This window comes from Pantoea sp. JK (assembly GCF_026130245.1).
In the GTDB taxonomy this organism is placed as follows: Bacteria; Pseudomonadota; Gammaproteobacteria; order Enterobacterales; family Enterobacteriaceae; genus Pantoea; species Pantoea trifolii.
The window spans coordinates 285,126-515,811 of record NZ_JAINFN010000002.1 but is presented as its reverse complement, the minus strand read 5'-3'; the positions used below and the strand labels follow the sequence as shown (position 1 = coordinate 515,811).

At 54.2% G+C, this 230,686-nt stretch carries 210 protein-coding genes, 2 tRNA genes, 2 pseudogenes and 1 other annotated feature (2 of these 215 only partly in view); of the genes and pseudogenes, 107 read left to right on the top strand and 107 right to left on the bottom strand.

Annotated features, from left to right (window positions below; genetic code table 11):
* The 3 genes in view from PanJK_RS06880 to PanJK_RS06870 are tightly spaced (each overlapping or abutting the next) and all read left to right on the top strand, a layout consistent with a single transcriptional unit that may run on beyond the window.
* On the top strand, positions 1-827 hold the 3' portion of the coding sequence (locus PanJK_RS06880; protein ID WP_265298319.1) for a c-type cytochrome. 583 nt of this gene lie to the left of the window's left edge; only the last 827 of its 1,410 coding nucleotides appear in the window; the start codon falls outside the window, past its left edge; the stop codon is at positions 825-827.
* The gene (locus PanJK_RS06875; protein ID WP_265298317.1) at positions 817-1,335 is read left to right on the top strand and encodes a sorbitol dehydrogenase family protein; all 519 of its coding nucleotides are present in this window, start codon (positions 817-819) and stop codon (positions 1,333-1,335) included. Before PanJK_RS06880 ends, PanJK_RS06875 begins: the two co-directional genes overlap by 11 nt.
* Positions 1,332-2,984 (top strand): GMC family oxidoreductase, encoded by a 1,653-nt coding sequence (locus tag PanJK_RS06870; RefSeq protein ID WP_265298315.1) that lies wholly within the window; start codon positions 1,332-1,334, stop codon positions 2,982-2,984. Before PanJK_RS06875 ends, PanJK_RS06870 begins: the two co-directional genes overlap by 4 nt.
* A 73-nt stretch (positions 2,985-3,057) precedes the next feature.
* Here the strand turns inward: PanJK_RS06870 and PanJK_RS06865 are convergent, their stop codons facing one another.
* Together PanJK_RS06865 and PanJK_RS06860 are read right to left on the bottom strand one after the other, a co-directional pair.
* Positions 3,058-4,161, bottom strand: coding sequence for an NADH:flavin oxidoreductase/NADH oxidase (locus PanJK_RS06865; RefSeq protein WP_265298312.1), 1,104 nt, complete (start codon positions 4,159-4,161; stop codon positions 3,058-3,060).
* A 140-nt stretch (positions 4,162-4,301) separates the two neighbouring features.
* Positions 4,302-5,141, bottom strand: coding sequence for a benzoate transporter (locus PanJK_RS06860; protein ID WP_256698720.1), 840 nt, complete (start codon positions 5,139-5,141; stop codon positions 4,302-4,304).
* 359 nt (positions 5,142-5,500) lie between these two features.
* Here PanJK_RS06860 and PanJK_RS23985 point away from each other — a divergent pair, with 359 nt between their 5' ends.
* Positions 5,501-5,710: a hypothetical protein gene (locus tag PanJK_RS23985; protein WP_372340044.1), complete on the top strand. Its 210-nt coding sequence runs from the start codon at positions 5,501-5,503 to the stop codon at positions 5,708-5,710.
* Here the strand turns inward: PanJK_RS23985 and PanJK_RS06850 are convergent.
* Positions 5,688-6,611 carry a substrate-binding domain-containing protein gene (locus PanJK_RS06850; RefSeq protein ID WP_256698719.1) on the bottom strand — a complete coding sequence of 308 codons (924 nt, stop codon included), beginning with the start codon at positions 6,609-6,611 and terminating at the stop codon, positions 5,688-5,690. The genes PanJK_RS23985 and PanJK_RS06850 overlap by 23 nt on opposite strands.
* Positions 6,612-6,921: 310 nt before the next feature.
* On the opposite strand from PanJK_RS06850, the gene PanJK_RS06845 reads away from it, so the two are divergent.
* Positions 6,922-7,926: a LacI family DNA-binding transcriptional regulator gene (locus PanJK_RS06845; protein WP_265298309.1), complete on the top strand. Its 1,005-nt coding sequence runs from the start codon at positions 6,922-6,924 to the stop codon at positions 7,924-7,926.
* A 22-nt stretch (positions 7,927-7,948) separates the two neighbouring features.
* Here PanJK_RS06845 and PanJK_RS06840 read toward each other — a convergent pair whose 3' ends face one another.
* On the bottom strand, positions 7,949-8,941 hold the full coding sequence (locus PanJK_RS06840; RefSeq protein WP_179452610.1) for a sugar phosphate isomerase/epimerase family protein: 993 nt from the start codon (positions 8,939-8,941) through the stop codon (positions 7,949-7,951).
* Between the two features lie 229 nt (positions 8,942-9,170).
* Positions 9,171-9,359: pseudogene (locus tag PanJK_RS23980) on the bottom strand (LuxR C-terminal-related transcriptional regulator); the annotation flags it as partial.
* 218 nt (positions 9,360-9,577) lie between these two features.
* On the opposite strand from PanJK_RS23980, the gene PanJK_RS06835 reads away from it, so the two are divergent.
* The 5 genes from PanJK_RS06835 to PanJK_RS06815 all read left to right on the top strand — a co-directional run bounded on the left by PanJK_RS06835 (position 9,578) and on the right by PanJK_RS06815 (position 12,921).
* The gene (locus PanJK_RS06835) at positions 9,578-10,036 is read left to right on the top strand and encodes a hypothetical protein (RefSeq protein WP_265298304.1); all 459 of its coding nucleotides are present in this window, start codon (positions 9,578-9,580) and stop codon (positions 10,034-10,036) included.
* A 10-nt stretch (positions 10,037-10,046) separates the two neighbouring features.
* Positions 10,047-11,237, top strand: coding sequence for an amidohydrolase family protein (locus PanJK_RS06830; RefSeq protein WP_265298302.1), 1,191 nt, complete (start codon positions 10,047-10,049; stop codon positions 11,235-11,237).
* A gap of 136 nt (positions 11,238-11,373) precedes the next feature.
* A complete protein-coding gene (locus PanJK_RS06825) occupies positions 11,374-11,904 on the top strand; it encodes a GntR family transcriptional regulator (RefSeq protein ID WP_414858939.1) in 531 nt (176 codons plus the stop codon).
* Entirely contained in the window at positions 11,904-12,407 is a 504-nt protein-coding gene (locus PanJK_RS06820; RefSeq protein ID WP_256698712.1) for a GNAT family N-acetyltransferase, read from the top strand. The genes PanJK_RS06825 and PanJK_RS06820 overlap by 1 nt, the downstream gene beginning before the upstream one ends.
* A gap of 70 nt (positions 12,408-12,477) precedes the next feature.
* Positions 12,478-12,921 carry a VOC family protein gene (locus tag PanJK_RS06815; RefSeq protein WP_265298298.1) on the top strand — a complete coding sequence of 148 codons (444 nt, stop codon included), beginning with the start codon at positions 12,478-12,480 and terminating at the stop codon, positions 12,919-12,921.
* A 276-nt stretch (positions 12,922-13,197) separates the two neighbouring features.
* On the opposite strand, the gene PanJK_RS06810 is transcribed toward PanJK_RS06815, so the two are convergent.
* The 8 genes from PanJK_RS06810 to PanJK_RS06775 all read right to left on the bottom strand — a co-directional run bounded on the left by PanJK_RS06810 (position 13,198) and on the right by PanJK_RS06775 (position 20,350).
* Positions 13,198-13,629, bottom strand: a complete 432-nt coding sequence (locus PanJK_RS06810) for a hypothetical protein (RefSeq protein WP_256696459.1) — start codon at positions 13,627-13,629, stop codon at positions 13,198-13,200.
* Between the two features lie 95 nt (positions 13,630-13,724).
* A complete protein-coding gene (locus PanJK_RS06805) occupies positions 13,725-13,934 on the bottom strand; it encodes a glycine zipper 2TM domain-containing protein (protein ID WP_061718879.1) in 210 nt (69 codons plus the stop codon).
* 192 nt (positions 13,935-14,126) lie between these two features.
* Positions 14,127-14,858: a YoaK family protein gene (locus tag PanJK_RS06800; protein WP_256696460.1), complete on the bottom strand. Its 732-nt coding sequence runs from the start codon at positions 14,856-14,858 to the stop codon at positions 14,127-14,129.
* Between the two features lie 199 nt (positions 14,859-15,057).
* Entirely contained in the window at positions 15,058-15,918 is an 861-nt protein-coding gene (locus PanJK_RS06795) for a DeoR/GlpR family DNA-binding transcription regulator (protein WP_256696461.1), read from the bottom strand.
* Between the two features lie 144 nt (positions 15,919-16,062).
* Positions 16,063-17,010 (bottom strand): D-ribose ABC transporter substrate-binding protein, encoded by a 948-nt coding sequence (locus PanJK_RS06790; protein WP_007888383.1) that lies wholly within the window; start codon positions 17,008-17,010, stop codon positions 16,063-16,065.
* A 73-nt stretch (positions 17,011-17,083) separates the two neighbouring features.
* Complete coding sequence (locus PanJK_RS06785; protein WP_265298291.1) at positions 17,084-18,139, bottom strand: ABC transporter permease; 1,056 nt, start codon at positions 18,137-18,139, stop codon at positions 17,084-17,086.
* 22 nt (positions 18,140-18,161) lie between these two features.
* Positions 18,162-19,700, bottom strand: a complete 1,539-nt coding sequence (locus PanJK_RS06780) for a sugar ABC transporter ATP-binding protein (RefSeq protein ID WP_265298289.1) — start codon at positions 19,698-19,700, stop codon at positions 18,162-18,164.
* A complete protein-coding gene (locus PanJK_RS06775; RefSeq protein WP_265298287.1) occupies positions 19,697-20,350 on the bottom strand; it encodes a DUF2291 domain-containing protein in 654 nt (217 codons plus the stop codon). The genes PanJK_RS06780 and PanJK_RS06775 overlap by 4 nt, the downstream gene beginning before the upstream one ends.
* 391 nt (positions 20,351-20,741) lie before the next feature.
* Between PanJK_RS06775 and PanJK_RS06770 the strand changes: the two genes are divergently transcribed.
* The 6 genes from PanJK_RS06770 to PanJK_RS06745 all read left to right on the top strand — a co-directional run bounded on the left by PanJK_RS06770 (position 20,742) and on the right by PanJK_RS06745 (position 27,659).
* Complete coding sequence (locus PanJK_RS06770; RefSeq protein WP_265298285.1) at positions 20,742-22,322, top strand: FGGY-family carbohydrate kinase; 1,581 nt, start codon at positions 20,742-20,744, stop codon at positions 22,320-22,322.
* A gap of 10 nt (positions 22,323-22,332) precedes the next feature.
* The gene (locus tag PanJK_RS06765; RefSeq protein ID WP_265298283.1) at positions 22,333-23,859 is read left to right on the top strand and encodes a glycerol-3-phosphate dehydrogenase; all 1,527 of its coding nucleotides are present in this window, start codon (positions 22,333-22,335) and stop codon (positions 23,857-23,859) included.
* Positions 23,860-23,869: 10 nt separating this feature from the next.
* A complete protein-coding gene (locus tag PanJK_RS06760) occupies positions 23,870-24,808 on the top strand; it encodes a sugar phosphate isomerase/epimerase family protein (RefSeq protein WP_265298281.1) in 939 nt (312 codons plus the stop codon).
* A gap of 146 nt (positions 24,809-24,954) precedes the next feature.
* On the top strand, positions 24,955-25,908 hold the full coding sequence (locus tag PanJK_RS06755) for a sugar-binding transcriptional regulator (RefSeq protein WP_265298253.1): 954 nt from the start codon (positions 24,955-24,957) through the stop codon (positions 25,906-25,908).
* Between the two features lie 154 nt (positions 25,909-26,062).
* On the top strand, positions 26,063-26,422 hold the full coding sequence (locus tag PanJK_RS06750) for a helix-turn-helix domain-containing protein (protein ID WP_265298251.1): 360 nt from the start codon (positions 26,063-26,065) through the stop codon (positions 26,420-26,422).
* Positions 26,412-27,659: a type II toxin-antitoxin system HipA family toxin gene (locus PanJK_RS06745; RefSeq protein WP_256696470.1), complete on the top strand. Its 1,248-nt coding sequence runs from the start codon at positions 26,412-26,414 to the stop codon at positions 27,657-27,659. The genes PanJK_RS06750 and PanJK_RS06745 overlap by 11 nt, the downstream gene beginning before the upstream one ends.
* Before the next feature lie 13 nt (positions 27,660-27,672).
* Here the strand turns inward: PanJK_RS06745 and PanJK_RS06740 are convergent, their stop codons facing one another.
* Positions 27,673-28,413 carry a DNA-binding transcriptional regulator YciT gene (locus PanJK_RS06740; protein WP_265298248.1) on the bottom strand — a complete coding sequence of 247 codons (741 nt, stop codon included), beginning with the start codon at positions 28,411-28,413 and terminating at the stop codon, positions 27,673-27,675.
* A gap of 42 nt (positions 28,414-28,455) precedes the next feature.
* Positions 28,456-29,718, bottom strand: a complete 1,263-nt coding sequence (locus PanJK_RS06735; protein WP_265298246.1) for a DUF1479 domain-containing protein — start codon at positions 29,716-29,718, stop codon at positions 28,456-28,458.
* 467 nt (positions 29,719-30,185) lie between these two features.
* Here PanJK_RS06735 and PanJK_RS06730 point away from each other — a divergent pair, with 467 nt between their 5' ends.
* The 5 genes from PanJK_RS06730 to PanJK_RS06710 all read left to right on the top strand — a co-directional run bounded on the left by PanJK_RS06730 (position 30,186) and on the right by PanJK_RS06710 (position 35,389).
* Positions 30,186-31,940, top strand: coding sequence for a glycerol-3-phosphate dehydrogenase/oxidase (locus PanJK_RS06730; protein ID WP_265298244.1), 1,755 nt, complete (start codon positions 30,186-30,188; stop codon positions 31,938-31,940).
* Entirely contained in the window at positions 31,924-32,763 is an 840-nt protein-coding gene (locus tag PanJK_RS06725; RefSeq protein ID WP_265298242.1) for a class I fructose-bisphosphate aldolase, read from the top strand. The genes PanJK_RS06730 and PanJK_RS06725 overlap by 17 nt, the downstream gene beginning before the upstream one ends.
* A gap of 60 nt (positions 32,764-32,823) precedes the next feature.
* Positions 32,824-34,308, top strand: a complete 1,485-nt coding sequence (locus PanJK_RS06720) for an FGGY-family carbohydrate kinase (RefSeq protein ID WP_265298240.1) — start codon at positions 32,824-32,826, stop codon at positions 34,306-34,308.
* 98 nt (positions 34,309-34,406) lie between these two features.
* Positions 34,407-34,889 (top strand): antitoxin Xre/MbcA/ParS toxin-binding domain-containing protein, encoded by a 483-nt coding sequence (locus PanJK_RS06715; protein ID WP_265298238.1) that lies wholly within the window; start codon positions 34,407-34,409, stop codon positions 34,887-34,889.
* Positions 34,889-35,389 carry an RES family NAD+ phosphorylase gene (locus PanJK_RS06710; RefSeq protein ID WP_256696477.1) on the top strand — a complete coding sequence of 167 codons (501 nt, stop codon included), beginning with the start codon at positions 34,889-34,891 and terminating at the stop codon, positions 35,387-35,389. Before PanJK_RS06715 ends, PanJK_RS06710 begins: the two co-directional genes overlap by 1 nt.
* A 64-nt stretch (positions 35,390-35,453) precedes the next feature.
* On the opposite strand, the gene PanJK_RS06705 is transcribed toward PanJK_RS06710, so the two are convergent.
* Positions 35,454-36,716: an acid phosphatase gene (locus tag PanJK_RS06705; RefSeq protein WP_265298235.1), complete on the bottom strand. Its 1,263-nt coding sequence runs from the start codon at positions 36,714-36,716 to the stop codon at positions 35,454-35,456.
* Between the two features lie 75 nt (positions 36,717-36,791).
* Positions 36,792-37,031: a hypothetical protein gene (locus PanJK_RS06700; RefSeq protein WP_265298233.1), complete on the bottom strand. Its 240-nt coding sequence runs from the start codon at positions 37,029-37,031 to the stop codon at positions 36,792-36,794.
* A gap of 250 nt (positions 37,032-37,281) precedes the next feature.
* Here PanJK_RS06700 and hpxO point away from each other — a divergent pair, with 250 nt between their 5' ends.
* The gene (gene hpxO / locus PanJK_RS06695; protein WP_265298229.1) at positions 37,282-38,439 is read left to right on the top strand and encodes an FAD-dependent urate hydroxylase HpxO; all 1,158 of its coding nucleotides are present in this window, start codon (positions 37,282-37,284) and stop codon (positions 38,437-38,439) included.
* A 24-nt stretch (positions 38,440-38,463) separates the two neighbouring features.
* On the opposite strand, the gene dcp is transcribed toward hpxO, so the two are convergent.
* The 5 genes from dcp to guaD form a co-directional block, all read right to left on the bottom strand.
* Complete coding sequence (dcp, locus tag PanJK_RS06690; RefSeq protein ID WP_265298227.1) at positions 38,464-40,512, bottom strand: peptidyl-dipeptidase Dcp; 2,049 nt, start codon at positions 40,510-40,512, stop codon at positions 38,464-38,466.
* Positions 40,513-40,584: 72 nt separating this feature from the next.
* On the bottom strand, positions 40,585-41,367 hold the full coding sequence (gene xdhC, locus PanJK_RS06685; RefSeq protein ID WP_265298225.1) for a xanthine dehydrogenase accessory protein XdhC: 783 nt from the start codon (positions 41,365-41,367) through the stop codon (positions 40,585-40,587).
* Positions 41,354-43,720 (bottom strand): xanthine dehydrogenase molybdopterin binding subunit, encoded by a 2,367-nt coding sequence (xdhB, locus tag PanJK_RS06680; protein WP_265298223.1) that lies wholly within the window; start codon positions 43,718-43,720, stop codon positions 41,354-41,356. The genes xdhC and xdhB overlap by 14 nt, the downstream gene beginning before the upstream one ends.
* Positions 43,710-45,152 (bottom strand): xanthine dehydrogenase small subunit, encoded by a 1,443-nt coding sequence (xdhA, locus tag PanJK_RS06675; protein WP_265298221.1) that lies wholly within the window; start codon positions 45,150-45,152, stop codon positions 43,710-43,712. The genes xdhB and xdhA overlap by 11 nt, the downstream gene beginning before the upstream one ends.
* Complete coding sequence (gene guaD, locus PanJK_RS06670) at positions 45,149-46,477, bottom strand: guanine deaminase (protein ID WP_265298219.1); 1,329 nt, start codon at positions 46,475-46,477, stop codon at positions 45,149-45,151. Before guaD ends, xdhA begins: the two co-directional genes overlap by 4 nt.
* A 384-nt stretch (positions 46,478-46,861) precedes the next feature.
* Here guaD and ydfG point away from each other — a divergent pair, with 384 nt between their 5' ends.
* The gene (gene ydfG / locus PanJK_RS06665) at positions 46,862-47,608 is read left to right on the top strand and encodes a bifunctional NADP-dependent 3-hydroxy acid dehydrogenase/3-hydroxypropionate dehydrogenase YdfG (protein WP_265298217.1); all 747 of its coding nucleotides are present in this window, start codon (positions 46,862-46,864) and stop codon (positions 47,606-47,608) included.
* Positions 47,609-47,734: 126 nt separating this feature from the next.
* On the opposite strand, the gene PanJK_RS06660 is transcribed toward ydfG, so the two are convergent.
* On the bottom strand, positions 47,735-48,061 hold the full coding sequence (locus PanJK_RS06660; RefSeq protein WP_256698409.1) for a YnfA family protein: 327 nt from the start codon (positions 48,059-48,061) through the stop codon (positions 47,735-47,737).
* A gap of 133 nt (positions 48,062-48,194) precedes the next feature.
* Here PanJK_RS06660 and PanJK_RS06655 point away from each other — a divergent pair, with 133 nt between their 5' ends.
* Together PanJK_RS06655 and PanJK_RS06650 are read left to right on the top strand one after the other, a co-directional pair.
* Entirely contained in the window at positions 48,195-48,530 is a 336-nt protein-coding gene (locus PanJK_RS06655) for a DUF1283 family protein (protein ID WP_265298215.1), read from the top strand.
* Between the two features lie 52 nt (positions 48,531-48,582).
* Positions 48,583-48,879 (top strand): DUF1161 domain-containing protein, encoded by a 297-nt coding sequence (locus tag PanJK_RS06650; RefSeq protein WP_110866185.1) that lies wholly within the window; start codon positions 48,583-48,585, stop codon positions 48,877-48,879.
* A 31-nt stretch (positions 48,880-48,910) separates the two neighbouring features.
* Here PanJK_RS06650 and PanJK_RS06645 read toward each other — a convergent pair whose 3' ends face one another.
* Positions 48,911-50,371 carry an MDR family MFS transporter gene (locus PanJK_RS06645; RefSeq protein WP_265298208.1) on the bottom strand — a complete coding sequence of 487 codons (1,461 nt, stop codon included), beginning with the start codon at positions 50,369-50,371 and terminating at the stop codon, positions 48,911-48,913.
* Positions 50,372-50,758: 387 nt separating this feature from the next.
* Here PanJK_RS06645 and PanJK_RS06640 point away from each other — a divergent pair, with 387 nt between their 5' ends.
* The 4 genes from PanJK_RS06640 to osmV are packed head-to-tail and all read left to right on the top strand — an operon-like array spanning position 50,759 to position 54,211.
* Positions 50,759-51,475 carry an ABC transporter permease gene (locus PanJK_RS06640; RefSeq protein WP_265298206.1) on the top strand — a complete coding sequence of 239 codons (717 nt, stop codon included), beginning with the start codon at positions 50,759-50,761 and terminating at the stop codon, positions 51,473-51,475.
* 16 nt (positions 51,476-51,491) lie between these two features.
* Complete coding sequence (locus PanJK_RS06635) at positions 51,492-52,418, top strand: glycine betaine ABC transporter substrate-binding protein (protein WP_265298204.1); 927 nt, start codon at positions 51,492-51,494, stop codon at positions 52,416-52,418.
* Positions 52,419-52,427: 9 nt separating this feature from the next.
* Positions 52,428-53,075, top strand: a complete 648-nt coding sequence (gene osmW, locus PanJK_RS06630; RefSeq protein ID WP_008108902.1) for an osmoprotectant ABC transporter permease OsmW — start codon at positions 52,428-52,430, stop codon at positions 53,073-53,075.
* Positions 53,075-54,211, top strand: a complete 1,137-nt coding sequence (gene osmV / locus PanJK_RS06625) for an osmoprotectant ABC transporter ATP-binding protein OsmV (RefSeq protein ID WP_265298199.1) — start codon at positions 53,075-53,077, stop codon at positions 54,209-54,211. The genes osmW and osmV overlap by 1 nt, the downstream gene beginning before the upstream one ends.
* 144 nt (positions 54,212-54,355) lie before the next feature.
* Here the strand turns inward: osmV and PanJK_RS06620 are convergent, their stop codons facing one another.
* From PanJK_RS06620 to PanJK_RS06605, 4 genes are all read right to left on the bottom strand, one after another.
* The gene (locus tag PanJK_RS06620) at positions 54,356-55,729 is read right to left on the bottom strand and encodes a nucleobase:cation symporter-2 family protein (protein ID WP_265298198.1); all 1,374 of its coding nucleotides are present in this window, start codon (positions 55,727-55,729) and stop codon (positions 54,356-54,358) included.
* Between the two features lie 179 nt (positions 55,730-55,908).
* Entirely contained in the window at positions 55,909-56,610 is a 702-nt protein-coding gene (bioD, locus tag PanJK_RS06615; protein WP_265298563.1) for a dethiobiotin synthase, read from the bottom strand.
* Positions 56,611-56,715: 105 nt separating this feature from the next.
* Positions 56,716-57,933, bottom strand: a complete 1,218-nt coding sequence (locus PanJK_RS06610; protein WP_265298197.1) for an ROK family protein — start codon at positions 57,931-57,933, stop codon at positions 56,716-56,718.
* Positions 57,934-58,067: 134 nt separating this feature from the next.
* Positions 58,068-58,964, bottom strand: coding sequence for a LysR family transcriptional regulator (locus PanJK_RS06605; protein WP_265298195.1), 897 nt, complete (start codon positions 58,962-58,964; stop codon positions 58,068-58,070).
* A gap of 94 nt (positions 58,965-59,058) precedes the next feature.
* On the opposite strand from PanJK_RS06605, the gene PanJK_RS06600 reads away from it, so the two are divergent.
* The 3 genes from PanJK_RS06600 to PanJK_RS06590 all read left to right on the top strand — a co-directional run bounded on the left by PanJK_RS06600 (position 59,059) and on the right by PanJK_RS06590 (position 62,291).
* On the top strand, positions 59,059-60,315 hold the full coding sequence (locus PanJK_RS06600; protein ID WP_256696493.1) for an MFS transporter: 1,257 nt from the start codon (positions 59,059-59,061) through the stop codon (positions 60,313-60,315).
* A gap of 168 nt (positions 60,316-60,483) precedes the next feature.
* Complete coding sequence (locus PanJK_RS06595; RefSeq protein WP_154156201.1) at positions 60,484-60,741, top strand: hypothetical protein; 258 nt, start codon at positions 60,484-60,486, stop codon at positions 60,739-60,741.
* A 365-nt stretch (positions 60,742-61,106) separates the two neighbouring features.
* The gene (locus PanJK_RS06590) at positions 61,107-62,291 is read left to right on the top strand and encodes a sugar transporter (RefSeq protein ID WP_265298192.1); all 1,185 of its coding nucleotides are present in this window, start codon (positions 61,107-61,109) and stop codon (positions 62,289-62,291) included.
* Between the two features lie 83 nt (positions 62,292-62,374).
* Here the strand turns inward: PanJK_RS06590 and bhsA are convergent, their stop codons facing one another.
* Complete coding sequence (gene bhsA / locus PanJK_RS06585; RefSeq protein ID WP_256696495.1) at positions 62,375-62,632, bottom strand: multiple stress resistance protein BhsA; 258 nt, start codon at positions 62,630-62,632, stop codon at positions 62,375-62,377.
* Between the two features lie 295 nt (positions 62,633-62,927).
* Here bhsA and PanJK_RS06580 point away from each other — a divergent pair, with 295 nt between their 5' ends.
* Positions 62,928-63,581: a TetR/AcrR family transcriptional regulator gene (locus PanJK_RS06580; protein ID WP_265298189.1), complete on the top strand. Its 654-nt coding sequence runs from the start codon at positions 62,928-62,930 to the stop codon at positions 63,579-63,581.
* A 67-nt stretch (positions 63,582-63,648) separates the two neighbouring features.
* Here the strand turns inward: PanJK_RS06580 and rhaM are convergent, their stop codons facing one another.
* The 4 genes from rhaM to rhaB are packed head-to-tail and all read right to left on the bottom strand — an operon-like array spanning position 63,649 to position 67,527.
* Complete coding sequence (gene rhaM, locus PanJK_RS06575) at positions 63,649-63,963, bottom strand: L-rhamnose mutarotase (RefSeq protein ID WP_008108878.1); 315 nt, start codon at positions 63,961-63,963, stop codon at positions 63,649-63,651.
* The gene (gene rhaD / locus PanJK_RS06570) at positions 63,953-64,795 is read right to left on the bottom strand and encodes a rhamnulose-1-phosphate aldolase (RefSeq protein WP_154193504.1); all 843 of its coding nucleotides are present in this window, start codon (positions 64,793-64,795) and stop codon (positions 63,953-63,955) included. The genes rhaM and rhaD overlap by 11 nt, the downstream gene beginning before the upstream one ends.
* 10 nt (positions 64,796-64,805) lie before the next feature.
* Positions 64,806-66,062 carry an L-rhamnose isomerase gene (locus tag PanJK_RS06565; RefSeq protein ID WP_265298186.1) on the bottom strand — a complete coding sequence of 419 codons (1,257 nt, stop codon included), beginning with the start codon at positions 66,060-66,062 and terminating at the stop codon, positions 64,806-64,808.
* Positions 66,055-67,527: a rhamnulokinase gene (gene rhaB, locus PanJK_RS06560; protein ID WP_265298184.1), complete on the bottom strand. Its 1,473-nt coding sequence runs from the start codon at positions 67,525-67,527 to the stop codon at positions 66,055-66,057. The genes PanJK_RS06565 and rhaB overlap by 8 nt, the downstream gene beginning before the upstream one ends.
* A 290-nt stretch (positions 67,528-67,817) precedes the next feature.
* Between rhaB and rhaS the strand changes: the two genes are divergently transcribed.
* Together rhaS and rhaR are read left to right on the top strand one after the other, a co-directional pair.
* Positions 67,818-68,639, top strand: coding sequence for an HTH-type transcriptional activator RhaS (rhaS, locus tag PanJK_RS06555; RefSeq protein WP_265298182.1), 822 nt, complete (start codon positions 67,818-67,820; stop codon positions 68,637-68,639).
* Between the two features lie 15 nt (positions 68,640-68,654).
* Positions 68,655-69,521 (top strand): HTH-type transcriptional activator RhaR, encoded by an 867-nt coding sequence (gene rhaR, locus PanJK_RS06550; protein ID WP_256696500.1) that lies wholly within the window; start codon positions 68,655-68,657, stop codon positions 69,519-69,521.
* Between the two features lie 25 nt (positions 69,522-69,546).
* Here the strand turns inward: rhaR and rhaT are convergent, their stop codons facing one another.
* Entirely contained in the window at positions 69,547-70,581 is a 1,035-nt protein-coding gene (rhaT, locus tag PanJK_RS06545; protein WP_008108866.1) for an L-rhamnose/proton symporter RhaT, read from the bottom strand.
* Between the two features lie 366 nt (positions 70,582-70,947).
* Here rhaT and PanJK_RS06540 point away from each other — a divergent pair, with 366 nt between their 5' ends.
* The 3 genes from PanJK_RS06540 (at position 70,948) to aldA (ending at position 73,023) form a co-directional block, all read left to right on the top strand.
* Positions 70,948-71,271: a hypothetical protein gene (locus PanJK_RS06540; protein ID WP_008108864.1), complete on the top strand. Its 324-nt coding sequence runs from the start codon at positions 70,948-70,950 to the stop codon at positions 71,269-71,271.
* 14 nt (positions 71,272-71,285) lie between these two features.
* Positions 71,286-71,384: a YoaK family small membrane protein gene (locus tag PanJK_RS06535; protein ID WP_008108862.1), complete on the top strand. Its 99-nt coding sequence runs from the start codon at positions 71,286-71,288 to the stop codon at positions 71,382-71,384.
* A gap of 202 nt (positions 71,385-71,586) precedes the next feature.
* Positions 71,587-73,023: an aldehyde dehydrogenase gene (aldA, locus tag PanJK_RS06530; RefSeq protein ID WP_265298178.1), complete on the top strand. Its 1,437-nt coding sequence runs from the start codon at positions 71,587-71,589 to the stop codon at positions 73,021-73,023.
* A 375-nt stretch (positions 73,024-73,398) separates the two neighbouring features.
* On the opposite strand, the gene PanJK_RS06525 is transcribed toward aldA, so the two are convergent.
* Together PanJK_RS06525 and PanJK_RS06520 are read right to left on the bottom strand one after the other, a co-directional pair.
* Positions 73,399-74,673, bottom strand: coding sequence for an MFS transporter (locus tag PanJK_RS06525; RefSeq protein WP_265298176.1), 1,275 nt, complete (start codon positions 74,671-74,673; stop codon positions 73,399-73,401).
* On the bottom strand, positions 74,670-76,091 hold the full coding sequence (locus tag PanJK_RS06520) for a M20 family metallopeptidase (protein WP_265298174.1): 1,422 nt from the start codon (positions 76,089-76,091) through the stop codon (positions 74,670-74,672). Before PanJK_RS06520 ends, PanJK_RS06525 begins: the two co-directional genes overlap by 4 nt.
* Before the next feature lie 148 nt (positions 76,092-76,239).
* On the opposite strand from PanJK_RS06520, the gene PanJK_RS06515 reads away from it, so the two are divergent.
* Complete coding sequence (locus PanJK_RS06515; protein ID WP_008108854.1) at positions 76,240-77,166, top strand: LysR family transcriptional regulator; 927 nt, start codon at positions 76,240-76,242, stop codon at positions 77,164-77,166.
* A gap of 1 nt (position 77,167) precedes the next feature.
* Here the strand turns inward: PanJK_RS06515 and PanJK_RS06510 are convergent, their stop codons facing one another.
* Positions 77,168-78,763, bottom strand: coding sequence for an ABC transporter substrate-binding protein (locus PanJK_RS06510; RefSeq protein ID WP_265298561.1), 1,596 nt, complete (start codon positions 78,761-78,763; stop codon positions 77,168-77,170).
* 126 nt (positions 78,764-78,889) lie between these two features.
* On the opposite strand from PanJK_RS06510, the gene pepT reads away from it, so the two are divergent.
* Positions 78,890-80,116 carry a peptidase T gene (gene pepT, locus PanJK_RS06505; protein ID WP_154156221.1) on the top strand — a complete coding sequence of 409 codons (1,227 nt, stop codon included), beginning with the start codon at positions 78,890-78,892 and terminating at the stop codon, positions 80,114-80,116.
* 72 nt (positions 80,117-80,188) lie between these two features.
* On the opposite strand, the gene PanJK_RS06500 is transcribed toward pepT, so the two are convergent.
* Both PanJK_RS06500 and PanJK_RS06495 read right to left on the bottom strand, forming a co-directional pair.
* The gene (locus PanJK_RS06500; protein WP_008106371.1) at positions 80,189-80,968 is read right to left on the bottom strand and encodes a transporter substrate-binding domain-containing protein; all 780 of its coding nucleotides are present in this window, start codon (positions 80,966-80,968) and stop codon (positions 80,189-80,191) included.
* A 16-nt stretch (positions 80,969-80,984) separates the two neighbouring features.
* The gene (locus PanJK_RS06495) at positions 80,985-82,151 is read right to left on the bottom strand and encodes a methionine aminotransferase (protein ID WP_265298168.1); all 1,167 of its coding nucleotides are present in this window, start codon (positions 82,149-82,151) and stop codon (positions 80,985-80,987) included.
* A 126-nt stretch (positions 82,152-82,277) separates the two neighbouring features.
* Between PanJK_RS06495 and PanJK_RS06490 the strand changes: the two genes are divergently transcribed.
* Positions 82,278-83,120: a LysR family transcriptional regulator gene (locus PanJK_RS06490; protein ID WP_265298166.1), complete on the top strand. Its 843-nt coding sequence runs from the start codon at positions 82,278-82,280 to the stop codon at positions 83,118-83,120.
* On the opposite strand, the gene PanJK_RS06485 is transcribed toward PanJK_RS06490, so the two are convergent.
* Together PanJK_RS06485 and PanJK_RS06480 are read right to left on the bottom strand one after the other, a co-directional pair.
* Positions 83,117-84,784, bottom strand: a complete 1,668-nt coding sequence (locus PanJK_RS06485; RefSeq protein WP_265298164.1) for a methyl-accepting chemotaxis protein — start codon at positions 84,782-84,784, stop codon at positions 83,117-83,119. The genes PanJK_RS06490 and PanJK_RS06485 overlap by 4 nt on opposite strands.
* A 213-nt stretch (positions 84,785-84,997) precedes the next feature.
* Positions 84,998-86,515, bottom strand: a complete 1,518-nt coding sequence (locus tag PanJK_RS06480) for a carboxylesterase/lipase family protein (RefSeq protein WP_265298162.1) — start codon at positions 86,513-86,515, stop codon at positions 84,998-85,000.
* A gap of 192 nt (positions 86,516-86,707) precedes the next feature.
* Here PanJK_RS06480 and PanJK_RS06475 point away from each other — a divergent pair, with 192 nt between their 5' ends.
* Positions 86,708-87,142 carry a DoxX family protein gene (locus PanJK_RS06475; RefSeq protein WP_265298160.1) on the top strand — a complete coding sequence of 145 codons (435 nt, stop codon included), beginning with the start codon at positions 86,708-86,710 and terminating at the stop codon, positions 87,140-87,142.
* A gap of 51 nt (positions 87,143-87,193) precedes the next feature.
* On the opposite strand, the gene PanJK_RS06470 is transcribed toward PanJK_RS06475, so the two are convergent.
* Both PanJK_RS06470 and PanJK_RS06465 read right to left on the bottom strand, forming a co-directional pair.
* Positions 87,194-88,531 (bottom strand): VOC family protein, encoded by a 1,338-nt coding sequence (locus PanJK_RS06470; protein ID WP_256696510.1) that lies wholly within the window; start codon positions 88,529-88,531, stop codon positions 87,194-87,196.
* A gap of 88 nt (positions 88,532-88,619) precedes the next feature.
* Complete coding sequence (locus PanJK_RS06465; protein WP_265298157.1) at positions 88,620-89,954, bottom strand: MFS transporter; 1,335 nt, start codon at positions 89,952-89,954, stop codon at positions 88,620-88,622.
* Positions 89,955-90,276: 322 nt separating this feature from the next.
* On the opposite strand from PanJK_RS06465, the gene PanJK_RS06460 reads away from it, so the two are divergent.
* Entirely contained in the window at positions 90,277-91,197 is a 921-nt protein-coding gene (locus PanJK_RS06460) for a LysR substrate-binding domain-containing protein (protein ID WP_008106387.1), read from the top strand.
* Here PanJK_RS06460 and smrA read toward each other — a convergent pair.
* On the bottom strand, positions 91,194-91,760 hold the full coding sequence (gene smrA / locus PanJK_RS06455; RefSeq protein WP_154156237.1) for a DNA endonuclease SmrA: 567 nt from the start codon (positions 91,758-91,760) through the stop codon (positions 91,194-91,196). The two genes, PanJK_RS06460 and smrA, sit on opposite strands and share 4 nt — an antisense overlap.
* A 297-nt stretch (positions 91,761-92,057) precedes the next feature.
* On the opposite strand from smrA, the gene PanJK_RS06450 reads away from it, so the two are divergent.
* Positions 92,058-92,810, top strand: a complete 753-nt coding sequence (locus PanJK_RS06450) for an FNR family transcription factor (RefSeq protein WP_008106391.1) — start codon at positions 92,058-92,060, stop codon at positions 92,808-92,810.
* 118 nt (positions 92,811-92,928) lie between these two features.
* The gene (gene uspE, locus PanJK_RS06445; RefSeq protein ID WP_265298155.1) at positions 92,929-93,885 is read left to right on the top strand and encodes a universal stress protein UspE; all 957 of its coding nucleotides are present in this window, start codon (positions 92,929-92,931) and stop codon (positions 93,883-93,885) included.
* A 77-nt stretch (positions 93,886-93,962) separates the two neighbouring features.
* On the opposite strand, the gene pntB is transcribed toward uspE, so the two are convergent.
* Both pntB and pntA read right to left on the bottom strand, forming a co-directional pair.
* Positions 93,963-95,351, bottom strand: coding sequence for a Re/Si-specific NAD(P)(+) transhydrogenase subunit beta (gene pntB, locus PanJK_RS06440; RefSeq protein WP_008106395.1), 1,389 nt, complete (start codon positions 95,349-95,351; stop codon positions 93,963-93,965).
* A gap of 11 nt (positions 95,352-95,362) precedes the next feature.
* Positions 95,363-96,892 (bottom strand): Re/Si-specific NAD(P)(+) transhydrogenase subunit alpha, encoded by a 1,530-nt coding sequence (gene pntA / locus PanJK_RS06435; RefSeq protein ID WP_265298152.1) that lies wholly within the window; start codon positions 96,890-96,892, stop codon positions 95,363-95,365.
* 539 nt (positions 96,893-97,431) lie between these two features.
* Between pntA and ydgH the strand changes: the two genes are divergently transcribed.
* Positions 97,432-98,388: a DUF1471 family protein YdgH gene (gene ydgH, locus PanJK_RS06430; protein ID WP_256696514.1), complete on the top strand. Its 957-nt coding sequence runs from the start codon at positions 97,432-97,434 to the stop codon at positions 98,386-98,388.
* Between the two features lie 224 nt (positions 98,389-98,612).
* Positions 98,613-100,004, top strand: coding sequence for an amino acid permease (locus PanJK_RS06425; protein ID WP_265298149.1), 1,392 nt, complete (start codon positions 98,613-98,615; stop codon positions 100,002-100,004).
* On the opposite strand, the gene PanJK_RS06420 is transcribed toward PanJK_RS06425, so the two are convergent.
* Positions 100,001-100,414, bottom strand: coding sequence for a hypothetical protein (locus PanJK_RS06420; RefSeq protein WP_008106403.1), 414 nt, complete (start codon positions 100,412-100,414; stop codon positions 100,001-100,003). The two genes, PanJK_RS06425 and PanJK_RS06420, sit on opposite strands and share 4 nt — an antisense overlap.
* A 176-nt stretch (positions 100,415-100,590) precedes the next feature.
* Between PanJK_RS06420 and rstA the strand changes: the two genes are divergently transcribed.
* From rstA to PanJK_RS06395, 5 genes are all read left to right on the top strand, one after another.
* A complete protein-coding gene (rstA, locus tag PanJK_RS06415; protein WP_008106404.1) occupies positions 100,591-101,316 on the top strand; it encodes a two-component system response regulator RstA in 726 nt (241 codons plus the stop codon).
* Entirely contained in the window at positions 101,313-102,623 is a 1,311-nt protein-coding gene (gene rstB / locus PanJK_RS06410; protein WP_008106406.1) for a two-component system sensor histidine kinase RstB, read from the top strand. Before rstA ends, rstB begins: the two co-directional genes overlap by 4 nt.
* A gap of 12 nt (positions 102,624-102,635) precedes the next feature.
* On the top strand, positions 102,636-104,123 hold the full coding sequence (locus PanJK_RS06405) for a carboxypeptidase M32 (RefSeq protein WP_265298145.1): 1,488 nt from the start codon (positions 102,636-102,638) through the stop codon (positions 104,121-104,123).
* 170 nt (positions 104,124-104,293) lie between these two features.
* Positions 104,294-104,767 (top strand): acid resistance repetitive basic protein Asr, encoded by a 474-nt coding sequence (gene asr, locus PanJK_RS06400; protein ID WP_265298142.1) that lies wholly within the window; start codon positions 104,294-104,296, stop codon positions 104,765-104,767.
* Positions 104,768-105,044: 277 nt separating this feature from the next.
* Positions 105,045-105,851: a trypsin-like serine peptidase gene (locus PanJK_RS06395; RefSeq protein WP_154193524.1), complete on the top strand. Its 807-nt coding sequence runs from the start codon at positions 105,045-105,047 to the stop codon at positions 105,849-105,851.
* Positions 105,852-105,900: 49 nt separating this feature from the next.
* Here PanJK_RS06395 and hrpA read toward each other — a convergent pair whose 3' ends face one another.
* The gene (gene hrpA, locus PanJK_RS06390; protein ID WP_265298140.1) at positions 105,901-109,797 is read right to left on the bottom strand and encodes an ATP-dependent RNA helicase HrpA; all 3,897 of its coding nucleotides are present in this window, start codon (positions 109,795-109,797) and stop codon (positions 105,901-105,903) included.
* A gap of 230 nt (positions 109,798-110,027) precedes the next feature.
* Between hrpA and PanJK_RS06385 the strand changes: the two genes are divergently transcribed.
* From PanJK_RS06385 to PanJK_RS06375, 3 genes are all read left to right on the top strand, one after another.
* A complete protein-coding gene (locus PanJK_RS06385) occupies positions 110,028-110,627 on the top strand; it encodes an FMN-dependent NADH-azoreductase (protein ID WP_222182197.1) in 600 nt (199 codons plus the stop codon).
* Between the two features lie 145 nt (positions 110,628-110,772).
* Complete coding sequence (locus PanJK_RS06380) at positions 110,773-111,474, top strand: GNAT family N-acetyltransferase (protein WP_414858938.1); 702 nt, start codon at positions 110,773-110,775, stop codon at positions 111,472-111,474.
* A gap of 47 nt (positions 111,475-111,521) precedes the next feature.
* Positions 111,522-112,181: an NAD(P)-binding oxidoreductase gene (locus PanJK_RS06375; protein WP_265298131.1), complete on the top strand. Its 660-nt coding sequence runs from the start codon at positions 111,522-111,524 to the stop codon at positions 112,179-112,181.
* A 5-nt stretch (positions 112,182-112,186) separates the two neighbouring features.
* Here the strand turns inward: PanJK_RS06375 and PanJK_RS06370 are convergent, their stop codons facing one another.
* The 4 genes from PanJK_RS06370 to PanJK_RS06355 are packed head-to-tail and all read right to left on the bottom strand — an operon-like array spanning position 112,187 to position 116,672.
* A complete protein-coding gene (locus PanJK_RS06370; RefSeq protein WP_265298130.1) occupies positions 112,187-113,500 on the bottom strand; it encodes an MFS transporter in 1,314 nt (437 codons plus the stop codon).
* A 36-nt stretch (positions 113,501-113,536) separates the two neighbouring features.
* Complete coding sequence (locus PanJK_RS06365) at positions 113,537-113,857, bottom strand: YdbL family protein (RefSeq protein WP_008106428.1); 321 nt, start codon at positions 113,855-113,857, stop codon at positions 113,537-113,539.
* An 11-nt stretch (positions 113,858-113,868) separates the two neighbouring features.
* On the bottom strand, positions 113,869-114,057 hold the full coding sequence (locus PanJK_RS06360; protein WP_008106429.1) for a YnbE family lipoprotein: 189 nt from the start codon (positions 114,055-114,057) through the stop codon (positions 113,869-113,871).
* Positions 114,054-116,672, bottom strand: coding sequence for a YdbH family protein (locus PanJK_RS06355; RefSeq protein WP_265298128.1), 2,619 nt, complete (start codon positions 116,670-116,672; stop codon positions 114,054-114,056). Before PanJK_RS06355 ends, PanJK_RS06360 begins: the two co-directional genes overlap by 4 nt.
* A gap of 171 nt (positions 116,673-116,843) precedes the next feature.
* Between PanJK_RS06355 and PanJK_RS06350 the strand changes: the two genes are divergently transcribed.
* A complete protein-coding gene (locus PanJK_RS06350) occupies positions 116,844-117,836 on the top strand; it encodes a 2-hydroxyacid dehydrogenase (RefSeq protein WP_256696522.1) in 993 nt (330 codons plus the stop codon).
* Positions 117,837-117,852: 16 nt separating this feature from the next.
* Here PanJK_RS06350 and PanJK_RS06345 read toward each other — a convergent pair whose 3' ends face one another.
* Complete coding sequence (locus PanJK_RS06345) at positions 117,853-118,125, bottom strand: DUF333 domain-containing protein (RefSeq protein ID WP_061718809.1); 273 nt, start codon at positions 118,123-118,125, stop codon at positions 117,853-117,855.
* A 189-nt stretch (positions 118,126-118,314) separates the two neighbouring features.
* Between PanJK_RS06345 and PanJK_RS06340 the strand changes: the two genes are divergently transcribed.
* The 3 genes from PanJK_RS06340 (at position 118,315) to ttcA (ending at position 123,768) form a co-directional block, all read left to right on the top strand.
* A complete protein-coding gene (locus tag PanJK_RS06340; protein ID WP_008106437.1) occupies positions 118,315-118,971 on the top strand; it encodes an MgtC/SapB family protein in 657 nt (218 codons plus the stop codon).
* 138 nt (positions 118,972-119,109) lie between these two features.
* Positions 119,110-122,637 carry a pyruvate:ferredoxin (flavodoxin) oxidoreductase gene (gene nifJ / locus PanJK_RS06335; protein ID WP_265298125.1) on the top strand — a complete coding sequence of 1,176 codons (3,528 nt, stop codon included), beginning with the start codon at positions 119,110-119,112 and terminating at the stop codon, positions 122,635-122,637.
* Between the two features lie 195 nt (positions 122,638-122,832).
* Entirely contained in the window at positions 122,833-123,768 is a 936-nt protein-coding gene (gene ttcA, locus PanJK_RS06330) for a tRNA 2-thiocytidine(32) synthetase TtcA (protein ID WP_008106443.1), read from the top strand.
* Positions 123,769-123,819: 51 nt separating this feature from the next.
* On the opposite strand, the gene PanJK_RS06325 is transcribed toward ttcA, so the two are convergent.
* The 3 genes from PanJK_RS06325 to PanJK_RS06315 all read right to left on the bottom strand — a co-directional run bounded on the left by PanJK_RS06325 (position 123,820) and on the right by PanJK_RS06315 (position 126,946).
* Positions 123,820-123,966, bottom strand: a complete 147-nt coding sequence (locus PanJK_RS06325) for a hypothetical protein (RefSeq protein ID WP_008106445.1) — start codon at positions 123,964-123,966, stop codon at positions 123,820-123,822.
* A 255-nt stretch (positions 123,967-124,221) separates the two neighbouring features.
* Complete coding sequence (gene zntB / locus PanJK_RS06320; protein ID WP_256696524.1) at positions 124,222-125,205, bottom strand: zinc transporter ZntB; 984 nt, start codon at positions 125,203-125,205, stop codon at positions 124,222-124,224.
* A 121-nt stretch (positions 125,206-125,326) separates the two neighbouring features.
* Positions 125,327-126,946 carry a peptide ABC transporter substrate-binding protein gene (locus PanJK_RS06315; protein ID WP_265298120.1) on the bottom strand — a complete coding sequence of 540 codons (1,620 nt, stop codon included), beginning with the start codon at positions 126,944-126,946 and terminating at the stop codon, positions 125,327-125,329.
* 210 nt (positions 126,947-127,156) lie between these two features.
* On the opposite strand from PanJK_RS06315, the gene mpaA reads away from it, so the two are divergent.
* A complete protein-coding gene (gene mpaA, locus PanJK_RS06310) occupies positions 127,157-127,870 on the top strand; it encodes a murein tripeptide amidase MpaA (protein WP_265298118.1) in 714 nt (237 codons plus the stop codon).
* Here mpaA and ycjG read toward each other — a convergent pair.
* Entirely contained in the window at positions 127,839-128,825 is a 987-nt protein-coding gene (ycjG, locus tag PanJK_RS06305; protein WP_265298116.1) for an L-Ala-D/L-Glu epimerase, read from the bottom strand. The genes mpaA and ycjG overlap by 32 nt on opposite strands.
* Before the next feature lie 154 nt (positions 128,826-128,979).
* Between ycjG and tpx the strand changes: the two genes are divergently transcribed.
* From tpx to PanJK_RS06290, 3 genes are all read left to right on the top strand, one after another.
* On the top strand, positions 128,980-129,483 hold the full coding sequence (gene tpx, locus PanJK_RS06300; RefSeq protein WP_265298114.1) for a thiol peroxidase: 504 nt from the start codon (positions 128,980-128,982) through the stop codon (positions 129,481-129,483).
* Between the two features lie 285 nt (positions 129,484-129,768).
* Positions 129,769-131,148, top strand: a complete 1,380-nt coding sequence (locus PanJK_RS06295) for a glycoside-pentoside-hexuronide (GPH):cation symporter (protein WP_265298112.1) — start codon at positions 129,769-129,771, stop codon at positions 131,146-131,148.
* Positions 131,145-133,181 carry a glycoside hydrolase family 31 protein gene (locus PanJK_RS06290; RefSeq protein WP_265298110.1) on the top strand — a complete coding sequence of 679 codons (2,037 nt, stop codon included), beginning with the start codon at positions 131,145-131,147 and terminating at the stop codon, positions 133,179-133,181. The genes PanJK_RS06295 and PanJK_RS06290 overlap by 4 nt, the downstream gene beginning before the upstream one ends.
* Before the next feature lie 126 nt (positions 133,182-133,307).
* On the opposite strand, the gene tyrR is transcribed toward PanJK_RS06290, so the two are convergent.
* The 7 genes from tyrR to pspA all read right to left on the bottom strand — a co-directional run bounded on the left by tyrR (position 133,308) and on the right by pspA (position 139,128).
* Entirely contained in the window at positions 133,308-134,873 is a 1,566-nt protein-coding gene (gene tyrR, locus PanJK_RS06285; RefSeq protein ID WP_265298108.1) for a transcriptional regulator TyrR, read from the bottom strand.
* A 213-nt stretch (positions 134,874-135,086) separates the two neighbouring features.
* Positions 135,087-136,160 carry a YcjF family protein gene (locus PanJK_RS06280; protein WP_265298106.1) on the bottom strand — a complete coding sequence of 358 codons (1,074 nt, stop codon included), beginning with the start codon at positions 136,158-136,160 and terminating at the stop codon, positions 135,087-135,089.
* Positions 136,157-137,554 carry a YcjX family protein gene (locus tag PanJK_RS06275; RefSeq protein WP_265298104.1) on the bottom strand — a complete coding sequence of 466 codons (1,398 nt, stop codon included), beginning with the start codon at positions 137,552-137,554 and terminating at the stop codon, positions 136,157-136,159. The genes PanJK_RS06280 and PanJK_RS06275 overlap by 4 nt, the downstream gene beginning before the upstream one ends.
* Positions 137,535-137,783: a phage shock protein PspD gene (gene pspD / locus PanJK_RS06270; RefSeq protein WP_007888070.1), complete on the bottom strand. Its 249-nt coding sequence runs from the start codon at positions 137,781-137,783 to the stop codon at positions 137,535-137,537. Before pspD ends, PanJK_RS06275 begins: the two co-directional genes overlap by 20 nt.
* Before the next feature lie 47 nt (positions 137,784-137,830).
* A complete protein-coding gene (gene pspC, locus PanJK_RS06265) occupies positions 137,831-138,178 on the bottom strand; it encodes an envelope stress response membrane protein PspC (RefSeq protein WP_265298102.1) in 348 nt (115 codons plus the stop codon).
* Positions 138,175-138,402 (bottom strand): envelope stress response membrane protein PspB, encoded by a 228-nt coding sequence (gene pspB / locus PanJK_RS06260; RefSeq protein WP_007888081.1) that lies wholly within the window; start codon positions 138,400-138,402, stop codon positions 138,175-138,177. The genes pspC and pspB overlap by 4 nt, the downstream gene beginning before the upstream one ends.
* A 60-nt stretch (positions 138,403-138,462) precedes the next feature.
* On the bottom strand, positions 138,463-139,128 hold the full coding sequence (pspA, locus tag PanJK_RS06255) for a phage shock protein PspA (RefSeq protein WP_256696536.1): 666 nt from the start codon (positions 139,126-139,128) through the stop codon (positions 138,463-138,465).
* A gap of 164 nt (positions 139,129-139,292) precedes the next feature.
* Here pspA and pspF point away from each other — a divergent pair, with 164 nt between their 5' ends.
* Positions 139,293-140,291 carry a phage shock protein operon transcriptional activator gene (gene pspF / locus PanJK_RS06250; RefSeq protein ID WP_265298095.1) on the top strand — a complete coding sequence of 333 codons (999 nt, stop codon included), beginning with the start codon at positions 139,293-139,295 and terminating at the stop codon, positions 140,289-140,291.
* A gap of 114 nt (positions 140,292-140,405) precedes the next feature.
* Here the strand turns inward: pspF and PanJK_RS06245 are convergent, their stop codons facing one another.
* Positions 140,406-140,585, bottom strand: coding sequence for a hypothetical protein (locus tag PanJK_RS06245; protein WP_265298093.1), 180 nt, complete (start codon positions 140,583-140,585; stop codon positions 140,406-140,408).
* A gap of 170 nt (positions 140,586-140,755) precedes the next feature.
* Between PanJK_RS06245 and sapA the strand changes: the two genes are divergently transcribed.
* The 7 genes from sapA (at position 140,756) to PanJK_RS06210 (ending at position 148,261) form a co-directional block, all read left to right on the top strand.
* Entirely contained in the window at positions 140,756-142,378 is a 1,623-nt protein-coding gene (sapA, locus tag PanJK_RS06240) for an ABC transporter substrate-binding protein SapA (protein WP_265298091.1), read from the top strand.
* Positions 142,379-142,380: 2 nt separating this feature from the next.
* Positions 142,381-143,346 carry a putrescine export ABC transporter permease SapB gene (gene sapB / locus PanJK_RS06235; protein ID WP_256696539.1) on the top strand — a complete coding sequence of 322 codons (966 nt, stop codon included), beginning with the start codon at positions 142,381-142,383 and terminating at the stop codon, positions 143,344-143,346.
* Positions 143,333-144,223, top strand: a complete 891-nt coding sequence (sapC, locus tag PanJK_RS06230; RefSeq protein ID WP_265298089.1) for a putrescine export ABC transporter permease SapC — start codon at positions 143,333-143,335, stop codon at positions 144,221-144,223. The genes sapB and sapC overlap by 14 nt, the downstream gene beginning before the upstream one ends.
* Complete coding sequence (gene sapD / locus PanJK_RS06225; RefSeq protein ID WP_258143398.1) at positions 144,223-145,218, top strand: putrescine export ABC transporter ATP-binding protein SapD; 996 nt, start codon at positions 144,223-144,225, stop codon at positions 145,216-145,218. Before sapC ends, sapD begins: the two co-directional genes overlap by 1 nt.
* 2 nt (positions 145,219-145,220) lie before the next feature.
* Positions 145,221-146,024 carry a putrescine export ABC transporter ATP-binding protein SapF gene (gene sapF / locus PanJK_RS06220; protein ID WP_008106485.1) on the top strand — a complete coding sequence of 268 codons (804 nt, stop codon included), beginning with the start codon at positions 145,221-145,223 and terminating at the stop codon, positions 146,022-146,024.
* 128 nt (positions 146,025-146,152) lie between these two features.
* On the top strand, positions 146,153-146,941 hold the full coding sequence (gene fabI, locus PanJK_RS06215) for an enoyl-ACP reductase FabI (RefSeq protein ID WP_007892455.1): 789 nt from the start codon (positions 146,153-146,155) through the stop codon (positions 146,939-146,941).
* Positions 146,942-147,139: 198 nt separating this feature from the next.
* Entirely contained in the window at positions 147,140-148,261 is a 1,122-nt protein-coding gene (locus PanJK_RS06210) for a CMD domain-containing protein (RefSeq protein WP_265298077.1), read from the top strand.
* On the opposite strand, the gene PanJK_RS06205 is transcribed toward PanJK_RS06210, so the two are convergent.
* Both PanJK_RS06205 and PanJK_RS06200 read right to left on the bottom strand, forming a co-directional pair.
* A complete protein-coding gene (locus PanJK_RS06205; protein ID WP_256696543.1) occupies positions 148,258-149,154 on the bottom strand; it encodes a LysR family transcriptional regulator in 897 nt (298 codons plus the stop codon). The two genes, PanJK_RS06210 and PanJK_RS06205, sit on opposite strands and share 4 nt — an antisense overlap.
* A gap of 80 nt (positions 149,155-149,234) precedes the next feature.
* Positions 149,235-150,824, bottom strand: a complete 1,590-nt coding sequence (locus PanJK_RS06200) for a PTS transporter subunit EIIC (protein ID WP_265298075.1) — start codon at positions 150,822-150,824, stop codon at positions 149,235-149,237.
* Positions 150,825-151,067: 243 nt separating this feature from the next.
* On the opposite strand from PanJK_RS06200, the gene PanJK_RS06195 reads away from it, so the two are divergent.
* From PanJK_RS06195 to pdeR, 5 genes are all read left to right on the top strand, one after another.
* On the top strand, positions 151,068-153,374 hold the full coding sequence (locus PanJK_RS06195) for an FdhF/YdeP family oxidoreductase (protein WP_265298073.1): 2,307 nt from the start codon (positions 151,068-151,070) through the stop codon (positions 153,372-153,374).
* A 124-nt stretch (positions 153,375-153,498) separates the two neighbouring features.
* Positions 153,499-155,433 carry an exoribonuclease II gene (locus tag PanJK_RS06190; RefSeq protein ID WP_256696546.1) on the top strand — a complete coding sequence of 645 codons (1,935 nt, stop codon included), beginning with the start codon at positions 153,499-153,501 and terminating at the stop codon, positions 155,431-155,433.
* Positions 155,434-155,617: 184 nt separating this feature from the next.
* Complete coding sequence (locus PanJK_RS06185) at positions 155,618-157,684, top strand: carbon starvation CstA family protein (RefSeq protein ID WP_256696547.1); 2,067 nt, start codon at positions 155,618-155,620, stop codon at positions 157,682-157,684.
* A complete protein-coding gene (locus PanJK_RS06180) occupies positions 157,677-157,973 on the top strand; it encodes a YbdD/YjiX family protein (protein WP_265298071.1) in 297 nt (98 codons plus the stop codon). The genes PanJK_RS06185 and PanJK_RS06180 overlap by 8 nt, the downstream gene beginning before the upstream one ends.
* Positions 157,974-158,129: 156 nt before the next feature.
* Positions 158,130-160,115 carry a cyclic di-GMP phosphodiesterase gene (gene pdeR / locus PanJK_RS06175; protein WP_256696549.1) on the top strand — a complete coding sequence of 662 codons (1,986 nt, stop codon included), beginning with the start codon at positions 158,130-158,132 and terminating at the stop codon, positions 160,113-160,115.
* 15 nt (positions 160,116-160,130) lie between these two features.
* Here the strand turns inward: pdeR and PanJK_RS06170 are convergent, their stop codons facing one another.
* The 3 genes from PanJK_RS06170 to araD form a co-directional block, all read right to left on the bottom strand.
* Complete coding sequence (locus PanJK_RS06170) at positions 160,131-160,997, bottom strand: crotonase/enoyl-CoA hydratase family protein (protein WP_007892438.1); 867 nt, start codon at positions 160,995-160,997, stop codon at positions 160,131-160,133.
* Between the two features lie 145 nt (positions 160,998-161,142).
* On the bottom strand, positions 161,143-162,126 hold the full coding sequence (gene kdgT, locus PanJK_RS06165) for a 2-keto-3-deoxygluconate transporter (protein WP_256696550.1): 984 nt from the start codon (positions 162,124-162,126) through the stop codon (positions 161,143-161,145).
* Positions 162,127-162,357: 231 nt separating this feature from the next.
* The gene (gene araD / locus PanJK_RS06160) at positions 162,358-163,056 is read right to left on the bottom strand and encodes an L-ribulose-5-phosphate 4-epimerase (protein ID WP_265298066.1); all 699 of its coding nucleotides are present in this window, start codon (positions 163,054-163,056) and stop codon (positions 162,358-162,360) included.
* 237 nt (positions 163,057-163,293) lie between these two features.
* Here araD and osmB point away from each other — a divergent pair, with 237 nt between their 5' ends.
* Complete coding sequence (gene osmB, locus PanJK_RS06155) at positions 163,294-163,512, top strand: osmotically-inducible lipoprotein OsmB (RefSeq protein ID WP_008106509.1); 219 nt, start codon at positions 163,294-163,296, stop codon at positions 163,510-163,512.
* Positions 163,513-163,581: 69 nt separating this feature from the next.
* Here the strand turns inward: osmB and yciH are convergent, their stop codons facing one another.
* From yciH to pgpB, 5 genes are all read right to left on the bottom strand, one after another.
* Positions 163,582-163,905 carry a stress response translation initiation inhibitor YciH gene (gene yciH, locus PanJK_RS06150; RefSeq protein WP_265298064.1) on the bottom strand — a complete coding sequence of 108 codons (324 nt, stop codon included), beginning with the start codon at positions 163,903-163,905 and terminating at the stop codon, positions 163,582-163,584.
* Positions 163,905-164,612 carry an orotidine-5'-phosphate decarboxylase gene (gene pyrF, locus PanJK_RS06145; protein ID WP_265298062.1) on the bottom strand — a complete coding sequence of 236 codons (708 nt, stop codon included), beginning with the start codon at positions 164,610-164,612 and terminating at the stop codon, positions 163,905-163,907. Before pyrF ends, yciH begins: the two co-directional genes overlap by 1 nt.
* 202 nt (positions 164,613-164,814) lie before the next feature.
* Positions 164,815-165,984 carry a lipopolysaccharide assembly protein LapB gene (gene lapB, locus PanJK_RS06140; RefSeq protein WP_265298060.1) on the bottom strand — a complete coding sequence of 390 codons (1,170 nt, stop codon included), beginning with the start codon at positions 165,982-165,984 and terminating at the stop codon, positions 164,815-164,817.
* A gap of 6 nt (positions 165,985-165,990) precedes the next feature.
* A complete protein-coding gene (locus PanJK_RS06135) occupies positions 165,991-166,296 on the bottom strand; it encodes a LapA family protein (protein ID WP_256696555.1) in 306 nt (101 codons plus the stop codon).
* Positions 166,297-166,423: 127 nt separating this feature from the next.
* Positions 166,424-167,188: a phosphatidylglycerophosphatase B gene (gene pgpB, locus PanJK_RS06130; protein ID WP_256696556.1), complete on the bottom strand. Its 765-nt coding sequence runs from the start codon at positions 167,186-167,188 to the stop codon at positions 166,424-166,426.
* 228 nt (positions 167,189-167,416) lie between these two features.
* Between pgpB and ribA the strand changes: the two genes are divergently transcribed.
* Positions 167,417-168,010 (top strand): GTP cyclohydrolase II, encoded by a 594-nt coding sequence (gene ribA, locus PanJK_RS06125; RefSeq protein WP_008106521.1) that lies wholly within the window; start codon positions 167,417-167,419, stop codon positions 168,008-168,010.
* Between the two features lie 48 nt (positions 168,011-168,058).
* Here ribA and acnA read toward each other — a convergent pair whose 3' ends face one another.
* From acnA to topA, 4 genes are all read right to left on the bottom strand, one after another.
* On the bottom strand, positions 168,059-170,740 hold the full coding sequence (gene acnA, locus PanJK_RS06120; protein WP_265298055.1) for an aconitate hydratase AcnA: 2,682 nt from the start codon (positions 170,738-170,740) through the stop codon (positions 168,059-168,061).
* Positions 170,741-171,367: 627 nt separating this feature from the next.
* Positions 171,368-171,526: a YmiA family putative membrane protein gene (locus tag PanJK_RS06115; RefSeq protein WP_071531660.1), complete on the bottom strand. Its 159-nt coding sequence runs from the start codon at positions 171,524-171,526 to the stop codon at positions 171,368-171,370.
* Positions 171,527-172,019: 493 nt separating this feature from the next.
* Positions 172,020-172,994, bottom strand: a complete 975-nt coding sequence (cysB, locus tag PanJK_RS06110) for an HTH-type transcriptional regulator CysB (protein WP_007892425.1) — start codon at positions 172,992-172,994, stop codon at positions 172,020-172,022.
* A gap of 193 nt (positions 172,995-173,187) precedes the next feature.
* Positions 173,188-175,785, bottom strand: a complete 2,598-nt coding sequence (gene topA, locus PanJK_RS06105; protein WP_265298052.1) for a type I DNA topoisomerase — start codon at positions 175,783-175,785, stop codon at positions 173,188-173,190.
* 370 nt (positions 175,786-176,155) lie between these two features.
* Here topA and PanJK_RS06100 point away from each other — a divergent pair, with 370 nt between their 5' ends.
* The gene (locus tag PanJK_RS06100) at positions 176,156-176,404 is read left to right on the top strand and encodes a DUF2498 family protein (protein WP_265298051.1); all 249 of its coding nucleotides are present in this window, start codon (positions 176,156-176,158) and stop codon (positions 176,402-176,404) included.
* Positions 176,405-176,430: 26 nt separating this feature from the next.
* Here PanJK_RS06100 and sohB read toward each other — a convergent pair whose 3' ends face one another.
* Positions 176,431-177,477 (bottom strand): protease SohB, encoded by a 1,047-nt coding sequence (sohB, locus tag PanJK_RS06095; protein ID WP_154193577.1) that lies wholly within the window; start codon positions 177,475-177,477, stop codon positions 176,431-176,433.
* 173 nt (positions 177,478-177,650) lie between these two features.
* Between sohB and PanJK_RS06090 the strand changes: the two genes are divergently transcribed.
* Both PanJK_RS06090 and cobO read left to right on the top strand, forming a co-directional pair.
* Positions 177,651-178,415 carry a YciK family oxidoreductase gene (locus tag PanJK_RS06090; RefSeq protein WP_256696559.1) on the top strand — a complete coding sequence of 255 codons (765 nt, stop codon included), beginning with the start codon at positions 177,651-177,653 and terminating at the stop codon, positions 178,413-178,415.
* Positions 178,412-178,999 (top strand): cob(I)yrinic acid a,c-diamide adenosyltransferase, encoded by a 588-nt coding sequence (gene cobO / locus PanJK_RS06085; protein ID WP_265298047.1) that lies wholly within the window; start codon positions 178,412-178,414, stop codon positions 178,997-178,999. Before PanJK_RS06090 ends, cobO begins: the two co-directional genes overlap by 4 nt.
* Positions 179,000-179,036: 37 nt before the next feature.
* Here cobO and rluB read toward each other — a convergent pair whose 3' ends face one another.
* Complete coding sequence (gene rluB, locus PanJK_RS06080) at positions 179,037-179,912, bottom strand: 23S rRNA pseudouridine(2605) synthase RluB (RefSeq protein ID WP_265298045.1); 876 nt, start codon at positions 179,910-179,912, stop codon at positions 179,037-179,039.
* A gap of 817 nt (positions 179,913-180,729) precedes the next feature.
* On the opposite strand from rluB, the gene PanJK_RS06075 reads away from it, so the two are divergent.
* Positions 180,730-181,386 (top strand): serine protease, encoded by a 657-nt coding sequence (locus PanJK_RS06075; protein WP_265298043.1) that lies wholly within the window; start codon positions 180,730-180,732, stop codon positions 181,384-181,386.
* Here the strand turns inward: PanJK_RS06075 and PanJK_RS06070 are convergent, their stop codons facing one another.
* Both PanJK_RS06070 and rnm read right to left on the bottom strand, forming a co-directional pair.
* A complete protein-coding gene (locus PanJK_RS06070) occupies positions 181,387-182,007 on the bottom strand; it encodes an L-threonylcarbamoyladenylate synthase (RefSeq protein ID WP_008106539.1) in 621 nt (206 codons plus the stop codon).
* Positions 182,008-182,019: 12 nt separating this feature from the next.
* Positions 182,020-182,904: an RNase RNM gene (rnm, locus tag PanJK_RS06065; protein ID WP_265298039.1), complete on the bottom strand. Its 885-nt coding sequence runs from the start codon at positions 182,902-182,904 to the stop codon at positions 182,020-182,022.
* Positions 182,905-183,058: 154 nt separating this feature from the next.
* Positions 183,059-183,167: a sequence feature (Trp leader region), on the top strand.
* 23 nt (positions 183,168-183,190) lie between these two features.
* Between rnm and PanJK_RS06060 the strand changes: the two genes are divergently transcribed.
* The 6 genes and pseudogenes from PanJK_RS06060 to PanJK_RS06035 all read left to right on the top strand — a co-directional run bounded on the left by PanJK_RS06060 (position 183,191) and on the right by PanJK_RS06035 (position 190,322).
* Positions 183,191-184,753 (top strand): anthranilate synthase component 1, encoded by a 1,563-nt coding sequence (locus tag PanJK_RS06060; RefSeq protein ID WP_265298036.1) that lies wholly within the window; start codon positions 183,191-183,193, stop codon positions 184,751-184,753.
* Positions 184,753-186,346 (top strand): annotated as a pseudogene (gene trpD / locus PanJK_RS06055) (bifunctional anthranilate synthase glutamate amidotransferase component TrpG/anthranilate phosphoribosyltransferase TrpD). Before PanJK_RS06060 ends, trpD begins: the two are co-directional and overlap by 1 nt.
* Before the next feature lies 1 nt (position 186,347).
* Positions 186,348-187,715 carry a bifunctional indole-3-glycerol-phosphate synthase TrpC/phosphoribosylanthranilate isomerase TrpF gene (gene trpCF / locus PanJK_RS06050; protein ID WP_265298033.1) on the top strand — a complete coding sequence of 456 codons (1,368 nt, stop codon included), beginning with the start codon at positions 186,348-186,350 and terminating at the stop codon, positions 187,713-187,715.
* A 46-nt stretch (positions 187,716-187,761) separates the two neighbouring features.
* On the top strand, positions 187,762-188,955 hold the full coding sequence (gene trpB / locus PanJK_RS06045; RefSeq protein ID WP_007892408.1) for a tryptophan synthase subunit beta: 1,194 nt from the start codon (positions 187,762-187,764) through the stop codon (positions 188,953-188,955).
* Positions 188,955-189,758, top strand: coding sequence for a tryptophan synthase subunit alpha (gene trpA / locus PanJK_RS06040; protein WP_265298030.1), 804 nt, complete (start codon positions 188,955-188,957; stop codon positions 189,756-189,758). Before trpB ends, trpA begins: the two co-directional genes overlap by 1 nt.
* Positions 189,759-190,007: 249 nt before the next feature.
* Complete coding sequence (locus tag PanJK_RS06035) at positions 190,008-190,322, top strand: BON domain-containing protein (protein ID WP_008106555.1); 315 nt, start codon at positions 190,008-190,010, stop codon at positions 190,320-190,322.
* Between the two features lie 46 nt (positions 190,323-190,368).
* Here the strand turns inward: PanJK_RS06035 and ompW are convergent, their stop codons facing one another.
* Positions 190,369-191,001 carry an outer membrane protein OmpW gene (gene ompW, locus PanJK_RS06030; RefSeq protein ID WP_008106557.1) on the bottom strand — a complete coding sequence of 211 codons (633 nt, stop codon included), beginning with the start codon at positions 190,999-191,001 and terminating at the stop codon, positions 190,369-190,371.
* A gap of 245 nt (positions 191,002-191,246) precedes the next feature.
* On the opposite strand from ompW, the gene PanJK_RS06025 reads away from it, so the two are divergent.
* Genes PanJK_RS06025 through yciA form a run of 4 tightly spaced genes read left to right on the top strand, consistent with a single transcriptional unit; the run spans position 191,247 to position 193,498 of the window.
* Positions 191,247-191,663: a YkgJ family cysteine cluster protein gene (locus PanJK_RS06025; protein ID WP_265298024.1), complete on the top strand. Its 417-nt coding sequence runs from the start codon at positions 191,247-191,249 to the stop codon at positions 191,661-191,663.
* A 27-nt stretch (positions 191,664-191,690) separates the two neighbouring features.
* A complete protein-coding gene (locus tag PanJK_RS06020; protein WP_265298021.1) occupies positions 191,691-192,425 on the top strand; it encodes a YciC family protein in 735 nt (244 codons plus the stop codon).
* 59 nt (positions 192,426-192,484) lie between these two features.
* The gene (locus PanJK_RS06015; RefSeq protein ID WP_008106564.1) at positions 192,485-193,024 is read left to right on the top strand and encodes a septation protein A; all 540 of its coding nucleotides are present in this window, start codon (positions 192,485-192,487) and stop codon (positions 193,022-193,024) included.
* A 54-nt stretch (positions 193,025-193,078) separates the two neighbouring features.
* Entirely contained in the window at positions 193,079-193,498 is a 420-nt protein-coding gene (gene yciA / locus PanJK_RS06010; protein WP_007892397.1) for an acyl-CoA thioester hydrolase YciA, read from the top strand.
* 54 nt (positions 193,499-193,552) lie between these two features.
* Here the strand turns inward: yciA and tonB are convergent, their stop codons facing one another.
* Positions 193,553-194,281, bottom strand: a complete 729-nt coding sequence (tonB, locus tag PanJK_RS06005) for a TonB system transport protein TonB (protein WP_265298019.1) — start codon at positions 194,279-194,281, stop codon at positions 193,553-193,555.
* A 204-nt stretch (positions 194,282-194,485) separates the two neighbouring features.
* On the opposite strand from tonB, the gene PanJK_RS06000 reads away from it, so the two are divergent.
* Positions 194,486-194,782 (top strand): YciI family protein, encoded by a 297-nt coding sequence (locus tag PanJK_RS06000; RefSeq protein WP_008106569.1) that lies wholly within the window; start codon positions 194,486-194,488, stop codon positions 194,780-194,782.
* 190 nt (positions 194,783-194,972) lie between these two features.
* Here PanJK_RS06000 and PanJK_RS05995 read toward each other — a convergent pair whose 3' ends face one another.
* Positions 194,973-195,146, bottom strand: a complete 174-nt coding sequence (locus PanJK_RS05995; RefSeq protein ID WP_007892390.1) for a YciY family protein — start codon at positions 195,144-195,146, stop codon at positions 194,973-194,975.
* Between the two features lie 162 nt (positions 195,147-195,308).
* Between PanJK_RS05995 and cls the strand changes: the two genes are divergently transcribed.
* A complete protein-coding gene (gene cls / locus PanJK_RS05990; protein ID WP_265298015.1) occupies positions 195,309-196,769 on the top strand; it encodes a cardiolipin synthase in 1,461 nt (486 codons plus the stop codon).
* Positions 196,770-196,806: 37 nt separating this feature from the next.
* Positions 196,807-197,136 carry an HI1450 family dsDNA-mimic protein gene (locus tag PanJK_RS05985; RefSeq protein ID WP_196761379.1) on the top strand — a complete coding sequence of 110 codons (330 nt, stop codon included), beginning with the start codon at positions 196,807-196,809 and terminating at the stop codon, positions 197,134-197,136.
* 43 nt (positions 197,137-197,179) lie between these two features.
* Here the strand turns inward: PanJK_RS05985 and oppF are convergent, their stop codons facing one another.
* From oppF to PanJK_RS05950, 7 genes are all read right to left on the bottom strand, one after another.
* Complete coding sequence (gene oppF / locus PanJK_RS05980; protein WP_265298012.1) at positions 197,180-198,184, bottom strand: murein tripeptide/oligopeptide ABC transporter ATP binding protein OppF; 1,005 nt, start codon at positions 198,182-198,184, stop codon at positions 197,180-197,182.
* Positions 198,181-199,200 carry an ABC transporter ATP-binding protein gene (locus PanJK_RS05975; RefSeq protein WP_061718771.1) on the bottom strand — a complete coding sequence of 340 codons (1,020 nt, stop codon included), beginning with the start codon at positions 199,198-199,200 and terminating at the stop codon, positions 198,181-198,183. The genes oppF and PanJK_RS05975 overlap by 4 nt, the downstream gene beginning before the upstream one ends.
* Positions 199,201-199,211: 11 nt before the next feature.
* Positions 199,212-200,120, bottom strand: coding sequence for an oligopeptide ABC transporter permease OppC (gene oppC / locus PanJK_RS05970; RefSeq protein ID WP_008106577.1), 909 nt, complete (start codon positions 200,118-200,120; stop codon positions 199,212-199,214).
* Between the two features lie 15 nt (positions 200,121-200,135).
* The gene (gene oppB / locus PanJK_RS05965) at positions 200,136-201,056 is read right to left on the bottom strand and encodes an oligopeptide ABC transporter permease OppB (RefSeq protein WP_007892378.1); all 921 of its coding nucleotides are present in this window, start codon (positions 201,054-201,056) and stop codon (positions 200,136-200,138) included.
* A gap of 80 nt (positions 201,057-201,136) precedes the next feature.
* Positions 201,137-202,777 (bottom strand): oligopeptide ABC transporter substrate-binding protein OppA, encoded by a 1,641-nt coding sequence (gene oppA, locus PanJK_RS05960; protein WP_008106580.1) that lies wholly within the window; start codon positions 202,775-202,777, stop codon positions 201,137-201,139.
* A gap of 159 nt (positions 202,778-202,936) precedes the next feature.
* Positions 202,937-204,571, bottom strand: coding sequence for an ABC transporter substrate-binding protein (locus PanJK_RS05955; protein WP_265298004.1), 1,635 nt, complete (start codon positions 204,569-204,571; stop codon positions 202,937-202,939).
* A 573-nt stretch (positions 204,572-205,144) separates the two neighbouring features.
* On the bottom strand, positions 205,145-205,792 hold the full coding sequence (locus PanJK_RS05950) for a YchE family NAAT transporter (RefSeq protein WP_256696574.1): 648 nt from the start codon (positions 205,790-205,792) through the stop codon (positions 205,145-205,147).
* A gap of 446 nt (positions 205,793-206,238) precedes the next feature.
* On the opposite strand from PanJK_RS05950, the gene adhE reads away from it, so the two are divergent.
* Positions 206,239-208,914, top strand: coding sequence for a bifunctional acetaldehyde-CoA/alcohol dehydrogenase (adhE, locus tag PanJK_RS05945; RefSeq protein WP_179450679.1), 2,676 nt, complete (start codon positions 206,239-206,241; stop codon positions 208,912-208,914).
* 55 nt (positions 208,915-208,969) lie between these two features.
* Here adhE and tdk read toward each other — a convergent pair whose 3' ends face one another.
* Positions 208,970-209,590 carry a thymidine kinase gene (gene tdk / locus PanJK_RS05940; protein WP_154156329.1) on the bottom strand — a complete coding sequence of 207 codons (621 nt, stop codon included), beginning with the start codon at positions 209,588-209,590 and terminating at the stop codon, positions 208,970-208,972.
* A 413-nt stretch (positions 209,591-210,003) separates the two neighbouring features.
* On the opposite strand from tdk, the gene hns reads away from it, so the two are divergent.
* Positions 210,004-210,411, top strand: a complete 408-nt coding sequence (gene hns / locus PanJK_RS05935; RefSeq protein WP_256696576.1) for a histone-like nucleoid-structuring protein H-NS — start codon at positions 210,004-210,006, stop codon at positions 210,409-210,411.
* A gap of 95 nt (positions 210,412-210,506) precedes the next feature.
* Here the strand turns inward: hns and PanJK_RS05930 are convergent, their stop codons facing one another.
* From PanJK_RS05930 to rssA, 5 genes are all read right to left on the bottom strand, one after another.
* Entirely contained in the window at positions 210,507-211,514 is a 1,008-nt protein-coding gene (locus tag PanJK_RS05930; RefSeq protein ID WP_256696577.1) for an NAD-dependent epimerase, read from the bottom strand.
* Between the two features lie 10 nt (positions 211,515-211,524).
* The gene (locus PanJK_RS05925; RefSeq protein WP_256696578.1) at positions 211,525-212,868 is read right to left on the bottom strand and encodes a UDP-glucose dehydrogenase family protein; all 1,344 of its coding nucleotides are present in this window, start codon (positions 212,866-212,868) and stop codon (positions 211,525-211,527) included.
* Between the two features lie 23 nt (positions 212,869-212,891).
* Positions 212,892-213,800 (bottom strand): UTP--glucose-1-phosphate uridylyltransferase GalU, encoded by a 909-nt coding sequence (galU, locus tag PanJK_RS05920; RefSeq protein ID WP_008106595.1) that lies wholly within the window; start codon positions 213,798-213,800, stop codon positions 212,892-212,894.
* Positions 213,801-213,994: 194 nt separating this feature from the next.
* Positions 213,995-215,011 carry a two-component system response regulator RssB gene (rssB, locus tag PanJK_RS05915; RefSeq protein WP_256696579.1) on the bottom strand — a complete coding sequence of 339 codons (1,017 nt, stop codon included), beginning with the start codon at positions 215,009-215,011 and terminating at the stop codon, positions 213,995-213,997.
* A gap of 102 nt (positions 215,012-215,113) precedes the next feature.
* Positions 215,114-216,019, bottom strand: coding sequence for a patatin-like phospholipase RssA (rssA, locus tag PanJK_RS05910; protein ID WP_256696580.1), 906 nt, complete (start codon positions 216,017-216,019; stop codon positions 215,114-215,116).
* A gap of 96 nt (positions 216,020-216,115) precedes the next feature.
* Between rssA and PanJK_RS05905 the strand changes: the two genes are divergently transcribed.
* The 5 genes from PanJK_RS05905 to xthA all read left to right on the top strand — a co-directional run bounded on the left by PanJK_RS05905 (position 216,116) and on the right by xthA (position 218,765).
* Positions 216,116-216,571, top strand: coding sequence for a YchJ family metal-binding protein (locus PanJK_RS05905; protein ID WP_265297994.1), 456 nt, complete (start codon positions 216,116-216,118; stop codon positions 216,569-216,571).
* A 57-nt stretch (positions 216,572-216,628) separates the two neighbouring features.
* The gene (purU, locus tag PanJK_RS05900; RefSeq protein WP_036648946.1) at positions 216,629-217,477 is read left to right on the top strand and encodes a formyltetrahydrofolate deformylase; all 849 of its coding nucleotides are present in this window, start codon (positions 216,629-216,631) and stop codon (positions 217,475-217,477) included.
* Between the two features lie 144 nt (positions 217,478-217,621).
* Positions 217,622-217,706 (top strand) — tRNA-Tyr (locus PanJK_RS05895).
* 42 nt (positions 217,707-217,748) lie between these two features.
* A tRNA-Tyr gene (locus PanJK_RS05890) sits at positions 217,749-217,833 on the top strand.
* Between the two features lie 125 nt (positions 217,834-217,958).
* The gene (gene xthA / locus PanJK_RS05885; protein ID WP_256696582.1) at positions 217,959-218,765 is read left to right on the top strand and encodes an exodeoxyribonuclease III; all 807 of its coding nucleotides are present in this window, start codon (positions 217,959-217,961) and stop codon (positions 218,763-218,765) included.
* A 32-nt stretch (positions 218,766-218,797) separates the two neighbouring features.
* Here the strand turns inward: xthA and PanJK_RS05880 are convergent, their stop codons facing one another.
* The 4 genes from PanJK_RS05880 to PanJK_RS05865 form a co-directional block, all read right to left on the bottom strand.
* Positions 218,798-219,094 carry a YnjH family protein gene (locus PanJK_RS05880; protein WP_008110345.1) on the bottom strand — a complete coding sequence of 99 codons (297 nt, stop codon included), beginning with the start codon at positions 219,092-219,094 and terminating at the stop codon, positions 218,798-218,800.
* The gene (locus tag PanJK_RS05875; protein ID WP_265297988.1) at positions 219,094-221,016 is read right to left on the bottom strand and encodes a DNA topoisomerase III; all 1,923 of its coding nucleotides are present in this window, start codon (positions 221,014-221,016) and stop codon (positions 219,094-219,096) included. Before PanJK_RS05875 ends, PanJK_RS05880 begins: the two co-directional genes overlap by 1 nt.
* 21 nt (positions 221,017-221,037) lie before the next feature.
* Positions 221,038-222,081, bottom strand: coding sequence for a selenide, water dikinase SelD (gene selD, locus PanJK_RS05870; protein WP_265297986.1), 1,044 nt, complete (start codon positions 222,079-222,081; stop codon positions 221,038-221,040).
* A gap of 153 nt (positions 222,082-222,234) precedes the next feature.
* Positions 222,235-222,786, bottom strand: a complete 552-nt coding sequence (locus PanJK_RS05865) for an NAD(P)H nitroreductase (protein ID WP_265297984.1) — start codon at positions 222,784-222,786, stop codon at positions 222,235-222,237.
* Positions 222,787-222,955: 169 nt separating this feature from the next.
* Between PanJK_RS05865 and sppA the strand changes: the two genes are divergently transcribed.
* The 3 genes from sppA to pncA all read left to right on the top strand — a co-directional run bounded on the left by sppA (position 222,956) and on the right by pncA (position 226,537).
* Complete coding sequence (gene sppA / locus PanJK_RS05860) at positions 222,956-224,815, top strand: signal peptide peptidase SppA (protein WP_061718756.1); 1,860 nt, start codon at positions 222,956-222,958, stop codon at positions 224,813-224,815.
* Positions 224,816-224,900: 85 nt separating this feature from the next.
* Complete coding sequence (gene ansA / locus PanJK_RS05855) at positions 224,901-225,914, top strand: asparaginase (protein WP_265297982.1); 1,014 nt, start codon at positions 224,901-224,903, stop codon at positions 225,912-225,914.
* A 14-nt stretch (positions 225,915-225,928) separates the two neighbouring features.
* A complete protein-coding gene (gene pncA / locus PanJK_RS05850; RefSeq protein WP_154156339.1) occupies positions 225,929-226,537 on the top strand; it encodes a bifunctional nicotinamidase/pyrazinamidase in 609 nt (202 codons plus the stop codon).
* A 36-nt stretch (positions 226,538-226,573) separates the two neighbouring features.
* On the opposite strand, the gene PanJK_RS05845 is transcribed toward pncA, so the two are convergent.
* Entirely contained in the window at positions 226,574-226,855 is a 282-nt protein-coding gene (locus PanJK_RS05845) for a YeaC family protein (RefSeq protein ID WP_101764217.1), read from the bottom strand.
* Between the two features lie 2 nt (positions 226,856-226,857).
* Positions 226,858-227,268: a peptide-methionine (R)-S-oxide reductase MsrB gene (gene msrB, locus PanJK_RS05840; protein ID WP_008110360.1), complete on the bottom strand. Its 411-nt coding sequence runs from the start codon at positions 227,266-227,268 to the stop codon at positions 226,858-226,860.
* 338 nt (positions 227,269-227,606) lie between these two features.
* On the opposite strand from msrB, the gene gapA reads away from it, so the two are divergent.
* Positions 227,607-228,605 carry a glyceraldehyde-3-phosphate dehydrogenase gene (gapA, locus tag PanJK_RS05835; protein ID WP_007889697.1) on the top strand — a complete coding sequence of 333 codons (999 nt, stop codon included), beginning with the start codon at positions 227,607-227,609 and terminating at the stop codon, positions 228,603-228,605.
* A 74-nt stretch (positions 228,606-228,679) separates the two neighbouring features.
* Positions 228,680-229,552, top strand: coding sequence for a D-hexose-6-phosphate mutarotase (locus PanJK_RS05830; protein WP_265297975.1), 873 nt, complete (start codon positions 228,680-228,682; stop codon positions 229,550-229,552).
* Between the two features lie 23 nt (positions 229,553-229,575).
* Here the strand turns inward: PanJK_RS05830 and PanJK_RS05825 are convergent, their stop codons facing one another.
* Positions 229,576-230,424 carry an aldo/keto reductase gene (locus tag PanJK_RS05825; RefSeq protein ID WP_265297973.1) on the bottom strand — a complete coding sequence of 283 codons (849 nt, stop codon included), beginning with the start codon at positions 230,422-230,424 and terminating at the stop codon, positions 229,576-229,578.
* Between the two features lie 83 nt (positions 230,425-230,507).
* Positions 230,508-230,686 carry the 3' end of a MipA/OmpV family protein gene (locus PanJK_RS05820; protein ID WP_008110363.1) on the bottom strand. It continues 571 nt past the right edge of the window, so only the last 179 of its 750 coding nucleotides appear in the window; the start codon falls outside the window, past its right edge — the gene reads right to left on this strand; it ends in the stop codon at positions 230,508-230,510.

Sequence of the window (230,686 nt, the reverse complement as noted above, 5' to 3'; positions counted from 1 at the left end):
CGCACTGCGATACCTGCCATACGCCACGTAACGCGCTGATGGGGCAAAATAATGATCAGGCACTAAGCGGCGGCAGCCTGGGCAGTTGGTACGCGCCGAATATCACGCCCGATCAACAAGCCGGCATTGGCAACTGGAGCGATGCGCAAATCGCGCAATATCTCAAAACGGGCCATGTTGCAGGCAAAGCGCAGGCAGCAGGCCCGATGGCGGAAGCTGTCGAGCACAGCTTACAGCATCTGTCTGATGACGATATCAATGCGATAGTGGCTTATCTGCGGCAGATCCCCGCAGTGACTCAGGCCACCCATTCGCCACGTGACGTGCTTGGCAAACCCGCCACAGATGAAGCGGCGCTGCGCGCGGTTAAAAATCCCGATGCGGGCTGGCAGGTTTACGCCAGTTCTTGCGCTAACTGCCATCAGGCGGATGGTGCGGGCAATCACTTCTATCCTTCGCTGTTCCACAACACCGCCACCGGCGCACCACAGGCCGATAACCTGATTGCCACCATTGTCTACGGCGTACATCGCCAGGTTGATGGCAAAGATGTCGTCATGCCAGCTTTTGGCCCGGACGGATTATTTACCGATCGATTAAGCGACCAGCAAATTTCCGACGTCAGCAACTACGTGCTGAAAAACTTTGGTAATGCTCAGCTGAACGTAACGCCTGAACAGGTTAAAACCCTGCGTGAAGGTGGCGAGCGCCCACTGATTGCACGCCTGGCGCAACCTGCAGTGTGGGGTGGTGGCGCGGTAGTTGTCATTATTTTACTGGTGCTGCTGATTTCTATTTCGCGTAAGGGGAAAAAACATGGCGCATAACCTTTCCCGACGTCGTTTGCTGCAAGGTATGGGCATTTTGTCACTCGGCGCGATGTGTAATTCCCTGTTCCCGGCGCGCGCGCTGGCTGCAGAGCAGATGGCTGAAAATGGTTTTCTGACCGTTTCGCAGTTCCTGGTCAGTCGCCCGGTCGGCCCGATTTTGGGGCAGCGCTATTTCGATGCCTTAAATCGCCATAATGCCGACTTCACACACCAGCTCAGCAGCCTGCAGGCAGTGTTGCAGCAGCATAATTTTGCCCATGTCGACGATTTCCTTGCCGCATTTGGTGCAGATAATCCTGAATGGAAAACGGCAAAACGCATCATTTCAGCGTGGTACACCGGCGTTGTCGGCGACGGCAGCGATCTGGAGTTGATCGCTTATGCCGATGCGATGATGTACCTGCCCACCAAAGATATTCTGGTGGTCCCAACCTATGGCGGCGGGCCGTTCTACTGGGCAGTGACGCATGATGGCAAAGTGGCAACTACAGGAGAAGGCGCATGAGTGCACAAAAAGTCGATGCCGATGTGATCATCATTGGCTCGGGCGTGATGGGCGGGTTGATCGCCTGCCAGATGGCAAAAGCCGGTAAATCAGTCATCATCCTTGAGGCAGGCCCGCGTGTGTCTCGCCAGGAAATCGTCGAACGTTTCCGTAATTCCCCGTTCAAGATGTCGTTAACCAATGTCAAATTACAGGGCGTGGGTTCGCCTTATCCCAATCCGCCACATATTCCGTCCACCTACGGTGACTATTTGCAGCAGGTTGGGCCGGTTAAATATCCCACCAAATACCTGCGCGTTGTCGGTGGTACGACCTGGCACTTTGGCTCCGCACTGTGGCGTATGATCCCCAACGATTTCAAACTTAACACACTTTATGGTCGGGGCCGCGACTGGCCCTTTGGCTACGAAGAGCTGGAAGCGTGGTATGGCAAAGCCGAGCATGAGCTGGGCGTTTCAGGCGTCGATGGACAAGACGAAAGTGGGCAGGGTGGCAAAGCCTGGCCACCGCGATCTACACCATTCCCGATGCCGGGTTTGCCAACCAGTTATCTGTTTGATCGCCTAACTGAGATGCTGGGTAAAGGCGGTTATAATCCGGTGCTGGAACCGAACGGTCGCGCGACTAAGCCGTGGGGCAAGCGCCCAATGTGTGGCGGCAATAATAACTGCAATCCGGTTTGCCCGATCGCCGCCAAATATGATGGCTCGATGCATATCGATGAAGCGGAGCGTTTGGGAGCAAAACTGCTGGATAACGCGGTGGTGTACCGTATAGAGGCAGCGGATGATGGCAAAATTACCGGCATTTGGTATAAAAAGCCGGATGGTTCCGAGCACCATTTAACCGCCGACTACTTTGTACTGGCGGCCTACGGCATTGAATCGCCCAAGCTACTGTTGATGTCGACGTCGGAGAAATATCCCAACGGCATTGCAAACTCTTCCGATCAGGTTGGCCGCAATTTGATGGGCCACACCGGCATCAGTATGAACGTGATGATGTCGGAAGATGTGTGGCCAGGTCAGGGGCCGACCGAATTGCTGGTGTATCTGAACAACCGCGATGGCGTATTCCGCAAGGATTTCCCCAGCTACAAGATCAAAGTGCGTAACACGGTGCCAACCGCCGATTATGCTGCATCGCTGATTGAGAAAGGTGTGCTGGGCTCCAAACTGGATGCTGAAATCCGGCGCCAGTCGGCACGCTCGCTGAACTTTGCTATCGATTTTGAAACCTTGCCGCTGGCGGAAAACCGCGTTACGCCAAGCAAGACGAAAAAAGATGCGATTGGTATTCCGTTGCCGGAGATTTACTACAGCGTGACGGATTACTGGCATGCCGGAAAAGAAGCGGGGCTCAAAGATTTTCACAAGTTTGCAGAACTACTGAATGCGGAAATATTGTCGATCGATACTAAGTTCCAGGATCGCCAGCACATCATGGGCACCACCATTATGGGCGATGATCCGCATAATTCGGTAGTAAATCGTGATTGCCGCACGCATGATCATCCCAATATGTGGATTGCCGGAACCAGCGTGATGCCGTCAGCATCTTGTATGAACCCGACCTTGACCGGCGCTGCGTTGAGCTTGCGCCTGGCTGAACATATGTTGCAGACCATGAAGACGGAAGTAGCAGGTTAAGAGTGAATCGGTCGCCATAGATGGCGACCCTACATTCAACCGGTGCGCATTGATGCGCACCGGGTCAAAACCATTACTCTTTATTGGAAATCAGCGTGCCTTTCAGGCCGTGCGGCTCGGAACGCAGATACTGCGGTGGTGCTTTGGCCTGCGCACCCAATTCAGCGGCGGCATGCCACGGCCAGCGTGGGTCGTAAAGCACCGCGCGCGCCAGCGCGATCAAATCAGCATCACCTTCCTGCAAGGCTTGTTCTGCCTGCTTCGGTTCCGTAATCAAGCCAACGCCAATCACCGGAATCTTCACTTGTTTGCGGATGTCGCGGGCAAAAGGCAATTGATAGCCGGGGCCAACCGTAATTTTCTGCTGCGGTGACAGGCCGCCGCTGGAAACGTGCACGTAATCGCTGCCCGCCGCTTCAAGCTGCTGGCTAAATACAATCGACTGCTCAACATCCCAGCCACCTTCAACCCAATCCGTTGCCGAAAGGCGCACGCCAACCGCCACCGAGTCCGGCAGGGCGCTGCGCACCGCATGGAACACTTCCAGCGGGAAGCGCAGACGATTCTCCAGCGAACCGCCGTATTCATCCTCACGCTGGTTACTCAGCGGTGACAGGAACTGATGTAGCAAATAGCCGTGTGCGGCGTGTAGTTCAATTAACTGGATACCGAGTTTGGCGGCACGCTGCGCGCTATCAACGAAGGCTTGTTTCAGGCGCTCAAGATCCTTTTTCGTCAGCGCCACCGGCGCGCGATCTTCAGGATTAAAGGCTTGCGCGGAAGGCGCGACGGTTTGCCAGCCGCCTTGTTCCAGTGATAGCTGATTGCCACCGAGCCACGGCGCGGCGCAGGACGCTTTACGTCCGGCGTGACCGAGTTGAATACCAAATGGAATGTCAGAATATTGACGGATATCCTGCAGAACGCTGGCCAGCGCCGCTTCCGTTGCATCGTCCCACAAGCCTAAATCACCGGGAGAAATACGTCCGGCCGCTTCGACAGCCGTCGCCTCAATGATCAGCAAACCGGCGCCGGAAAGCGCCAGTTGCCCGAGATGAATGCGGTGCCAGGCGCTGGCTTTGCCATTCTCAGCGGAGTATTGGCACATCGGCGCGATCACGATGCGATTATCGAGCATTAACTTACCCAGTTGCGTCGCACTAAACAGTAAACTCATTGAAACCTCATCATCAGTGGCTGAATGGCTTTAAGCTTAGGGCCAAAAGCGCATTTTGCAGAGGGCTATGAGTTTGAATGTTGTAGCAAAAAGTAAGTTAAGCGGAATGTGCCCCACAGGTGAAAACCTCAGGGCAATGACTACAGAATAAATTCGCTAAATCTTGTCTGATTCTTAACCAAATAATCGGGGAAATGTTCGGCAGTAAGTTCTTGTTTGCACATTTTTCTGTCACGGCCCCAAATATCTTTGCCATTTTTCAGTGCATCAATAATATGATCGCTATTGTTGAATTGTGGTAAGTCATATTCCGTGTGCGAAATAGAAGACATTTTTTCCGATATCCGCTCTGGCCGCATAATCCATGAAAAGTGCCAGCCTGCAGATGTAATATTTTTATTACGTAGCTTGAAGAGCGTCCATTTCATAAAGCTGGATTTAATTGGGCTTTTTTTTATATTTCGGAAATCTTCTGGTTTACCGGCAAAGAAACCTTTAAGATTTTTAAGTGATGCCGCCCGGGGCAATGAACACACGCGCGGAACGCCATTAGTATTGAAAACCTGCAGATTGAACTGATAATTGTAGAAATTCATGTGCAGCGAGGTGCAAAGTCTGCGTTTATTAATTTTTACTATAACCTTGGGATTGGGTATTTCATCAACGTCGGAAACGATAATAATATCGTCGTCATTGGCGGATTCTAAACCTCTCATGATGGCATTTCGTGTATGGGCTTCGTTCTTCCATGCATTGACGACATTATTTGTGAAAAAGGGCGGCTCGTCATAAACGACATAAATAATCTTATGCTTAAATTTAGCGAATTTATTCACATTGAAATGCAAATTTCGCGGCTTACCGGTGAAAGTATGTGTGGATTCAACAATCACGAAGTAGTCGACGACGTCATTCAAAGTATGTAACCGAATGTCGAGTAACATATCTTCGTCATAGTATAAAAAACAATCATAAATCATAGCGATTCCGCTTAAGCTATTCTGGGTTCATTTGCCCACCTCTGATTGTAAGTATTCTGTCATATATTTATCAATTAATGCTAATAACTGATAAAAAAAACAACTCCCTGTTTTCATTTATGTCGATAAAAACGTCACCGGTCGCCATCCGCAGGCTGTGTCACTACCGGTGCGCACAGCCAACGCATGCGCTGCACGTTGCCAGCGTGCCATCACCTTTTCAACGAAGGAAATTACTTTATGCCCACTATTTTGGGCTTAACCGATCGGCATTACCCATGAATGGCGACCCTTATATCTCGATCATTCTCCTCCGGGTGCTATGATCCCCGACTGATCATCGGGAAGTTGCGGGTGAGATGGCTGGAGCCGTTCGGCGACTGCCATATCTGCATGGCGCGTACAGCGAGCCGCTGGCCACCTTCCTGCACGATGAAGGCTATGACGTCAGCGTTGAAAACCCTGCCCGCATTAAGCGCTTCGGCCAGGCCGAACTGAACAATATGTCTTGCCAGGTACTGGCAAGACGGTATCTACAAAGCGGTGTTACTTCTGATTCTTACTGGTGAATTCCTGATAATTTTCTTTAGTCACCGTTTGATAAGGCACCCAGTTGTAGGCTTCGGTCTTTTTACCGCTCAGCATGTCGTAAGCAACATCGACTGCGCCGGTTGCCTGACCTTTAGCATCCTGGAAAATCGTTACCGCCATTTTGCCGTTCTTAATAAACTGCAAACCATCTGGCGTGCCATCGATACCGGCGACTAACACATTGCTTTTCTTAAGCTGATCGAGCGCCATAATTGCCCCGATCGCCATTTCATCGTTGTTGGCGATGATGGCATTGATATCGTTACCATCCTGCAACCATGACAAAGTTTTATCGACCGCTTCGTTGCGCTGCCAGTTGGCGCTCTGTTTCTGGATCACTTTCAGACCAGGATGATCCTTAACATAATCTTCAACCGCTTTGGTACGCTGACGCGCTTCCTCAGTGGAAAGGGCACCCATCAGAATGGCGATATTGCCTTTGTTATCCAGACGCTTGGCTAACGCTTCGATCTCCATCTTGCCGCTTAACGCAGAATCAGAACCGACATAGGCCATTTTGCCGGTCAATTTCACTTCGGGTTTACGGTTGACGAAGATCAGCGGGATATTGGCTTTCTGCGCGGCGGCGATTACTGGCATCACGCCTTGCGTATCCACCGGGTTGATGATGATCGCGTCCGCACCCTGATTGATGAAATCATCCACCTGCTGAATTTGCAGGGACACATCACCTTTGGCATCGGCAAACTGGCTGTTGAGCCCTTTGTCTTTGAGCTGCTTCTCCATCTGACTACGCAGGATGGAAACGAAATTGAGATCGAGGTTAGCCAAAGCGACGCCAACCATGTAGGTTTTCGCCTGGGCAGTGAACACACTGAGCAAACAGCAGATAAGCATTACTACCTTGAATAATTTCATTTTTTTATCTCTGTAGGGGAGGTTTGTTTTATTTTGCATCCGGGTGCAAAGTTGGCCAGATTGCTGCCGCTGATTGACATCATGTTCATAAGGGCAACGTGATGTTCTGTCTTCACTCTCAAGTACGGTTGAAAAATAGTCAACGCAGCAAAAATTGATTTCATCACCACGATCACAAAATCATCACGATTTGCACCCGAGTGCATAATAGAAATGCAACCGGGTGCAAAGTTTGCGAAAGTCGCCTCTTGCTAACGTGAGGAATCGCTCTATGCTCACTTTTTGCCAGGCAATTAGCGGAAGGGAGCCGATGACGAGAACAGTGAAAAAGGCCACGGCCAGCGATGTGGCCATTCTTGCGGGCGTGTCGAAATGGACGGTATCGCGTGCTTTTATGCCCGGCGCTTCGATTTCCGAGAAGGCACGCGAGAAGGTGATGCGCATCGCTAAAGAGCTGGGATATCGCCCCAATTTGCTGGCGCGCAGCCTGGTGAAGAAGAGGACGCATATCATTGGCGTGGTGATCGACGAGCTAAAGAATCCGCATACGCTGATGATCCTCAATGAAGCCACGCAGCAGCTGCAACGCCGTGGTTACATGGCGCTGATCCTCAACATCACCGATGGCGAACCGTATCGATCGGTGATGACGCAGGCGGATCAATTGCAGATCGACGGCGTTCTGTTTCTCGGCACGGTGTTATCGGCGCAGCTGATTACGCTAGTGGAGGACATGTATAACATTCCGCTGGTGCAGCTGTGTCGCAATACGCATGCGCAGGGCATTGATGTGGTGGCGATTGATGGTTATGCCGCAGGGAAACAAATCGCCGAACTTTTGCTGGCGCAGGGCGCGCAGCGTTTTGGCTTTATGCAAGGTCCGGATACACCGACGTCTCATCTGCTGCGCAAAGAGGGATTTGAAGCTACGCTGCAACAAGCGGGATGCCAGATTAATGTACTGCTAAAAGCGGGCTGTTACGATCGCGCGCGTAGCTGGCAGGCGATGAGTGATTACCTGCAACAGCCGGACGCGCCTGTGATTGATGCGCTGTTCTGTGAAAACGATGTGCTGGCGCTCGGTGCGATGGAAGCAATGCGCGTCGCGCCAAATATGCCCAAGATTGCGGTGGTGGGATTTGATGATATCGAAGAAGCCAGCGCGCCAGGCTGCCAGCTCACCACCTTTAGTCAGCGGATAGATCTGCTGATCGCCGAAGCGTTGAACCGCTTGATTGATGGTCGCGAGGGTGCTGATGAGCGTTGGCGCCACGGTGAAATGCGTGTGCGCCGTTCGCATTTGCGGTCGCCATGAATGGCGACCCTACGGCGTAAAATTACTGCTCGATGCTGGTCAGCAGCGCATTCTGAATAATTCTTTGCGCTTTTAGTGGGTTTTGCTCGCGCTGTGCTTCCTGCAAGGCGGCGATATCCAGCTTATCCAGCGCGCGATAAATATGTTTGAGGAAGCGGATCGACAGATTTGCAGCTTCGACATGATCTTCGCGGAACGGGAATTGATCGAGCTGCCATACGCCGTCCCAGTTGTTGATCTTCAGTACATAGAAGAACTCAAAAATCTCGGTCATGTGCACGGTGCCGACGACCAGATCGTCATCCCAACCGCGCAGGTTGTCGTTGACGTCCATACCAAACAGGCGGCCGCGATCGATAATCAGCTGGGCGGAATCCGCCGGCGACTCCCCAGCAAACAGCGCATGACCGAAATCGAGCAATACGCCGACATTATCGAGGCCAATGTCCTCGATGCCAAGCAGCGTACGCGCCGCCGAATCCCAAGTCATTTTCACACGCGGTTCACGCGGTTTGTACTCAATCGCAAATTTAACGTCAGGATTGGCGCTCGCCAGTTCGCGCATGCCATCCACCGCCATCTTCCACAAGTTTTTATGATCGACCTGGAACGGATAATCCCAACCGTCCTGACCTGGCCAGACTTTCACGTAGTTAGCGCCCAACTCACGCACCACGGTGGCGGCTTCATGCATCAAATCAAACGCCTGTTTGCGAATGGCAGCATCCGGATTGGTAAAGGCACCGCGTGAGAAGCGACGCAGGTAAATTTCTGGCGTGACGCCGATGGCTTTCAATCCGGCATCGGCCAGCGCTTGTTTCACCTGCGCGACCGTGACGCCTTCAGTGAAGGGATAGGGCACATCAACGTAGGAAAGATCCTCGACGCTGCCAGCGAGTTTAATCTGATCAAGCGTACTGAGCGCCGGTCCGTAACCATCTACGGCGTAGCGATCGATATAGTTGGCAAAGTGCCACAAGCCGGCACCGAATTTCGGATACGTGTAGGAACTCATTCGACCTTCTCCTCAGATGATTGCATTTGTGAATATATATTCACATTGGATTATATATTCCATTCTGCACCTCGATGTGCGCACTTAACCAGCAATCAGTGGAGAAAATGCAACCACAATCACACAAAATCACTTAAACCGTAGGGTCGCCATTCATGGCGACCAGGTTTGTACAAGGTTGGTGGCGTAATGCTTGTGAATCGGTCGCCATGAATGGCGACCCTACGTTTTACATCTTTGCCTGATAACCCATTCGGCTTAACCGGCTGAATAACTCTTTATTATTGGCGCAGTTAAGTTTGCGAATAATACTTTGCCGGTGATGGCTAATGGTTTTACAACTGAGATGTAGCTTGTGCCCAATGTCGGTGAGATTGCTGGTTTGCCCCAACATGCGCAATAAACCAAATTCACGCGGTGAAAGGGATTGTTTGGTGCGACGAACACCAACAGCTCACCTTTTACTCTTTTTGCTACGTACTTGATCCCGCAAGTCTCAACCCAAAGAAAGAAATTTTCGATGAAAAACCCACCAATCCCTTGCGTTAAGAAATATTGCTAGCAATAAAGTTAGAGTGGCATATCCCTTGCTTTACTCCTGACATCGCAAGATGTGTGTTCAATCAGGAGGCCGTTATGTCATCGCCGCAGGTTATGTGGGATATCGCCAGCCATCAGCGTTACGCCTACAGCTCAATCGAACATCAGGTATTGCCCGTGTGGCCAAAAGGTAAAGGTCTGGCGCTGTATATCGCCATGAATCTGGAGCATTTCGCGTTTGGCTTGCCGGAAGGCGCGAAGCTGTCGCAAGGGGCGAATCGTCTCGACGTGCTGAACTATGCGTGGCGCGACTACGGCAATCGGGTCGGCGGCTGGTATCTGGCCGATCTGTTTGCCGAACTGGGTATTCCGCCAGCGGTTATTGCCAACACCGCCATCATCGATTATTGCCCGCAGCTGCTCGATCGCTGGGTAAGCCTGCCCGGCAGTGAACTGGTCGGCCACGGTCATACCAACTCGCAGCGTCAGGGCGAACTGAGCCGTGAAAATGAGTTTGCGCTGATCGCCCGCTGCCAGCAGCGACTCACCGAATAGGAGATCGCCGATGGAAAGTGTGTTAATTCAACATGTCATGCCGTTTGATGAGAATCAGCGCGTAGACCTGTTGCTCGAAAATGGCGTTATCGCGACGCGTGGGCATAATTTGCCGATGCCCGCAGGCGCAAAAGTCATCGATGCCAGCGGCATGCAGGCATTTCCTGGCTTAGTGGATGGCCACGCTCATCTCGACAAAACCTTGCTGGGACGCGACTGGTATCGCAACGAAGTGCCACGCAATCTGGCGGCGATCATCGCCAATGAACGCGATTATCGCCGCAAGCAGCAGCCCGATCCGCAGGTGCAGTCAGAACGTATCACGCGTCGCGCCATCGCGGCAGGTACCTCATTTATTCGCACCCATGTTGATATTGATAACGAAATCGGTCTGGCGAATCTGGAAGGCGTGCTGGAAACACGGCGTCGGCTGGCCGATCAGGTGGATATTGAGATAGTGGCGTTTCCGCAAAGCGGCATTTTGCAAAGTCCCGGCACTGAAGTGCTGTTGGATCGCGCGCTGCAAATGGGCGCCGAGCTAGTGGGCGGTTTAGATCCCTGTTCATACGATAAAGATCCGGTACGCCATCTGCAGATCATCTTCGAGCTGGCGGTTCGTCACGGCAAAAAAGTGGATATTCATCTGCACGAACGCGGTGAACTGGGCGCGTTTAGCCTTGAGTTGCTGATTGATTTTACCCGCCGTTATCAGATGCATAATCGCGTCACGCTCAGCCACGGCTTCTGTCTCGGCATGGTCGAACCGGCGCGCCAACAACAGTTTGCCGAAGAGATGGCGGAGCTGGGAATGTCGGTTGCAACAACCGCGCCGGCGGATATCGCGGTTCCGCCTTATGAATTGCTCACCGACGCGGGCGTGGCATTTTGCGCCGGTAATGACGGCGTGCGCGATACCTGGAGCCCTTACGGCAGCGGCGATATGTTGCAACGCGCCGTCACCATGGGGCTGCGCTATCGCTGGCGTCAGGATCGCCAGATTATGCGCGCGGCGCACACCATTACCTTTGGCGGTGCCCGCGTGATGACGCTGGACAATTATGGTTTGCAGCCCGGCAATCGCGCCGATTTGGTGTTGATTCCCGGCCGTAGCATGGTGGAAGCGCTGGTGGAGTTGCCGCGCGACCGTAAGGTATTCAAAGGCGGCAAACTGATCGCCGCTGACGGGGAGTGCCTGTTCTGATGAGCGAAAAAGTAACCCGACTGCGCGCCGCGTGGGTGGTGGGCTATCGAGATGGCGATCACTGCCTGCTGGCGGATGGCGAAGTGGTGTGGCAGGGCGAACGCATTGCAACCATGTGCAGGCGGCGCTGCAGCGCATGGCGTTGCAACACATCGTCACCATCGAACCTAATGTCGGCGCCATTGTTGAGCAGCCATCAGCCACCACCGCGCGTGAGATCTTCACGGCTCGCCATGCCATTGAATCGGCCATAATTGCCTGCATTACACCGCAAAAAATGGCGGCGTTTGCCGTGCAATTGCAGCAGCAACAAAAAGAAGAACATGAAGCGATTAACAGCCAGGAACGACAGCGGGTGGTGTATCAGCTTGGCGCGTTTCATCTGCTGCTGGGCAAAATTGCCGACAACAAAGTGCTGGAAGATATTCTCAATAATTTGATGGTGTTAAGTTCGTTAATTGTGATGCTGTATCAGCGCAATGAGATGCCGGTTTGTCAGTGCGACGAGCATCAGCACATCATTGATGAACTGATTGCCGGCAATACCGCTAAAGCGCAGCAGCTGATGCGCGATCATCTTATTGAGCTGGAGCAGCAGCTGGATATTTCTGAAGCGTCACCGTATGCCATGACGCTGGTGCAGGCTCTTCATAAAGCGGAGGAATAATGGAATTAGAAACAACCCGACTGCGGCTGGAACCCTTTGAACTCGCGCATTTTGACGGACTGCGGGCGATGGAAAACGACCCGGAAATTATGCGTTATATCAGTAATGGCGTGGTTAAAACGCCAGAAGAAACCCTGGCGAGTATTGAACGCGTTCAATCGCGTTGGCAGCAATATGGTTTTTCCTGGTGGGCGATGCGGGAAAAAGCGTCTGGCGAAATCGTTGGTGCGTGCTGCCTGCAGCATTTAGCCAATCAGGATGGCGCGCCGTTGGAAATAGGCTGGCGTCTTAATGCTAATTATCACGGTAAAGGTTTTGCCACAGAAGCCGCGCAGGCGATGGTTAAGTTTGCGGTCGAACATGTCGGGGTTAACTATCTGGTCGCGGTGGCCGATCCTGAAAATGCCGCATCGCAAAAGGTGATGCAGCGGCTGGGCATGACCTACAAAGCGATTGAGCAACACTACGATGTGCCTTGCGTGGTGTATGAGCTGCATATTTAGGCATTCATGAACAAGTGCCAGCAACAATTTATGACATATTCCTGTTTTGGTGATTTCACAGGAATGGAATATGGAACAGCACGATATTGGTTTTAGCCACATAGCGCTGCAAGTGAGAAATTTAGAACGCAGCATCGACTTCTATCAACGTTACGCAGGGATGCAGGTGATCCATGAGCGTGAACCCGGCATTGCAGAAGCGCAAAAAGTCGCATGGCTTTCTGATTTGACGCGTCCGTTTGCGCTGGTGCTGGTGCAATCTCAAACCACGGTGGATACTCCTTTAGGGCCGTTTGGTCACATTGGCGTTGCGTGCGACAGCAAAGAAGAGATTGATGCCAAAGTTATTTTGGCAGAACGCGAAGGCGTGTTACGCCGACCCGCGCAGCAATCATCCGCGCCAGTAGGCTATTGGGCATTTTTCGCCGATCCAGATGGCAACACGCTTGAGCTTTCATACGGCCAGCAGATTGGCCTTGAGATTATTACCAGCCGCCTTAATGCGGATGTTTGATCAGAAGCGTCACTCGAAAGGGTGACGGTTGATATCGGGATTAGGTGAGGTTTTGGTGCGCGTTCAGATACTTCATTTAACATAATATACATTATACGCCCTTTAGATGTGGCGGCTAAATTCAGATGTCGTCTCTGAATTAGCTTTAAATCCCCACAAGCTCGGCATCATTCAACCACACTCTGTTAAAGCGTGAAACAGCTCGTTCTCTTGAACGTACCGCTCGTCAGGTGCTGCGGGTTTTCTGGATGATGACCGGAGAGAATCGCCCTACGGTTATTTCCTGATACTGACTAATTCACGAAGTGTTGCTGGCTCGAATTCAGGAAATGCCACAAAGATGTCGTCACCTTTCATGTCATAAATTTGCTGGAAATAAGATTTTGCACCATCTCCCGCACCCAGCGCATAAAGTGCACGCGCGAGCGTCATTCGAGAAAGAATCTGGTTTTGTTGCGCTTCCCATTCAAGGGCTTCTTTTGCTGCCTCAATGGCTTCTAGATAGCGCTGACATTGGATTAATACCGCGCCGTAGCCGCTCATAATCCAATAATAGATATCATTATCTCGCAAATGCGCTTTAGCGACTTCAGCTGCAGCAGCCCATGAACAGGCTGCTGCCTCTTTTTCACCCAGCGTATCCAACGAAATACCCTGATTGGCTAAATCGAAGGCTTTTTCTTGCCAGCTTTTATGGTGGAACTCCATGTCATCGCCTCTTTTATCGTAGGAATAAACAGAATCTCCTATGTAGCATAAATGCGTTATTAATGAAGTTCCTTATTTAGGCGTGGAAGTATTAATTAACGGCTCACTTCATGTCCAATCAAACCACCGATTGCCGCACCGCCCAGCGTACCAAAGGTGCTGCCACCGGTAAGCACCGCCCCACCTACCGCACCAACACCAGCACCAATCGCGGTATTTCTGCCACGATGCGACATGCCACAAGCGGTAACAGAAAACATAACCAGCACCACAATAGCGATATTACAGCTGCGTTTTAAAAGCATACAAAGCCTCACTGCCATGAATAGATGGCATGCAAAAGTTGTTTATTTGATTGTTGTTAAAATACCCAATCTGTTGTGACTGGCACTGCTCGTCGGCGTGAATTTAAGGTGTTTTACGCTGAGGTGGAAGGTAAAAATTCCTATTTGGTGCTGGTACTAGCGAGGCGGCGAGAAAGTCACCGCCTCATCAGATTATGAGGCCGTCCGCTTTACGCGCGCCACCGTTCTCACCATCGCCAACGTGGCAACAATCACTAGTAAGCCACCCACCATCGCCATGGCTTTAAAACCAAGATGTTTAAACATCATTAGGCCGATAATCCCGCCAATCAGGAAAGAGAAAATGGTAGTCAGATGCGTCCACAGCTGACGTTTCTGGCCCGAAAGTTGTTTCGACGGATCGCGGCGGAACAGCGCCGCTAATACTGATGCCAGTGAAATCCCGGCATCGGTTAAGGTGCCGGTAATATGGGTTGAGCGCACGCGGCCATTGGATAACTGCGTTGAGGTTGAATTATGTACGCCCATCAGGAAGCCGAGAATAACAATAACCTCCCGGTTATTGGCCGATGAATAAAAGAACATTTCAAACAGCGATAACGCGATTAAGGCCAGCCCTTCAACCCACAATATTTGGCAGAATATAATACGATTGCCATTGGCTAATCCGCTGATCACCACCATTCTCGCCGTGACTGCACCACAAACAAAGGCAAACAGGATGGTGGCTAAAAAGGTGATATCTCGGAAGTTAACGTTCGACACTTCACTGGATAATTGTGAGGTATTACCTGACATGTGTGAGGGGAAAAAGCCAAACGCCCCCAAAGCGATCGCATTGAGCACGCCGGCTGCGGTGGCGAGCCACATTGCCAGATTCCTGTCCTCATCGTGCGTTCGTGTGCGCTTAAGTTTAATCAGCATCAGATACCTCATCATTCTGAACCAGGGCCGAATATTAAACATAGAGCACTACGGCGCGTTCATGACCAGGAAATTCCCGAATAAGACGCTGAACATATTAAAGAAAGTAAAAAAATCAACGAGGCGGGAATATATTTAAATTAATGTAAAGATTGGCATACCATATATCTCCAGGTCGCCATTTAGAGGGACCCTCTTTTTACGAATCAACCGAATGATTTATTTTCATTGGGGCGACCACCACATTTACACCTAAATCCTGCATACGACGTAAAATAGGTACCGGCGTGCCCTGATTGACAATCACCACATCGAATTCACTGAGATGCGCAAAGCGGTGCAGCGCGCGACGTTCAAACTTGGTGTTATCCATCATCAGAATGCGCTTCTGTGCGGCGTCAAACATCGCGCGTTTGGTTTCCACCGTTTCAGCAGATTGATGGAACACCGCATCGTCGATAATCGCAGACATGCTGACGAAGAACACGTCGGCGCGCAGGCTGGCAATTTCATCCCGCGTCATACGGCCCATAAACGCATTGCACCAGTGATAGAACTGTCCGCCTAAGCCCATCAACGTGATATCGCGGCCGTTGCGTAGCTCGTTCATCAAGGTCAGTGAATTGGTGATTACCGTTAGCGGCGCGCGTGCGGAGAGTAACCGCGCCATCTGTAGCACGGTGGTGGAATCATCGAGGAAAATCGCCTGGCCCGGTTCGAGATAGGTGGCGGCGACATCGGCAATCGCCTGCTTCTCTTCCAGTTGACGCGTGGCGCGGTAGATATCGCTGGATTCAACCAGGCTGGTTGGCGTCGCAGAGACCACGCCGCGCGATTTATGCAGCAGTCCGCGTTCGACCATCTCGTCAATATCACGATGCGCGGTCATCAAACTGATGCCGAAGCGATCGGTGATATCTTCGATGCGAATCGCCCCTTCAGCCATCACCGCTTCGGCGATTAACTGGCGACGGGCGAGCTGGCGCGCCTGACGGCTATCGCTGGGTAGGGTTTCGGCCATAAATACGCCAAGGGAAGAGTCCTGCGGGTTGTGGGCCATATTTCATCCGGGAAAGTGAAGCGGAAAGCGGGTTCGGCACTCATTACAGCGTTTAAAATGGGTTTTGGCAAATTGTCCGGATCGTATATTCATGTCGTTATAATCAGGTCGCCATAAATGGCGACCCTACGTGATTTTGGTTATTTACTGCTTCAACACAAACGGTGAAGCAAAGTTACCGGCGTTCTCTTTGGTGATCAGAATGCAGTCAAACAGCTGCTTCTCCGATGCCGCACCGGTTTTCCCGGTTTTCAGGAAGCTATCCGCCTGCTCTACCGCTTTCTGCGCGAACTGCGCTACCGGCTGCATCACGGTGTAAGCCAGCGTACCGGCTTTCACCGCGTCGACCGCATCCGGTGAACCGTCAAAACCGCCGACTTTGATCTGATTCAGCTTGCCCGCTTCTTTCAATGCAGCGATCGCGCCCAGCGCCATTTCATCATTACCGCTGATCACGCCTTTGATATTGGGATTGGCCTGCAGCAGCGACTGCATTTTGTTGAAGCCTTGAGTGCGATCCCAGTTAGCCACTTCCTGGCCGACTTTCTTCAGCGTAGGGTATTGCGTCAGCACGGTGTCGAAGCCATTGGCGCGGGTGGCGGCGTTATTATCTGACGGCGGGCCAACCAGCTCGACATAGTTCGCGGTATCGCCCACCTGCTTCACCCACTCCATCGCGCCAACCGCCGCGCCCTGCGCGTTGTTGGATACTAGCTGCGCTTTGGCGAGGCCGCTCTGATTCAGTTCGGCGTTGATGATAAACACCGGAATATTGGCGGCGATGGCTTTTTTCACCGAGCCGACCGAGCCATCGGCGTTAGCCGGGTCGAGAATAATCGCTTTCGATTTATTAGTGATCGCCGTATCAATCAGCTGGCTTTCAGTATTGGTATCGCCTTTGTGCGCACTGACTTTGGCGCTGTAGCCCAGCTTTTCAGCGGCTTTCTGCGCCACCTGACCTTCCGTAAGCCAATAAGGGTTGGAAGGATCGTTAACGATGATGGTCATTAACCCGTTATCTGCCCAGGTGGGTGCAGCAAAAGTGGTGATGGCCATAGCCGCGGCCGCGATGAAGAGACGTTTAGTAAACATAGTTGGTGCTCCGTTATTATATGGGGTACAGGTTTTACGGATATCCGCGCGCTGCTGAAACCGCGCGCGTGAGTTAGCGAGCGCGCCGTCCGTATTGCAAAGTGTTGAGCAATACCGCCAGCACGATCACGGCACCAGTGAACACCGTCTGCCAGTAAGCAGAGACGCCGATAATCACCAGGCCATCAGAGAGAAAACCAATCACGAACGCGCCAAGCAGCGTACCGCGCACGTTGCCGCGTCCACCGGTCAGCGCCGCGCCACCGATCACCACCGCCGCAATGGCGGTCAGTTCATAGGTGGTACCGGCGGTTGGGCCCGCCGAGGTGAGCTGTGAGGAGAGCACCAGCCCGGCAAGTGCGGCGCAGACGCCAGACAACACATAGACGCTGATTTTGATGCGCTTCACCGGCACGCCCGACAGATCGGCCGCGCGTTCGTTGCCACCCGACGCGTACAGCCAGCGGCCAAACGCCGAGCGGCTGAGCAGGAAACCACACGCCAGCGCCACCACACCCAGCACCAGCACGCCAACCGGGATATTGAAGATGCGATTAAAGCCGAGCCAGTCGAAGCCGGTATTTCCCAGCGCTTCGCTGCCTGAGAGTTTGTTGTAAGTGAGGCCGTTAGTAATCAGCAGCGCAATGCCGCGCGCCACATACATGGTGCCAAGCGTGGCGACGAATGCCGGGACGCGGAACCAGGCGATCAGTACGCCGTTGACTAATCCCACCAGCGCGCCGACCACCAGCGTCAAAATCGCCACCGCCCACACCGGCAAATAGAGCACCACGCCGAGCGCTTCGAGGTTGATGCCCTGCATCATAAATCCGGCCATTACCCCGGCGAGACCAAGCGTAGAGCCCACTGATAAATCAATGCCGCCGTTGAGGATCACTAACAGCATGCCGATCGCCGGCAGACCGAAAATCGCCACGTGCGATGCCATGGTGAGGAAGTTTGCGCCGGTAAAGTAGTTAGGCGACAACATGGAGAAGGTGGCGATAATCACCAGCAGCGCGATGAACGCGCGCCCTTCCAGCAGCAGGCGCGCCACATTCAGCTGCTTGTCGCCTTTTTTCTTAGTTATCACCGGCGGCGTGTCCAGCGTTTGTGTTCTGTCAGTCATACCTTTTGCTCCACTTTTCATGTCATGCCACCAGAGACTCGCCTGAAGCGGCCATAATGCGTTCTTTACTGACGCTTGCGTCGAAGATGGCGGAGATGCGCCCTTTGCTCATCACCACAATGCGATGAGCAATACTCAGGCATTCGCCCACTTCCGAGGTGGTATACACCACCGCCAGCCCCTTTTTGGCGTTCTCCGCCAGCAGGCGAAACACTTCCGCTTTGGCACCGATATCGATGCCACGACTCGGCTCATCCAGCAGAATCACTTTGGGACGGGTGGCGAGCATTTTGCCGATCACCACTTTTTGTTGATTGCCGCCGGAGAGCGATCCAATCGCCGCATCGCCACCGGCGGTTTTCACCGTCACGTTACGAATGCTGTCGTTGACCAGCTGTTTTTCCCGGCTTCTGGAGAGCACCAGCCCGCGCACAAAGTCGCCGATGCTGGCCAGCGACAGGTTTTCCCCCACCGACATAGTTTGTACCAGGCCATCGCGCTGCCGATCTTCCGGCACAAGCGCCAGCCCGATTTGAATGCGTTGTGAAATGTTCAGCGCGGAGATATCGGTGTCCTGCAACAGAATATGGCCGCTGCTTTGCTGCAGACGTCCGGCGATGCACTCCAGCAACTCGGTGCGCCCCGCGCCCATCAGCCCGTAAATGCAGACGATCTCGCCGGCTTGCACCGCCAGCGATAAGTTGTCCACCAGCCGAATGCCGGTTTTGCTTTTCAGCGTCAGATCTTTCACCGTCAGCGCCGGCAGGCCGAAGTCGTAACCCTGCGGCGGCGATCCCAGATCAAAGTGATCGCCGACCATGTTGCGCACGATCCATTCGAGATCGATCTCTTCGCGTTTGGCATAGGCGGTCATCACGCCATCGCGCAGCACCACCGCACGATCGGTAATCTCCAGCGCCTCTTCGAGATGATGCGAGATATAGACAATCGCGACGCCCTGGCTGGTTAAATCACGGATCACCTGAAACAGCACCGCCACTTCCGCCGCGCTCAGTGCCGAGGTGGGTTCATCCATGATCAGAATCTGCGAATTCACCGACAGCGCGCGGGCAATCTCTACAATCTGCTGCTGTCCCAGACGCAGGTTTTCCACCGGCGTCAGCGGATCGATCTCCTCCTCCAGCGCCGCCATCAGGTGCGCTGTTACGCGCGCCTCTTCGGCATAATCAACGCCGCCCGGCTTCATGATTTCGCGCCCCATAAAGATGTTGTCGCGCACGTTCATATTCGGCGCGAGATTCAGCTCCTGATGGATAATCGAGATGCCACAGTCACGCGCTTCGGTGGCGGATCGAAAGGTCTTCTCCTCGCCGTGTAACAAGATTTCCCCGGTTGTTGGCGTAATCACACCAGACAAAATTTTCATCAGCGTCGATTTGCCCGCGCCGTTTTCACCAAACAGCGTGGTCACTTCGCCACGACGAATTTCGAAATTGACGCCCTTCAGCGCGTGCGTGGAGCCGTACACTTTGCTGACGTTGCGCGCTTGCAGGATCACTTCGCCTTTCAGCAAGGCGGGATTGAGGTTGAACGGTTTCATTTCACCTCCATGCTGACCGGCGTCACCATCCAGTTTTTCGCGTTGAGTAAGCGGAACACGCCAACCACCTGCACGGTTTTACCCGGCAATGCATCGCGGTCCAGCTTGTCGAGCACCGCGCTTTTCATCGCACGATTGATCGCCGAACCGGCATTTTGATACTCGATTTGGTTAGTGAAATCGCCGAACTGAATCTTACCGTTGGCGTCACGCAGATCGGTGCCGGTAATCGCCGGACCGGTTTGCAGCCGCACCTGCATATCTGCCGGTAATCCGTCGATTTTCAGCGGGAAGATGCCCATCTGCCCCGCTTGCACCACGCCGGAGAATTTAACGGCAAACACCGGCAGCGGCGCGCCAACGCCATACTTCTGTACTGCTTCCTGCTGATTGGTTTGCAGCGCATCGGCTAACGTTTTGGCGTCTACCGCGCGTGATGCAACATCCTGCTGAATGGTCGGGAAGGTTTTCTGGCCGTAACTCTCCGGCGAGAAGCCTTGTTCCTGCGCATCCTCGGCGGAACCCATTTTTACCACCTTGGTGTCGAGCGCCATCGCCGCGATCACCGCGATCACCACCACACCGAGGGTGGCGTAGCGCCGCACGCGCTTACGGGAGATTTGCTGGGCCTGAATTGAGACATCGGACATAACGAGACCTCTCACTGACATCAGCTGCGATAATCGCGCCGACAATGTTATAAATGTGATAACTTGTGTGATGAGAATTGTGCTGGTGTGACTAAATTGTCAACAGGTGGCGCGCAATTTTTTCAGGAGAGCGATCTGGATCGCTTATTTGATGTCGGCCTCGTCACAAAGCGCATTAAACCCCGCCATATAAGCTTTTTTTCCGTGATGTCTCATTTCTTCTTGTGAGGATTTACCACCTAATCCGTGATCTGCTTCGCTATCCGAAATGAAATTTATTGGTTTTATCGAAAAATAATACAGTTTATATGTTATCTCAGTGAGAAGTGGTGTAAGACATTATTTAGCAAATTCATCACAGCCCATTAACACCTTTCCGGTGATCACGGCGATGAACAGAACTCTTTTTCTTTCGGAGGTGTACGTGGATAGTGGCGATATCATTCTGGGACTGGATTCCGGCACCTCGGTGGTTAAAGCGGTGGCGTTTGATCTGGAAGGCAAGCAACTGGCATGCGCATCGGTGCGTAACCGTTATTACCGCAGCGAAGGCGGCGCAGCGCAGCAGTCAATGAGCCAAACCTGGCAGGATGCAGTCACCGCGATACGTAAACTGGGCGAGCGCGTCGACAATCTCGCCGCGCGGGTTGTGGCGGTGGCCGTCACCGCCCAGGGCGACGGCAGCTGGCTGGTGGGTGCCAACAATCAGCCGGTCGGCGATGCGTGGATTTGGTTGGACGCACGCGCGGCACTGACGGTTGAAAAACTCAATCAGCATCCGTTAGCTGCCGCACGCTTTAGCGCGACCGGCACCGGACTCAACACCTGTCAGCAGGGATCGCAGCTGGCGCACATGGATCACTTCTACCCCGAACTGTTAGCCCACAGCGAAGTGGCGCTGCACTGCAAGGATTGGCTTTACCTCAATCTCACCGGTATTCGCGCCACCGACCCTTCCGAGGCGAGCTTTACCTTTGGCAACTTCCGCCACCAGCGTTATGACGATCAGGTGATTGCCGCGCTGGGGCTGGAACAGCGTCGTCATCTGCTACCGGAAATTATTGAAGGCACGGAAACCACGCATCCATTAACCGCTGAAGCCGCGCAGGCCACCGGTTTACGGGCCGGCACGCCAATCTGTCTCGGCTATGTCGATATGGCGATGACCGCGCTTGGCGCTGGCGTGCATACCGGTGAAGCCAACACCGCTTGCTCAATTGTTGGATCGACCGGCGTTCATCTGCGCAGCGTCACCATTGATGAGGTGTGGCTGAATCCGGCGCAAACCGGCTACGTGATTCCGCTGCCGTGGCCGGGCTATGTCACCCAGGTGCAAACCAATATGGCATCGACGCTCAATCTCGACTGGCTGCTGAATCTCGCCAGCGATCTGCTCAACAGCTTTGGTTGCGAAATCGATCATGCCCGTTTGGTGGGACATATCGATCGCTGGCTCAACGCGGCCAAACCCGGCAGCCTGCTTTATCACCCTTATATCTCGATTGCCGGTGAGCGCGGACCGTTTGTTAATGCCGAAGCGCGCGCCAGCTTTACCGGCCTGAGTTACACCCACAATTTTGGCGATCTGGTGCGGGCGGTAATCGAAGGCATTGGTTTTGCCGCGCGCGATTGCTATCAGGCGATGGGCAGTTTACCGGGGGAAATCCGGTTAACCGGCGGCGCAGTGCGTTCGCAGCCGTTACGCCAGATTTTGTCGGCCTGCATTGGGGCGCCGGTGCGCATCAGCCAGCGCGACGAAGCCGGTGCGGCCGGTACCGCGATGATGGCGGCGGTAGCGATTGGCGCGTATCCGTCGATGGAGAGCTGCGTCAAAACCTGGGTGATGCCGCTGCTGGATGCGCCCGAAGCACCGGCCAGCGAACTGAGGCAGCGCTACAACCAGCTGTTCCCCACCTATCAGCAGATGCGTAACGATCTTCCTGCCGCCTGGCACGCGCTAAAACAGTTTTAAGGAGTAAATCATGAGTGAACACATGCTGGATCTATTTGTGATTGGCGGCGGTATCAACGGTGCGGGTATCGCGCGTGACGCCGCCGGTCGCGGCTTGTCGGTGATGATGTGTGAGAAAGATGACCTCGCGCAGGGCACCTCATCGCGCTCCGGCAAGCTGGTGCACGGCGGCCTGCGTTATCTGGAGTATTACGAGTTTCGTCTGGTGCGTGAGGCGCTGATCGAGCGCGAAGTACTGCTCAACGCCGCGCCGCATATCATCTGGCCGATGCGCTTTGTGTTGCCGCATAGCCCAACCGATCGTCCGGCGTGGCTGGTGCGCCTCGGCCTGTTTCTCTATGACCACCTTGGCGGCCGTCAGAAACTGCCGGGCACGCGTTCGCTGGATTTACGCCGCGATCCCGAAGGTGCGCCGCTGCTGGACAGCTACAGCAAAGGATTCGAGTACTCCGATTGCTGGGTGGATGATGCGCGGCTGGTGATGCTGAATGCGCTGGATGCCGCCGAGCGTGGCGCTACCATTCTGCCGCGCACCCGCTGCGTGGCGGCAACACGTCACAACGGCAAATGGGAAATCACCCTGCAGGATGTCAGCGGTACCTCGCGCACCGTGTTTGCCAAAGTGCTGGTCAACGCCGCCGGGCCGTGGGTGCTGGATATCGTTAATCAGGTGACGCACACCAAAAGCAGTCGCAACGTGCGGCTGGTCAAAGGCTCGCACATCATCGTGCCGAAATTCTGGGAAGGTCAGCAGGCGTATCTGGTGCAGAACACCGACAAGCGGGTGATTTTTATCAATCCGTATGAGGGCGATAAAGCGCTGATCGGCACCACCGATATTCCGTGGCAGGGCAAAGCGGAAGCGGTCACCGCCGACGACAGCGAGCAGCAATACCTGATCGATGTGGTGAATCGCTACTTCAAGGTGAAACTGCGCGCCAGCGATGTGATCACGCGCTTCTCCGGCGTGCGTCCGCTGTTTGATGACGGCAAAGGCAATCCATCGGCGGTGACGCGTGATTACGTGTTTGACCTCGACGATCAGCAAAACGCCCCGCTGCTGCATGTGTTTGGCGGCAAGATCACCACCTTCCGCAAGCTGGCTGAACACGCCATTCAGAAGCTGGCACCGTTCTTTCCCAACATGGGAGCGGACTGGACGCGGGGCGCCACCTTACCAGGCGGCGATATGCCACACGCCGATTTCGACAGCTTCTTAGAGCAGGTTAAAGCGCGCTGGCCGTGGCTGCCGCAGCCGCTGCGCAAACACTATGCGCGGCTCTATGGCACGCGTATCGATAAGTTGATTGGTCATGCCAATGCGCTGGGCGAACTTGGCCGTCACTTTGGTGGGCAACTGTATGAAGCTGAGGTGCGTTATTTGGTGGAAAACGAGTGGGCGCAGCAGGCTGAAGATGTGTTGTGGCGTCGCACCAAGCATAAATTGCACCTCGATGAGGCTCAGCAACAGGCTTTCACTCAGTGGTTCAACGCCACCTTTGCTGCTCCCGTACCGCTGCGTGCGCATGCCGGATAAGAGGTGAATCATGCCGTTAACACTGTCACTGAATACCAATCCGCTGGTGAATCGCTTTGCCGAACCGCAGGATTTGATTCACACCGTGGCGCAGCAGATCCGCATTCGTGATGTGCAGCTCACCCATGAATTCATCAATCCCGGCTGGCCCGCTGCGACCATCACGCGCATGACGCGCCGCATGCAGCAGGCGCTGCGCACCACCGGCGTGCGCGTGACCTCCGGCATGACCGGGCCGTATGGCCGCCTCAACCATTTTGGCCATCCTGATGTTGAAGTGCGCCGCTATTACGTCGACTGGTTTAAAACCTTCGCCGATATCACCGCCGAACTGGGTGGCGATTCGGTGGGATCGCAGTTCGCCATCTTTACTCAGCAGGATTTCAACGATGTTGCGCGCCGCGACGCACTGATCGATATCGCCATTGATTGCTGGGCCGACGTTGCCGAACACGCCAAAGCCGCCGGACTGAAATACCTGTTTTGGGAGCCGATGAGCGTCGGCCGCGAGTTTGGTGAAACCATTCCTGCCTGTTTAGCGCTGCAGCAGCGTTTGAGCGAAGCCTCGATGGCGCTGCCGATGTGGATGATGGCGGATATCGATCACGGTGATGTTACCTCCGCCGATCCGCGCGATTACGACCCCTATGCGTGGGCCGAAGCGGTGCCGCGTTATTCTCCGATTATCCATATTAAACAGAGCATGCTGGATAAAGGCGGACACAGACCTTTTACATTGCAGTACAATGCCGGCGGCCGCATACAGCCGCAGCCGCTGCTGGACGCGCTGGCGCGCGGCGGTGCGCAGGATAATGAGATCTGCCTTGAACTGAGCTTTAAAGAGCGCGAGCCAACCGACAGCAAGGTGGTAGCCGAGATCGCCGAAAGCGTCGCCTTCTGGGCCGGACATATTGATACCGGCGTGCAGGATCTGCATTTGGCGGAGTGAGGTGCGCATTTCCCCTCACCCTAACCCTCTCCCGCAAGCGGGCGAGGGAACTGTCCGCGCAGGCTGCTCGATCGGCTCCTTCTCCCGCCTGCGGGAGAAGGTTGGGATGAGGGCCAAAGTGCACATTTTAAACCAAAGGACAACCCATGAAACCGGCACCAACCTCGACTGAACGCGACGAATCTCTGGCGCTGCGCGCCGCCTGGCTTCATTACGTCGGCGGTTTGACGCAGGCGGAAGTGGCGAAACGACTCGGGCTGCCATCGGTGAAAACGCACCGCATGATTGCGCGCATGGTGGCGGAAGGCGCGGTGAAGGTGTCTATCGATGGCGATATTGTCGCCTGCGTTGCGTTAGAAGATCGGCTGCGGGCGAAATTCGCGCTTAACTTCTGTCATGTCGCGCCTGACCTTGGTGAAGAAGGTTTGCCGGTACGTGCGCTGGGCATGGCGGGCGCGGATTATCTGCGTAATCTGCTCATCGCGTCGCCTTCTACCACGCTAGGTCTGGGACACGGCCGCACCCTTTCCGCCGCCATCCACCAATTACCGCGTATCGATGCGCCGCACATGCGCTTTGTCTCGCTGCTCGGCTGTTTAACTCGCAACTACGCGCTCAATCCCCACGACGTCATGCATCGCATCGCCGAGAAAACCGGTGCGCAGGCTTACATGATGCCCGTGCCTTTCTTTGCGAATACTCAGGAAGATCGTGAAGTGTTGCTGGCGCAGCGCGGCGTGAGCGAGGTATTTGCCATGGCGGCGCAGAGTGAAGTCAAACTGGTGGGCATTGGCACCGTGGAACCCGCCGCTCAACTGGTTGAAGCCGGCATGATTGATGAAGCGGAGATCAATGATATCTCCTCATCCGGCGCTGTCGGCGAACTGCTGGGCCACTTCTTCGATGCCAATGGGCAGATGATTCACACCAACCTGACGGCACGCACCTTGTCGGTGGATCTCGATCTTTCGCATCGCGCAGAGATTGTCGCCCTGGCGGGCGGCGCCAGTAAAGTTGCAGCGATCCGCGCCGTGCTGGCCAGCGGTCTGGTGACCGGTTTGATCACGGATGAATTGACGGCGCAGGAATTGGTGGGTTAAAAAAAGAATAGTTAGATGTTCTCTTTATAGTACCAATGATTCTTATTGGTACTATAAAGAGAACATCCGCGCCAGCATGCAGCATTGGAAAAAACATACGCTTATGTTTAAAATGTTCCACATAGAGTACATATAACCCTTATTGGTACCATGCATGGAACAGATGATGACCTCTTTCACTTCACCTACCTCACGTTATGCGCAGGAAGCGATTGCCTTATTGGCTTCCTTGATTCGTGCTGAACGTATTGAGAAGCAAATTCCGGTATCCGCATTGGCTGAAAGAGCTGGCATTTCGCGTGGGACTTTACATCGTATTGAGCAAGGCGATGTGAAATGTCAGATTGGCAGTTATTTTGAGATTGCGGCCATCCTGGATATTCCCCTGTTTGATACAGAGGTGAGTTTGCCCTCATTGGTCAGTCATCGAAATCGTGTTGAGGAAAAGCTAAAGCTGTTACCTAAACACACCAGCAAAATAAAGAGCAGCAGGAAGGTGAAGGATGACTTCTGAAGCGCGTTTAAGAGACGCTTACGTATGGATATGGCTTCCAGGTGAGATATCGCCAGTGGTGGCGGGCAGGATAGAGGCTGAAGGCGATACGCTGTTTTTCAACTATGGTCGTAGTTATCTACAGCGAGAAAACCGCATCCCGCTCAATCCCAATGAACTTCCTCTGCAGACTGGCGTTATACCGCCGCTGAATGGGTTAAAGATTGCGGGCTGTATTCGTGATAGCGCGCCTGATGCCTGGGGACGACGTGTCATTATCAACCGTCGAATGGGACGGAAAGGTGCCAACGTCGATACCGGAATACTCGATGAGCTAACGTATCTCATCGAGTCTGGTTCAGATCGCATTGGTGCCCTGGATTTCCAGCACTCGGCAACGGAGTACATTCCGCGATCGGCTGCGAATGTCACCCTTCATGAATTACTGGAGTCTGCTGATCGGGTCGAAAAAGGCGTGCCGTTAACACCTGAATTGGATCAGGCGCTTTTCCATGGGACGTCGATCGGTGGCGCGCGGCCCAAAGCGCTGATCGAGGCTGAGGGAAAAAAATACATTGCTAAATTTTCTGCCAGTGCGGATATCTGGAATGTAGTAAAAGGCGAATTCCTGGCGATGCGATTGGCGCAGTTGGCAGGTTTGCATGTCGCCCCGGTCAAGTTAGTCAAAGCAGCTGGACGCGATGTGATCATGATCGAGCGTTTCGACCGCGAACAAAAAGCTGATGGATGGACACGAAAAGTAATGCTTTCGGCGCTGACCTTGTTTGAACTCGACGATATGCTGGCGCGCTATGCCAGTTACGAAACACTCGCTGAAATTATTCGACAGCGATTTGCGTCGCCCAAAGAGACTTTGCTGGAACTGTATAAACGGCTTTGCTTCAATATTCTCTGCGGCAATACCGATGACCATGCCCGCAATCATGCTGCATTCTGGGATGGTAAAAGCTTCAGTCTTACGCCTGCTTATGATATTTGCCCGCAGGGCCGCGCTGGCAACGAAGCCTCGCAGGCGATGCTGATAAGCGGCAACAATAATTTAAGTCGCATGAGCAGCTGCCTGGATGCAGCTCACCACTTTGCTTTGAGCCGCACTGACGCGCATACGCATTTCATGATGTTAAAAACGGCTATCGAAACCTATTGGCATCATGTTTGTGATGAAGCCGAATTGAGCCAGGTGGATCGGGAAAGTCTGTGGAACAGGCAATTCATCAATCCTTTTTCACTTGAATAACTGATCGCGTAAATTAAACCAAACTTACTTCCACGCCCATCTCACGCAGCGTTTTTAGATAGCTCGCCTCCAGTTCGGCATCGGTGATCAGCTGTTTAAACGGCTGAAGCGGTGCCAGCGCAAAAGGATGAATCTGGCCAAACTTTGAGGAATCCGTCAACGCGATGGTGTGCGTGGGTTTTTCCATGATGGCGTTAACTACGTCACAGCGCAGCATATCGCGGCCGGTAAAGCCGGTGACGGCATCCCAGCCATCAATGCCGATGAACGCCTTGTGGAAATTGAGGTGCTGAATACACAAACGCGTCAGCGGCCCCACCACCGATTCACTGCTTTTTTGAAACAGGCCGCCGAGGATGATCACATCGCCGCCCTTTTCACGCAGCAATCCGGCGATGTAATGGCTCACGGTAATGATGGTGATGTCGTTGCGTTCACTCAGTTCACGCGCCAGCAAGGCGTTGGTGCTGCCGCCTTCGATAAACACCGTTTCACCGCTGTTCACCAGCGACGCTGCGTATTCGGCCAGACGCTTTTTCACGCCGAAGCGGGTTTGCATACGTGCGCCGACGTCATCACTTTCTGGCGCCACGGCGGAACCGTGCACGCGGCGCAGAAAGCCGCCTTTCTCGAGGAGATTGAGATCCTGACGCACGGTCACTTCCGAGACGCCGGTGGTGTGCGCCAGCTCATTAACGCTGACGCTGCCGCGCTCGCTAACCAATTGGATAATCTGCTGATGACGTGCGTTCATAACACCCGCTACTGTGAAGTTTTTGCCAAGCTTACCAGAAATTTAGCCCAATCCGAGACTGCGGCGACCGTTGATATTTAACGCATCGAGGGTGAAGCGATCGCGCCACTGCGTTTCGTAATCCTCCTGCGGGAAATCACTCGGCGATGCACCGGTGGCCAGCGCTTGCGCCACTTTGGTCGCGTAGGCGGCATTTTTCTCGCACAGCGGCGCGGCGGGAATGTACATCACATTGCCCCAGCCTTGCTGATCGTCTACTGGCGCAACCGAATGGATCACATCGCAGTGCCACCATACCGAATCGCCAGCCTGCAGCGCAGGAATCGAACACAAGCCGTCAATCAGTTCCGGATGCCACTGCGCCGATACCGGCAACACTTTGCCCGGCGCGACGCCGCACAACTCATCTTCCGGCACATCTTTCAGCAACGGACGCAGCAACAAATAGGCCATCGCTTCCGGCACCGGCACCACATGCAGCAAGCCCTGACCAATCTGCATATCCGACAGCGCAGTCCAGCCCTGAAAAGTCCGGAATACCGAGCACTTGGTGGTGGTGCCCGATTGATACTCATTCACTTCTGTGCGATGCGCCGCATCCCAGGGATCGTATTGATCAAACTGGTTGGTGAATATTTTGCTGAACACCTGCTGATACGCTGGCAATAACCAACGCTCCAGCGCGCCTGAATCGGTGTGTGCGCCGAGACCTTTGGAGGTGGTGCCCGGCAAGCGGCGACGAATACGATCGGGATAAATAATGCTGACGTCAGGTTCAAACCAGCGTGTGCCGCGTGACTCGAACGTCCACAAGCGATTGAGGAAAGATTGCGTCTGGGCCATGGCATCGCTTTGGCGCGCTGACATCTGCGCATCGCTCCAGTAAATCGGGTAGATTTCCGGACGGGACGCATCAAGGTTGCCGAAGAAGTTATCGCCCGGCCCTTTATAGACATTGTCGAAATCGTTGTCATCGAGGTACGTGAGCATCGACTCATCCCACGCCAGCGCCTGTTCGCGCGGGAAAGTTTGCTTCACCACCACACAACCGCGTCGACGGATATGATCCTTCACCTCATCACTGATGCGTCCCGCCGCAATATCCTGCTGGCTGACCTGCGGCCACGCGCTGCCGTTTTGCGCCTCTTCCGCACGAGCGGCGGCAATTTCGCTGACGATTTTGCTTCTGACTTGTTCAAACAGACCTTCGACATCTCCGATCTGCTCTCTCAGCACGCTTTTCATCAGACGAACGTTTTGTTTGAAATCATCAGGTTGTTGCAATGAAGTGAAAGTATTATTCATGACATGCTCCGATTCGTTAACTTGCGTATTTCATTCGAAACTAAATTACACTTCATTCATAACAAATGCGCAGCAATAAACAATGCCACAACCGCCGAATCCGGAAGTTGATCACATTAAGAATGAAAAATAGCTTTCAGGTGAAAGTGGCGACGAGTTGAACGCCACCACTCAACGATCAGGATTTTGACGTTTTCGATAGTGCTTGCAGAATGGCATCGACGCACTGCTGCGCCGAGAGCATTGCGCTATCCAAGTTGCCAGCCCTTAATCTCTCCTTACCGCTTCTCACCCTGTAATTGGATAACGCCTTCGCTTAATACAGATCCGTCAGTCTTCCAAAGACCAGTTAAGTGACCAGCCTCTCAACTCTTATTCCTTCTATTAACAATTCCTTCACCTTTCGTCCTCCAGCACAGCTCCAGCGACTACGATCTCATCCTGGCGTACTGGAACTGGAGCATCTCATGGATAACATTAAAACCCGCGAACAACGCCTGAGCGCTCTGCGCCTGCGGTCGTCGACACCGGTGTTGATTGTCGGCGGCGGCATCAACGGCATCAGTACATTTCGCGAACTGGCATTGCAGGGCATTCCGGCGATTCTGGTGGAAAAAGGCGACTGGTGCCAGGCCGCCAGCGGTGCGCTGTCGCGCATGATTCATGGCGGTTTGCGGTATCTGGAAACCGGTGAGTTCACGCTGGTCAAAGAGTCGGTCACCGAGCGCGATCGACTGCTGAAAAATGCCTCGCATTATGTCTTCCCCTTACGCACCACGGTGCCGATCGATAATCTCGCTGGCGGCTTAGTCAATGCCACGCGCCGTTTTCTACGCCTGAGCGATAAACCGACACGACGTGGTGCGCTGCTGATTAAAACCGGGCTCAGCCTGTATGACATCTACACCCGCCAATACGGATCGATGCCGAAGCATCAGGTGCGCAATGAAGCCGCCACGCGCGATCGTTGGCCGGGATTTGCGCCCTGGGTGAAATACAGCGCCAGCTATTACGATGCCTGGATCAGCGCACCGGAACGACTGGGATTCGAGTTGATTGATGATGCCGAAAAAGCCTGTCCAGAGGCGCTGGCGCTCAATTATTTACAACTGTTCAGCGCTGAGGGAGAAACCGTAATTTTGCAGGATGCGTTGAGCGGCGAGCGCTTCAGCCTGCAACCGCATGTGCTGGTGAATGCCGGTGGCGCCTGGATCGACCAGCTTAACCAACGCATCACCTCCAGCCGCGATCTGCCAAAGCTGATTGGCGGCACCAAAGGATCGCATCTGATCCTCAATCACCCCGAATTGCTGCATATGCTGGATGGCGAAATGGTCTATTTCGAGAACCAGGAAGGCCGCGTCTGCATCATGTTCCCGTGGTTCGGCAAGGTGCTGGTGGGTTCCACCGATATCCGCGTGGATGATCCCGATGCGGTGGTGTGCGAAGAGGAGGAAAAGGATTACATCCTTGAGTCACTGCGTTTCGTCTTTCCGCACATCGCGGTGCCGGATTCCGCCATCGTGTATACCTTCTGTGGCGTGCGTCCGCTGCCCGCCAGCGACGCCAAACTTAATGGCCAAATCTCACGTAATCACTCGTTAGTGGTGTTGCCGGCTGACGCGAATCGCGCCTGGAGCACGCTCTGTTTAGTCGGCGGCAAATGGACTACTTTCCGCCAGTTCGGTGAAGAAGCGGCGGATCGCGTGCTGCGTCTGCTCGGCGAAAAACGTCAGGTATCAACCGGTGATGTGCCGATTGGCGGCGGGCGTGACTTCCCCAAACCTTCAGGACAAACCGCGTGGCTGGCGCAACTGGCGCAGCGTTATGGCGTGCCGCTGCCGCGCGTGATGCAGCTCGCCAAACGTTACGGCAGCCGCGCCCTGCCGCTGCTGGCGCTGATCCAGCAGAACGGCGAGCAAATGTTGCAGCATCACGCCGCCTACAGCGATGTCGAATTACGTTATCTGATTGAGCATGAACAGGTTTATCAGCTGGAGGATTTGCTGGTACGGCGCACCTCGCTGGCAATTTGCGGTGAACTTAGCGCGCCGCTGGTGCAGGAGATTGCCGAGATCATGGCCGCAACGCTCGGCTGGAGCGATAGCGAACGTGCGCAGCAACTGCAGCGTGGCTGCGCCAATCTGGCACGTTTGCACGGACTTACCGGCCTTTACCCCACGGTTTTTCAGGAGGAAACACAACATGTTAGTAACCAATAAAGTGCGCATGCAACGTCTGTTTCAGCACGGTAAATGTCTGGACGTCGCCATCGATCACGGTATCGCCAACGAGCCTGATTTCCTCATTGGCCTGGAGAATATTGCAGATGTGATGGATAACCTGATCGCCGCACAGCCGGATGCGATCCAGGTCAACTACGGTCAGGCCGATCTGCTACAACGTGTGGCGGGACGTAAACCGGCGCTGGTGATGCGCACCGATGTGGGCAATGCCTACAACGCGGCGCGTCACCGGGAAATGTGGGCGGTGCTGCACAATCCTGATGAACCAATCCTTGCCGCGTTGCAGATGGACGCCGCCGCAGTGGTAGTTAATCTCTATCTGATCCCCGATGAACCGGGCATTTTCCGCATGTGCGTTGAAAACATTGGCCGCCTGCGTCAGGCCTGCGATCGCTACGCTATGCCGCTGATGATTGAACCGCTGGTGATGGCTCCCGCCGGGCAAGGCGTAGCTTACGGCTCGCTGGGCGATGTGGAGAAGATTGTGCCGCTGGTACGGCTGGCGCGTGAGTTGGGTGCCGATATTATCAAAGCCGATCCCACGGAGAACGTGGAAGATTTTCATCGCGTGGTGGAAGCAGCGCGCTGTCCCACGCTGGTGCGCGGCGGCGGCAAAGGTGAACTGGCGGGCGTGCTGACCAAAAGCGCCGCGCTGATGGCGCAAGGTGCCAGCGGCATGGTGTATGGCCGCAATGTTTATCAGCACGATAATCCGTCCCGCGTGGTGAAAGCGCTGATGGCGATTATTCATCAGGGCGCCAGCGGCCCGGACGCATTGGAAATCTATCAGCAGGGTTAAGCCTTACCTGCACCGGCGCTTAAGCGGTGCGCCGTCTTCGCCAGTTGCACGGAGTCGGATATGAAGATAGTCGGTATTGATGCCGGAAACACCATGATCAAAGCGGTGCTGTTTGATCTTAGCGGTCGCGTATTGTCGGTGGCCGAGTGCGCGGGAGAAACCCATCGTCCGCAGGAAGGATACGCCGAACGACCGGTGGCGGATATCTGGCATGGCGTCAGCGATGCGGTGAGCCGTTGCCTGCAACAGGCGGGAACGCCAGCCAGCGATGTGATTGCGGTTGGTGCGGCCGGTCACGGTAACGGTTTGTATGCGCTGGATAAGCATCAGCAACCGCTGTTTGGTATTCAGTCTATCGATCATCGCGCTTGTGACACAGTGCACGCGCTGGAAATCAGCGGCGCGGATAAGCACATCTACCCGATTTCGCTGCAAAAACCCTGGCCAGCTGCAACGCCGGTATTAATCCGCTGGATTAAGCAACATCAACCGCAGCGCTGGGCACAAGTCGGCCATTTACTGTTAGCGAAAGACGTTATCGCCCATTTTCTCAGCGGCGCGATCAGCGCTGATTTCTCGGATGCCGCCGGAGCGGGCTTGATTGATTATCGCGCGCGCGGCTACAGCCGTGAATTGATGGCGCTGTACGGCATCGAAGAGGCGCTCGCCCTGCTGCCCGCACTGCGTGAATCCTGCGAGGTGGTTGGCCATGTCACAGACCGTGCTGCCCAGCTCACTGGGCTACCGGCAGGCATTCCGGTGGTGGCGGGCATCTTTGATGTGGTGGCCAGCGCCGTCGGTTCTGGCGTGGTGAACACCGGTGAAGCCTCGATTGTCGCCGGGACGTGGAGCATCAATCAGGTGGTAGTGAATAAACCCGATTATCTGCGTCCGGTATTTATGAACTCCATTATTGAGTCCGATCGCTATATGGCGATTGAGGCCAGCGCCACCTCGGCGGCAAATCTCGACTGGTTCCTGCGCGAATTCGACGACGGTCGCGGCGGTCAAGGCGCGGCGCGCAGCAGCGATAGCGTGGCGCACGTGCAACCCAATGCCCAGCTACCGCTCTATCACCCTTACCTCTATTCCGGACGTAAATCGGAACCGGCCAAAGCCGGATTTTATGGCTTAGGCGGCTGGCATACGCGCGCCGATATGCTGTTCGCGCTGTTTGAAGGCGTGACCTTTGCTCATCGGGCGCATATCGATCGCCTGCGTGCGGCGGGCATTCCTTTTACACAGGCCATTTTGTCGGGCGGGGCGGCGCGCAGTTGCGTCTGGCTGCAGATGTTTGCTGACGTGTTAGACATACCGATTCGCGTTGCGGAGTGCAAAGAAACCGGCGCGCTAGGCGCAGCATTGTGTGCCGGTGTGGGCGTCGGCGCGTGGCGTAATCTCGCCGAGGCCGCGCAGCAGGCGGTGCAGATCAATCCCGGCGCGCTGCTGCCGCGAGCGGATCGCGTTGCGTTTCATGATACGCGTTATCGGGTGTTTAAGAAGCTGGAGCTGGCGATGCGCGAGATGTGGCAGGAAGCCGGTTGATTTTACTGGCTTGATCGTACAAAAAATGACAACCTCTGCGCAGTGATGTACAATTGAACTATCAAAATGTTCAAATGAACATTATTCAGGAGGTTGTTATGACAACTGCATCCCCATTCAATCACGGCAATGCCGCACGCGTCTTCGATCCGACGCTGATTCAGCACGCTCGGAAATCTTTTATGGATCAAATGGGCTTGCCGCGTAATCCGCTGAAAGCACATCAGTTGATCACCGAAGGTCTGGACGTTGGCATCGTTGAACGCGCGGCCACGGTGCTGAAAGCAACGCCATTGGATGTTGCCCAAATGGTCTCGATCGATCGCAATACCTATCGCCGCCGTGAGAAAGCTGGATCGCAACTCTCGGTGGAGCAAGGTGCGCGAGTGTATCAGGTGTTCGAAATTCTGGATGCCGTATTGCAATTATTTGCCGGTGACGTTGACGCTGCCATGCACTGGATGTATCAACCTGCGTTGGCACTGGACGATGCATTGCCAATGGAGATGCTGAGCACGCCTGCGGGCTGTGATGCGGTGTTAACGCTGATTGGTCGCCTGGAACACGGAGTGATTGTGTAATGACGCAACGGAAGGAACCGGATGCTCCCCATCGATTGTTTTATCGTTTAGTGAAAGAAGAGTATGCCAGCGAGGCATTTAGCGGCGCTGGCGCTGAAAAATGGGGCGGACGCTGGAATCCGCCCGGTATTAAGACGGTTTACCTCAGTAGCTCAAAGGCGCTCGCCACGCTGGAACTGGTGGTGCATGCCGGTAAAGCGATGCTGGAGAAGAGCCGATTTGTGATTTTTACCCTGCCGATCCCTGAGAGCGAAATCATGGCGCTGGACAGCAGTAAGCTGCCCAGCGATTGGCAAAAGTATCAGCAGCAGGAAGAGACGCAGGCGATCGGCGCCGCGTTCCTCGATTTGCAAGGCGGCTTACCTTTGCTGTTGACGGTACCCAGCATTTTGACCGGCGAAGACAACGCCATCCTCAATCCCGACCATCCCGCCGCCGCCGCCCTCTTTGCACAAGCCACTTCAGCGCCCTTCACGCTTGATCGCCGGATTAAAGCGTGACGAGCGTTTTCGTAGGGTGCGCAGTCATACCGTCATGCGCACCTGGTCACCATAAATGACGACCCTACAAAGTCGGTTTCGCTAAAGCAAACGCCGCCGTTAAATCAACACGTTGCCAGAATGACTGATCCGCTGTATTGCCAGACAGCGGATAACCGTTTGGCAGCGCGCTTTTCACCATCAGGCTACGAATCTGCGCATCAGACAGCTGCGGCAACGCGGTTTTCAGCAGGATCTCCGCGCCCTGCGGAACTTTGACAGGCGTGTTCTGCACATTGGCTTTTGGCAGGTTGTAACTCATGGTGAAACGATAGAACTGCTTCATCGCTGGTGAACGATAAGGATCGTCCTTGCCATCGCTGCGCGCACACTCAGCCAGCGACGTGCCGCACTCTTTCTCCAGCGCGGCACGCAGTTGATCGCGCGCTTCACTAAACAGCGCCTGATAGCGCGCATCGTTGAGATAGTTTGCCACGTTGCGTTGCGCCACCATGCGCGAACCCATCACATCCAGCGGGTAATGCACGCCCAATACTAAACGCGAATAACCGTAGCGCGCGCCGCGCGTTACCAAGGCTTCAAAACGTTCTGGCACCATTTCGGCCAGCAACAAGGCATCGGTGTAACCGGTGTTGGTATGGCCGCTCGGGAAAGAACCGCCGTCGGCGGTGTAACGCACGTTGTCTGTTACCACCACATCGTCCGGCACCAGATGAATACTGTTGCCCTCACGCAGGAACGGTCGCGGATAGTTAAAGTGCTTTTTCGCCGCGCTGGTGCTGACTTCACTGGCTTTGATCAACGCCGCCGCTTTGCCGATCTCACCTTTATCGTAAGCCGCGAGGAAGGCTTTGCCGAGACGTGGGCCGAGCGCATCAGAGAGGAAATAGAGATAGCTGATCGCTTCCGCATCGGCCAGTGCCTGATGACGCACATTTTGCGTGGCGTTCAGATTGATATTGGTAACGGTGGCCTGGCTGGCATCAAGCACGCTGGCGGGCAACGCGCTAAAGCCGGACAGCAGCGCAATGCCGGCCTGCTGGTTCTCTTTAGTTTTGAAATCGTAGCCGCTGTTTTTCAGCCACTGCTTGTCAGCCTGTTTCGCGGTCTGTTTGGCTTTTTCCAGTTGCTCACGCGTCAGCGTGCTGCTGTCGCCTTGCAGCGCCCGACGTTCAGCCTGTAAAGATTGCTGCTCGAGATCGCTATAAGCGGAGGTGGAACCGGTGGAGGTTAAGCCTGCCAGCGCGGCCGCATCGGGCAGTGAAACCGCATGTGCCTGCTGTGCCAGCAGAAGAACCGTTGCAATCAGTGTGAAGCGGGTTTTCATTATTTTCCCCTGTTATCAAAATATTACCTTGCCGGGGAAACACGCTAGCACTCGGTTATGACAGATTTATTTCACTTAACGACACTGACTGGCACAGTTTTGTACGCAAATTTGTGCTAACGAGCCGCAGCCGCCGTTATTGTCGTTTTTGCACTGTGATTGCTGCACATAGCAGTTCTGCTGACACGCTGAAACATCGCACTTGGCGGCAATCGGCGTCAGTTGGACCATCGGCGCTTTTCGTTCCGGCTGCCATTGGGGTTGTGCCAGCACGCTAATGCTGAACAGCAAGGCTAATGCCATTATCCATTTCATGATTGAGTCCTCGCGGGAAGGGTGTAAAGAGTATGGCTGCTGCGGCGCCAATTACCATGCTGAAACAATCGATTCAACCTTTGTCACAAATTGCCCTTCTACAGTGCATAGATGTGCGCCACTGTAGTGCAGAACAGCAAAGCCAGATGCTGCTGTGCCAATGTAAAATCAAAGAGATAACCGCAAGTCGGCTTCCACGCGAATCTGGTACAAAAGTTGCAGTCTCTTATGCATAGCAAAGGAGACGGATATGAAAGCAATTGTGATTGGCGCGGGCATTGGCGGTATGAGTGCTGCGATTGCGCTGGAGAAAGCGGGTTTTGACACTGCGGTGTTTGAAGCAGTGAAAGAGATGAAGCCGGTGGGTGCGGCGATCTCCATCTGGCCCAACGGCGTAAAATGCCTCAACGCGTTGGGTATGAAAGAGCCGCTGCGCGCGCTGGGTGGCAACATGGCGTTTATGGCCTACAACGATGCGCACAGCGGCAGCACACTCACCCGCTTCAGCATGGAACCGCTGGTGCAACAGGTGGGTGAATATCCTTATCCAGTGGCGCGCGCCGAATTGCAGGCGATGCTCATCGATACCTACGGACGTTCGCGTATTAGCTTTGGCAAACGCGTCACGCAGGTTGAACAAACTGAGCACGGCGTCACCGCCTGGTTTGATGACGGTAGCCAGGCCGAAGGCGATTTCCTGATTGCCGCCGATGGCACGCACTCGGTGATCCGCCACTATGTACTGGGCGAAAGCATCGAACGTCGTTACGCCGGTTACGTCAACTGGAACGGCCTGGTGACGATTGATGAGGCTATTGCGCCCGCCGATCAATGGACCACTTTTGTTGGCGAAGGCAAACGCGTGTCGCTGATGCCGGTCAGCGATAACCGCTTCTACTTCTTCTTTGATGTCCCATTGCCAAAAGGCTTGTCGGAGGATCGCGCCACGCTGAAAAGTGACCTTAAAGGCTACTTCAGCGGCTGGGCCGAACCGGTGCAGCGCCTGATAGAACGTCTTAACCCGGAAACCACCAATCGCGTGGAAATCCACGATATCGAACCCTTTAGCCGTTTTGTTAAAGGTCGCGTGGCGTTGCTGGGCGATGCCGCGCACAGCACTACGCCGGATATCGGGCAAGGCGGTTGTGCGGCGATGGAAGATGCAGTGGTGCTGGCGCAGACGCTGGCGTCACACTCTTTGGGGATTGAGGATGCGCTGTTGCGCTATGAAAGCCGTCGCGTGGAGCGCACCAAAGATTTGGTGTTGAAAGCCCGTAAGCGCTGTGATGTTACCCATGCGAAAGATGCGGAAGTGACGGCGGCATGGTATGCGCATTTGAAAAATGAAACCGGCGAGCGAGTGCTTGCCGGTATGTGCGATACGATTGAAGGCGGTCCGTTCGGTTGAACCAGGTCGCCATCAATGGCGACCCTACGACTCTAATCCACGGTTTTTCAGCATTGGGCCGATTTCCGGCTCTTTGCCGCGCCACGCCAGCCACAGATGCTGCAAATCGGTGCTGTTTCCGCGAGACAGAATATGCTCGCGGAACTGCTGACCGTTTTCTCGCGTTAATCCCCCGCGTTCGACAAAGGCTTGATAGCCGTCATCGGCCAGCATCTGCGTCCAGATATAGGCGTAATAGCCAGCTGCATAACCGCCGCCCCAGATATGACGGAAATAGCTGGAGCGATAGCGTGGTGGAACCGCCGCCAGCGCAATGTTTTCGGCCGCCAATGCCTGTAATTCAAAGTGGCTGACGTCCTGCGGATTGTCGTGCGTGGTCAGTGAATGCCACTGCAAATCCAGCAGCGCGGCGGCGAGCAGCTCGGTCATGTCGTAGCCTTTGTTGAACTTCGCGGCACGCACCATCTTGTCGCGCAGCTCGGCCGGCATCGCCTCACCGGTTTTGTAGTGGCGCGCATAGTTGGCAAACACCGCTTCGTTGCTGGCCCAATGCTCATTAATCTGCGACGGGAACTCGACAAAGTCGCGCGGCGTGGCGGTGCCCGACAAGCTCGGATAGCGTTGCGACGCGAACAAGCCGTGCAGCGCATGACCAAACTCATGGAACAGCGTGATCACCTCATCCCAGCTCAGCAGCGCCGGCTGACCTGCCTGCGGCTTGGTGTAGTTGCACACGTTGTAGATCACTGGTTTGGTGCCGAGCAGCGTGGTTTGGTCGACGAAATTACTCATCCACGCGCCGCCGCTTTTGTTATCACGTTTGAAGAAGTCGGTGTAGAACAGCGCCAGCGGCGTGTCGTCGGCATCGAAAATCTCGTAAACGTTGACGTCGGGATGATAAACCGGCAGATCGTGGCGTTGGCTAAAGCGGATGCCAAACAATTGGCTGGCCGACCAGAACACGCCCTTCTCCAGCACATTATTCAACTCAAAGTACGGGCGGATTTGGCTCTCATCCAGCGCGTATTGCGCTTTACGCACCTGCTCAGCGTAGAAATTCCAGTCCCAGACGCGCAGCGGGAAACTGTGATGTGAGGCTTCAATCGCCTGCTGAATATCGGCAGCTTCGCGTTCGGCGCGGGCCCGCGCGGCGGGTACGATATTGCGCATAAAGGCAAAAGCCGCCTCCGGCGTTTTCGCCATCTGATCCTGCATGCTCCACTCGGCATAGGTTTTGAAGCCGAGCAGACTCGCCTGCTGCGCGCGCAGTTGCGCCATGCGTAACACGATGTCGCGCGTGTCGTTATCATCGCCCTGCTCGCTGCGGGTTAGCGCCTGCTGGAACAGCGCTTCACGCGTGGCGCGCACTTCAAGGGCTTGCAGCGCCGGTTGCTGCGTGGTGTTTTGCAGCGCAATTAACCATTCGCCGTGCAAACCACGCGCTTCGGCCGCCGCTTTGGCGTGCGCCAGCTCTTCCTCGCTTAATCCCGCCAAGGCCGCCACATTGCTCACCACATAAGCACCGGCTTTGGTGGCTGCCAGCAACTTGTTGCCGAAACGGGTGCTGAGGCTTGCTAATTCCTGATTGCAGGCACGCAGCTGGGTTTTATCCGCGTCGTTCAGGCTGGCGCCTGCCAGTTGGAAATGCTGCCAGGTGACTTCCGCCAGACGCATCGCTTCAGCATCCGGACACTGCGATCCGCGATGCTGGTAAACCGCATCAAGGCGAGCGAACAGCTGGCTGTTCAGGCAGATTTCATCATTGAGCGCGGTCAGCTGCGGGGTAATCAGTTCATCGATTTCCTGCAGGCGATCGCTGGTGTTGGCAGAGGTCATGGCGCCGAACACCAGATTGACGCGCTTCAGCAACTGGCCGCTGCGCTCCAGCGCCTCAAAGGTGTTGGCAAAGGTTGGTGCTTCAGGATTGCTGGCGATCGCCGCCACTTCGCGCCGTTTCTCTTCAATGCCCGCTTCCAGCGCCGGCAGAAAATCCTCTTCCTGAATCTGGTCAAATGGCGGGGTTTGATACGGCAAGGTGCTGGCGGTGAAAAACGGATTAGCTCGTGAATTCATTATCGCTCCTGATAATCAGCAACGCCGCACGGTGGCGGCGGGATGGTTCTATCCTGGCAGTTTCCTCGTCACTCAACAACTTATCGCCTGCTGTTGATAGACGCTGATGATTTCCCCCGCCACCGCCACGGCAATTTCCGCCGGTAACTTGCCCTTCACATCCGCTAAACCAATCGGGCAACGCAAACGCGCAAGGGAATCTGCCGTAATGCCTTTGCCCTCTAAGCGATAACGAAAACGCTGGGCTTTGGTGGCAGAACCAATCACACCGGCATAGCGAAAATCGCCGCGCCGTAAGATCGCTTCACTGAGCGCCAGATCAAGCGGATGATCGTGCGTCATCACCACAAAGTAGCTGTCGGGCGCGGCTTCTTGCACACAGTCGATCGGATCTTCAACCTGGCGCACCGTCACGCCAGGCGGCACGGCGCGAAACTGTGCGGCGCGGCTATCAATCCACGTAATGTGGCACGGCAAGGTGGCGAGCAGATTCACCAGCGCCTGGCCGACGTGGCCTGCGCCGTATACCTGGATTTCCGGCTGCTGCTGCATCAGCGGTTCAAACAGCAAAGTGGCGTGACCGCCACAGCATTGGCCGAGGCGCGCAGCCAGCGCAAACTCTTCACTGCGCGGTTGAGTGCAGCGCTGCTGCAGCATCTCGCGTGCCTGCGCAATGCATTGATACTCAAGATGCCCGCCGCCAATGGTGAGAAAGGTGTCATTGGCGCTGACCACCATTTTGCTGCCGCGATCGCGCGGCACGGAGCCCCGCTCGCTCAGCACGGTGATCAACACGCAGCTTTCACGTTTTTCCCGCAGGCTGTGTAACACGCTGATCCAGTCATGATAAATCATGGTCCGCTCCTGATAAGCGCTGAATCCCCCAGAACACCCGCTCCGGCGTGGCGGGCGCGTCCAGCTGTGGGTGGCGACGATAGTTATCGACGCTGGCAACCGCATCCTGCAACGCGCACCACACAGCGATGCCCAACATAAACGGCGGTTCGCCGACGGCTTTGGAGTGAAACACCGTGTCCTGCGGGTTTTTGCGGTTCTCTACCAGCGTGACGCGCAAATCACTCGGTACATCGCTGATCGCCGGGATTTTGTAACTGGCCGGGCTATCGGTGAGCAATTTGCCCTTGTCGTTCCACACCAGCTCTTCGCAGGTGAGCCAGCCCATGCCCTGCACAAAACCGCCTTCAACCTGGCCGATATCAATCGCCGGATTCAGCGATGCGCCCACGTCATGCAAAATGTCGGCGCGCAGCAAACGGTATTCACCGGTCAGCGTATCCACAAGCACTTCACAGCAGGCCGCGCCGTAGGAGAAGTAATAGAACGGTTTACCGCGTCCGGCAGCGCGATCGTAATGAATGCCTGGCACTTTGTAGAAACCGGTGGCAGAAAGTGGCACCTGATTAAGCCAGGCTTGCTGCGCAACCTGAGCGAAGGTGAAGTGTTTCTCGCCGACGCGCACAATGCCGTTGCTGAAATGCACCGCTTCTGCCGCGCATTGATGTTGCTGACACAGCATCTCGGTTAAGCGATCGCGCAGGATTTGCGCCGCATTCTGCGCCGCTTTGCCGTTAAGATCGGCCCCGCTGGACGCCGCAGTTGGCGAGGTGTTGGGCACTTTGCCGGTATCGGTGGCAGTCACCTGAATCTGGCTGATATCAATCTGCAGCACTTCCGCCACAATCTGCGCCACTTTGGTGTTTAAGCCCTGACCCATTTCGGTACCGCCGTGATTGAGTTGCACCGTGCCATCGGTATAAATCAAAATCAGCGCACCGGCCTGATTGAGGAAGCTGGAGGTAAATGAGATGCCGAATTTTACCGGCGTCAGCGCCAGTCCGCGTTTCATAAAACGGTTGCTGGCGTTAAACGCGCTGATTTCACGACGCCGCGCGGCGTAATCGCTGCTGGTTTCTAGCTGCGCGGTCATCTCATCCAGCAGATTGTCTTCCACCTGCTGATGGTAATGGGTGATGTTGCGATCGGTTTTGCCGTAATAATTGCGTTTGCGCAGTTCGAGCGGATCTAATCCGAGCTCGCGTGCGACGTGATCCATGATCTGTTCAATCGCCACCATGCCTTGCGGTCCGCCGAAGCCACGATAGGCGGTGTTCGAAGCGGTATGCGTGCGGCAGCGATAGCCGGTAATCAACGCATCGCCGAGGTAATAGGCGTTATCTGCGTGGAACATCGCGCGATCGACTATCGATCCGCTGAGATCAAGCGAATAACCGCAGTTGCCGGCCAGATCGATCTTCACGCCACAGAAACGACTATCGTCATCGACGCCAACATCGTAGCGGACAAAAAAGGGATGGCGTTTGCCGGTGATCTGCATGTCGTCGCGGCGCGCCAGGCGCATTTTCACCGGTTTACGCAGCTGACGCGCGGCAATGGCACACAAACACGCCACGCCCGCCGCCTGGGTCTCTTTGCCGCCAAAGCCGCCGCCCATGCGCCGCATATCAATGGTGACTTTGTTCATGGTGATGCCCATCACTTCCGCCACCAGCTTCTGCACTTCGGTGGGGTTTTGCGTCGAGGAGAACACCTGCAATGTGTCATCTTCGCCGGGGATCACCAGCGCCGTTTGGGTTTCCAGATAGAAATGTTCCTGACCGCCGATGTGAAATTCACCCTGAATACGGCGCGACGCGCGTGCCAACGCGGCTTCGGCATCACCGCGTTGGTGAATATGCGGCTGCTGCACAAAGAAGCGCTGTTCCAGCGCTTCACGCACGTCGAGCACCGCCGTTAGCGCTTCATACTCAACAATTGCAGCTGCAGCACCGGCACGCGCCGCTTCAGGTGAATCAGCCGCGACGGCTATCACTATCTGACCGAAATATTCGATTTTATCCTGCGCCAGCAGCGGATCGCCCGGTTCGAGCGGACCGACATCATTGAGGCCCGGCACATCGCGCCACGTCAGCACGCTGACTACGCCCGGCACCGCATAGCACGGCTGCACATTCAGTTTGGTGATGCGCGCATGCGCGTGCTCGCTCAGTCGCGGACAGAGATGCAGCAATCCCGGCAGATCGGGCTTGTCGTCGATATACAGCGCTTCACCGGAGACATGCTTGTCGGCACTTTCGTGTTTGTTACTGCGCCCCACGCCCGTTTGCATGCCGGTGGCGAACTGGGTTTTCAGCAGCGTTTCGTTCAGTTCCGGACGGTTATGAGACATAGCGCGATACCTCAGTAATGGTCAGCTCGCCAGACGCTTGTGCGTAATAGCGGCGCAACAGATTGCGCGCCACCTGCAGGCGATAATCGGCGCTGGCGCGGAAGTCGCTCAGCGGCTTAAAATCCGCGCTCAATGCGGCGCAGGCTTTTTCGATGGCGCTGAGATTCAGCGGCTGACCCAGCAATTGGGCTTCAGCCGCCAGCGCGCGCTTCGGCGTGGCGGCCATGCCACCAAAAGCCAGTCGCGCTTCCACAATCACACCTTCCTCGATTTGCAGGTTAATGGCGGCGAACACGGCGGAAATATCATCATCCAGCCGTTTCGCCACCTTCCACGCTGTAAAGTTGGGTGACACCGTCACTTTAGGAATGGTGATGCTGCGAATGAATTCCCCCGGCAGCAAGACCGTTTGGCGATAGGCAGTAAAGAATTGATCAAGCCGGACTTCTCGCTGCTTATCGCCCTGCTGCAAAACCAGACGCGCATTCAGTGCCAGCAGCATCGGCGCGCAATCACCAATCGGCGATGCGTTGCCAATGTTGCCGCCGAGCGTGCCTTGATTACGAATTTGCAACGAGGCAAAACGCTCCAGTATGCTGCTAAACGCCGGAATGTACTGCGCTAAAAACTGATAGCAATGATGCAATGAGGCGGCAGCGCCAAGATAAAGATGTGTTTCATCTTCGTGGCAGACCTTCAACTCATCAACCTGCTCCAGCGCAATCAGCAGCGGCAGGCGCTTATATTGTTGGGTGATTTGCAGCGTCAGATCGGTGCCACCGGCCACCAAACGAGCTTCGGGATATTGCTGATAGAGATCGGCGAGCTGCGCTAACGTTTTTGGCAGATAGCAGCGGCTGCCCGCTGCTTCGATAATCTGGACTTCGGTGTTGCTGAGCGCCTGTAAACGCTGCACTAACACAGGTGCATTGGCGCTGAAGGCATCCGCAACAGGTTGTTCGCATGCCTGCTGCGCCGCATCCATGATCGGACGATAGCCGGTACAGCGACACAAATTGCCCGCCAGCGCCTGTTCTGCCTGATGACGATCCCAACCTGCGCTGTTTTTCTGCAGGGTAAACAGCGACATCACGAAACCCGGCGTGCAGTAACCGCATTGCGACCCGTGGCAATCCACCATCGCTTGCTGCACGCTGTGCAGTTCGCGGCCCTGCTTGAGATCTTCCACCGTAATCAGCTGCTTGCCTTGCAGGCTGCTTACCAGCGTCAAACAGCTGTTGACCGCCTGATACTGCATCTCGCCATCCACCACTTTACCGAGCGTGACGGTGCAGGCACCGCAGTCGCCCGAGGCACAACCCTCTTTGGTGCCGCGACGCTGCTGCTGGCCGCGCAGGTAGTTAAGCACGGTGAGATTGGGATCGAGCTCGCGTTCGGTAATTAAACGATCGTTGAGTAAGAACTGGATCATGCGATTTGCTCCTCACTTTCGCGCTGCCAAACCGGCTTGCCGCTCACCCAGGTTTGCGCAATGTTGCGGTCGTCGCCAAGTGTCATCATCACAAATAGCCGCTCCCAGATATCTTTGCTGTTGGCGTTTCGCAGCTTTTGCAGCGGCGACATCGCCGGATCGAGCACCACAAAATCAGCCTCTTTACCGGGATTAAAGTTGCCGATAACGTCATCGAGGTCGAGCGCGTGCGCGCCGCCTAAGGTGGCGTGATAGAACGCTTCGCAGGCGCTGAGTTTGTACTGCTGTAGCTGGCCGACTTTGTAGGCTTCGCCCAGCGTTTGCAGCAGATTAAAGGTGGTGCCAGCTCCAACGTCGGTGCCAATTCCCATGCGCACGCCCTGCTGCCAGCAGCGTTTGATGTTGAATAAGCCGCTGCCGAGGAACAGGTTTGACGTTGGGCAGAAGGCAATCGATGAATCGGTGTCATGCAGGCATTGCCACTCTTGATCTTCCAGATGCAAACAGTGCGCAAACACGCTGCGTTTGCCGGTGAGTTGGTGGTGATGATAGACATCGAGATAGCCCGCCCGCTCCGGGAATAACGCTTTCACCCAGGCGATCTCCTGCTGGTTTTCACTTAAGTGCGTGTGCATCCAGACATCAGGGAACTCCTCACGCAGTTGGCGCACTTTGTCCAGCAGTTCGGGCGACGAGGTCGGCGCAAAGCGCGGCGTTAGCGCATAGCTCAGGCGGCCGCGTTGATGCCAGCGCTCAATCAGTTCACGCGTGTGCTTATAGCTCTCTTCCGGCGTTTCGGTCAGGTATTCCGGTGCGTTGCGATCCATCATCACTTTGCCGGCAATCAGCCGCATATCCAGCTGCTGTGCGGCGCTGAACAGGGAATCAACCGACTGCTTATGCACGGTGCCGAATACCAGCGCGGTGGTGGTACCGTTCGACAACAGCTGATGCAGGAAAAACGCCGACATTTTTGCCGCGTGATCGGGACAGTGATATTGGCTCTCCACCGGGAAAGTGTATTGGTTGAGCCACTCCAGCAGCTGTTCGCCAAAGGCGCCGATCATCTCGGTTTGCGGGTAATGGATATGGGTATCGATAAAACCGGGCACGATCAGTTTGCCGCGCAGATCGGTGACGCGCGTGTGATCGACGCGCCCTTCCGCAATTTGCCAGCTTTCAAGGCTGACCACTTTGCCGTCACGCAGCGTTAATAAGCCATCTTCGAGATAGCGCGCATTGGCAGCGATGTCGTCTGGCTGCGCGGCCAGAGCGGTGAAATCAAAGAAGCTGGCGCGCAGCAGCGTTTCGGGTGCGTAAGGCATAATGGTTCCTTGGTGCTTTTTTATTAGTGCAGGTGATTGCCTTAAAGATAGTTTGCAAAGCGCATGCCAATGCAAAGAACAAAAAATACTGTTTACTTTCAATATTATAGGTTGTTTTGGCGTGTTTTTATGTCAAGCTTGCCTGGCAAACGTATGCGCAACCGGTTGCCTGGGTTCGCAAACGGTTGCTATTTAACATTGTGCTAAGTTTTACCTGACATGGCGAGTTGATCGCCCGCAAACGTGCGCCTTTGTGGTGCGCTGATGCACTCGCGATGTGCAGGAAAGATCCTGCAACACGCTGCCTTTGGTTTTCATGAGCATGGGTTCGAGGTTAATGCTAAGGTGTGGCTGATAACCTGAAATCGTTTAAGGAACAGTGAGATGATTATTTTTGTTACCGGCGCAACGGCTGGTTTTGGTCAAAGTATCACCCGCCGCTTCATTGCTACAGGTCATAAAGTGATCGCCAGCGGACGTCGCGCTGAGCGCTTAAAAGAGTTGAAAGATGAGCTGGGCGATAATCTGTATACCGTTCAGCTGGACGTGCGTAATCGCGCCGCCATCGATGAAGTGATTGCCTCCCTGCCCGCTGGATGGCGCAATATTGATGTGCTGGTGAACAATGCTGGCCTGGCGCTGGGTGTGGAACCGGCGCACAAAGCCAATATCGAAGACTGGGAAAATATGATCGACACCAACAACAAAGGGTTGGTGTACATGACGCGTGCGGTGCTGCCTGCGATGGTGGAGCGCAACGTCGGTCATATCGTGAATATCGGTTCGATTGCGGGCAGCTGGCCCTATTTGGGTGGCAACGTGTATGGCGCGACCAAAGCGTTCGTGCGCCAGTTCAGCCTGAATCTGCGTACCGACCTGCACGGCACCGCGCTGCGCGTGACCGATATCGAGCCAGGTTTGGTGGGCGGCACCGAGTTCTCCAACGTGCGCTTCAAGGGCGATGATGATAAAGCGGGCCAGGTTTACGAAGGCACCACCGCGTTAACGGCGGAAGATGTGACCGAAGCGGTCTATTGGGTGACGACGCTGCCTAAGCACGTCAACATCAATACGCTGGAGATTATGCCGGTGACGCAAACCACTGCAGGATTGAAAGTGCATAAAGGTTAATCGCGGTTATACGCTGTTTGATCGAGATACCCGGGGCGACCATCCCGTGAGGCGCTCCGGCGGCTTTCGCCGCTACGACCTCATCGGGATGTTTCCCCTAATATCCAATGCCTGTGTTGCCGGTTATTACACCCGGCCCCACCCTGTCACGATAATCAACATGCCGCTAAAGGCGACCAGCGCACCGACCCAATCCCATGTACTGAGTTTTACGCCATCCACCACGCGCAGCCAGATCAGCGCGGTTAACACGTATACGCCGCCATAGGCTGCATAGACGCGCCCGCTCGCGGCGGGATGCAGCGTCAACAACCAAACAAACAGCGCCAGACTTGCTGCGGCGGGCACCAGCAGCCAGGCCGTCATGCCCTTCTTCAACCATAGCCACGGCAGGAAACAGCCAACAATTTCCGCTATCGCAGTGATAAAAAACAGCAAGGCGGTTTTTACCAGCATAGAAAATCTCTCACTAAGCTAAACAAAGCGCTCACCGCTGGTGAGCAAAGAAGCAGCGATGATATACTAGCGCCCATGGTTGTTACAGCCGCGATCCCGGCTGTGCTGGTGTTAACTGAAGGAAATGACGATGAAAAAACTGTTATCCGCCCTGTTGGCGACCGTGGTGACGTCGAGCCTGTTAATGGCTGCGCCAATTGCGTCTGCCAAAACCGATCGCCTGATCATTGAAGATGGCAGCAGCGCCTCCAGCAATGAAGCCGCGCGCCAGAGCAAAGAGCAGTGGAACGATACTAAAAATCTGCGTAACAAGGTCAATACCCGCGTTGAGAAAGAGTTTGATAAAGCGGACAAAGCCTTTGATACCCGCGACTCCTGCGAAAAGAGCTACAACGTTAACGCCTATTGGGAACCGAATACGCTGCGCTGCCTCGACCGCCGCACCGGACGTCCAATTGCACCTTAATCGTTTATCACTGCTATAGTTTTGACAGGATTTCTGACCAAAGGAGTGAATGATGAAAAAACGTAATGCAGTTCTGCTGATGGCGATGTTGTCGCTGCCGGTATTGGCGCAGGCGTCTTGTGAAAGCGTCAAAGCGGACATCAGCAAAAAAATCATTAACAACGGCGTCGCCGAATCGGACTTCACGCTGGATATCGTGGCCAATGATCAAGCCGATCAGGTCGGCGGCCAGGTTGTGGGTCATTGTGAGAACGACACACAGAAAATCGTCTACAAGAAAAATGGCCGTGATGGTGACAGCACCGTGCCAGACAGCGCGGGCAGCTCTCAGGATACGCCAGCGCAGTAAACTTTCGGGCGGCTCTCTGGCCGCCCTGCTTTTACTCCACTTCCGGCCTTTGCCGCGGCATTATCCACGCCACCCACAACGTTAGCAGCGCAATCAGCAACGACACTACAAACACCCAATGTAAAGAACTGGCGATTTGTCCGGTCCAGTCATGCAATGTCGCCTCCGACAGCGTCTGACGGCTTTCAGGCGACATGATTTTCTGCATCGGATCGTCGGCCTGCGGCAGACGCAGCGACAAGTTGAGGTTCAGCACCGCGCCCAATAACGCGGTACCAATCGCCGAACCGATCATGCGGCTGAACATGATTGAGGCGGTGCAAATGCCGCGAATGTCGTAATGCGCATGGTTCTGTACCGATACCAGAAACGTGGTGCTGGTCATGCCCATGCCGGTACCAATCACAAAGGCGGTGAATCCGGCCTGCACGATTGAGCTGTCGCTGCGCAGTAGCAGCAGCAACGCGCTGCCAGCAATCAGCAGCAGCGCGCCCAACTGCGCGGTGAAGCGATAGGAGGTGATAAGCATCAACCTACCGCTCAATGTACTGGCCAGCGGCCAGCCAATCGACATCATCGCCAGCGCGCTGCCGGCCTGCAGCGGCGTGCCGCCGGTGATGCCCTGAATCCATGTCGGCAAAAACGCGCTGATGCCCATCATGCTGGCACCGATAATCAGGTTGCCGATGTTGCCAGCAACGATGAGCCGACTGCGCCAGATTTCCAGCGGAAACAGCGGTGCATCAGCACGCTGTTCATGATGTTTTAAACGCCAGGCGGCGATGACTGCCAGCAGCAGGAATGGCAGCAGCCAGAAGCCGAGCACTTCGGCCTGTAACAGCGCGACTAATAATGCCGTCACGCAGATCATCAGCCAACAGCTGCCGGTAAGATTGAGCGTGGTGGCCTGATTTTGCTCACGCGATGGAAGGAAGCGCGCCAGCAGCAACATGGCGATCGCGCCAATCGGTACGTTAACCCAGAAAATCACCGACCAGCTAAAGTGCTGTACCAGCCACGCGCCGCTCAGCGGGCCAATAATTGCCGCCACGCCCCAGACGCTGGAGAGCCAGCCTTGTACGTTGGCGCGTTCGCGCGGCGAATAGACGTCAGCCACAATGGTGGAGGTCAGCGGCATAATCGCGCCGGCACCTAAACCCTGAAAAGCGCGAAACAGAATCAGCCACGTCATGCTGTGGGCGAATCCGCACAAAATCGATCCCAGCAGGAACAGCGATACGCCAATAAACAGCAGCCGTTTGCGGCCCCACATGTCTGCTAATCGGCCATAGAGCGGCACGCTGACGGCTTGTGTCAGTAAATAGATGGAAAATACCCAGCCAAACTGCGAAAAGCCGCCAAGATCGGCAATGATGGTCGGCATCGCGGTGGCCACGATGGTGACTTCAATCGCCGCCATAAACATAGCGAGCATGCAGCCGATGAGAATCCAGTGGCGATGTTCCGTGTTCAATTCTGCAGTTTCAGTCATACGTCTCCCTAATTTCTAACAAGGCTAGCTGAAAATTCACCAGACCAGTTTCCTCTGCGTGCGCCCCATCTGTGACGACGTCACTTATTTCGATGAAAATTTTTTATTGTCGTATGATGCCTTATTCCATGCGGGTTAGCTGCGGTTTTTGATTATTTCTATCTGACTGATTTTGCCGCAGAAACTGGCACTTATCGACAAGCATTGCTATAGGTCTAAGTGGTGCTTTCCAGTTATTCACTGAAAAAGTATCTGCAAATAGTCATTTTAACTGCAATTTAATGGGGTGAAGGATTTTCGTATATGTGCGTTTTTGACACTGCGCCGCCATCCTGGGAATGACATCACCACATCGAACGATTTTTTTGAATCAGGGAGACACTGGCTATGCAAAATGCATCGCTCGCCCGCCGCGCTGGGCTGGCTCTGCTCGCAATTGTTGCGGTGATTGCCCTGCTAGTATGGGGGCTGGGGCTGAATACGCTGCGCGACCGCCGGGAAGATTTGATCTATCTCGGGCAGCAGCATCTGTTTTTGGTGTTTTGGTCAATGTTCTTTGCGCTGCTGGTAGGGATTCCCAGCGGGATCCTGCTAAGTCGTCCGTTTGCCCGCCGCTGGGCAGAGTACGTGATGCAAATCTTCAACGTGGGTAATACGCTGCCACCGCTGGCGGTATTGGCGCTAGCGATGGTGATTGTCGGTATCGGCGATCGTCCCGCGCTGATAGCTCTGTTCCTCGCCTCGCTGCTGCCGATTGTGCGTAATACTTTTGCCGGTTTAAGCGCGGTACCGCCGTCGCTAATCGAAGCCGCCAACGGTATAGGTATGACCAAGTTTCAGCGTTTGCGTCAGGTGGAAATTCCCAATGCGCTGCCGGTGATTTTGGCAGGCGTGCGCATCGCTACGGCGATAAACGTCGGTACCGCGCCATTGGCGTTTCTGATTGGTGCCAGCAGCTTTGGTGAACTGATCTTCCCCGGCATCTACCTCAACGACTTCCCTACGCTGATCCTTGGCGCCGTGGCAACCGCGCTGGTTGCGCTGGTGCTCGACATGCTGCTTGCAGCATTGGGACGTTATCTCAGCCCGCACTCTGTGGCTTAACACAAGGAGATTTGTGATGGCTACTGCCAATAAGCTGGCGCGCTGGGTAAAACGTACTGCGCTAGCACTGACCGCGACGCTGGCAATCAGCCACAGCGTTGCTGCTGCAACACCAATCACCATGGCAACTAAGAGCTTTACTGAGCAGCACATTCTCTCCGCGATGACGGTGATCTGGTTGCAGAAGAAAGGTTTTCAGGTGATCCCTAAGACCAATATCGCCACCACCATTGGTCGTAACGCGATGATCAATAAACAGATTGATATGACGTGGGAATATACCGGTACTTCGCTAATCATCTTTAACCACATCAATAAGCCGATGTCGACGGAAGACGCGTATAAAACGGTAAAACAGCTGGATGCGAAGTTGGGTCTGGTCTGGCTCAATCCTGCACCGATGAACAATACCTATGCGTTTGCTATGCAACGCGATCGCGCGGAGAAAGAAGGCATCAACACCATGTCGCAACTGGTGGCGAAGCTGGAAGAGGTGCGCAAGAACGATCCGGATCATAACTGGAAACTCGGTTTAGACCTGGAGTTCTCGGGCCGCTCCGATGGCCTGAAGCCGTTGCAGAAAGCCTACAACATGCCGCTCGATCGGCCGCAGATTCGCCAGATGGATCCCGGCTTAGTCTACAACGCTATACGCGATGGCTTTGTTGACGCGGGTTTAATCTACACCACCGATGGCCGTGTGAAAGGGTTTGAACTCAAAGTGTTAGAAGATGATAAGCACTTCTTCCCGAGTTACAACGTCACGCCAGTGGTGCGTCAGGATGTGCTGGAGAGCCATCCAGGCTTGGATACGGCGCTTAATCAGCTTTCCGCATTGATTAATGACGAAGCGATCACCGAGATGAACAAGCGTGTCGATATTGATCATCAGTCGCCGCAACAGGTGGCGCGTGATTTCCTTCAATCTAAGAACATGCTGTAAGGAGGCGCTGTGGATACCTTGCATTACATCATGAATAACTGGCACACCTTGATGTCGCTCACCTGGCAACATACCTGGCTGGTGCTGGTCGCGGTAGGTTTCGCCATTATCGTTGGCGTGCCGCTGGGCATTTTGATTGTGCGCTTTAAGTGGCTGGCCACGCCGGTGCTCGGCATCGCCACCATTGTGTTAACCATTCCGACCATTGCGTTGTTTGGTTTGATGATTCCGCTGTTTTCCATGATCGGTCAGGGCATTGGCGCCCTGCCCGCGATTACTGCGGTGTTTCTCTACTCGTTGCTGCCGATTGTGCGTAATACGCATACCGCGCTGGAGAATTTGTCACCCGGACTGCGCGAAGCTGGTCGCGGAATTGGCATGACTTTCTGGCAGCGTTTGCGCTGGGTGGAAATTCCGATGGCGCTGCCGGTGATTTTTGGCGGTATTCGTACGGCGGTGGTGATGAACGTTGGCGTAATGGCGATTGCCGCCGTGATTGGTGCAGGCGGTTTGGGCCTGCAACTGCTCGACGGTATCAGCGGCAGCGATGTGCGCATGCTGATTGCCGGTGCCTTGATGATTTGTTTGCTCGCGATTGTGCTTGATTGGCTGCTGCACCGTTTGCAGTCGGCGCTGACTCCTAAGGGGATTCGATAATGATAAAACTGGAAAACCTGACGAAAACCTTTACGCAAAAGAACGGCACGTCTCTCAATGCCGTGGATAACGTCAGCCTGGAAGTGCCTGCCGGGGAAATGTGTGTGCTGCTCGGCCCATCGGGTTGTGGCAAAACCACTACGCTGAAGATGATTAACCGCCTGATTCCTTCTTCAAGCGGCAGGATTTTGATCAATGGTGAAGACACCAGCGGACAAGATACCGTTACCCTGCGCCGCAATATTGGTTACGTGATCCAGCAGATTGGTCTGTTCCCGAACATGACCATCGAGGAGAACATTACCGTGGTGCCGCGCATGCTGGGCTGGGATAAGAAGCGCTGCCGCGAACGCGCCACGGAATTGATGAGCATGGTGGCGCTCGATCCGACCAAGTTCCTGCATCGCTATCCGCGTGAAATGTCCGGTGGTCAGCAGCAGCGTATCGGCGTGATTCGCGCACTGGCCGCTGATCCACCGGTTTTGCTGATGGATGAACCTTTCGGCGCGGTCGATCCGATCAACCGTGAAGTGATTCAGAACGAGTTCCTGGAAATGCAGCGTCAGTTGAAGAAGACCGTGATGCTGGTTAGCCATGATATTGATGAAGCGCTGAAGCTCGGCGACCGCATTGCCGTGTTTGGTCAGGGCAAAATTGTGCAGTGCGCCAGCCCGGATGAGCTGTTAGCCAAACCGGCGAACGACTTTGTGGGCTCCTTTGTCGGTCAGGACCGTACGCTGAAACGTTTGTTGCTGGTGCAGGCTGGCGATGTCACCGATCAGCAGCCCACCATCACCGTGCAGCGCACAACGCCATTGCAGGACGCTTTCGCTACCATGGACGATAACGATATGCGCTCGGTGACGGTGGTTGATGAAGATGGCAAGCCGCTGGGATTTGTGAAGCGTCGTGAAGCGCGCGGATCCACGGGCCGCTGCGAAGAGATGCTGCATACTTTTAAAGTGACCGGCAAAGCAGAAGAGAACCTGCGCGTGGTGCTGTCGAAGTTGTATGAGCACAACACGGTATGGATGCCGATCGTCGATGAGGAAGGTCGTTATAGCGGTGAGATATCGCAGGATTACATTGCCGATTATCTCAGTTCTGGACGTACGCGCCGTCGTTTGAATCCATAAAACCGTAAGCAGTCGCCGAGGGGCATATGGCAGATCGTAAAGTCGCCATAAATCATCCCTGAGGCTCAGCCCGCGCCTTCCCTGGCGCGGGATGCTTTACTCCTCTGCCATATGCCCCTCGGCTATTTGACTCCGTGCGCTTTGTTAGCGTGATTCCTCAGCCGTTTTTGCCGCTACCGCTTCGCTACGCTCTGAAGGCAGCACGACATTCAACATAATCGCCAGCATCCCACCGGTGGTGACCGCGTGACCAAACAGGTTGCTAATCAACGTGGGAAATTGTTTCAGCACATCAGGCACTGCTTCAACACCTAAGCCGATACCAAATGACACGGCGACAATCAGCATCTCGCGACGGCCAAGCGGCGTTTGCGTCATCACACGGATACCGGCCGCCACCACGCTACCAAACATCACAATGGTCGCACCGCCCAGCACCGGCGGTGGAATCTGCTGCAGCATGGTGCCAATCGCCGGGAACATACCGAGCAGCACCAACATCACGCCGATCACCATGCCAACGTAACGGCTGGCGACGCCGGTCATCTGGATGACGCCATTATTTTGCGCAAAGGTGGTGTTGGGGAAGGCAGAAAACACGGCGGCGAGCAAACAGCTGATGCCATCGGCGAAAATACCGCCCTGCATGCGGCGCTCAAACGCTTCGCCTTCAATCGGCTGCTGCGACAACATGCAGTTCGCTGTGAGATCGCCCACCGCTTCAATCACCGCAATCACCGATACCAGCGCGATGGGAATGAAGATGGTCCAGTCAAAGGCAAAACCAAAACGGAACAGTTCTGGCAGCACCAGCCACGGCGTATCGCCCATTGGCTTGAGGGTGAGATGACCGGTTAACGCTGCGGCGATACAACCCGCTACAATGCCGGCAACCACGGCAACCAGCCGAGTCCAGCGATTTTGCGAACGGTTTAATACGATAATCACCAATAGCGTCAAGGCGCCGAGCGCCAGATTACCCGGTGCGCCAAAATCGCTGGCGTTATGGCCACCAGCCCAATCGGTGATGCTGACTTTGATCAGGCTGATGCCAATCAATGTGATCACGGTACCGGTGACCACCGGCGTCAACACTTTGCGCAATGGCGCGATGCAGCGGCTGATTAGCATCGGAATCATCGCCGCCACCAGGTTGCAGCCAAAGATCATCGCCATGATCTCTTCCGGCGATCCACCGCGCGCTTTGACCATCAATCCGCCCGACAAAATCACGCCCAGAAAGGCAAAACTGGTGCCCTGCAGGCAGATCATGCCGGCGCCAATGCCCATAAAGCGGCGCGCCTGCAGGAATGTACCCAAACCGGAAACCAACAGCGACATGCTGATCAGATACGGGATCCATGCCTGTAATCCCAAAACGGAACCAATAATCAGCGGCGGCGTAATTATGCCGACGACGCTGGCCAGCACATGTTGCAGTGCGGCACAAAATGCAGGCAATGGACCGATGCGGTCATTCAGCCCATACAACAAACCTTTCTCATCTGATTGCGACATACAGGTGCTCCGGCAAGATATTCATCAGAGCAGCTGATGCATGAATCACGCCAGAGAAGAGTGTTCAATAAAATGCGGGGAGTAAAGGATTGAATAATAGAGGAATTAATTCGTTAAAAAGGATGGCTGAATCTGAATCGTTAGATTCAGCCATTGATCATTTGCGACACTTTGTTTCATCAGGCCGCAGGCTTTGCACTGTTGTCGTGCGTAATATTGTCATCGAGCAGGGAAATATCCAGATAACCGCTCAGTTCCCGCTGCTCTGCACGCGGCAGGTAAGGCAACTCGCCTAATAAAGGTGCACCTAGCTTCTCGCTCAAAACATTAATAATTTCAGCGTAATGCGCCAGGCCGGGATTAATACGGTTTGCTACCCAACCCGCCAGTTGCAATCCATCCTGCGCAATGGCCTCGGCGGTCAGTAAAGCGTGGCTGATGCAACCTTCCTTAATGCCTACAACCAACACAACCGGTAAATGCTCCTGTCGCACCCAATCAGACAACGGCTGCAAGTCGTTCATTAGGCTGCGCCAGCCGCCGGTGCCTTCCACCACCACGCGCGCTGCGTTAGCCTGTAAATCGTTAAGACTGCGAGTGAGTAATGGATAATCAATGCGCTGCGTCGGGCTGGTGCTGATTTCATCCTCTTCCAGGGCGATTGGATTAACGGCGGAATAAGTGAGAGTGAGGCCCGAAGCCTGCTGTAACAGCAGTGCATCTTTATTACGTAAGCCTTCGGGTGTGCGCTGTGCGCTTTTGGCGACAGGTTTAAAACCTGCGGCGCAGAGATTCGCCTTGGCAAAGCACTGTAATAACGCGCGAGATACCACGGTTTTACCCACCGCGGTGTCGGTACCGGTGACAAAAAGCGTTTTCACCATTCTCCTCCTTCATTAAAGCGATGTGTAACGTGCGAAGGAGGCAGTTTAAGGAAATGTTTTCGCAGGCAGATTGCGTTAGGACAAACTTAAGGCGAGCTGTCATTATCCCTGCAACAGTTTTACCAATAAGTGGCCGCTATAGAGCGCGTCTTTTATCAGTGCGGCGCCGCCAAAAGTGCCGGGATCGCTGAAAGCCGTTGGTGTGAGCTGGATTTCACTACTATAAGCGGGTAACGCCTGTTGACGAATGGTACTACTCACCGCAGGAAACAGCACATCGGCGGCTTGATTAAGCGGCGAACCAATAAGGATTTGTTGAGGATTAAAGATGTTTACCATCATCGCCAGCATGCGGCCAATGTGATGTCCGACGCCAGCAATCACATCACGCGCCAGACGATCGCCCTGCTGCGCGGCGGCGCATAAGCTCTCAATCGTCAACGGAGTCTGATGCAGCAAACTGTCTAGCTGCGACGGCAAACGCTGGGCGGTGAGAGTAAGCAAGCTTCCGATGCTGGCGACGGTTTCCAGACAGCCATTATTGCCGCAATAACATTGCTGGCCGTAAGGATCGATTTGCGTATGACCAATCTCCACCAGCGTACGGCCATTTTTATGCAGTAGTTGTCCGCCGCTGATCACGCCCGCACCGACGGTTTCATCGATCACAATCTGAATGACATGTTGTGCGCCGCTGGATGCGCCAAACAGTGATTCGGCTAACGTCCAGGCAGAAATATCATGCTGCACGAACACCGGCAAACCGGTGCGCTGCGCCAGCGTTTCTCCCAGTGGCATATCCTGCACGTCGTAACCCGGCATACGATGTACCACGCCAGAAGCCGCGTTGATCAATCCCGGCAAAGTAATGGCGATGGCGGTCAAACGCTCCAGCTTGCTTTGATGACGAATAAAGAAGTCATTTACCAAATTCAGCAAGGTTTGCAGCAGCGGTTTTTCGGCGCTGGCGTGCAGCGGCAAGCGATCTTCCTGCAGCGCGCGGCTGCTGAGATCGCGAAGCGTTAGCGTAATGAATCCGGGCTGAATGCGTACGGCGAGATAGTGCCAGGCGAGCGTATCGAGGATTAAACCAATCGCTGGACGACCGCGACTGCCGGGTTCCTGAAACTCGGTTTCCTGTACCAGATGGGCATCAAGCATTTCACGCACGATTTTGGTAATGCTGGCGGGTGCTAACTGGGCACGTTTAGAAAGCTCAATACGCGAAATCGGGCCGTAAAGGTCAATCAGTCGGTAAACCACACCTGCGTTGGTCTGTTTTATCTGATCAATATGACCAGGTTGACTGTACAGATTCACGCCCTGCTCCCATTATTTTCGCGCTTCTAAATAAACAGCAGCTATGGTGATGCAGATTGACCAGCAGCGTCAAATATTTGATTAGAAATGTGATTTATCGCACATAAAGTTTATGTCCTGCTTCACCCGCTGGTTTAATTCTCCGCATTTTGCAGCATCAGCGACATCATGTTGGTCATTTGCGCCGTCGGTTCTCGAGTAGTTGACCAGACCAGCCAAACTTCAGAAATCGCGTCGTTCTCCTGCAAAGGGATCCACACCACATCGGCCAAACGTGCACGGCGGAACGACGCCGGCAGAATTGACACGCCAAGACCGGTTGCCACCAACCCCAGAATAGTCATCGCCTCGCCCACTTCCTGAGTAATAAACGGTTTGATTTGATAACGATGCAGCAGCGCCAGAATTTCACCGTACAACGCGGTGCCGCCTTGCGGATCGAAAAATACAAATGGCTCGTTAGCTAACGCCTGAATGGAAATCGACTCCGCATCGGCCAGCGGATGCGCCCAATGTACTACCGCGCACAGCGGCTCACGCAGTAACACGCGGTGTTGCAGATCGCTGGGCAACGGCGTATTGCGCATCACACCGAGATCGAGTCGATCGTCATGAAGTGGCGCAAGCTGCTGGCGCGTGTTGTTCTCCTGCATCTGAATGTGCACTTCTGGCCAACGCTGGCGGAATTGATACAGCGCATCTGAAACCAGACCAGTAAACGGCGCTGACGAGGTAAAGCCAATGCGCAACTCGCCTTCCTGACCGGTGTGCACGCGTGCGGCGCGGCGCGCTGCCTGTTCAACCTGCAACAAAATGCCACGCGCATCCTGCAAAAACAGCGCGCCAGCGGGCGTGATCTGCACGCTGCGATTGGTGCGGGTAAACAGCTGCGCACCAATTTCCTGTTCCAGCTGCTGAATCTGCTGACTCAACGGCGGTTGTGAAATATTCAGGCGCTGCGCGGCACGACCAAAATGCAGCTCTTCAGCGACGGCAATGAAATAGCGTAGATGGCGCAATTCGACATTCATATTTTAAACGTCTCATTTAAGATTATTAATATATTGTACAACCTATTAACCCTTTCCTACAGTAACCTTATGATGATTCTAACGAGGATGTTCCGTGAGTCGCTCTTCCCAGGCAGTGATACTCGATGAAGACGAGTTGTCCGTAAAGCCTGCTTCAACTGCAACCCCTTCAGAGTGGATTGAACGCGGATCGCCGCAGTTTATGCGTGTAACGCTGGCGCTGTTCTCCGCCGGTCTTGCCACTTTCGCTTTACTGTATTGCGTGCAGCCGATTCTGCCGGTGCTATCGCAGCAGTTTGGCGTTTCTCCGGCGCAAAGCAGTATTTCTCTCTCGCTCTCTACCGGCTTAATGGCGTTGGGATTGCTATTTACCGGGCCGCTATCGGATGCAATTGGGCGTAAATCGGTGATGGTTACCGCACTGTTGCTCGCCGCCATCTGCACTTTGATTTCCGCTACCATGAGTAGCTGGCAAGGCATTTTGCTGATGCGCGCGCTGATTGGCTTATCGCTGAGCGGCGTTGCGGCCGTTGGCATGACCTATCTGAGTGAAGAGATTCATCCACGCGTTATCGCCTTTTCCATGGGGCTGTATATCAGCGGTAACTCGATTGGTGGCATGAGTGGAAGATTGTTAACTGGCGTACTGACCGATTTCTTCTCCTGGCGCGTTGCGGTGGGCGTCATTGGGTGCTTCGCGTTGGCGGGTGCGCTGATGTTCTGGAAAATTCTGCCTGCATCCCGACATTTTCGTCCGGCGTCGCTGCGACCGCGCAGTTTATTGATCAATTTCCGTCTGCACTGGCGCGATAAAGGTTTGCCGCTGCTGTTCGCGGAGGGCTTCCTGCTGATGGGCGCGTTCGTCACGCTGTTCAACTATATCGGGTATCGCCTGTTAAGTGCGCCGTGGTCACTGAGCCAGGCGGTGGTTGGATTATTGTCGGTGGTGTATCTGACCGGTTCATGGAGTTCACCAAAAGCGGGCGCGATGACCAGCCGTTTTGGACGCGGTCCTGTGATGATTGGCGCGACTGCAATTATGCTGGCGGGATTGCTGCTGACGGCGTTTAACTCGCTTTGGCTGATTTTGCCCGGCATGATGCTGTTCACCGCCGGATTCTTTGCGGCACACTCGGTTGCCAGCGGCTGGATTGGCCCGCGCGCGCGTCGTGCTAAAGGCCAGGCATCGTCACTTTATCTGTTCAGTTATTACGTCGGTTCCAGCGTGGCCGGTACTTTAGGCGGCGTGTTCTGGCACAGCTACGGCTGGATGGGCGTAACGCTATTCATTAGCCTGCTATTATTAATGGCTTTGCTGGTTGGCTGGCGTTTGCAGTGCCGAAAACTGTAATACCTTTCATCTGTTAAACGGGGCGAATACGCCCCGTTCTCATCTCAAGTGGACGCCACACGGCGATCCCACAGTCCCAGATAAAACAAAATGGCTATTCGTCGCTATAATTCATTCCATTCCAACAATAGTTAGACTTTTTTTATTTCACAGCAATGAGGTCGTTAGATGGGACTCTATTATTACGTCGATAAGCACGCCGGCTATAACGACAACCATGTAGTACATGCAACGGGATGCCCGTTCTTACCCGCCGATGAGGCACGCCGTTTTCTTGGGACTTTCTACACGCCAAATGCCGCCATCCAGCAAGCACGTAAATTTTATGCCAGCGCGCTGGGCTGCGAGCATTGTTGTCCGGTTGGGGTAAAAAAAAACATGACGACTCAAAATAGCGTGGCACTAAAACACATGGTGAGACTCTGATAATCATGATTTGAGCGTGGTAGGGTAACCCCGCTGTTTTGTTAAGCACCGCTGAGGCGTTTCAAAATAACTATAATTTTACGTGTAATAATAACTGGACCTTAAGGCGTTCATTAGGGCGTCAGGTCCAGTCGCCTCTTCCCTCATTGCACCATTCCTGATTATTCTCGGCTTGATGCCAGAAAGCGTAATAACCTCAGGCTATTAACCACGCCTCCCAAGATAAAAAATAATCAGTAATAAAAGCCCGACAAACGGTTTCCCTTCGTTCATTAATGCTCCACAATAGCGGGAATTTGTGACCTCGGTCACTTTCTGGGGTGCCTTTTCGCCCTTTCACTCGCCGTCTGACAGATTTGAACTCCATGCAATCTACTACTGTTTCCCGTAAAACGGCCTGGCTACGCGTTGTATTGCTGGCTATTGCTGCTTTTGTCTTTAACACCACAGAATTCGTGCCTGTCGGTTTGCTGTCAGATATCGCTGCCAGCTATGACATGCAGACTGCCGATGTTGGCATCATGTTGACCATCTATGCGTGGGTCGTCGCACTATTGTCGCTGCCGTTGATGCTGTTAACGCGCAATATTGAGCGTCGGCTGCTGTTAGCCGTGCTGTTCATCGTGTTTGTCGCCAGTCATGTGCTCTCGTCCGTGGCATGGGATTTCACTTCGCTGGTTATCTCGCGCATCGGTATTGCCTTGGCGCACGCGGTGTTCTGGTCAATTACCGCTTCGCTGGCCATTCGCGTGGCGCCTGCGGGTAAGAAAACGCAGGCGTTAAGTATGCTGGCAACCGGTACCGCGCTGGCGATGGTGCTGGGCGTGCCGATTGGGCGTATCGTCGGTCAATATCTTGGCTGGCGTACCACCTTCGGCATGATCGGTTTGTCTGCATTGGTGTTGCTGATTTTGCTGATGCGCATCCTGCCGCGTCTGCCGAGCGAGCATACCGGTTCATTGAGCAGCGTACCGATGCTCTTCCGCCGTCCGGCGCTGGTAGCCATGTACATTCTGGTTACCGTGGTGGTGACGGCGCATTACACCGCTTATAGCTACATCGAACCCTTTATGCAGGTGGTCGCTAATGCGGATGACAATTTTACCACCCTGCTTTTACTGCTGTTTGGATCGGCGGGCATTATCGGCAGCGTGCTGTTCAGTACGCTGGGCAATAAATTCCCGTCGGCAATGCTGATCGCTGCTATCGCGATGATCACCTTAAGCATGGGCTTGCTGGTGTTTGCCGCAGTGCGTCCCGCTGCAATCACCGTGCTGTGCATCGTTTGGGGCATGGCAATGATGATGATTGGTCTGGCGATGCAGGTGCGCGTGCTGGCGCTGGCGCCGGATGCTACCGACGTCGCAATGTCGCTGTTCTCTGGTATCTACAACATCGGTATCGGCGCGGGTGCGCTGCTGGGAAATCAGGTCAGTTTGCATATGCAAATGTCGGACGTCGGTAACGTCGGCGGCATTATTGGCCTTGGCGCACTGTTCTGGTGTATCGCTATCTTCCGCCGCTATCCTCAACTGCGTTCTAACGGATAAGAAAAAAGGCTTCAGAAGGATTATCTTCTGAAGCCTTTTATTCACTTCTTACAGAATGCTTCATCGCACTCCGCTCAATTCTCTTAGTTATAAATGACTGCTGTGCCATTTAGCTTGTTGTTGCCAGAGGTCGAAGTGATGCGGAATGACTTTGCTCCAGCAGCATTGGCCTTTTCCGCTAGCTGATTCTCCAGCGATGTCAGGTTGGTGCTACCTGACGCGCTAACCACACCAATTTGTTGTTGATTTAGCGGCGCTTCGTTTACTAAGTCTGCAGCCATGCTACCAAAAGCGATTGAGGACAATGCTACAGCAGCCAGGGTCAGTTTGATGCTTTTCATAATTTTGCTCTCTTAAACAGATGAATTGGGGTCGGTCGCGATTAAGTTAACAACCGTTAATTAAATGCTACTGCCGAAAGGGCGTGCTCGTCAATCATTTTATTAACGATCATTATTTTAATCGAAAGTGGCGTGATTATGGGCTTCCTAGCCCTTTTCAACTTACCCATTTGGGTGCTTTGACCAGCGAAAAGCACAAACGGGCAAAGACGAACAGGCTCATTCCGGGCTGCGCTTGCATATTTATTTAATGATCGGTAATTTAATTGGGTGTTTCTACGCTTTGAGGTGCCCAATGACTGAAGTTATCGATGTGGTGAACAGGAAAACGCGCGGTCGCCCGAAAGTGTTTGACCGCAATGATGCCCTGGACAAGGCATTGATGTTGTTCTGGGCGCATGGTTATGAAGGCACGTCGTTGTCCGATTTGGTTAACGCTACCGGTGCGAAAGCCCCAACCCTTTATGCTGAATTTGAGAATAAAGAGGGTTTATTCCGTGCGGCGATGCAGCGATACATTGAAACCTTCAGCGCACAACGTAACGCAGTGCTGAACGATGATGCATCAGACGTGAAAACGGCAATTGAAGCCTATTTTCGGGCAACCGCCGCGTGTTTTACTGAATGTGATAAGCCAGCAGGCTGTTTCTTCATTTGTACGTCGAGCGCGCTCTCTTCCGGCTCGGAAGAAGTGGCGCAGATGCTGGCGCAGCAGCATCATACGCAGGAATCAGCGTTAAAAGCATTCCTTGATACCCGGCAGCAGCGCGGCGAATTACCGCAATGTGCCAATAGTGCAACCCTGGCCAGCTATCTGGCGTGTTTACTGCAGGGAATGTCGGTACGTGCGCGTGAAGGGGCCAATCGAGAGGATCTTGACCAGATTGTGGATACGCAGATGGCAATCTGGCCCGCTCTGGCGGGATATTGTGAGTTGAGCACCAAGTAAAATTCAGGCCGACTTCGCTGTCGGCCTGAAATTACTGCCTCTATTCGAGCGGTGAGGCGAGCGAGCGTTAAGGCAGGAAAAACATCGGTTTTAACGCCGCACTCACCGGACTGTTATCCGGATTGGATGGCATTAAATCCTTCATGGATGCCCACCAACGCTGACACACCTCCGTTTTTGCCACGGCTTCCCAGCGCGCTTCAGACTCAATTTCTACGCTGGCAAACAGTAGATTACGTTCAGCATCCAGCCAGATAGCGTAATTGTGCGCGCCATGCGCTTTTAACGTCTCGGCCAGCTCCGGCCAAATTGGCGTGTGACGGCGCAGATACTCATCGTGACAGTGTGCATGCACCTGCATCACAAAGGCTTTACGCAACATCGCTGCGCTCCGCCTGCAGAGCGGCTTGCCACGGCTTAACGTTGAAGCGCTCACCCAGCGCGATCAGTTGCTCAGTGGTGATGCTTTGACGAATGCCACCCATCGACAGCGCTTTCACCACCACTTCGGAGGATTTCTCCGCAGTGTCGATCAGGCCAAAGGTCTCATCGAGGTTTGGACCGGCGCCAAAGATGCCATGGAACGGCCACATCACAATGCTGTGGTTTGCCATCGCGTCGGCTGTTGCCTGACCAATTCCGTCGGTGCCTGGCACCATCCACGGCAGAATACCGACGCCATCCGGGAACACCACCAGACATTCGGTGCTGCCTTCCCACAGCAGTCGTGTGAAGCGTGCGGAATCCAGATCGACCACATAGCTCAGCGCCATAAAGTTGGTGGCGTGGCAGTGCATGATGACGCGATCAACGCCGTTTGAGACTTGCTTGCGCACGCTGTGTGACTGGAAGTGAGCTGCCAGCTCTGACGTTGGCAGGCCGCCATTACTCAAACCCCAGTGGATTTTGTATGACAAGCCTTTGTCATCGACCTGCAACAGCGCCAGACAATCAGCCGGGTCGATCTGTACGTTACGGAAAAACTTACCCGATCCGGTAACCAGGAACCAATCATTGGCCAGCGCTGGAGCAGGCTTGGTCAGCTCAATACAGCGCGGCTCAGCATAGAAATCACCGGCGAAATCTTTAACTTCTTCCGGCAGTAAACGTAAGCTGACGTTGCCGCCATTACGTTCATCCCAGCCCTTCAACCACATGTCGCTGGTCGCTTTAACCATTCCCTGAACAAAAGCGGAAGAGAGAATATTTTGCATGGTGTGTCCCTTAACGTTGACGCAGTGTTTGTTGTTCATAATGACGGACTTCGCTCAGCCAGCTGGCATCAGCAGGGACATCGTGGCGCAGACACCAAGCTTCCCACACCGCTTGCCACGGCAACGATTTTTGCTCTTCCAGCATTGCCAGGCGACCGGTGTAATCCCCTTCGTTCTCCAGCTTGCGTAACTGATCGGTAGGTTCCAGCAGCGCGCGTAGCAGTGCTTTTTTGGCATTGCGTGTACCAATTACCCACGCCGCGATGCGGTTAATAGACGCATCAAAGAAGTCGAGACCGATATGCACCTTGTCGAACAGCTTGTGGCGCGCGATCTCGGTGGCGATGGCCTGGGTTTCATCATCAAGAATCACCACGTGGTCGCTGTCCCAGCGTACCGGACGGCTTACGTGCAGCAGCAGGCGCGGCACATAAAGCATCGCCGTGGAGATCTTGTCAGAAATCACTTCGGTTGGATGGAAGTGGCCGGCATCCAGCGTTAGTGCGGTCTGGCGGCTGCTGGCATAGCCCAGGCAGAATTCATTGGAACCCACGGTGTAGCTTTCTGCACCGATACCAAACAGTTTGCTCTCTACCGCATCGATGTGGTGCGCGGGATTGAGTTTTTCACTGATTACTTCATCAAGCGCACTTGCCAGGCGTTGACGTGGTGCGAGGCGATCGACGGTGAGGTCTTTCATGCCGTCCGGCACCCAGATGTTCATGACGGATGCGGTACCCAGTTGCTCACCAAAGTGCGCCGAGATGCGACGGCTGGCCTTGCAGTGATCGATCCAGAACTGGCGAATCCCTTTGTCGGCGTGCGACAAGGTAAAGCCATCGGCGCTCAGTGGGTGGGAGAAGCAGCTTGGATTAAAGTCGAGGCCCAACTTGAGCGTCTTCGCCCATTCCACCCAGTTGCTGAAGTGTTTCGGTTCAATTGCGTCACGATCAACCGGCTTATCGCTCTCCAGGTAAATTGCATGCAGGTTGAGGCGTTTAGCTCCCGGAATGAGTGACATCGCTTTTTCAACATCTGAACGCAGCTCATCAGCATTACGGGCGCGGCCCGGATAGTTACCCGTAGCCTGAATACCGCCGGTTAGTTCACCGTTCGGATTTTCGAAGCCGCGCACGTCATCACCTTGCCAGCAGTGCATCGAGACCGGAATGCCATCCAGCTGTGCCATTACCTGTTCCACATCTACACCGATGGCAGCGTAGCGTTGTTTGGCCAGTTCGAAGGCCTGTTCAATCAGCTTAGTCATATGCAAGTTCCTTAGCAGGTTGGCTGAGCGCGGCAAAGCGTGCCTGATGGGCAGCGAAGGCGCTGTTGTTCAACGGTTCAAATTTTTCTAACGGGAAGTTTTGGCTAATGCAGCGGCGTAAATCACTCACGTCACGCAGTTCGCCTAAGGCAATGAGCTGGCAGCCGACGTTACCGAGCGTCGAAGCTTCAATCGGCCCGGCCAATACCGGCAACTGGCAGGCATCGGCACACAATTGGTTTAACAGCGGATTCTGGCTGCCGCCGCCCACCACATGTAGCTGACGCAGCGGTGCAGCGCGTAATGTGCCGAGTTCACCAATCACCTGGCGATAGAGCAAGGCCAGACTGTCAAAGATGGTGCGGGCCAGCGCGGCAGGCGTCTGCGGAACGGGCATGTTCTGTTCGACGCAGGCGTTCTGAATCTCCTGAACCATGCTGTCTGGATTGATAAAACGACTGTGATTGGGGTTAACCAGCGCACGACAGGCAGGTTCTTTTTCAGCGTCTTTGATCAGCGAGCAGAGATCGGTGATGTGCAACTCGGTGCAGACACGTTGCAGCAGCCACAAACCCATAATGTTTTTCAGAACACGATAGCCTTCTGCTCCACCTTCATTGGTGATGTTGGCATTGAGCGCCGCCGTGCTGACACAAGGCTGCAAACTCTCAATCCCCATCAGCGACCAGGTTCCTGAGCTGAGATAAGCGGCATCATCCTGCATTAACGGTGTGGCCAAAACCGCACTCGCTGTATCGTGCGTCGCAACCGCGATCACCGGAATGTGGTTGCCGCTGGCGCTGGTCCAGTAACCAACGGTATTGCCTGGCGACGTTGGTTTGCCGAACCATTTAGCCGGCACGCCAGCCCAGGTGAGCAAATCGCTGTCCCATTCGCCGCTGTGAATATTGAGCAGTTGTGTGGTGGTGGCGTTGGTGTATTCCCAGTTCATCTGCCCGGTAAGGCGATAGTGCAAATAGTCTGGAATCATCAGTGCATGCTGCACTTGTTCCTGCCAATCTGGCTGCTGCTGATGCAGTGCGTGCAGTTGATAGAGCGTGTTAAACGGCAAGAACTGAATACCTGTGCGCTGATAGATTGCGCCTTTGCCGAGGTCATTAATGGCCTGAGCCATATGCCCTTCCGTGCGCTTGTCGCGATAGCTTACCGCCTCGCCGACGCGCTCGCCGTTGGCATCCAGCAACACCAAATCAACGCCCCAGGTGTCGATTCCAATGCTGTCCGGCACGATGCCTCCATCATCTAGCTGAGCCAGTCCTAAACGAATCTCCTGCTCCAGTCGCTCCAAATCCCAACAATCATAATCTGCACGGCGCACACGCTGATTGGTGAAGCGACGAACTTCGCGCAGGCTGATTTGCTGATTCGCTGAACTCCATTGTGCGAGCATCACGCGCCCGCTGGATGCGCCTAAATCAATGGCAACAATGTTACGCATACTCATGGCGTGTTCTTCCTGTGATGAGATGACAACAGATTAGAAATCCCTGCTTTTTGCCACCTTCCCCTTACTGCCAGTGCGTAATAGTCACTGGCACGCTAACAAAGAAGTTCGTGAGAAAGCTCACAGAACCACACAAGAAGAGAGATGTGAGCCTTGCCGCATTTCCATCAATCGCTGGTGAGATCTTGAAAAATTGGCCATTTTCCTGCGTCACTAAGGTGAAAATTCAAGGTAAGGTGCGGGGCGCCTGCGTAGACTCGGCAACAGTTGAGTAAATAAAGAGGCGAATCATGACCGTTTTACATAGCGCAGATTTCTTCCCGGAAGGGAATTACGCCATCGCCATTGAGCCGCGCGTGCCGCAGCAGGCATTTCCGGAGCATCATCATGATTTCCATGAAATTGTGTTGGTGGAACAAGGTTCTGGCATTCATGTGTTTAACGGTCAGCCACAGGCTTTATCCGCAGGGTGCGTGTGCTTCGTGCGCGATCACGATCGCCATCTTTATGAGCAAACGGAAAATTTGTGTCTGACCAACGTGCTGTATCGCAGTCCGGCGGCATTCCGTTTTCTCTCGGGTTTGCAGGATCTTCTGCCGCGCGAAGAAGAGGACCACTACGCATCGCACTGGCGCATCAATCACAAAGTGATGGCGCAGGCGCTGCAAATCGTTACGCAGATGAAGCAGCAAGATGCGTGGTCGCTGGAACGGCACGCACGTCAGGAACAACTTTTCCTGCAACTGTTGGTGTTGTTGCGCGAAGCGGCTCACAACGATCAATCACAGGATCAGGAAGCCCGCTTACATCGGTTGCTCGACTGGCTCAATGAGCACTACAGTGAAGAGATTGTGTGGGATGCCTTAGCCGATCGTTTTTCATTGTCGCTGCGTACCCTGCACCGCCAGATGAAGCAGCAAACCGGCAATACACCGCAGCGTTACCTGAATCGGCTTCGCCTGTTACAGGCGCGGCATTTACTGCGTCATAGTGATATGCGCATAACAGACATTGCCTACCAGTGCGGATTTGGTGACAGCAACCACTTCTCCACACTGTTCCGGCGAGAATTTGGCTGCGCGCCCAGAGCGGAGCGCCAGCAGATGTTATAACGGGAGCGTTTCCTCATGTCGCTAATCTTAACGCGCGAAGACTATTTTCCGGCCACCAATCTGCCGATTGCTGTGGCCGAGCGCATGCCGCAGCCCTCCTTCCCTCCGCATCGTCATGAATTCAGTGAAATCGTTATCGTCTGGCGCGGCAACGGCCTGCATGTGTTGAACGATCGTCCATGGTTGATAACCTGCGGCGACGTTTTTTACATTCACGATAGCGACTGCCACAGCTACGACAGCGTCAACGACCTGGCGCTGGATAACATTCTTTACTGCCGCGATCGCTTTCGTCTTGGCCTCGACTGGAGTCAGTTGCTGCCGCCGCAAGAAGAAGATTCCCCGGGCTGCTGGCGTTTGACCACGCGCGGGATGGCGTTGGCGCGTGGCGTGATTAGCCAACTTGAGCGCGAGAGCCGCAAAAGTGATTCGCTATCGATTCAACTCTCCGAAGCGCTGTTTTTGCAACTCGCGCTGATTTTGCGTCGTCACGGTTATGCTGCCGATCGGCCCTGGGCATTGCCTGAAGGTGAGCAACTGGATCTGCTGATGTCGGCGCTGCAAGGTGCCATCAGCCGTCCATTCGATTTGGCGGTGTTTTGCCAGCAGAATCAGTTAAGCGAGCGCGCGTTAAAACAGCTGTTTCGCCAGCAAACCGGTATGACCGTGGGTCACTATTTGCGGCAGCTCCAACTGTGCCAGGCGAAGTATCTGCTGCGGACGCAGGATTGCTTAATCAGTGAAGTGGCCGCACGTTGCGGTTTCGATGACAGTAACTACTTTTCGGTGGTATTTACGCGGGAAACCGGTTTAACGCCGAGTGCGTGGCGGCAGCGCTTCCTGCCGCATCGTGAACTCTCATCTGAAAAAGTTAAAGCCTGACGCGAGGTGAGCGTCAGGCTTTTTATTAGTTTGCTAACCCTAATCCCACAATGTTGGCGGCAATGATGATCACCACACAACCCAGTGACAGCACGCGCACCGGACGTTGACCCGCTGATTTCCACTCTTTCAGCACCAGACCAACCAAGCCACCGCACAGCACGTAAAGACTCATATGCAGCATCCAGCTGACAAAGTCGTACTGTGCTGGGATTTTAGCGTGGCCCCAGGCGTAGAAGAAGAACTGCAGATACCACATGGTGCCGCCGAGCACGGCAAACGCGATATTGGCCAGCAGCATCGGTTTGGCGACGGAGAAATCACGGCGTACTGAGAGATCGGTTTTTACCGCCAGACGGATGAAGCAATAAGCCAGATTGACTAATGCACCGCCGCCCATGATCACCACATAGCTTGGCAAGGCCACATACAACGGATTGATACCCAGATTGGCTGCGGCTTCATGCATCGGCTTGGCGGCATCCATTGCAAACGACATGCCAGCCGAGAAGATGCCGCACATTACGGCCAGAATCAGCCCTTTCTTGAGGTTGAACTCTTCAGCGTTGATGCCCAGCGCCCGCTCTTTCAACAGGCCGGCACGTGAAACAATCGCCACACCAATCAACGCAACAAACACGCCGAGCAGCGTCATACGTCCACCGGTCGAGTTGAATAGCTCAACAAAGCGTCCCTGCAGCAGCGGCGTCATCAGGGTTCCCACCACTAAAGTGATACCGATAGCAATCCCAATGCCCATCGACATGCCGAGGTAGCGCATGGTCAACCCGTAGTTGATGTTTCCGATGCCCCACATAGCACCAAACAGAAACACCGGCATCAGTTGAGAGAAACTAAAGCTGCCGTAATACGCCCAGAAATTCGGCAGTAATACCGCACTCACCGCCCAGGGAAGAATCAGCCACGACATAATGCCGCCCACCGACCACATCGTTTCCCAGGACCACTTTTTCACCTGCTTAAATGGAGCATAAAAACAGGCGGCACTGGCGGCACCCACCAGATGCCAGAAAATACCTGCAATGATGGCACTGTTCATTGTTATTCCTTCGTAAGGTTGAGGCCAACAGGAAACCGGCGGTCTCCCGATTACCGGCAGTCTACGGCGGGCAGCTTTTCGTCAGCCTTTGGATGGCTGCCGGAAAGCGGAGGTTGCTGGCAAAATTCGGTGGGTCGTCAACATAAGGATCACAAAATCGCATTTGCAGGCAGGTCACGGGATGATTTTTATAAGTGGCTTATTATTCAGCATATTTTTCTATTATGCTGTGTAGATCAGCACAGTTTTTGATTCACTGCCACTGCAACCGTTAACATGGCAGTCACACAAAGCCGCGCACCAGACTTTCCCCGCAGGCGTTTAATCCGTATAACGTTGGGAAAATCATCAGGACGAAGGATTGAGATGAATACCAAAAGATTGCGGCTACTGCTGTCACAATCGGTGAGCCGCGTGATGCTGGATGACATCCGCGCCATCGTGCCGGCGCAGGCGCTTAACGTCTTTATTAATGGATTAGATGAGACGCACTACGCCACGCTGGATTGCGTGCAGAGCGAAGAGAATTGCGCCCTGCTGGCGTCGGTGATTGTGGTCTGGCGCCAGCTGGGTCACATTCATGCGATTCATTATCAGAAAGGTGAGCATCTGCGTCAGGTCGATGACGCCACGCAATTCCAGCTGTTCAGTATGATGAAAACCCATCGCGCGATCGTGCAGATCGCTTAACTCACGGAATGACTATGAAAATCGGACTGCTTTTCCCTATTGCCATCATCATTGCTGGCGTCAGTTTTTTGGCGTGGTTTATTGCCAGCGGCGCGGCGATGCCGGGTTCCTGACATTTATTTAACATAGCTTGAATCGCTTCTAAGCCGCTGAAAGCACGGCATTTCGCCAGGAATGCTGCGTCTGTCGTGCTGTTCTTCCCTTCTTTGCCATCCCTTAAGTCGCATTGGCAATAACAAAAAGGTGCCACACCGCGATCTGTTTCACTCTGCACTTCACAAATCTTTAACGAAACCGATCGCGGAGAACCTGCACATGACAACACACCATCAACATTACATTAATGGCGCGTTTGTTGCCGATCAGAACGACAAGTGGATAGAAGTGATTAACCCGGCAACCGAGGCGTTACTGTCGCGCGTGCCGGAAGGCAGTAAACACGATGCCGCGCAAGCCATCGACGCTGCTGAAGTGGCGCAGCCGGGTTGGGAAGCGCTTCCCGCGGTTGAACGCGGCAACTGGCTGCGCAAAATTGCCGTTGCGATTCGTCAGCGTGAGCCGGAACTGACCGCCACTATCGTCGCCGAAGGCGGAAAAACCCAGGGACTGGCGCAAACCGAAGTGCTGTTTACCGCCGATTACCTTGAGTACATGGCCGAATGGGCACGCCGTTATGATGGCGAGATCATTAACAGCGATCGTCCCAACGAAAACATCTTTGTGTTCAAGAAAGCGATTGGCGTCACCACCGGCATTCTGCCGTGGAACTTCCCCTTCTTCCTGATTGCACGTAAAGCCGCGCCCGCGCTGGTAACCGGCAATACCATTGTTATCAAGCCCAGTGAGCTGACACCTAACAATGCGGCGATTTTTGCGCAAATCATCCATGAAATTGGTCTGCCAAAAGGCGTGATCAACTTTGTTTACGGCTATGGCCCGGAGATTGGTCAGGAGCTGGCTGGCAACCCGAAAGTCGGTCTGGTCAGTTTGACCGGCAGCGTCAACGCCGGTATCGCCACCATGGAAGCTGCGGCGAAAAACGTCACCAAAGTCTCGCTGGAGCTGGGCGGAAAAGCGCCGGCTATCGTCATGGATGATGCCGATCTCGATCTGGCGGTTAAAGCAATCGTCAGCTCCCGCGTAATCAACACCGGACAAGTGTGTAACTGCGCTGAGCGCGTTTATGTGCAGGAAGGCATTTACGACCGCTTTATCAGCGCGCTGACTGCCGCCATGCAGCAGGTGAAGTTCGGTAATCCGGCTGAGCAAAATGATATTGATATGGGTCCGCTGATCACCGCGGCCGCGCTGGAGCGCGTTGAGCAGAAAGTGGCAAATGCGGTCGCGGATGGCGGCAAAGTGGTGCTGGGCGGCAAGCGAGCAGGCAGCAAAGGCTTCTATTTCGAACCAACTATCATCACGGGCGTGCGTCAGGATATGGAGATCATGCAGCAGGAGATTTTTGGTCCAGTGCTGCCAGTGATGACCTTTAAAACCCTTGATGAAGCCGTAGCGCTGGCAAATGACTGCGAATACGGTCTGACTTCATCGATTTACACCCAGAACCTCAACACCGCGATGGTTGCCCTGCGTAAGTTGAAGTTTGGGGAAACCTACATCAACCGCGAGAATTTCGAAGCGATGCAAGGCTTCCATGCGGGCTGGCGTAAATCGGGCATTGGCGGTGCTGATGGCCGTCACGGTTTGGAAGAGTTCTTGCAGACGCACGTGGCGTATTTGCAGTTCTCGTAGGATCGCCATTCATGGCGTAATGCTTGTCAATTAAGCCAACGACGAGGGCGCAGGCCGGTGGCACTTTTGGTCCGGCGGTCCTCGCGCCGCTAGCGCGGTACCTTCACTTCGCTCGTCTGCCTGACGGACCGGTGAAGACGGGACGTCCTTGTCCCGGCTCCACCTTTCGCCCGCGTCCTGCGGGCTCTCCTGGCTTCCTCGCTTCGTTCAGCGCTGCGGATTGCCTGCCCAAAAGTGCCCCCGGCCTGCTTTAAAGCTTCAGTGCGTGTTTCTGAAAAGGGCAGATGTGTCAGAGCCCGCACCAGATTTAAAGCAAAATGGTTTCTTAACGGACAAGCATTACGCCATAAGTGGCGACTTGTAACCCTGAAACCTTTATAAAACCAGCCTCTGGCTGCGCAGCAGCGCCAGGCCGCTTAACACCGACATCGCCATCAGATAATAACCAGGCGCCAGACTGGTGCCGGTCACGCTAATCAGCAGTGTACAGATCAGCGGTGCAAAGCCACCAAACACCGTCACCGCCACGTTATAGCTGATCGCCATGCCACTGGCTCGCGTACCAATCGGGAACAGATCCGCCATCACTGATGGCACTGTTGAGAAGTAGATCGACTTCAGCAGCGCCATCCAGCACACCAGCAAAATCAAGGTAGTTGGCGTGGTGTGATCAACCACCAGCTTAAATGCCGGATAGATGGTAACGATCAGTAGAATCAACGATCCCCACATCAGCGGCACGCGCCCTACGCGCTCTGCCCATAACCCCATGATTGGCGTGACCACCGTCAGAATCACGCCCGCCAACAAGGTGGCGGTAAACGCTACGCTGCCTGACAAGTGCAGGTTTTTAGTGGCGTAAGTCGGCACATAGTTGAGCATGTAGTTCACCGCAGTCGAGATCACCATCAGGCCGATTGCTAACAGCATCAACTCCTTCTGGCGGCCAAACAGACTTTTTAGCGGAGCGGCTTCCGGTTTATGCTCAGCAAAGCTCGCCGGTTCATGTACATGACGTCGAATATAAATCCCCAGCGGACCAATCAGCAGGCCGAAGGCGAAAGGAATGCGCCATCCCCAATCCTGAATCTGGCTTTCGCTGAGAATCTGCGTCAATCCAAGGCCAAACGCCGACGCCATCAATGTACTGGCGCCCTGCGTGGCGAACTGCCAGCTGGCGATAAAGGCTTTACGCTCAGGGAAATGCTCAACCAGGAACGCCGTCGAGCTGCCAAATTCGCCGCCGGCAGAGAACCCCTGCACCAGACGCGCCAGCAAAATCAGCAGCGGTGCCATCAGCCCAATGCTGCTGTAGCTCGGCATAAAGGTGATGACCGCGCCGCCGAGCATCATCAGGTTAATCGATAACAGCAGCGCTTTTTTACGACCGTGACGATCGGCATAGTTGCCCAGCACAATCGCGCCCAGCGGACGAATCAGGAATGACACACCAAAGCTGCCAAAGGTCAGCAACATCGAGACCGACGGATCGCTGGTGGGAAAGAAGGCATGCGCAATATAGCTGGCAAAAAAGCCGTATACAGCGATATCAAACCACTCCAGCGCATTACCAATACAGGTGGCGAACAGCGTTTTGTGCAGATTGGGTTTTGCCGCGCTCAACGGCATCGCCGTATTCAATGTACTCATTGGCCACCTCCAACGTGCGCACGATGCTTCGCCACCAGTTCTGTTCCCTGCTCGCCCAGATCCCACAGCAGACGCGTCATAATCTGCAAACCTTCGCGGGCAATCGATTTCAACATATGCTCGTTAACGCCATGCTGGCCGCAGGCCGGATACGAGTGCGGCACCCACAAGGTTGGCAAGCCGAGAATGTCCGAGAACACTTCATTGGGCAGCGAGCCGCCGAGATTAGGCAGCAGCGCCGGTTTCTTGCCGCTGGTTTCCGCCATGCTGGTCAGCACCCAATTGACCAGCGGATCGGTGGGATCAAGGCGTGTCGCGGGCGATCCGCGCATAAACTCCACGTCCACATAGTCAAAACCGTGCTGATGCAGATGGGCGCGCACATGCTGGGCGAGGTTTTCCCAATCGGTGCCCACCACAAAACGCAGCTGACAAACCGCCGTAGCGCTGCCCGGAATCGCATTCATTGGACGCGCCGGATTGCCGGTCAGGAATGACAACACTTCCAGCGTGTTCCAGCCATACAGGCGTTCGGTTGGCGTCAGTCCCGGTTCGCCCCAGTTCACGTCAATATCGGGATCGCCCGGCATGCCGCCGACCTCGATATCGCCGAGAATATCGCGTACCTGCGGCGTCAAAGAGTTGGGTTTTAGCGCCTCAACCTGCAACACGCCCTGCGCGTTGACCAGCGAGGCGATGGCGTTGGCCAACTGCGTACCCGGATTGCTCAACAAGCCGCCCCAGTTGCCAGAGTGATAAGCGTTGTCACGCGCGTTGACAGTCAAACGGAAGTTAACCGCGCCGCGTGAGCCCAGGAACAGCGTGGGACGAATCGCGTTGAGGCGCGGACCGTCTGAGGCAATAAACAAATCGGCTTGCAGCAATTCGCCATGCTGCTCGCACAGCTGCGCCAGTCCCGGCGAGCTGATCTCTTCGCCCATCTCGAACAACATTTTGCAGTTGAAGCCCAGGCTTCCACCGCGCAACTGATACACCTGCTCCAGCGCAGCCAGATTGACGCAGTGCTGGCCCTTGTTATCGGCGCTACCGCGCGCATACCAGCGATCGCCCTCTTCAACCATCTGCCATGGCGATAAGCCGTCGCGCCAGTTTTCATCATCACCAAACACCACATCGCCGTGACCATAGCTGAGCAAGGTTGGCAGCATTGGGTCTTCGATGCGTACCGCCACGAGGAACGGTCGATTAGCGGCTTCCGGGTTGTCGATGAAATGCAAGGTAAAGCCCAGTGCAATCAGCTGCGGGCCGATCTCATCCTGCAAATAACGCTGTAGTTCGCTGTCACGATCCTCGCGCTGGCTTTCGGTGCGTTGCGCCACGCGACGCGCCAAAATACGTTGAAATTCCCCGCTGTCAAAATACGCGGTGGCCTGTTGAACCGCCTGTTGTGCTGTCATGTTTGCCCTGTCTTTTATTGTTTTGTCGTTGATTCATCTTTGCGGAAACGCTGCTTTGCCACAATTATCAATTTATCGAGTAAGATTTGCTTTTAAGGCAAGGCTCGCCTGCCCGATTTCGAGGCATGCACCACCATGAGGCACCCGCATGTTAAGCAGTGAAATCCGCTATTTTCTCGCCGTGGCCAATACCGGCTCGCTCAGCGCCGCCAGCGAACAGCTGTTCGTGGCGGTGTCGGCGATCAGTCGGCAAATTCAGCGACTGGAGAATCAGGTTGGCGTGCCGCTGTTTGCACGTCATGCGCGCGGCATGGTGTTGAATGAAGCGGGCGAAATTTTCGCGCATCACGTACGCAAGAACCTGTTGGATATGGAGTACGCGCTGGCGGAGATTAAGGGGCTGAAAGCGGTGCGCCGTACATTGATTCGCGTCGCCTGCACCGATGGGCTGGCGTTTACACTGCTGCCACGTTTGATCGCGGATTTTCGCAATGACAATCCGGGCGTGCTGTTTGATGTGAAAGTCGCCAGCACCCAGGGCGTGGCGGAAGCGCTGCGCAACGGCGAGTGTGACGTAGCGCTGCAGTTTAGTCTGCACGCGGAACGTGGTGTGGAAGTGATGGGATCGTGGCCGGCACCAGTGTTAATCGTTATGCACCAAACGCATCCGCTGGCGACCGCGCCGCAGGTCACGCTCGCCGATCTCAGCCACTATCCGCTGGCCTTGCCGCAGCAAAACACCACCGTGCGGCAACTGTTTGAGCTTGCCAGCCACATGAATGGCAGCCTGGTTGAGCCGGTGATGACCTGCGATACCTTTTCGATGCTGTTTCAGTTTTTGCTGCGTACACCGCAGGCGGTGACGATTTGCAGCGCCTTTACCGTGCTGCAGGAGGCTGAAACGCACGGTTTGATTTTGCGCTCAGTGGGCATCGATCAGCTGAGCCAGCGCACTTTGCAACTGCAGACGCAATCAGGGCGACCTCGCAGTGCCGCCCTGAATGTGTTTCTCTCCTTTTTACTGCAACAGCTGGACGCGTTAGAGGAACCGCTGCGCCAGCGTTGGAAGCCGTAACTCAGTTCTTGATATCCACCGGATAGAAGATGTGTTTACCGAACGGATCGACCTGATAACCGCTCACCGACTTGCGTACCGGCTCAAAGATGGTTGAGTGCGCAATCATCACCGCGGGCATTTGGTCATGCATGATCTGCTGCGCTTGCTGGTACAGCACCACGCGTTTGTCGTGATTCTGCTCGGCACGCGCTTCGGTGATAATCTTCTCGAACGGCTGATAACACCATTTCGATGAGTTGGAGCCGCCATTCGCTGAGGTGCAGCTGTAGAGCGGGCCGAAGAAGTTATCCGGATCGCCGGTCGCGGTGGTCCAGCCCATCAGCGCCGCCTGATGCTCGCCGCCTTTCACGCGCTTGAGGTATTCGCCCCACTCATAGCTGACGATATTGGCTTTGATGCCCACTTTGGCCCAATCCGCCTGAATCATCTCCGCCATTCGTCGCGCGTTCGGATTATACGGTCGCTGGACCGGCATCGCCCACAGCGCGATTTCGGTGCCTGGCTTGATGCCCGCTTCCTGCAGCAGTGCTTTGGCTTTCTCCGGATCGTAGTCGTAATCCTTCAGATCTTTATCCGCACTCCACACGTCCGGCGGCAGGATGTTTTTCGCCACCGTGCCGGTGCCTTTAAAGATGGCATCGATAATCGCTTGCTTGTTGATCGCCATCGCCAGCGCCTGACGCACCTTCACGTTATCCAGCGGCGCTTTGGTAGTGTTGAACGACAGGAAACCGGTATTCAGGCCCGATTTCTGTTGCAGCGTTAAATCGGGATTGGTGCGCATCTTCTCCAGATCGGCCGGATTGGGGAACGGCATAATCTGGCATTCGTTTTTTTCCAGCTTGGCGTAACGCACCGAGGCGTCCGGCGTGATGGAGAAGACAATGCGATCGAGCTTCGCCTTGCCCTGCCAGTATTCCGGGAAGGCTTTGTAGAGGATGCGTGAATCTTTTTGATACTGCACCAGCTCAAACGGTCCGGTGCCAATCGGCTCCATATCGACCTTCTCCGGCGTGCCGGCTTTTAACATCTGGTCGGCGTATTCTGCCGAATGAATCGAGGCAAAATACCACGCCAAATCGGCGAGGAATGGCGCTTCAGCGTGAGCTAAGGTGATGCGCACAGTATTGTCATCGACTTTTTCAATGCTGGTGATCAGCTTGGCCAGCTCAAGGCTTTCAAAGTTGGCGTAGTTACCACCAGAGACATTGTGGTACGGGTTTTTGGGGTCCATCTGGCGCATAAACGAGAAGATCACGTCATCGGCATTAAAATCGCGCGATGGCTTAAACAGCTTGTTGCTCTGGAATTTCACCCCTTTGCGTAGATGGAAGGTGTAGACCTTGCCATCCGGGCTGATATCCCAGCTCTCAGCGAGGCTGGGCACCAGTTCGGTGGTGCCGGGCGTAAAGTCCACCAGGCGGTTAAATATCGGCACTGCGCTGGCATCGACGCTGGTTCCCGAGGTGTACAACTGCGGGTTGAAGTTCTCTGGCGATCCTTCAGAACAGTAAACCAACGTTTTTGCCGAAACCCCGCCCGCAACCGCCAAGCCGATTGCCGTGAGAGTGAGATTTGCCATCATTTTTTTCATCATGATCCTCGCTTTTTATTGACTTCCATGAGTCTGCTTCGTTATTTAATGTTCATCTGATTAATAAATAACATGATTTAACCAGCACGCGTACTACAGACGCCGCAATGCTAATAAGGAATTGTGATGACAGACCAACTTGCCAGCCAATTGACCCAGCGTTTCTACCGTTATCTGGCGGTTTCCAGCCAGAGCGATGCCAAATCAACTACGCTGCCGAGTACGCCGTCCCAACATGCGATGGCGGAGTTACTGGCAAAGGAGCTGGGCGAACTGGGATTGCAGGATATTGTGATTGACCAGCACGCTACGGTCACGGCGGTGAAACCCGGCAATCGTCCAGATGCGCCGCGTATCGGTTTTATCACCCATATCGATACCGTGGATGTTGGCCTCTCGCCGGATATCCATCCGCAAACTCTCACGTTCACCGGTGAAGATCTGTGCCTTAACAGCACGCAGGACATCTGGCTGCGCGTGGCGGAACATCCGGAAATTAAACCCTATCTCGGTCAGGAGATTATCTTCAGCGACGGCACCAGCGTGCTGGGCGCCGACAACAAAGCCGCCGTCACGGTGGTGATGACGCTGCTGGAGAACCTGCGTGGCGATCACGGTGATATCGTGGTGGCATTTGTGCCCGATGAGGAGATTGGCCTGCGCGGCGCCAAAGCGCTCGATCTGGAGCAGCGCTTTAACGTCGATTTTGCCTGGACCATCGACTGCTGCGAGCTGGGTGAAGTGGTGTATGAAAACTTCAATGCCGCCGCCGCTGAGCTGGTGTTTACCGGCGTGCCAGCGCATCCGATGTCGGGCAAAGGCGTGTTAGTCAATCCGCTGCTGATGGCGCATGACTTTATCTCGCGCTTTGATCGCTTAAAAACCCCTGAACATACCGAAGGTCGCGAAGGCTATATCTGGTTCAACGATATGAATGCCAACGCCAGCCGCGCGGTGTTAAAAGCCTCGATTCGTGATTTTGATTTGCAGGGCTTTGACGCGAAGAAACAGCAGCTGGTGGAAGTGGCCGACGAAATTGCCGCGCGTTATCCCACCGGCCATGTCGCGCTGACCATTAACGATACTTACAGCAATATCAGTAATGCGATTGGCGAGGATCGTCGCGCGATTGATTTGATTTTTGCCGCGCTGCAGCAGGTGGGCGTGGAGCCGAAAGTGATCCCGATGCGCGGCGGCACTGACGGTGCAGCGCTGTCAGCAAAAGGATTACTGACGCCGAACTTCTTCACCGGCGCACACAATTTCCATTCGCGCTTTGAGTTTTTGCCGGTTCCCTCGTTTGTGAAGTCGTATCAGGTTGCTGAAGCGCTGTGTTATTTAGCCGCGAAATAAAAGAAAAAGGTCGTCATAAATGACGACCTTACGATTGGATTGGGGTCGCCAAACATGGCGACCTTTTTAACGTTATTTGCTGGCTGAAACATCAATCCCAGGGAAGAATTTCGCCGCCAGTTTGGTGACCGTGCCATCGGTCTGCACCTTGGTGATCGCCGCATCCAGCTCTTGTTTCAGTTTGGCATCGCCTTTACGCAGGCCAAAACCAATACCTGTACCGAGAATGGTGTCATCTTCTACCGGCTTGCCGACAAAGGCGAAACCTTTACCCTGCGGCTTTTCAAGGAAGCCCGATTGACCGGCAGCAGACATCACCAACGTGCCGTCAAGACGACCGGCAACCATGTCGTTATAAACCTGGTTCTGATCCTGATATGAAGTCACTGTAACGCCCTGCGCTTCCCAGTGCTTCTTAGCATACGTTTCCTGAATCGAACCCTGCAGCACACCGATGTTTTTGCCTTTCAGTGATTCGGCGGTTGGCAGCAGCTTCTCACCCTCTTTCACGATCAGCATGGTCGGAATGCGGTAGATCGGTTTGGTGAAGTCGATGCTTTTTGCACGCGCTTCAGTGATGTTCATCGCGGAGTTGATAGCATCAAATTTTTTCGCCTGCAGAGCCGGAATCAGGGCATCAAAGCTGCTTTCCACCCATTTACAGTCGAAGTGACCTACCTGGCAAATCGCTTTACCCAGTTCGATATCGAAACCTTCCAGTTCGCCCTGCGCGTTGCGGCTCTCAAATGGCGGATACTGCGATTCCAGACCATAGCGTAAGGTTTCCTGCGCCAGCGCGTGCGCCGAGGTCAGCATGCCCAGAGCGACAAACAGTGCGTTCAATTTTTTCATTATATTTACCCCTAAGTTACCCTTTGACCTGGCAGAGCGCTTCTGCACCGGCCTGAAGTGTTGCGTCGTCTTTTGCGAATGACAGGCGAATTAATTTATTGTCAGTGCCGTCCATATAAAACGCCGACAACGGAATGGTGGCCACACCGTGATCGACGATGAGACGTTTTACCATTTCGCTATCACTTTCGTCACTGAAATGTCCGTAGCTGGCCAACATAAAGAACGAACCGGCACTCGGTAGCAGCTTAAATGGCGAATCCTGCATCAAAGTCAGCAGGCGATCGCGTTTTTCCTGATAGAACGGCGACAGCTGCAGATAGTTTTGCGGGTTTTGCAGATAGTGAGCAAAACCGACCTGCATCGGCGTATCGGCGGCGTACATCATGAACTGATGGACTTTGACGATCTCTTCCATCAGCGCTGCCGGTGCCAGCGCATAACCCACACGCCAACCGGTTACGTGGAAGGTTTTGCCGAAGGAGGAAACCACCACGCTGCGCTGCGCCAGTTCCGGATGCGTTGCCATGCCGCAGTGCTTACGGCCATCAAACAGAATATGTTCGTAGACTTCGTCAGACAGCACCACGATATCGGTGTTGCGCGTCAACGCGGCTAACTGATCCAGATCCGCCGCTGACAGCACCTGCGCGCTAGGATTGTGCGGCGTGTTGATGATGATCATGCGGGTGCGCGGCGTAATGGTGGCGCGCAGTTCGTCCCAGTTGATGGCGAAATCAGGTACCTGCAACTTCAGACCAATCGGCGTAGCGCCTTGTAGACGGACCACCGGCGCGTAGCTGTCAAAAGCCGGTTCGAAGAAAATCACCTCATCACCCGCATGCACCAGTGCGGAAATCGCCATGTAAATGCCCTGGCTGGCACTGCCGGTGATCAGCACTTCGCTACCGGCATCATATTGCTGGCCATAAAGTGTGTGCACTTTCTGCGCCAGCGCTTCTCGCAGTGACGGCAGGCCGGTCATTGAGGCGTATTGGTTATGACCGTCGCGCATCGCCTTACTCACCAGCTCAACCAGGTGCGGATCGCACGGGAAGTTGGGTGCGCCTTGCGACAGATTGATGGCTTTGTGTTGCGCCGACAGCTGACCGATGACGCTAAAAATCGTCGTGCCGACATCGGGCTGTTTGGATGAGAGGTTAACACTGCTATTCAGGGTCATCGGTGCCTCGTGAGGTTGCATAACCACGTATCGAATGTAGATTTCTATTCAACGGCGTGCGGCTTGAGTCGACAAGCGAATTGTTGTCATAATAGCCATGATTAAAAATCATAGCTTGAGGTTGTTATGTCCCGCTCTGCTCTGCCGCTCAATGCCATTCACGCGTTTCTGGTGACCGCGCGCCATCTCAACCTGACGCGAGCCGCCAGCGAACTGTGCATCACCCAAGGCGCAGTGAGTCGTAAAATCGCCACGCTAGAAAGCTGGCTGGGATTCGCGCTGTTTATCCGTCACGCTCGTGGCCTGCATCTCACCGAACAGGGCGCGGCGCTGTTGCCGGAATTGAAGCAAGGTTTTGCCATGCTGGTGAATGCCACAGAAAAAGCCAGCCGCAGTAACGCCGCCATTCGCCTGAAAGCGCCCACCTGCGCCATGCGCTGGCTGGTGCCGCGTCTGGTGGCGCTGGAACAGCAGCGTCCGGATATTCACGTGGCGTTGACCACCACGCTCGATCATGGCTCGCAGTTGGATAATTTTGACGCGGCGATTGTGTTTGGCCCAACGCCCGCCGGATCGATTTGCCTGTTTGAGGAGCGTTTAACGCCGGTGATGGCCAGCAGCGTCACGCCGCCGAGCCAGATTGGCGAACTGGCGAAGTTTACTTTTTTGCATCCAACGCAGGATTCACGCGACTGGCAGCTTTGGCTGGCCGAATTGGATGCCGCATTACCGATGGCGCGCAATCAGCATTTCGCTACCATGGATCTAGCCATTAGTGCCGCGATTCAGGGATTTGGCGTCACGGTGGCGGATGTGACTTTAGTGCAGAACGATGTGTTGAATGGCCGACTGATTGCGCCATTTGCCGCCAGTGTGGCCACCGGCGCGAGCTACAGCCTGTTACAGCGGGCAGAAAAAGATGCGCCACCGTTCCTGCCGGAACTGGTGGCGTGGTTATCAGAGGTTTAGAAAGAGACCCATTCGTCAGAGGCCGGTTTCGGCTGCGTAGGAACTGCGCCTGCCAACACCGGACGACGCAGTGCAGTTGGCGAAACCACAGCCTTATTCACCGGCGCGCTGTCCGACAAGCGGAATTTCGCCACCGAAGCTTGCAGCTCCTGCGTTTGGCGCTCCAGCGCGCTGGCGGCGGCAGAAACCTCCTCAACCAGCGAGGCGTTCTGCTGGGTGACGCTGTCCATTTCGGTGACGGCGGTGCCGACCTGCGAAATGCCTTTGCTCTGCTCTTCCGACGCTGCGGCAATGTGCTTCATGATCTCATTCACATCCTGCACCGACTTAAGAATGTCGTGCATGGTGCTGCCCGCGCTGCTCACCAGCTCCGAACCTTTTTCCACGCGCTGCACGGAATCTTCAATCAGTGTGGCGATCTCTTTCGCCGCACCGGCGCTGCGCTGCGCCAGATTGCGCACTTCGCTGGCCACCACGGCAAAACCTCGGCCCTGTTCACCGGCGCGCGCGGCTTCCACTGCGGCGTTCAGTGCCAGAATATTGGTCTGGAAGGCAATGCTGTTAATCACGCTGGTGATTTCCGCGATCTTCTTCGAGCTGCCGGAGATACCTTGCATAGTGGTAACCACCTCACCCACCAACTTGCCGCCCTGCTGCGCGGTGCCGGTGGCGGTTTCTGCCAGCGAGCTGGCCTGACGCGCGTTGTCGGCGTTGAATTTCACGGTGGCGGTCAACTGCTCCATACTGGCCGCCGTTTGCTCCAGTGCGGCCGCCTGCTCTTCGGTGCGCGAAGAGAGATCGTTGTTGCCGGAGGAGATCTCCGCCGCGCCGCGATAAATGTTTTCGGTTCCACTGCGAATCGCGCTTACCGCTTCGCGCAGGCTGTCCTGCATGGCACGCAGCAGCGGCACCAGTTTGCCGACGCAGTTACGGCCAAACTCTTCCACCGGCTGGCTCAGATCGCCCTGCGCAATAATAGAGAAATGGTTGCGGATGCGTTCTAGCGGTTTCACCAGCATCGCCACCAGATAGCGATCGGTAAACAGCAGGATGAACAAGCCAATCACTACCGCCACCAGAATGATCACTTTGGTGATGCTGGTGAGCTTATCAACAATGACGCGCGTCTCATCCAGCTTGCTACCAGCGGCTTTATTGAAGGCTTCAGCGCTGGCACCAAACGCGCGGCTCAGCGGCGGCGTGACGTTATTGGCTTGCGCGCGATAGGCTTCAACCGTGCCCTGCTGCGCCAACGAAACCTGCGGGGCGATACCTTCATCCAGCAGTTTTTGCCAGTTGGCAATAACGCTATTGGCGGTCTCCGCGTCCATCGGACCCGGCGCCATGGCTTTAAACTGCGCCAGCAGGTTTTTCATATTGTCGAGCGCTTGCTGTACCGGCGCGAATGCATCAGCACTGACTGCATTGCCCGCAGCACGACCTTCCATCACACGCGACAGACGCGTAACCACACGAAAATATTGATCGTTTCCTTTGCTCAAAACCGTCATTTGATTAACCAGCTGGCGGTCAATCTCGTTGCCCTCGCCGAGGGCGTTCAGTGAGTGGACGCTAAACAGCCCAACGGCACACCACAGCAGGCAAAACAGCCCAAGAATGGTGAGCAATACGGCGCGGATGGTGAAATTTTTTAAGATACCCATACATAATCCCGTGGTGTGAAACGCGAAGGAGGCCCGATAAAATCGGGCATATTGCGTTTATCGGCATCGGATGGGGAAAATGTAACGGTTTTGTAAGCTAATTAATTGCTTACTGACGCAGGTGAGGAAAAGGCGCTTTTATGATTAATCAGCAAGATAGGCGAGAATTTGGCTTATAAATTCATTTGCCTGCTTACACCATTAGCAGGCTCATCAAAGCTTAACGTGGCTGCGCATCATTAAACGGAACAAACGCAGCCGTCCACGCATAAACCGCGCCTTTACCACTGCCTGGGCTTTGCCCTGATCGCCTAACGCCAGCGTCAGATCGTTGCCCGGTCGCCAGACTGGCCAATCAACCTCGCCGGGCAAGTGCGCGCTGAACTCGCTGGCTTCCCGCGCGAAGGTGACCCAATAGGCGCTGACTGCGCCGGCGAACGCTTTATCCTGCTCGCTGTAGCTGCGTTCCGCTGACGGCGTTAGCGTATCCAGCGTGTTGAAGACATAGGGAATTTCATTGCCGTGCCAGGTACCGTGCGGATAGAGATCGCGCGCATTTTCAGAGACGTAATCGAACCAGTAACGCCATGCGGGCATGCCGATATTGTGCTGCGCCTGAGCGACCATAAACGGTAACACCGTGAACGCCATATCGCGCGCCACCGCGCGTCCCAGCAGCGCATCATCATGAATGTCGTACAGCCACTTCATCAGACGATAACTGACGCGGTTCTTACTGCGCATCTGCCGCAACACCGCCGTGGCATCCACGCCAAAATAGTCCAGCACGCTGGCTTCATCACTGTTGCTGCCGATCATTAACGGGATGCGATGCTGCTTACCGCTCATGAAGGTGGTTAGCATCGGTTTTGGCAACACCGCATCGCCGCTGATGGGCACCGGGCCGAGCGCCAGCGGGCGTTCTAACGGCCAGAATTGTTCGGCGGGTAGCTCGCGCAGCTGCTCGGCGCTGGCATCTTCGGGTAAAGAAAAATGCGCCGCCACCTGCAAACCGATTTGCTGTGCCTGCTTTTGCGGGATGTCGGGCAAGCTGTAGGCGCTTTGTACAATGCCTTTGTGAAACAACGCCTCGGAGAGTGGCGAGCAGCACAGCGATAACACGCTGCGCGCGCCGGAGGATTCACCAAATAGCGTCACGTTATGACGATCGCCGCCAAAGGCAGGAATGTTGCGCTGAATCCATTGCAAGGCGGCAATTTGATCGAGTAAGGCAAAGTTGTTGATCACGCGCCCGGCGGGATATTGCGCATCTAGCGCCGGATGAGAGAAGAAGCCGAAGTGGCCAAGGCGATAGTTGAGCGTTACGACGACGACGCCTTGCGCCGCCAGCGCTTTGCCGCGATAGGGATCGAGATGGCCCGCGCCGATGGCAAAACCGCCGCCGTGCAACCAGACCATCACCGGCAACGGCCGCGATGGCTCGACATCCGGCGTCCAGATATTGAGGTAGAGACAATCTTCACTGAAGCGACCGGGATCGCCACCGCCAGCGGCCACGCAATAGTCACGGTTCTGCCAGCTTGCCGTGCCCCATTCAGTTGCATCACGCACATCCTGCCACGGTTGCACCGGCTGCGGCGGTCGCCAGCGTAAAGCGCCTGTGGGTGCGGCTGCGTACGGTATTCCTCTGAAGACAAAAAGATCTTCGTCCATCAGGCCCCTGAGTTCACCTTCTGCGGTCATGATCCTCAGACGTCGTTCATTTTTCATCTCGGGTTCCCTGATAATGCATCGTTCCATTATTTGCAGGCCTTGGACGAATGTCCATGTTCTCAAAGCATTTGCAGATTATGCCGAACCGTGGCGCGATTCTTTGAACAACTCCATCAAATATTTTGGCTAACCCCATTGAGACCAATTGTTTTAAGGTTGCAAGTTAACCTGGCGCGACGGAGAAACACCATGTTGGTTGGCATTAACCAGATGTTCAATCGGATGTGCGATCACCCGGATTTCGGCAAACTGCTGTTACGCCTGACGTTTGGCGGACTGCTACTGTTTCATGGGGCGTTCAAGGTGGTGCATGGCGTGGGCTGGATTGCGCACATGCTCGCCGTCAAAGGGATGCCAGGTTTCATCGCTTACGGTGCTTACATTGGGGAAATAGCGGCACCTGTAATGGTGATCATCGGATTACTGACGCGCCCTGCGGCGTTCATTATTGCGGTGAACATGATTGTTGCGACTCTGCTGGTAAAAATGGGCGCTGTCTGGCATCGCACAGATGTCGGAGCCTGGGCGCTGGAGACAGAAGCTCTTTACCTGCTGGGCGCGCTCGCCATTATGTTTTTGGGTGCCGGGAAGTACACGCTGGTGCGTGACGCGCGCTTGCAATAACCACAAGAAAAGCAGCCGGTCTGCTGAATTTCAGACCGGCTGTAACATTTCTTACGCTACGCCACAGCGCTCAAGACTGCGCTGCTGCATCTGCTGATACAACGCCATCTCATCCTGCACCGCTGTACCAAGCGCGCTTTCAAAATCCGCCCGGCTGGCATTACCTGCGCTGCGCGTTTGCGCCACATCGCCCAGATTTGACTGGAAAATCCCCGCTGCGCTCACCGGCAGGAAATCCTCGTAAACGATCGGTTCGGCGCTCAATCGCCCTTCTGCCAGCAACTGCGTCACGCTTTCGCCCGCGCGTGGCGGCAGATGCTCGCCTTTGTCGGTCAGGCGATAGCGGAACCAAGCCAATTGCTGTTCGCGCAAGGTCTCTTCGTCATCGGGGAAGTCACCAAACACCGCGCTGAGATGTTGCTGGTGATGTTGGTTATCGCTGCCGGTACCGGCTTCGGCCAGCAAACGATCGTAAAGTTCGCGCCCTTTCGGCGTGAGCGCTGCGCCGCGCTGTTCAATCTCACCAAAGCGCGCGGTATGCGTGCCCGGCGTGCCATCATTAAAGTGCACCGCTTCTTCCAGGGCTTTGAAGCTGGTCTGGCGCAGTAGAATCGGCACTTTGCGCTGCGGCGGGCCTTCAATCAGGGTTTTGGGATCGATACCGCGTGACGGCATCAGTGATTGCACGCGATCGATATCTAGCGTGCGCGGCGTTAAATGATTGATGTGGCAACCGCGGAAACACACCACATCGGCAATCAGACGATGCTGCTGGCTCAATGCGCGATAGGTGGCGCTGTCTACGGTGGTGTGCGCATGCCAGCGGAAAGTTTCCAGCGCTTCCTGCACGAAAGTCGCCGCATCCGCTGCGTTTAAACCGCCCTGCTGCTGATGCTTAGCGATCAAGGCACGGCAACCCGGCGTAAAGATATCGCGCGCGGCGAGAATCGTAGCGGCCTTCTCACGCAGCGCCGCATCATCAATAAGTTCGAGACGCAGCAGCGAGGTGAACACGCGGAACGGATTGTGGCGCAATGCGCGGTCGCTGACCGGACGAAACGCCGTGGAGTGCACCGGCACACCGGCTTGCGACAGGTCGTAATATCCCACCGCTTCCATGCCCATCACGGCAAACATCTGGCGCAACGTTCTGAGTTCATCGGCCTTGCCGACACGAATCGCACCGTGACGCTCGACGCTGAGGCGACTCAGCTCATCAGCAGCCGACAAGCGGTTTTTCAACTCGGGATTGGCTTCCAGCGTACGTTCATTAACGGCGGTGACCAACTGCGTCAGCGTGCCGTATTGCGGCACTTCCTGCTGATACATGGCCGACATGGCCTGCGAGAACAGCGTGCGGATGGCATCGCTGCTGAGAAAGTTTGGCATCATCATCACCTTGGGCTTACGGGTTGTTGCTACTGTAGATCAACCCTTTAGCGGCGGGTAACAATTTCGTGGAACTGTGATCGCCTTGTCACTCGGTGAGGTTTGACTGGTCACCAAAGCGACATTTCAGCACCAGCATGAGGGTGGTTAATACCGCAGGAATCGCCAGCAGCAGGAAGATCTGACTGAACGTCCAGCCGAGCGTTAACAACTCAGCTCCGACAAAGGCGCTGATGATGGCGCCGATGCGGCCTACGCCGTGCATCCAGCTCGAGCCGGTGGCTCGGGCGTGTGTGGGATAATAACTGGCGGAGAGCGCATTCATGCCGGTGTTGGCACCGTTAAAACAGAAGCCGCTGCAGAAAGCGATGGCGCTCATTAAGCCAACCTGCGCAGGAGAAAAACCCAGCGCCACAATGGCAATGCCGCCGCAGAAATAGATCACCGCCAGCGCCAGATTGGCGTTGATGCGATCCATCAACCAACCGGCAAACAGCGAGCCAATGGTTCCACCGGCCTGATACATCGCCGTGACAATCGCCGCTTCCGTCACCGACATGCCAAGCGTGCTGATCAGCGAAGGCATCCAGCTGCCAATCAGATAAACGAGGAACAGCCCCATAAAGTAGCCGCCCCACAACATCAAACTGCCAAACAGATAGCGGCGCGACACCACGGTTGCCACAGAACCTTTTCGCGCGGTTGGCAGCTCAGTGCTTTGGTAATGGCTTCCCGGCTGCACGGTGCCGGGCAGCATACGTTCGAGGATGGCGTGAATGTGTGCGGCAGGCGCACGACGGCTAATCAGGAAACGTACCGATTCCGGTAAGCCGCGCACTAAAAAAGGCAGCACCAGCAGCGGCAGCACGCCGCCCATCAGCATGACGGAGTGCCAGTCATAGCGCGGCAACAGCCACGAAGCGGCAAAGCCACCGGTTGCGGCTCCAAAGGTAAAGCCACAGAACACCACGGTAATAATGAAGGAGCGACGACGTTCGGGCGCGTATTCGGCCACCAAAGTGCCAACGTTAGGCATGGCGGCGCCAAGCCCTAAACCGGTGAGAAAGCGGAACAGCATCATCTGTTCGATGTTCTGCGCCATCGCCGTGGCCAGCGTCCACAGGCCGAAAAACAGTACGCTGATCAGGATCATCACGCGGCGACCATAACGATCGGCCAGCGGCCCGGCCACCATCGCACCCAATGCCAGGCCAATCAACGCCGCGCTGATCACCAAGCCGAGTTGATGATTAGTGACGCCCCAACTGGCTTTCAGCGTAGGCGCAATAAATCCCATTAGCGCAATGTCCATGCCGTCTAGCGCCACCACCACGAAGCACAGCGCGATTAAGCGCTTTTGCCAGCTGCTAAGCGCACTCTTATTGATAAGCTGGCGAACATCTACTGCTTCAACGCTGGTCACGTAACGACTCCTGCACTTTTAACCGTTGAGGGCATCAGTTTTAGTAAAAAAAACGGCGCTTATCATAGCTCATCGTTAACAATATCGGGCACTGTTTTTGGATGTAATTGAGAATTATTCAGCTTTTATCGAATTATGTTGTTGATTTTACGTAAGCTGAATATTCGACAAAAAGTGTCATTTGCAGCATTACGCTTAAATTCAGCAGGTTAGGCATAAAGGTTGTGTCGCGGCATTTTTGTTAATATAAATTTGCAGGCAAGTTAACATAATTAACGTTTCCTCATTGCTGCTTCTCGTCATAACTCATTATGTTGGGCGTATGGACAAAAATATCCTTTTCAATCAGCGCATTCGCTTGCGTCATTTACATACCTTTGTGGCGGTAGCGCAGCAAGGCACGCTCGGTCGTGCCGCTGAAACGCTCAATCTGAGCCAGCCTGCTTTGTCGAAAACACTGAATGAGCTGGAAGAGCTGGCAGGCGCGCGGCTGTTTGAGCGCGGACGGCTCGGCGCGCAGCTCACCACGCTGGGCGAACAGTTTCTGATTCATGCGGTGAAAGTGCTGGATGCGCTCAATCATGCGGGTCAGAGCTTTAACGCACAGCAGCCTGGTCGCCCGGTGGTGATTCGCCTCGGTGCGCTGACTACGGCTGCGATGGGCATGCTGCCGCAAATTCTCGATCGCTTCCATGAACAGCAACCCAATACTACGGTGCAGGTCGCGACCTTGCACAATAACGTGCTGTTGGCCGGTTTACGTGCCGGTGAGTTTGATGTTGGCATTGGTCGGATGGCGGATAGCGACATGATGGCCGGACTAACCTATGAATTGCTGTTCCTGGAATCACTTAAACTGGTAGTGCGCCCGGATCATCCGCTATTAAGCGAAAACGTTATGCTGTCGCGCGCGATGCAGTGGCCAGTGGTGATTTCGCCGGAAGGCACCGCACCTCGTCGTATTGCGCAGCATATGCTGAATGAGCAAGGTTGTACCTTGCCAGCAAACTGCGTCGAAACCTCATCGACATCGCTGGCGCGCCAGCTGGCGCTGCGTTACGACTATGTGTGGTTTGTGCCTTCCGGTGCCATCAAAGAAGATTTAAATCACGATGCGTTGTGCGCGCTACCGATTGCCTCGCCGGGGCCAGGCGAACCGGTTGGTATTATAACGCGCAGCGGCAGCCCGCTAAGCCTAAGCGCCGAAGTGCTGATGGCGACCATTCGTAAATTCCACAGTTAACGACTGTGTTTGGCATGACGTTCACGGTTCTCAAGGCGCGCCTGTTCGGTTTTGCGTAAACCGACATAGAGCGCGCCCGCCCCACCATCTTTCGGCTGTGCGGTGCAAAAGGTCTGCACTTCTGCAAACTCCTGCAACCAACGCGCCACATAGCTGCGCACAATATTGGCGTGCGACTCATCGTCACGCCCTTTGCCATGAATGATCAGCAGATTGCGCAATCCATGTTTGTTGGCTTGTTGCATAAAGCTGAACAGCGCCTGACGACAGGTTTCAACCGGTTGACGCAGCAGATTAAGGCTGGCTTCCGGCGGATATTTGCCTAGCCGCAGCTTATCCAGCACGCCTTGCTGTACGCCCTCAACCTTAAATTCCAGCGGTGTTGTCAGTGGAACGATGTCGAGAAAGCCACGCGTAAGGAAATTTTCCTGCTCGTCACTTTCCTGCGGCGCGCGTGGCGCTTTAGGCGAAGGGGCGCGTAGCCATTGGGTGTTAGCGCAGTTTTTTAATGGTGTTACATCACCCATGGCATCGCGGAAAAGGTCTTCATCATCAAGGTTCATGGTGTTTCCTCTCGCCTGGTGTTTACCTGAGCGTCCAAATCGACGCCAAAGCAAAAGAGTAGCAAAGGATTATTGGCAAAACATCTGTCACTTTTTGCGCTGTATTAAGCCATGTCTAACTGTAAACCTGGCAACAAAACGTTCCAGATCAATAAATGCCCTTAGGTCAGACCAGCGCAAACCCTGTAATACCTGACATTTGTGGGGTTTTAAGGACATTTACTGCTCGGATGAGTTCCCTTCGCTTCGAAAAATGTTAAAATTGACCGCAGTCAATAATCATCGAGCGTAACTAATATGATCCAGGAAAAACGCAGCATTCGACGTATTCAGTCTGGCGGTTGTGCCATCCATTGTCAGGATTGCAGTATCAGCCAATTGTGTATTCCCTTCACGCTGAACGAGCACGAACTGGATCAGCTGGATAACATCATTGAGCGCAAAAAGCCGATTCAAAAAGGCCAGACGCTGTTCAAAGCCGGTGATGAACTGAAATCGCTCTACGCAATCCGCTCCGGCACCATCAAAAGCTACACCATCACTGAACAAGGCGACGAGCAAATTACTGGCTTCCATCTGGCAGGCGATTTGGTTGGTTTTGACGCCATTGTCGGTGCAAAACATCCAAGCTTTGCGCAAGCGCTGGAAACCGCAATGGTGTGCGAAATCCCGTTTGAAACCCTCGACGATCTCTCTGGTAAAATGCCAGCGCTACGTCAGCAGATGATGCGTTTGATGAGCGGTGAAATCAAAGGCGATCAGGATATGATTCTGCTGCTGTCGAAGAAAAATGCCGAAGAGCGTCTGGCGGCGTTTGTCTGGAATCTGTCGCGCCGTTTCGGCCAGCGCGGTTTCTCACAGCGTGAATTCCGTCTGACCATGACGCGCGGCGATATTGGTAACTATTTGGGACTAACCGTAGAAACCATCAGCCGTTTGCTGGGTCGCTTCCAGAAAAGTGGCATGCTGGCGGTTAAAGGCAAATATATCACCATCGAGAACCACGCTTTGCTGGCAGAATTAGCTGGCCAGACCGAACAAGCCGCGTGATTTTGTGCCGGGTTAATAAAAGTTATTTTATTGATCCGGCAACAACTTTTCCGCTTCTGCCCTGTCCAAACTTAGGCTATCTTTAATCCAACTTGCTTTGGTTTTAGGAGATCGGCCTATGTCCCGGTACCAAAATATTCTGGTGGCTATTGATGCCCAGCAGGACGATCAGCCCGCGCTGCGTCGTGCGGTTTATCTCAATCAACGTATCGGCGGAAAAATCAAAGCTTTCCTGCCTATTTACGACTTCTCATATGAAATGACCACGCTGCTGTCGCCCGATGAGCGCTCCAATATGCGCAAAGGGGTGATCAGCCAACGTACCGAATGGATTCGCCAACAGGCCCAGGCATATATTGAGGCTGGCGTTGAAATTGAAATCAAAGTGGTTTGGCATAACCGTCCGTATGAAGCCATCATTCAGGAAATTATGGCGAATCAGCATGATTTAGTGCTGAAAATGGCACACCAGCACGATCGCCTGGAAGCAGTAATCTTCACCCCGACGGATTGGCACCTGCTGCGTAAATGCCCTTGCCCAGTGTGGATGGTGAAAGATCAGGCGTGGCCTGAGGGCGGCAAAGCGGTGGTGGCGGTCAATCTCGCCAGCGAAGAGCCGCATCACGATGAGCTTAACCAGAAGTTGATTCGTGAAACTACGCTGCTGGCCGAGATGGTGAATCACACCGAAGTGCATTTGGTCGGCGCTTATCCCATCACGCCCATCAACATTGCTATCGAACTGCCGGACTTTGATCCTAGCGTCTACAACGACGCGATTCGCGGACAGCATTTAGTGGCGATGAAAGCGCTGCGACAAAAATTCTCAATCGGTGAAGAGTTCACCCATGTGGCGAAAGGTTTGCCTGAGGAAGTGATTCCAGATATCGCTTCGCATCTGGACGCTGGCATTGTGGTGCTCGGTACCATCGGCCGTACCGGTTTGTCAGCTGCGTTCCTGGGTAACACTGCGGAACAAGTGATCGATCATCTGCGCTGTGATTTGCTGGCGATCAAGCCAGATGATTTCAAATCGCCGATTGATTACGATGACGAAGAAGATGAAGACGATTGATTAAAAAAGGGCGGCTCGCAATGGCCGCCCTTTCACTATCTACTCAGGGCGGTGAGTCACATCACCGCCCTGCTTTTTTACAGCGCGCGCAGAATGCCTTCCACGCTCGCTTTCGCATCACCAAACAGCATCTGCGTATTGTCTTTAAAGAACAGCGGATTTTGGACGCCTGCATATCCGGTGCTCATCGAGCGTTTAAACACAATCACGTTCTGCGCTTTCCACACTTCCAGCACCGGCATGCCAGCGATTGGACTGCGCGGATCTTCCAGTGCGGCTGGGTTAACGGTGTCATTCGCGCCGATCACCAACACGGTATCGGTATCGCTGAAGTCATCGTTAATTTCGTCCATTTCCAGCACCACATCGTAAGGTACTTTCGCTTCCGCCAGCAGCACGTTCATGTGGCCCGGCAGACGACCGGCAACCGGGTGAATACCAAAGCGAACTTTAATACCGCGTGCGCGCAGCTTTTCGGTAATCTCAGCCACCGGATACTGCGCCTGCGCCACCGCCATGCCATAACCCGGCGTGATCACCACAGAAGATGAGGCTTTCAGCATTTCTGCTGTTTCTTCCGCCGTAATTTCACGGTGCTCGCCGACTTCATCGCTTTCGCCGCCCACGCTTACGTCGGTACCAAAACCACCGGCGATCACGCTGATAAAGGAGCGATTCATCGCTTTACACATGATGTAAGAGAGGATGGCACCGGAAGAACCGACCAGCGCGCCGGTAACAATCAGCAAGTCATTACTCAGCATGAAGCCCGCCGCCGCGGCGGCCCAACCGGAGTAAGAGTTCAGCATCGAAACCACAACCGGCATATCCGCACCGCCGATCGACGCCACCAGATGCCAGCCAAACACCAACGCAATGATGGTCATCAGCAGCAGCGCAAACACCTGCGCGCCAGTGCTATCGGTTTGCACGAACCACAGCATCAGCAGGAAGGAAACTACCAGCGCCGCAAGGTTCATCTTATGACGATGCGGCAGCATCAGCGCTGAAGAGGAGATCTTGCCGCGCAGTTTGCCAAATGCCACCAGTGAACCGGTGAAGGTCACCGCACCGATAAAGATGCCGAGGAACACTTCGGTCAGATGGATATTTTCCATCACCGGCGCGAGGCCTGGCGCGTGGTCGATGTAACTGTTGAAACCCACTAACACCGCCGCCAAACCGACAAAGCTGTGCAGAATGGCAACCAGCTCTGGCATTTCGGTCATTTCGACTTTCTTCGCCAGGCGCAAGCCAATCGCACCACCAATCACCATCGCCACCAAAATCCAGGCAACGTTACCGGTATTCGGGCCAAAAATGGTGGCCAGCAGCGCAATGGCCATGCCGCTCATGCCAAAAATATTACCCTGCTTAGAGGTCTCGTGTTTCGAGAGACCGGCAAGGCTGCAAATAAACAGAATCGCGGCAACAATATATGCTGCAGTAACTAATCCGCCAGACATGTTGCTACCCCTTAATTCTTACGAAACATTTTCAGCATGCGCTGGGTGACGGTGAAACCACCGAAGATATTGATGCTGGCGATCAGCACGGCGATAAACGACAGAATCGTTACCCAACCGCCGTGGCCCATTTGCAGCACCGCACCCACCACAATAATGCCGGAAATGGCGTTGGTGACGGCCATCAACGGCGTGTGCAATGCGTGACTCACGTTCCACACTACGTAATAGCCGACCACGCAAGAGAGCGCGAAGACGGTAAAGTGCGACAGGAAGTCCGCTGGCGCCACGTTGGCCAGGCAGGCAAACAGCACTACCGCCAACGCCAGTAGCAGATATTTGCGCCAAGGTGAAACCGGCTTGACTTCAGCCTTCGGCAGCGGCTGGGCTGCGGGTTGCGCTTTTGGCGCGGCGGAAACCTGAATCGGCGGCGCTGGCCATGTCACTTCGCCATCACGAATTACCGTCACGCCACGCACTACGACGTCTTCGAAATCAACGGTGATTTCGCCGTTTTTCTCTTTGCACAACAGTTTCAGCAAGTTGACGAGGTTGGTACCGTAAAGCTGTGAGGATTGCGTAGGCAAGCGGCTTGGCAAATCGGTGTAGCCGATAATCTTCACGCCGTTGGGGGTTAAGGTCACCTGATCGGCAACCGTCAATTCGCAGTTACCACCGGTCTGCGCGGCCAGATCGACGATCACGCTGCCCGGCTTCATGCTGGCAACCATCTCGGCAGTAATTAGCTTCGGTGCCGGACGGCCTGGAATCAGCGCGGTGGTGACAATAATGTCGACGTCTTTTGCCTGCGCGGCAAACAGCTCCATCTCCGCCTTAATAAAGGCTTCAGACATCACTTTGGCATAACCATCGCCACTGCCCGCTTCTTCTTCGAAGTCCAGCTCAAGGAACTCGGCGCCCATACTCTGCACCTGCTCTTTCACTTCCGGACGCGTATCGAAAGCACGCACAATGGCACCTAAACTGCCTGCCGCACCGATGGCTGCTAATCCCGCGACACCCGCACCAATCACCATCACTTTGGCTGGCGGTACTTTACCGGCAGCGGTGATTTGACCGGTGAAGAAGCGACCGAACTCGTGCGCGGCTTCAACGATGGCACGATAACCCGCGATATTCGCCATTGAGCTCAACGCATCCAGCGCCTGGGCACGAGAAATACGCGGCACCGAATCCATCGCCATCACGGTGACGCTGCGTGCTGCCAGTTTCTCCAGCAACGCTGGATTCTGTGCAGGCCAGATAAAGCTCACCAGCGTGCTACCGGCGCGCGTCAGTTCGATCTCTTGGTCGTCAGGCGCGTTCACTTTTAACACGATGTCAGACTGCCACACATCTTGGGTGTTGCTGATGATGGCGCCGACGGCGATAAAGCTTTCATCATCAAAGCTGGCGCGAAGTCCTGCGCTCTGTTCAACGGTGACGCTAAATCCCAGCTTGATCAGCTGCTCAACGGTCTTTGGCGTGGCGGCCACGCGCGACTCATTGGCTAACCGTTCTTTGGGTATCCCAATTAACATACTGTTTCCTTTCAACAATTAAAGGATGAGGTTCTGTGAGTGGCAAAAAGCTCAAAAGCCGAAACCGTGTTTCAGCTTTTTATGAGCAAAATGCACAATGTAACAAAGTCTTTATAACCTACTGAAAATATGAAGAGTGATCCACAGCGATAACGCCTGGTTATGACATTCACACAAATATTCAGACGCAAAGATTGAATGCCACGTTTTGCTACTGCATTTGATGTTTATTAAAAAATATTCTGCTGGGCAAAATCGTGTCATGTCGAATTAAGTATTATCAAAAACCTTTATTTAACAATGCGATAACTATTATGGCATTAAGTGTTACCAGAATAAGTGGTTATCTGTGCAAAAAAGAGCCGTAACCGAAGTCAATGACAGGTCGATGAATAAATGGCAGAGATTGTCAATGTTATGCGCTTAAATTGGCTGAGACAGGCCGATTATTACATGCAATAATCAGCGGCTAATCTGTTATACATCAAGAGTCCAGCACGTTTTCGTACTCATTTTGCGTAAGGCGAAGGATCATTTTTATGAAGCTGAAGAACACCATTCTGGCGTCAACCTTGTTATCACTGCTGGCGGCAAATGCGTTTGCTGCTAAAGAGTTAACGCCAGAGCAAGCGGCCGCGTTGAAACCATTCGAACGTATTAATATCAGCGGCCGTTTCAACGCGATTGGCGATGCAACTGATGCCATCTCTAAAGAGGCTGATGCGAAAGGCGCTGACTCTTTCTATGTACAGGGCATCAATGATACCAACGGCAACGGCGGTAACTGGCGCGTAACGGCGGACTTGTATAAAGCCAACGCACCAAAAGCAGATGACTCCACTAAATACCGCACCTTCTCCGGCGTGAAAGAGTTGCCGAAAGCAGAAGCGTATCGCCTTGAGCCGTACGATACCGTATCGGTGAATGGTTTCTTCTCAAGCCAGCCAGATGTTAATGAAGCGATTGCCAAGGCAGCCAAAAATAAAGGCGCGGCATCCTTCTTTATCGTGCGTCAGGTGGATGCCAACAACGGCGGCAACCAGTACGTCACCGCTTACATCTATAAAGCTGATGCACCAGAGCGCAAAGTTCAGAACACTTCTGATTCGATCCCAGCGGATTCTGAAGCCGGTAAAGCAGCACTGGCCGCTGGCGGCGCCGCCGCCACTAAAGTGGCGATTCCTGGCGTGGCCTCTTCCGATACGCCAAGCCGTAACGTTGGTCGTTTCTTCGAAACCCAGAGCTCAACTGGCCAACGTTACACGGTTAAAACCGCCGATGGCCGTAGCGTGCAGGAAGTGAATGCGATTACGGCTGCGCAGATGCAACCGTTTGATACCATCACCTTCTCCGATCACTTCGGTACTCCAACCGAAGTCTCTGAAGCGGTTGGCAAACGTGCCGTAGAAAAAGGCGCTAAGTACTATCACATCACGCGTCAATGGCAGAACCAGAGCGGCGGCAACCTGACCGTCACTGCCGATCTGTTCAAGTAATTCCGATTGAGGGCGGCGTCCGTCGCCCTTTCCAAAATCTCCTTCATACTGACTGCATAATCTGTGCGCAGATTTGCATAGTCTTGCATTGCCTTCCCCCTTTGCACTCCGTAAAATCTGCCGCCTGTTTTTAGGGGATTCCGTTTCAAAATTGGCTAACTGCCACGCGAGACTCCAGCGGAATCGTCACCACCCAGCATACTCTGCTGCTTAGGATGGGCGTTTTGGATAAAAAATTAGGTCTTAGTGCGCTCACCGCGTTGGTGCTCAGCTCAATGCTGGGCGCTGGCGTGTTCAGCCTGCCGCAAAACATGGCGGCGGTTGCCGGCCCGGCGGCGCTGCTGATCGGCTGGCTGATCACCGGCGTTGGCATCATCTTCCTGTCACTTGCCATGCTGTTACTGACGCGGCTTAAACCCGAGTTGGATGGCGGCATCTTTACCTATGCGCGCGCCGGCTTTGGTGAGCTGATGGGCTTCTGCTCGGCGTGGGGATATTGGCTTTGTGCGGTAATCGCCAACGTCTCTTATCTGGTGATTGTCTTCTCGGCGCTGAGCTTCTTTACCGACACGCCGGATCGCGTGGTGTTTGGCGATGGCAATACGTGGCAGGCGATGCTCGGCGCATCGGTGCTGCTGTGGCTGGTGCATTGCCTGGTGCTGCGCGGCGTGCAAACGGCGGCCAGCATTAATTTGCTGGCAACGCTGGGCAAGCTGGTGCCGCTGCTGCTGTTTGTGGTGCTGGCGCTGCTGGCGTTCAACTACGATCGCTTCCGCTTTGATTTCAGCGGTGTCGAACTCGGTCAGCCGCTGTGGCAGCAGGTGAAGCAAACCATGCTGATCACCTTGTGGGTGTTTATTGGTGTGGAAGGCGCGGTGGTGGTTTCTGCGCGTGCGCGAAATAAGCAAGATGTCGGACGCGCCACGCTGATGGCGGTGCTGGCCGCGCTGCTGGTCTATTTGCTGGTTACGCTGCTGTCGTTAGGCGTGATTCCGCGTGCCGAACTGGCGCAGATGCGCAATCCTTCCATGGCCGGTTTGATGAAGCATCTGCTGGGTCATTGGGGCGATGCGGTGATTGCGGTTGGGTTGATTATTTCGGTGTGCGGCGCCTATCTGAGCTGGACAATTATGGCCGCTGAAGTGCCGTTCCTCGCTGCGCAACAAGGTGCCTTCCCACGCAGCATTGCGCGCCAGAATCGCCACAACTCCCCTTCGGCCTCGTTGTGGCTGACCAACGGCAGCGTACAGGTTTGCCTGATCTTGATCGCCTTGACCGGCGCGGATTACAACACGCTGCTGACCATCGCTTCAGAAATGATTTTGGTGCCCTATCTGCTGGTCGGCCTGTATCTGATTAAGGTGGTGCGCGGGCAGAACAAACCCTGGGCGATGTTTACCGGCATCGGTGCCAGCGCGTATGGCGTTTGGCTGCTGTATGCGTCGGGTCCCTTGCATCTGCTGCTTTCAGTGGTGCTTTATGCGCCTGGATTGCTGCTGTTCCTGTACGCACGACGCGGCGGCCGTGGCGACAAGATGTTGTCACAGCTGGAGCGCATCGCGATTGTGTTGTTGATTGCGGCGTCACTGCCAGCCTTGTGGCAGCTAACGAATTAGTGCGGCTGAACGGGAATGGAAACGCACAGCAGGTCATCCTGCTGTGTCAGATTGAGCGGCTTACGGTATTCCTGATGAATAGCGTCAAGCTGCTCGGCTGACAGCGGATACGGCAGCTGAATATCAAAGCGGCTGATGTGCTGTTGCTCGGCCAACGTGATGAGGCGCGCGATATTAATCTCGTCGCTCACCTGGGTTGAAATGATTTGTAATGCTAATTCTTTCAGATGATCGTCGCTGGCCTGAAGGTTATGCGCCGATTTACGCGTCACCATGCCAAAAATAGGCATCACGCCATAAATGGCATCGACAAAACTCCAGCGTTTTTTGCAGGAAGCGGAGAGAAAATCACTGTAATTGAAGCAGATGCGATCACTGTATCCGGCTGAAGCCAGCTCTTTATCAGACACTCTCGCACTCCTCCTGTTTTTCGTTACGGTTCCGAACCTTGCGCTACAACGCGCCGCTAATGATGGCACATTTCACGGTATACATACCAGTAACGCAGGGATATTTCGTGCGGTAACGTAGAGCTCAGGACCAGGAAAAGCTATGCTGCTGGCATTCTCATCCGTCACAGTGAATTATGAACAAAATCGTCTATGTGGAAGATGAGCCAGAAGTAGGCGAATTGATCGCCGCTTACCTTGGCCGCCACGATATTGAAGTTATTGTTGAAACGCGCGGTGACCGCGCCGAAGCCACCATCGCCCTGCACGACCCCGATTTAGTGATGCTGGATATCATGTTACCCGGCAAGGATGGCATGACATTGTGCCGCGATCTGCGTGCCAGCTGGCAAGGTCCGATTGTCTTGCTCACCTCGCTCGACAGCGATATGAACCATATTCTGTCGCTGGAAATGGGCGCTAACGATTACATCCTCAAAACCACGCCGCCAGCGGTGTTGCTGGCGCGCCTGCGTTTGCATCTGCGTCAGGCGCATGTTGGGCAGCCGGAAGTGACGCCCGCTATTCAAAGCTCGCAGCGCGTACTGCGATTCGGTTCACTGACCATCGATTCGCTCAATCGTCAGGTGACGCTGTTTGAGGAGAATATTGTACTGTCCACCGCCGATTTCGATCTGCTGTGGGAGCTGGCGAATCATGCCGGGCAAATCCTTAATCGCGATGCGCTGCTGAAAACCCTGCGCGGCGTCACCTACGATGGCATGGACCGCAGCATTGATGTGGCGATTTCTCGGCTGCGTAAAAAATTGTACGACAGCGCTACCGAGCCGTTTCGCATCAAAACCATCCGCAACAAAGGCTATCTGTTCGCGCCGCAGGCCTGGGATACCCGTTCCGCATGAGAAAGCTCTTTATTCAGTTCTATTTGCTGCTGTTCGTCTGTTTTCTGGTGATGACATTGCTGGTTGGGTTGGTGTACAAATTCACCGCCGAACGCGCCGGACGCCAGTCAATGAACGATTTGATGGCCAGTTCGCTGTTTTTGATGCGCAGCGAACTGCGCGAGATCCCCCCGCGCGACTGGAGCAAAACCATTCGCAGCCTCGATCTCGATCTGTCGTTTGATCTGAATATTGAGCCGATGAGCAAATATCAGCTGGGTGATGCCGACATGAAGCGCCTGCGCGCTGGCGAAATCGTGGCCATTGACGATCAGTACACCTTCTTACAGCACATTCCGCGCAGCCATTACGTGCTTTCCGTCGGCCCAATCCCTTACCTTTTCTATCTGCACCAGATGCGCATTTTGGATATCGCGCTGCTGGCGTTTATTGGTATGTCGCTGGCGCTGCCGGTATTTATCTGGCTGCGTCCACACTGGCAAGAGATGCAGCGGCTGGAGAAAGCCGCCGAACGTTTTGGTCGCGGCGAACTCGACGTGCGCACTCATTTTGAAAGCACCTCCAGCCTGCACAGTCTTGGCGTGGCGTTTAATCAGATGGCGGAGAACATCAACACGCTGGTTGCCAGTAAGAAACAGCTGATTGACGGCATCGCGCACGAGTTGCGCACGCCGCTGGTGCGGCTGCGTTACCGGCTGGAGATGAGCGATAACCTCACCGATGCGGAATCCGCCGCGCTAAACCGCGATGTGGGTCAGCTGGAGAGTTTGATTGAGGAGTTGCTGACGTATGCGCGCCTCGATCGCCCACGCGTTGATCTCCATCTGCAATCCTTCGATCTGGCGCAATGGCTGCGTGTGCATATCGAAGATGTGCAAACCATGAATCCGCAGACGCAGATTGCGCTGGATATCCCGCAGCTGGAGAACGTTGGCAGCGCCGATACACGCCTGATGGAGCGCGTGCTGGATAATTTGGTGAATAACGCCCTGCGCTATGCGCAACAGCGTTTGCGCGTCAGCTTATGGTTTGATGGCGCGCTGGGCTGTTTGCAGGTGGAAGACGACGGTCCGGGCATTCCGCAGGAAGAGCGCGCACGCGTGTTTGAACCTTTTGTCCGCCTCGATCCGAGCCGCGATCGCGCCACCGGCGGCTGTGGTTTGGGTCTGGCGATCGTGCACTCTATTGCGCTGGCGATGCAGGGAAATGTCTCGATTGAGAGCAGCCCGCTCGGCGGCGCCAGCGTTCGCTTTTGCTGGCCGGTTGATCTACCCTTGCGGGACATTGCGCCACGCTTACCGTCATAAGGAGCTTTTTACGTGACTTCAGCTTATCAAGAACTTAGCCGCACTTTTCAGCGTCTCTCCCGCTTTGGTCATTTAGGTGCCATTGCTGGTGTCGATATGCAAACCACCATGCCGCCGGGCGGCAGCCAGTCACGCGGTGAAGCGATGGCCGAACTGAGCGTGTTCATGCACGAAGTGCTTACCGATAAACGCCTCAGCGGGCTGTTTGATGCCGCGCAGCAGGAATCTCTGAATGATGTCGAGCAGGTTAACCTGAGCGAGATGCAGCGCGCCTGGCAACAAGCCACGTTGTTGCCAGCGTCACTGGTGGAAGCCAAGTCGCTGGCCGGTTCGCGCTGTGAGCACGCCTGGCGTCAGCAGCGTCCGGCAAATGACTGGCAAGGTTTCTCCGCCAATCTGAAAGAAGTGGTGAAGCTGAGCCGTGAAGAGGCGCAGCTGCGTGCCGATGCGCTCGGCGTTTCGCGTTACGATGCGTTGCTGGATGTATTCGAACCCGGCATGACCAGCGCCCAATTGGACCAAACCTTTGGCGATTTGAAAAGCTGGCTGCCCGATCTGTTGCAAAAAGCCGTGGCGAAGCAGCAGCAAACGCCGATCGCGCAGCCGGTGGGTCCGTTTGCTATCGAATCACAGAAGCAGCTCGGCCTGAGCGTGATGAAAACGCTGGGCTTCGATTTCAATCACGGCCGGTTAGATGTGAGTGCGCATCCATTCTGCGGCGGCGTGCCGGAAGATGTGCGCATTACCACGCGTTACAACGAGAACGACTTCCTCAGCGCCATGATGGGCGTGATTCATGAAACCGGCCATGCGCGTTACGAGCAGAATTTGCCAAAACAGTGGCGCGGTCAGCCGGTGGCGCAGGCGCGTTCTACCGCGATTCATGAATCTCAAAGCCTATTTATGGAGATGCAGCTGGGGCGCAGTAAAGCCTTCCTGCAGCATATCCATCCACAGGTGGTGGCCCTGATGGGCGATCAGCCTGCGCTGGCGTTAAACAACTTCATCCGTCAGACACAGCGCGTGAAGCCGGGCTTTATTCGCGTCGACGCCGATGAGTTGAGCTATCCGGCGCACGTGATCTTACGTTACGAGATCGAGCGCGCGCTGATTGAGGGCGAGATTGAAGTGGATGATATCCCTGCGTTGTGGGACGAGAAGATGCAGCAATCGTTGGGCATTGATACACGCGGTAATTACCGCGACGGCTGCATGCAGGATATTCACTGGACCGACGGCGCGTTTGGCTATTTCCCAACCTACACCTTGGGCGCGATGTACGCGGCCCAGCTGTTCCAGGCGGTTAAGCGTGCGATTCCACAGATCGAAACGCTGATCCAACAAGGTGATTTGCAGCCGGTGTTTGACTGGTTACAGCAGAACATCTGGCAGCACGGCAGCCGTTTCCCGACGCAGCAACTGCTGATCAATGCCACCGGCGAAGCGCTGAATCCGCACTATTTCCGTCAGCACCTTGAACAACGTTATCTGTCTGAGTAAACTGCGCGGCGGCCCATGCGGCCGCCCTTTTCACTTCCTTTATGCCGCTTTGTACAATCCGTTACACGCCGATACCAATGCCTCACGGAAAGCCTGAATTGTTTTTCATATAGTGTTTTCACCGGCCCCGCAGTGGGCTACACATGAAAAAATAGTTCGAGGATTTTGCAATGAAAAAATTATTTGCACTGGTGATCGCCGCTGCTATGGGTATGTCTTCTGTTGCTTTCGCTGCTGAAACAACTGCTGCTCCAGCCGCTGCTGCAACCACAACTGCTGCGCCAGTTAAACACAAAATGGCTCACCACAAAAAACCAGCTGCTCAAAAAGCGCAGGCTGCTAAGAAACACAAGAAAGTAGAGAAGAAAGCGCCAGCTGCACAGAAAGCTCAGGCCGCTAAAAAGCATCACAAAAAAGCAACCAAGCCAGCTGCACAGAAAGCCCAGGCTGCTAAAAAGCACCACAAAGCAACCAAGCCATCTGCACAGAAAGCCCAGGCTGCTAAAAAGCACCACAAAGCAACCAAGCCAGCTGCACAGAAAGCTCAGGCTGCTAAAAAGCACCACAAAAAAGTAACCAAACCCGCTGCGCAGAAAGCTCAGGCAGCTAAAAAGCATCACAAAGTGAAAAAAGCAGCTAAATAAGATTCGCTTAGCGCCAACACCGTATTGATGATTGAAAACACCCGGTTATGCCGGGTGTTTATTTACTGGAGTAGCGAAAAATGGTGCGTCGCTATCGCTTCGAAATTATTCTGATTGTGATGATCCTCTGTGGCATAGTTGCAGCCAGCTTTTTTATCTAGTCGTTGTAGCGTGCTGATTACTCCAATATTTCTCCCTTTTTCACCGCTCACCGACTATAGTTATCGCTCAAGCGTGATGACAACAACTTCTACTTATTCTCGCCATTGAGAGAACTATGCGCCTGGCTATCCTGTTACTTGTTGGTCTTTTCAGTTTTAACCACACAGCACATGCCGATGATGAAGATGGGCCTAGCCCGGAAGACATCAAAACGTTGTTCTTTGGCAAAGATCATCGCCAGGCGATTAGCGACGTGAGCGCCGCGCCCTGGGATGCCATCGGTCAGTTAGAGACCGAAAGCGGTAACCTCTGCACTGCCACCCTGATTTCTGCTCATCTGGCGTTGACCGCCGGACACTGTTTATTGGCTCCGCCCGGCAAGTTTGATAAGCCAGTGGCGCTGCGTTTTATGGCCAGCGCTAAAGGCTGGCGTTACGAGATTCATGATATTGATGCGCGCGTTGAACCCTCTTTAGCGCGCCGGTTGCAGGCGGACGGCGAAGGCTGGATCGTGCCGCCGGGCGCCGCGCCCTACGATTATGGGCTGGTTATCTTGCATAATCCGCCGTCCGGTATTGTGCCGATTCCGTTGTTTGAGGGTTCGCGTGGCGATTTAACCGCCGCCTTGAAAACCACCCAACGCAAAGTGACGCAAGCCGGATATCCGGCCGATCATCTGGATACGCTCTATTCGCACAGCGATTGTTTAGTGACCGGTTGGGCGCAGCGCGCAGTGCTGTCGCACCAGTGCGATACCTTGCCAGGCGACAGCGGTTCGCCGCTGCTGTTGAAGAACGGTGATGAGTGGCAATTGATTGCGGTACAGAGTTCGGCGCCCGCGCCGGCCGATCGTTATCGTGCCGATAACCGCGCGATTGCGGTGCCGTCCTTTAAAGATAAGCTGGAAGAGTTAGCGCAATAATCACGTAAGGTCGCCATTCATGGCGACCTCCATCACATCACTCTCTTGATTAACTCAACTGCTCCATCGCCTGCAGAATACGCTTATCCGAAATCGGATAAGGCGTGCCCAACTGCTGCGCGAAATAGCTAATCCGCAACTCCTCCAGCATCCAGCGAATCGCCTGTACTTCGGCATCATCCTGACGCTGCGGCGGCAATTTATTCCGCCACGTCTGCCAGGCCTGCTCCACCGCTTGCACTTTCAGCATGCGCGCACGATCGCTGTGTGGATCCACCGGCAGCTTCTCGAGGCGGCGTTCAATACCTTGCAGATAGCGCAGCGTATCACCGAGACGCGACCAGCCGTTGCCGGTGACGAAGCCGCGATACACCAGGCCATTCAGCTGCGCTTTGATATCGCCTAACGCCAACGCCAGCGACATATCCACGCGACCCTTAAGGAACTTGTTGATATTGAACACGCAGGTCAGAATCTGTTCGACCTGTTTGGCGATGGTGACCACGGTTTCATTCAAATCAGCACGCACTTTGTCGCGCAGCTGTTCGAAGTTCTCCTGTTGCCATGCCGGACCGCCGGCATCCGCCATCAGCTTATCCACGCCGCAGGCGATGCAGTCATCGATCAGTTCCAGCACTTTGCCGTACGGATTGAAGTACAAACCGAGTTTGGCTTTGTTTGGCAGCTTCTCGTGCAGATACTTGGTCGGCGACGGAATGTTGAGCAGCAGCAGGCGGCGCTGGCCGCGCCACATCATTTTCTGCTGTTCCACTTCGTTATCGAACAGCCGAATCGCTACGCTGTCCTTTTCATCCACCAGCGCCGGCCAGGCTTTGACCTGATAGCTGCCGCGCTTCTGCTCGTAGCTTTGCGGCAAATCGCCAAAGCTCCAGATGTGCAAACCGCTCTGCTCGAGGCCATCGTCCGCCACTTTCGACAGCGTTTCCTGCACTTTGCCTTTCAGCAGCAACCGCAGCTGATGCAGATTTTTGCCTTCCTGCAGCTTACGGTTGTGTTCGTCTACCACACGGAAAGTCATTTTCAGGTGATCGGGCACCTGATCCCACTGCCAGGCTTCACGGTCAATGGTGACGCCGGTCATGCGGCGGAATTCGCGTTCCAGCGCATCCAGCAACGGCAGTTCCATTGCGGTAAGGCGTCCGAGAAACGCTTCGGCGTAGTTCGGCGCGGGCACCAGATTGCGGCGCACCGGCTTGGGCAGTGATTTGATCAGTGCGATAACCAGTTCGCGACGCACGCCAGGAATTTGCCACTCGAAACCGGTCTCTTCGATTTGATTCAGCAGCGGCAACGGAATATGCACCGTTACGCCATCGGCATCCGCGCCCGGTTCAAACTGATAGCTCAGCTTGAGTTTCAGGTTACCCTGATGCCAGAAGTTGGGGTAATCGAGCTGGCTGACTTTGTCCGCGCCATCTTTGATCAGCATCTGCTTATCAAAACTCAGCAGATCCGGATTCTCTTTACTGGCCTGCTTCCACCACGCATCGAAATGGCGCGCTGAGACCACATCGCTGCCGATGCGGCGATCGTAGAAAGCGAACAGTGTTTCGTCATCGACCAGAATGTCGCGACGACGCGATTTGTGTTCCAGATCTTCAATTTCGTTACGCAGTTTCAGGTTGTTGCGGAAGAACGCGTGACGCGTCTGCCAATCGCCCTCCACCAGCGCATGACGGATAAACAGCTCGCGGCTCAGCTGAGGATCGATGCGGCTGTAATTGACCTTACGCGCCTGCACAATCGCCAGGCCGTACAGCGTCACTTTTTCCGTCGCCATCACCGCGCCCTGCGCTTTTTCCCAGTGCGGTTCGCTGTAGCTGCGTTTAATCAGATGCTGCGCCAGCGGTTCGATCCATTCCGGATCGATGCGCGCGGCAACGCGGCCCCACAAACGGCTGGTTTCCACTAGCTCCGCCACCATGGTCCACTTCGGCGGCTTCTTAAACAGGCCGGAACCGGGGAAGATGGAGAAGCGCGCGTTGCGAGCGCCGGTAAATTCCTGCTTGTCGTTATCTTTCTGGCCAATGTGCGACAGCAAGCCGGTAAGCAAAGCGCAGTGCACTTCACGATACGGCGCAGGTTCGCTGTTGACCGGCATACCTTGTTCCCGCACCACCTGACGTAACTGGGTGTAGATATCCTGCCATTCACGCACGCGCAGATAGTTAAGAAATTCGGTTTTACACAAGCGGCGGAAGTGATTGCTGGAGAGCGCTTTTTGCTGCTCCTGCAGGTAATTCCACAGATTCACGAAGGCGAGAAAATCGGACTCTTTATCCTCAAAACGACGATGTTTTTCGTCAGATGCCTGCTTTTTATCAGCGGGACGCTCGCGTGGATCCTGAATCGATAGCGCAGCAGTGATGATCATCGCTTCGCGCACGCAGCCAAATTTTTGCGCTTCCAGCACCATGCGCGCCATACGCGGATCGACCGGCAGCTGGGCGAGCTGGCGACCCGAAGGCGTCAGCTTGTAGGTTTCATCTTCACTCAGCGTGATGGCACCAAGCTCTTCCAGCAGGCGCACGCCATCCTGAATATTGCGCTTGTCCGGCGCTTCGACAAACGGGAAGGCAGCAATATCGCCTAGCCCCAGCGCGGTCATCTGCAGAATCACCGAGGCAAGGTTTGTACGCAGAATTTCGGGATCGGTAAATTCCGGGCGGCTGAGGAAATCGTCCTCGGAATAGAGGCGAATACAGATACCTTCCGAAACGCGCCCGCAGCGCCCTTTACGTTGATTGGCGGACGCCTGCGAAATCGGCTCAATCGGCAGGCGCTGCACTTTGGTGCGGAAGCTGTAGCGGCTGATACGCGCGGTGCCGGGATCGATAACGTATTTGATGCCAGGCACGGTCAGCGAGGTTTCTGCTACGTTGGTTGCCAGCACGATGCGGCGTCCGCTGTGCGACTGGAACACGCGGTTTTGCTCGGCGTTCGACAGGCGCGCATACAGCGGCAGAATCTCGGTGTGCGCAATATCACGCTTCATCAGCGCATCGGCGGTATCGCGGATTTCGCGCTCGCCGCTCATAAAGATTAGAATGTCGCCGCGACTCTCTTGTCCCAGCTCATCGACCGCATCAAAAATCGCCTGCAGCTGATCGCGATCGGTATCGTCAGCGTCTTCCACCATCGGGCGATAACGCACTTCCACCGGATAAGTACGGCCCGAAACTTCAATCACCGGCGCATTGTGGAAATGGCGTGAGAAGCGCTGCGGATCGATGGTGGCTGACGTAATGATGACTTTTAAGTCGGGACGACGTGGCAACAGTTCGCGCAGATAACCAAGCAGGAAATCGATATTCAGGCTGCGTTCGTGCGCTTCATCAATAATGATGGTGTCGTACTGCAGCAACAGGCGATCCTGCTGGATTTCCGCCAGCAGGATACCGTCGGTCATCAGCTTAACCTGGGTGGTTTCGCTCACCTGATCGTTGAAGCGCACCTTGTAACCGATGGTGCCGCCAAGCGAGGTTTCCAGCTCATCGGCAATGCGGTTCGCCACGGTGCGCGCCGCCAGACGACGCGGCTGCGTGTGACCAATCAGCCCTTTTACCCCGCGGCCCAGCGCCAGACAGATTTTTGGCAGCTGTGTGGTTTTACCCGATCCGGTTTCCCCCGCGACGATCACCACCTGATGCTGACTGATCGCATCGGCAATGTCCTGCTGCTTCTGACTGACCGGCAGGTTGTCCGGGAAAGTGATGCGTGGTGTCGCCGCCGTGCGCTGCGCAAGGCGCTGCTCCGCCGCGACAAATTCCGGCTCCAGTTCAGCCATAATGCCCTGCTGCGCCGCAGGATTTTTCACCTTGGCAGCGCCCAGCAATCGACGCCGCAGACGTTGACTGTCGCGCAGCGTCAGATTATCGAGCCGCGGCCAAAGGGAGGCTAAAGGTGAAGAGTCGGATGATGACATAGCGATGCGTACCTGTTGTTGCAGCGGGCAGAGGGTTTCCCGGCGGATTCAAGCAATTAATGGTCGGCATCATAGCACATTTTGGAACACCTGCCTGAACGGGACGTGCGAGGTTATTCAATTATTTCGAACATAGATCTCGAAATATTGCGCTTTTACCTCGCGGGCTAACTCCGTACAGTGTAAAGCATTGAGCGGTAAGCCAACCGCGTAACGCACAGGAAAATACCATGAGCAAAGTTTTAGTTCTGAAATCAAGCATCCTCGCTGGTTACTCTCAGTCAAATCAACTGGCTGACTTCTACGCTGACGAAGCACGCGCTAAAGGTGACTCGGTTACCGTGCGTGATTTAGCCGCGCAGCCGATTCCGGTGCTGGATGGTGAGCTGGTTGGCGCACTGCGTCCATCTGACGCACCGCTCTCTCCGCGCCAGCAGGAAGCGCTGTCTCTCTCCGATGAGCTGATTGCTGAACTGCAAGCCCATGACACCGTGGTTATCGCCGCGCCAATGTACAACTTCAACATCCCAACTCAGTTGAAAAACTACTTCGACCTGATTGCCCGCGCTGGCGTGACTTTCCGTTACACCGAAGCAGGCCCGGAAGGTCTGGTAACCGGCAAACGTGCGGTGATTCTCTCCAGCCGTGGCGGCATCCACAAAGATACGGCCAGCGATCTGCTGACGCCATACGTGAAACTGTTCCTCGGCTTCATCGGTATCACTGACGTGGACTTTGTGTTCGCCGAAGGCATCGCTTATGGTCCAGAAGTGGCGACCAAAGCGGCTAACGATGCAAAAGACGCCATCAAGCAAATTGTTGCTGCGTAATCATTTTTCACTATGATGCATGCCCGTCAGGCTTATCTGACGGGCATTTTTTTGCTGTTGTTTTCCAAGCGCTCCCAGCTCCATACTGCACTTCTTTGCCAGCCCCTGAATGGTCGATTTCAGCCCAGTAAAAGGAGATGAAGTGATACACCACAATCAATACGGTCAACCCATCGGTTTTGCGTTACCGGACTGGCAGCCCGCCACCTTCCCGCCCGCCGTCATTCTCACTGGTCGTTTTTGCCATCTCACACCGCTTCAACTCAGCCACGCCCCCGCCCTGTTTGCCGCCTTTTCACTGGCAGCCGACGATCGCGACTGGACCTGGCTCGGCGCATCGCAGCCGCAATCGTTAGCAGAAATGACCGACTGGGTCGCCAACAAAATCGGCGACAGTGGATTAATCAGTTATGCGGTGATCGATCAGGTTAAGCAGCAAGCGGTTGGCGCGGTCTGTTTCGCCAATATCGAGGTGCAGAACGGCGCGATTGAGATTGGTCATGTCACCTGGTCGCCACTGATGCAGCGCAACGTGTTGGGCAGTGAAGCGTTATTTTTGTTGTTGCAGCAGGCCTTCGCGCTCGGTTATCGCCGCGTGGCGTGGCGTTGTGATTCCCTGAATCTGGCTTCACGACGCGCAGCAGAGCGTATCGGCTTTACCTTTGAAGGCCGTTTTCGTCAGGCGATGACGCGCAAACAGCGCAATCGCGATACCGATTGGTTATCGATCATTGATAGCGAATGGCCAGCGATTCAGCAGGCGTTACGCCAATGGCTGGCGGCGGAGAATATGGATCAGCACGGGCGCGAAAGGCAAAAGCTGCGCAGCTTTTTCCCGGCGGATTGACGTTGTCTATACTGACTAGCTTTTATCAACAAATTGCAGAGGTACTCATGTCCAACGTATTTATTATCGGCGGCGCAGGCAACATTGGCCGTCGTCTGGCATCACTGCTGGCCGCAAACGGGCACGTCGCGCGCCCACTGTTTCGCAAAGCGGAACAGGAGCAGCCTTTGCGTGAACTGGGTGCTGAGCCGGTTAATGGCGATTTAGCCGCGCTCGACGCTAAATCCCTCTCCGCGTTGATGACGGGCAGCGATGTGGTGGTGTTTACCGCTGGTGCCGGTGGCAAAGGCGGTGAAGAGATGACGAACGCCATTGATGGCAAAGGATTAACCACCGCCGTTGCTGCCGCGCAACAGGCTGGCATTTCACGCTTCTTGCTGGTCTCGGCGTTTCCCGAAGCGGGCAGAAATAAAAACCTCTCCGCCACCTTTGAAAACTACATGCGCGTGAAGAAAGCAGCCGATGTGGAGCTGGCGCAAAGCGATCTGGATTGGGTGATTTTACGCCCCGGCACGCTGACGGATGAGAAAGGCCATGGCAAGGTGCGTGCTGGTTTGGCCATCCCGTATGGCGATATTCCTCGCGATGACGTGGCAGCGACGCTGGCTGAACTCATCGCACAACCGGCTGTCAGCCGCGTGATCATTGAGTTGACCAGCGGAGAAATGCCGGTGCACGACGCGATTAAACCATTGGCATCACGCTAGCGCCTTCAACTTTCGGCTTCATCCAGTGAGCGCAGGTGGTCTTTTTTATTCAGCGTCATCAGCGCCGGAATACTGATCGCAGCCGTCACCATGATGTACCAGGCGGGGATATCGAGATTCCCCGTTTGCTTAATCAGGGAGGTGATGATCAATCCGGCACACCCTGAAAAAACCGCGTTAGAGAGTGAATAAGCCAGGCCCAGCCCGGTATAGCGAACGCGCGTGGGGAACATTTCAGCTAACATTGCCGGGCCTGGTCCTGCCAGCAACCCGACAATGCCACCCGCAACAAACACCACCAGCGCCTTGACCAGCAGCGTTGAAGAGTCGGCCTGCAACACGTTCAGTAACGGTAATGCCAGCACCAGCAACAAGCATGCCGCAAGAACCATCACGCTGCGGCGTCCAATTTTATCGCTAAGAATGCCAGCTGGGATAATGGTCGCAGCAAACCCTAGGTTGGAAATCACCGCAATCAACAGCGCCTGGTTGAAGCCGGTGTGCAGCGAAGATTGCAGATAGGTTGGCATGATCACCAGATAGGTATAACCCGCCGCTGACCACACCATCACGCGGCTGATCGCCAGCAAAATAATCCTAATCGTTGTGCCAAAACTGGCGCTCACCGCTGCCGGTTGTTGCGCGTTTTGCGTTTGTTGCTGACGCACAAAACTGGGCGTTTCTTCCATGCTGTAGCGCAGCCACAGCGCCACCATCCCCATCGGCAAGGCGAGGAAGAAAGGAACGCGCCAGCCCCAACTGTGCATCTGGTCTGCACTCAGCACCGCCGACAGCAACGCGACAATGCCAGCACCCGCCAGCAGGCCCAATGCCACGGTAAATGACTGCCAGGCACCGTAACGCCCACGCTGCCCTTTGGGGGCAAATTCCGTCATCAGTGACACCGCACCGCCGTATTCACCTCCGGCAAACAAGCCCTGCAAAATGCGCAGCCCGGTGATGATCAGCGGCGCCGCCACGCCAATGCTGGCATAGGTGGGAATAATGCCGATCGCAGTCGTCACCAGCGTCATCATGATCAAGACAAAAATCAGCGTAGGCTTGCGCCCAATACGATCGCCCATGCGGCCAAAAAATATCGCGCCCAGCGGACGGAAGAAAAAGGCGATGGCGAAGGAGGCGTAGGTCAGAATAATGCCGGTGAGCTCGGCTTCACCCTGCAGGCGAAAGAAGTTCTGCGCGATCACCGTCGCGAGGAAGCCATACACCGCAAACTCGTACCATTCAATGAAATTGCCCACTGAACCGGCGATTAAGGCGCGCTTCTGTGCATCCGTTGTAGTTTGAGGCATTGGCATTTAACGCTCCCAGAAAAAATTATCCGCTGATAAACCTTATTTACGCAGCCACTGTCCATTGATGCCGCGCACATACTCGCCGCTACCCGCGCGATTCACCAACTTCTCGCCGGCAATACGCGCCACTTCGCTGGCACTCAAATTATTTTGCTGTGCCACACGCTGATATTGCTGCAGGCGGCCATCGTTGATGCGTTTGACCAGCGCCAGCGTTTCTTCATCCTGTTGACGCGCCGCCACATAGCCGCTGAGCGTTTCACCTACGCGCCCTTGTTGACGCGCCTCATCCAGCGTGAGCGCCCAGGCAGAAGGCATCAGCAGTAGCGCCGCAAGCAGCGCGATCCCCTTGCGTTTCATCATGCTTCTCCTCAAAACAGTCCACTCTGATTCTTCAGCAGCGCTTCCACATCTTTATCCACCTTGATGTGAATCTCATGCTCAATTTTGACGTTCATATTGATGGTGATTGGCTCTTTCGGCGCCGCAACTTCAATGCGCGGCACGCAGCCAATCAGCGGCAGCCAGGCTGCCAGCACCAGTAATGCCCTGAGGCTCATGGTTGGGGATCCTTCTTCGAGGGTAAGGTGGCATTTTGCTCCACCCAGGATTGCAAATTATCGCCAAAGCGCAGACTGCGCCACAGCTGGAACAGATTTTCCTGATGCCGGTAGTTCAGATTGACGGTCTGTCGGCGGTTGCTGAACTGGCTGACGCCTTTCACTTCCGACTGCATGATCAGATTGCCGAAGTTATCCAGATCGATAGTGGCCCATGAACGCGAGATCTCCATATAGCGCAGCCAATCCAGTGCTGCTCCGGCCGCAAAGTTATTGCTGACAATGGCATCCGCCATGTCTTTATCCAGCCGGAAGGTCAGCGGGCCGCTATTGGCGATCCAGCCCTTTTCAATCAGCCATTGCGGATTGTTCACCCACAGCGGCAACTCGCCATTAACCTTGCCAGACATGGCAAACTGCTTGGGTTTAATCGCGCTAACCAGCTTGCTGAGATTGATCTCTTTCAGCGAGACGCGCGCCGCTTCATGCTGCGGCATACGCAGCTCGGGCATGCTAACGTGACCGCCTAACAGATCAAGGTTGACGTTGCTGAGCGTTAACGGCTGGCGCTCCTGCCACGGATAGTGACCTTGCAAATCAGCGGTGATGTTTTGCAGCGAGAACTGATTTTTCACTTCGGCGATCCGCAGTGAAACCGGACCGCGCCGTCCAAGCTGCCATTGATGATCCTTCAGGCGGAACGGCAGCGAGAAATCGATACCGTTGATTTCACTGTCCGGCATCCACAGGCTGCCGTTTTTCACCGTCCAGTGACCGCCCGCTTCAAAGCCCTGCTCGCTGGCGGCCGAGAATGCCACCTGCGCGCGCAGTTCACCCGACTGAATACGCATTTTTAAATCGCTGCTGAGCAGCGGCTGGAACACCGTCAACGACTGCGCTGGCCACCATGCTTCGCCACGCAGACGTTCGCCGTCCCAGCGGCCATGTACGCGCACCGGGCCAATATCCTCAGCCGTCAGCTGACCGCGCCAGATAAACTGGCTGGGATCGCGGCCTTTGGCTTCAAAATTAAGCTCTGATGGCGGCAGCCAGCCGCCATAATTGAATTGAGTTTGACCCGACTTCAGCGTGAAGCCGCCGTTAAACGCCGGATGATCCGGATCACGCTGCCAGCGCACCGGCGCGTTGAGCGTCAGGCGCGGTTTAGCCACCTGCACCATGCCGTACGCCAGCTGATCGAAACCGGTATTCAGGGTGTCGAGGCTGATCAAGGTGTCCTGCCAACTGCCGGTGCCCTTCACGTCCCATTTGGCAGAGAGCGGCTCGATCTGACCGTCCCCCCAATAACGCCAGTTCCACACGCCGCTGTCCGGCCAGAAATCGCTGGCGCGGCCATCGAGATGCAACCTGAAGCGACCAAAGCTGGGATCGTGCGCCTTGAGGATCGCCTGCAGGCGGCCATTGATGCCACGCGACGCCACCGTCACGCCCGCCAACGGCCAGCGCGCTTCGTCTACTTCCAGCGTTGAGAGCAAGCGACCGCGCAAACGCAGCAGCGCACCCTGTTTCAGGCTCAACTGCGGATCGGTCAACACGCCATGCAGCAAGCCGGGCATGCTGCCAAATAGCTGCAGATCGGCGAATTTGCTTTCGCCGGTCAACTGGAACGGCAAGGCGCTGTCAACCATGCTCAGCTTGCCGGGGCCAACGCTTAATACCAGATTGCCTTTGCCGCCGCGCCCTTGCGTCAACAGGTTGAATCGCCCGCTGACCAGCGTGTTTTCCATTCCTTGCTGCCAGTTTTCCAGCGTCACGGCCATGCCGCCCGATAGCGGCTGATCGGCCTGCGGCCAGCGCCATTGACCTTGCGTAATGCGAATCTGCCGCTCGTCGACCTGCCACGGCAGCTTCAGCAGCGGCTGATCGTCATCCTGCTGTTTCACCGTCAATGTGCCTTGCTGTTGCTGCCAGTTGAGCGTCAGTGCTAACGGCTGCGGCCACTGCACAACATTGAGGTCAGCACTGAGTTCGCCCGCCACTGGCAAGCCATCAGCAAAGGTTGGCAAAGTGACATCGCCATGCAGATTGAGCGGTTTGGGGAGCAGAGGATGACTGAGTTGCAGCTGGGCAATCTGCAGCAACTGGCCTTGCAAACGCGCATCCACATTGAGGTTGTCGCCCTGATAATGCAGCTGCTGCACCTCTTTATCTAAGGTGAGATCGAAACGACCGGCATATTGCTGCCACGGCAGAATGGTGATTTTTTGCAGATGCACATCGGCGCCAGGCAACATCTTCTGCCAGTCGGCCAGACTGCGCGGCGCACCGCTGGCTTCGCTGTGCGGCAGCGATTGCAGACAGTCGCTGTTAAGTTGAACTTCACCGGCGCTGAGCTGCCAGCGCTTTTGCTGCCAGCCAAGCGACGCATCGCTGACGTTTGCCAGTTCACAATCGCCCGCCAGATAACGCACCGCCGGGAAATGCAGCGCACCTTGCTGCCAGCGCGGCGTGCCGTTGAGTTCCACGCGGGTATTTTCGGGCAACCAGATACCGGCCAGACGCGGCAACCATTGCGTCAGCGTCAGCAGCAATCCCAATAGCAGCAGTATCAGCGCCAGCAGCGCAGCAAGTGTTCGGCGAAGGCCACGCGTCATGGCAGTTAACGTTCCTGTTCTTTACACAATCCTGACGAGGAGCCAAATGATGGCATGTTACGTCCGGCAAATGAAGGTGTTAGCGACATAGTCTGGCTGAAGAACAGCAAAATGACGCGGAAAACGTTATCCTGTTGTGATACCGACGTTGCATTTTTCAGGAGCGAAACAATGAAAGTTGCGGTTTACAGCACCAAGCATTACGACCAGAAATACCTTGAACACGTCAACGGCAGCTACGGATTTGAGCTGCAGTTTTTTGACTTCCTGCTGACACCGGCGACGGCAAAAAACGCTGCGGGCTGTGATGCGGTGTGTATTTTCGTCAACGATGATGCCAGCAAAGAGGTGCTGGAAGAGTTGGCGACGCTGGGCGTTAAGCACATTGCGCTGCGCTGTGCCGGTTTCAATAACGTCGATCTGGCGGCGGCGAAAGCGCTGGGCTTAAACGTAGTGCGCGTCCCGGCGTATTCGCCGGAAGCGGTGGCCGAACATGCGGTTGGCCTGATGATGACGCTGAATCGTCGTATTCACCGCGCCTATCAACGCACGCGCGATGCTAACTTCTCGCTGGATGGTTTAACCGGCTTTAACATGCACAACAAAACTGCGGGCGTAGTTGGGACCGGCAAGATTGGTATCGCGGCGATGCGAATTCTTAAGGGATTTGGCATGCGCCTGTTGGCATTCGATCCCTATCCAAGCCAGGCGGCGCTGGAGCTGGGTGCGGAGTATGTTGATCTCAAAACGCTGTTCGCTGAAGCCGATGTGATTACGCTGCACTGTCCGCTTACGCCGGAAAATCACCATCTGCTTAACGCGCAGGCGTTCAGCCAAATGAAAGATGGTGTGATGATCATCAATACCAGCCGCGGCGGTTTGATTGATTCACAGGCAGCCATTGACGCGCTTAAGCAGCAGAAGATTGGTTCGTTGGGGATGGATGTGTATGAAAACGAGCGCGATCTGTTCTTTGAAGACAAATCGAATGACGTGATTCAGGATGATGTGTTCCGTCGTCTCTCGGCCTGCCACAACGTGCTGTTCACCGGCCATCAGGCTTTCCTGACCGCTGAAGCGCTGACAGCAATTTCAGAAACCACCCTCAGCAACTTGCAGCAGCTGGAGCGCGGCGAAACCAGCCCGAATCAGGTCACTGCTTAACCCTTCTGCGCCTGCGTTAGCGGGCGCAGCTTCCCCCCATCAGCGCCTGTTCGTCACAACGACGACCATTAGCCAACTGGCACATACCGATGCGTGAGCCGTCTAACTGACGTGAAAACGCCAGCGATCCCCCGGCATTACTACAATTCACTTCAGCCATTGATGACATCACAACGCGCGGTTGTACGTGGGCGGCAGTAGCTTGTTGCGGCGGTTCGTTATCACTGTTGCTGCTGCAGGCAGAAAGTAACAAGGTGGCGCCAGCCAGCAGGAAGAGAGCGGCTTTCATCGATGGGGCTCCGGGGATTGAGCGAAAAAGTCGCACCAGAATATGTCAGGTGCGCTGAGGGATCGATAGGCGACACAGCTTTTTACAAAATTTAATTTCATTGTTTACAAGCAGAATTATCCTGTTTGAGATATTTCCGCCCTTTTCACCCGGCGGATTGTTTATTTATCAACCACTAAGGAGAGAACGATGTTGACGGATATGCTGATCCGCATCGCGCTTGCCGGGATTCTCGGCGGACTGATTGGCCTGGAACGGCAGCTGCGCGCCAAAGAGGCCGGTTTGCGCACCCATATTCTGGTCGGTATCGGCAGCGCGATGTTTATGCTGGTATCGAAATATGGCTTTGCCGACATGTTAGTCAGCGATCATGTGGCGCTCGATCCCAGCCGTATTGCGGCGCAGGTGGTGAGCGGCATGGGCTTTCTCGGCGCCGGTACCATCATTATTCAGAAGCAAGTGGTGAAAGGTCTCACCACCGCCGCCGGTTTATGGGTTACTGCGGCGATTGGTCTGGTGATCGGTAGTGGCATGTATGAAATCGGCATTTACGGCACCGTGCTGGCGCTGGTGGTGCTGGAGACGTTCCGTCGCATCAGTCACTGGCTGATTGGCCGTCATCATACGTTGCTGGTGCATCTCAAACCGAAAAGCGTGCCGCTGGTGTTACTGGTGCTGCAACGTGAGAATGTGCGCTACGGCCATATCGCCGTGGTGAATCGTGATGAAGAAATTGGCCTGTGCGAGTTAAGCGTAGAGGTGACATTGTCACGACGCACGCCGATGCACAACATCTATGACAAAGTGATGGAAATCAAGGGCGTTCAGTCGCTGGAGATGATGTAAAAATCAGCAATGTTAGATTCCGGTGCGCTGCCATCTTGCAAGCACACAGACGAAAAAGTCGCGTCAAAGCCCTTTGCTAAACTGAACTGATAACCCCCGTAAATTTTACGGGTTTCTCAGCGTAGCAAAGGACGATTTATGATTACCGTCGACGGTAACGGTGCAGTGGCTTCGGTCGCCTTCCGCACCAGCGAAGTGATTGCCATTTATCCCATCACGCCCAGCTCGACCATGGCCGAGCTGGCGGATAGCTGGTCAGGCGAAGGCCGCCGGAATATCTGGGGCGATGTGCCGCGCGTGGTTGAGATGCAATCGGAAGGCGGCGCGATCGCCACCGTGCACGGCGCGCTGCAAACCGGCGCTCTCTCGACCACATTCACCTCTTCGCAGGGATTGCTGTTGATGATCCCGACACTCTACAAACTGGCGGGCCAGCTGACGCCATTTGTTCTGCACGTCGCGGCGCGTACCGTGGCAACGCACGCGCTGTCTATTTTTGGCGATCACTCCGATGTCATGGCGGTGCGTCAAACCGGCTGTGCGCAACTCTGCGCCTCCAGCGTGCAGGAAGCGCAGGATTTTGCCCTGATTGCACAAATCGCCTCGCTGAATAGCCGCATCCCTTTTATCCACTTCTTCGATGGCTTCCGCACCTCGCATGAAATCAACAAGATCGTGCCGATCAGCGATGAAACCTTGCAGACGCTGATGCCCGCCGAGGCGATTAATGCCCATCGTGCCCGCGCGTTAACGCCGGATCGCCCGACGATTCGCGGGACATCCGCCAATCCTGATACCTATTTCCAGTCACGTGAAGCCACTAACCGCTGGTACGACGATTGCACCCAGCATGTAGAAGACGCAATGAACGCGTTTGGCGTAAATACCGGCCGCCATTATCAGCCGTTTGAGTTTTACGGCCATCCACAGGCTGAACGCGTGATTGTGATGATGGGCTCCGGCTGCGGCACCGCCGAAGAGGCGATTGATGTGATGCTGCAGCGCGGCGAGAAAGTCGGGCTGGTGAAAGTGCGCCTTTATCGCCCGTTTTCGGCGGCGCATTTGCTGCAAAAGATCCCCGCTTCCGCCCAACGAATTGCGGTGCTCGATCGCACCAAGGAGCCCGGCGCGCTGGGCGAACCGCTGTTCCTGGATGTGATGACCGCGCTGGCTGAAGCCTACAGCCGTGGCGAGCGCGCAACGCTGCCGAAGGTGATTGGCGGTCGCTATGGTTTGTCGTCGAAAGAGTTCGCACCCGATGCGGTGCTGGTAGTGTTCCGCGCCTTGCAGCGCGATCAACCGCCAGCGCGTTTTACCGTCGGCATTTACGACGACGTCACCCATCTTTCGCTACCGATAGAAACCAATATCGTGCCGAATCGCGCACGGCTCGAAGCGCTGTTTTATGGTTTGGGCAGCGACGGCAGCGTCAGCGCCAGCAAAAACAACCTAAAGATAATCGGCAACGCCACGCCGTGGCACGTGCAGGGTTATTTCGTCTATGACTCAAAGAAAGCTGGCGGCCTGACAGTTTCCCATCTGCGCGTCAGTGAGTATCCGATTCAATCCGCCTATCTGATTCAGCAAGCCGACTTCATTGGTTGCCATCAGCTGCAGTTTATCGATAAATATTCGATGCTCGATCAGCTTAAACCGGGCGGGATTTTTCTGCTCAATACGCCCTACAGCGCTGAGGACGTGTGGTCGCGCCTGCCGCAGGAAGTGCAGAGCCAACTCAACGATAAACAGGCGCGATTCTATGTGATCAACGCGGCGCGTATTGCCCGCGAATGCCAGCTGGGCGCGCGCATCAACACCGTGATGCAGATGGCCTTTTTCCAGCTGACCCAGATTTTGCCGGGCGATAGCGCGTTAACTGAACTGCAAAACGCCATTGCGCGCAGCTATAGCAGCAAAGGTGAAGAGCTGGTGCAGCGTAACTGGCAAGCGCTAGCGATGGCACAACAAGCGCTGCAGCCAGTGCCGCTAAAGCCGGTAGACGATCGCAGCCCACATCGCCCGCCAGTGGTAGCTGATAGCGCACCCGATTTTGTCAAAACCGTCACTGCAGCGATGCTGGCCGGCCTTGGCGATAAATTGCCGGTTTCGGCGCTACCGCCGGATGGAACCTGGCCGGTTGGCACCACTAAGTGGGAAAAACGTAATATCGCTGAAGCCGTGCCGATCTGGCAGCCCGATCTCTGTACCCAGTGCAACCATTGCGTCGCCGCCTGCCCGCACTCCGCGATTCGCGCCAAAGTGGTTGATCCTGCAGCGCTGGCAGATGCGCCAGCTTCGCTCGCTTCACTGGATGTGAAATCGCGCGATATGCGCGGACAGAAATACGTGTTGCAAGTGGCACCGGAAGATTGCACCGGCTGTAATCTGTGCGTCGAAGTGTGCCCGGCCAGCGATCGCCAGCATCCGGAAATCAAAGCCATCAACATGAAATCACGCCTCGAGCATGTTGAGACGGAAAAGGCCAATTACGCTGCTTTCCTCGCGCTGCCTGAGATCACCGCCGAGCAGCTGGAACGTATTGATATCCGCACCTCGCAGCTGATCACGCCGCTGTTTGAATATTCCGGTGCCTGTTCGGGCTGCGGTGAAACGCCCTATATCAAACTGTTAACGCAGCTGTATGGCGATCGTCTGCTGATTGCCAATGCCACCGGCTGCTCCTCCATTTACGGCGGCAATCTGCCTTCCACGCCATACACCACCAATGCCGAAGGTCGCGGTCCGGCGTGGGCGAATTCGCTGTTTGAAGATAACGCCGAATTTGGTTTGGGCTTCCGCTTGAGCGTCGATCAGCAGAAACAGCGCGCGCTCAGATTACTGAATCAATGCGCGGCGCAGTTACCGGCGGAATTGGTTGATGCACTAAAAGGTGACAATGTCACCATATCGCAACGACGCGAGCAAATTGAACAGCTGCGCGCCCTGCTTGCTGCGTCATCGCAGCCGGAAGCCAAAGCCTTACATGATGCAGCCGATGCGCTGGTAGAAAAATCAGTTTGGTTGATAGGTGGTGATGGCTGGGCGTACGACATTGGTTACGGCGGCCTCGATCACGTGATGAGCCTGAGCGAAAACGTCAACGTGCTAGTGCTGGATACGCAGTGCTACTCGAATACCGGCGGACAGGCATCAAAAGCGACGCCGCTCGGCGCGGTGACTAAGTTTGGCGAACAAGGCAAACGCAAGGCGCGTAAAGATCTCGGCATGTCGACGCTGCTGTATGGGCATGTGTATGTGGCGCAGATTTCACTGGGCGCGCAGCTCAATCAAACCGTGAAAGCGATTCAGGAAGCGGAAGCCTGGCCGGGACCGTCGCTGATCATCGCTTACAGCCCGTGTGAAGAACATGGCTATGATCTTGCCTACAGCCACGAGCAGATGCGCCTGCTGACCACCAGCGGTTTCTGGCCGCTGTATCGCTTTGATCCACGACGCGCGGAGCAAGGGAAAGCCGCGCTGGCGCTGGATTCGCGTCCGCCGACCTCCGAACTGGAACAGGCATTAATGAACGAGCAGCGTTTCCGCCAGTTGCAAACCCAGCGGCCTGAAGAAGCGTCACAGTTGTGGCGCGATGCAACGGAAGCCGCCAATCAGCGTTATCAGCGGCTGGCGGAGTTAGCAGGGAAAACCGAGAAAAGCGAGTAGATGAAAAAGCCCGGTGCCCTGCGCCGGGTGTTACTCCAATCGTGCAATGACGTTATCATCAGAAAAGAGATCACTTCAGGCTAGCATTCGCGCCCGCAATCCGTACCATACGCAGTCATGTTTATAGGGTTTATTGCCGTTGAAGATTACTTCAGCCGCTAACGGCCCTCGCCTTCACTCTCAAGCGTGAAAATAATGTCAGAAAATCAAGAAGTAACAAAAAAAGAGCAGTACAACCTCAATAAACTGCAGAAGCGTTTACGTCGCAACGTGGGCGAAGCCATTGCTGACTTCAACATGATTGAAGAAGGCGATCGCATCATGGTTTGTCTGTCTGGTGGTAAAGACAGCTACACCATGCTGGAAATCCTGCGTAATTTGCAGCAGAGCGCGCCGGTGAACTTCTCGCTGGTGGCGGTGAATCTCGACCAGAAACAGCCCGGTTTCCCGGAGCATATTCTGCCGGCCTATCTGGAACAACAGGGCGTTGAGTATCACATCGTTAACGAAGACACCTATTCCATCGTTAAAGATAAAATTCCTGAAGGCAAAACCACCTGCTCGCTCTGTTCACGTCTGCGCCGCGGTATTCTGTATCGCACCGCTACCGAGTTGGGTTGTACCAAGATCGCCTTAGGTCACCATCGCGACGATATCCTGCAGACCATGTTCTTAAACATGTTCTACGGCGGCAAGATGAAAGGCATGCCACCCAAACTGATGAGCGACGACGGTAAACATATCGTGATTCGTCCGCTGGCTTATTGTCGCGAGAAAGACATCATTCGCTTTGCCGAAGCGCGCCAGTTCCCGATCATTCCGTGCAACCTGTGCGGTTCGCAGCCGAATCTGCAACGTCAGGTGGTTGCCGATATGCTGCGCGACTGGGATAAACGTTATCCAGGCCGTATCGAAACCATGTTTACCGCGATGCAGAATGTGGTGCCATCACATATGGCCGACATCAATCTGTTCGATTTCAAAGGCATCAAACACGGTGATGCCGTGGTAGATGGCGGTGATTTGGCGTTTGATCGTGAAAGCTTGCCGGTGCAGCCTGCGGGATGGCAGCCAGAAGAGGACGACGCGCCCAATCTCAGCGTACGTCTTGATGTGCTGGAAATTAAATAACCGGTTTTGCTGTTAAATAAGGCGCGTCGCTTCGACTACGCGCCTTTTTTATTAGCGGTGCGGTGGTGGATCCTGGATCGGCGGAAATTCGGGATCGTACGGAGGTTGTGCGGGTGGTATCGGCTGCGGTTGTGGAATCGGTTCGGGAATCGGTGGTGGATCGGTAGGAATTGGTTCGCTGGCAATGATCGCTTGCATGCCCTTCTCCTTGTCTCTGAATGTCCTTTAAGCATAGGAAAGGATGCGTATTCAAGCCAAGCGGGCAAAAAAAAGCCGGCGGATGGGCCGGCGTCGTACGAATCAAATGTGCTATGCAGTAATTCAAAAAAGGAAGTAAGACAATATGGAGCGCAACGCCCATCGCTTGACGTTGCATTCACCTGCGGGAAAGAGTTTGCCCCGATTGTCCTGGTGGGATATTGATATCGATCAGGTTTAATCCGCTTTTCTGCCTTACAACCATTTCCGCCGTTTCAGCCATATCGCCACACCGCCCACCATCACCAGCAGCAGCACGCAGAAGGCGGTGAAACCCAGCGCCCAATTGCCGCCAGGAATGCCGCCGAGGTTGACGCCGAATAAACCGGTGAGGAAGGTGGCTGGCAGGAAGATCATCGCCATCAACGACATGGTATAAGTGCGACGGTTCATCGATTCCGCAAGGATTGACGCCACTTCATCTGCCAGAATCGAGGTTCGCGCCACGCCCGCATTGAGATCGTCCAGTCCACGGCCCAGACGATCGGCGACCTCTTGCATGCGGCGGCGATCGTCATCGTTCATCCACGCCATCTTCTCGATGGCCAGCCGCGCGTAGACATCGCGCTGCGGTGCCATATAACGACGCATCACAATCAGCTGTTTACGCAGCAGCGCCAAATCGCCGCGCGCAGGTACTTCCTGATTCATTAACGCATCTTCCAGTTCGATAATTTTATCGTGCATCTCTTCGATAAATTCACTGGCGTGATCGGTTAACGCATCGCACACATCCACCAGCCAGCTGCCGCCGTCAACCGGACCATTACCGTTTTGCAGATCGGTCAGCACGGCATCAATGGCGTACACCTTGCGACGGCGCGTCGAGACAATCAGCTTATCGTTGATAAACACGCGCATTGCCACCAGCTGATCGGGACGCGAATCAGCATTGTGGTTCACGCTACGTAGCACAATCATGAATCCGTCGCCAAGGCGCGTGACGCGCGGACGCATGCTGTCGCCCGCCAGCGCGTCACGCACAGAATCGGGGATCAGTGGTGTGTTTTGCAGCCATTCCGCACTTTGCCGTTGGGTGTAATTGAGGTGCAACCAGCAGGGACGTTCGCAGTTGATGACGTCTTTATCTTCGATGGGGATCATGCCGCCTGCGCCGTCCAGCTGACAGGACACAATGGCATCGGATACTTGTAACGCTTTTCCTTCAATGACGTTCACGCACTCGCCTCACTATCAAAATCAATACGATACAGTCTAGCGTGGCGCAGACCAGTTGCAATCATCAGGCTGTGAGCAAAGATGACAGGCGGTCACAATCACCGCCTGCGGATGTGCGGGATTAATGTTTCTCAATCCACAGCTCACGGCTGTACGCCACGTCTTCTGGATTGGTGATCGGATAACCTTTCACCCACGGCTTGATTAAGCGGCCATTGGTATATTGGTAGATCGGTGCGATCGGAGCCTGATCGGCGATGATCTGCTCGGCTTTGTTGTAATCGGTGTTACGCGCCGCCACGCTGGTTTCGGTGCTGGCTTTGGTGATCACCGCATCGTAATCGGCACTGCGGAAACGCGCGATATTGCCGGTGTGCGTCGAGGTCAGCAGGCTGAGGAAGGTTGACGGCTCATTATAATCGCCGATCCACGAGGCGCGGATCACATCGAAATTGCCGCTCTTACGGCTGTCGATATAGGTTTTCCACTCCTGATTTTGCAACGTGACATCCACGCCGAGATTCTTCTTCCACATTGAAGCCACCGCGATAGCGATTTTTTGATGGCTTTCCGAGGTGTTGTAGAGCAGCGACAAATGCAGCGGTTTACCGGGTCCATAACCCGCCGCCGTCAGTAATGCTTTGGCCTGCGCGTTAAGCTCCTGTTGGCTATGTTGCTGCAGATAGCTTTTCATCGGGGTGAAGCCGGCGGTAACGTCCGGTGTAAAGTGCCAGGCCGGTTTCTCACCGGTGCCCAAAACCTTCTCCGCGATAATGCGACGATCGATGCTCCATGACAGCGCCTTACGCACGCGTACATCGGCGGTTGGCCCTTTCTCGGTATTGAAGGCGTAGTAATAGGTGCCAAGCTGATCCGGCGTGTAAACCTGGCCTGGCAGCTCTTTCTTCAGCAGCGCGTACATGTTTTTCGGGAAGGATTCGGTGATATCGATATCATTGGCGCGATAGCGCTTAGTGGCGCTGGACTCTTCATTAATCGGGATAAAGGTGACTTTGGTCAGCACCGATTTTTTGTCATCCCAATAGTTGGCGTTGCGCACCAGAACGATTTTTTCGTTTACTACGCGATCCTGAAGCTGATAAGCGCCATTGCCGACCAGCTTGCCCGGTGACGTCCAGCTATCACCCTCTTTTTCAATCACTTTCTGCGATACCGGATACATCGCGGCATTAGCAACCATACTCGGGAACCACGGCACAGGGCGTGACAACGTCACCTTAAGATGGTTCGCATCGGTCGCCGTCACCCCGAGATTATCGGCGCTCATCTGTCCTTTGGTGATCGCTTCCGCGTTCTCAATGCCGCTCAGCGCGGCAAACCAGGCAAATGGCGAACTGTTCTTTGGTTCAACTAAACGTTGCCAGCTGTAGACAAAATCCTGCGCGGTAACCGGCTCGCCATTTGACCAGCGCGCATCTTTGCGCAGGGTAAATATCCAGGTTTTGTTGTCGTTGCTGCTCCAGCTTTGCGCCACGCCCGGAACGATCTTTCCGTGGGCATCCTGGTTGGTCAGCCCTTCAAACAGATCGCGCATCACCTGAATTTCCGGCAGGCCAACCGCCTTCATCGGATCGAGTGAAGCGGGTTCATCTTTAATATGGCGAACGATTTCCTGGGTGCTGGCCAGCTGTGCGCCCGACGGCACGTTGGCGGCGAATGCGGGTGAGACTGCACTGGCTACAATTAACGCAGTCAGCGTCTTGCGGAACGTTAGTTTCATCACCACTCCTTTACGCGAAAAAAATGGCGACCGCGAAGAGATTGTGTCGCCAGCAACGTTTGGCACTTTATCGCAAATTGCTGATTGATATATAGCTATTTCCCCGCAGGCTATTTACCGTTATGTTGAGGCTGGATTCCCGGTCACATTTTTTACCTTAAACGCCAGAAGGCTTTTGGCGGTGTTGGAAGCATTTCATAGAGGAACGTTATGTCGTCATACCATCCACGTCCGCTACGCGGCAAGCTGGACGCTGTCTGGCAACAATACGGGCAATCGGTGCTGGGCGCGCCACTGCTGTGGTTTCCGGCACCCGCCGCCGATGCCGAAAGCGGGCTGATTATCGCTGGCACGCACGGCGATGAGAATGCCGCGATTGCCACATTATCCGGTGCGATGCGTACCTTGCCGGAGGCGCTGCGGCGTCATCACGTTGTTCTGGCGGTCAATCCCGATGGTTGTCAGTTGGGGTTGCGCGCCAACGCCAACGGCGTCGATCTCAACCGTAACTTCCCCGCCGCTAACTGGCAGCATGGCGACACGGTATATCGCTGGAACAGTGAAGCGGATGAACGTGATGTGGTGCTTTCAACCGGATCAGGTCCCTCTTCCGAACCGGAAACCCGCGCGCTGTGCCAGCTCATTCATCAGATTAAACCGCGCTGGGTGGTTTCGTGGCATGAACCGCTGGCCTGCATTGACGATCCGCACCACAGCGATTTAGCAAAGTGGCTGGCGCAGCAGACCGCGCTGCCGGTGGTGAGTAGCGTGGGTTATGCCACGCCGGGTTCGTTTGGCAGCTGGTGCGACGATCTCGGCCTGTTGTGTATTACCGCCGAGATGCCGCCGATTTCGGTGGACGAAGCCACCGAAGTCTATCTGGAAGCGATGATCAATCTGCTGCGCTGGCAGCCAGCGGCTTAAGTACGCCGTGAGAGAAGTGCAGCGACGGTTCTACATCGGCCGCAAGCCAGGTTGGACCGTCGAGATCCGCGAACGTCGCGCGCGCCGTCAGCGGTAATGCCGCACGAATCGCCCGTGAGGTGCAGAGCATGCAGCCGAGCATAATGGCGAATCCCTGTTGCTGCGCCGCCTCTGCCAGCGCTAACGCTTCGGTTAATCCACCGGTTTTATCCAGCTTGATATTCACCATCTCATAGCGCCCTTTCAGCTGCGGCAGGCTTTCACGCGTGTGGCAGCTTTCATCGGCGCAGATTGGCAGCGGATGGATAAAGTTGCCCAGCGCGCTGTCTTCTGCGGCCGGCAGCGGCTGTTCCAGCATCGCGACATTGAGATCGGCCAGCAGCTGACAGCGTGCCGCCAGGCCTTCGGCATGCCAGGATTCGTTGGCATCGACAATCAAAGTCGCGTCCGGTACCGCGCTGCGTATCGCCACTAAACGTTCGCTGATCAGGTGATCATCCATTTTAATCTTCAATAAACGCGCGCCATGTTGCCACAACGCCTGCGCGCTGCTGGCCATCGCATCAGGCGTGTCGATGCTGATGGTGTGCGCGGTAACAATCTCGTCGGCGAGTTGCACAGCGCACAATTGCACCAGGCTTTTGCCCTGCTGCTGTCGTGCCAGATCCCACAGTGCGCAGTCGATGGCGTTACGTGCCGCGCCCGCCGGTAACGCCTGTTGCAGCGCTTCACGTGTCATCCCACTTTGCAACGCACTCAGCTGCGAGGCGATCTGCTTGAGCACCGACGCCTCGCTTTCACCGTAGCGCGCGTACGGCGTCGCTTCCCCGACGCCTTTAACGCCATCCTGCTCGATCTCCACCACCACAACATGCGCCTCGGTGCGACTGCCGCGTGAAATAACAAACGGCGAATGTAACGGCCAGGCTTCCGGATAACTCTTCACTGTTCTCATTATTTCTCCTTAAATCCGTCGCTTAAATGCGAGCCGGCTCGATTATCGCCAGGAAATGCGCTCGTAAACCCTTAAAAATTATGTCATAAACAAGCGCTATACCTGTTCTGACGTTCCAAAAGTCAGATATTTCATCGTTAAAAAAGGAAATCGCATGTCTCAGACTGTTCACTTTCAGGGCAATCCGGTGCCGGTTGCAGGCCAGTTCCCACAAGTTGGCGAGCAAGCTAAACCTTTCAGCCTGGTCGCCAAAGATCTTGCTGACGTATCCCTGGCTAATTATGCAGGCAAACGCAAAGTTCTGAACATTTTCCCAAGCATTGATACTGGCGTGTGTGCGGCTTCGGTGCGTAAGTTTAACGAGCGTTCAGGTGAAGCAGACAACACGGTCGTGCTGTGCATCTCTTCCGACCTGCCTTTTGCTCAGTCACGCTTCTGTGGCGCTGAGAACGTCAACAACGTGATCACGCTCTCTTCTCTGCGTGGCGCTGAGTTCAAAGAAAACTATGGCGTGGCGATTGCGGATGGCCCGCTGAAAGGCCTGACCGCGCGTGCCGTGGTGGTGCTGGATGAAAACGATAAAGTGATTTACAGCGAGCTGGTGAATGAAATTACCGAAGAGCCAAACTACGATGCGGCGCTGGCTGCGCTGAAGTAACGTTAGTCCGCTGTTAAGGCGAAACAGAAGCACCGAATGATTAATTCTTCGGTGCTTTTTAATGCCCGCCTTCAACTCAGATCCCTATTCAACCCATTGATTTCTCGTGATACGTACCACTTCGTCCTGCCCTGTTGCATTTTTACTGTGATTCTTGTTACCCGTATCACATTAATCAAAAAACATAAAACCCGTAACAGATCCCGCAATTGTTCCCGTCCGCTTCGCTACCTATAACTAAGCGTCAATTGCCCTTAAGCGATTCAAAGACAGGCGGGAATCTTTATGCAAGCAAGCTTATCCATTAAAGAAAAGTTCAGTTACGGGCTCGGCGATATGGCCAGCCATATCGCCATTGATAACGTCATCATTTTTCTTACCTTTTACTACACCGATGTGGTGGGCCTGCCCGCGATCTTTGTCGGCACGCTGTTTTTACTGGCGCGCGTCGCCGATGCGGTGATCGATCCGGCGATGGGGATGGTGGCTGACCGAACCCGTTCACGCTGGGGCAAATTCCGTCCCTGGCTATTGATGCTCGCGGTACCGTTCGGCGTCAGTTGTATGCTGATTTATGCGGTGCCGGAAAGCCTGTCGCTCACCGGAAAGATGATTTACGCCGCCGTGACTTACAGCCTGATGATGCTGATGTACACCGCCATCAATATTCCTTACTGCTCGATGGGGGCGATTATCACTGCCGATGATAATCAGCGCATCTCCCTGCAATCATGGCGTTTCTTCCTGGCCACGCTGGGCGGCGCAATGTCCACTTTCCTGATGATCCCCCTCGCCACCTGGCTGGGCGGCGGTAACAAACTGGACGGTTACTTCGCGGCGATGTCGATTATGGCGACGCTGGCAACCTTGCTGTTCTTTATCTGCTTCCTCAACACCCGCGAACGTATCAATGCGCCCGCCAACCACGGCAACTTTCTCGCCGATTTACGCGATTTACTGCGTAACGATCAGTGGCGCGTGGTCGCATTGCTGGTGTTCTGCAATATCTCGTTCGGCGTGGTTAGACTCGGCGCGATGATGTACTACGTCACCTATTTTCTGGGTAATGCCAGCCTCTTCATGTGGCTGCTGGCCGCGCATATCGTCGGCAAGAGCGTTGGTAGCGTGCTGGCAAAACTGCTAACGCGGCGCCTAAACAAGATCACCGCCTTTACCCTCAGCGCCATCACTGCCGGCGTGTTGAGTATCAGTATCGTGTTCCTGCCGGGATCGCTGGCGCTGTTAGTCGGCATGACGTTCATCGTCTCGAGCTTCTATCAGGTCACGACCACGCTGATGTGGGTGATGATGGCTGACGTAGTGGATTACGGTGAATATCGTCAGGGCAAGCGCCTCGATGGCACCGTCTTCTCCACGCTGCTCGCCGTATTGAAAATGGGCATGGCGGTTAGCGGCGCAATTGTCGGCTGGACGCTGGGTCTGAGCGGTTACGTTGCTCAGGCACCGCATCAGCAACCCGCCGCCATGATGGCCATCGTCGCGCTGTTTTCGGTGGTTCCCGGCCTGCTGTCGCTGTTAAGCGCACTGGCGATGCGCGGCTACAAACTTAACGATGTCACCATGCGCACCATCAATCAGAACAAAGTGTCAGCCCAACCGGCTGCAACGGCTTCCACCCTTTTACAACCACAGGAGTTGTCATGAGTGAATTACGCGCCGAATCGCAGCGTATTATCTGGACATTTGACCGTCAGACCCTGGTTATCGAACCCTGGGGCGCGCATAGCCTGCGAGTACGAGCCACCTGTCAGCCTGAACTGATCGACCATGACTGGGCGTTGTTATCGCCTGCGGCTTGCGAGGTGGAGATCAAGCAGGAGCATGAATCCCTCAGCCTGCGCAACGGGAATATCACCGCCACGTTGAATATTCGCGGCCAACTGGCTTTTTACAATCAGTACGGAGAACTGCTGCTGGAAGAGTTCTGGCGTCAGCGCAGCACCGTGGGAATCGGCACCAGCGAAAAGAGTCAGGACAAATACATCAGCGCGCTGAAGCTGGATGCGCGCGCCTTTCGACCAATTCCGGGAGGGAAATATCAGCTCAGCGTGCGCTTTGAAGCGCGAGCGGAGGAGAAAATTTATGGCATGGGCCAGTATCAGCAGGATTGTCTCGATCTGAAAGGCTGCACGCTGGAGCTCGCGCAACGTAACTCGCAGGCCAGCGTGCCGTTTATGGTATCCAATCTCGGCTACGGTTTGCTGTGGCATAACCCGGCCATCGGCGAAGTGACTTTTGGTAAAAACGGCACACGCTGGCAGGCCGAAGTAACAGATCAGATGGATTACTGGATTACCGCAGGCGACACACCGGCTGAGATTGTGCGCCAGTATGGCCGCGCCACCGGCACAGCACCGATGATGCCCAGCTTTGCTACCGGCTTCTGGCAATGCAAACTGCGCTATCGCACTCAGCAGGAAGTATTAGAAGTAGCGCACGAATATCGCCGCCTGCATCTGCCGCTCTCGGTAATTGTCATCGACTTTTTTCACTGGCCAAATCAGGGAACCTGGTGTTTCGATGCGCGGGACTGGCCGGATCCGCGCGCCATGGTGCAGGAACTGAAGGAGATGGGCATCGAAACCATGGTGTCGGTGTGGCCCACGGTGGACAGCCGCAGTGATAACTATCGTCTGATGAAATCCAAAGGCTTGCTGGTCAACAGTGAGCGCGGCGTATCGGTGAATCTCGATTTTATGGGCAACACCACCTTTTTCGACGCCACGCATCCCGCCGCCCGCGAGTTCGTCTGGCAGGAAGTTAAGCGCAACTATTATGACCACGGCATTCGCACCTTCTGGCTCGATGAAGCGGAACCGGAATATCGCGCGTACGATTTTGATAACTACCGCTATCATCTCGGTCCGGTTCAGGAAGTGGGCAATATCTATCCGCAGCTGTTTGCCCGCGGATTTTATGAAGGTCTGCAACAACAAGGCGAGAGCGAGATCGTCAATCTGGTGCGCTGCGCCTGGGCGGGCAGCCAGCGTTACGGCGTGCTTGCCTGGTCGGGCGACGTTCACTCCTCGTTCCATGCCTTACGTAATCAGTTCACAGCCGGACTAAACATGGCGATGGCGGGAATTCCGTGGTGGACCACCGACATCGGCGGTTTTCAGGGCGGGAACATTCATGATCCGGCGTTTCATGAACTGTTGATCCGTTGGTTCCAGTGGGCGGTATTCTGTCCGGTGATGCGTCTGCATGGTTACCGCGAGCCACAGATTGCACCTGATGAAGCCTGGCGCGACGGTATTGCGCAGTGCAACAGCGGATCACCCAATGAAGTATGGAGTTACGGTGAGGAGAATTACGCACTGATGAAAAGCTGTTTGCTGCAACGTGAACAGATTCGCCCCTATATTGACGGCCTGATGCGCGAAGCGCATGAGCTCGGCGATCCGGTGATGCGCCCGCTGTTCTATCACTACCCGCAGCAGCCAGAGAGCTGGCAAGTGGAGGATCAGTATCTGCTAGGCCGCGACCTGCTGGTGGCGCCGGTGCTGCACGCCGGGCAGCGTGAACGTGAAGTGTGGTTACCTGCTGGCGAGCAATGGATTGCGCGTAATGGCGAGTGCTATCAAGGCGGACAACGCATCAACATCGTCGCGCCATTGAGTGAAATTCCGGTGTTTAAGCGGGAAGGAAGTCAGGTAGATATTCGCGCACCCGGCTAAAACCAGCTAAATAAACGTAGGGTCGCTATTCATGGCGACCAATGACAAAGACATCTGCTTGCCAAGGTTGATGCACTTTTGCGAGCCAGGTCGCCATGAATGGCGACCCTACAGGATGTGCGAGCTTTATTCGCTGTCGTTACGCTTCTGCCCTAACCCATATTCGCGCAGCTTATTGGCAATGGCGGTATGCGAAACACCGAGGCGTTTCGCCAGTTTGCGCGTGCTGGGATAAGAGAGATAAAGACGCGTCAGCACTGAACGTTCGAAGCGGCTGGTGATGTCATCCAAAGAACCTTCCATCGCCTCTTCGCCCAATGACACATCCAGCGCCTGCTCTGGCAACACAATATCTTGTGGTCCAAGCTCATAACCTTCCAGCTGCGTCAGCGCACGGTACAGCGCATTCTTCAGCTGGCGCACGTTACCCGGCCAGTTGTAGCGCGTCAGGAACGGCGTCAGCTGAGATGAAAGACGCGGACGCGGCAAGCCTTGCTCGTCGGCGAAACGAGCGACAAACATTTCGGTCAGCGGCAGAATATCCAGCGGACGTTCACGCAGCGGCGGAAGATTGAGCGTCAGCACATTCAGGCGATAAAACAGATCCTCACGGAACTCACCGCGCTGTACCAGCTCAATCAAATTCTTCTGCGTGGCGCAGATCACACGCACATCAACGTGCACTTCATGCTCTTCACCCACGCGGCGGAACGTGCCGTCGTTGAGGAAGCGCAGCAGTTTGGTCTGCATACGTGGCGACATTTCGCCAATCTCATCCAGCAGTACCGAGCCGCCGTTAGCCTGCTCGAAGAAGCCTTTTTTGCCTTCCAGCGCATTGGGGTAAGCACCGGCAGCGTGACCAAACAGCTCGCTTTCGGCCACATCATCCGGCAGTGAGGCGCAGTTCAGCGCCAGGAACGGTTTTTTGCCGCGTGCGCTGCGTAAATGACAGGCGCGCGCCAGCATATCTTTCCCGGTGCCGGTATCGCCGACAATCAACAGCGGCGCGTCGTGCATGGCCAGCTTGCGCGCCTGATCGATCACCTGACGCATTTTTGGCGTAACCGCCACGATGTGATCAAACTCCGAATCATCGGTGACGGTGAGATTCTGCAGCTGTCGGCCCATTCGCGCCGTCGATTTCAGAGTGATCATCGCGCCAACCGGCAGATCGCTCTGGCCCTCTTCTTCAGCCAGATAAATCGGTCGCGCTTCCATCAGGAAATCGCGCCCCTGAATCACCACATGCTGCGCCTGCGCGTCAACGCGTTCATTCTCCAGCCAGCGCTGGAAATTAAAGCCGGTGATTAAAGTGCCAACGTTTTGGTTGCGCAGCTTCTGTTCATCAAGGGTAAACAGATTTTGTGCCGCCGGATTGGCCAACTCGACCTTGCATTTCAGATCGATGGATAATACCGGTTCCGGCATCGCCACCAGCAGCGCGCTCAATGCACGATGCTCGCGTTCAGAGGGCATAAACGAAACGGTACGCACATCTGTCACGCCAGGTGTACGGCGGATTTCCGCCATCAGATTGCTGAAGGGTTCAAACTCCAGCGCGGTGAAATTGAGATAAATGCGACCGAGTGGCGCAATTTCGATGCCGCGCAGGTCGATATTGCGGGCAACCAGCAGGTCGAGCAACTCGCGCGCCAGACCGATTCGGTCCTGGCAGAAAACTTCCAAACGCATTGCGATGAGCCTTAGTCAGGTTTTGATTTTAGTGATAATACGCTAACTTGCAGCGCCTCAGAAGAGGCCTGTCAGGAAAAGTTGACAGCCAGAGGCTGGTGATAAAGGGAAGTGTAGCGGAGCGACCAACAAAAATCCCGCCGAATATGCGTGGTAGCACAGATAATTTTACCTTTCACGCCTGTTGCAGCGTGAAAGGTAAGCAAGTGCTGATTATTTAGCAGCCTGCCCTGCTTTATCCCCATTTTTTACCAGGGATTCTTTCAGCTGACCGATTAACTCGCGACGGAAATCACCGAGACGCGGCTTATCATCTTCCAGCCACGGTAATGGACGACACAATTCCATCGCTTTAATGCCGAGACGCGCGGTGAGCAAACCGGCACCGATCCCTTGCGCAGCGCGGGTTGACAGGCGCGCGGCAAGATCCTGCGACATCCAATCCATCCCGACTTCACGCACCAGTTCGGAAGCGCCGGCAAACGCCATGTTGAGCAGCACTAAGCGGAACAAGCGGATGCGGCTAAAGTAGCCCAGCTCAATGCCATAAATCGCGGCAATGCGATTCACCAGCCGCAGATTGCGCCAGGCTATAAACGCCATGTCCACCAAAGCCAGCGGGCTGACGGCAATCATCAGCGTCGATTCGGCGGCGTGACGGCTGATTTCACGGCGTGCCTGACGATCCAGTACCGGCTGCACCAGTTGGGCATACAAGGTGACGATTTCACGATCGTTGTGAGTTTCATGCAGCGCCGCATGCCAGCGCTGCAGTGCAAGATGCGCCTGATCGAGCTGAGCCTGCTGCGCCAGCTTTTCACAGAACGCGCGACCTTTTCCCACGCCGTGGCTGTGCAGCATTTCGCGGCCAATATCGCGCTCTTCAGCCCGCTGACGCAGACGATATAAACGCCGCCATTCGCCAATCAGCGCGCCTGCGCCCGCAGCGACAATCAATGTGCCGGCCACGCCAGTGCCGAGGGTAAACCAGTCGCGCACCATCCATGCATCGTGCAGCGTCTGCGCGCCCTGCGCCACCACGCTGACGCCGAAAATAGCCAGGCCAACACCCACCATTTTGCGCCACAGGCTGCGTTTTGGCCGCAGCGCGGCTTCCACCACTTTTTCGCCTTCGCCCTCTTCCAGCGGTTCGGTTTCTGCCGTGGCGAGAAAGGCCTTCTCACTGTCCGCGCTAAAGGTTTGCGCGGCGCGCAGTGGTTTTTCCGCTTCTACCGTCAGCGGACGGGCAAAATCAATGCGTCCTTTTAAAGGTGTTTCGTCGCTCATCGCAATTTATCTCCCAGTAAAAATTCCAGTGCGGCATCCATGCGAATGTGCGGCAGCGGACGATCAACATCCAGCTGCTGCGGCCGGAACTGTTCAAACTGAAATCCCTGCTGTTGCCAGAAATTGTGGCCCGGCAAGCGCGGCGGCACTTCGCCGGGATAGAACGTCAGCGCTTCGTTATCGGCTAAACGATGACCGCGTAACGCCGGTAACTTCTCGCCGCGATGATCCACCAGCCCGCTTTCCGTGGCCTGCACCGAGGCCAAACCGAGGCAATCCATGTTGATGCCTTCAAACGCCGCGTTCTGCCACGCGTCCTGCACCAACTGCTGCAACAGCGACACCATATTGGCATGCTGATCGGAAGTCACATGATCGGCCTTAGTGGCAGCAAACAACAGCTTATCGATGACCGGAGAAAACAGGCGGCGGAACAGCGTGCGCTGACCGTAATGGAAACTCTGCATCAGTTGCGTCAACGCGAGGCGCATATCGTTGAACGCTTGCGGACCGCTGTTCAGTGGTTGCAGACAATCGACCAGCACGATTTGGCGATCGAAGCGCAGGAAATGATTTTTATAGAATCCTTTCACCACGTGCTGGCAGTAATAGTTGAAACGCTGCTGCAGCATGGCGAAGTTGCTGCCCGCTGGCGCTTGCGCCAGCTTGCTAACCTGCATCTCGTCGACCTGTGGCCACGGGAAGAACTGCAGCGCCGGCGCGCCAGCCATATCGCCTGGCAACACAAAGCGGCCCGGCTGGATAAAGTGCAAGCCTTCACTTTTGCATTGGTGCAGGTAATCGGTCCAGGCCGCAGCAATCGCTGCCAGACGATTTTCATCGGCGGGCGCAAAAGGATCGAGATCGGCGCACAAGCTACGCCATTGCGCTGACCACTCGGCGCGATCGCCCTGCAGCAAGCCCACCATCTGACGTGACCAGCTGAGATAATCCTGCGCCAGCATCGGCAGATCCAGCAGCCATTCGCCGGGATAATCGACGATTTCGAGGTAGAGCGTGGCGGTATCTTTGAAATGGCGCAGCAGCGATTCATCCGGACGATAGCGCAGCGCCAGACGCATTTCGCTTACGCCACGCGTCGGCGTCGGCCACATTGGCGGCGTGCCGTACAGCTGCGTCAGACCTTCATCGTAGGTGAAGCGCGGCGTGCCGAGTTCGCGCTGCGGTACGCGTTTAACGCCCAGCAGGCGATCTTCGCGCACCACGGAAAACAGCGGCAAACGGGCGCCGCTGTGGACATTGAGAAGCTGGTTAACCAGCGATGTGATAAACGCGGTTTTGCCGCTGCGGCTCAAACCGGTTACAGCTAGGCGCAGATGGCGGTCAACACCGCGGTTCATCAACGCCACGAATTCATTTTGCAGTCTTTTCATCGTTCTCCCTGATGAATCGTGCCGATAAGCGTTTAAACGCTTTGCTCAGCAACGGTTCCAGGGCGGCCGCCAGCAACAGGCGCAGCGGACGGCGCGCCACCGATTTCACTGCCCAGCCAGCGATACCGCCGGGCCCGTAAGTTACTGCACTAATAATGATAAATTTCCCCGCCGACATCAACGCAGGTGTCGCGCGACGGCGCAGAGCAGTAAAACGTTGAGTTTGCATAGAGCCTCTTATCACAATAGAAGAAGCGGGCCCGAAAGCCCGGGAATTTAGATCTGGCGGAAGCGGCTGCGTACGCTGAACGTTTCTGAGGTCACGTAACGCTCAACCTCGCGCACCTTGCGCTCATCGCTTTGCAGCGTTGTTTCCAGCTCGGCCAGCAGCTCGCGGGCGCTAGGTTGATGTTCGTTGCTCGCATTAGCGGGTTTCTCATCCAGCACGTAGCCTAAAATGAAATAAGCCACAACGGTGAACATAAACAGCCCAAGGAACAGCGACAGCACCACAATCACGCGCAGTAAGCGCACCGGGATATCGAGGTACTCAGCGATACCCGCGCAGACGCCGCGCACTTTGCCTTGCTGCGGAATGCGCCACAGTTTACGGCCATTCATCATGGTTGCCTCCAGTTTGGATGCTCGGCATCCAAAATGGCTTCCAGTGCTTCCACACGCTCACGCATGCGGCGCGCATCCTGAGTAATTTGTTGCAAACGCTGCAGGTCACTCGACGATAAATCGGCGCCGCCGTTGCGTTTGTTGCTGTAATGCAGCCATAACCAGATTGGTGCGACAAACAGCACGAAAATCGTTAAGGGTATGGCTAAAAAAAGTGCGCTCATTGACTCTCCTTAATCACTAACACCATTTTTAACTCGGGCCCGCAATCAGGCCCGTGGCGATCACTCAGGGCGATTCATCTTAGCTTTCAGCGCGGCCAGCTGCTGGCTGATTTCATCATCGGCTTTCAGCTCGGCGAACTCCTGATCCAGACCTTTTGGCTTACCAAAACGCTGGCTTTCTGCTTCTGCTTCCATGTGATCGATGCGACGTTCAAAGGATTCGAAACGTGCCATCGCATCATCAATCTTGCCGCTGTCGAGCTGACGACGCACATCACGTGATGACGATGCCGCCTGATGACGCAGCGTTAATGCCTGCTGACGCGCACGGGTTTCAGTGAGTTTTTTCTCCAGCTCACCAATCTCGCCTTTCATGCGCTCCAGCGTCTCTTCAACCTGGGTCGATTCCTGCTGCAGCGCAGCAATCAAATCAGTCAGTTTCTGCTTCTCAATTAAAGCAGCACGTGCCAGATCTTCTTTACCTTTGTTGATCGCCAGCTCCGCTTTTTCCTGCCATTCAGCCTGCTGAATTTCAGCCTGCTCACTGCGACGCAGCAGCTGTTTCTTTTCTGCCAGCGCGCGGGCTGAGGTTGAACGGACTTCTACCAGCGTGTCTTCCATTTCCTGAATCATCAGGCGTACCAGTTTCTGCGGATCTTCGGCGCGCTCCAGCAGAGAGTTGATGTTAGCGTTCACGATGTCGGCGAAACGAGAAAAAATACCCATAATGATGTTCCTCAAATTTTGTATGTAGGTGCGCGAGGCGCTCTTCACTAATACAATTCGCGTGCCAACTTTTAATTTATTGATTTTACGCCATTTGTTTATTTTACATCCGCCAGAACATCCCTTAAGGTAGTGAAATTGATTAATCAGTGGCGAATTTCATCATGGCGAATACTTCAGACAACCTTTTAGGCGAATCGAATAACTTTCTGGAGGTACTGGAACAGGTTTCGCGCCTGGCGCCGCTGGAAAAACCGGTGCTGGTGATTGGTGAACGCGGGACAGGCAAAGAGCTGATCGCCAGCCGCCTGCATTATCTGTCGAACCGTTGGGAAGGCCCGTTTGTTTCACTGAACTGCGCCGCGCTGAATGAAAACCTGCTCGATTCCGAACTGTTCGGCCATGAAGCTGGCGCGTTTACCGGGGCGCAAAAACGCCATCTGGGACGCTTCGAGCGCGCCGATGGCGGCACGCTATTCCTGGATGAACTCGCCACCGCGCCGATGCTGGTGCAGGAGAAATTGCTGCGCGTGATTGAATATGGTCAGCTGGAGCGCGTGGGCGGCAATCAATCTTTGCAGGTCAATGTGCGCCTCGTATGCGCCACCAATGAAGATCTGCCCGCGCTGGCCGCCGCCGGAAAATTCCGCGCCGACCTGCTCGATCGCCTCGCCTTTGATGTGGTGCAGCTGCCGCCGCTGCGTGAACGCCGCAGCGACATCCTGGTGATGGCCAACCATTTCGCGATTCAAATGTGCCGCGAGCTAGGCTTGCCGCTGTTCCCTGGCTTCAGCGATCGCGCCCAGTTGGCGCTACTGAATCACAGCTGGCCCGGCAACGTGCGCGAGCTGAAAAACGTGGTTGAGCGTTCGGTCTATCGCCACCACAGCGCCGACGAGGAGCTGGATAACATCATCATTAATCCGTTCGCGCCCCGCACGCCGCACGCCAACGTTGTCGCTTCACCCGAAACCTCTGCTTTGCCTTCCCTGCCGCTGGATTTACGTCAGTGGCAAAACCAGCAGGAACGCGAACTCGTTGAAGCGAGTTTGCAGCAAGCCAAATACAACCAGCGCCGCGCCGCAGAGTTGTTGCGTGTGACGTACCACCAGTTGCGCGCCATGATGAAGAAGCACGGGATTCAGGCCCGCGACGAGGATTAACCCGGTCGCCATAAATGGCGCCCCTACGTTTTATCGCACAAGTGTGTGGCGCTTTTCCCAAAAGCTTTTGCGCTGATGCAAGGCGGCAAGTGCGATAATCCCCGGGAGCATACATCAGTATGTGACCGGGGTTAGCGTGCGCAGCCAACGCAGCAGCAGCGTAAAAGATGACGGGAAAAACGTCACAAAAAAAAAGCCCGCGAGACGCGGGCAACTAATACTGGAAGCAATGTGAGCAATGTCGTGCTCTTCTTCGGTAGAGCCACCGTCGAAGTGCAGAAGAATAATAATCATTCTTATTATCATCTGTAAACCACTAATTGAGAATTTTTCTCATTTCCACACAGAGATTGTGATTACCCCATCGCCATCTTGGCGAAAAACACAGCAGAAGCGTCGCGAATTTGGGGAGTACGTGACGTTTAAGATACACTCACGCTATTGCCTCAGAATCGTTGAGTTCTATGCCAAAATTATTCCCCTCTCTGCTGCTTGGTCTCAGCATGATGAGCGCGTCAGCGTGGGCCGCGCCAACGGACAACATCCGCAACAGCGGCTTTGTCTATTGCGTTAACGGCACGGTTAATACCTTCAACCCACAAATGGTCAGCAGCGGCTTAGTCGTTGATACGCTGGCGGCGCAGCTGTATGACCGGCTGCTGGACGTGGATCCTTATACTTATCGGTTAATCCCCGACCTCGCTCAGAGTTGGGAGGTGCGGGATAACGGCGCAACCTACCGTTTCCACCTGCGCAAAGATGTCGCCTTCCAGCACACCAACTGGTTTAAACCGACGCGTAAAATGAACGCCGACGATGTGGTGTTCAGCTTTGCGCGCATGTTTGATCGCAAGCATCCGTGGCACAACGTCAACGGCGGCAGCTATCCCTATTTTGATAGCCTGCAGTTTGCCGATTCCGTGCAGAGCGTGAAAAAGCTCGATAGTGATACGGTTGAAATCCGCCTCAACAGCCCGGACGCCTCCTTCCTGTGGCATATCGCGACGCATTACGCGCCGATTTTGTCGCAGGAGTACGCCAATAATCTCAGCGCCAAAGGCCAGCAGGAACAGCTGGATCGCGAACCGGTCGGCACTGGTCCGTTCCAACTGAGCGAATACCGCACCGGACAATATCTGCGCCTGGCGCGCAATCCACAGTACTGGAAAGGCGTGCCGCGTTTGCAGCAGGTGGTAATTGATTTGGGCGTCGGCGGCACCGGACGTTTGTCCAAACTGCTCACCGGCGAATGCGATGTACTGGCCTATCCCGCCGCCAGCCAACTGAGCATTTTGCGCGACGATCCGCGTCTGCGCATGACGCTGCGCCCCGGCATGAACATCGCCTATCTGGCGTTTAACACCCGCAAGCCGCCGCTCGATCGCCCGGAAGTGCGCCACGCGCTGGCGCTGGCGATCAATAACGAACGCCTGATGGAGTCGATCTATTACGGCACCGCCGAAACTGCCGCCTCGATTCTGCCGCGTGCATCCTGGGCTTATGACAACGATGCGCGCGTCACCGAATACAATCCGGCCAGAGCGCGTGAAGAGTTGAAAGCGCTGGGGCTGGAAGATCTGCATTTACGTTTAGTGGTGCCCTCTTCCTCGCAGTCGTGGAATCCCAGCCCACTGAAAACCGCCGAGCTGTTGCAGGCGGATTTGGCGCAGATTGGCGTGCGCGTCACCATCGCGCCGGTGGAAGGCCGCTTCCAGGAAGCGCAGTTAATGGAGATGAATCACGATCTCACGCTTACCGGCTGGGCAACCGACAGTAACGATCCCGACAGTTTCTTCCGTCCGCTGTTAAGCTGCGCGGCGATCCGTTCGCAGACCAATTATGCACACTGGTGCTCGCCCGCCTTTGATGAGGCGTTGCAGCACGCGCTGCTGTCCCAGCAGCTGTCGGCACGCATTGATAGCTACGACAAAGCGCAGCAAATTTTGGCGCAAGAGCTGCCGGTGTTGCCGCTGGCCTCATCGCTGCGTTTGCAGGCCTATCGGCATGACATCAAAGGTCTGGTGTTGAGCCCGTTTGGTAACGCCTCGTTCGCCGGCGTTTACCGCGATGAGAGCAGCGAGGAATAAGCATGATTATCTATATTCTGCGTCGCGTGGTGCTGCTGCTGATCACCCTGTTTTTGCTGTCGCTGGTGAGCTTTAGCCTGAGCTACTTCACGCCAAACGCCCCGCTCGAAGGTGCTTCGCTGTTTGATGCGTGGTGGTTCTGGTTTAAGGGCTTACTGCAGTTTGATTTCGGCGTCTCCAGCACCAACGGCCAGCCGATTGATCTTCAGCTGCGCGAAGTGTTCCCTGCCACGCTGGAGCTGTGCGTGATGGCATTTATTCTGGCGCTGCTGGTGGGCATCCCGCTGGGAATCTGCGCCGGCGTGATGCGCAAAAAATGGCAGGATAAAGCCATCAGCGCGCTGGCGCTGCTCGGCTTCTCAATGCCGGTATTCTGGCTGGCGCTGCTGTTTACGCTGTTCTTCTCATTAACGCTCGGCTGGTTGCCGGTTTCCGGGCGTTTCGACCTGCTCTATCCGGTGCAAAACATTACCGGCTTTGCGCTGATTGATGCCTGGCTAAGCCCATCGCCGTGGCGGCATGAAATGCTGATCAGTGCCTTGACGCACATGATTCTGCCGGTGGTGGTGTTGGCGGTTGCGCCCGCCACCGAGATGATCCGCTTACTGCGCAGCAGCACCAGCGATGTGATGGACAAGAACTACGTTAAAGCCGCCGCCACGCGCGGGCTATCACGCTTCACGGTGATCCGTCGCCACGTGTTACATAACGCGCTGCCGCCGGTGATTCCGCGCCTTGGCCTGCAATTTTCCACCATGCTGACGTTGGCGATGATTACCGAAGTGGTATTCAACTGGCCGGGAATCGGCCGCTGGCTGATTAATGCCATTCGCCAGCAGGATTACGCGGCGATTTCCGCTGGCGTGATGGTGGTGGGCGGACTGGTGATTCTGGTCAGCGTGTTATCCGATATTTTAGGCGCGGCACTTAACCCGCTGAAACATAAGGAATGGTATGCCCTTAGATAATGTCTACGACGAGAAGCGGCTGCCTAGCACGCTGCGTCGCAGCTGGCAGCGTTTATATCGTGATACCAGCGGCATGGTCGGTTTGTACGGCTTTGGCCTGCTGCTGTTCCTGTGCCTGTTTGGCGGCCTGCTGGCGCCGTATGGCATCGATCAGCAATTCCTCGGTTATCAACTGCTGCCGCCGTCGTGGTCGCGCTATGGCGATGTCTCCTTCTTCCTTGGCACCGATGATTTAGGTCGCGATGTGCTGAGCCGCATGCTGAGCGGCGTAGCGCCGACAGTGGGCTCAGCGATTCTGGTGACGGTGCTGGCGGCGATTTGCGCGCTGGTGCTTGGCGTGTTTGCCGGTATCACGCACGGCGTGCGCTCAGCGGTGATGAATCACGTGCTGGATACCTTGCTGTCGATTCCCTCGCTGCTGCTGGCGATTATCGTGGTGGCGTTTCTCGGCCCGCGCCTCGAACACGCGATGCTGGCAGTGTTTCTCGCGCTGATCCCACGTTTGGTGCGCGAGATCTATACTGCCGTGCATGATGAGATGGAAAAAGAGTATGTGGTGGCGCTGCGTCTTGATGGCGCGCGCAACCTGAATATCTTGTGGAATGCGGTGCTGCCCAACGTGCTGCCGCTGCTGGTGAGCGAATTTACCCGCTCGCTGTCGATGGCGATTCTCGACATCGCCGCACTCGGTTTCCTCGATCTTGGCGCGCAGCTGCCGTCACCCGAATGGGGGGCGATGCTCGGTGACGCGTTGGAGCTGATCTACGTTGCGCCCTGGACGGTGATGCTGCCGGGCGTAGCGCTGATGGTCAGCGTGTTGATCGTTAACCTGCTGGGCGACGGCATTCGTCGCGCTGTAGAAGCGGGAGTTGAATAATGCCGCTACTGGATATCCGTAACCTGACCATTGAATTTATGACCGCTGACGGTCCAGTCAAAGCGGTCGACCGCATCAACCTGACGCTGACCGAAGGCGAAATCCGTGGTTTAGTGGGTGAATCAGGTTCTGGCAAAAGCCTGATCGCTAAAGCGATTTGCGGCGTCACCAAAGATAACTGGCGCGTCACCGCCGATCGCATGGTGTTTGATGATATCGATCTGCTGCGCCTGTCACCGCGCGAACGCCGTCGGATTGTTGGTCATAACGTGTCGATGATTTTCCAGGAGCCGCAATCCTGTCTTGATCCGTCGGAAAGTATCGGCCGCCAGTTGATGCAGGCGATTCCGCGCTGGACGCATAAAGGTCGCTGGTTTAAACGCCTGTGGTTCTGGCGCAAAGTGCGCGCCATTGAGCTGCTGCACCGCGTCGGTATCAAAGATCATAAAGACATCATGCGCAGTTTCCCGTACGAACTCACCGACGGCGAATGCCAGAAAGTGATGATCGCCATCGCGCTGGCCAATCAGCCGCGTTTGCTGATTGCCGATGAACCGACCAATGCGATGGAGCCGACCACGCAGGCGCAGATTTTCCGCCTGCTGAGCCGCCTTAACCAGAATAACAACACCACCATTTTGCTGATCAGCCACGATCTGCGCACCATGAGCCACTGGGCCGACCGCATCAATGTGATGTACTGCGGCCAGACGGTGGAGAGCGCGCAAAGCGAAGAGTTGATGGAATCGCCGCATCATCCTTACACTCAGGCGCTGATCCGTGCGATGCCCGATTTCGGTAGCGCGCTGCCGCACAAAAGCCGCCTGAACACGCTGTCTGGCGCGATTCCGTCGCTGGAACATCTGCCAATTGGCTGTCGTTTGGGGCCGCGCTGCCCGTATGCGCAGCGTAAGTGCATCGAAACGCCGCGCCTGACCGGCAATAAAGCGCATCTGTTTGCCTGCCACTTCCCGCTAAATATGGAGAGCCAGTAAACATGGAAACGCTGCTGGAAGTGCGCAACCTGAGTAAAACCTACCGCTATCGCACCGGCCTGTTCCGTCGTCAGCACGTTGAGGCGGTGAAAGGCGTCAGTTTTACCCTGCGTGAGAAACAGACGCTGGCGGTGATTGGTGAAAACGGTTCGGGGAAATCGACACTGGCGAAAATGCTCAGCGGCATGGTCGAGCCGAGTGAAGGCGAAATGCTGATTGACGATCACCCGCTGGAGTACGGCGATTACGGCTACCGCAGCCAGCGCATTCGCATGATTTTTCAGGATCCTTCCACCTCGCTCAATCCGCGTCAGCGCATCAGCCAGATTCTCGATTTCCCGCTGCGCCTGAATACCGAGCTGGATGATGAGGCGCGCGAAAAACGCATTATTGCCACGCTGCGTCAGGTCGGTTTGCTGCGCGATCACGCCGGTTACTATCCGCATATGCTGGCGCCCGGCCAAAAGCAGCGTCTGGCGCTGGCGCGTGCGCTGATTCTGCAGCCAAAGGTGATCGTCGCCGATGAAGCCCTCGCCTCGCTGGATATGACCATGCGTTCGCAGCTGGTGAACCTGATGCTGGAACTGCAGGAGAAACACGGCATCGCTTATATTTATGTGACGCAGCATCTCGGCATGATGAAGCACATCAGCGATCAGGTGCTGGTGATGCATCAGGGCGAAGTGGTTGAGCGCGGCGGCACCGCCGATGTCCTGGCCTCGCCGCTGCACGATCTCACCAAACGCCTGATCACCAGCCACTTTGGTGAAGCCTTAACCGCCGAAGCCTGGCGCCGCGAGCGTTAAGGCGCGGAAAACGCGGTGCGATTTACCGCATTTATACAGACGTGCTAGACTTCGCACGAGATTAACGTCGGTCGCCTACTTTTCAACCATCGCGACCGCCAACAACAATGACCAAAAGGATTACAGCTATGGGTTTTCTTTCCGGTAAGCGCATTCTGATTACTGGCGTTGCCAGTAAACTCTCAATCGCCTACGGTATTGCGCAGGCGATGCACAAACAGGGCGCAGAACTGGCTTTCACCTACCAGAACGACAAACTGAAAAGTCGTGTGGAAGAGTTTGCTAAAGATCTGGGTTCAGACATTGTTCTGCCATGCGATGTGGCTGAAGACGAGAGCATCACTGCGCTGTTCACCGAACTGGCAAAAACCTGGCCGAAATTTGACGGTTTCGTTCACTCCATCGGTTTCGCACCTGGCGATCAGCTGGATGGCGACTACGTGAATGCCGTTACCCGTGAAGGCTTCAAAATCGCTCACGACATCAGCGCGTACAGCTTTGTGGCGATGGCGAAAGAGTGCCGTGCGATGCTGAACCCGAATTCTGCCCTGCTGACCTTGTCTTACCTGGGTGCAGAGCGCGCTATCCCGAACTACAACGTGATGGGGCTGGCGAAAGCCTCTCTGGAAGCCAACGTACGCTACATGGCGAACGCAATGGGTCCAGAAGGCACGCGTGTTAACGCCGTTTCTGCTGGTCCAATCCGTACGCTGGCTGCATCAGGCATCAAAGATTTCCGCAAGATGCTGGCACACTGCGAAGCGGTTACCCCGATTCGTCGTACCGTTACCATCGAAGACGTGGGTAACTCAGCGGCATTCCTGTGCTCCGATCTGGCGGGTGGTATCACCGGTGAAGTGGTACACGTTGATGGCGGCTTCAGCATTGCCGCAATGAACGAGCTGGAACTGAAATAAGATTTACCCAGGGTCGCCATTCATGGCGACCTCTTCTGCAAAAAAATCCCCCCTTATACTCGTAAGCTATTAATTATTCCCCATCATTCTTTTGCCGTGGGCAGCCGTTCAGCGACGATAAGCTAGCCCTTTGTTGCATGCCTGCTTTTCAGATTCGCACGCTATGCAGCAAGTCCGTTTTTAGCGCAAGGAATGACCATGGAACAACGCCGTTCTCCCGGCCATGACCACTGGTTTTATGAAAGCCAGACTCGCCCGAATAGCACCGCCACTGCGCCGCTGGTGCCCGAAGCCGCCTATATCGACGATCGTTTCTTACTCGGTTTGCAACAGGAAGCGACGGCGTTACAGCCGCTGCTGTCGCGTTTTCAGCCTGCGTTATTGGCCGCGCGCGATCTCAGCCAGATTCTGTTTCCCGATACGCTTGCTACCAGTTTGACCCACACCTTAACGCTGTACGATCGCCTCAGCACCGCGCTGACGGTAGCGCAAGTCGCCGGCGTGCAGCGCCTGTGCAATCACTACTCCGCCCGGCTCAATCCGTTGCCTGGTCCGGACTCGTCACGCGAAAGTAATAATCGTCTGACGCAAATCACCCAATATGCGCGCCAGCTGGCGATGAAGCCGGAACTGATCACCGCCCACAGCATCAGCGCGCTGGACGCGGTGGGCTTAACCGAGCCGGATATTGTCACGCTGAATCAACTGGTGGGATATGTCAGCTATCAGTCACGCGTGGTGGCCGCGCTGCAGGCGATGATGGGCTTGCCGGTGCGCTGGATTCCGGGCGTTTCACCGCCGCCGGATGCCAGCGCAGATCTGTTTACCCGCAATGACGGCTGGCAGCACGCGCTAAAACCGGTTGAACTGCGCTACGCCAGCGCCGATCAGCTGGCGGCGGTCACCTTCTGTCAGGGCATTGAGGGATTGGATGATGCCATTTGGCTGCTGGTGCACGATGCGCAAGCGCTGTATGGCTTCGCCACCCTGAAGCAGCGGCTGAGTGAACATTTTGCCGAGGATGAAGCGCTGGCGCAGGTGGTCAGCGCACGGGTGCTGGGTTGTCGACGTCAGTTTGATCGTGTTTCTGATGAGTGGCGTGCCGCGCTGGAGCAGGATGTCGAAAGCGCTGGCGCAGCATCGCCGGTGATTTCACTCAGTGCCCAGCTCACTCGCCTGCCCGACCGCTTCAGCGCTGCGCATTTGCAGCCGTTGCTTAACGCGGGCTGGGGCACGGAACGTATCTTCACCTTGTTACAAGCGGTAGCCTTTGCCAACTGGCAGGACCGCGTGCTGATGGCGCTTGGCGAAACCCGTTAATCGGGCAGATGCCGCCGCGCTTCATCAAAGAAATGCTGAGCCAGCGGCGATGCTCTGCCCGGCTCGGCAACCACTAACGCCGCCTGCCTGCCCATCGGCGCCATTTCAATCGGCCGCCGCGCCAGATTCTGCATCAGCTCCGGCAACAGATGTCCGCACGGCGACACCATCACGCCGAGTCCAACCTGCGCACTCTGCAGCAGTTGCATGATCGACGCACTCTCAACAATCACGCGCGGTATCAAGCCGGTTTCACGCAGTTGCCCATCAAGATAACGACGAAAATAGCGCGTCGGTTCCGCCAGACACAGTGGCTGGCTGGCAAGCGTGGTGAGTGAGATGCTCTCTTGCTCCAGCAGCGCCGGGAAATGCGCCGGATTGAACAGCGCTTCGACGCCCGGATCTTTTAACAGCGCAGTCTGGAAATGCAGCTCGCGCAGCGACGTCAGTTCAAAGAAGCCGATGCCGCCATCGACGGTGTGACTGTTGAGCGCTTCCAGTAGCTGATCGGCGCTCATTGCAGCAACGCGATAGTCGAGCTGCGGATAACGCGCTTCCACTGCTTTCAACAACGCAGGCAGCGCCACGCTGCATTGCGGCATGACGCCAAGCCGCAAGGTGCCGTTGACGCCATGTTTGAGCGACTCCACTTCCAGCTTCAATCCCTGATATACCGAGACAATTTCCCGCGCCCAGGTCAGCACGCGCTCGCCTTCCGGCGTAAAACCATCGAAATTGTTACTGCGGTTGATCAGCGACAGCCCTAATTCGCGCTCAAGGTTTTTCAGGCGCATCGATAGCGTCGGCTGGCTGACAAAGCTGACTTCTGCCGCACGGCCAAAATGGCGTTCGCGCTCAAGATTAGTCAGGTAGATTAATTGTTTGATGTCCATGGAAAGCAGAATTGGCTGGAAAACGGCAGTGTATCATGGCGGTTGCCGCTGCGCTGAATCCACGCGCAGCGGCCATTGCGTTACGCCACGCCCAAGGCACTTTTTACGTCGTTAGCGATCTTTTCGACCTGCGGGCCGTAAATCACCTGCACATCGTGTTCGCTGACGCGATTAATGCCGTTCGCGCCGGTAGTGAGTAACGTTTGATCAACCACTTCATTCATCTGTTTAACCCGCACGCGCAGCCGCGTGAAGCAGCAATCGACGTCCTCTATATTGGCTTCGCCGCCCAGCCCGCTGATGATCACTTTGGTGCGCTCATCCGCCGCAACTTGTTCCGGTTTGTGCTCCTCATCGGATTCGCGACCCGGCGTTTCTACCCGCATTCGCGTAATGACAAAGCGGAAACCGTAGTAGTAAACCGGCACATAAATCACCCCGAGGACAATCGTCCACCACCAGTGCGTTTTACTGCCGCCGAGAATGCCGAACACCACCAGATCGATTGCGCCGCCCTGCACGTTGCCAATCATCAAATGCAGCATCGACATCAACATAAATGACAGGCCGGTTAACAGCGCATGCAGGATATACAGCACCGGAGAAACGAAGATGAAACAGAACTCCAGCGGTTCGGTGATGCCGGTGGTAAAGGAGGTCAGCGCACCAGCCAGCACCAGCGCTTTGACGCGCTGCTTATGTTCGGGACGCGCGGTGTGATAGATCGCCAGCGCGGCGGCAGGTAAGCCAAACATCATGACCGGAATTTTGCCCTGCGCGAGGAACTGGGTGGCGCCGCGCACCGTATCGTTCGGGATGGCGCCGGGATGCGTCAGTGAGGTGTTGAAGATGTTGAGCGCGCCGACAATACTTTGCCCATCCACCGTTGCCATGCCGCCAATCGGCGTGAAGCGCACGGTTTCGTTGAGAATGTGATGTAAACCGGTGGGAATCAATAAGCGTTCGCTGGTGCCGAGCAGAAAGGCGCCGTATTGCCCGCTTTTACCAATCAGCAGGCCAACCCACGCGATGCCTGCGCCGATGGTCGGCCAAATCAACGCCAGCAGCACGCCCACCAGCGGCAGCACCACCACGGTAACGATCGGCACAAAGCGACGTCCGCCAAAGAAGCTGATCGCTGTGGGCAGTTGCTGGGTGTAGAAGCGGTTATGCAGCACCACGGTAATCAATCCGGCAATCACGCCGCCCAGCACGCTCATGTTGTAGGTAAAGATGCCGAGCATGTCGATGTATTCGGCGGACGTCATCATTGCTGCAGTTTGGTCCATGCCCGCTTTCTGTAGCGCTTCTGGCGTGGTGGTCGCGGCCGTCAATCCTTTCGAGGCCAGCGTGGAACTGATACCGACGTTCATGGCGATATAGCCAATCACAGCGGCAAAGGCGGCGGTGGGTTTCTCCGCTTTCGCCAGCCCGATGGCGCTGGCCACCGCAAAGAACAGCGGCAGATTGGCGAACAGCGCGCCCGCCACTTTGCGAATAAATCCGATGATCAGTTGTGGCATTTGTAGGTTGGCGAAGGCATCGCCGGTAATCGCCGGGTTTTGCATTGCGGCGGCCAGGCCAAGAAAGATCCCTGCGGCAGCGATCACCGAGATTGGCATCATTAAGGCTTTACCGAAGGCGTGAATTTGGCTTGCCAGATTCTTCATGCGCGTGCCCTTTTCAGAAAGGAAAGAGCAATTATTAGTCAGTTATCCCAGCAGCACGTAACCGCCGCCCTTTATCAGCCGGGAAAGTTTGACTTAGGTCACGCTTTACGCCCGATCCGCGATAAACGCCGCCTATCGCACCATTAAACCAATCAATTAGACAACTTTTAAGGAGAGTCGCACACTTCCCGCTAACAGAAGACATATTCTGATAACAACTCATAAACAAATAAGCCTGCAACTATGAAATTTAAACGTAAGATTCAACCCTATCGCGCTGCTGCGGGCGGCTGGGGTTCATTAGAAGCCACCACCCGTTTCGTCCTTGATAGTAAAGCAGCCCTGAAAAACATGCGTAACCTGATGCGCATGAACAAAGCGCGCGGTTTCGACTGCCCGGGTTGCGCATGGGGCGATGACAACAAAAGCACCTTTAGCTTCTGTGAAAACGGGGCGAAAGCGGTGACGTGGGAAGCCACGCGTCGTGTGGTTGAGCCGGAATTTTTTGCCCAGCACAGCGTCAGCACCCTTTATCAGCAGAGCGATTACTTCCTTGAGTATCAGGGACGCTTAACCCATCCAATGCGCTACAACAGCGCCACCGACCACTACGAACCAATCAGCTGGGACGATGCGCTCGCCTTGATTGCTCGCCACCTGCAGGCGATGGATCATCCAAATCAAATGGAGCTTTACACCTCCGGGCGCGCCAGCAACGAAGCCTCCTGGCTTTATCAGCTGTTTGGCCGCGTGATGGGCACCAACAACTTCCCTGACTGCTCCAACATGTGCCATGAAGCCAGCGGTACCGGCCTGAAGCGCAGCATCGGCGTCGGTAAAGGCACCATTCGTCTGGACGATTTTGATCACGCCGACGCGATTTTCGTGCTGGGTCAGAATCCGGGCACCAACCATCCGCGCATGCTGCACAGCCTGCGTCACGCCGCCGATCACGGTGCGAAGATCGTCACCTTTAACACATTACGCGAACGCGGCCTTGAGCGCTTTGCCGATCCGCAAAAGCCGTTAGAAGTGGTCACATCGATGGCGGGCACCATTAGTTCTGCCTATTACCAGCCTAATCTGGGCGGCGATATGGCGGCGGTGCGCGGCATGGTAAAAGCCCTGCTCGAGCTACAGCGTGCACGTTTGGCGGCCGGTGAGAAAGGCATTTTCGATCAGGCGTTTATTGATGCGAATACGTATGGTGTAGAAGACTATCTTGCTGCAGTGGATAACACCCGCTGGGACGATATCGTGCGCCAATCCGGTTTGAGCGAAGTGCAGATCCGTGAAGCGGCGGCGATTTATCAAAGTGCTGAACGCGTGATTGTTACCTGGGCGATGGGCATCACGCAGCATAAACATTCGGTGGATACCGTCCGCGAGATCACCAACCTGCAGCTGCTGTTTGGTCAGTTGGGCAAGAAAGGCGCAGGCCTGTGTCCGGTACGCGGCCACAGTAATGTGCAGGGCAACCGCACCATGGGCATCGATGAGAAACCGGGCAAGCCGTTCCTCGATGCCCTCGGCGCGCACTTTGATTTTGAGCCGCCGCGCGAGCACGGTCACAATACCGTGGAAGCGCTGAACGCGATGCTGCGTGACGAAGTGAAAGTGCTGATTGCGCTGGGCGGCAACCTTGCGGCGGCCGCACCGGATTCACCGGTCACCGAAGAAGCGTTGCAGCATTGCGGTTTAACCGTGCACATCAGCACCAAACTCAATCGCAGCCATTTGGTGCCGGGCCACGAAGGGCTGATTCTGCCAACGCTGGGCCGTACCGAACGCGATCGCCAGGCCAGCGGCAATCAGTACATCACCGTGGAAGACTCGTTCAGCATGGTGCACGCCTCAGAAGGCGTTGGCATTCCCTTAGCGGAAACGCAGCGTTCTGAAACCGCGATTGTCGCCGGCATCGCCCATGCGACCTTAGGCAGCGATAAAATCGACTGGCTGGCGATGGCAGGCAATTACGATCTGATTCGCGATCACATCGCCGCCACCATTCCTGGCTTTGCTGATTTCAATAACAAATGCGACATTCCGGGCGGCTTTTACCTCGGTAGCGCTGCCGCCGAGCTGCGCTTCAATACCCCAAGTAAACGTGCCGAGTTCAGCGCCGCCGCCCTGCCGACTTCGCTATTCCCGCAGTTAGGTGATGTCGCGGTGCCGTTTACGCTGCAAACCCTGCGTTCACACGATCAGTACAACACCACGATTTACGGCCTCGATGACCGTTATCGCGGCGTGTACGGTCAGCGTGAAGTGGTGTTTATCCATCCGGATGATATGGCGTCGCTGGGCTTCGCTGAAGGCCAGCTGGTGGATATTGAAACGCTGTGGAATGACGGTTTAACCCGCCGCGTCAGCGGTTTCAAACTGGTGCCGTATAACATTCCGCGCGGTAACCTCGCGGCTTATTATCCGGAAACTAACCCGCTGGTGCCGCTCTCCAGCTTTGGCGACGGCAGCGGCACGCCGACCTCAAAATCGGTGCCGGTGAAGCTGGCATTAACCGCCGCCGTAGCCTCACAACGCATCGCCTGACCAAAGCGTTATCAGAAGGTAAAAAGCCGCGTAAAGCGGCTTTTTAGCCTGTTTTGGCCTTGCCGCGCGGACCCGATTCGCGTAAAACTGTCAGCCGCTCTTAGGCCACGAAACTATATAAATTATGTTCCAGGATAATCCGCTGCTCGCGCAGCTTAAAGAGAAGCTTCACGCGCAGACTCCGCGCGTCGAAGGTGTTGTTAAAGGTACGGAAAAAGGCTTTGGCTTCCTCGAAGTTGATGCCCAGAAAAGCTACTTCATTCCGCCACCGCAGATGAAGAAAGTGATGCACGGCGACCGTATTTCTGCCGTGATCCACACCGATAAAGACCGCGAGAGTGCCGAGCCGGAAACCCTGGTTGAGCCGTTCCTGACCCGCTTTGTCGGCCGCGTGCAGAAGAAAGACGATCGCCTGTCGATTGTGCCGGATCATCCGCTGCTGAAAGATGCGATTCAGTGCCGCGCCGAACGTGGCGTGACCCACGATTTCCAGACCGGCGATTGGGCGGTGGCAGAGATGCGTCGTCACCCGCTGAAAGGCGATCGCGGTTTTTATGCCGAATTGACCGAATTCATTGTCACTGCGGACGATCACCTCGCGCCGTGGTGGGTAACCTTGTCGCGCCACAACCTCGAACGTCAGGCTCCGGACGTCGGTTTTGGTGAGATGCTTGATGAAAATCTGCAGCGTGAAGACTTGACCGCGCTGAACTTCGTCACCATCGACAGCGCCAGCACCCAGGATATGGATGATGCGCTACACGTGGAAGAAGCCGCCGACGGCAATCTGATCCTTACCATCGCCATCGCCGATCCAACCGCTTACGTGGCGGAAGGCAGCGAGCTGGATAAACTGGCATCGAAACGCGCGTTCACCAACTATCTGCCGGGCTTTAACATCCCGATGTTGCCGCGCGAACTCTCTGACGACGTCTGTTCTCTGCGTCCGAACGAACGTCGCCCAGCGCTGGCGTGCCGCGTCACCGTATTGAAAGATGGCAGCCTGGCGGATGACGTGCATTTCTTTGCCGCGTGGATCGAGTCAAAAGCCAAACTGGTTTATGACCAGGTTTCTGATTGGCTGGAAAACAGCGGCAGCTGGCAGCCAGAGAACGACGCCATCGCCCAGCAGATTCGCCTGCTGCACCAGGTTTGCCTGGCGCGCAGCGAATGGCGTCAAACTCACGCGCTGGTGTTTAAAGATCGTCCGGACTACCGCTTTGTGTTGGGCGAGAAAGGCGAAGTACTGGATATCATCTCTGAGCCACGCCGCATCGCTAACCGTATTGTTGAAGAGTCGATGATTCTGGCTAACGTCTGTGCCGCGAAAGTGCTGCAGGAGAAGCTGGGCTTCGGTATCTACAACCTGCACACCGGTTTCGATCTGGCCAACGCTGAGCAGGCCGCTGGCGTGCTGGCGGGTCATGGCATCACCGTGGATCCGCAGGCGATTACGACGCTGGAAGGCTTCCGCCAGCTGCGTCGTGAACTTGATGCGCAGCCAACCCAGTATCTCGACAGCCGCATTCGTCGCTTCCAGTCGTTTGCCGAAGTCGGCACCGAACCGGGCCCGCACTTTGGTCTGGGCCTCGACGCCTACGCGACCTGGACTTCGCCGATTCGTAAGTTTGGCGACATGATCAACCATCGCTTGCTGAAAGCGATTGTGCGCGGCGAAAGCACCGCTCGTCCGCAGGATGAGCTGACAACCATCATGAGCGAACGTCGTCGCCTCAACCGCATGGCCGAGCGCGATGTCGGTGACTGGCTGTACGCACGCTTCCTTGCGCCGTTTGCTGGCACCGATCGCAAGTTCAGTGCCGAGATCATCGACGTTTCTCGCGGCGGCATGCGCGTGCGCCTGCTGGAGAATGGCGCGGTGGCCTTTATTCCTGCACCGTTCATCCACGCGGTGCGTGATGAGCTGGTATGCTCGCAGGAAAGCGGCACCGTGCAGGTGAAAGGTGAAGTTGCTTACCGTGTAACGGACATCATCGACGTGACCATCGCCGAAGTACGTATGGAAACCCGCAGCGTGGTGGCTCGTCCGGCCGCCTGAGCATGAAAACTGGCGGGATAACAGCCGTTATCCCGCATTTCTCTCCGCCCGCTTTAGCAAATGCTAAATTTGCATTCCGCTTCACATTTCTAACGCCTCTGCCTGTCGTTAACAATTCATTACATTACTTTTAACTTGTTGTATTCGATCGCCTCTTTTCCCGGTCCCTACAAGGAGTTAACTCATGAACAACGTCAAAACCAGTCTCATCTGGTTAGCGGTGGCGTTAATTGGCGCGGGCGCATTTGCCATGCTGGCCCTCAGCCGTGGCGAACACGTCAATGCAGTCTGGCTGGTGATTGCCTCCGTCGCCTGCTACAGCATTGCCTATCGCTTCTACAGCCTGTTTATCGCTAAGCGCATCTTCGAACTGGACGATCGCCGTCGCACGCCGGCGGAGCGCTTAAGTGACGGCCTTGATTATGTGCCCACCAATAAATGGGTGCTGTTCGGTCACCATTTTGCGGCGATTGCCGGTGCGGGCCCGCTGGTCGGCCCAATCCTCGCGGCGCAAATGGGCTTCCTGCCTGGCACCATCTGGATTCTGGTGGGCGTGATGTTTGCCGGTGCGGTGCAGGATTTCCTGATTCTGTTTATCTCTACGCGCCGTGACGGCCGCTCGCTCGGTGAGATGGCGCGCCAGGAACTCGGTTCATTCGCTGGCGTTGTCACCATGCTCGGCGCGCTGGGCGTGATGATCATCATCCTCTCCGCGCTGGCCTTGGTGGTGGTGAAAGCGCTGGCCAACAGTCCGTGGGGCTTGTTCACCATTGCCGCGACCATTCCGATTGCGCTGTTTATGGGCGTGTATATGCGGTTCCTGCGTCCGGGCAAAATCGCGGAGGTGTCGATTATTGGCTTCGTGCTGATGATGGCGGCGATTATCTACGGCGGCAATGTGGCGGCCGATCCCTATTGGGGGCCGCTGTTCACGCTGAAAGGCACGGAGCTGACGTGGGTGCTGGTGATCTACGGTTTTGTCGCCTCTTCGCTGCCGGTGTGGCTGCTGCTGGCGCCGCGCGATTATCTCTCCACCTTCCTGAAAATCGGCGTGATCATCGGTTTAGCCATCGGCATCGTGTTTGCCATGCCCGAGATGAAGATGCCTGCGGTGACCAAATTTATTGATGGCACCGGACCGGTCTTCTCCGGCGCGCTGTTCCCGTTCCTGTTTATCACTATTGCTTGTGGTGCCATTTCAGGTTTCCATGCGCTGGTGTCGAGCGGCACCACGCCGAAACTGGTGGAGCGCGAAAGTCATATCCGCTTTATCGGCTATGGCGCGATGCTGATGGAATCCTTTGTGGCGATCATGGCGCTGATTTGCGCCTCGGTGCTCGATCCGGGCGTCTACTTTGCCATGAACTCACCCGCCGCGCTGATTGGTACCACGGTGGAAAGTGCGTCGCAGGTGATTAACGGCTGGGGTTTCGTGGTGACGCCAGAGATGCTGAGCGGCATTGCGCGCGACGTTGGCGAAAGTACCATTCTTTCGCGTGCCGGTGGCGCACCGACCTTTGCGGTTGGCATGGCACACATCATCACCGACGTGTTTAACAGCCGCGCCATGATGGCGTTCTGGTATCACTTTGCCATCCTGTTTGAAGCGCTGTTTATCCTCACCGCTGTGGATGCCGGTACCCGCGCCTGCCGCTTTATGGTGCAGGATTTGGTGGGCACCGTGGTGCCATCGATGGCGAATAACCGTTCATGGCTGGGCAACATGGCGGGAACCACCGTTGCGGTAGCGGGATGGGGGTTCTTCGTTTATCAGGGCGTGGTCGATCCGCTCGGCGGCATTAACACGCTGTGGCCGCTGTTTGGTATCGGCAACCAGATGCTGGCGTCGATGGCGCTGATTCTCGGCACCGTGGTGCTGTTCAAAATGAAGAAGCAGCGTTATGCGTGGGTGACGATTGTGCCGACCGCCTGGCTGTTTATTACCTCGATGACCGCGGGCTGGCAGAAGATTTTCCACGAGAAGCCATCGATTGGTTTCCTCGCGCAGGCCAACAAGTTCCGTAAAGGCATTGATGACGGCATCGTCATCGCCCCGGCGAAAACTGTTGCTGATATGCAAACCATCGTCTTCAGCAATCAAATTAACGCGGCCCTGTGTGCCTTCTTCATGCTGGTGGCGGTGACCATGCTGGTTTCAGCCTTCTTCGTGATTCGTCGGGCGCTCAACAGCACCGTACCGACTACCCATGAATCCGAGATCTCACTGCGTAAAGAGGTGCGAAATGTCTGAGTCCATTTATCACTGGAGAAAACCCACCGGAGCGTGGCAGATTCAGCAGTGCTTACCAATCGCACCCGCTATGGCTAGGCAAAATCTTACGCGCTGGCAACGCCTGTGGCAGGGATTGCAGCAAAGTTTTCGTTTAATGGTCGGCGTTCATGACTATCAAACTTATCTGAAGCATATGCGCGAACATCATCCAACTGTCGCCCCCATGGATGAACGCGCTTTTCACCGTCACTGCCTCGATGCCCGCTTTCCCAGCCAGGCCGGAAAACTGGGTAAGTGCCCTTGCTAACCAGGATCAGCCCCGCTTGTCGGGGCTTTTTCGTGCCATTCTTTAATAAAAACAAAAATATATTTGGATTGCATCTTGTGCTGGCGCAGGAGGTTGAATACTGTTGCTAAAATAATGAGATACCGCCCGCTGAGCATTCCCCCGGAGGAAGTTTCCATGACCGATGAACAAGGGCAAACATTGCTATATACCTTGTTTGGCACCACCAGCCCTCATTGGCGTTTAACTTCAGATAGTGATGCTCTGCATTTTGCCGAAGATGAGAACGCGAACACCAATATGGCGGTTCCGCTGACTCCCGCACAAGCCAGTTTATTACGTGCGATGACGGTCATTACCTCAAGTATTAACCTCACGCTGTCGCTGCATGGCGAACCCGTTCCGATGCATTTTGTCGGTCGTAAAGTCAATCAATCGACCTGGGCAGGCACCTCTTCAGCCTGGGGTGATACCTCGGCTGTCGCGCGTGATTTGACGCTGGGATTATCGTTCGCCGAGCAAGTGGTTTCTGAGGCGAACTCAGTGATCGTGATCCTCGACCAACGCGGCAATATTCAACGTTTCAATCGTTTGAGTGAAGAGTACACAGGCCTGAAAGAGCAGGAAGTGATTGGCCGCAACGTATTCCAGCTGTTTATGACCAAGCAGGAAGCGCAAGCATCACGCCGCAATATCGCCGGATTCTTCCGTGAAGGCAGTTCTTACGAAGTTGAACGCTGGATTAAAACCCGCAAAGGTCAGCGACTGTTTCTGTTTCGTAATAAGTTCGTTCACAGCGGTAGCGGAAAAAATGAAATTTTCCTCATCTGTTCCGGAACCGACATCACTGAAGAGCGCCGCGCTCAGGAACGCCTGCGCGTGCTGGCCAACACCGATACCGTGACCGGCTTGCCCAATCGCAACGCGATTCATCAACAGATTAGTTTGGCACTCGAGCTGGCGAATGGCAGTCAAACCGGTGTGGTTTACCTCGATTTAGACAATTTTAAGAAGGTGAACGACGCTTACGGCCATATGTTTGGCGATCAGCTGCTGCAAGCGGTGTCATTAGCCATCCTCAGTTGCCTTGGCAAAGACCAGACGCTGGCGCGCCTCGGCGGCGATGAGTTTGTGGTGCTGGCGGAACACACCAGCCAGGCGGCGCTGGAAGCGATGGCATCGCGCATTCTTGAGCGGCTACGCCAGCCGTTTCGCATTGGCTTAATTGAAGTCTACAGCGGCTGCTCGATTGGTATCGCCCTCGCCCCGCTGCATGGCGAAGATCGTGAAAGCCTGATTCGTAACGCCGATACCGCGATGTATCACGCCAAAGAGAACGGCCGCGGCAAGTTCTGCGTGTTCGCTAACGAGATGAATCAGCGCGTGTTTGAGTATCTGTGGCTCGATACCAACCTGCGTAAAGCGCTCGAACTGGATCATCTGGTGGTGCATTACCAGCCTAAACTCAATGCCGAAGGCGAGGTGCTGAGCGCCGAGGCGCTGGTGCGCTGGAATTCCCCAGAGCGCGGTTTGGTGCCGCCGGGCGACTTTATTTCGTATGCCGAAGAGTCCGGGTTGATTGTGCCTTTGGGCCGCTGGGTGATGCTGAATGTGTTACAGCAGATCATCAAGTGGCGCAGCGAAGGCATCTATCTGCGCGTCGCAGTGAACGTCTCAGCTAAACAGCTGATTGACCAGAGTATCTATACCGACCTGAAACATGCTTTGAATGAGGCCGGTTTGACCGATTGTCCGATTGATATCGAACTGACGGAAAGCTGCTTGATTGAGAATGAAGCTGGCGCGCTAATGCTGATGAAGCAGTTTCAGGAACTGGGCGCGCAAGTGCATCTTGATGATTTTGGTACCGGTTACTCCTCTCTTTCCCAGTTGGCGCGCGTCCCGATTGACGCCATTAAACTGGACCAGAGTTTTGTGCGTAATATCAATAAGCAACCTGTTGCGCAGTCGCTGGTCCGTGCAATTGTCGCCGTTGCCAAAGCCTTAAAGCTGCAGGTGATTGCTGAAGGCATTGAAACGAAAGCCGAAGAAAAGTTTGTTATGGCCAATGGTGTCGATGGGCGTCAGGGTTATTATTATGCAAAACCAATGCCCGCAGAAGAGCTCGGGCATTGGCTGGCTAAGCATCCTGCCCGCGTCTAACGCTGGTTTGCGAGATTAGCCGGCTTTGCGCAAGGATGCGCTATGACGGTTCTGCAGTTGTACCAGTCTTTCCATGTAAGCAATGTCTTTCGGTTCCAGTGTGAAGGCATAATCAACCCAATCCTCGGTGATATCCATCAGCTCAGCGCGTGATAACTGCAACACGCGCTGACGCGCTTTCAGCATCGCACGCACACCGTTGAGCTTTGGACGCAACGTATCGATAAAGGTCCGCGTGGTGCGATAACCATCGCCCGGCTGGAACACTTTGTCGACCAGACCACGTGTTTCATACCACTCCGCACTGTGTGACTCGCCTTCCATAATCAGCTCTTCAGCCAGCTTCATGCCAGAGCGACGTGCCACTAATGAGTAGCCGCCCATGCCAGGGAACAAGTTGAACGCGATCTCCGGGAAGCCCATGCGCGCGCTGTTCTGCGCCAGAATGAAGTGATGCGCCAGCGCCGCTTCAAAGCCGCCACCGAGCGCACTGCCCTCAATCATCGCCAGCGTGACCGCACCGGTATCGAAACCCCGCGCTGCGGAGTGGATGCAGTCAACACAGGCACGTGCATAAGCGCGCAGTGCTTCACGACGGTTGTTACGAATGCACTCCACGAAGAAACGCAAATCGCCTCCGGCGTTAAACATCTGTGGCACTAACGATCCCGTCACCCAGAAATCAATCGGCAGACCAGAACGCTGAGCGGAATAGCTCAGGTTCATAATCTCCTCAATTAATTCGTGGTTGAAACTCGGACGGGGTTGCGCACGCAGCATCATCCACATGGTACGTCGGCCCTCTTCATAGTAGGCGGCGAGCTGTGTGGTTTGTCCAACTTCGGTGAACAGTCTGCATGTTGGTTGGTTAATTACTGTCATTGTCTCATCCTCTGTTTATGTTTATGTAGTGCGTTAAACGCCACATCAGCGTAATCCAGAGTGAGGCCAGACCAAATGAGAGATTGATTTATAAAGCAAAATCCAGAGATATCCCCGACCAGCGGCCGGGGAAGCATTAGCGGGCTTACTTGATGGCTGCGCGTTGCCCCACGGCAACATGAGAACGCTTAACGCGTCGTGAATAAACCGCCGTAATGATTGGCACAATGACAGACGTGACAATGACAGAAGTGGCGACCAACGCCGTGGCAGCCGGTGCGACCGGTTTAAACTGTGGCAGCATCTCGGCAATCAATACTGGCGTAGCCACCGCAGCGCCAGCGGTGCTGGATGCCGCAATCCCCGCCGTGCCATCGCCACCGCCAATCAAGCGATCGGCAATAATCAGCGGAATGCCGGTCACAATGATCACTGCGACGCCAAGCATGATTCCCAGCAGGCCAGTTTGCGCGATGACGGTCAAATCAATGGTGTTGCCCAATGCGAAAGCAAAGAACGGAATCAGCGTGTGTACCGCTTTGCCAAAGAACTCGCGCAGTTCGGGATCGAGATTACCGAGCGCAAATCCAACGACAAACGGCAGCACTGCGCCCACGAAGACATGCGGCTCGAATGAGGCGATGCCAGCGGTGCCAAGGATCACCATCGTCATCAGCGGCCCCGACTCCAGTGACATCAAGACGAACGCACCGGCTTCTTCTTTCGAACCGTACTGCTGCATGATGGAAGCGTATAAGCCGCCGTTGGTCATATCCATCGCCGCCACTAACGCCAGCGTGGAGAGTCCGGCAAACATGCCCACTTCCACGCCGTTTTCCGGCATCACACGCGATGCAATCGCCGCGACAACCCACGCCACTGCAATTTTGGTGAGCACCAGCGTGCCCGATTTACGTAGCACCGTGCCGGTGGCACTGAGTTTGATGGATGCGCCCATGCAGAAGAACCACACCGCGAGGATCGGTACGGTGCCGGTCATCAACCCATTGGTGAATGAACCAAAGTATTTACCTGCGCCAGGAGAGAACGTATGGCATAACGCGCCCAAAAACAGCGGAATCAACATCATGCCGCCGGGAATTTTATCGATTGCACGTTTGATATGCATAGGGGTGTCACCTTAACTGAGCCAGAGGGAGGTGTTTTTATGAATTGCCAGATGGCATGGCGAGCAAGATAACGATTGGCTGAAAGGAAAAAAGTGATCGCAAATGCATTTATGAAACGCTGTTTTATTTTTATTGACTGATCATTTTGTATTTATGATGCGCATCGCCATACCAGATGATTGATTGCAAAAAGAAAGGCGCCTGCAGGCGCCTATGAATCTGAATCAGCCTTAATTCTGCCCATACCACGCATTTTTACCGTGCTTGCGCAAGTAGTGAAGATCCAGCAAGGTTTGCGAGATCGGCGGTAACTCAGTGCGCAACTGCTCGGTATGCAGCGCCATGTAGGCTACTTCTTCTAATACCACGGCACTGTGTACCGCAGCATGCGCATCTTTGCCCCAGGCAAAGGGGCCGTGGGAATTGACCAGCACGGCGGGAATCGCTGTTGGCTCAATTACGCGCTGCGCAAAAGTTTCAATGATCACCTGCCCGGTGTTCCACTCGTATTCCTGCTCAATCTCTTCACGCTTCATCTGACGTGTACAAGGAATGGTGCCGTAGAAATCATCGGCGTGCGTGGTACCCAACGCGATGATTTCGCGTCCAGCCTGCGCCCAAATGGTGGCATGCCGCGAGTGCGTATGTACGATGCCGCCAATCTCTGGCCAGGCGAGATAGAGCGCGCGATGCGTAGCGGTATCCGATGACGGCCGCATGTTACCTTCAACCACCTCACCGCTGGCGAGATCGACAACCACCATATCGTCACGCTGCATCTGTTCGTACTTCACGCCCGACGGCTTAATCACCAATAAACCGCGATCGCGGTCCACCGCACTGACATTGCCCCAGGTAAAAGTGACCAGGTTGTAATGGGGTAGATCGAGATTGGCTTCCAGCACCTGCTGCTTTAACGCTTCCAGCATCTTTTTTCTCCTGCAAACTGTGATAGCTGAATTGTGCGGAGCGGTGAGGAAAAGCGTTATGGAAGGAATGGCTGTAAAAGCTGCGGAAAGTCGCTAAGGCGTTAAATGTGTGGCGCGGGTTGGTTTTGATGATTAAGGCTTGCAAATTCGCATTTTAGGACCGTTTTACCCTGCCGAGTGCGACGTAACATCTATACTTATACCGTTACCGCAGTGATAACAATCAAGGAGAAGTTAATGACTACAACAATGAAACGTCTTACTGCTGCCGTGCTGGCAACAACTTTAGTTGTCGCGCTGAGCGGCTGTTCAAACTGGTCTAAACGCGACCGTAATACCGCAATCGGTGCGGGCGCCGGTGCCATTGGTGGTTCAGTACTGACCAACGGTAGCGGACTCGGTACCGTTGGCGGCGCAGCTGTCGGCGGCATCATCGGCCACCAGATCAGCAAATAAAATATAATTATCAGGCTACGCAGCGCATCTACTTAACAACGGGCCACCTAATAGGTGGCCCGAACTGTTTCAACCACCAGCCAGTTTGACTCTCATGCCTTTGGCTTCCAGCAGCGTTTTAATCAGGTCGCGTTTATCGCCCTGAATCTCAATCACGCCCTCTTTAACTGCCCCGCCACAACCACACTTTTTCTTTAGTTCAGCGGCCAGTTTTTCGAGCGCGCCATCATCCAGATCGATGCCGGTGATCAGACACACGCCCTTCCCTTTGCGTCCGCTGGTTTGGCGCTGGATACGCACGATACCATCGCCTTTCGGCCGCGGCGCTTTCTCTTCTTCATGGGTTATTCGTCCGCTGTCGGTCGAATACACCAATCGATTGTCCTGAGCCATTAAGCCTCCTGTAAACTCTGCAGGATTTGCTGCAGCGTGGCGGCTGGGTCGGCGGATTGGGTGATCGGACGCCCGATGACCATATAATCCACACCGGCGAGTTTTGCCTGCTGCGGCGTCATAATACGGCGCTGATCGCCTGCATCGCTGCCAGCCGGACGAATGCCTGGGGTAACCAGCGCGAAATCCTGACCAATCACCTGCTTAAAGTGCACGGCTTCCTGCGCCGAGCAAACCACGCCGTGCAGACCGCAATCGCGCGTTAAACGCGCCAATCGTTCAGCCTGCTCAGCTGGAGACAAGGTAATGCCCAAACCTTTCAGATCGTCCTCATCCATGCTGGTCAACACGGTGACCGCAATCAGCAGCGGTGCATCTTTACCAAATGGCACCAGTGCTTCACGTGCCGCATTCATCATGCGTGCGCCACCGCTGGCGTGCACGTTCACCATCCACACCCCAAGATCGGCCGCTGCCGCGACTGCATGTGCGGTGGTGTTTGGGATGTCATGAAACTTGAGATCGAGGAACACGTCAAAACCCCGTTCCTGCAGCGTTTTCACCAGCGATGGACCAAACAGCGTGAACATCTCTTTGCCTACTTTCAGCCGACACTGGCTTGGATCGATGCGGTCTACAAACTGCAGCGCGCTGTTGAGATCATGATAGTCGAGTGCCACCAGAATAGGTGAAGTGGTTACAGGCATAACGTTTCCTCAATGACAGGCACCCGCAGGCGCGATGGACAAACGGCAAGCATTCTACCTGCGCAGGCCGGTGCCGACAATCACGCTGCCGCCAGAACTTGCCTGTTCGACCGCTTGCTGCACGATGCTGAAGGAGTGTTAGTATTAAACATAATAGTATGTTGTAACTAATTAGCTCTGAATAAGAAAAACATACGGCCATTTATTGGCCGTCGAGTCCCCGAATGGGTTTAACCGAAGACCAGGCGCGACAAGATGGGCAATGCCAGTAAAGTGCATGCGCAGTGAAGCCACACTTTTGGCAACGATAACGCGGCTTAGTGCGGATTTGCTCACCAACCATATCGCGCAGCACCATCAAGCTCTCTTTCGCGCGTCCGTCTTCCGCTTCGTGTAAGTGGTAGTCCATTAAACGATGGAACACGCGCATGGTTGGATGACGTTGTAACTGGCGATTGATATACAGCTGTGCCGCTTCCGGGCCCTGCTGCTGCTCAAGGATATCGGAGAGATAAAGCTCTGCTGCGGCGCCGGTATTTTCATCGACACAGCGTTGTAAGAATTGTGCCCAGTTTTCAGGTTGGTTCAGTCGCTGATAGCAGGTTTCCAGCATCTGTAAGGTTTCACTCACCAGCTCTTTATCCTGCTCGAGTACGCGCTGCAGTCGGCTGGCGGCTTTCGCATACTCGCCCTGCTCCATCAAAATGCGGCCCATCATGATGGAGACGCGCGCACTTTGATGATCGGCTGACTCGCCCTTTTTCAACAAACTCATCGCCCGATCGAGGGCGTCGCTGCTTAATGCCTGCAACGCTAATTCACAGTAGAAATGGGCAATTTCGCCTTTCTGTTTGTCTTTGCCGAGCTTAACCAGCTTTTCCGCCACTTCGATGGCTTTTTGCCAGTCGCTGGTTGCCTGATGAATTAACAACAATTGCTGTAGCGCACCGATGCGGAAATCGGTCTCTTCCACCAGTTGCCCAAACATATCTTCGGCACGATCGTACAATCCCGCCGCCATGTAATCACGGCCGAGTTGCTGAATCGCCAGTAAGCGCTGCTCGTAGCTGAGCGACGCACTTTCCATCAGGGATTGGTGAATGCGAATGGCGCGATCAACTTCACCGCGCGAACGGAACAGGTTGCCGAGCGTCAGATGCGCTTCAACCGTGCCGCTGTCCTCTTTCAACATGTCGAGAAAGAGATCAACCGCTTTGTCCTGTTGATTGGAGAGCAGGAAGTTTACCCCGGTCACATAATCGCGCGACAGGCGGTTCGCTTCCTGTTGCTTATCCTGATGTGCACTGCGGCGGCCCATATACCAGCCATACGCCGCAGCAACAGGAAGAAGCAGAAACAGCAATTCAAGCATCGAAAATTAATCCCGACGGCTGGCAGTTGGTGATGGGGTCACTGCGGTTGATTGTTCATTTTGTGCCTGCATACGTTTAAGTTTACGCTGCGCGTTAGCCAGCGAAACCCGTAAGCGTAACCAGAACAGGCCACAAATTGCCCATCCCAGCAGGAATCCAGCGCCAAACAAGCTGGCGAGCAGTGTTGAAATGCGGAATTCGCCCTGCGCTAGCAGATAGTTAAAGGTGATGACTTGGTCGTTATGCGCTCCGAGCGTGACGGAGATGATGAAAATGACCAATACCACGAGAAAAATAAGCAAATATTTCACAATGCGTCCTGTCGAGAGGTTATCCAAAGAAGTATGCCAAAAAACCGCCGTCGATGCTGCTTATCCCCACATCAGTTAGCGCTTTTTTCTGCAAGCACAATCAATCATATGGGGACGAATAGCGTAATTACAATCCATCATCACGCTGCGCGATCTCACGATGCTCTTCTGGCGGGATGGTGAGCGGGCCGCAGAAACGCTGCGCAAGTAAAGTGGCAATGGTGACCAACAACCAGGAAATCAGCGTTGCCATCACTAAATCACGCGGCCAGTGCATGCCTAACGCTAAACGGCTGCCCATCACCGCGGTCGCCCAAACGAATAACACGGCAACCGTGGCGAAATGTCGGCGCGGCCATAATAACCCAATCGCCAATAACGCCCAGCTGGCGGCAAACATGGTGTGCCCGGAAGGAAACGCATAGCCGGTTTCAAACGCCCAGTGGTTCTTCAGCCATTGCGGCAGCTGAGTATCGTTGGCCAGCAAAGTTGAAACCATTTCGCCGCGCTGCTGGCGATGTAGCTGATAAAACTCATCACCGTTAATACCATGACTTTTTTCCAGCCAGATGACGTACGGGCGCGGTTCCTGCACCTGCTCTTTAATTGTTGATTTGGTGTACTGACCGGCAAGAATTGCGCCGTTCATAATGAGGATGAGCAGAATAGCGGGTTTAAGCCGAAAGCGTAAACACCACAACACCCAGGCGCTGAGGATGATACTGGTGAGAATGCCCCACGGATTGGTGACGGTTTCTGTCATCCAAAACAGCACGCGAAGTAGATTGCCACTTTCACCTGGTTGCCATTGCCAGTTGGATATCCATACGCCCAACGGCATCAACAACAATAAAAACGCCCCTAAGGTGGTGCGCTGAATGATTTTTAACATTCGCTTCCTTTTAGATCCGCATTGATACGTGCGTTGCACATAACTTTAGCTGAAAAAAGAATAACATACCTATTGCAGCTTGGATAATTGTGCTTTATCACTACAATCACTCTGACCGATTAACGGCAGCCGTTCGGGTTGTGGCACAATAGCGTAAGTTTCATCGGGCCACATGGCCCGTGCGTTATCATGATGATAGCGCATCCTCTGAAGGTTCTGGAGAGTCACATGCAGCTTAAACGGGTAGCAGAAGCCAAACTGCCCACGCCATGGGGAGATTTCCTGATGGTTGGTTTTGAAGAACTGGCAACCGGCCACGACCATGTCGCGCTGGTTTATGGTGATATTAGCGATCACAATCCGGTGCTGGCGCGCGTCCATTCCGAATGTTTAACTGGCGATGCCCTGTTCAGCTTGCGCTGTGACTGCGGCTTCCAGCTGGAAGCGGCGTTAACCGCGATTGCGGAAGAAGGTCGTGGCATCCTGATGTATCACCGTCAGGAAGGACGCAACATCGGTTTGCTGAATAAAATCCGTGCTTATGCGTTGCAGGATAAAGGTTACGACACTGTCGAAGCCAACCATCAGCTCGGTTTCGCCGCTGATGAGCGTGACTTCACGCTGTGTGCGGATATGTTCAAACTGTTAGGCGTCAATGAAGTGCGCTTGCTGACGAACAATCCACGCAAAGTTGAGATCCTGACCGAAGCCGGTATCAATATCGTTGAACGCGTGCCGTTGGTTGTCGGGCGTAACCCGAAAAACGCGCACTATCTCGATACGAAAGCCGAGAAAATGGGTCATTTGCTGCCGAAGTCTTAAGCGGATTGTAAAGCAGATAAAAAAGCCGGGAATTCCCGGCTTTTTCTTTTAGTTCAGCATATTGCGGATCACGTAATGCAAAATGCCGTCGTTCTGATAGTAGGTTAATTCGTTACCCGTATCGATACGGCAACGCGTTTCCAGCGTCTCTTTGCTGCCATCCGCGCGCGTCAGCGTCACATTTACAGTGCCACCCGGTTTAAGCTGTGACAGGTTCGCCACATCAATAAACTCTTCACCGGTTAGCTGCAGCGTTTTGCGCGTCACGCCAGCCGGAAACTCGAGCGGCAGAATCCCCATACCAATCAGATTAGAGCGGTGAATACGCTCAAAGGATTCGGAAATAACCACGCGCACGCCTTGTAAGCGCGGCCCTTTTGCTGCCCAGTCACGACTGGAGCCGGAACCGTACTCTTTACCGGCAATCACCGCTAACGGCACGCCTTCCTGCTGATACTTCATCGCCGCATCGTAAATCGCCAGCTGCTCGTTAGACGGGAAGTGTTTGGTATAACCGCCCTCCACGCCCGGCACCATTTCGTTGCGAATACGGATATTGGCGAAAGTGCCGCGCATCATCACTTCGTGGTTGCCACGACGCGAACCATAGGAGTTGAAATCGGTGCGCTCAACGCCGTGTGAGAGTAAATAGCGTCCGGCTGGACTTTCCGCTTTGATGCTACCCGCCGGAGAAATGTGGTCGGTGGTGACGGAATCACCCAGCATCGCCAGAATGCGCGCGCCTTTGATGTCCTGCACCGGCTTCGGCGTTTTCTCCATATCGTCAAAGAATGGCGACAGGCGAATATAAGTAGAATCGCCATCCCAATCATAAGTTGCCGCTTCGCTGACTTTGATCTGCTGCCACTCCGGCGTGCCGTCAAATACCTCGGCATACTCTTTATGGAACATATCGCTGGTCACTTTCTGCACTGCTTCTGCAATTTCTTCCGGTGAAGGCCAGATGTCCTTAAGGAAAACATCGTTACCCTGTCGATCCTGACCGATCGGATCAGATTGCAGATTGATCTTCATGTTACCCGCTAAGGCATAAGCCACTACCAGCGGCGGCGAAGCCAGCCAATTGGTTTTAATCAACGGATGAATGCGGCCTTCGAAGTTGCGGTTACCCGAAAGCACGGCGGCAACCGTGAGATCACCCTCTTTAATCGCACTTTCTATCGCATCCGGTAACGGACCGGAGTTGCCGATACAAGTGGTGCAACCGTAACCAACTAAATTAAACCCTAATTCATCCAGACAAGGTGTGAGTTGGGCCACAGCGAGATAGTCAGAAACCACTTTAGAACCGGGCGCCAGTGAGGCTTTGACCCACGGCTTGCGCATCAGGCCGCGTTCCACGGCTTTCTTCGCCAGTAAACCGGCAGCCATCAGCACGCTAGGATTCGAGGTATTAGTACAAGAGGTAATCGCCGAGATCACTACCGCACCGTCATCCAGCTGATAGCTCTCTCCGGTTTCGCTATCGCGATAGCTGACCGTTTTATGCGGTTTTTGCGCCTGATTGACTTCCAGTTCATTGCTGGCATCAAAGGCTGAAGGAACATCGCCCAGCGATACGCGATCCTGTGGGCGTTTTGGTCCGGCAAGGCTGGATTCAACATCACCCATGTCCAGCGCTAAAGAGCTGGTGAACACCGGTTCATCGCCAGCATTGCGCCACATACCTTGTTGCTTGGCATAAGCCTCAACCAGTTCAACCTGCTCCGCATCGCGGCCAGTCAGCGTCATGTAGCTTAAGGTAACGTCATCAACCGGGAAGAAGCCGCAGGTCGCGCCATATTCTGGTGCCATGTTGGCAATGGTGGCGCGATCGGCCAGCGGCAAGTCCGCTAAACCATCACCATAAAACTCAACGAATTTACCTACCACGCCGTGTTTACGCAGCATCTGCGTGACGGTTAGCACTAAATCCGTTGCGGTAATACCGGGACGCAGTTTACCGGTGAGTTTGAAACCAACTACGTCAGGAATTAGCATCGAGACCGGCTGGCCAAGCATCGCCGCTTCAGCCTCAATCCCGCCGACGCCCCAACCCAATACGCCGAGCGCATTGATCATAGTAGTGTGCGAATCGGTGCCCACCAGCGTATCGGGATAAGCAATCTCTTGCCCATTCAGCGTCTCATGCCAGACAGATTTACCGAGATATTCCAGATTGACCTGATGACAAATCCCGGTGCCCGGCGGCACGACGCGGAATCGATTGAAGGCTTTTTGTCCCCAGCGCAGGAAAACGTACCGCTCATGGTTGCGCTCCATTTCCAGATGCACATTTTCACCAAAGGCTTTGTCATCACCGAAATGGTCCACGGTGACAGAGTGGTCGATGACCAGATCAACGGGGGATAAGGGATTGACTTTGGCGACATCGCCGCCAAGGCGTTTCACCGCTTCGCGCATGGCGGCCAAATCCACCACCGCCGGCACGCCGGTAAAATCTTGCATTAATACACGCGCCGGACGATAGGCAATCTCACGCTCGGCGTGAGCATCTTTTTGCCAGGCGACCAACGCTTCAATATCTTCCAGCGTGACAGAATCACCATCCTGCCAGCGCAATAGGTTTTCCAGCAGGACTTTCATCGACTTGGGCAAGCGATCAATATTGCCCAATTGCTGAGCTGCTTTGGGCAAGCTGTAGTAATGATATTTTTTTGCCCGAACATCCAGCGTGTCCTGACTCTGCTCGCGTAACGTTAACGACATAGCGCCTCCATGTAAGTGAATCTCTTTTTAAACCTCAGTGACTGCAAGGTTTAACTTAAAGATAGACCACATTACCGTTAACGTTTTGATAACAACACGAATTGACACATTAAAGCACAATGAAAAATGCCCCGACGTTTGTCAGGGCATTTATATAATTCAGTTTAATTTGAGTTAGTGCTTAAATCATCGCCCAAAAGGCGGCAGCCCAAAAAGCCAGGGAAAAGGTATATACGCTCACCCAGGATAATGTCGTTGTATTGATGTTCATCATTCACTCCCTCCCGGATTCCGGGCAAAAAAAGTCCACCGTCTTCAGCGTTGTACTGATGACACCGTTTTTTTAATGCTGAGTGTTAAAGGACGGGCTTTTAACTTGCCCACCGGATAATCCGGCAAAAAGAGGGACTCAATGTCTAAATATGGAACAGAACGCATACCGCGTTATTTGGACTTCGTATCCATGAAAGATTCAATAAAGTTGCGCTGATTCTCACTGAGTTCCCACGAAACAGGAATGGTCACTTGTGGTTCAGTGGATACAACGTCTTTCACTTTGCACGCAGGCGTTTGCGGCTGACGCGCTGAAACCGGATGCTTACGACTGAGTGTATTTGCCCACATGGCTTAACCCCACATACGCCAAATCATTAACGCCACCACTACCCAGAACAATGCTGAAGCAGCGAAGACAGTCATCCAAGCTTTGCGACGGGTGTTGCCAGTACGCTCAACTTTGGTGCTTTTAGTCCGGAAGCCCGGCTGTACAGTTATTCTCGTATTCATAGTTTTTGATAATCACTCTCAATAAAACGATTGATGACAACGATTAAGATTTAGGACGAATCCTAAACTTGTTAAGACCGAAAATCCAGTTATTTTTATTGAGCACAACGATTAACGCTATTTATCAAAACACAAAAGATTGATGAGATAAATTTAATTGCCAACATAACTATTAATTAAATCATTACATTGTAAATTTGGGTTAACAACAAATTAGATCCAATCTTAATTTGAGTTTAATTTACCAGCCCAGTAAAAAAGCCCTTCTCCATCAACTCTTAACTAGAGTATGGGAATATTCCTGGCGAGCTGCAAAGTAGCATCGTAAAAATTGTGTACTGATTCGCATTTAATAGATAACAATGAAAAAACATGTGACCCATGTTTCATTTACATAAAAATAATGATTTTTTTTGAAGTACTCGTGGCGCTAAGCGCTAAGGGATTCCGAAGGTGCCCACTGGACACCTTGGCAAAAGAATGAGTTAGGAATTTACTTGAAGGGTAATTTGATGTCGCGGAACATGGCTTCAATGTCTTCATTGGAGCGCAGTGCGACCGCCGCATCCACCACATCACGCGTGAGGTGCGGTGCAAAACGTTGAATAAAATCATACATATAACTGCGCAGGAAGGTGCTACGTCTAAAGCCAATCTTGGTCGTACTATTCGTAAAGATTTCTGATGCTTCAATACGCACCAAATCGGGGTCTGCAATCGGGTCCACCGCCATGCTGGCAATCACGCCAACGCCCAAGCCTAAACGCACGTAGGTCTTAATTACGTCAGCATCCGTGGCAGTAAAGACAATGCGTGGTGTTAATCCTGCGCGATTGAACGCGGTATCCAGCTCTGAACGGCCGGTAAAGCCAAAGGTGTAGGTCACGAGCGGGAAATCCGCCAGCTCTTCGATCGTCACATTCGATTTACCTGCCAGCGGATGGTCGGGCGTCACGACGATGGCGCGATTCCAGTGATAGCACGGCAGCATGATTAAATCGTCATACAGATGCAGCGCTTCGGTGGCAATGGCAAAGTCGGCATTCCCCTTTGAAACCGCCTCAGCTATTTGTGTGGGCGACCCCTGATGCATATGTAATGAGACGCGTGGATAACGTTCGATAAAGCCTTTAATGACGCCAGGCAGTGCATAACGCGCTTGCGTGTGCGTGGTGGCTACATATAACGAACCTTTATCTGGCCAGGTATGTTCACCGGCAACCGATTTAATCGCATCAACTTTGGAGAGCACTTCACGCGCAATCCGAATAATCTCTTCGCCTGCAGGCGTTACTTGCGTCAGATGCTTACCACTGCGCGCAAATATCTGCACGCCCAGCTCATCTTCTAACATACGGACTTGCTTACTGATGCCTGGCTGCGAGGTATATAAGCCTTCGGCGGTCGATGAGACATTAAGATTGTGATTAACCACTTCGACGATGTAACGCAACTGCTGCAATTTCATAGTTATATCTTCCTGGTAGCGACAGAGGTGCATTCCCGGCAGGCGTGTTTCCGCCTTGATTGCGGTGAGGGAGGGAAAGCGAGTCAGCGAAACGAAAAGAGTTCTATAACTACTATATCAGTTAAAGGAAGAATGTAGAACGATTAGCTATAAGGATAAGAGAAAGGCCAGCGTATGCTGGCCTTGCGGGACATTACTTTTTCGCTTCCTGCCATTTGCCGTCAATATAGAACATTGACCAGCCGGTGGCTTTGCCATCCTTTTCGGAAGAGACATATTGCTGTTTCGTTTTGCGACTGAAACGCACCATCGTCTTATTCCCTTCCGGGTCGGCGGCTGGCGCTTCTGACAGATATTTCAGCTTCTCTGGCAGACGGTCGGCAAAGCGTTGCAGCTCTTCCACCAGCGGCGCGCGCGTTTCACGTGATTTAGGGAAAGTATTCGCGGCAAGGAACACGCCCGCAGCACCATCACGCAACACAAAGTAGGCATCCGATTTTTCACACTGCAGTTCTGGCAGCGGCACCGGATCTTCTTTTGGCGGTGCGACATCACCGTTACGCAGAATCTTACGGGTATTTTTGCACTCGTCGTTGGTACAGGCCATGTACTTACCGAAGCGACCCATTTTCAGGTGCATCTCAGAACCACATTTCTCGCACTCAACAATCGGACCATCGTAGCCCTTGATACGGAATTCGCCCTGCTCGATCTCGTAGCCGTCGCACTCTGGGTTATTACCGCAGACGTGCAGCTTGCGCTGGTTATCGATCAAATAGCTGTCCATCGCGGTGCCACACTTCTGGCAACGACGACGGGCGCGCAGCGCGTTGGTTTCAGCATCATCGCCTTCCAGCACGTTGAGCACTTCATTTTCCGGGATCAGGTTGATGGTCTGCTTGCAGCGCTCTTTAGGCGGCAACGCATAACCCGAGCAACCGAGGAATACGCCGGTACTGGCGGTGCGAATTCCCATCGGACGACTACAGGTCGGACAGTCAATCGACGTCAACACCATCTGGTTCGGCTGCATGCCGCCCTCTTCCGGATCTTTCTCAGCATCATCTAACTGCTGGCTGAAATCACTGAAGAAGGAGTCAAGCACCGCTTTCCATTCGGCTTCATTATTCGCCACTTGATCGAGGCTATTTTCCATACGCGCGGTGAAGTCATAGTTCATCAGCTCGCGGAAGTTAGACTCCAGACGATCGGTAACGATTTCACCCATTTTTTCAGCGTAGAAACGGCGGTTCTCAACACGCACGTAACCACGATCCTGAATGGTGGAGATGATCGAGGCGTAAGTTGATGGACGACCAATGCCGCGTTTTTCCAGCTCACGGACCAGTGACGCTTCACTGAAGCGTGCCGGCGGTTTGGTGAAGTGCTGGCTTGGCATTAGCTCTTTAAGATCCAGCATGTCGCCAACATCCACCGGCGGCAGCGTCAGATCTTCATCATTTTTACGCAGCGCAGGCATCACGCGCGTCCAGCCATCGAAACGCAGCGTGCGGCCTTTGGCTTTCAATTTGAATTCAGCCGCTCCCACGGTTAGCGTGGTGGAGTCGTACTGAGCCGGTACCATCTGGCAGGCAACGAACTGGCGCCAAATCAGCTGATACAGTTTCTGCGCGTCAGCTTCCATATCCTTCAGCTGCTCAGCGATGATATTCACATCAGAAGGACGAATCGCTTCGTGCGCTTCCTGAGAATTCTCTTTGCTGGCATAGGTATTCGGCGCTTCTGGCAGATACTTTTTACCGAAGCTGCTCTCAACATAGCCACGCGCCATCGCCACGGCATCCTGGCTCAGGTTGGTGGAGTCGGTACGCATATAGGTGATGTGGCCCGCTTCATACAAGCGCTGCGCCATCATCATGGTCTTCTTCACGCCGAAGCCCAGACGCGTACTCGCCGCCTGTTGCAGCGTTGAGGTAATAAAAGGTGCAGAAGGCTTGCTGCTGGTCGGTTTGTCTTCACGATCCAGTACTTCGTAACGCGCTTTCTGCAAAATCGCCACCGCCGCGTGAGTTTGCTCACGATTAACCGGGCGGAACACTTTGTCATTCTGATGCGTAACCTGCATAGCCAGATCGGCGCCTTTCGGCGTGGCGAAATCAGCATCGATTTCCCAATACTCTTCTGGTACGAAGGCTTTGATTTCGTGCTCGCGCTCAACTACTAAACGCACAGCAACCGACTGAACGCGACCGGCTGACAGACCACGAGCAATTTTCTTCCACAGCAGTGGCGACACCATGTAACCCACCACGCGATCCATAAAGCGGCGCGCTTGCTGTGCGTTAACACGTTCAATATTGAGCTCGCCCGGCTTGTCAAACGCCTGACGAATCGCATTCTTGGTGATTTCGTTAAACACCACGCGGCTAAAGCGCTTATCGTCCCCACCGATCACTTCCCGCAGGTGCCAGGCAATGGCTTCCCCTTCGCGGTCAAGGTCGGTTGCGAGATAGATGTGGTCTGCATCGGCAGCCAGGTTTTTCAGCTCAGCGACAACTTTCTCTTTGCCCGGCAGAATTTGATAATCCGCTTCCCAACCATGCCAGGGATCCACACCCATGCGGTTTACGAGTGCGGCTTTCTCATCCTTTTTAACCTTTTTTCCAGGTTTCGCTTTTTCCCCGTCGGCACTTTTACGGGCAGTTGAACCGCTGGTCGGCAAATCACGGATATGACCGACACTGGATTTCACCACGTAGTCATTACCGAGGTATTTATTGATTGTTTTGGCCTTTGCCGGGGACTCAACGATTACGAGTGATTTACCCATATGTACCTTTACCTAAATGAAACGTCCTGATAAACGGGAGAGAATTGGAGGTCCCAAAACCCAATGGGTTCAATATTGCTGCCAGCATTTCGCATTTCAAGGCAGCAGGGATAATCTCAGGTCAGATTGCGTCGACTTCTGCAACTTTATGATTAGGAGCGAGTTTTCCATCTGACAGAACCACACATCCGGGTGTGATCTCCCTGAAAGCTGAATCGCCCACACTCTACCTGATAAAATCCGTTACGCAACTTAATTAGCATTCTGCCTAATTTTGCGCCAGTTTTATGACGCCATGCTGATTTGCTGAACGCGATAGCTCGCAAGTAATATAGAAGGAGAAAAATGGCTGTCAAAAAAGAGGTGAAAAATGTCAGTGCCAACAGAATCTATTTCACGCCACGCGTTACTGGAAATAGCCAATCAGATGATCACGCAGCACGACAATTATTTTATTGGATTAGAAGCTAATGACGTGATTCAGCAAGGTGAGGTTTTGGTGTTTCGCGGTCCCTATTTTCTCGATGATCAAGGCTTACCCACCGCCAAAACCACCACGGTATTTAATGTGTTTAAACACCTCGCGGTCGAACTCTCCTCTCAATATCATCTTGCATAAAAAAGCCCGGCAATTGCCGGGCTAGGTTACAACAGCGGCTTCTCGCCGCGCTGCCAAATTTTCAGAATCAACCGCTCTGCCGCCAGACTGGCGCTGTTAGTGAAGCGATCCATCATTTTACGCTTACGTGCATAATGCACGCCCAGCACGGTGAAGCGATCCATATGCTTGATAATCAATGCATCGCTGGTACCGATTTCATCGATCAGCCCTAAATCCAGCGCCTGGCGGCCATACCAGTGCTCGCCGGTCGCCACTTTATTCAGATCAAGCGACGGACGCATCTGCTGCACGAAATCCTTAAACAGCTGATGCGTTTCATTGAGATCTTCCTGGAATTTCTCGCGCCCTTCGTCGGTGTTTTCACCAAACAGCGTTAAGGTACGTTTGTATTGACCGGCGGTATGCAGCTCAACGTCAATGTCGTTACGCTTTAACAGTCGGTTGAAGTTAGGGATCTGCGCGACCACGCCAATCGAACCAATAATAGAAAACGGAGCGGCGACGATGCGATCCGCCACGCAAGCCATCATGTACCCGCCGCTGGCAGCGACTTTATCCACCACAGCTGTCAATTGCAGGCCGGCATCACGCAGGCGTTGCAGCTGCGAAGCCGCCAAACCGTAGCCGTGTACCACGCCGCCGGGGCTTTCCAGACGCAGCAGCACTTCATCGCCCGGCAGCGCTACCGCCAGCACCGCAGAGATCTCTTCACGCAATGAAGTGACTTCACTCGCGTCCATGCTGCCTTTGAACTCCAGCACATACAGCGTGGGTTTCAGCGTCTCGCTCACGCCTGCTTTGGCATTGCGTTTATCGGCTTTCGCCTTTTGCTTCTCTTCTTTCTTATGCTGCTTGAGCCACACTTTTTGCGCCTGTGGTTTCATTTTGGCGAGCTGCAGATCTTCCTTCATCTCACGATAATCATCATCAAGATGCGTCAAACGCAGCTGCCCGCTGCTGTGACGTTTACGCAGCGCGGCATTGAGCACAATCAGAACAATAGCTGCGATCGCCACCACCACGGTGACGGCCTTAGCCAGAAATAATCCGTAACTGGAGAAAAAATCCATTCTGCCGCCTTATTAAACAGTAAATTACAACAGCTTCAAGTTTACCCGCTTTACGCGCTGTCGTCGCCTGAAATGCCCGCAGGCGGCACAGAATGCGAGGCTAAGCGATTGCACCGCGCGGCAAATTCAGGCATAAAGCCAAAAACCTCCTGACCCGAGCAAAGGACATCGCTGTGCATTATCAACCGAAAAGCGATCTGCTGGAAAATCGCATCATTCTCGTCACCGGCGCTTCCGACGGCATTGGCCGTGAAGCGGCGCTGACCTATGCGCGCTACGGCGCGCGCGTCATCCTGTTGGGACGCAACGCCGACACGCTGCAGAAAACTGAGCAAGCCATCAACCAGTTAAACAAGCAGCCTGCATCTTCTTTGTTACTGGATCTGGCTCAAGCCACGCCAGAAAGCTGCCAGCAGTTGGCCGATCAGGTCGCTGCGCTGGTGCCGCGTCTGGATGGCGTGCTGCACAACGCCGGCATTCTGGGCGAAATCGTGCCGCTGGAAGAACTCGACCCGCAGATCTGGCGTGACGTGATGCAGATTAACCTTGATGCCACCTTCTATTTAACCCAGGCATTACTGCCGCTGCTGCTGCAATCGGATGCCGGATCGCTGGTATTTACCACCTCCAGCGTGGGCCGCACCGGTCGTGCCGGCTGGGGCGCGTATGCGGTTTCGAAGTTTGCCACGGAAGGCATGATGCAGGTACTGGCAGACGAGTATAAAAACCGTCATCTGCGAGTGAACTGCATCAATCCTGGCGGCACGCGCACCAAAATGCGCGCCAGCGCCTTCCCGGAAGAGGATGCCAATTTACTCAAAACCCCGGCTGATTTGATGCCGCTCTACCTCTATTTAATGGGCGATGACAGTCGTCGTAAAACCGGCACCAGCTTCGATGCGCAGCCGGGACGTAAAGCGGGGCCAGCAACCGCATGAGCGATCGCCATCAGCAACGTCAGCAACGACTAAAAGAGCAAGTCGATGCTCGTATCGCCGCCGCCACCGAAACGCGCGGCATTTTGATGGTGTTCACCGGTAACGGCAAAGGCAAAACTACCGCCGCTTTCGGCACCGCGTTGCGCGCCTGCGGGCACGGTAAAAAAGTGGCGGCGGTTCAGTTTATTAAAGGCGAATGGCCAAACGGTGAACGCAACTTGCTGGAGCAGCACGGCGTCGAATTTCAGGTGATGTCCACGGGATTTACCTGGGATACGCAGAACCGCGAGACCGATACCGCCGCCTGTCAGTTAGTGTGGCAACAGGCGCGTCGCATGATAGCCGATGACAGTGTCGATCTGGTGATCCTGGATGAAATCACTTATATGGTGAGCATGGATTATCTGGATTTAAATGAGTTGGTCGAGGTACTGCAACAACGCCCTGCACAGCAAAGCGTGATCATTACCGGTCGCGGCTGTCATCGTACGTTACTGGATTTGGCGGATACCGTGACGGAAATGCGTCCGGTGAAACATGCGTTCGATGCGGGAATTCAGGCACAGCAAGGAATTGACTGGTAAAATGCTGACGCCGCAATTAACGGCGTCAGGCTTCGCATCAGGAACCGCGTTTGGTGTTATTACGACGCGGATTGTTGCTCACCACACCGTGACGTTTTACCGCTCGACGGATTTGGTTAGCCTTGGTGCGACGACGATCCTTTTGAACGGCAACTTTAGTCACCGTCTCTTCCGGCATACTGACTAACGTACGCAGATAGTTGACCGCCGGTAACTCCATCTCGATCCAGCCGCCGCGTGGCAAGCCTTTCGGCAACTGGATATCACCGTAACGCACACGCATCAGTCGGCTAACCTGCACGCCGACCGCTTCCCACAGACGACGCACTTCGCGGTTGCGTCCTTCGGTCAGCGTCACGTTGTACCATTGGTTAATGCCTTCGCCACCGGCGAACTTAATGGTTTTGAACGATGCCGGGCCATCTTCCAGCTGCACGCCTTTGCTCAGCTGACGGATTTTATCGTCATCCACTTCGCCAAATACGCGAACCGCGTATTCACGCTCAACTTCACGGCTTGGGTGCATCAGACGGTTTGCCAGTTCACCATCAGTGGTGAACAGCATCAAACCGCAGGTATTCACATCCAGACGACCAACGGCAATCCAGCGTGAACCACGCAGACGCGGCAGACGATCAAACACGGTTGGACGCCCTTCCGGATCGTTACGCGTGCAGAGCTCACCTTCCGGTTTGTAGTACGCCAGTACGCGGCACACTTCGGTCGCCGATTCAGCGATGGACACTAGATGGCCATCAATACGAATTTTCAGGGATTTATCACTTTCAACACGATCGCCAAGCGTCGCCAGTTTGCCGTCAACGCTGACGCGTCCGGCTGAAATCATGGTTTCGATTTCGCGACGCGAACCGTGACCGGCGCGCGCTAATACTTTCTGTAATTTTTCGCTCATGGAGCCTCGTTGTCGCCTTCCCAGGCGTCGTGGTAAGAAGAGGTACGATACAGGGATTACCAATTCCCATATCAGAATCTGTTACCGCTCTGCATCGCTGATGCAATCTCAGACGGCCCGCGATTTTACACTAACGCAAGTTTTGTTAACACCTTTTCCTTTGCTGCCGATAACAGAGGGTCCGTTAAAAACGGCTTAATAAGCACTACGGCAATAAACATTCAGCTCACTGATGGATCGAGCTCATTTTCGTCATCAGCATTTAGGCCAAGTGACTGAAATATTGTCACTTACCCCTTACCTCTCACGTCTGAATCAGCCCCCAACTTAAGCCATCTGATACATTAACGCTTCGCAAGACTGTAAGGGCACTATTGCGCGCCACGCTTACAGATAATCACAAACTTTAAATCTAGTTAAAAATCACAAAACAGCATAAAACACTATTTAATGGCGTTAAGTAAGCCCTTCTACGGTATTAAATATAAATTGATAGTTTATTGGCACTACAGGTTGGATTAAGTCTGTATTTTTGTATTTTTTGATTAATATTAAATTTGCTGAATTGTTCTGAAGAAAAAACTGTGTAAAATTTAAGCCTGAAATCCAGTGAGTCGTCATAATAACATAGCTTTTATTTACTATTTATATTCGTTCAACTAACAATTCATTAACGTTCACTGTGTAATTTCACTGATATTATAAACCGGCGCGCGCGGGATTTGACGCGTTTATTGATTTACGGAATGAATTTAATTTGCATGTCGAAAGTCTTCACCAGGGATTTTACGGACATGCTTAAATGAAGATCACTGCCATGAAAACCTCTCTGCTTTGGCCTGCGCTTGCTGCGCTGGCACTGAGCGGTTGTTCCGTGGGCCATACTGAGTACAGTCGTACTGCGATGCAACACGTTGATATGAGCGTGACTGGCATCCCGACTGTGTTAGGTTTGGGCATCCTCGGCACAACCATTCCTTTGACGCCAGAATACAGCCTGACGGCAGCGCACGTGGCAAAAACCGCCGTGCAACGTGTCAAGGCTTATCATCCCTATTGCGACGTCGCGATTATTTATCATAAGAATAGCCCAGAAACGCTGGCTAAATTCCGCAGCGGTGCGATTGGTGAACCGATTAAAATGTACGGTTACAGCTTTATTTCCGCTATGCCGGTGGAATCGAGCGGCGTTAATTTAGCGCGCACCGCAATTACCAATAAATGGAATAAGAAGCCCTGCATGGCGATGGCATCAAATGCTGGCGTTGTTCAGGGAATGTCAGGTGGCGCGGTATATAATGCTGACCAAACTATTGGCGGTGTGATTGTTGGATATAGCCATGAAATATCTAACGTGCGCAGCAAGAAAGTCATTTTAAAAGATGTCTCGCTGTATATTCCTTACGGAGATTTCAAAAAATGGCTGGAATCCAATATTGGTCAGACGCAGAACGCCACGCCTGACCATGCATAATTATTCGAACGGGCGCGTGTCACCGACGCCTTCGCGCACCACCACTGGCGCATCGCTGGTGAGGTCGATCACCGTGGTTGGCTGCTGTCCCAGCGTACCGCCATCGATGATCAGATCCACCAGCTTGCCAATGCTGTACTGAATCTCCTCCGGATCGGATTCGGTAAAATCGTTGCCCGGCAACATCAGCGAGGTCGACATCATCGGTTCGTTGAGGCGCTCCAATATTGCCAGCGCTACCGGATTGGACGGCACGCGCAGACCGATGGTTTTACGTTTGTCATTCATCAGACGACGCGGCACTTCTTTCGTCGCCTTCAAAATGAAGGTGTAATTGCCCGGCGTGTTATTTTTCAGGATGCGAAACGCGGAGTTATCCACCTGCGCGTAAGTCGACAGCTCCGACAAATCGCGGCACATCAACGTGAAGTTGTGATTGCCATCCAATTGGCGAATGCGACAAATGCGCTCCATGGCATTTTTCTCTTCCAGACGGCAACCCAGCGCATAGCCAGAATCGGTTGGATAAACAATCACGCTGCCTTTATTCAGATAATCAACGGCCTGATTCACCAGGCGCGGCTGCGGATTGTCGGGATGAATGTGAAAATATTGACTCATAAAAACCTCATATCACCTGTCTGTAACAGCAATGCTGGGCGCCAACTCGGGGAAGCGTTCCCAAACCGGCTCCACGCCGCCCGGTAACCATAACTTGCGTCCCAGTTCTATCCACGGACAAGGTTGGTGAAAATCTGATCCCTGCGACCCGGCTAACTGATGGTCACGCGCATAAGTTGCCAGTTGCGTGCGCTCGTTTGGCGCTTGCTGGCACTGCGCAACTTCCATGGCATCGCCGCCCACGTCGGCAAAATGCGCAATCAGTCGCTTTAACCATTTAGCCGACAAACCATAACGACCTGGATGCGCCAAAACGGCATAGCCTCCAGAATGATGAATAGCATCAATGGCTTGTTTAATTGTACACCATTGCGGAGGCACGTAGCCGGTTTTCCCGCGCGCCAGATAATTCTTGAACACCTGCGCCATATTATCGGCTTTGCCAATCTCCACCAGATAACGCGCAAAATGGCCACGCGTAATCAAGCCACCTTGCGCCAGACGCTGGGCTCCGGCCAGCGCATCAGGAATACGCGCGCGCTCAAGGCGTTCGGCAATTTGCTGTGCACGATCCACACGTGTCTGATGCTGTTGCGCGAGGAATTCAGTCAGCGCGGGATGCAGGCAATCGACATTCAGCCCCACAATGTGGATTTCGTGATTTTCCCATAAGGTTGACGCTTCTAAACCGGCCAATACGCGGATCGGCAGCTCCTGTTGTACCACTGCCCCCTGCGCTTCTGCCACGCCCGCCACCGTGTCGTGATCGGTGATCGCTAGCACGCCGACTTTCATCTCAACCGCACGCTGTACCAGCGCAGTCGGCGTTAATAAGCCGTCAGAAGCCAGCGTATGGCTGTGTAAATCATAAAGGGGAAAACGAGCGATGTCCGACAAGATAACTCCAGCAACTGCATAAACCGGCAGGCATAATAACGATTTTGTCCCTGGCTGAAAAAGGGTATTGACATTTTTCGCCCGAACCAGTTAACTAGTACACAAGTTCACACGTAACGGGTATTTAATCATGACTATTTTCGGTACGCTTTTAAATGGTTGGTGGCGCGAAGATCCCTTTATCGGGCGACATCGTCGTGCACAACTCGCGTAACCGCAGTGCAGATTGATACCTAAGCCCGCCACCGAGCGGGCTTTTTTTTGAGCGAAATTCAGAGAATCCATTATGGCTATTGCGAAACCTACATTGAAGTTGATAACCGGTACCGCGCCCTACCGCGAAGATCCGGCCGCAGTGTTTCATCAGTTATGCGGCGCACGTCCAGCAACTCTGCTGCTTGAATCCGCTGATATCGACAGCAAACAAAACCTGAAAAGCCTGTTAATCGTCGATAGCGCGCTGCGCGTCAGCGCGCTGGGCAACATCGTCACCATCAAAGCGCTGTCGGAAAATGGTCGCGCCATCTTGCCGCTGCTGGATGAGGCGCTGCCACCTGAAGTGCGCATCGATGTGCGCCCTGATGGCCGCGAGCTGCATTTCACCCAGCCGCAAGGTATGCAGGACGAAGATTCGCGCCTGAAAGCCCTTTCCGTGTTTGATGCGCTGCGCCTGATTCCGCAACTGGTGAACAGCCCGGAAGACGAGCGCGAAGCGATGCTGCTCGGTGGCTTGTTCGCTTATGACTTAGTCGCGGGCTTCGAAGATCTACCAGAGCTGCGCAACGAACAGCGTTGCCCGGATTACTGCTTCTATCTGGCCGAAACCTTACTGGTGATCGACCATCAGCAGCGCACGGCGCGCCTGCAAGCCAGCTTATTCAGCCCATCGACCAGCGAGTTTCAGCGCCTGCAAGGCCGCATTGAACAACTACGCGGCCAGATGACGCAAGCTGCGCCAGCGTTGCCGGTTCAGCGCGTCGAGCAAATGACGCTGAGCACCAGTCAAAGCGACGAAGAGTATTGCAACGTGGTACGTGAGATGCAGGAAGCGATTCGCATCGGCGAAATCTTCCAGGTGGTCCCTTCACGTCGCTTCTCGCTGCCGTGCCCTTCTCCACTGGCCGCTTACGACACGCTGAAAAACAGCAACCCAAGCCCCTACATGTTCTTTATGCAGGACCAGGATTTCGCGCTGTTTGGTGCCTCGCCAGAAAGCTCACTGAAATATGACGCAACCTCGCGCCAGATTGAGATCTACCCGATTGCTGGAACCCGTCCACGCGGCCGCCATGCTGATGGCTCGCTGGATCGCGATCTCGACAGCCGCATCGAACTGGAAATGCGCACCGACCATAAAGAGATGGCCGAGCACCTGATGCTGGTGGATTTGGCGCGTAACGATTTGGCGCGCATCTGCGTGCCGGGCAGCCGCTACGTGGCTGACCTGACCAAAGTGGACCGCTACTCGTTCGTAATGCATCTGGTGTCACGCGTGGTGGGCACGCTGCGCGCAGACCTCGACGTGCTGCACGCTTACCGCGCCTGCATGAACATGGGCACGCTGAGTGGCGCACCGAAAGTGCGTGCGATGCAGCTGATTGCCGGAAAAGAAGGCACACGTCGCGGCAGCTACGGCGGTGCAGTCGGCTATTTCACCGCTAACGGCGATCTGGATACCTGCATCGTTATCCGCTCTGCGTGGGTCGAAGACGGCGTCGCCACCGTGCAAGCCGGCGCTGGTGTGGTGCTGGATTCACAGCCACAGGCAGAAGCGGACGAGAGCCGCAACAAAGCGCGCGCGGTATTGCGTGCCATCGCAACAGCCCATCACTGCAAGGAGATTTTCTGATGGCCGATATCCTGCTGCTCGATAACATCGACTCCTTTACTTACAACCTCGTTGATCAGCTGCGTACTTTCGGCCACAACGTGTTGATTTACCGTAACAACGTGCCCGCTGAAGTGCTGATTGAACGCCTGCAGCAGATGGAGAATCCGATTCTGATGCTGTCGCCGGGTCCTGGCGCGCCGAAAGATGCCGGTTGCATGCCTGATTTGCTGCAAGCGCTGCGCGGTCGTCTGCCGATTATCGGCATTTGCCTCGGTCATCAGGCGATTGTTGAAGCATACGGCGGACATGTCGGCCAGGCCGGCGAGATCCTGCACGGCAAAGCCTCTTCTATTACCCACGATGGCGAAGGCATGTTCGCGGGCCTGAGTAATCCGCTGCCGGTGGCACGTTATCACTCGCTGGTCGGCAGCAATACGCCAGCCGAATTGACCGTTAACGCCAGCTACAACGGCATGGTGATGGCCGTACGCCACGATGCCGACCGTGTGTGTGGCTTCCAGTTCCACCCAGAATCCATTCTCACCACTCAGGGCGCGCGCTTGTTAGAACAGACGTTGGCCTGGGCGCTGGCGAAGTAATAGGGAGATTATGATGCAAACTATTCTGGAAAAACTTTATCAGTCCGAGACGCTGAGCCAGGACGAAAGCCACCAGCTGTTTAGCGCGATTATCACCGGTCAGCTGGAGCCGACGCAGTTAGCCGCCGCGCTGATCGCCATGAAAGTCCGTGGCGAGCGTCCGGAAGAGATCGCCGGTGCCGCTTCCGCGTTGCTGGCCGATGCGAAACCGTTCCCGCGTCCGGATTACACCTTTGCCGATATCGTCGGTACCGGTGGCGACGGCAGCAACAGCATCAACATTTCTACCGCCAGCGCCTTTGTCGCGGCGACCTGTGGCCTGAAAGTGGCGAAGCACGGCAATCGCAGCGTCTCCAGCAAATCTGGATCTTCCGACCTGCTGGCGGCATTTGGCATCAATTTGGATATGCCAGCCGAACAGGCACGCAAGGCGCTGGACGATCTCAACGTCTGCTTCCTGTTTGCCCCGCAGTATCACAGCGGTTTCCGTCACGCGATGCCGGTACGCCAGCAGTTGAAAACCCGAACGATCTTTAACGTGCTGGGGCCGCTGATCAATCCCGCGCGTCCACCGCTGGCGGTGATTGGCGTTTATAGCCCAGAACTGGTGCTGCCGATCGCTCAAACGCTGAAAGTGCTCGGCTATCAACGTGCCGCGGTGGTACACGGCGGCGGCATGGATGAAGTGGCGCTGCACAGCCCAACGCAGGTTGCCGAGTTGCGTGATGGCGAAATCACCGGCTATCAGCTGACGCCAGAAGACTTCGGTTTTGGCTTCCATGATAAAGACGCGTTGGCAGGCGGCACGCCGGAAGAAAACCGTGACATTCTGACCCGTTTACTCCAGGGTAAAGGCCAGCCCGCCCATGAGCAGGCGGTTGCGGTGAACGTCGCAATGTTACTGAAAGTGTTCGGAAATGAAGATTTGCGCGACAACGCACAGCGCGCCATCGCTGCCATTCGCAGCGGACAGGCTTACGAACGCGTTGTCGCTCTGGCAGCGAGAGGATGAGATGAGTATTAAGGGCACTGTTTTAGAGAAAATCGTACAAGATAAAGCCGTCTGGGTTGAAGCGCGCAAAGCACAGCAGCCGCTGGCCACCTTCCAGAACGATTTGCAGCCTGCGGAACGTCATTTTTACGATGCACTGCGTGGCTCACGCACCGTATTCATCCTGGAGTGCAAAAAAGCCTCGCCTTCCAAAGGGCTGATTCGCGAGGATTTCGATCCCGCGACTATTGCTGGCGTTTACCGTCACCACGCTTCGGCGGTATCGGTGTTGACCGATGAAAAATACTTCCAGGGCGATTTTGCCTTCCTGCCGATTGTCAGCGCCGCCATCACGCAACCGGTGTTGTGCAAAGACTTCATCATCGATCCGTACCAGATCTATCTGGCGCGCCATTATCAAGCCGATGCCATCCTGCTGATGTTGTCGGTGTTGGATGATGAGCAATATCGTCAGCTCGCCGCTGTGGCGCACAGCCTGAAAATGGGCGTGCTGACCGAAGTGAGTAATGAAGAAGAGATGGAACGTGCCATCGCGCTGGAAGCCAAAGTCGTCGGCATTAATAACCGCGATCTGCGCGACCTCTCCATCGACCTGAACCGCACGCGTCAGTTAGCGCCGCGTCTCGGACATGGCGTCACCGTCATTAGTGAATCCGGCATCCACAATTACGCGCAGGTACGTGAATTAAGCCACTTCGCTAACGGCTTCCTGATTGGATCTGCGCTGATGGAAGAAGCGGATCTCAGCGCTGGCGTGCGTCGCGTGTTGCTTGGCGATAACAAAGTCTGCGGCCTGACATGCGCTGAAGATGCAAATACAGCGCAGGAAGCTGGTGCCATTTACGGTGGATTGATCTTCGCTGAAGGCTCGCCGCGTAAAATCAGCATTGAGCAGGCGCAGGCGGTTCAGGCTGCCGCCCCGCTGAAGTATGTAGGCGTGTTCCGCAACAACGCGGCAAGTGACATTGTCACGCTTGCGGAGACGTTGAAGCTCACCGCAGTACAACTTCACGGCGATGAAGATCAGGCGTTTGTCGCACAACTGCGTCAGGCGCTGCCAGCAGACACCAAAATCTGGAAAGCGCTGAGCATTAAAGATCATTTACCTGCGCGCGACTGGCCGCACGTCGATCGCTACGTGTTCGATAACGGTCAGGGCGGCACCGGCCAGCGTTTCGATTGGTCACTGCTGCAAGGCCAGGATCTCAGCAACGTGTTGCTGGCCGGTGGCTTAAGCGCTGACAACTGCGTTGAAGCCGCGCAGTTGGGCTGTGCCGGCCTCGATTTCAACTCCGGCGTAGAATCTGCGCCAGGCATTAAAGATGCCAGTAAAGTCGCGGCGGTATTCCGCACGCTGCGCGCTTATTAATTTCGCTTGCCCGCCATCGCGCGGGCCGAATAAGGAAAATGAAAAAATGACCACGTTATTAAATCCCTATTTTGGCGAGTTTGGCGGCCAATATGTGCCGCAAATCCTGATGCCAGCCTTGCGCCAGCTGGAAAATGCGTTTGTTGAAGCGCAGCGCGATCCCGAGTTTCAGGCCGAATTTACTGACCTGCTGAAAAACTACGCTGGACGCCCAACGGCGTTGACGCTGTGCAGCAACCTGACCAAAGGTACCAAAACCCGCCTTTATCTGAAGCGTGAAGATTTGCTGCACGGTGGCGCGCACAAAACCAACCAGGTGCTGGGTCAGGCGCTGTTGGCTAAGCGTATGGGTAAAAACGAGATCATCGCGGAAACCGGCGCTGGTCAGCACGGCGTGGCGTCAGCGTTAGCCTGTGCCCTGTTGGGTATGAAGTGCCGCATCTATATGGGCGCGAAAGATGTTGAACGTCAGTCGCCAAATGTGTTCCGTATGCGTTTGATGGGCGCGGAAGTGATTCCAGTGCATAGCGGTTCAGCTACGCTGAAAGATGCCTGTAACGAGGCGCTGCGCGACTGGTCTGGCAGCTATGAAACCGCGCACTACATGCTCGGCACCGCCGCAGGCCCGCACCCGTTCCCGACGATCGTACGCGAATTCCAGCGCATGATTGGCGAAGAGACCAAAGCTCAGATTCTTGAGCGCGAAGGTCGTCTGCCCGATGCGGTGTTAGCCTGCGTGGGCGGTGGTTCGAACGCGATCGGCATGTTCGCTGATTTCATCGAAGAAGAAAGCGTTGGCCTGATCGGCGTTGAACCGGCGGGTCACGGTATCGAAACCGGTGAACACGGTGCGCCGCTCAAGCACGGTCGTGTCGGGATCTACTTCGGCATGAAAGCGCCGATGATGCAGACCGAAGAGGGTCAGATTGAAGAATCCTACTCTATCTCTGCGGGACTGGACTTCCCATCGGTGGGACCTCAGCATGCGCATCTGAACAGCATCGGCCGCGCGGAATATGTGTCGATCACCGATGATGAAGCGCTCAGCGCCTTTAAAGAGCTGTGTCGTGCTGAAGGGATTATTCCTGCACTCGAATCCTCACACGCGCTGGCACATGCGCTGAAAATGATCCGCGAGAATCCGGAAAAAGAGCAGTTGCTGGTGGTTAACCTTTCCGGGCGCGGCGATAAAGACATCTTCACCGTTCACGATATTTTGAAAGCCAAGGGAGAGATCTGATGGAACGTTATAATCAGCTGTTTCAACGTCTGTCGGCGCAGAAAGAAGGCGCGTTTGTCCCCTTCGTTACCCTCGGCGATCCGTCACCTGAACTGTCGCTGAAAATTATCGATACTTTGGTGGAAGGCGGTGCGGACGCGTTAGAGCTCGGTATTCCGTTCTCGGATCCGCTGGCCGATGGCCCAACCATTCAGGGCGCGACGCTGCGTGCCTTTGCTTCCGGCACCACCGTGGCGCAGTGCTTTGAAATTCTGGCCACCGTACGCCAGAAATATCCCGACCTGCCGATTGGTTTGCTGATGTATGCCAATCTGGTGTTCAGCAAAGGTATCGATAACTTTTATGCGCAGTGTGAAGCGGTGGGCGTCGATTCCGTGCTGGTAGCTGATGTGCCGCTCGAAGAGTCTGCGCCGTTCCGTCAGGCTGCGATGCGCCATAATGTGGCACCGATCTTTATCTGTCCGCCAAATGCCGACGATGAATTGCTGCGCGAGATTGCTGCGCACGGTCGCGGTTACACTTATCTGCTGTCACGCGCAGGCGTCACCGGTTCAGAAAATCGAGCCAGCCTGCCGCTGAATCACCTGATCGAAAAACTGCGTGAGTTTAACGCTGCGCCACCGCTGCAGGGCTTTGGTATCTCTGAGCCTGGCCAGGTGAAAGAAGCGATCGCTGCGGGTGCGGCGGGCGCCATTTCCGGTTCGGCGATTGTGAAAGTCATTGAACGTAACCAGAATGATCCGGCAACGCTGCTCAGCGAGCTGAAAGCCTTTGTGAGCAGCCTGAAAGCGGCCACTCGCTAAAATCCTTCATGGCCTTATTCCCGCGTGGATAAGGCCTTTTTACCGACATAAACCTCCCCCCTGCTCATTTTCTCGGCCACTCTCAGCTTTTCATACCCAACTAAAACTGGGATTGGATCAATAAGTGGCAAAAATTCCCTATTTCTCACTTTTTTGCACCCGCCGATTTGCCGATTTCGCATCGCCAGACCACAATTAACTGCGCCGCCCCATTGCGGCGAAACATCATCTAAGACAGGGAGATAACCAATGAATTTTTTCAAAGTCGTTGCAGGATTTATGATGGCTGCGGTAATGGCGCTGGCTCTTAGCGCGTGTGCACCCACAGCAACCAAAGAAGGCACTGGCGGTTACATCGACGATACCGTTGTGACCACCAAAGTTAAGGCTCAGCTATTGAATGACGAGTCGCTGAAATCGACCGAAATCAATGTTGAAACCTTTAAGGGTAAAGTTCAGCTGAGCGGTTTTGTCAGCTCACCGCAGATGGCAAATCGCGCAGTGGCCGTAACGCGTAGCGTGGCAGGCGTGAAATCTGTGGTTAACAATATGCAGATTAAATAACACAACGGGCGACCTTCGGGTCGCCCGCTTCATTTCTGGTTGCCGATTAGAATCGATATCCAGCACCAAAGAAGAACACCCACGGATCAATACGCGTGTTGATGTTTTGCTGCTCACCGCCAGCTTTGAATTTCACTTCGGTATCAATATCCATGTACCACAGCGATGCGTTCAGCATCCAGTCGCGGTTGATTTGATAATCCAGACCAACTTGTCCGGCCATGCCCCACGAGTCTTTCACGCTCAGGTCGCTTAAGCCGGCATCCTGTCCAGTCTGATTGAATTTAGCATCATAGAAGGTGGTGTAGTTGATACCCACGCCAACGTAGGGACGAACTTTGCTTTTGCTATCAAAGAAATAGTACTGCGCCATTAAGGTTGGCGGCAGCTGGCGCACGGTGGCCAGATTTCCGGTGGCGCCCAGTCCAACCTTATGACGAAACGGTGTGGCGGCCAGCAGCTCAACGCCGATGTTATCCGTCGCCATATAGGTAAAGGTTAAACCCAACTGCGTATCGTTGCTGACGTTAAAGCCGCCCATGCCCAGCACATTGTCAGAGCCTTCGGTCGGACGGACGGTGGCGCTACCCGCGCGCATAAAGAAATCACCGGCTTCATGAGCCAGAGCCAGTTGCGGAATTGCCAGCGCCATCAGCAGTGCGCATTTTGCCAGTTTCATAATCACTCCTTTGCCAAAAAAGATGGGTCTCAATGTTGAATGCGGCACAACATTTACCCCTTTTTTGGTAAAAGATCATCTGCATCAATCCAAATTAATCACTTAAAAAACAATGGATTGATTCAGATCAATTTTGTCCTTACACCGCGTAATAAAAGTCCGCTTGCGAAAATTTCTCGCCGTGATTAATTTACCTTTCCCCTATGTGATTTTGGTTCGATGCCTTGGGAGTGGCGGGCGATCAGATGAGCGATTCACTAAACCCTTGTATGACGTGTGGCGCATGTTGCGCGCACTTTCGTGTCTCTTTTTACTGGGCCGAAGCCGATGATGGCGCCGGTGCTGTTCCCGTTGAATTAACCGAACCGTTAACCCCGTTTATGCGCAATATGCGCGGCACCAACCAACGCCAGCCGCGCTGTATTGCGCTACAGGGCGACGTCGGCGGCTGCGTATCCTGCGGCATTTATCAGCAGCGCCCTTCGCCCTGTCGGGAGTTTTCGATGTCCGGCGAGAACGGTGAACAGAACGAAGCCTGCGATCGCGCCCGTGCTCGCTACGGTCTTCCTGCGCTTTTTCACCCTTCTTTACCTGTTATGACAGAAAGTTATCCCATTGCGGGTGCCAGCACGCCAGTAGAACATGTACAATCGCCGGGTTAATTAATCCGGTTCTTTCAAGGAGTTTACATGTCTATCACGGCAAGCTCGTTATACCGTGACACAGGAAATTTTTTGCGCCATCAGCTTGTTACTATTTTACTGCTGGCGCTGCTGACCTCGTTCATTACTGTGATCGTCGGCCACGCGTTAACGCCAGGTGAAGACCAGCTCTCGTTGTTGAGCCAGTCCGATGACAGCGCATCGTCGCTGTTTGAGCTGGTACAAAATATGTCTCCGGATCAGCAGCGTATTTTGCTGCGCGCTTCCGCTGCAGGCACGTTTGCTGCATTGATTGGTAATACGCTGCTGCTGGGTGGCATGCTATTCCTGATCCCAATGGTGTCGGGCGGACAACGCGTGAGCGCGCTGCGTGCTATGGGTGCGTCTGCGCCGATCCTGCCAAAGCTGCTGCTGCAGACCTTTCTGATCACCTTGCTGGTACAGCTGGGCTTTATGGTGCTGATGGTACCGGGCGTGATTCTGGCCATCCTGTTTTCGCTGGCGCCGGTGATTCTCGCTAATGAAAAGCTCGGCGTGATTGGCGCAATGCGCGCCAGTATGCGTCTCGCCTGGAAGAATATTAAGGTTATTGCACCGGCCATTGTGCTGTGGTTGCTGGCTAAAATTGTACTGATGTTCTTCTTTTCATCGCTGACCGTGCTGCCTGCCAACATCGCCTCCGTGGTGTTGAACGCGCTGGGTAATCTGGTCTCCGCTGCGCTGATTATCTATCTGTACCGGCTGTATATGCTGTTACGTTAATCGTTATGGCGCTCTTCCGGGCGCCATAGCTGAACGCTCCTGCTCTAATTGGAAACGCTATGAAGCAGTTACTCGATTTTCTTCCCCTGGTGGTTTTCTTCATCTTCTACAAGCTATACGACATCTTTGTCGCCTCTGGCGCTTTGATTGTTGCCACCGGTTTGGCGCTGGTCGTCAGTTGGGTGCTCTATCGCAAGCTGGAAAAGATGACCATTTTCACCTTTGTGTTGGTTGCGGTATTCGGCACGCTAACGCTGGTATTCCATAACGATGAATTCATCAAATGGAAAGTTACGGTTATTTATTCGCTATTTGCCGTTGCGCTTCTCTACAGCCAGTGGTTTATGAAGCAACCGCTGATCCAAACCATGTTGGGTAAAGAGTTACAACTGCCGTCAGGCGTGTGGCGCAATCTCAACATTGCCTGGGCAATTTTCTTCCTCGCCTGCGGCTTGGCGAATATTTATGTTGCGTTTTGGTTATCGCAGGAATTTTGGGTTAACTTTAAAGTGTTCGGTCTGACCGGCCTGACCCTACTCTTTACCCTGTTAAGCGGCGTGTATATCTGGCGACAGATGCCGCAACAAGAACAAAAATAATGCCACTCCGCCCGACAGCGTCGGGCTTCTCTTCACCTGCAGAAGAACTGAGCAATGGACGAAAAACATAAGTCGCCGCAAGGCGAGATGGTGTTGCGTACCCTGGCCATGCCAGCGGATACCAATGCCAACGGTGATATCTTTGGTGGCTGGTTGATGTCGCAGATGGATATGGGCGGCGCAATCAAGGCGAAAGAGATTGCCGAAGGACGTGTTGTTACCGTGCGCGTGGATGGAATGACGTTCCTTAAACCCGTTGCGGTTGGCGATGTGGTGAGCTGCTACGCACGCTGCATCCGCACCGGCAACAGTTCCATGACCATTAACGTCGAAGTGTGGATCAAGAAAGTGTCGTCCGAACCGATTGGACAGACTTACTGCGCAACCGAAGCGGTATTTGTCTACGTTGCCGTCGACAATACCGGGCAATCCCGCCCATTACCGCCCGGCAGAAGCAATTTAAGCGATCTGTAACACGAAAAAAGCGGTCATCTGACCGCTTTCTTTTTGCCTCTCAGCCACGAGTGCTTATTCGATATTGGCGCCACCATTGATGCGGAATACGATGTTCATGGTCAGATTCTTGCCCGGACGACCCGGCTGATAACGCCATTTCTTCATCGCCTGCTTCACTTCGCGCTCGAACATGTTGCGCGGTTCAGCCGACAAGATCTGAACGTTATCCACACGACCATCACTATCAACATCAAACTGCACGCGTACACGCCCCTCAACGCGCAGTGCGAACGCACGTGCCGGATAAGCAGGCTTGCTAACGTTCATCGCTTTCGGGCCATCAGAGATGCTTGGCGTTGCGGTTGGATTGGCTTTCGGCGCGGTGGTTGGACGCGTCTGCGTGGTTGGCGCGTCCTGCTTAAACGGATTTTCCTGCGGCTTCACTTCCTGACGCGGTTTCGGCTCAACCTTCTTTTCCACCTTTGGCTTTGGTTTAGGTTTTGGCTTCGGCTTGGATTCTGGTTTAGGAATCGGCACCGGCTCAACCTTTGGCGGCTCTGGCGCTACTTCAGGTTCTGGCTCAGGCTCGGGAGGTGGCGGCGTAACCTGGGCAGGTGCAGGTTCGGGTTGCACTTCAGGCGCCACCAGCGAAACGCTGATAGGCTGCGACGCTTTTGGAACTTCAATGACCTGATGAAACGATGCATAGAGAATGCCAGCGATCAACGAACCGTGAAGTACCACGGATAAAATTACAGCAATGGGGGTACGTGCAGGTAAAGGCGTAGTCAACGTGGTCATATCATTCATGTTCATTGAGTGAAGCGCAGATTTTAAATGCAAATAGCAATCAGTTTCAATAAGCGATGTAAATGTGGCTGCAGAAAGGCCTTTTTTAACCCTGATTGCGCTGAATGACAGCGTATTTATCTTTCGTTTGCACTCTGATTAACGATCACTTAACGTGTCACGCAATTTCGGCAAGTCTAACGGGAGTATCCCATCGTGCTTTACGTCATTTATGCGGAAGATACCGCTGATTCACTGGAAAAACGCAACTCGGTACGTCCCGCGCATCTTGCTCGTTTACAGCTGTTGCAAGATGAAGGTCGTCTGATTGCTGCGGGTCCGCTGCCAGCGGTTGACAGCAACGATCCAGGCCCGGCCGGTTTCAGCGGTTCCGTGATCATCGCCGAATTCTCTTCACTGGAAGTCGCTGAATCATGGGCCAAGGACGATCCCTACATTGCCGCAGGCGTGTATGAGAAAGTCGCGGTCAAACCGTTCAAACGTGTTTTCTAATCTATGTGGCAGTCAGTTTTACTGCTGGTGATAGCTTTCGCTCTCATCGGCAGAGCACTTTGGCTATGGCGTCAGCAAGGCTGGCGCAACGCTCGGCAGCACATTGTGATGTTAATTGTGCTGGCAGCGGCAGTAGAGATGGTCAATGTCATTCGGGTGCTACGCGGCGCATAGTGGCCGCGTAAGCCCATCAGACCATTTGCGAGATAAACAGGATGGAGCGGCGATGCTGCTGCGCCACCTGATGACGAATGGTGTGGATGCGTTTATAACGACGCGACTGCCCTTCCAGCCAGCGAGAACGACGACGATGTACCTGACGTAACATTCTCCAGCGCGCCACTTCATTTTTGCTGCGTCTCATCACATCCTCTCAGACAGGCTAAACTCGGCAGGCATTATAAAGATCTGTTGGGAAATACCAAATCGAAAGCTTCATCGAAACGTCATTTACGATTAAAGGTTTCACTGCCTGTGATCAGCACGTAAACTTTGCACAACAAAGCGCGAACAGGATGTCCACTTAATGACCACATTTTATACCCTCATCAGTTGGTTGCTGCTGTTTGGTTACTGGCTGCTGATTGCGGGTGTCACGCTACGTATTCTGATGAAACGCCGCGCAGTCACCTCCGCAATGGCCTGGCTGCTGATCATCTACATTCTGCCGCTGGTGGGTATAATCGCCTATCTCTCCTTCGGTGAGCTGCATTTAGGTAAACGGCGTGCCGAGCGCGCGCGCACCATGTGGCCTTCTACCGCCAAATGGCTCAACGAGCTCAAACAGTGTCGGCATATCTTTGCCACCGAACACAGTGACGTGGCGCGTTCCCTGTTTGATTTGTGCCGCCATCGTCAGGGCATCGCGGGCGTGAAAGGTAATCAGCTGCAGTTGCTGACCAGCTCCGACGACGTGATGCACGCGCTGATTCGCGATATCCAGCTGGCGCGTCACAACATCGAGATGGTGTTCTATATCTGGCATCCCGGCGGGCTGGCAGATGAAGTGGCGGAATCGTTGATGGCCGCGTCGCGTCGCGGTGTGCATTGCCGCTTGATGCTGGATTCAGCGGGCAGCGTGACCTTCTTCCGCAGTCCGTGGGTCAATATGATGCGCAACGCTGGCATCGACGTGGTTGAAGCGTTGCAGGTAAGCCTGCTGCGTGTGTTCCTGCGTCGCATGGACCTACGTCAGCATCGCAAAGTGGTGCTGATCGATAACTACATCGCCTATACAGGCAGCATGAACCTGGTCGATCCACGCTTCTTTAAGCAGGACGCGGGCGTGGGCCAGTGGATTGATCTCATGGCGCGCATGGAAGGTCCAGTGGCAACCACCATGGGCATTGTGTATGCCTGCGACTGGGAGATTGAAACCGGTAAACGCATTCTGCCGCCCGCGCCAGATGCCAATGTGATGCCCTTCGAACAGGAGAGCGGTCATACCATTCAGGTAATCGCTTCTGGCCCTGGTTTCCCGGAAGATATGATCCATCAGGCATTGCTCACGGCGGTTTACTCCGCGCGTAAGCAACTGATCATGACCACGCCCTACTTTGTGCCGAGCGATGACCTGCTGCACGCCATCTGTACCGCGGCGTTACGCGGGGTGGAAGTGAGCATCATTGTGCCGCGCCACAATGATTCGTTGCTGGTAGGCTGGGCAAGTCGCGCCTTCTTTACCGAGTTGCTGGAAGCGGGCGTAAAGATTTACCAGTTTGAAGATGGCTTGTTGCATACCAAAAGTGTGCTGGTCGACGGACAACTGAGTTTAGTCGGTACCGTTAATCTGGATATGCGCAGCCTGTGGCTTAATTTTGAGATCACATTGGTGGTTGATGATGATGGCTTTGGCAGCGATCTCGCTACCGTGCAGGACGATTACATCGCGCGCTCACGCTTACTGGATGGCGCTCGCTGGGCTAAACGTGCCTGGTGGCAACGCATCGTTGAACGACTGTTTTACTTCTTTAGTCCTTTACTGTAAAACGAGCGAAAATATTACCGCCTCAGGGCAAGCAGGAATGACCATGGATTTAAATAATCGCCTTACTGAAGATGAAACGCTGGAACAGGCTTACGATATTTTTCTTGAGCTGGCTGGCGACAATCTCGATCCCGCTGACATTATTCTGTTCAATCTGCAGTTTGAAGAGCGCGGTGGCGCGGAACTGTTCGATCCTGCGGAAGACTGGCAGGAACATGTTGATTTCGATCTCAACCCAGACTTCTTCGCAGAAGTGGTGATTGGCTTAGGTGAAGCCGACGGCGAGCCGATCACTGATGTGTTCGCACGCGTCCTGCTTTGCCGCGAGAAAGATCACAAACTCTGCCACATCCTGTGGCGCGAGTAAGCGACAGACAAAAAAACGCCGGGCAATCGCCCGGCGTTTTCATTTACATCGGATCGACTTTTAAACAAGACACCGCATGACGGAAGCTCCCTTCCAGCAGCGGCCGGGTTTTAGCACACTCTGGTCCGGCAATCGGGCAACGCGTACGGAATACGCAACCTGATGGCGGATTGATCGGTGATGGCAGCTCCCCTTCCAGCAGCTGGATTTGCTTGTTTTTCTCCAGATCCGGATCGGGAATCGGCACCGCAGACATCAGCGCGCGGGTGTACGGATGCTGCGGATTGTTGTACACCGCATCGTAAGTACCCAGCTCGACCGCATGACCTAGATACATCACCAGCACGCGATCGGAGATGTGTTTGACCACCGCCAAATCGTGCGCGATAAAGATCAGTGACAAGCCCATTTCTCGCTGCAATTTCTGCAACAGATTGACGACCTGCGCCTGAATCGACACGTCGAGCGCCGATACCGGTTCATCACAGATAATCAGCTTCGGCTCCAGAATCAGCGCACGCGCAATACCAATACGCTGACACTGGCCGCCCGAGAACTCATGCGGATAGCGGTTGATGAGGTTAGGTAACAACCCAACCTTCATCATCATGCTTTTGACCTTATCCTTCACTTCCTGGCGTGGCATCTTCGGATAATAGGTGCGCAGCGGTTCGGCAATGATATCGCCAATGGTCATGCGCGGGTTAAGCGATGCCAGCGGATCCTGGAAGATCATCTGGATATCGCTGCGCGCCTGACGCCACTGCTCCTGGCTTTGCCCCAGCAGATCGCGCCCTAACCAGGCGACGCGCCCTTCCGTGGCTTTCACCAGGCCAATGATGGCGCGGGCCAGCGTCGATTTACCGCAGCCCGACTCACCAACGACACCCAACGTTTCACCTTCGTACAAACGCAGGCTGACGCCGTCGACCGCTTTCAGCGTGTGCGGTGGCTGCCAAAACCACTGTTTGCCATCCTTAATCTCGAAATGCACCTTAAGATCGGCAATCTCCAGCAGGACTTTTTTCTCTTCGACTACGGTGCTCATACTAATTCCTCCACCGGCTTGAAGCAGGCACGCAAGCGCCCTTCAGCGAAAGGCTCCAGCGGCGGTGCCTTGGCGCAAATGTCCATGGCGTAAGCGCATCGAGGCTGGAACGGACAGCCTTGCGGCAAGCGCAGCAGGTTTGGCGGATTGCCCGGAATAGTGGTCAGCGACTCGCCCTCTTCAGCGTCCAGTCGCGGCACCGCACTCAGCAAGCCAATCGAGTACGGATGTGCAGGATGATAGAACACATCGCGGGCACGGCCATATTCCATAGTGCGACCGGCGTACATCACCAGCACTTTGTCACAGATACCCGCCACCACGCCGAGATCGTGGGTAATCATCACAATCGCGGTATTGAACTCGCGCTTCAACTCATTCAACAGCGTCATGATCTGCGCCTGTACGGTGACGTCGAGGGCTGTGGTCGGCTCATCGGCAATCAGCAGCTTAGGTCGACACAGCAGCGCCATCGCAATCATCACACGCTGGCGCATGCCGCCAGAGAATTCATGTGGGAACATCTTCATGCGCTTACGCGCTTCCGGCATTTTCACGGCGTCCAGCATGCGTACCGACTCTTCAAACGCCTGGGCGCTGTTCATGCCTTTATGCAGTTTCAGCACTTCCATTAACTGCTCGCCGACGCGCATATACGGATTCAGCGACGTCATCGGGTCCTGGAAGATCATCGCGATCTGCTCAGCACGCAGTTTGTTCAGCTTGTTTTCTGGCAGATTGAGAATCTCTGCGCCGTTGAATTTTGCTGAACCGCCAATGCGCCCATTTTTTGCCAGCAGCCCCATCAAGGCAAACGCGGTTTGCGATTTCCCCGAGCCGGACTCGCCAACAATGCCCAGCGTTTCACCTGCATGCAGTGAAAAGTTGAGGTCGTTCACAGCGGTAACATCGCCATCGTGGGTGCTGAAGGTGACGCGCAGATCTTTTACATCCAGCAGCAGGTTATTGTTTCCCGCACGTGCAGCCATGGCTGGCTGAAATTCATGAATGGTCATCGGGAAACTCCTTAACGATCTTTCGGGTCGAGGGCATCACGCAAGCCATCGCCGATAAAGTTAAAACAGAACAGCGTGACCACGAGGAAACCGGCCGGGAACATCAGTAACCACGGCGACACTTCCATCGAGTTGGCGCCATCGCTCAGCAACGCGCCCCAACTGCTCAGGGGTTCCTGTGTGCCGAGGCCAAGGAAGCTAAGGAAGGATTCGAACAGGATCATGCTCGGCACCAGCAAAGAGGCATATACCACCACCACGCCCAACACGTTCGGCACAATGTGGCGCAATACGATTTTGAAGGTGCTGACACCGCCGACCTGCGCCGCTTCGATGAACTCTTTGCGCTTCAGGCCCAGCGTCTGCCCGCGCACGATACGCGCCATATCCAGCCACGACACCATTCCGATCGCCACAAAGATCAACAGAATGTTGCGACCAAAGAAGGTCACCAGCAGGATGACGAAGAACATGAACGGGAAGGAGTTGAGAATCTCCAGAATACGCATCATCACCGAGTCGATTTTACCGCCCAGATAACCCGCCAATGAGCCATACAACGTGCCCACCAGCACCGCGATCAGCGCAGAGGCGATGCCCACCATCAGCGAGATACGGCCACCAATCGCAACGCGCACCAGCAGATCACGGCCCGAGGAATCGGTGCCAAACCAGTGACCGGAAACGGTATCCGGCGCGGCAGACATCATCGCCCAGTCGGTGTCGTCATATTTAAATTGCGACAACATTGGGGCGAACACCACGAACAGCGTGATCACCAGCAGCACCAGCAGGCTGATAAACGCCGCGCGGTTGTGAATAAAGCGGCGACGCGCATCCTGCCAGAGGCTGCGCCCTTCGACTTCCAGTTTTTCACTGAAGGCATCCAGAGCTTCGCTGTTTTTCTTACTTAACATCATGGGCGAGCTCCACAATCAGTAACGGATTTTCGGATCGATTACGGCGTACAGCACATCAACGATCGCGTTAAACAGAATGGTCAGCACGCCAACCAGAATGGTCAGGCTCATCACCAGCGAGTAGTCACGGTTCAATGCCCCGTTGACGAACAACTGGCCGATGCCCGGTAAACCATAGATGGATTCAATCACCATGGAACCGGTAATGATGCCGACAAACGCCGGTCCCATATAGGAAAGCACCGGCAACATAGCAGGCTTCAGCGCGTGACGCAGCACGATACGGCGCAATGGCAGACCTTTGGCGCGCGCGGTACGGATGAAGTTTGAGTGCATCACTTCAATCATCGAACCACGGGTAATACGCGCGATGCTGGCGATATAGGCCAGCGAGAGCGCCACCATCGGCAGCAACATGTAATTCCATTGGCCGCCGTTCCAGCCGCCGCCTGGCAGCCAGCGTAAGGTAATCGCGAATACCAGCACCAGTAACGGTGCTACGACAAAGCTGGGGATCACCACGCCGGTCATCGCGACCCCCATCACGGCATAATCCCACAAACTGTTCTGCTTTAGGGCGGCGATCACGCCGGCCGTTACGCCCAATACCACGGCAAGGAAGAATGCCGCCAGACCAAGTTTGGCTGATACCGGGAAGGCGTGGCCGACCAGATAATTGACCGAGTAATCTTTGTATTTAAACGAGGGACCAAAGTCGCCATGTGCCAACTGCACCAGATAGCTCAGATACTGTTTGCCAATCGGATCGTTGAGATGGTACTTCGCTTCAATATTCGCCATCACTTCTGGCGACAGAACACGTTCGCCGGTAAATGGACTGCCGGGTGCCAGTCGCATCATAAAGAAAGAGATGGTGATGAGGATAAACAGCGTCGGGATGGCTTCAAGGAGCCGACGCAGGATGAATTTTAACATTGCCGTACCTACCAGGCTGTTGCTTCACAAAGTAAAAAGGCGGTGCCGCAGCACCGCCACTATCGATAGCCTGAGTGCTATTAATGTTTAATGATATACAGGTTTTTATCGACGGTTTTATCCAGCGGATCGTTGCCGGTATAACCGCCCACGTAAGGTTTCACCAAACGCGCATTGACGTAGTAGTAAACCGGCACAATGGTGCTGTCTTTATCCAGAATCTGCTCAGCTTTCTGATAATCCGCTACGCGCGCTTTATCGTCTGTGGCTTTAACCGCATCGTGGATAACTTTATCGAAGTCAGCGCTCTTGTAATGCGAGGTGTTACTGCTGCTGTCAGACAGCATGATGTTCAGGAATGAAGTCGGTTCGTTGTAATCCGCACACCATGCCGCACGAGAGACATCAAAGTTGCCCTGATGACGCGTATCCAGGAAGGTTTTCCACTCCTGGTTTTCCAGCTTGATGTTGACGCCGATGTTTTTCTTCCAGATAGAAGAGGCAGCGATAGCCAGTTTCTTGTGCAGATCGGAGGTGTTGTACAGCAGATTGAAGGTCAGCGGTTTATCTGCGGTGTAACCCGCTTCAGCCAACAGCTTTTTCGCTTCTTCGTTACGCTTGTTCTGATCCCACTTGAACCAATCCGGCGGCAGCAGTTCCATGCCATCGGTGGCTGGCGGGGTGAAGCTGTAAGCCGGTTGCTGACCTTGTGCCAGAACCTTGTTCACCATGATGTCGCGATCCAGACCGAGTTTCAGCGCGGTACGGACGCGTGGATCGGTGAATGGCGCTTTCTGGTTGTTAATTTCGTAGTAATAGGTGCACAAATATGGCTTCACCATCAACTCTTTGCCGTTATCACGCTGCAGTTTTTTGAACAGCTCGATTGGCATGTTGTTGTAGGTGATATCGCTGCCGTTCTCAGAGAAGTAACGGTTAACGTCGCTGACTTCAGAGTTGATTGGCAGGAAGGTAACTTTGTTCAGAACGGTGTGCTCGTTATCCCAATACTGCGTGTTACGCACCAACGTTACGCGTTCGTTGATCACGTGGGATTCAAGTTTGAATGCGCCGTTGCCGACCCAGTTCTGCGGTTGGGTCCACTGATCGCCAAATTTGTCGATAGCAGGCTTATACACCGGAGACATCACGGAGTTGATCAACAGCTTATAGAAGTACGGTACGGGCTCGCTCAGCGTCACTTCCAGCGTGTGATCGTCGATGGCTTTTACACCCAGCTCGGAAGTTGGCTTTTTACCGGCGATGATGTCGTCAACGTTGACGATGTGACCGTATTGCGGATAGCTGGCGTATGGAGATGCGGTTTTCGGATCGACCAGGCGCTGCCAGCTGTAAACGAAATCTTGCGCGGTGACCGGTTCACCGTTGGACCATTTAGCGTTCTTACGCAGGTGGAAAGTCCAGACTTTGAAATCTTTGTTTTCCCAGCTTTCCGCCACGCCCGGAACCGGTTTGCCATCGCTGTCGCTGGTGATCAAACCTTCATACAGGTCACGCGCGATGTTGTCTTCGGGAACACCTTCAATCTTGTGGGGATCCAGCGACTGTACTTCATCGCCGTTACCGCGAACCAGTTCCTGTTTTGCTGCCAATTCAACGCCTGCTGGCACTGTTGCGGCCAGCGCGGCATTCCCTGCCAGCGCGCCGATTGCTGCTAATACACCCGCTGCAATCAGGCTTTTTTTTGTGATGTTGTTCATTATTACGCTCCAGTTTTATTATCTTTACCGGGTCGATTTAACGCCCGGCGTACCCCGTTTCCAGGTGATCTTCGCGTGTCTGAACGAAGACCCTAATCACCCTTCAGGGTTTACCACGGTAAAGTGCCGCCCGACTGTAGCGCCGGATCGGTCCATTACTCAATGTTTCTTTATGTAATAGTATTTCAACGCCAGCATGTCCTGTGGATCTTTACCGGTAAAACCGCCCACCCAAGGTTTGACCAACCGCACGCTAACGCGGTAGTAGACCGGTACGATTGGCGAATCTTTATCAAGTTGCGCTTCAGCTTGCTGATAAAGAGCGGCGCGCTTTGCTTCATCTGAAGTGGTTAATGTTTGCTGCATTAACTGGTCAAACGCCGAACTTTGGTAAAACGCGGTATTATTTGATGAACCGCTCAAAAGCATATTCAGGAAGGTTGAGGGCTCGTTGTAATCTGCGCACCATGTCGCGCGTACCACGTCATACTGCGCCTGGTGACGCGTCTCCAGCAGCGTTTTCCACTCCTGATTCTGTAATGTCACCACCGCACCGAGATTTTTTTGCCACATCGAGGCCGCAGCAATCGCCTGTCGCTTGTTCTGTTCGGAGGTGTTGTACAACAGCGTAAAACGCAGCGGGTTTTGTTGATTAAAGCCGGCATCTGCCAGTAACTGCTTGGCGCTGGCATTACGCTCGGATTGCGTTTGTTGCGCCCAGGCCGGTGGGGAGAGCGTGATACCGTGGGTAAACGGCGGCGTCAATTCGTAGGCAGGAATTTGCCCCTGGCCCATGATCTTCTGCGCAATGATGTCGCGATCAAGGGTTAACTTCAGCGCGGCGCGTACTCGGACATCATCGAATGGCGCTTTTTTGTTGTTGATTTCGTAATAGAAGGTGCACAGCAGCGGACTGATTTTGACCTCATCGCCGAGATCCTGCTGTAACTTTTTAAACAGCTCCGGCGGCACCACACTGTTGGTCATATCGGTGCCACCGCTGCGATAACGGTTGATATCACTGTTCTCTGAAGAGAGCGGCAAGAACACGCCCTCTTCAATCACCGTGTGTGCATTATCCCAATACTGCGGATTGCGTTTCACCACGATTTTTTCATTCACCACCCAGTCCGACAGCGTAAAAGCGCCATTGCCAACATAGTGTTGCGGCTGCGTCCACTGCTCGCCCCACTGGTCTATCGCCGGACGATAGACCGGTTTCATCGCACTGTGGGCCAGCATAGCAACAAAATAGGGAACGGGTTCAGAAAGGGTGACTTGTAGATGACGATCGTCGAGGGCTTTAACCCCGAGTTCAGCCGGCGCAGCTTTACCAGACAGGATGGCATCAACGTTGGCGACATGGGCCGCCTGTAAATAGCTGGCGTAAGGGGAAGCAGTTTTGGGATCGGCCAGGCGCTGCCAACTGTAGACGAAATCCTGGGCGGTAACGGGCTGGCCATTACTCCAGCGCGCATCTTCTCGCAGCGTGAAAGTCCAGATGCGCCCTTCTTCGCTTTGCCACTGCTTAGCGACACCGGGGACAAGCTGACCGTTATTATCGGTTTCAACCAGACCTTCCAGCAAATTACGCATGACATTGGATTCTGGCACGCCCTCCGCTTTCTGCGGATCGAGCGTTGCCACCTCACTGCCATTATTAATCACGATCCGCTGTAATTCTGATAATTGAGTGCCTGCGGGAATTTGTGCTGCCTGGCTTGAGGCCATTGCGCCTGTGAGACATAAGGCAAGCACTGAACGTACGGCCGTTTTCGCTACCATGCATTTCATCAACAAATATCAACCTTAATCATAAGCCTGATAGCCTTTAAGCAAGAAGCGTACACATTTGTCGCTATCAGATAAAAAATTTGTGATGTGCCGAAAATTATCAGAACCGATGCCCGCACGCCAAAGCTAAACTGCAAAAATGTTAGCAGATTCTCTTTTATCACGTTCTGGTAGGGAGGAAAAGTGTTAATTATTAGGATGAAATAACGATTAACACACTGATTAATATAAATATAATTTCGTTATCGCATATATTTTATTCATTATTGTTATTAAGTTATAATTTTTATGAATACAACTGCAAAACCATCACATTCCAACATAATGATTTCATCATCAAGCTAAAGACTTTTCCGTAATGCTAATAAGAAAGAATTTTACAGAGTATTTATCTGTGATAATTATCACAATTTAATGTGAGTTACTGGATGCGTTTATCAGGATTAGTAGTAAAAGTGATGCGAAGGTTAATGCGTTAAGAAGGATGAATAAAATTACCAAAATGGTGCAATTAAGTCTAACGTTGCACCATTGTGGATCGCATTGCAGGTTAAGATTAAAAATTAAGGGCTACTAATTGAGTAATCCGGGGAAAATTGATTTCATGCCGGTGACAACAAACTCTATGCCCAATGCCATTAACAACAATCCCATGATACGAGTGATAACGTTGATCCCGGTTTGGCCAAGTACTCGCACCATTAATGGTGCAGCGCGAAACAGCAGCCAACAGCAAAACGCGAAAATTGCAATCGCGATACTAAAGCCAATTAGGTTCTGCCAACTGTGATAACGCGTACTCCAGACGATGGTTGAACTTATTGCGCCGGGACCGGCCATCAACGGTAAAGCCAGCGGTACCACACCAATACTTTCACGAATGGCGCTCTCTGACTTCTCCTGCTTGTTCTGCTTATCCTCACCCAGTTTTCCGCTGATCATCGACATCGCGATGGTGACGACCAGAATCCCACCGGCAATACGGAACGAATCTATCGAAATACCAAACAGATGCAGGATGCCATCACCAAGGAAAAGTGACGTCCACAGGATAATGGCGACGGCCAGGTTCGCGGTGAGGTTGGTTTTGTTGCGCTCAACCACACCCTGATAGCTGGTCATACTGATAAAGACCGGGATGATACCTACCGGATTTACCAGGGCAAACAAACCGACAAAAAACTTAATGTAGCCGGATAGATCAAGTAGTACGGGGTTCAAAGTGGGCTCCGGTAAAGTCTGAGTAGAAAAACGCGCTTAATGTAGTGCATAAGCCGGGCGGAAAACCAGAGGCGCCAACAGAAATTTATGCTGCCGGCAAAGCTTTAAGTCAGTTCTTTCAACTACTGTTAACGTTGGGTTATGGCAATGAAGCCAGCAGGTACCGCAGATGTGGCACATCACGCTAACTTTACTTGCAAAAGTTAGTGCTGAAAGGTGTCAGCTTGGATCAGGATTGATCTGTATCAAAATTTACCTACCCCATCAGGGGTAATCTTAACTCGTCTAAACAACTTCCTGACGCTCAAGCATCTTGACCAGGAAACCCTTTTAGTAAGCAAAGGCAAAACAGTCGCCAACCTGACCAAAATATAAGCATAGCGTGACTATACTTCTGGATTCAGGCTTGTTTACTAAAAGAGTTTAACTTCCTTCAGGAGAGCACTATGGCCGTTACTAATGTTGCCGAACTTAATGCACTGGTTGAACGTGTAAAAAAGGCACAGCGTGAGTACGCTAATTTTAGTCAGGAACAAGTTGATGCAATCTTCCGCGCTGCCGCACTTGCTGCTGCAGACGCACGAATTCCTCTCGCCAAGCTGGCCGTTGCCGAATCAGGCATGGGTATTGTTGAAGACAAAGTGATCAAGAACCACTTTGCTTCTGAATACATCTACAACGCTTACAAAGACGAAAAAACCTGCGGTATCCTCGCCACTGATGACACCTTCGGCACCATTACCATTGCTGAACCGATTGGCCTAATCTGCGGTATCGTTCCAACCACCAACCCAACCTCTACCGCTATTTTTAAAGCGCTGATTAGCCTGAAAACCCGCAACGGCATTATCTTCTCTCCGCATCCACGTGCAAAAGATGCAACCAACAAAGCTGCAGATATTGTGCTGCAGGCAGCGATTGCGGCAGGTGCACCAAAAGATATTATCGGCTGGATCGATACCCCTTCTGTCGAGCTTTCTAATCAGTTAATGCATCACCCCGATATCAACCTGATCCTTGCAACCGGTGGTCCGGGCATGGTGAAAGCCGCCTACAGTTCCGGTAAACCGGCAATTGGGGTGGGTGCGGGTAACACGCCTGTCGTGATTGATGAAACTGCTGATATCAAACGCGCTGTGGCGTCTATCCTGATGTCGAAAACCTTCGATAACGGTGTGATTTGTGCTTCTGAACAATCCGTGATTGTGGTTGATTCGGCTTATGACGCTGTACGTGAACGTTTTGCCAGCCACGGCGGCTACCTGCTGCAAGGTAAGGAGCTGAAAGCCATTCAGGATATCATTCTGAAGAATGGCGCTTTGAACGCCGCGATTGTAGGCCAGCCAGCGACCAAAATTGCCGAATTGGCCGGAATTAGCGTGCCTGCAACTACCAAGATTCTGATTGGTGAAGTGAAGCTGGTTGATGAATCTGAGCCATTCGCGCATGAAAAACTGTCTCCAACTTTGGCGATGTACCGCGCGAAGGATTACCACGACGCAGTCGATAAAGCTGAGAAACTGGTAACGATGGGCGGTATCGGCCACACCTCATGCCTGTATACCGACCAGGATAACCAGATCGAACGCGTGCACTACTTCGGCGACAAAATGAAGACCGCACGAATTCTGATTAACACGCCTGCATCACAAGGCGGTATCGGTGACCTGTACAACTTCAAGCTTGCTCCGTCACTGACGCTGGGCTGTGGTTCATGGGGGGGTAACTCCATTTCTGAAAACGTGGGACCAAAACATCTCATCAACAAGAAAACCGTGGCCAAGCGAGCTGAGAATATGTTGTGGCATAAACTTCCAAAGTCTATTTACTTCCGTCGTGGCTCACTGCCGATTGCCCTGGAAGAAGTGGCAACTGATGGAGCAAAACGCGCCTTTATCGTTACTGACCGCTTCCTGTTCAATAACGGCTATGCGGATCAGGTGACCCGCGTACTGAAATCACACGGCATCGAAACCGAAGTCTTCTTTGAAGTCGAAGCTGACCCAACGCTGAGCATCGTCCGTAAAGGTGCAGAGCAGATGAACAGCTTTAAACCTGATGTGATTATCGCACTCGGCGGTGGCTCACCGATGGATGCAGCAAAAATCATGTGGGTGATGTACGAGCATCCTGAAACGCATTTCGAAGAGCTGGCACTGCGCTTTATGGACATCCGTAAACGCATCTATAAGTTCCCGAAAATGGGCGTCAAAGCGCGCATGGTTGCCATCACGACCACTTCCGGTACCGGTTCAGAAGTTACACCGTTTGCCGTGGTGACGGACGATGCAACCGGCCAGAAATATCCATTAGCGGATTATGCGCTGACGCCTGACATGGCCATTGTTGACGCCAACCTGGTAATGGATATGCCACGTTCACTCTGCGCCTTCGGTGGTCTGGATGCGGTAACGCACTCGCTAGAAGCCTACGTTTCCGTATTAGCGAACGAGTATTCTGACGGCCAGGCTTTGCAAGCACTAAAACTGCTGAAAGAGAATTTGCCTGCCAGCTATCGCGATGGCGCGAAAAATCCAGTTGCTCGCGAACGTGTTCACAATGCGGCGACTATCGCGGGGATTGCGTTTGCTAACGCCTTCCTGGGTGTATGTCACTCAATGGCGCATAAATTGGGTTCTGAGTTCCACATTCCTCACGGTCTGGCAAACGCCCTGCTGATTTCAAACGTCATTCGCTACAACGCCAATGACAACCCGACCAAGCAGACGGCTTTCAGCCAGTACGATCGTCCACAAGCACGTCGTCGTTATGCTGAGATCGCCGACCATCTGGGACTTTCCGCTGCTGGCGACCGTACCGCTCAGAAAATTGAAAAACTGCTCGCCTGGCTTGAAGAGATGAAAACGCAGTTGGGCATCCCAACCTCTATCCGCGAAGCGGGTGTGCAAGAGGCAGACTTCCTTGCGAAAGTTGACAAGCTGGCTGAGGATGCATTCGATGACCAATGTACCGGTGCGAACCCACGCTATCCGCTGATTGCTGAGTTAAAACAAATCATGCTGGATACCTTTTACGGCCGTGAATTCTCTGAGTCACTGAATGAGAAAGCTGAAGAAGTTAAAGCCGAAGTAAAAGTTGATAAGAAAATGAAGAAAGCGTAAAGCGCTTTAAACAAAAAACCCGCTACGGCGGGTTTTTTTATGGCTTGCTGATGAGTTAGGCCTGGGGCGATTGTGAGCCATATATCGCCTGAAGGGAACCTTCATCAATCGCCTGCTTATAATGTTTACGGCAGACCGATATATAGCGCTCATTGCCACCAATCACTACCTGCTCGCCTTCGCTAAAAGGCTTACCCTTTGCATCGAGACGAAGGACCATGCTGGCTTTTCTGCCACAATGGCAGATAGTTTTAAGCTCAACCAGCTTATCCGCCCATGCCAGTAAATATTGGCTACCCACAAACAGCTCTCCACGGAAATCCGTGCGCAGGCCATAGCAAAGCACTGGAATATCCAGATTGTCGACAACATCAGATAACGCTTTCACCTGTTCGCGCGTCAGGAACTGGCTTTCATCGACTAACACACAATGCACGGGTTGCTTCGCATGCTCTGCCGCTATTTCTTCATCGAGCCTTGTCTCATCGTTATATAAAAATGCAGGAGACGAAAGACCGATGCGTGAACTGACTTTACCTGCACCAAAGCGGTTATCAATCTCGGCGGTATAAACCAGCGATCGCATCCCGCGCTCGTGGTAATTATAAGAAGATTGCAGCAAAGCCGTTGATTTACCCGCATTCATCGCAGAGTAATAAAAATAAAGTTGAGCCATTAGAAAATCTCATCGTAGCCTATATCTGTTGCGCCGCAGTTTACCATAAAGCTGTATAACTGTAGCGATGCATTATTTTTATCATTTGCTCAAATTAACATCACCATCAAGATGGATATCATAGCGCCTAATAAAGAGAGCACGTTTTGACAAAGTAGCGATTAAGCCGATATTTTATTCGTTTTAATTAAAGCCGAAGCGTCAGGGTTAGCGTGGGCTTAGCGTTCAGCCTACTAAGCCAGTTAAAAAAGATTGCCAGATAAGTAAATATATTCTGAATAGCGTTATAAAATCGCACTCCATTTTTATTTTTTACGTTTTGCTTTTAAATTCGGCTATTGCAGTTATTTTTTTGCACCACTATTATGAGTCGGCAGAACAACCTCCATTTATTATATTTTGAGATTAGGACAATGAGCGAAGCACTTAAAATTCTTAATAATATCCGTACATTGCGCGCACAGGCTCGGGAATGCTCTCTGGAAACATTGGAAGAGATGCTGGAAAAACTCGAAGTTGTGGTCAATGAGCGTCGTGAAGATGATACTCATGCACAAGCGGAAAATGCAGAGCGCACACGCAAGCTTGAACAGTATCGCGAAATGCTGATTGCCGATGGTATCGACCCAAATGAGCTATTGCAGGCATTATCTGAAACGAAAGTTCCGGGTAAAACCAAGCGCGCTGCACGCCCCGCTAAATATTCTTATGTTGATGAAAACGGTGAAAACCGTACCTGGACTGGCCAGGGCCGCACGCCTGCTGTGATTAAAAAAGCAATTGAAGAACAAGGTAAACAACTGGACGATTTCCTACTGTAATCATTCCAGCGCTCAGAATTGTAATTAGTTCACTACTAATTCACTTTGACCAGGCAAGAAAAAGGAAGCCAATGGCTTCCTTTTTTAATGCTTAATTATTGTTGATAGAAGCGGCGATACCAATCAACAAAATGCTGTACACCCTGCTCAACGCTAGTTTGAGGACGGAAATTGATCGCCTGATACAGAGGTTGTGTATCAGCGCTGGTACCCAGCACGTCGCCGGGTTGCATCGGCAGCATATTTTTCTTCGCTTCAATGCCCAATGCCTTTTCCAGCGACTCAATATAGGTCATTAAGCTGGTCGGCTGGCTATTGCCGATGTTGTAAACGCGATAAGGTGCCGAACTGCTTGCAGGCGAACCAGCTTCAACTGTCCAGCTATCATCCGGTTGAGGAATTACATCCTGCAAACGCACGATCGCTTCTGCGATGTCATCTATGTAAGTGAAGTCACGCGTCATTTGTCCGTTGTTATAAACGTCAATTTGCTCTCCCGCTAACATCGCGCGAGTAAACTTGAACAACGCCATATCCGGACGGCCCCACGGACCATAAACGGTGAAAAAGCGTAATCCCGTAGTAGGCAGCTGATAAAGATGTGAATAGGTATGCGACATCAATTCGTTAGCTTTTTTAGTGGCCGCATAGAGTGAAACGGGATGATCAACGGAATCTTCCGTTGAAAAAGGCATTTTGCGATTCAGTCCATAAACTGAACTGGATGAGGCATACAGAAGGTGGCCGATTTTATGATGCCGGCAGCCTTCAAGAATATTGAGATGACCGATTAAATTTGCTTCGGCATAAGCATGGGGATTTTCGATCGAATAACGCACGCCGGCTTGCGCGCCCAAATGTATAACACGTTCAAAAGCATGTTCAGCGAATAAAGAAGAAATGGCCTGGCGATCCGCCAGGTCCATTTTTAAGAAAATGAAATCAGGATATTGCGTGTTCTGGTCTAAACGGGCCTGCTTAAGGCTGACATCATAATAGTCATTCAGGTTATCGATACCGACAACCTGGTGACCAGCCGCCAGCAAGCGTTGACTGACGTGAAATCCAATAAAACCTGCCGCGCCGGTAACCAGAAACTTCATACATCCCTCATTATTCTACGATTTTAATTGATGCTCCGCGGCCAATTGCATAGTACGTGAAACCGCGCTTGCTGATACGCTCCGGATCATACAGGTTACGACCATCAAAAATCACGGGTTCTTTTAACGCATTTTTGATGACGTCGAAGTCTGGCGCACGGAAGTTTTGCCATTCAGTACAGATAACTAAGCCATCCGCACCCTGCAGCGCTGCTTCTTTAGTGCCCATCAACTTCAGATCGTTACGATGGCCATAAATGCGTTGCGCTTCATCCATCGCTTCTGGGTCGAAGGCCTGGACCGTTGCACCGGCTTCCCATAGTGTCTCCATCAGCACACGGCTGGAGGCTTCACGCATGTCGTCAGTATTCGGCTTGAACGCCAGTCCCCACAAAGCAAAGGTTTTGCCGCGCAGATCGTCACCAAAGTGACGCTTAATAAAGGTTGGCAGCTTATTCTTCTGCGAATCGTTAACGTCTTCTACCGCCTGCAGCAGACGCGGAGTGTAGCCGATTGACTCAGCAGTACGAATCAGCGCCTGCACGTCTTTCGGGAAACAAGAACCGCCATAGCCGCAGCCTGGATAGATGAAATGATAACCGATACGTGAATCTGAGCCGATACCCTGGCGAACCTTCTCAACGTCGGCTCCCAAACGTTCTGCCAGATTCGAGATCTCGTTCATGAAGCTGATTTTGGTTGCCAGCATGCAGTTAGCCGCATATTTGGTCAGCTCTGCGCTGCGGATATCCATCAAAATCATACGATCATGATTACGGTTGAACGGCTCATATAGCTCGCGTAACAGCTCAACCACTTCATCATTATCGGTACCGACAACGATACGCTCAGGACGCATGCAGTCATTAACTGCTGCACCTTCCTTGAGGAATTCCGGGTTTGAAACTACGTCAAAGGCGATGTTTACATCACGCTTTTGCAAAGTTTCAGTCATCACCGCACGAACGCGATCCGCTGTACCTACAGGTACAGTTGATTTATCGATAACAACTTTGTGATCGTTCATGTGCTGCGCGATGGTGCGCGCAACAGCTGTCACATATTTCAGATCGGCAGAACCGTCTTCATCCGGTGGCGTCCCCACGGCGATAAACTGCATCACGCCATGATTAACGCCCTCTTCCGCATTCGTGCTGAACTTCAGGCGACCCGACTCATAATTAGACATAACGAGTGGCGTCAGGCCCGGTTCAAAGATCGGAATATTGCCTTTCTTTAAGTTCTCGACTTTCTTTTCGTCGACATCAATACAGAGAACGTCATGTCCGACTTCGGCCAACACCGCAGCCTGAACCAGACCGACATAGCCGATACCAAATACAGTGACTTTCATTGAATTATCCTGTGTTTATTGAGTTACTTTTTGTTGCCTACCGCGCCTTCGAGCCACTGAGTGAAATCTTTACCCAGGACTGGATGGCGAACGCCGTACTCAACAAACGCTTGCATGTAACCCAGTTTGTTACCGCAGTCATGGCTAACACCGTTCAGGTGATACGCTTCAACGGTCTCTTTTTCCATCAGCATTGCAATGGAGTCAGTCAGCTGAACTTCGCCACCTGCACCTGGAGGCGTTTTCGCCAGCAGTGGCCAGATTTCAGCAGACAGCACGTAACGACCTACAACAGCAAGGTTTGATGGGGCTTCAGAAGCTTTAGGCTTCTCAACCACGCCAACCATTGGCGCGCTCTGACCTGCAGAGAGATCAGCACCCTGGCAGTCAACCACACCGTAAGCGGTTACATCCGCAACTGGCTCAACCATGATCTGGCTGCGTCCGCTCTCTTCGTAGCGCGCCAGCATCTCTGCCAGATTGTCTTTGGTTGGGTCAGATTCGTATTCATCGATGATGACGTCTGGCAGGATTACGGCGAATGGCTCATCGCCAATCAGCGGATGTGCACACATTACTGCGTGGCCCAGGCCTTTGGCGATACCCTGACGAACCTGCATGATGGTGACGTGTGGAGGGCAAATTGACTGGATTTCATCCAGCAGCTGACGCTTAACACGTTTTTCCAGCATAGATTCCAGCTCAAAACTGGTATCAAAGTGGTTTTCGATGGCGTTTTTAGAAGAGTGTGTAACCAGCACAATCTCGTTAATGCCTGCTGCAATGCACTCATTCACGACATACTGGATCAACGGCTTATCGACCAGCGGTAACATCTCTTTTGGAATAGCTTTGGTCGCAGGCAGCATACGCGTGCCGAGGCCTGCAACTGGGATTACCGCTTTTTTAACTTTAGTCTTATAGGCAGACATCAAAAATACCTCTCTTAATAGGCCGTTCAAGTTAATACTTGATATGTCGGTTTAAAAACGAAATGAGTATATCAGTTACTATCAGGTGGATTTATCCTGGAAGAAGTTAATCCACGGAATTTAGGACTATTACCCAAGTGTAAAGCTTGCCCCTGGTCCTGTCTTTAACCCGCAGAAAATTTAAATCCGACGGGTTATTCTTCGGCTGATAGCATCAAACGTAGTCTGCCTCCGGCGCCCCAAATATGGCATTGCCAGGCGTCGGCACGTTGGCTAATTTGATTGAGATGGGTGCTGCCCATAGTACCAAGTGGCACCCCATTACTGAGTTGGATTTGATGAGTATTGATATGCAATGTGGCATTCAGTCCCGCTGAAACCAGGATCAGATTTTTTAACTGGCGATGGTAATAGCCCACCAGCAACGGGAACTGTCCGCTGAGATTGGCTTGCCGTAACAGCATGTTGACCTGCCGTAGTAACCCATTTAATTCAGGCAATCGCTGCTTCTGGCCGGAGAGTTGCTCCTGCAGCAAGCCATTGAACAGGGCACGCAGCAACAGCGCGGCTAACACGCCATTATCGCCAGCGCGTGTCACATCAAGGCAATAGAATGCCAAATCGTTATCTGACAGCGCCGCGATATCCAGCACTAAACCCGGCTGTTCCGCCATGGTAAGCTGGCGGTAATTGATTCGGCAATTGGCGATAGTTTGCTGCACCGGCGGCTGGAGCTGTTTGAGTAATTTAGAGGCCGCCAACGGATCGCTAACCAGCGCATCCCAATCCTGAAAGAGCTGCTCATCCTCCTCCACTTTGGAGGTAAACATTGAAGGATAGAGACACTCGAACACCGCTTCACGGAAACGTTCAAGATTTTTGAGCGGTTTGAGCAGCACATCCTGCACCCCCAAACGCAACACATGGGCGATATCCGCCATATTTTGTGTGGCGGAGATAATCAAAATGGGCACATTGTTGCCGCGCGTACGGAGACGCTCAACGAATGGGATACCGCCCATACGCGGCATTTCAAGATCGCAAATAACCAGATCGACTGACTGCGCCGATAATAACGTTAAGCCATCAACGCCATCACCTGCCTCAAGCGTACTGGCGCCTAAGCTGGTTAATAAGTTGTCTATCATTGAACGGAAAACGACCTCATCTTCGACAATGAGTATCTTTTTGCCGATTAGCGGTTTTTCCATTCTCTCCCCCTGCGTACCAGATAATTCAATAGTGGTTCATAAAATGCAGTTGCGCCTTTCAGAATTGGCTGAAGTAGCAACCCCTGTGAATGAACAACCTGACTATCTGCCACGGACCAGCGGTAATAGTTCATCCATTTTTTTCTCAACGGCGGCCTTGCCAGCCGCAATGGCTTCTTCTGCACGATGAAAGTCCAGTGTGGAAATTTGTGGACAAAACGGCTGAATCAGCACATCCGGCGGATCGCCCGCCATGCGGTTACGTTTCAGGCGATTTTCCAGAACCTGGATGGATGTCGACATAATCTCCATCGCACCCGGCGTTTGATTAGCACGGCGTTGCGTCAGGCCAATCAAGCGTTGACGCAGTTTTTTTCCCCAGCTCAGCGCTTCAACTGCCGCCGCCTCTTCACCGCTTTGCGGCGTAACTGACAATAAATCTTGCTGCATCAGGTGCGCGTCATGCTGTAAATCCACGGCGATAACGATGTCAGCACCTAATGCACGGGTTAATGAGATCGGTACTGGATTTACCACCGCACCATCAACCAACCAATACCCATTGTAAGCAATGGGTGGTAATAAGCCTGGCATACTACAGGACGCACGCACAGCTTGATGCAAATCGCCCTCGGTCAACCACACTTCACGTCCAGTACTCAGATTGGTTGCTACCACGCCAAACGGCTTGGCGCACTCATCGATCAGATCGTTAGGAATCAGCTGACGGATGTGACTAAACACTCGATCGCCACGCAATAAACCGCCGCGTTGCCAGGAGAGATCCATCAGTCGGATGACGTCCCAATAGCGGAATGCGCTCACCCATTTTTCCATCACGCCCAGCCGTCCATTCACGTAAGCCGAACCGACCAACGCGCCAACAGAACATCCCGCCACCACATCGATTTCAATGCCCGCACGTTCTAGCGCATTGATCACGCCGATGTGCGACCAACCTTTGGCAGCACCTGAACCTAGTGCCAGCCCGATCCTGACTTTTCTCATCTCACCTCATGATTGGCATGGTACGTAGCATCACGCCTGACAGTCGGCTACCATAGCGCACGCTTTAGTTTACTTTAATCACTTCCAGGAGATGACGTGTCTGAAAAGTGCCCTTGCTGCAGCGGAAAGGAGTATAGCCTATGTTGCCAACCCTTTCTGAATGGCCAAGCGAACCCGTCCAGCGCGGAGCAATTGATGCGCTCACGCTATACCGCCTACGTCGAAAAAGATGCCGCGTGGCTGGCGCAAACCTGGCACTCCAGTAAACGCGTGGCTGACCTTGAGACGCTATTATCCGAAAGTTTTGCCGGTACTGAATGGCTGGGCTTGAATGTAACTCGTTGTAATCATGGAAGCCATGAGAATGAAGCCTTCGTGACGTTTTTTGCGCGTTACCTCGAAAAAGGACGCACTTCAGCAATCTATGAATGTTCGCGCTTTCTTCGCGAGGATCAACGCTGGTACTATGTCGAAGGAACAACGCCTGAGTTGGGACGTAATGATCGCTGTCCTTGTGGCGCCGATAAAAAATACAAAAAATGTTGTGGTTAATCTGGACAGATACACAACGGCTTTACCATTCATCGCTTTGACAGGACTCTGATCGAGATGCAAGCGCAAACCATCCAACGAAAAGTTTTACGAACCATTTGCCCTGATGCGAAAGGTTTGATCGCCAAGATCACCAACATTTGTTACAAGCACGAACTCAACATTGTGCAGAATAATGAGTTTGTCGATCACCGTACCGGCCGCTTTTTCATGCGCACCGAGCTGGAAGGCATTTTCAACGACAACACTTTGCTGGCCGATCTCGATAGCGCACTCCCAGTCGGTTCTGTGCGTGAACTGCAAAGTGCCGGTCGTCGTCGTGTGGTGATTCTGGTGACCAAAGAGGCGCATTGCCTTGGCGATCTGCTGATGAAAAGCGCATTTGGCGGTCTGGATATGGAAATTGCTGCAGTCATCGGTAACCACGAAACGCTGCGCTCATTGGTGGAACGTTTCGATATTCCGTTTGTGTTGGTGAGCCACGAAGGCCACACGCGTGAAGAGCACGACAACCGCATGGCGGATGAAATTGACCGTTATCAGCCTGATTACGTGGTGTTGGCGAAATACATGCGCGTGTTGACCCCCGCCTTCGTGCAACGTTATCCAAATCAGATCATCAATATTCACCACTCCTTCTTGCCAGCATTCATTGGCGCGCGTCCTTATCATCAGGCTTATGAGCGTGGCGTGAAAATCATCGGCGCCACTGCGCACTACGTGAACGATAACCTCGATGAAGGCCCAATCATCATGCAGGACGTGATTAACGTCGATCACAGCTACACCGCAGAAGAGATGATGCGTGCAGGACGCGACGTTGAGAAGAATGTATTGAGCCGCGCGCTGTATAAAGTGTTAGGCCAGCGCGTGTTCGTTTACGGCAATCGCACGATCATTCTTTAACCACTTCGGCGCTGAACTGCACAACTCTTCAGCGCCACGCGTAAAAAGTGGGCAAACAGTTTTTATTTTCAGTGACGGCGCTTTACAGGCTGAGTGCATTTGTTATGATGCGCCCCGCTTTAAGACGCAATGATTCAGGCCAGTGGTGGGATTCCCGAGCGGCCAAAGGGAGCAGACTGTAAATCTGCCGTCACAGACTTCGAAGGTTCGAATCCTTCTCCCACCACCATCTGAATCGTCTCTGCTTAAAGCCACAATACGTAATATCCCCGGTGGGATTCCCGAGCGGCCAAAGGGAGCAGACTGTAAATCTGCCGTCACAGACTTCGAAGGTTCGAATCCTTCTCCCACCACCATCAATACCATTCTCCTCTTTTTCCCACTTGTTTTAATCGTTGTAACCTCCTGATTCACACCATGACTTTTGCCCAAAAAATCGTTACCATCGCGCCATACTTTTGCGGATAAAAATGGCAGCGAAATGAAATTTGTCTCTTTCAACATCAACGGCTTGCGTGCGCGTCCTCATCAATTAGCCGCGCTTGTTGAACAGCATCAACCTGATGTCATCGGCTTGCAGGAAACCAAAGTGCATGACGATATGTTCCCGCTTGAGGACGTCAGCAAACTGGGTTATCACGTGTTTTATCACGGGCAAAAAGGTCATTACGGCGTCGCGCTGCTGACCAAAGCTGAGCCAGTCAGTGTCTCACGCGGTTTTCCCGGCGATGATGAAGATGCTCAGCGCCGTATAATCATGGCGGAAATCCCGAGTCCAATTGGCGATATCACGGTTATCAACGGTTATTTCCCGCAGGGTGAAAGCCGCGACCATCCCACAAAGTTTCCAGCGAAAGAGAAGTTTTATCGCGATCTGCAAAGCTATCTTGAGCAGCAGTTGGCCGTCGATAAACCGGTGTTGATCATGGGTGACATGAACATCAGTAGTACTGATTTTGACATCGGCATTGGTGAAGATAACCGTAAACGCTGGCTGCGCACCGGCAAGTGCTCGTTCCTGCCTGAAGAGCGTGAGTGGATGGATCGCTTGCTGCAATGGGGTTTGGTTGACACCTGGCGCGATAAGTTCCCGGAAACCAACGATCGTTTCTCATGGTTTGATTACCGCTCGAAAGGCTTTGACGACAATCGTGGTCTGCGCATCGATCTGCTGCTGGCGAGCCAACCTCTGGCCTCGCGCTGTATTGAGAGTGGCATCGATTACGATATCCGCAGCATGGAAAAACCGTCGGATCACGCCCCGGTTTGGTCAACGTTTAAGCTGTAATGAAGCAGCGTGGCGTCATACGCCACGCGCTTTTATTTGATGATTTTCCAGATAAGCGGATTGGTGCCTAATACCTTCTCATCCCTGCCGCACTGCAATAACACGCCTTCTGCTTTAACCACCGCACCTTCAGAATAACTGCGATTCTCATAGGTACAGCACTGCATGCAGTTGCTCTGACGATTATTTTGCCCTTGCGTCCAGACTTCGGGTGGCAGATCCACCACCACATCGGTATTACCCGTACGATTATTTTCCGGCTGGCGGTTGGCCAGCGCCGAGGTGCTGCATAACAATAATCCGCCCAGCAACATCATTGCATAACGCATCACTCTGTCTCCTTGGTTTTGCGACGAGCCGTTTTTTGTTTGGCTCTCTTTTTGGCCCCAGGCGCAGTCAATCCGCGAAAGGCCTGTAACGACGGTCGCTGGCGTGCTTCACCAATCAGCCCAATCAAGGTGCTGACCAGCGGCTGCATAAACTCATCATAGCGACAAGATTTCTCACTGATGCGGGTCAGCGTCGATTCCCATTGCGCCGTCATATCCGGCCGGGCGGCCATTTCTGGCAGCGCATGGATCAACGCCCTACCCGCATCCGTCGAATGAATATAGCGGCCTTTTTTCACCAGAAAAGTGCGGCGGAACAGCAATTCAATAATGCCCGCACGCGTCGCTTCCGTACCTAAACCATCGGTTGCACGCAGCACTTTCTTTAATTCTTTATCCTGCACAAAGCGGGCGATGCCCGTCATCGCAGATAACAGTGTCGCATCGGTAAACGGACGCGGCGGCTGCGTCTGCTTCGCCAGCACTTCGCCGCGCTCGCATAGCAGCTCATCGCCTTTGGCGACCACCGGCAGCGGCGTGCCATCGTTCTCCTCGTCACGCTCTTTGCTGCCGAGCAGTGCACGCCAGCCGGCTTCGGCCAGAAAGCGCGCTTTGGCGATAAATTTACCGCCGCCGATATCGAGGTCAATCACGCATTTGCGGAACACCGCATCCGGGCAAAACTGCATCAGATATTGGCGCGCAATTAGGCCGTAAATATTGGCTTCATTCTCAGTCAGATTGACCTTACTGGCACGCGCGGTAGGAATGATGGCGTGGTGCGCATCAACCTTTTTATCATCCCAACAGCGGTTTTTCTGATCGGGATTGAAATCTGCTGGCGGCGTCAGATTAGGCTGATGCGCCTGAATGGCATTCAACACCGCATGGCGTCCGGCAAAATGTTCATCGGGCAGATAGCGGCTGTCGGAACGCGGATAGGTGATCAACTTGTGGGTTTCGTACAGCCGCTGACAGCAATCGAGTACGTTCTGCGCGCTGAGGCCAAAGCGTTTGCCGGCTTCTATCTGCAGGCCAGAAAGCGAGAATGGCAGCGGCGCGGTATCCGACTCACGTTTGTCGTTATAGCCGGTGACCAGCGCGGGCTTACCGTTGATGCGGTCAAGCACGTGATCCGCCAGCGGACGATGCAGCAATCGCCCCTCTTCATCCTGCCACGGCTCGCAAGCATCGCTTGGTACCCATGTCGCGACAAAACGCTCCTCTTTTGGCGTGACGATGTGCGCTTTAACTTCGAAATAGTCCTTCGGGATAAAGTTTTCGATCTCTTCATCACGACGCACCACCAGACCCAACACCGGCGTCTGCACGCGGCCAACCGACAGCACGCCATCGTACCCAGCGTTGCGCCCCAGCAAGGTAAAAGCGCGCGTCATATTGATGCCATACAGCCAATCAGCGCGCGCACGCGCTAACGCGGATACGCACAGAGGTATGAATTCACGGTTCTCACGCAAACGCCCAACCGCGCGCTCAACTGCCGAGGGATTGAGATCGTTAATCAAACAACGCTGCACCGTTTTGCGTTTCTCTGGCGCGAGCTGCAGGTAATCCAGCACCTCATCCACCAGCAGTTGACCTTCACGATCGGGGTCACCCGCATGCACCACCGCGCTGGCTTGTTGCAGCAGGCCTTCAATCACTTTTAACTGCTTCGCCACGGAGGGACGCGGCTGCAAGCGCCATTTTTCCGGAATAATTGGTAAATCAGCCAGACTCCAGCGCGCATAGCGGCTGTCGTAACTGTCGGGCTGCGCCTGCTCGAGCAGGTGCCCAACACACCAGGTCACAACCTGGTCATTTCCGCAGGCAATATAGCCGTCTCCGCGTCGATGCGGTTTCGGCAACACGTCGGCAATCGCACGCGCTAAGCTGGGTTTTTCGGCAATAAACAAACGCATGGATGGCGTCGTTCCTTAACGTCAGGTAACTACGGTAATCAGTGGACGATCGGCTTCGGCGGCAAACAGTTCGCCAATCGACGTTGCTTGTACGCCAGCTGCAGAGGCACAGCGCTGGAACGCATCAATAGCGCTGGGTTGAACCGCCACCAGCAAGCCACCGGAGGTTTGTGGATCGCACAGCAGCGCGCGGGTGGCGTCATCAAGCGGGGAAACCTGTTCACCATAACTGGCAAAGTTGCGGCGGGTACCGCCAGGCACCGCTCCCGCAGCGATATAGTCATCGACGCCCGCCAGGCGCGGTACCTGCGACGCAATCACTTCGGCACGTAATCCGGAACCGTGGCAGACTTCACTCAAATGGCCGAGTAAGCCAAAACCGGTAACATCGGTCATCGCGCTGACGCCCGCCAGTTTGGCGAATTCTGCTCCGGCATTATTCAGCTGGCACATCACATCGGCGGCCAGCGACTGGTGTTCAGGTCGCAGCAGGCCTTTTTTCTCGGCAGTGGTGAGAATGCCAATGCCTAATGGTTTGGTGAGGAAGAGCTGACAGCCAGCCTGTGCCGCGCTGTTCTTTTTCACTCGCGCTACATCGACGATACCGGTCACGGCCAGACCAAAGATCGGCTCTGGCGCATCAATCGAGTGCCCGCCCGCCAGGGCGATTCCTGCCGCCTGACAAGCAGCACGCCCGCCTTCGACCACTTGCTGCGCCACTTCCGGACTCAGAACATTCACCGGCCAGCCTAAAATAGCGATCGCCATGATCGGTTTCCCGCCCATGGCATAAATATCGCTGATGGCGTTAGTGGCGGCGATACGACCAAAAGTGAAAGGATCGTCGACGATCGGCATGAAGAAATCGGTGGTGCTTACCACCGCAGTACCGTTTCCGAGGTCGTACACTGCGGCGTCATCACGCGTTTCGTTGCCCACCAGCAGTTGCGGATCGTGAAACGGGCTAAGCTCACTGCGCAGAATGGTTTCTAAAACCTGCGGTGAAATTTTGCACCCGCAACCCGCACCGTGGCTGTATTGGGTTAAACGAAGAGGTTCACTCATGGCGACTTCCTTATGCGATGAACAGAAGGCGCTATGTTAGCCTGGCTGTCAGTTGGGAGTAAGTGTTGCACGACCTAACCTCGATCTTTCGCACAGGCTTTGTGCAATCTCTGCAACGGCGCCTAACCTGCCGTAAAAGGCGGCCGTTGTCTGTCAGAAATAACTGACAAACTGCGCGGTGTCCGGTGCCACCACGGTGGTGTTGGCCTTCAACTGCGGCGTGCCGAGATAGAGGAAACCGACAATCGCATCCTGTTCGCGGCAGCCAAAGGCTTCGCGCACGGACGGATGATCGGTCCACGGACCGCTGCGCCAGATGCCGTTGAAACCTTGCGCCACGGCTGCCATTTGCATCGCCATCACCGCACAGCTTGCAGACGCCAGCTGTTCCCAATGCGGCACTTTGGCGTGCTCTTCACAATGCGCCACCACGGTGATGATCATCGGCGCGCGAAAAGGCGCGGAAGCGGCTTTGTCGATCGCCTTCTGCTCAAGGTTGCTGTCGCGCGCAGCTTGTTCCAGCAAGTTAGCAAAACGCTCGCGCCCTTCATTTTCGACAATAATGAAACGCCAGGGCTGTAATGTGCCGTGATCGGGTGCGCGCATCGCGGCGTGTAGAATATTTTGCAACGCTTCCCCCGCCGGAGCCGGTTCTGCCAGACGTGACGCCGAGCGGCGATTAACTAATAAATCCAGTGCATCCATTATTCTTCTCCCGTGAATAAAAAGCGTGGGCTAATCCTGGCACAGCGCGATCTTTTGTAACAGTCTGGCGCGATTTCCTGCTGACTTTTCGCACGCCGCTCTTTAGGATGAACCCGACATCGGGGCAGACCGCGTGCTGGCTGCCCTGCTACGTGAATATGGAGAGTTTATGCGCACTTTGTGGCGAATTATTTCCGGCCTGTTCCGCTGGACCTGGCGGGTACTGAATTTTATTCGGGAATTTATTCTTAATTTATTTCTTATTGTATTGATCCTGGCGGGCGTCGGGATTTGGCTGCAGGTTTCCAGTTCCAATAGCAGTGAACCTGTGCAGCAAGGCGCGCTGAAAATCGATCTGAGCGGTGTGCTGGTCGACAAACCTTCCGTCAGCAACCGTTTGAGTCGTATCAGCCGCCAACTGTTAGGCGCCAACAGCGATCGCCTGCAGGAGAATTCCCTGTTTGACGTCGTTGACGCGATCCGACAAGCCAAAACCGATAAAAACATCACTGGCATCGTGCTGGAACTGCGTGACTTTGCTGGTGGCGATCAACCTTCGCTGCAATATGTGGGTAAAGCGCTGCGCGAATTCCGTGACGCCGGCAAACCTATTTACGCGGTCGGCGACAGCTATAGCCAGGCGCAATACTACATTGCCAGCTATGCCAACAAGGTCTATCTCTCACCGCAGGGCACGGTTGATCTGCACGGCTTCGCCACCAATGGTCTGTACTACAAGTCTTTACTGGATAAGTTGAAAGTGAACTCGCATGTGTTCCGCGTAGGCACTTACAAATCTGCGGTTGAGCCATTCCTGCGTGACGATATGTCACCGGAAGCGCGCGACGCCGACGGACGCTGGATTGGCCAGTTGTGGCAGAATTACCTGAATACCGTGGCGGCCAATCGTCAGATCACCCCAGAACAGCTGTTCCCTGGCGCAGCCGGCATCATTAGCGGTCTGCAAGCGGTACAAGGCGATACGGCGAAATATGCACTGAACAATAAATTAGTGGATGTGCTGGATACGCGTGCGGCCGCCGATCAGGAACTGGTGAAAACCTTTGGCTGGGACAAGGCAAATAACGATTACCGCAGCGTCAGTATCTACGATTACACCGTTAAACAGCCGCCGCAGAGTCAGGATGGCAATATTGCGGTAATCCTCGCCAGCGGTGCGATTATGGACGGTGAAGAGAGCGCCGGAAACGTCGGCGGTGATACCACGGCCTCGCAGATTCGCGATGCGCGTCTGGATCCGAAAATTAAAGCCATTGTGTTACGTGTCAACAGCCCAGGCGGCAGCGTCACTGCGTCGGAAGCGATTCGTGAAGAACTGGCGGCAGCTCACGATGCGGGTAAACCGGTGGTGGTTTCGATGGGCGGCATGGCAGCATCCGGTGGCTACTGGATTTCAACGCCTGCTGATTACATTGTGGCGGCCCCCAGCACGCTGACCGGTTCCATCGGTATCTTTGGCGTGATTAACACCGTTGAAAACAGCCTGAGTTCGGTAGGTGTGCATACCGATGGCGTGGCTACATCGCCGCTGGCGGACGTCGCCACCACCAAAGCGCTGCCAACCGAAGTGCAGCAGCTGATGCAGCTGACCATTGAGAACGGCTATCGTAACTTCGTGGGCCTGGTGGCGACCTCGCGTCACAAAACGCCTGACGAAATCAATGCGATTGCGCAAGGTCACGTCTGGACCGGTAGCGATGCGAAAGCCAATGGTCTGGTCGATGCATTGGGTGACTTTGACGATGCCGTAGCAAAAGCCGCTGAGTTGGCGAAAGTCGCCAAGCCGGAGTTGAGCTGGTATCAGGATGATCCGGGCATGATCGATCTGCTGCTGAATCAGATGAACGCGTCGGTTCAGGCGGTGTTGCCGGCTGCGCTGAAAGTCTGGCTGCCTGCGCCAATGCTGGACGTGATGAGCGCAATGAAGCAGCAACCTGGCTTACTGAATAACCTTAACGATCCGCAAAATCGCTACGCTTTCTGCCTGAACTGCGGCAACGTACGCTAATCTTTACAGCCCGGCCGCTGGTCGGGCTGCTTTTCGTTTGCAATCCCCTTATACTGCGCGTTTTACGGCAAGTCTGAGTTCATTCATGCAAAAGAAAAATATCTACGTAGCCTACACCGGCGGCACCATCGGGATGCAGCGCTCTGCGCAGGGCTACATTCCGGTATCGGGTCATCTGCAGCAGCAGCTGGCAAACATGCCCGAATTCCATCGGCCTGAAATGCCGGGTTTCACTATCCATGAATATCAGCCGCTGATGGATTCCTCGGACATGACGCCGCAGGATTGGCAATCGATTGCGAACGATATTAAGCAAAACTACGATCGCTACGATGGCTTTGTGATTTTGCATGGTACCGACACCATGGCCTTCACCGCTTCGGCGCTCTCCTTTATGCTGGAGAACCTCGCTAAGCCGGTGATTGTTACCGGCTCGCAGATTCCCCTGGCAGAATTGCGTTCTGATGGTCAGCAAAACCTGCTGAACTCGCTGTACGTAGCGGCCAATTATCCGATCAATGAAGTTGCCCTGTTTTTCAACAACACGCTGTTCCGTGGCAACCGCACCACCAAGGCGCATGCGGACGGCTTTAATGCCTTCGCGTCGCCAAACCTGGCGCCATTGCTGGAAGCGGGCATTCATATCCGCCGGTTAAATACGCCGCCCGCACCGCAAGGTCACGGCGAGCTAATTGTGCATCCGATTACGCCGCAGCCGATTGGCGTGGTGACAATCTATCCGGGTATCTCTGCCGACGTGGTGGGTAACTTCCTGCGCCAGCCGGTGAAAGCGTTGATCCTGCGTTCCTACGGTGTGGGCAACGCGCCGCAAAACGCCGAGTTTCTGTCGGAACTGCAACAGGCCAGCGATCGCGGCATTGTGGTGGTGAATCTGACGCAGTGTATGTCCGGCAAAGTGAATATGGGCGGCTATGCCACCGGCAACGCGCTGGAGCATGCGGGCGTAATCAGCGGTTTTGATCTCACGGTTGAGGCGACATTAACCAAACTGCATTTTTTATTAAGTCAGAACCTCACCAGCGCGGAAATTCGTGCCAAAATGCAGCAGAATTTACGCGGCGAACTGACTGAAGATTGATACGGAGCGAACGAATGAAGCGGGCATTGATAATTATCGATATTCAGAATGATTTTTGCCCCGGCGGCCCAATGGCGGTACGTGATGGTGACCAAACGGTTGCTGTTGCCAATCGATTTGCGCGTGAGTTTCACGATCGGGGCGAATGTGTGGTGGCATTGCAAGACTGGCATCCAGCCAATCACGGCAGCTTCGCCTCAATCTCCGGCGAGCCGGTTTACACGCTGGGCGAATTAAACGGTTTAGCGCAAATCTGGTGGCCGGATCATGGTATTGAGAACTCTGTCGGTGCGGATTTCCATCCTGATCTCGATCGTTCTCTGATTGATGCCGTGTTCCACAAAGGTGGCGATGTTGAGGTGGACAGCTACAGCGCCTTTTTCGATAACGGCCATCGCCGCAAAACAGAACTCGACAGCTGGCTGCGCGAGCGCGGCATCAGCGATTTAGTGATGCTGGGTATTGCGACCGATTACTGCGTCAAATACAGCGTACTGGATGCGCTGGAGTTGGGTTACAACGTGGAGGTGGTTAAAGAAGGCTGCCGCGGCGTGAACCTGAATCCGGATGACAGTGAAATTGCGTTCGAGCAGATGGCGGCGCAAGGTGCGGTATTAATCTGAAAATAAGGGGCTGGTGAGAACCAGCCCTTTGGCTTTTTAGTGCAGATTGATGCGTGTGACATCGGGCTCAATGCCGAACTCTTCTTTCAGCTGTTTCTTCGATTTCATCACCATATCGCCACCTTTGCTGATGGTCATATGTTGGGGATCGTCATTGTGGCGCGCCTGCCACAGCATCACCAATTGCAGGCAATTCTCTTTCTGCTCCGGCGTTAGCGCAACGCCATCCGGCCATTTGCCGATTTCAACCGCCGTGGAGAGTCGTTCGTAGACTTCCGGCGTCATCGCCTCCAGCATCGCTTCCAGTTCCTGTTTCATGCTTAGCCCTCTTGCTGATTGCCCTGCTCATCAGTGAAGTTTAGCGAAGCGGAGTTCACGCAATAGCGCTCGCCGCTTGGCTGTGGGCCATCCGGGAACACATGCCCCAAATGCGCATCACAGTTGCCACAACGAATCTCAACCCGATGCATGCCGTGTGAATCATCTTCCAGATAGCGGATAGCTTCGTCACTGAAAGGCTGATAGAAACTTGGCCAGCCACAGCCTGAATCATATTTGGTTTCGGAGAGAAACAGCGGCGAGTTACAAACTAAGCAGTGGTAAATCCCTTCCTGCTTATTGTGCAGCAAGGCGCCCGAGAAAGGGGGCTCCGTTCCACGATGCTGAGTGACATAGCGCTGCATTTCGGAAAGCTGCGCAATTTTTGCGTCGGGTGCGGTGTCTTTAGCCATTTTGAGTTCCGGAGTGTCATTCTGAAAAAATCGACTAGTATTCTAACAAACGTACAACATCTATCGGGTCTTTTTTCGTGCTAACGCATCCGACATCTCTTCCACAGCACGATTTTGTGATGGCGATCACCCTTTGCAAAAGTCATCCCTTTTCAGCCCGCATTCGGCGTAACATAGGCGCGCAATAAGGGTGCTGCGTAAGCGATTGCGCAACGAATTATTCCTGGTGTTGGAATTGACCTGTCGCAACAATTGACACGATTCCGCTTGACGCCTGGTAAGGTTTTTGTAATTTTACAGCCAACCTTTTATTCACTAACAAATAGCTGGTGGAATATATGACTATCAAAGTAGGTATTAACGGTTTTGGCCGTATCGGTCGCATCGTTTTCCGTGCTGCGCAGCAGCGTTCTGACATCGAAATCGTCGCGATCAACGATCTGCTTGACGCCGATTACATGGCATACATGCTGAAGTATGACTCTACTCACGGTCGTTTTGACGGCACTGTAGAAGTGAAAGATGGTGCACTGATTGTTAACGGTAAGAAAATCCGTGTTACCGCTGAGAAAGACCCGGCTAACCTGAAGTGGGACGAAGTGGGTGTTGACGTTGTTGCTGAAGCGACCGGTATCTTCCTGACCGACGAAACTGCACGTAAACACATCACCGCTGGCGCGAAGAAAGTGGTTCTGACGGGTCCTTCTAAAGACAGCACCCCAATGTTCGTACGTGGCGCTAACTTTGACAAATATGCTGGCCAGGACATCGTTTCTAACGCGTCTTGCACCACTAACTGCCTGGCTCCACTGGCTAAAGTTATCAACGACAACTTCGGTATCGTTGAAGGTCTGATGACCACCGTGCACGCAACTACCGCAACCCAGAAAACCGTTGATGGCCCGTCTCATAAAGACTGGCGTGGCGGCCGTGGCGCAGCGCAGAACATCATCCCATCGTCTACCGGTGCAGCTAAAGCAGTTGGCGTTGTTCTGCCAGAGCTGAACGGTAAACTGACCGGTATGGCGTTCCGCGTTCCTACTCCAAACGTGTCTGTGGTTGACCTGACTGTTCGCCTGGAAAAACCAGCGACCTACAAAGAAATTTGTGCAGTGATCAAAGCTGAGTCAGAAGGCAAAATGAAAGGCGTACTGGGCTACATCGAAGACGACGTGGTTTCTACCGATTTCAACGGCGAAACCCTGACTTCAGTGTTCGATGCTAAAGCAGGTATCGCTCTGAACGACAACTTCGTGAAACTGGTTTCCTGGTACGATAACGAAACTGGTTACTCACACAAGGTTCTGGATCTGATTGCACTGGTTGCTTCTAAGTAAGCTAATCGGCTAAACAGACAAGGGGTGACTTCGGTCGCCCCTTTTTTTCGACTGGATTAAGAGAAGGTCTGACCATGCAAGATACGCTTTATACCCTTCCGGTAGTGAATCAAATCACCCCTTATCTGTCACAGCGTCAGCAGGGTGATTTGCCGATCGTGGTGATCAGCCATCCCAAAGTACGTGCGGCGATTGCCCTGCAAGGCGCACATCTGCTCTCGTGGCAGCCGAGCGGCCAGCAACCGGTGATTTGGCTCAGTGAAAAAACCCCGTTTACGACGGGTAAAGCAATTCGTGGCGGCGTGCCTATTTGCTGGCCGTGGTTTGGTCCGGCAGGCGAACCGGCACACGGTTTTGTACGTAACATGCCATGGACGCTGACCGCCCATGACGAAAACGAAGATGCCGTATTGCTGACTTTCACACTGGAAAGCAACGCACAAACTAAAAAGCTGTGGCCACACGATTTCACCCTGCTCGCTCGTTTCCGCATTGCTGAGCATTGTGAAATTGAGCTGGAAGCCTACGGTGATTATGAAGCCACGGCAGCGCTGCATAGCTACTTCCAGATTGCGGATATCGCGCAGGTCGAAGTGAGCGGATTGGGTAAAAGCTTTATCGATAAGGTTAACGATAATGCGGTTGGCGTATCAGACGGCAAGCAGACCTACCCTAATCGCGTTGATCGTATTCACACGGCGGCGGATGACTGCAGCGTGATTCATGATAGAGCCGGCAAACGTCAGATCGAAGTCTATCACCACTATCAGAGTGACGTTGTCACGTGGAACCCAGGTCCGGAATTGTCCTGCAGCATGGGTGATATGCCAAATCAAGGCTACAAAACCATGGTGTGCGTGGAAACGGCACGCATTAGCAAGCCGTTAAAAAGCGCGGGCGAATCCCCTGCGCGTCTGGGCACCACGATTCGTATCGTCAACAAGTAATAAGATGCGGCGCAGTTGCGCCGCTAAACCACATCCAATGCGGTTTTAGTCAGCGGCGCAGGAAACGCCCGATCGATGATGCACAGCTCTTCAAGGGTCAGATTGACGCCAAGCGCCGCCGCATTTTGCTGCACATGTGCAACGCTGCTGGCTTTTGGAATGGCTAAAACGCCCTGCTGGCGTATCACCCAGGCCAGCATCACTTGCGCCACGCTAATGCCCTTCTGTTGTGCAATCTGTTGAAGATGCGGATCCTCAAATAACGCCTGTCGCAGTCGTCCAGCCTGAGCCAACGGGCAATAGGCCATAATCGGCATCTCGCGCTGCTGACATTGCGGCAGTAGATCGTACTCGATTCCGCGCGACGCTAAGTGGTACAGCACCTGATTAGTTAAACAGGCCTTGCCGCCGGGCTCATGCCACAGTTCCAGCATATCGTCGTGGTCAAAGTTAGAGACGCCCCAATGGCGAATTTTGCCCTGCTGCTGCAACAACTCCATCGCGCGGATGGTTTCTTCTAAGGGCACATTGCCCCGCCAGTGCAGCAGATAGAGATCGAGGTAATCGGTTTGCAAACGCTTAAGACTGCGATCGCAGGCCTCGATAGCGTCAACTTCACCGGCATTCCATGGATAGACCTTCGATACCAGCCAGGCTTGATCGCGTCGACCGCGTAGCGCTTCACCAACCACCTGTTCAGCGCCGCCGTCAGCATACATCTCAGCGGTGTCGATAACCTTGAGGCCAAGATCTAAGCCTGCCTGCAGTGCCGCCACTTCCTGGCTGTGCAATGATGGATTCTCGCCCATATACCAGGTTCCCTGGCCGATGGCGGGTAAAGCTAATTCACCGTGAAATTGAATGGTCTTCATTACTCCTCCTGTTGCGCTAAATTGGGGCTCGGGATTGGTGCAATGTAAGAAAAACGCCTCATTATGAGGCGATCATTTCATCATCAGAAGCTGTAACTGATGCCGGTCCAGAGTGTGTACTGCCCACTCTTGTTGACCATCGGGCTATCTTTGATTTCGCTGTCGAAGCGCGTGTAACGGCCTGACAAGCTGGCGTTCCAGCTTTCAGTGATTTGGTAGCTGGCATTCATCTCAACGTACGGTGACCAGCTGTCATCAGGAT

Coding starts and splice junctions, on each gene's coding strand:
- PanJK_RS06875 (WP_265298317.1), top strand. CDS start 817: ATGGCGCATAACCTTTCCCGACGTCGTTTGCTGCAAGGTATGGGCATT.
- PanJK_RS06870 (WP_265298315.1), top strand. CDS start 1,332: ATGAGTGCACAAAAAGTCGATGCCGATGTGATCATCATTGGCTCGGGC.
- PanJK_RS06865 (WP_265298312.1), bottom strand. CDS start 4,161: ATGAGTTTACTGTTTAGTGCGACGCAACTGGGTAAGTTAATGCTCGAT.
- PanJK_RS06860 (WP_256698720.1), bottom strand. CDS start 5,141: ATGATTTATGATTGTTTTTTATACTATGACGAAGATATGTTACTCGAC.
- PanJK_RS23985 (WP_372340044.1), top strand. CDS start 5,501: ATGGCTGGAGCCGTTCGGCGACTGCCATATCTGCATGGCGCGTACAGC.
- PanJK_RS06850 (WP_256698719.1), bottom strand. CDS start 6,611: ATGAAATTATTCAAGGTAGTAATGCTTATCTGCTGTTTGCTCAGTGTG.
- PanJK_RS06845 (WP_265298309.1), top strand. CDS start 6,922: ATGACGAGAACAGTGAAAAAGGCCACGGCCAGCGATGTGGCCATTCTT.
- PanJK_RS06840 (WP_179452610.1), bottom strand. CDS start 8,941: ATGAGTTCCTACACGTATCCGAAATTCGGTGCCGGCTTGTGGCACTTT.
- PanJK_RS06835 (WP_265298304.1), top strand. CDS start 9,578: ATGTCATCGCCGCAGGTTATGTGGGATATCGCCAGCCATCAGCGTTAC.
- PanJK_RS06830 (WP_265298302.1), top strand. CDS start 10,047: ATGGAAAGTGTGTTAATTCAACATGTCATGCCGTTTGATGAGAATCAG.
- PanJK_RS06825 (WP_414858939.1), top strand. CDS start 11,374: ATGGCGTTGCAACACATCGTCACCATCGAACCTAATGTCGGCGCCATT.
- PanJK_RS06820 (WP_256698712.1), top strand. CDS start 11,904: ATGGAATTAGAAACAACCCGACTGCGGCTGGAACCCTTTGAACTCGCG.
- PanJK_RS06815 (WP_265298298.1), top strand. CDS start 12,478: ATGGAACAGCACGATATTGGTTTTAGCCACATAGCGCTGCAAGTGAGA.
- PanJK_RS06810 (WP_256696459.1), bottom strand. CDS start 13,629: ATGGAGTTCCACCATAAAAGCTGGCAAGAAAAAGCCTTCGATTTAGCC.
- PanJK_RS06805 (WP_061718879.1), bottom strand. CDS start 13,934: ATGCTTTTAAAACGCAGCTGTAATATCGCTATTGTGGTGCTGGTTATG.
- PanJK_RS06800 (WP_256696460.1), bottom strand. CDS start 14,858: ATGCTGATTAAACTTAAGCGCACACGAACGCACGATGAGGACAGGAAT.
- PanJK_RS06795 (WP_256696461.1), bottom strand. CDS start 15,918: ATGGCCCACAACCCGCAGGACTCTTCCCTTGGCGTATTTATGGCCGAA.
- PanJK_RS06790 (WP_007888383.1), bottom strand. CDS start 17,010: ATGTTTACTAAACGTCTCTTCATCGCGGCCGCGGCTATGGCCATCACC.
- PanJK_RS06785 (WP_265298291.1), bottom strand. CDS start 18,139: ATGACTGACAGAACACAAACGCTGGACACGCCGCCGGTGATAACTAAG.
- PanJK_RS06780 (WP_265298289.1), bottom strand. CDS start 19,700: ATGAAACCGTTCAACCTCAATCCCGCCTTGCTGAAAGGCGAAGTGATC.
- PanJK_RS06775 (WP_265298287.1), bottom strand. CDS start 20,350: ATGTCCGATGTCTCAATTCAGGCCCAGCAAATCTCCCGTAAGCGCGTG.
- PanJK_RS06770 (WP_265298285.1), top strand. CDS start 20,742: ATGAACAGAACTCTTTTTCTTTCGGAGGTGTACGTGGATAGTGGCGAT.
- PanJK_RS06765 (WP_265298283.1), top strand. CDS start 22,333: ATGAGTGAACACATGCTGGATCTATTTGTGATTGGCGGCGGTATCAAC.
- PanJK_RS06760 (WP_265298281.1), top strand. CDS start 23,870: ATGCCGTTAACACTGTCACTGAATACCAATCCGCTGGTGAATCGCTTT.
- PanJK_RS06755 (WP_265298253.1), top strand. CDS start 24,955: ATGAAACCGGCACCAACCTCGACTGAACGCGACGAATCTCTGGCGCTG.
- PanJK_RS06750 (WP_265298251.1), top strand. CDS start 26,063: ATGGAACAGATGATGACCTCTTTCACTTCACCTACCTCACGTTATGCG.
- PanJK_RS06745 (WP_256696470.1), top strand. CDS start 26,412: ATGACTTCTGAAGCGCGTTTAAGAGACGCTTACGTATGGATATGGCTT.
- PanJK_RS06740 (WP_265298248.1), bottom strand. CDS start 28,413: ATGAACGCACGTCATCAGCAGATTATCCAATTGGTTAGCGAGCGCGGC.
- PanJK_RS06735 (WP_265298246.1), bottom strand. CDS start 29,718: ATGAATAATACTTTCACTTCATTGCAACAACCTGATGATTTCAAACAA.
- PanJK_RS06730 (WP_265298244.1), top strand. CDS start 30,186: ATGGATAACATTAAAACCCGCGAACAACGCCTGAGCGCTCTGCGCCTG.
- PanJK_RS06725 (WP_265298242.1), top strand. CDS start 31,924: ATGTTAGTAACCAATAAAGTGCGCATGCAACGTCTGTTTCAGCACGGT.
- PanJK_RS06720 (WP_265298240.1), top strand. CDS start 32,824: ATGAAGATAGTCGGTATTGATGCCGGAAACACCATGATCAAAGCGGTG.
- PanJK_RS06715 (WP_265298238.1), top strand. CDS start 34,407: ATGACAACTGCATCCCCATTCAATCACGGCAATGCCGCACGCGTCTTC.
- PanJK_RS06710 (WP_256696477.1), top strand. CDS start 34,889: ATGACGCAACGGAAGGAACCGGATGCTCCCCATCGATTGTTTTATCGT.
- PanJK_RS06705 (WP_265298235.1), bottom strand. CDS start 36,716: ATGAAAACCCGCTTCACACTGATTGCAACGGTTCTTCTGCTGGCACAG.
- PanJK_RS06700 (WP_265298233.1), bottom strand. CDS start 37,031: ATGAAATGGATAATGGCATTAGCCTTGCTGTTCAGCATTAGCGTGCTG.
- hpxO (WP_265298229.1), top strand. CDS start 37,282: ATGAAAGCAATTGTGATTGGCGCGGGCATTGGCGGTATGAGTGCTGCG.
- dcp (WP_265298227.1), bottom strand. CDS start 40,512: ATGAATTCACGAGCTAATCCGTTTTTCACCGCCAGCACCTTGCCGTAT.
- xdhC (WP_265298225.1), bottom strand. CDS start 41,367: ATGATTTATCATGACTGGATCAGCGTGTTACACAGCCTGCGGGAAAAA.
- xdhB (WP_265298223.1), bottom strand. CDS start 43,720: ATGTCTCATAACCGTCCGGAACTGAACGAAACGCTGCTGAAAACCCAG.
- xdhA (WP_265298221.1), bottom strand. CDS start 45,152: ATGATCCAGTTCTTACTCAACGATCGTTTAATTACCGAACGCGAGCTC.
- guaD (WP_265298219.1), bottom strand. CDS start 46,477: ATGCCTTACGCACCCGAAACGCTGCTGCGCGCCAGCTTCTTTGATTTC.
- ydfG (WP_265298217.1), top strand. CDS start 46,862: ATGATTATTTTTGTTACCGGCGCAACGGCTGGTTTTGGTCAAAGTATC.
- PanJK_RS06655 (WP_265298215.1), top strand. CDS start 48,195: ATGAAAAAACTGTTATCCGCCCTGTTGGCGACCGTGGTGACGTCGAGC.
- PanJK_RS06650 (WP_110866185.1), top strand. CDS start 48,583: ATGAAAAAACGTAATGCAGTTCTGCTGATGGCGATGTTGTCGCTGCCG.
- PanJK_RS06645 (WP_265298208.1), bottom strand. CDS start 50,371: ATGACTGAAACTGCAGAATTGAACACGGAACATCGCCACTGGATTCTC.
- PanJK_RS06640 (WP_265298206.1), top strand. CDS start 50,759: ATGCAAAATGCATCGCTCGCCCGCCGCGCTGGGCTGGCTCTGCTCGCA.
- PanJK_RS06635 (WP_265298204.1), top strand. CDS start 51,492: ATGGCTACTGCCAATAAGCTGGCGCGCTGGGTAAAACGTACTGCGCTA.
- osmV (WP_265298199.1), top strand. CDS start 53,075: ATGATAAAACTGGAAAACCTGACGAAAACCTTTACGCAAAAGAACGGC.
- PanJK_RS06620 (WP_265298198.1), bottom strand. CDS start 55,729: ATGTCGCAATCAGATGAGAAAGGTTTGTTGTATGGGCTGAATGACCGC.
- PanJK_RS06605 (WP_265298195.1), bottom strand. CDS start 58,964: ATGAATGTCGAATTGCGCCATCTACGCTATTTCATTGCCGTCGCTGAA.
- PanJK_RS06595 (WP_154156201.1), top strand. CDS start 60,484: ATGGGACTCTATTATTACGTCGATAAGCACGCCGGCTATAACGACAAC.
- PanJK_RS06590 (WP_265298192.1), top strand. CDS start 61,107: ATGCAATCTACTACTGTTTCCCGTAAAACGGCCTGGCTACGCGTTGTA.
- bhsA (WP_256696495.1), bottom strand. CDS start 62,632: ATGAAAAGCATCAAACTGACCCTGGCTGCTGTAGCATTGTCCTCAATC.
- PanJK_RS06580 (WP_265298189.1), top strand. CDS start 62,928: ATGACTGAAGTTATCGATGTGGTGAACAGGAAAACGCGCGGTCGCCCG.
- rhaM (WP_008108878.1), bottom strand. CDS start 63,963: ATGTTGCGTAAAGCCTTTGTGATGCAGGTGCATGCACACTGTCACGAT.
- rhaD (WP_154193504.1), bottom strand. CDS start 64,795: ATGCAAAATATTCTCTCTTCCGCTTTTGTTCAGGGAATGGTTAAAGCG.
- PanJK_RS06565 (WP_265298186.1), bottom strand. CDS start 66,062: ATGACTAAGCTGATTGAACAGGCCTTCGAACTGGCCAAACAACGCTAC.
- rhaB (WP_265298184.1), bottom strand. CDS start 67,527: ATGAGTATGCGTAACATTGTTGCCATTGATTTAGGCGCATCCAGCGGG.
- rhaS (WP_265298182.1), top strand. CDS start 67,818: ATGACCGTTTTACATAGCGCAGATTTCTTCCCGGAAGGGAATTACGCC.
- rhaR (WP_256696500.1), top strand. CDS start 68,655: ATGTCGCTAATCTTAACGCGCGAAGACTATTTTCCGGCCACCAATCTG.
- rhaT (WP_008108866.1), bottom strand. CDS start 70,581: ATGAACAGTGCCATCATTGCAGGTATTTTCTGGCATCTGGTGGGTGCC.
- PanJK_RS06540 (WP_008108864.1), top strand. CDS start 70,948: ATGAATACCAAAAGATTGCGGCTACTGCTGTCACAATCGGTGAGCCGC.
- PanJK_RS06535 (WP_008108862.1), top strand. CDS start 71,286: ATGAAAATCGGACTGCTTTTCCCTATTGCCATCATCATTGCTGGCGTC.
- aldA (WP_265298178.1), top strand. CDS start 71,587: ATGACAACACACCATCAACATTACATTAATGGCGCGTTTGTTGCCGAT.
- PanJK_RS06525 (WP_265298176.1), bottom strand. CDS start 74,673: ATGAGTACATTGAATACGGCGATGCCGTTGAGCGCGGCAAAACCCAAT.
- PanJK_RS06520 (WP_265298174.1), bottom strand. CDS start 76,091: ATGACAGCACAACAGGCGGTTCAACAGGCCACCGCGTATTTTGACAGC.
- PanJK_RS06515 (WP_008108854.1), top strand. CDS start 76,240: ATGTTAAGCAGTGAAATCCGCTATTTTCTCGCCGTGGCCAATACCGGC.
- PanJK_RS06510 (WP_265298561.1), bottom strand. CDS start 78,763: ATGAAAAAAATGATGGCAAATCTCACTCTCACGGCAATCGGCTTGGCG.
- pepT (WP_154156221.1), top strand. CDS start 78,890: ATGACAGACCAACTTGCCAGCCAATTGACCCAGCGTTTCTACCGTTAT.
- PanJK_RS06500 (WP_008106371.1), bottom strand. CDS start 80,968: ATGAAAAAATTGAACGCACTGTTTGTCGCTCTGGGCATGCTGACCTCG.
- PanJK_RS06495 (WP_265298168.1), bottom strand. CDS start 82,151: ATGACCCTGAATAGCAGTGTTAACCTCTCATCCAAACAGCCCGATGTC.
- PanJK_RS06490 (WP_265298166.1), top strand. CDS start 82,278: ATGTCCCGCTCTGCTCTGCCGCTCAATGCCATTCACGCGTTTCTGGTG.
- PanJK_RS06485 (WP_265298164.1), bottom strand. CDS start 84,784: ATGGGTATCTTAAAAAATTTCACCATCCGCGCCGTATTGCTCACCATT.
- PanJK_RS06480 (WP_265298162.1), bottom strand. CDS start 86,515: ATGAAAAATGAACGACGTCTGAGGATCATGACCGCAGAAGGTGAACTC.
- PanJK_RS06475 (WP_265298160.1), top strand. CDS start 86,708: ATGTTGGTTGGCATTAACCAGATGTTCAATCGGATGTGCGATCACCCG.
- PanJK_RS06470 (WP_256696510.1), bottom strand. CDS start 88,531: ATGCCAAACTTTCTCAGCAGCGATGCCATCCGCACGCTGTTCTCGCAG.
- PanJK_RS06460 (WP_008106387.1), top strand. CDS start 90,277: ATGGACAAAAATATCCTTTTCAATCAGCGCATTCGCTTGCGTCATTTA.
- smrA (WP_154156237.1), bottom strand. CDS start 91,760: ATGAACCTTGATGATGAAGACCTTTTCCGCGATGCCATGGGTGATGTA.
- PanJK_RS06450 (WP_008106391.1), top strand. CDS start 92,058: ATGATCCAGGAAAAACGCAGCATTCGACGTATTCAGTCTGGCGGTTGT.
- uspE (WP_265298155.1), top strand. CDS start 92,929: ATGTCCCGGTACCAAAATATTCTGGTGGCTATTGATGCCCAGCAGGAC.
- pntB (WP_008106395.1), bottom strand. CDS start 95,351: ATGTCTGGCGGATTAGTTACTGCAGCATATATTGTTGCCGCGATTCTG.
- pntA (WP_265298152.1), bottom strand. CDS start 96,892: ATGTTAATTGGGATACCCAAAGAACGGTTAGCCAATGAGTCGCGCGTG.
- ydgH (WP_256696514.1), top strand. CDS start 97,432: ATGAAGCTGAAGAACACCATTCTGGCGTCAACCTTGTTATCACTGCTG.
- rstA (WP_008106404.1), top strand. CDS start 100,591: ATGAACAAAATCGTCTATGTGGAAGATGAGCCAGAAGTAGGCGAATTG.
- rstB (WP_008106406.1), top strand. CDS start 101,313: ATGAGAAAGCTCTTTATTCAGTTCTATTTGCTGCTGTTCGTCTGTTTT.
- asr (WP_265298142.1), top strand. CDS start 104,294: ATGAAAAAATTATTTGCACTGGTGATCGCCGCTGCTATGGGTATGTCT.
- PanJK_RS06395 (WP_154193524.1), top strand. CDS start 105,045: ATGCGCCTGGCTATCCTGTTACTTGTTGGTCTTTTCAGTTTTAACCAC.
- hrpA (WP_265298140.1), bottom strand. CDS start 109,797: ATGTCATCATCCGACTCTTCACCTTTAGCCTCCCTTTGGCCGCGGCTC.
- PanJK_RS06385 (WP_222182197.1), top strand. CDS start 110,028: ATGAGCAAAGTTTTAGTTCTGAAATCAAGCATCCTCGCTGGTTACTCT.
- PanJK_RS06375 (WP_265298131.1), top strand. CDS start 111,522: ATGTCCAACGTATTTATTATCGGCGGCGCAGGCAACATTGGCCGTCGT.
- PanJK_RS06370 (WP_265298130.1), bottom strand. CDS start 113,500: ATGCCAATGCCTCAAACTACAACGGATGCACAGAAGCGCGCCTTAATC.
- PanJK_RS06365 (WP_008106428.1), bottom strand. CDS start 113,857: ATGAAACGCAAGGGGATCGCGCTGCTTGCGGCGCTACTGCTGATGCCT.
- PanJK_RS06360 (WP_008106429.1), bottom strand. CDS start 114,057: ATGAGCCTCAGGGCATTACTGGTGCTGGCAGCCTGGCTGCCGCTGATT.
- PanJK_RS06355 (WP_265298128.1), bottom strand. CDS start 116,672: ATGACGCGTGGCCTTCGCCGAACACTTGCTGCGCTGCTGGCGCTGATA.
- PanJK_RS06350 (WP_256696522.1), top strand. CDS start 116,844: ATGAAAGTTGCGGTTTACAGCACCAAGCATTACGACCAGAAATACCTT.
- PanJK_RS06345 (WP_061718809.1), bottom strand. CDS start 118,125: ATGAAAGCCGCTCTCTTCCTGCTGGCTGGCGCCACCTTGTTACTTTCT.
- PanJK_RS06340 (WP_008106437.1), top strand. CDS start 118,315: ATGTTGACGGATATGCTGATCCGCATCGCGCTTGCCGGGATTCTCGGC.
- nifJ (WP_265298125.1), top strand. CDS start 119,110: ATGATTACCGTCGACGGTAACGGTGCAGTGGCTTCGGTCGCCTTCCGC.
- ttcA (WP_008106443.1), top strand. CDS start 122,833: ATGTCAGAAAATCAAGAAGTAACAAAAAAAGAGCAGTACAACCTCAAT.
- PanJK_RS06325 (WP_008106445.1), bottom strand. CDS start 123,966: ATGCAAGCGATCATTGCCAGCGAACCAATTCCTACCGATCCACCACCG.
- PanJK_RS06315 (WP_265298120.1), bottom strand. CDS start 126,946: ATGAAACTAACGTTCCGCAAGACGCTGACTGCGTTAATTGTAGCCAGT.
- mpaA (WP_265298118.1), top strand. CDS start 127,157: ATGTCGTCATACCATCCACGTCCGCTACGCGGCAAGCTGGACGCTGTC.
- ycjG (WP_265298116.1), bottom strand. CDS start 128,825: ATGAGAACAGTGAAGAGTTATCCGGAAGCCTGGCCGTTACATTCGCCG.
- tpx (WP_265298114.1), top strand. CDS start 128,980: ATGTCTCAGACTGTTCACTTTCAGGGCAATCCGGTGCCGGTTGCAGGC.
- PanJK_RS06295 (WP_265298112.1), top strand. CDS start 129,769: ATGCAAGCAAGCTTATCCATTAAAGAAAAGTTCAGTTACGGGCTCGGC.
- PanJK_RS06290 (WP_265298110.1), top strand. CDS start 131,145: ATGAGTGAATTACGCGCCGAATCGCAGCGTATTATCTGGACATTTGAC.
- tyrR (WP_265298108.1), bottom strand. CDS start 134,873: ATGCGTTTGGAAGTTTTCTGCCAGGACCGAATCGGTCTGGCGCGCGAG.
- PanJK_RS06280 (WP_265298106.1), bottom strand. CDS start 136,160: ATGAGCGACGAAACACCTTTAAAAGGACGCATTGATTTTGCCCGTCCG.
- PanJK_RS06275 (WP_265298104.1), bottom strand. CDS start 137,554: ATGAAAAGACTGCAAAATGAATTCGTGGCGTTGATGAACCGCGGTGTT.
- pspD (WP_007888070.1), bottom strand. CDS start 137,783: ATGCAAACTCAACGTTTTACTGCTCTGCGCCGTCGCGCGACACCTGCG.
- pspC (WP_265298102.1), bottom strand. CDS start 138,178: ATGATGAATGGCCGTAAACTGTGGCGCATTCCGCAGCAAGGCAAAGTG.
- pspB (WP_007888081.1), bottom strand. CDS start 138,402: ATGAGCGCACTTTTTTTAGCCATACCCTTAACGATTTTCGTGCTGTTT.
- pspA (WP_256696536.1), bottom strand. CDS start 139,128: ATGGGTATTTTTTCTCGTTTCGCCGACATCGTGAACGCTAACATCAAC.
- pspF (WP_265298095.1), top strand. CDS start 139,293: ATGGCGAATACTTCAGACAACCTTTTAGGCGAATCGAATAACTTTCTG.
- PanJK_RS06245 (WP_265298093.1), bottom strand. CDS start 140,585: ATGATTATTATTCTTCTGCACTTCGACGGTGGCTCTACCGAAGAAGAG.
- sapA (WP_265298091.1), top strand. CDS start 140,756: ATGCCAAAATTATTCCCCTCTCTGCTGCTTGGTCTCAGCATGATGAGC.
- sapB (WP_256696539.1), top strand. CDS start 142,381: ATGATTATCTATATTCTGCGTCGCGTGGTGCTGCTGCTGATCACCCTG.
- sapC (WP_265298089.1), top strand. CDS start 143,333: ATGCCCTTAGATAATGTCTACGACGAGAAGCGGCTGCCTAGCACGCTG.
- sapD (WP_258143398.1), top strand. CDS start 144,223: ATGCCGCTACTGGATATCCGTAACCTGACCATTGAATTTATGACCGCT.
- sapF (WP_008106485.1), top strand. CDS start 145,221: ATGGAAACGCTGCTGGAAGTGCGCAACCTGAGTAAAACCTACCGCTAT.
- fabI (WP_007892455.1), top strand. CDS start 146,153: ATGGGTTTTCTTTCCGGTAAGCGCATTCTGATTACTGGCGTTGCCAGT.
- PanJK_RS06210 (WP_265298077.1), top strand. CDS start 147,140: ATGGAACAACGCCGTTCTCCCGGCCATGACCACTGGTTTTATGAAAGC.
- PanJK_RS06205 (WP_256696543.1), bottom strand. CDS start 149,154: ATGGACATCAAACAATTAATCTACCTGACTAATCTTGAGCGCGAACGC.
- PanJK_RS06200 (WP_265298075.1), bottom strand. CDS start 150,824: ATGAAGAATCTGGCAAGCCAAATTCACGCCTTCGGTAAAGCCTTAATG.
- PanJK_RS06195 (WP_265298073.1), top strand. CDS start 151,068: ATGAAATTTAAACGTAAGATTCAACCCTATCGCGCTGCTGCGGGCGGC.
- PanJK_RS06190 (WP_256696546.1), top strand. CDS start 153,499: ATGTTCCAGGATAATCCGCTGCTCGCGCAGCTTAAAGAGAAGCTTCAC.
- PanJK_RS06185 (WP_256696547.1), top strand. CDS start 155,618: ATGAACAACGTCAAAACCAGTCTCATCTGGTTAGCGGTGGCGTTAATT.
- PanJK_RS06180 (WP_265298071.1), top strand. CDS start 157,677: ATGTCTGAGTCCATTTATCACTGGAGAAAACCCACCGGAGCGTGGCAG.
- pdeR (WP_256696549.1), top strand. CDS start 158,130: ATGACCGATGAACAAGGGCAAACATTGCTATATACCTTGTTTGGCACC.
- PanJK_RS06170 (WP_007892438.1), bottom strand. CDS start 160,997: ATGACAGTAATTAACCAACCAACATGCAGACTGTTCACCGAAGTTGGA.
- kdgT (WP_256696550.1), bottom strand. CDS start 162,126: ATGCATATCAAACGTGCAATCGATAAAATTCCCGGCGGCATGATGTTG.
- araD (WP_265298066.1), bottom strand. CDS start 163,056: ATGCTGGAAGCGTTAAAGCAGCAGGTGCTGGAAGCCAATCTCGATCTA.
- osmB (WP_008106509.1), top strand. CDS start 163,294: ATGACTACAACAATGAAACGTCTTACTGCTGCCGTGCTGGCAACAACT.
- yciH (WP_265298064.1), bottom strand. CDS start 163,905: ATGGCTCAGGACAATCGATTGGTGTATTCGACCGACAGCGGACGAATA.
- pyrF (WP_265298062.1), bottom strand. CDS start 164,612: ATGCCTGTAACCACTTCACCTATTCTGGTGGCACTCGACTATCATGAT.
- lapB (WP_265298060.1), bottom strand. CDS start 165,984: ATGCTTGAATTGCTGTTTCTGCTTCTTCCTGTTGCTGCGGCGTATGGC.
- pgpB (WP_256696556.1), bottom strand. CDS start 167,188: ATGTTAAAAATCATTCAGCGCACCACCTTAGGGGCGTTTTTATTGTTG.
- ribA (WP_008106521.1), top strand. CDS start 167,417: ATGCAGCTTAAACGGGTAGCAGAAGCCAAACTGCCCACGCCATGGGGA.
- acnA (WP_265298055.1), bottom strand. CDS start 170,740: ATGTCGTTAACGTTACGCGAGCAGAGTCAGGACACGCTGGATGTTCGG.
- PanJK_RS06115 (WP_071531660.1), bottom strand. CDS start 171,526: ATGAATACGAGAATAACTGTACAGCCGGGCTTCCGGACTAAAAGCACC.
- cysB (WP_007892425.1), bottom strand. CDS start 172,994: ATGAAATTGCAGCAGTTGCGTTACATCGTCGAAGTGGTTAATCACAAT.
- topA (WP_265298052.1), bottom strand. CDS start 175,785: ATGGGTAAATCACTCGTAATCGTTGAGTCCCCGGCAAAGGCCAAAACA.
- PanJK_RS06100 (WP_265298051.1), top strand. CDS start 176,156: ATGTCAGTGCCAACAGAATCTATTTCACGCCACGCGTTACTGGAAATA.
- sohB (WP_154193577.1), bottom strand. CDS start 177,477: ATGGATTTTTTCTCCAGTTACGGATTATTTCTGGCTAAGGCCGTCACC.
- cobO (WP_265298047.1), top strand. CDS start 178,412: ATGAGCGATCGCCATCAGCAACGTCAGCAACGACTAAAAGAGCAAGTC.
- rluB (WP_265298045.1), bottom strand. CDS start 179,912: ATGAGCGAAAAATTACAGAAAGTATTAGCGCGCGCCGGTCACGGTTCG.
- PanJK_RS06075 (WP_265298043.1), top strand. CDS start 180,730: ATGAAAACCTCTCTGCTTTGGCCTGCGCTTGCTGCGCTGGCACTGAGC.
- PanJK_RS06070 (WP_008106539.1), bottom strand. CDS start 182,007: ATGAGTCAATATTTTCACATTCATCCCGACAATCCGCAGCCGCGCCTG.
- PanJK_RS06060 (WP_265298036.1), top strand. CDS start 183,191: ATGGCTATTGCGAAACCTACATTGAAGTTGATAACCGGTACCGCGCCC.
- trpCF (WP_265298033.1), top strand. CDS start 186,348: ATGAGTATTAAGGGCACTGTTTTAGAGAAAATCGTACAAGATAAAGCC.
- trpB (WP_007892408.1), top strand. CDS start 187,762: ATGACCACGTTATTAAATCCCTATTTTGGCGAGTTTGGCGGCCAATAT.
- trpA (WP_265298030.1), top strand. CDS start 188,955: ATGGAACGTTATAATCAGCTGTTTCAACGTCTGTCGGCGCAGAAAGAA.
- PanJK_RS06035 (WP_008106555.1), top strand. CDS start 190,008: ATGAATTTTTTCAAAGTCGTTGCAGGATTTATGATGGCTGCGGTAATG.
- ompW (WP_008106557.1), bottom strand. CDS start 191,001: ATGAAACTGGCAAAATGCGCACTGCTGATGGCGCTGGCAATTCCGCAA.
- PanJK_RS06025 (WP_265298024.1), top strand. CDS start 191,247: ATGAGCGATTCACTAAACCCTTGTATGACGTGTGGCGCATGTTGCGCG.
- PanJK_RS06020 (WP_265298021.1), top strand. CDS start 191,691: ATGTCTATCACGGCAAGCTCGTTATACCGTGACACAGGAAATTTTTTG.
- PanJK_RS06015 (WP_008106564.1), top strand. CDS start 192,485: ATGAAGCAGTTACTCGATTTTCTTCCCCTGGTGGTTTTCTTCATCTTC.
- yciA (WP_007892397.1), top strand. CDS start 193,079: ATGGACGAAAAACATAAGTCGCCGCAAGGCGAGATGGTGTTGCGTACC.
- tonB (WP_265298019.1), bottom strand. CDS start 194,281: ATGACCACGTTGACTACGCCTTTACCTGCACGTACCCCCATTGCTGTA.
- PanJK_RS05995 (WP_007892390.1), bottom strand. CDS start 195,146: ATGAGACGCAGCAAAAATGAAGTGGCGCGCTGGAGAATGTTACGTCAG.
- cls (WP_265298015.1), top strand. CDS start 195,309: ATGACCACATTTTATACCCTCATCAGTTGGTTGCTGCTGTTTGGTTAC.
- PanJK_RS05985 (WP_196761379.1), top strand. CDS start 196,807: ATGACCATGGATTTAAATAATCGCCTTACTGAAGATGAAACGCTGGAA.
- oppF (WP_265298012.1), bottom strand. CDS start 198,184: ATGAGCACCGTAGTCGAAGAGAAAAAAGTCCTGCTGGAGATTGCCGAT.
- PanJK_RS05975 (WP_061718771.1), bottom strand. CDS start 199,200: ATGACCATTCATGAATTTCAGCCAGCCATGGCTGCACGTGCGGGAAAC.
- oppC (WP_008106577.1), bottom strand. CDS start 200,120: ATGATGTTAAGTAAGAAAAACAGCGAAGCTCTGGATGCCTTCAGTGAA.
- oppB (WP_007892378.1), bottom strand. CDS start 201,056: ATGTTAAAATTCATCCTGCGTCGGCTCCTTGAAGCCATCCCGACGCTG.
- oppA (WP_008106580.1), bottom strand. CDS start 202,777: ATGAACAACATCACAAAAAAAAGCCTGATTGCAGCGGGTGTATTAGCA.
- PanJK_RS05955 (WP_265298004.1), bottom strand. CDS start 204,571: ATGAAATGCATGGTAGCGAAAACGGCCGTACGTTCAGTGCTTGCCTTA.
- adhE (WP_179450679.1), top strand. CDS start 206,239: ATGGCCGTTACTAATGTTGCCGAACTTAATGCACTGGTTGAACGTGTA.
- tdk (WP_154156329.1), bottom strand. CDS start 209,590: ATGGCTCAACTTTATTTTTATTACTCTGCGATGAATGCGGGTAAATCA.
- hns (WP_256696576.1), top strand. CDS start 210,004: ATGAGCGAAGCACTTAAAATTCTTAATAATATCCGTACATTGCGCGCA.
- PanJK_RS05930 (WP_256696577.1), bottom strand. CDS start 211,514: ATGAAGTTTCTGGTTACCGGCGCGGCAGGTTTTATTGGATTTCACGTC.
- PanJK_RS05925 (WP_256696578.1), bottom strand. CDS start 212,868: ATGAAAGTCACTGTATTTGGTATCGGCTATGTCGGTCTGGTTCAGGCT.
- galU (WP_008106595.1), bottom strand. CDS start 213,800: ATGTCTGCCTATAAGACTAAAGTTAAAAAAGCGGTAATCCCAGTTGCA.
- rssB (WP_256696579.1), bottom strand. CDS start 215,011: ATGGAAAAACCGCTAATCGGCAAAAAGATACTCATTGTCGAAGATGAG.
- rssA (WP_256696580.1), bottom strand. CDS start 216,019: ATGAGAAAAGTCAGGATCGGGCTGGCACTAGGTTCAGGTGCTGCCAAA.
- purU (WP_036648946.1), top strand. CDS start 216,629: ATGCAAGCGCAAACCATCCAACGAAAAGTTTTACGAACCATTTGCCCT.
- xthA (WP_256696582.1), top strand. CDS start 217,959: ATGAAATTTGTCTCTTTCAACATCAACGGCTTGCGTGCGCGTCCTCAT.
- PanJK_RS05880 (WP_008110345.1), bottom strand. CDS start 219,094: ATGCGTTATGCAATGATGTTGCTGGGCGGATTATTGTTATGCAGCACC.
- PanJK_RS05875 (WP_265297988.1), bottom strand. CDS start 221,016: ATGCGTTTGTTTATTGCCGAAAAACCCAGCTTAGCGCGTGCGATTGCC.
- selD (WP_265297986.1), bottom strand. CDS start 222,081: ATGAGTGAACCTCTTCGTTTAACCCAATACAGCCACGGTGCGGGTTGC.
- PanJK_RS05865 (WP_265297984.1), bottom strand. CDS start 222,786: ATGGATGCACTGGATTTATTAGTTAATCGCCGCTCGGCGTCACGTCTG.
- sppA (WP_061718756.1), top strand. CDS start 222,956: ATGCGCACTTTGTGGCGAATTATTTCCGGCCTGTTCCGCTGGACCTGG.
- ansA (WP_265297982.1), top strand. CDS start 224,901: ATGCAAAAGAAAAATATCTACGTAGCCTACACCGGCGGCACCATCGGG.
- pncA (WP_154156339.1), top strand. CDS start 225,929: ATGAAGCGGGCATTGATAATTATCGATATTCAGAATGATTTTTGCCCC.
- PanJK_RS05845 (WP_101764217.1), bottom strand. CDS start 226,855: ATGAAACAGGAACTGGAAGCGATGCTGGAGGCGATGACGCCGGAAGTC.
- msrB (WP_008110360.1), bottom strand. CDS start 227,268: ATGGCTAAAGACACCGCACCCGACGCAAAAATTGCGCAGCTTTCCGAA.
- gapA (WP_007889697.1), top strand. CDS start 227,607: ATGACTATCAAAGTAGGTATTAACGGTTTTGGCCGTATCGGTCGCATC.
- PanJK_RS05830 (WP_265297975.1), top strand. CDS start 228,680: ATGCAAGATACGCTTTATACCCTTCCGGTAGTGAATCAAATCACCCCT.
- PanJK_RS05825 (WP_265297973.1), bottom strand. CDS start 230,424: ATGAAGACCATTCAATTTCACGGTGAATTAGCTTTACCCGCCATCGGC.